The sequence below is a fragment of the Pelomonas margarita genome, assembly GCF_043555875.1.
Lineage (GTDB): Bacteria > Pseudomonadota > Gammaproteobacteria > Burkholderiales > Burkholderiaceae_C > Pelomonas > Pelomonas margarita.
Genome location: NZ_JBIGHW010000003.1, coordinates 169653 through 393139, shown reverse-complemented (window position 1 = coordinate 393139; position 223487 = coordinate 169653). Strand labels below are relative to the sequence as shown.

General features: G+C 68.1%; 216 protein-coding genes, 6 tRNA genes, 2 pseudogenes and 1 riboswitch (2 of these 225 cut by a window edge). Of the genes and pseudogenes, 139 read left to right on the top strand and 85 right to left on the bottom strand.

Annotated elements, in window-relative coordinates; genetic code table 11:
- Window positions 1-124: the start of a methionine--tRNA ligase gene (gene metG, locus ACG0Z3_RS07840; protein ID WP_394396720.1), read on the bottom strand. It extends 1922 nt beyond the left edge of the window; 124 of the gene's 2046 nt are visible here — the first part of the coding sequence; the start codon lies at window positions 122-124; its stop codon lies off the left edge, out of view.
- Between the two features lie 30 nt (window positions 125-154).
- Entirely contained in the window at window positions 155-337 is a 183-nt protein-coding gene (locus tag ACG0Z3_RS07835) for a hypothetical protein (protein ID WP_394396719.1), read from the bottom strand.
- Between the two features lie 590 nt (window positions 338-927).
- On the opposite strand from ACG0Z3_RS07835, the gene minC reads away from it, so the two are divergent.
- Genes minC through minE form a run of 3 tightly spaced genes read left to right on the top strand, consistent with a single transcriptional unit; the run spans window position 928 to window position 2874 of the window.
- Window positions 928-1752 carry a septum site-determining protein MinC gene (gene minC, locus ACG0Z3_RS07830; protein ID WP_394396718.1) on the top strand — a complete coding sequence of 275 codons (825 nt, stop codon included), beginning with the start codon at window positions 928-930 and terminating at the stop codon, window positions 1750-1752.
- Between the two features lie 34 nt (window positions 1753-1786).
- The gene (minD, locus tag ACG0Z3_RS07825) at window positions 1787-2605 is read left to right on the top strand and encodes a septum site-determining protein MinD (RefSeq protein ID WP_394396717.1); all 819 of its coding nucleotides are present in this window, start codon (window positions 1787-1789) and stop codon (window positions 2603-2605) included.
- 11 nt (window positions 2606-2616) lie between these two features.
- Window positions 2617-2874 carry a cell division topological specificity factor MinE gene (gene minE / locus ACG0Z3_RS07820; protein ID WP_394381377.1) on the top strand — a complete coding sequence of 86 codons (258 nt, stop codon included), beginning with the start codon at window positions 2617-2619 and terminating at the stop codon, window positions 2872-2874.
- A 228-nt stretch (window positions 2875-3102) separates the two neighbouring features.
- On the opposite strand, the gene ACG0Z3_RS07815 is transcribed toward minE, so the two are convergent.
- The gene (locus ACG0Z3_RS07815; RefSeq protein ID WP_394396716.1) at window positions 3103-3354 is read right to left on the bottom strand and encodes a VF530 family protein; all 252 of its coding nucleotides are present in this window, start codon (window positions 3352-3354) and stop codon (window positions 3103-3105) included.
- Window positions 3351-3941, bottom strand: a complete 591-nt coding sequence (locus ACG0Z3_RS07810) for a 1-acyl-sn-glycerol-3-phosphate acyltransferase (RefSeq protein WP_394396715.1) — start codon at window positions 3939-3941, stop codon at window positions 3351-3353. The genes ACG0Z3_RS07815 and ACG0Z3_RS07810 overlap by 4 nt, the downstream gene beginning before the upstream one ends.
- Before the next feature lie 395 nt (window positions 3942-4336).
- Between ACG0Z3_RS07810 and ACG0Z3_RS07805 the strand changes: the two genes are divergently transcribed.
- Window positions 4337-6001 carry a serine hydrolase domain-containing protein gene (locus ACG0Z3_RS07805; RefSeq protein WP_394396714.1) on the top strand — a complete coding sequence of 555 codons (1665 nt, stop codon included), beginning with the start codon at window positions 4337-4339 and terminating at the stop codon, window positions 5999-6001.
- Here the strand turns inward: ACG0Z3_RS07805 and ACG0Z3_RS07800 are convergent.
- Window positions 5961-6278, bottom strand: coding sequence for a 2Fe-2S iron-sulfur cluster-binding protein (locus ACG0Z3_RS07800; protein ID WP_394396713.1), 318 nt, complete (start codon window positions 6276-6278; stop codon window positions 5961-5963). The two genes, ACG0Z3_RS07805 and ACG0Z3_RS07800, sit on opposite strands and share 41 nt — an antisense overlap.
- 58 nt (window positions 6279-6336) lie before the next feature.
- Window positions 6337-6491, top strand: a riboswitch (FMN riboswitch).
- Window positions 6492-6652: 161 nt separating this feature from the next.
- On the opposite strand from ACG0Z3_RS07800, the gene ACG0Z3_RS07795 reads away from it, so the two are divergent.
- From ACG0Z3_RS07795 to ACG0Z3_RS07775, 5 genes are read left to right on the top strand one after another with little or no spacing between them, the layout of a single operon-like run.
- Window positions 6653-7162 (top strand): 6,7-dimethyl-8-ribityllumazine synthase, encoded by a 510-nt coding sequence (locus ACG0Z3_RS07795; RefSeq protein ID WP_394396712.1) that lies wholly within the window; start codon window positions 6653-6655, stop codon window positions 7160-7162.
- A gap of 55 nt (window positions 7163-7217) precedes the next feature.
- A complete protein-coding gene (locus tag ACG0Z3_RS07790) occupies window positions 7218-7712 on the top strand; it encodes a M48 metallopeptidase family protein (protein ID WP_394396711.1) in 495 nt (164 codons plus the stop codon).
- Window positions 7713-7726: 14 nt separating this feature from the next.
- Entirely contained in the window at window positions 7727-8662 is a 936-nt protein-coding gene (locus tag ACG0Z3_RS07785) for a tRNA dihydrouridine synthase (RefSeq protein ID WP_394396852.1), read from the top strand.
- 10 nt (window positions 8663-8672) lie between these two features.
- Window positions 8673-10898: a S9 family peptidase gene (locus ACG0Z3_RS07780; protein ID WP_394396710.1), complete on the top strand. Its 2226-nt coding sequence runs from the start codon at window positions 8673-8675 to the stop codon at window positions 10896-10898.
- Window positions 10895-11239 carry a translation initiation factor Sui1 gene (locus ACG0Z3_RS07775; protein WP_394396709.1) on the top strand — a complete coding sequence of 115 codons (345 nt, stop codon included), beginning with the start codon at window positions 10895-10897 and terminating at the stop codon, window positions 11237-11239. The genes ACG0Z3_RS07780 and ACG0Z3_RS07775 overlap by 4 nt, the downstream gene beginning before the upstream one ends.
- Window positions 11240-11248: 9 nt before the next feature.
- On the opposite strand, the gene ACG0Z3_RS07770 is transcribed toward ACG0Z3_RS07775, so the two are convergent.
- Window positions 11249-11764 carry a hypothetical protein gene (locus tag ACG0Z3_RS07770; RefSeq protein ID WP_394396708.1) on the bottom strand — a complete coding sequence of 172 codons (516 nt, stop codon included), beginning with the start codon at window positions 11762-11764 and terminating at the stop codon, window positions 11249-11251.
- 129 nt (window positions 11765-11893) lie between these two features.
- On the opposite strand from ACG0Z3_RS07770, the gene dbpA reads away from it, so the two are divergent.
- The 3 genes from dbpA (at window position 11894) to ACG0Z3_RS07755 (ending at window position 14587) form a co-directional block, all read left to right on the top strand.
- A complete protein-coding gene (gene dbpA / locus ACG0Z3_RS07765) occupies window positions 11894-13294 on the top strand; it encodes an ATP-dependent RNA helicase DbpA (RefSeq protein WP_394396707.1) in 1401 nt (466 codons plus the stop codon).
- Between the two features lie 76 nt (window positions 13295-13370).
- Window positions 13371-14258, top strand: a complete 888-nt coding sequence (locus ACG0Z3_RS07760) for a hypothetical protein (RefSeq protein WP_394396706.1) — start codon at window positions 13371-13373, stop codon at window positions 14256-14258.
- A gap of 116 nt (window positions 14259-14374) precedes the next feature.
- Window positions 14375-14587 carry a hypothetical protein gene (locus ACG0Z3_RS07755; protein WP_394396705.1) on the top strand — a complete coding sequence of 71 codons (213 nt, stop codon included), beginning with the start codon at window positions 14375-14377 and terminating at the stop codon, window positions 14585-14587.
- A 12-nt stretch (window positions 14588-14599) separates the two neighbouring features.
- Here the strand turns inward: ACG0Z3_RS07755 and ACG0Z3_RS07750 are convergent, their stop codons facing one another.
- The 4 genes from ACG0Z3_RS07750 to ACG0Z3_RS07735 all read right to left on the bottom strand — a co-directional run bounded on the left by ACG0Z3_RS07750 (window position 14600) and on the right by ACG0Z3_RS07735 (window position 19949).
- Window positions 14600-16363, bottom strand: coding sequence for a glutamine--tRNA ligase/YqeY domain fusion protein (locus ACG0Z3_RS07750; RefSeq protein WP_394396704.1), 1764 nt, complete (start codon window positions 16361-16363; stop codon window positions 14600-14602).
- Window positions 16364-16435: 72 nt separating this feature from the next.
- On the bottom strand, window positions 16436-17233 hold the full coding sequence (locus tag ACG0Z3_RS07745) for a LytR/AlgR family response regulator transcription factor (protein WP_394396703.1): 798 nt from the start codon (window positions 17231-17233) through the stop codon (window positions 16436-16438).
- A complete protein-coding gene (locus ACG0Z3_RS07740) occupies window positions 17230-18324 on the bottom strand; it encodes a sensor histidine kinase (protein ID WP_394396702.1) in 1095 nt (364 codons plus the stop codon). The genes ACG0Z3_RS07745 and ACG0Z3_RS07740 overlap by 4 nt, the downstream gene beginning before the upstream one ends.
- 62 nt (window positions 18325-18386) lie before the next feature.
- Window positions 18387-19949 (bottom strand): helicase HerA-like domain-containing protein, encoded by a 1563-nt coding sequence (locus ACG0Z3_RS07735; RefSeq protein WP_394396701.1) that lies wholly within the window; start codon window positions 19947-19949, stop codon window positions 18387-18389.
- Between the two features lie 77 nt (window positions 19950-20026).
- Between ACG0Z3_RS07735 and ACG0Z3_RS07730 the strand changes: the two genes are divergently transcribed.
- The 15 genes from ACG0Z3_RS07730 (at window position 20027) to ACG0Z3_RS07660 (ending at window position 31369) form a co-directional block, all read left to right on the top strand.
- Window positions 20027-20749, top strand: a complete 723-nt coding sequence (locus tag ACG0Z3_RS07730; protein WP_394396700.1) for a YebC/PmpR family DNA-binding transcriptional regulator — start codon at window positions 20027-20029, stop codon at window positions 20747-20749.
- A 3-nt stretch (window positions 20750-20752) separates the two neighbouring features.
- Window positions 20753-22039, top strand: coding sequence for a phosphoribosylamine--glycine ligase (gene purD / locus ACG0Z3_RS07725; protein WP_394396699.1), 1287 nt, complete (start codon window positions 20753-20755; stop codon window positions 22037-22039).
- The gene (locus tag ACG0Z3_RS07720) at window positions 22036-22656 is read left to right on the top strand and encodes a 1-acyl-sn-glycerol-3-phosphate acyltransferase (protein ID WP_394396698.1); all 621 of its coding nucleotides are present in this window, start codon (window positions 22036-22038) and stop codon (window positions 22654-22656) included. Before purD ends, ACG0Z3_RS07720 begins: the two co-directional genes overlap by 4 nt.
- The gene (hemF, locus tag ACG0Z3_RS07715) at window positions 22653-23588 is read left to right on the top strand and encodes an oxygen-dependent coproporphyrinogen oxidase (protein ID WP_394396697.1); all 936 of its coding nucleotides are present in this window, start codon (window positions 22653-22655) and stop codon (window positions 23586-23588) included. The genes ACG0Z3_RS07720 and hemF overlap by 4 nt, the downstream gene beginning before the upstream one ends.
- Window positions 23585-24172: a nicotinate (nicotinamide) nucleotide adenylyltransferase gene (nadD, locus tag ACG0Z3_RS07710; RefSeq protein ID WP_394396696.1), complete on the top strand. Its 588-nt coding sequence runs from the start codon at window positions 23585-23587 to the stop codon at window positions 24170-24172. Before hemF ends, nadD begins: the two co-directional genes overlap by 4 nt.
- Entirely contained in the window at window positions 24173-24901 is a 729-nt protein-coding gene (rsfS, locus tag ACG0Z3_RS07705) for a ribosome silencing factor (RefSeq protein ID WP_394396695.1), read from the top strand.
- Window positions 24901-25368 (top strand): 23S rRNA (pseudouridine(1915)-N(3))-methyltransferase RlmH, encoded by a 468-nt coding sequence (gene rlmH, locus ACG0Z3_RS07700; RefSeq protein WP_394396694.1) that lies wholly within the window; start codon window positions 24901-24903, stop codon window positions 25366-25368. The genes rsfS and rlmH overlap by 1 nt, the downstream gene beginning before the upstream one ends.
- Window positions 25365-25970 carry a Maf family protein gene (locus tag ACG0Z3_RS07695; RefSeq protein ID WP_394396693.1) on the top strand — a complete coding sequence of 202 codons (606 nt, stop codon included), beginning with the start codon at window positions 25365-25367 and terminating at the stop codon, window positions 25968-25970. The genes rlmH and ACG0Z3_RS07695 overlap by 4 nt, the downstream gene beginning before the upstream one ends.
- A gap of 48 nt (window positions 25971-26018) precedes the next feature.
- Window positions 26019-27503 (top strand): ribonuclease G, encoded by a 1485-nt coding sequence (gene rng / locus ACG0Z3_RS07690; RefSeq protein WP_394396692.1) that lies wholly within the window; start codon window positions 26019-26021, stop codon window positions 27501-27503.
- Between the two features lie 68 nt (window positions 27504-27571).
- Window positions 27572-28849 carry a Tol-Pal system beta propeller repeat protein TolB gene (tolB, locus tag ACG0Z3_RS07685; RefSeq protein WP_394396691.1) on the top strand — a complete coding sequence of 426 codons (1278 nt, stop codon included), beginning with the start codon at window positions 27572-27574 and terminating at the stop codon, window positions 28847-28849.
- A gap of 96 nt (window positions 28850-28945) precedes the next feature.
- Window positions 28946-29482 carry a peptidoglycan-associated lipoprotein Pal gene (pal, locus tag ACG0Z3_RS07680; protein ID WP_268165418.1) on the top strand — a complete coding sequence of 179 codons (537 nt, stop codon included), beginning with the start codon at window positions 28946-28948 and terminating at the stop codon, window positions 29480-29482.
- Window positions 29482-30270 (top strand): tol-pal system protein YbgF, encoded by a 789-nt coding sequence (gene ybgF / locus ACG0Z3_RS07675; RefSeq protein ID WP_394396690.1) that lies wholly within the window; start codon window positions 29482-29484, stop codon window positions 30268-30270. Before pal ends, ybgF begins: the two co-directional genes overlap by 1 nt.
- Window positions 30267-31079, top strand: a complete 813-nt coding sequence (locus ACG0Z3_RS07670) for a tRNA threonylcarbamoyladenosine dehydratase (protein WP_394396689.1) — start codon at window positions 30267-30269, stop codon at window positions 31077-31079. Before ybgF ends, ACG0Z3_RS07670 begins: the two co-directional genes overlap by 4 nt.
- Before the next feature lie 67 nt (window positions 31080-31146).
- A tRNA-Lys gene (locus ACG0Z3_RS07665) sits at window positions 31147-31222 on the top strand.
- Window positions 31223-31293: 71 nt separating this feature from the next.
- Window positions 31294-31369, top strand: a tRNA-Lys gene (locus ACG0Z3_RS07660).
- 196 nt (window positions 31370-31565) lie between these two features.
- Here ACG0Z3_RS07660 and ACG0Z3_RS07655 read toward each other — a convergent pair.
- Window positions 31566-31883, bottom strand: a complete 318-nt coding sequence (locus ACG0Z3_RS07655; RefSeq protein ID WP_394396688.1) for a hypothetical protein — start codon at window positions 31881-31883, stop codon at window positions 31566-31568.
- Window positions 31884-32042: 159 nt separating this feature from the next.
- Here ACG0Z3_RS07655 and ACG0Z3_RS07650 point away from each other — a divergent pair.
- Window positions 32043-32710, top strand: a pseudogene (locus ACG0Z3_RS07650) (IS3 family transposase); the annotation flags it as partial.
- A gap of 28 nt (window positions 32711-32738) precedes the next feature.
- On the opposite strand, the gene ACG0Z3_RS07645 reads toward ACG0Z3_RS07650, so the two are convergent.
- Window positions 32739-33653 carry a YicC/YloC family endoribonuclease gene (locus tag ACG0Z3_RS07645; RefSeq protein ID WP_394396687.1) on the bottom strand — a complete coding sequence of 305 codons (915 nt, stop codon included), beginning with the start codon at window positions 33651-33653 and terminating at the stop codon, window positions 32739-32741.
- Window positions 33654-33685: 32 nt separating this feature from the next.
- On the opposite strand from ACG0Z3_RS07645, the gene ACG0Z3_RS07640 reads away from it, so the two are divergent.
- From ACG0Z3_RS07640 to hemW, 5 genes are read left to right on the top strand one after another with little or no spacing between them, the layout of a single operon-like run.
- The gene (locus ACG0Z3_RS07640) at window positions 33686-34654 is read left to right on the top strand and encodes a serine/threonine protein kinase (protein WP_268168990.1); all 969 of its coding nucleotides are present in this window, start codon (window positions 33686-33688) and stop codon (window positions 34652-34654) included.
- On the top strand, window positions 34651-35559 hold the full coding sequence (locus ACG0Z3_RS07635) for a PP2C family protein-serine/threonine phosphatase (protein ID WP_394396686.1): 909 nt from the start codon (window positions 34651-34653) through the stop codon (window positions 35557-35559). The genes ACG0Z3_RS07640 and ACG0Z3_RS07635 overlap by 4 nt, the downstream gene beginning before the upstream one ends.
- Window positions 35560-35575: 16 nt before the next feature.
- Window positions 35576-36298 (top strand): ribonuclease PH, encoded by a 723-nt coding sequence (rph, locus tag ACG0Z3_RS07630; RefSeq protein WP_394396685.1) that lies wholly within the window; start codon window positions 35576-35578, stop codon window positions 36296-36298.
- Entirely contained in the window at window positions 36295-36900 is a 606-nt protein-coding gene (locus tag ACG0Z3_RS07625; RefSeq protein WP_394396684.1) for a non-canonical purine NTP pyrophosphatase, read from the top strand. The genes rph and ACG0Z3_RS07625 overlap by 4 nt, the downstream gene beginning before the upstream one ends.
- A 4-nt stretch (window positions 36901-36904) precedes the next feature.
- Complete coding sequence (gene hemW, locus ACG0Z3_RS07620; RefSeq protein ID WP_394396683.1) at window positions 36905-38089, top strand: radical SAM family heme chaperone HemW; 1185 nt, start codon at window positions 36905-36907, stop codon at window positions 38087-38089.
- A gap of 26 nt (window positions 38090-38115) precedes the next feature.
- On the opposite strand, the gene ACG0Z3_RS07615 is transcribed toward hemW, so the two are convergent.
- The 4 genes from ACG0Z3_RS07615 to ACG0Z3_RS07600 all read right to left on the bottom strand — a co-directional run bounded on the left by ACG0Z3_RS07615 (window position 38116) and on the right by ACG0Z3_RS07600 (window position 41449).
- The gene (locus ACG0Z3_RS07615; RefSeq protein ID WP_394396682.1) at window positions 38116-38778 is read right to left on the bottom strand and encodes a PEP-CTERM sorting domain-containing protein; all 663 of its coding nucleotides are present in this window, start codon (window positions 38776-38778) and stop codon (window positions 38116-38118) included.
- A 70-nt stretch (window positions 38779-38848) separates the two neighbouring features.
- Window positions 38849-39937 carry a protein-glutamate methylesterase/protein-glutamine glutaminase gene (locus ACG0Z3_RS07610; protein WP_394396681.1) on the bottom strand — a complete coding sequence of 363 codons (1089 nt, stop codon included), beginning with the start codon at window positions 39935-39937 and terminating at the stop codon, window positions 38849-38851.
- 12 nt (window positions 39938-39949) lie between these two features.
- Complete coding sequence (gene cheD, locus ACG0Z3_RS07605; protein WP_394396680.1) at window positions 39950-40609, bottom strand: chemoreceptor glutamine deamidase CheD; 660 nt, start codon at window positions 40607-40609, stop codon at window positions 39950-39952.
- A 3-nt stretch (window positions 40610-40612) separates the two neighbouring features.
- A complete protein-coding gene (locus ACG0Z3_RS07600; RefSeq protein WP_394396679.1) occupies window positions 40613-41449 on the bottom strand; it encodes a CheR family methyltransferase in 837 nt (278 codons plus the stop codon).
- Window positions 41450-41687: 238 nt separating this feature from the next.
- Between ACG0Z3_RS07600 and ACG0Z3_RS07595 the strand changes: the two genes are divergently transcribed.
- The 3 genes from ACG0Z3_RS07595 to ACG0Z3_RS07585 are packed head-to-tail and all read left to right on the top strand — an operon-like array spanning window position 41688 to window position 43580.
- Window positions 41688-42398 carry a GGDEF domain-containing protein gene (locus ACG0Z3_RS07595; RefSeq protein WP_394396678.1) on the top strand — a complete coding sequence of 237 codons (711 nt, stop codon included), beginning with the start codon at window positions 41688-41690 and terminating at the stop codon, window positions 42396-42398.
- The gene (locus ACG0Z3_RS07590; protein ID WP_394396677.1) at window positions 42395-43192 is read left to right on the top strand and encodes a MinD/ParA family protein; all 798 of its coding nucleotides are present in this window, start codon (window positions 42395-42397) and stop codon (window positions 43190-43192) included. The genes ACG0Z3_RS07595 and ACG0Z3_RS07590 overlap by 4 nt, the downstream gene beginning before the upstream one ends.
- Entirely contained in the window at window positions 43185-43580 is a 396-nt protein-coding gene (locus ACG0Z3_RS07585) for a group II truncated hemoglobin (RefSeq protein ID WP_394396676.1), read from the top strand. Before ACG0Z3_RS07590 ends, ACG0Z3_RS07585 begins: the two co-directional genes overlap by 8 nt.
- 45 nt (window positions 43581-43625) lie before the next feature.
- Here the strand turns inward: ACG0Z3_RS07585 and ACG0Z3_RS07580 are convergent, their stop codons facing one another.
- The 3 genes from ACG0Z3_RS07580 to radC all read right to left on the bottom strand — a co-directional run bounded on the left by ACG0Z3_RS07580 (window position 43626) and on the right by radC (window position 45750).
- A complete protein-coding gene (locus tag ACG0Z3_RS07580) occupies window positions 43626-44282 on the bottom strand; it encodes a hypothetical protein (protein WP_394396675.1) in 657 nt (218 codons plus the stop codon).
- A gap of 152 nt (window positions 44283-44434) precedes the next feature.
- The gene (locus ACG0Z3_RS07575) at window positions 44435-45079 is read right to left on the bottom strand and encodes a Smr/MutS family protein (RefSeq protein WP_394396674.1); all 645 of its coding nucleotides are present in this window, start codon (window positions 45077-45079) and stop codon (window positions 44435-44437) included.
- Window positions 45076-45750: a RadC family protein gene (gene radC, locus ACG0Z3_RS07570; RefSeq protein WP_394396673.1), complete on the bottom strand. Its 675-nt coding sequence runs from the start codon at window positions 45748-45750 to the stop codon at window positions 45076-45078. Before radC ends, ACG0Z3_RS07575 begins: the two co-directional genes overlap by 4 nt.
- Before the next feature lie 39 nt (window positions 45751-45789).
- On the opposite strand from radC, the gene ACG0Z3_RS07565 reads away from it, so the two are divergent.
- From ACG0Z3_RS07565 to ACG0Z3_RS07530, 8 genes are all read left to right on the top strand, one after another.
- The gene (locus ACG0Z3_RS07565) at window positions 45790-46233 is read left to right on the top strand and encodes an FKBP-type peptidyl-prolyl cis-trans isomerase (protein WP_394396672.1); all 444 of its coding nucleotides are present in this window, start codon (window positions 45790-45792) and stop codon (window positions 46231-46233) included.
- The gene (gene ispH, locus ACG0Z3_RS07560) at window positions 46233-47210 is read left to right on the top strand and encodes a 4-hydroxy-3-methylbut-2-enyl diphosphate reductase (protein ID WP_394396671.1); all 978 of its coding nucleotides are present in this window, start codon (window positions 46233-46235) and stop codon (window positions 47208-47210) included. The genes ACG0Z3_RS07565 and ispH overlap by 1 nt, the downstream gene beginning before the upstream one ends.
- 71 nt (window positions 47211-47281) lie before the next feature.
- Window positions 47282-48577, top strand: a complete 1296-nt coding sequence (gene serS / locus ACG0Z3_RS07555; RefSeq protein ID WP_394396670.1) for a serine--tRNA ligase — start codon at window positions 47282-47284, stop codon at window positions 48575-48577.
- A gap of 62 nt (window positions 48578-48639) precedes the next feature.
- A tRNA-Ser gene (locus ACG0Z3_RS07550) sits at window positions 48640-48728 on the top strand.
- 537 nt (window positions 48729-49265) lie between these two features.
- Window positions 49266-49430, top strand: a complete 165-nt coding sequence (locus ACG0Z3_RS07545) for a hypothetical protein (protein WP_394396669.1) — start codon at window positions 49266-49268, stop codon at window positions 49428-49430.
- Entirely contained in the window at window positions 49427-49642 is a 216-nt protein-coding gene (locus ACG0Z3_RS07540; RefSeq protein WP_394396668.1) for a hypothetical protein, read from the top strand. Before ACG0Z3_RS07545 ends, ACG0Z3_RS07540 begins: the two co-directional genes overlap by 4 nt.
- The gene (locus tag ACG0Z3_RS07535) at window positions 49642-49932 is read left to right on the top strand and encodes a hypothetical protein (RefSeq protein ID WP_394396667.1); all 291 of its coding nucleotides are present in this window, start codon (window positions 49642-49644) and stop codon (window positions 49930-49932) included. The genes ACG0Z3_RS07540 and ACG0Z3_RS07535 overlap by 1 nt, the downstream gene beginning before the upstream one ends.
- Window positions 49929-50774, top strand: a complete 846-nt coding sequence (locus ACG0Z3_RS07530; RefSeq protein WP_394396666.1) for a hypothetical protein — start codon at window positions 49929-49931, stop codon at window positions 50772-50774. The genes ACG0Z3_RS07535 and ACG0Z3_RS07530 overlap by 4 nt, the downstream gene beginning before the upstream one ends.
- A 141-nt stretch (window positions 50775-50915) precedes the next feature.
- Here ACG0Z3_RS07530 and ACG0Z3_RS07525 read toward each other — a convergent pair whose 3' ends face one another.
- Window positions 50916-51317 carry a type II toxin-antitoxin system VapC family toxin gene (locus tag ACG0Z3_RS07525; RefSeq protein ID WP_394396665.1) on the bottom strand — a complete coding sequence of 134 codons (402 nt, stop codon included), beginning with the start codon at window positions 51315-51317 and terminating at the stop codon, window positions 50916-50918.
- Window positions 51314-51511 (bottom strand): hypothetical protein, encoded by a 198-nt coding sequence (locus ACG0Z3_RS07520; RefSeq protein ID WP_394396664.1) that lies wholly within the window; start codon window positions 51509-51511, stop codon window positions 51314-51316. Before ACG0Z3_RS07520 ends, ACG0Z3_RS07525 begins: the two co-directional genes overlap by 4 nt.
- A 291-nt stretch (window positions 51512-51802) precedes the next feature.
- Between ACG0Z3_RS07520 and ACG0Z3_RS07515 the strand changes: the two genes are divergently transcribed.
- The 6 genes from ACG0Z3_RS07515 (at window position 51803) to ACG0Z3_RS07490 (ending at window position 54311) form a co-directional block, all read left to right on the top strand.
- Window positions 51803-52111, top strand: a complete 309-nt coding sequence (locus ACG0Z3_RS07515; RefSeq protein ID WP_394396663.1) for a hypothetical protein — start codon at window positions 51803-51805, stop codon at window positions 52109-52111.
- 2 nt (window positions 52112-52113) lie between these two features.
- Window positions 52114-52467 (top strand): hypothetical protein, encoded by a 354-nt coding sequence (locus tag ACG0Z3_RS07510; RefSeq protein WP_394396662.1) that lies wholly within the window; start codon window positions 52114-52116, stop codon window positions 52465-52467.
- 2 nt (window positions 52468-52469) lie between these two features.
- A complete protein-coding gene (locus tag ACG0Z3_RS07505; RefSeq protein WP_394396661.1) occupies window positions 52470-52976 on the top strand; it encodes a hypothetical protein in 507 nt (168 codons plus the stop codon).
- A 9-nt stretch (window positions 52977-52985) separates the two neighbouring features.
- Entirely contained in the window at window positions 52986-53129 is a 144-nt protein-coding gene (locus ACG0Z3_RS07500) for a hypothetical protein (protein ID WP_394396660.1), read from the top strand.
- The gene (locus ACG0Z3_RS07495; RefSeq protein WP_394396659.1) at window positions 53129-53467 is read left to right on the top strand and encodes a hypothetical protein; all 339 of its coding nucleotides are present in this window, start codon (window positions 53129-53131) and stop codon (window positions 53465-53467) included. The genes ACG0Z3_RS07500 and ACG0Z3_RS07495 overlap by 1 nt, the downstream gene beginning before the upstream one ends.
- 403 nt (window positions 53468-53870) lie before the next feature.
- On the top strand, window positions 53871-54311 hold the full coding sequence (locus ACG0Z3_RS07490) for a hypothetical protein (protein WP_394396658.1): 441 nt from the start codon (window positions 53871-53873) through the stop codon (window positions 54309-54311).
- On the opposite strand, the gene ACG0Z3_RS07485 is transcribed toward ACG0Z3_RS07490, so the two are convergent.
- The 9 genes from ACG0Z3_RS07485 to ACG0Z3_RS07445 form a co-directional block, all read right to left on the bottom strand.
- Entirely contained in the window at window positions 54283-54963 is a 681-nt protein-coding gene (locus tag ACG0Z3_RS07485; protein WP_394396657.1) for an ImmA/IrrE family metallo-endopeptidase, read from the bottom strand. The two genes, ACG0Z3_RS07490 and ACG0Z3_RS07485, sit on opposite strands and share 29 nt — an antisense overlap.
- Window positions 54964-55130: 167 nt before the next feature.
- A complete protein-coding gene (locus tag ACG0Z3_RS07480) occupies window positions 55131-56330 on the bottom strand; it encodes a tyrosine-type recombinase/integrase (RefSeq protein ID WP_394396656.1) in 1200 nt (399 codons plus the stop codon).
- A gap of 12 nt (window positions 56331-56342) precedes the next feature.
- Window positions 56343-56783, bottom strand: a complete 441-nt coding sequence (locus tag ACG0Z3_RS07475; protein ID WP_394396655.1) for a hypothetical protein — start codon at window positions 56781-56783, stop codon at window positions 56343-56345.
- A gap of 350 nt (window positions 56784-57133) precedes the next feature.
- Window positions 57134-58588 carry a VapE domain-containing protein gene (locus ACG0Z3_RS07470; protein WP_394396654.1) on the bottom strand — a complete coding sequence of 485 codons (1455 nt, stop codon included), beginning with the start codon at window positions 58586-58588 and terminating at the stop codon, window positions 57134-57136.
- 428 nt (window positions 58589-59016) lie between these two features.
- Entirely contained in the window at window positions 59017-59166 is a 150-nt protein-coding gene (locus ACG0Z3_RS07465; protein ID WP_394396653.1) for a hypothetical protein, read from the bottom strand.
- Window positions 59141-59353 (bottom strand): hypothetical protein, encoded by a 213-nt coding sequence (locus tag ACG0Z3_RS07460; protein ID WP_394396652.1) that lies wholly within the window; start codon window positions 59351-59353, stop codon window positions 59141-59143. The genes ACG0Z3_RS07465 and ACG0Z3_RS07460 overlap by 26 nt, the downstream gene beginning before the upstream one ends.
- 126 nt (window positions 59354-59479) lie before the next feature.
- Window positions 59480-59950 (bottom strand): hypothetical protein, encoded by a 471-nt coding sequence (locus ACG0Z3_RS07455; protein ID WP_394396651.1) that lies wholly within the window; start codon window positions 59948-59950, stop codon window positions 59480-59482.
- A gap of 116 nt (window positions 59951-60066) precedes the next feature.
- Window positions 60067-60441 carry a hypothetical protein gene (locus ACG0Z3_RS07450; protein WP_394396650.1) on the bottom strand — a complete coding sequence of 125 codons (375 nt, stop codon included), beginning with the start codon at window positions 60439-60441 and terminating at the stop codon, window positions 60067-60069.
- 76 nt (window positions 60442-60517) lie between these two features.
- Window positions 60518-60859, bottom strand: coding sequence for a hypothetical protein (locus ACG0Z3_RS07445; protein WP_394396649.1), 342 nt, complete (start codon window positions 60857-60859; stop codon window positions 60518-60520).
- A 121-nt stretch (window positions 60860-60980) separates the two neighbouring features.
- On the opposite strand from ACG0Z3_RS07445, the gene ACG0Z3_RS07440 reads away from it, so the two are divergent.
- Both ACG0Z3_RS07440 and ACG0Z3_RS07435 read left to right on the top strand, forming a co-directional pair.
- Window positions 60981-61331, top strand: a complete 351-nt coding sequence (locus ACG0Z3_RS07440; RefSeq protein WP_394396648.1) for a helix-turn-helix domain-containing protein — start codon at window positions 60981-60983, stop codon at window positions 61329-61331.
- A 184-nt stretch (window positions 61332-61515) separates the two neighbouring features.
- Window positions 61516-62406, top strand: coding sequence for a DUF7946 domain-containing protein (locus tag ACG0Z3_RS07435; RefSeq protein WP_394396647.1), 891 nt, complete (start codon window positions 61516-61518; stop codon window positions 62404-62406).
- A gap of 33 nt (window positions 62407-62439) precedes the next feature.
- Here ACG0Z3_RS07435 and ACG0Z3_RS07430 read toward each other — a convergent pair whose 3' ends face one another.
- The 3 genes from ACG0Z3_RS07430 to ACG0Z3_RS07420 form a co-directional block, all read right to left on the bottom strand.
- Window positions 62440-63597 (bottom strand): beta family protein, encoded by a 1158-nt coding sequence (locus ACG0Z3_RS07430; protein ID WP_394396646.1) that lies wholly within the window; start codon window positions 63595-63597, stop codon window positions 62440-62442.
- Window positions 63587-64885 (bottom strand): ImmA/IrrE family metallo-endopeptidase, encoded by a 1299-nt coding sequence (locus ACG0Z3_RS07425; RefSeq protein WP_394396644.1) that lies wholly within the window; start codon window positions 64883-64885, stop codon window positions 63587-63589. Before ACG0Z3_RS07425 ends, ACG0Z3_RS07430 begins: the two co-directional genes overlap by 11 nt.
- Before the next feature lie 236 nt (window positions 64886-65121).
- Window positions 65122-65586 carry a hypothetical protein gene (locus ACG0Z3_RS07420; protein WP_394396642.1) on the bottom strand — a complete coding sequence of 155 codons (465 nt, stop codon included), beginning with the start codon at window positions 65584-65586 and terminating at the stop codon, window positions 65122-65124.
- A 209-nt stretch (window positions 65587-65795) separates the two neighbouring features.
- Here ACG0Z3_RS07420 and ACG0Z3_RS07415 point away from each other — a divergent pair, with 209 nt between their 5' ends.
- The 5 genes from ACG0Z3_RS07415 (at window position 65796) to ACG0Z3_RS07395 (ending at window position 73340) form a co-directional block, all read left to right on the top strand.
- Window positions 65796-68135: a hypothetical protein gene (locus ACG0Z3_RS07415; protein WP_394396641.1), complete on the top strand. Its 2340-nt coding sequence runs from the start codon at window positions 65796-65798 to the stop codon at window positions 68133-68135.
- 646 nt (window positions 68136-68781) lie between these two features.
- On the top strand, window positions 68782-69660 hold the full coding sequence (locus tag ACG0Z3_RS07410; RefSeq protein WP_394396640.1) for a tyrosine-type recombinase/integrase: 879 nt from the start codon (window positions 68782-68784) through the stop codon (window positions 69658-69660).
- Between the two features lie 245 nt (window positions 69661-69905).
- Window positions 69906-70862 (top strand): phage protease, encoded by a 957-nt coding sequence (locus tag ACG0Z3_RS07405; RefSeq protein WP_394396639.1) that lies wholly within the window; start codon window positions 69906-69908, stop codon window positions 70860-70862.
- A 10-nt stretch (window positions 70863-70872) separates the two neighbouring features.
- Entirely contained in the window at window positions 70873-72255 is a 1383-nt protein-coding gene (locus tag ACG0Z3_RS07400) for a hypothetical protein (protein ID WP_394396638.1), read from the top strand.
- Window positions 72255-73340 carry a hypothetical protein gene (locus tag ACG0Z3_RS07395; RefSeq protein WP_394396637.1) on the top strand — a complete coding sequence of 362 codons (1086 nt, stop codon included), beginning with the start codon at window positions 72255-72257 and terminating at the stop codon, window positions 73338-73340. Before ACG0Z3_RS07400 ends, ACG0Z3_RS07395 begins: the two co-directional genes overlap by 1 nt.
- 55 nt (window positions 73341-73395) lie before the next feature.
- Here ACG0Z3_RS07395 and ACG0Z3_RS07390 read toward each other — a convergent pair whose 3' ends face one another.
- From ACG0Z3_RS07390 to ACG0Z3_RS07380, 3 genes are all read right to left on the bottom strand, one after another.
- Entirely contained in the window at window positions 73396-73623 is a 228-nt protein-coding gene (locus tag ACG0Z3_RS07390; protein WP_394396636.1) for a hypothetical protein, read from the bottom strand.
- Window positions 73620-73871 carry a hypothetical protein gene (locus ACG0Z3_RS07385; protein WP_394396635.1) on the bottom strand — a complete coding sequence of 84 codons (252 nt, stop codon included), beginning with the start codon at window positions 73869-73871 and terminating at the stop codon, window positions 73620-73622. The genes ACG0Z3_RS07390 and ACG0Z3_RS07385 overlap by 4 nt, the downstream gene beginning before the upstream one ends.
- A gap of 144 nt (window positions 73872-74015) precedes the next feature.
- Window positions 74016-74882 carry a DUF932 domain-containing protein gene (locus ACG0Z3_RS07380; protein WP_394396633.1) on the bottom strand — a complete coding sequence of 289 codons (867 nt, stop codon included), beginning with the start codon at window positions 74880-74882 and terminating at the stop codon, window positions 74016-74018.
- Between the two features lie 818 nt (window positions 74883-75700).
- Between ACG0Z3_RS07380 and ACG0Z3_RS07375 the strand changes: the two genes are divergently transcribed.
- The 3 genes and pseudogenes from ACG0Z3_RS07375 to ACG0Z3_RS07365 all read left to right on the top strand — a co-directional run.
- Window positions 75701-76711: a tyrosine-type recombinase/integrase gene (locus ACG0Z3_RS07375; protein WP_394396631.1), complete on the top strand. Its 1011-nt coding sequence runs from the start codon at window positions 75701-75703 to the stop codon at window positions 76709-76711.
- 249 nt (window positions 76712-76960) lie between these two features.
- Window positions 76961-77992: a hypothetical protein gene (locus ACG0Z3_RS07370; RefSeq protein WP_394396629.1), complete on the top strand. Its 1032-nt coding sequence runs from the start codon at window positions 76961-76963 to the stop codon at window positions 77990-77992.
- Window positions 77989-79023: pseudogene (locus tag ACG0Z3_RS07365) on the top strand (recombinase family protein); the annotation flags it as partial. The gene ACG0Z3_RS07370 and the pseudogene ACG0Z3_RS07365, both read left to right, overlap by 4 nt.
- Window positions 79024-79095: 72 nt before the next feature.
- Here the strand turns inward: ACG0Z3_RS07365 and ACG0Z3_RS07360 are convergent.
- From ACG0Z3_RS07360 to ACG0Z3_RS07345, 4 genes are all read right to left on the bottom strand, one after another.
- On the bottom strand, window positions 79096-79521 hold the full coding sequence (locus ACG0Z3_RS07360) for a hypothetical protein (protein WP_394396628.1): 426 nt from the start codon (window positions 79519-79521) through the stop codon (window positions 79096-79098).
- A gap of 3 nt (window positions 79522-79524) precedes the next feature.
- Window positions 79525-79600, bottom strand: a tRNA-Asn gene (locus ACG0Z3_RS07355).
- A gap of 65 nt (window positions 79601-79665) precedes the next feature.
- Window positions 79666-79741 (bottom strand) — tRNA-Asn (locus ACG0Z3_RS07350).
- Window positions 79742-79777: 36 nt separating this feature from the next.
- Entirely contained in the window at window positions 79778-81913 is a 2136-nt protein-coding gene (locus ACG0Z3_RS07345) for a TonB-dependent siderophore receptor (protein ID WP_394396627.1), read from the bottom strand.
- 307 nt (window positions 81914-82220) lie between these two features.
- Between ACG0Z3_RS07345 and ACG0Z3_RS07340 the strand changes: the two genes are divergently transcribed.
- The gene (locus tag ACG0Z3_RS07340; protein WP_394396626.1) at window positions 82221-87119 is read left to right on the top strand and encodes a C39 family peptidase; all 4899 of its coding nucleotides are present in this window, start codon (window positions 82221-82223) and stop codon (window positions 87117-87119) included.
- Between the two features lie 28 nt (window positions 87120-87147).
- Here ACG0Z3_RS07340 and ACG0Z3_RS07335 read toward each other — a convergent pair whose 3' ends face one another.
- The 10 genes from ACG0Z3_RS07335 to ybiB form a co-directional block, all read right to left on the bottom strand.
- Window positions 87148-88203, bottom strand: a complete 1056-nt coding sequence (locus tag ACG0Z3_RS07335; RefSeq protein WP_394396625.1) for an NAD(P)/FAD-dependent oxidoreductase — start codon at window positions 88201-88203, stop codon at window positions 87148-87150.
- 22 nt (window positions 88204-88225) lie between these two features.
- Window positions 88226-88549, bottom strand: a complete 324-nt coding sequence (gene fdxA, locus ACG0Z3_RS07330) for a ferredoxin FdxA (protein ID WP_394396624.1) — start codon at window positions 88547-88549, stop codon at window positions 88226-88228.
- Entirely contained in the window at window positions 88546-89331 is a 786-nt protein-coding gene (gene cobA, locus ACG0Z3_RS07325; protein ID WP_394396622.1) for a uroporphyrinogen-III C-methyltransferase, read from the bottom strand. The genes fdxA and cobA overlap by 4 nt, the downstream gene beginning before the upstream one ends.
- On the bottom strand, window positions 89331-90695 hold the full coding sequence (locus ACG0Z3_RS07320) for a sulfate adenylyltransferase subunit 1 (protein WP_394396621.1): 1365 nt from the start codon (window positions 90693-90695) through the stop codon (window positions 89331-89333). Before ACG0Z3_RS07320 ends, cobA begins: the two co-directional genes overlap by 1 nt.
- 1 nt (window position 90696) lies before the next feature.
- Window positions 90697-91662 (bottom strand): sulfate adenylyltransferase subunit CysD, encoded by a 966-nt coding sequence (cysD, locus tag ACG0Z3_RS07315; protein ID WP_394396620.1) that lies wholly within the window; start codon window positions 91660-91662, stop codon window positions 90697-90699.
- Complete coding sequence (locus ACG0Z3_RS07310) at window positions 91659-92411, bottom strand: phosphoadenylyl-sulfate reductase (protein WP_394396851.1); 753 nt, start codon at window positions 92409-92411, stop codon at window positions 91659-91661. Before ACG0Z3_RS07310 ends, cysD begins: the two co-directional genes overlap by 4 nt.
- A gap of 5 nt (window positions 92412-92416) precedes the next feature.
- Complete coding sequence (locus tag ACG0Z3_RS07305) at window positions 92417-92911, bottom strand: DUF934 domain-containing protein (protein WP_394396619.1); 495 nt, start codon at window positions 92909-92911, stop codon at window positions 92417-92419.
- Between the two features lie 7 nt (window positions 92912-92918).
- A complete protein-coding gene (locus ACG0Z3_RS07300; protein ID WP_394396617.1) occupies window positions 92919-94634 on the bottom strand; it encodes a nitrite/sulfite reductase in 1716 nt (571 codons plus the stop codon).
- A gap of 12 nt (window positions 94635-94646) precedes the next feature.
- Window positions 94647-95633, bottom strand: coding sequence for a sulfite exporter TauE/SafE family protein (locus ACG0Z3_RS07295; protein ID WP_394396615.1), 987 nt, complete (start codon window positions 95631-95633; stop codon window positions 94647-94649).
- An 83-nt stretch (window positions 95634-95716) separates the two neighbouring features.
- Window positions 95717-96640: a DNA-binding protein YbiB gene (gene ybiB / locus ACG0Z3_RS07290; RefSeq protein ID WP_394396613.1), complete on the bottom strand. Its 924-nt coding sequence runs from the start codon at window positions 96638-96640 to the stop codon at window positions 95717-95719.
- 147 nt (window positions 96641-96787) lie between these two features.
- Here ybiB and ACG0Z3_RS07285 point away from each other — a divergent pair, with 147 nt between their 5' ends.
- Window positions 96788-99712, top strand: coding sequence for an HD domain-containing phosphohydrolase (locus ACG0Z3_RS07285; protein WP_394396611.1), 2925 nt, complete (start codon window positions 96788-96790; stop codon window positions 99710-99712).
- A gap of 18 nt (window positions 99713-99730) precedes the next feature.
- Here ACG0Z3_RS07285 and ACG0Z3_RS07280 read toward each other — a convergent pair whose 3' ends face one another.
- Entirely contained in the window at window positions 99731-100768 is a 1038-nt protein-coding gene (locus ACG0Z3_RS07280) for an ornithine cyclodeaminase (RefSeq protein ID WP_394396610.1), read from the bottom strand.
- Window positions 100769-100891: 123 nt separating this feature from the next.
- Here ACG0Z3_RS07280 and ACG0Z3_RS07275 point away from each other — a divergent pair, with 123 nt between their 5' ends.
- From ACG0Z3_RS07275 to ACG0Z3_RS07265, 3 genes are read left to right on the top strand one after another with little or no spacing between them, the layout of a single operon-like run.
- Window positions 100892-101317, top strand: coding sequence for an Lrp/AsnC family transcriptional regulator (locus ACG0Z3_RS07275; RefSeq protein WP_394396608.1), 426 nt, complete (start codon window positions 100892-100894; stop codon window positions 101315-101317).
- 50 nt (window positions 101318-101367) lie between these two features.
- Window positions 101368-102288: a patatin-like phospholipase family protein gene (locus tag ACG0Z3_RS07270; protein ID WP_394396607.1), complete on the top strand. Its 921-nt coding sequence runs from the start codon at window positions 101368-101370 to the stop codon at window positions 102286-102288.
- Window positions 102285-102911: an LON peptidase substrate-binding domain-containing protein gene (locus ACG0Z3_RS07265; protein WP_394396605.1), complete on the top strand. Its 627-nt coding sequence runs from the start codon at window positions 102285-102287 to the stop codon at window positions 102909-102911. Before ACG0Z3_RS07270 ends, ACG0Z3_RS07265 begins: the two co-directional genes overlap by 4 nt.
- Here the strand turns inward: ACG0Z3_RS07265 and ACG0Z3_RS07260 are convergent.
- The 3 genes from ACG0Z3_RS07260 to ACG0Z3_RS07250 all read right to left on the bottom strand — a co-directional run bounded on the left by ACG0Z3_RS07260 (window position 102901) and on the right by ACG0Z3_RS07250 (window position 105776).
- The gene (locus ACG0Z3_RS07260; protein WP_394396604.1) at window positions 102901-103725 is read right to left on the bottom strand and encodes an alpha/beta hydrolase; all 825 of its coding nucleotides are present in this window, start codon (window positions 103723-103725) and stop codon (window positions 102901-102903) included. The genes ACG0Z3_RS07265 and ACG0Z3_RS07260 overlap by 11 nt on opposite strands.
- A 273-nt stretch (window positions 103726-103998) precedes the next feature.
- A complete protein-coding gene (locus tag ACG0Z3_RS07255) occupies window positions 103999-104766 on the bottom strand; it encodes a hypothetical protein (RefSeq protein WP_394396603.1) in 768 nt (255 codons plus the stop codon).
- A 452-nt stretch (window positions 104767-105218) separates the two neighbouring features.
- Window positions 105219-105776, bottom strand: a complete 558-nt coding sequence (locus tag ACG0Z3_RS07250; RefSeq protein WP_394396601.1) for a phasin family protein — start codon at window positions 105774-105776, stop codon at window positions 105219-105221.
- Between the two features lie 167 nt (window positions 105777-105943).
- Between ACG0Z3_RS07250 and ACG0Z3_RS07245 the strand changes: the two genes are divergently transcribed.
- A complete protein-coding gene (locus tag ACG0Z3_RS07245) occupies window positions 105944-106873 on the top strand; it encodes a histone deacetylase family protein (protein WP_394396600.1) in 930 nt (309 codons plus the stop codon).
- Here ACG0Z3_RS07245 and ACG0Z3_RS07240 read toward each other — a convergent pair.
- Entirely contained in the window at window positions 106851-108386 is a 1536-nt protein-coding gene (locus ACG0Z3_RS07240; RefSeq protein ID WP_394396598.1) for a methyl-accepting chemotaxis protein, read from the bottom strand. The genes ACG0Z3_RS07245 and ACG0Z3_RS07240 overlap by 23 nt on opposite strands.
- A gap of 32 nt (window positions 108387-108418) precedes the next feature.
- Window positions 108419-108877 carry a cache domain-containing protein gene (locus ACG0Z3_RS07235; protein WP_394396596.1) on the bottom strand — a complete coding sequence of 153 codons (459 nt, stop codon included), beginning with the start codon at window positions 108875-108877 and terminating at the stop codon, window positions 108419-108421.
- A 176-nt stretch (window positions 108878-109053) separates the two neighbouring features.
- On the opposite strand from ACG0Z3_RS07235, the gene ACG0Z3_RS07230 reads away from it, so the two are divergent.
- From ACG0Z3_RS07230 to ACG0Z3_RS07180, 11 genes are all read left to right on the top strand, one after another.
- Window positions 109054-109491, top strand: a complete 438-nt coding sequence (locus tag ACG0Z3_RS07230; RefSeq protein WP_394396595.1) for an acyl-CoA thioesterase — start codon at window positions 109054-109056, stop codon at window positions 109489-109491.
- Window positions 109492-109510: 19 nt separating this feature from the next.
- Window positions 109511-110491, top strand: coding sequence for a 2-hydroxyacid dehydrogenase (locus ACG0Z3_RS07225; RefSeq protein WP_394396594.1), 981 nt, complete (start codon window positions 109511-109513; stop codon window positions 110489-110491).
- Window positions 110491-111288: a hypothetical protein gene (locus ACG0Z3_RS07220; RefSeq protein WP_394396592.1), complete on the top strand. Its 798-nt coding sequence runs from the start codon at window positions 110491-110493 to the stop codon at window positions 111286-111288. The genes ACG0Z3_RS07225 and ACG0Z3_RS07220 overlap by 1 nt, the downstream gene beginning before the upstream one ends.
- Before the next feature lie 112 nt (window positions 111289-111400).
- Entirely contained in the window at window positions 111401-112768 is a 1368-nt protein-coding gene (locus tag ACG0Z3_RS07215; protein ID WP_394396591.1) for a DNA recombination protein RmuC, read from the top strand.
- Window positions 112765-113931: an MFS transporter gene (locus ACG0Z3_RS07210; protein WP_394396589.1), complete on the top strand. Its 1167-nt coding sequence runs from the start codon at window positions 112765-112767 to the stop codon at window positions 113929-113931. Before ACG0Z3_RS07215 ends, ACG0Z3_RS07210 begins: the two co-directional genes overlap by 4 nt.
- 198 nt (window positions 113932-114129) lie before the next feature.
- Window positions 114130-115674 carry a methyl-accepting chemotaxis protein gene (locus ACG0Z3_RS07205; RefSeq protein ID WP_394396588.1) on the top strand — a complete coding sequence of 515 codons (1545 nt, stop codon included), beginning with the start codon at window positions 114130-114132 and terminating at the stop codon, window positions 115672-115674.
- A gap of 124 nt (window positions 115675-115798) precedes the next feature.
- Entirely contained in the window at window positions 115799-118591 is a 2793-nt protein-coding gene (locus ACG0Z3_RS07200) for a M16 family metallopeptidase (protein WP_394396586.1), read from the top strand.
- A 216-nt stretch (window positions 118592-118807) separates the two neighbouring features.
- On the top strand, window positions 118808-121591 hold the full coding sequence (locus ACG0Z3_RS07195; RefSeq protein WP_394396584.1) for a M16 family metallopeptidase: 2784 nt from the start codon (window positions 118808-118810) through the stop codon (window positions 121589-121591).
- Between the two features lie 41 nt (window positions 121592-121632).
- Entirely contained in the window at window positions 121633-122055 is a 423-nt protein-coding gene (locus ACG0Z3_RS07190; protein WP_394396582.1) for a VOC family protein, read from the top strand.
- Window positions 122056-122111: 56 nt separating this feature from the next.
- On the top strand, window positions 122112-122570 hold the full coding sequence (locus tag ACG0Z3_RS07185; protein WP_394396580.1) for a hypothetical protein: 459 nt from the start codon (window positions 122112-122114) through the stop codon (window positions 122568-122570).
- Window positions 122571-122623: 53 nt separating this feature from the next.
- Window positions 122624-123118 (top strand): hypothetical protein, encoded by a 495-nt coding sequence (locus tag ACG0Z3_RS07180; RefSeq protein ID WP_394396579.1) that lies wholly within the window; start codon window positions 122624-122626, stop codon window positions 123116-123118.
- A gap of 13 nt (window positions 123119-123131) precedes the next feature.
- Here ACG0Z3_RS07180 and ACG0Z3_RS07175 read toward each other — a convergent pair whose 3' ends face one another.
- From ACG0Z3_RS07175 to ACG0Z3_RS07140, 8 genes are all read right to left on the bottom strand, one after another.
- Complete coding sequence (locus ACG0Z3_RS07175; RefSeq protein ID WP_394396578.1) at window positions 123132-123653, bottom strand: DUF1697 domain-containing protein; 522 nt, start codon at window positions 123651-123653, stop codon at window positions 123132-123134.
- Between the two features lie 55 nt (window positions 123654-123708).
- Window positions 123709-124632 (bottom strand): dienelactone hydrolase family protein, encoded by a 924-nt coding sequence (locus ACG0Z3_RS07170; protein ID WP_394396576.1) that lies wholly within the window; start codon window positions 124630-124632, stop codon window positions 123709-123711.
- Between the two features lie 55 nt (window positions 124633-124687).
- The gene (locus tag ACG0Z3_RS07165; protein WP_394396575.1) at window positions 124688-125974 is read right to left on the bottom strand and encodes a sensor histidine kinase; all 1287 of its coding nucleotides are present in this window, start codon (window positions 125972-125974) and stop codon (window positions 124688-124690) included.
- Window positions 125971-126645, bottom strand: coding sequence for a response regulator transcription factor (locus ACG0Z3_RS07160; RefSeq protein WP_394396573.1), 675 nt, complete (start codon window positions 126643-126645; stop codon window positions 125971-125973). The genes ACG0Z3_RS07165 and ACG0Z3_RS07160 overlap by 4 nt, the downstream gene beginning before the upstream one ends.
- 214 nt (window positions 126646-126859) lie before the next feature.
- Complete coding sequence (locus ACG0Z3_RS07155) at window positions 126860-128848, bottom strand: M3 family metallopeptidase (protein WP_394396571.1); 1989 nt, start codon at window positions 128846-128848, stop codon at window positions 126860-126862.
- Window positions 128849-128993: 145 nt separating this feature from the next.
- Window positions 128994-129848: a bifunctional methylenetetrahydrofolate dehydrogenase/methenyltetrahydrofolate cyclohydrolase FolD gene (gene folD, locus ACG0Z3_RS07150; RefSeq protein ID WP_394396570.1), complete on the bottom strand. Its 855-nt coding sequence runs from the start codon at window positions 129846-129848 to the stop codon at window positions 128994-128996.
- Window positions 129849-129908: 60 nt separating this feature from the next.
- On the bottom strand, window positions 129909-130532 hold the full coding sequence (locus ACG0Z3_RS07145; protein ID WP_348011669.1) for a response regulator transcription factor: 624 nt from the start codon (window positions 130530-130532) through the stop codon (window positions 129909-129911).
- Window positions 130529-133129: a PAS domain S-box protein gene (locus ACG0Z3_RS07140; RefSeq protein WP_394396569.1), complete on the bottom strand. Its 2601-nt coding sequence runs from the start codon at window positions 133127-133129 to the stop codon at window positions 130529-130531. Before ACG0Z3_RS07140 ends, ACG0Z3_RS07145 begins: the two co-directional genes overlap by 4 nt.
- 198 nt (window positions 133130-133327) lie before the next feature.
- Between ACG0Z3_RS07140 and aceE the strand changes: the two genes are divergently transcribed.
- The 3 genes from aceE to lpdA are packed head-to-tail and all read left to right on the top strand — an operon-like array spanning window position 133328 to window position 139528.
- On the top strand, window positions 133328-136039 hold the full coding sequence (gene aceE, locus ACG0Z3_RS07135; protein ID WP_394396567.1) for a pyruvate dehydrogenase (acetyl-transferring), homodimeric type: 2712 nt from the start codon (window positions 133328-133330) through the stop codon (window positions 136037-136039).
- Between the two features lie 18 nt (window positions 136040-136057).
- A complete protein-coding gene (aceF, locus tag ACG0Z3_RS07130; RefSeq protein ID WP_394396565.1) occupies window positions 136058-137716 on the top strand; it encodes a dihydrolipoyllysine-residue acetyltransferase in 1659 nt (552 codons plus the stop codon).
- Window positions 137717-137731: 15 nt separating this feature from the next.
- A complete protein-coding gene (gene lpdA, locus ACG0Z3_RS07125) occupies window positions 137732-139528 on the top strand; it encodes a dihydrolipoyl dehydrogenase (protein WP_394396564.1) in 1797 nt (598 codons plus the stop codon).
- A gap of 162 nt (window positions 139529-139690) precedes the next feature.
- Here the strand turns inward: lpdA and ACG0Z3_RS07120 are convergent, their stop codons facing one another.
- From ACG0Z3_RS07120 to ACG0Z3_RS07105, 4 genes are all read right to left on the bottom strand, one after another.
- On the bottom strand, window positions 139691-139912 hold the full coding sequence (locus ACG0Z3_RS07120; protein ID WP_394396850.1) for a PDZ domain-containing protein: 222 nt from the start codon (window positions 139910-139912) through the stop codon (window positions 139691-139693).
- A gap of 48 nt (window positions 139913-139960) precedes the next feature.
- Window positions 139961-140509, bottom strand: a complete 549-nt coding sequence (locus tag ACG0Z3_RS07115) for a hypothetical protein (RefSeq protein ID WP_394396563.1) — start codon at window positions 140507-140509, stop codon at window positions 139961-139963.
- Between the two features lie 117 nt (window positions 140510-140626).
- Window positions 140627-141193, bottom strand: a complete 567-nt coding sequence (locus ACG0Z3_RS07110; protein WP_394396562.1) for a hypothetical protein — start codon at window positions 141191-141193, stop codon at window positions 140627-140629.
- A 5-nt stretch (window positions 141194-141198) separates the two neighbouring features.
- Window positions 141199-142056, bottom strand: coding sequence for an HDOD domain-containing protein (locus ACG0Z3_RS07105; protein ID WP_394396561.1), 858 nt, complete (start codon window positions 142054-142056; stop codon window positions 141199-141201).
- A 123-nt stretch (window positions 142057-142179) separates the two neighbouring features.
- Here ACG0Z3_RS07105 and ACG0Z3_RS07100 point away from each other — a divergent pair, with 123 nt between their 5' ends.
- The 3 genes from ACG0Z3_RS07100 (at window position 142180) to ACG0Z3_RS07090 (ending at window position 145812) form a co-directional block, all read left to right on the top strand.
- Window positions 142180-142857, top strand: a complete 678-nt coding sequence (locus ACG0Z3_RS07100; protein WP_394396560.1) for a transglutaminase-like cysteine peptidase — start codon at window positions 142180-142182, stop codon at window positions 142855-142857.
- A 13-nt stretch (window positions 142858-142870) separates the two neighbouring features.
- Window positions 142871-144787, top strand: coding sequence for a bifunctional diguanylate cyclase/phosphodiesterase (locus ACG0Z3_RS07095; RefSeq protein WP_394396559.1), 1917 nt, complete (start codon window positions 142871-142873; stop codon window positions 144785-144787).
- 83 nt (window positions 144788-144870) lie between these two features.
- The gene (locus ACG0Z3_RS07090; protein ID WP_394396558.1) at window positions 144871-145812 is read left to right on the top strand and encodes a TraB/GumN family protein; all 942 of its coding nucleotides are present in this window, start codon (window positions 144871-144873) and stop codon (window positions 145810-145812) included.
- A gap of 15 nt (window positions 145813-145827) precedes the next feature.
- Here ACG0Z3_RS07090 and ACG0Z3_RS07085 read toward each other — a convergent pair whose 3' ends face one another.
- The gene (locus tag ACG0Z3_RS07085) at window positions 145828-148101 is read right to left on the bottom strand and encodes a TonB-dependent receptor plug domain-containing protein (RefSeq protein ID WP_394396557.1); all 2274 of its coding nucleotides are present in this window, start codon (window positions 148099-148101) and stop codon (window positions 145828-145830) included.
- A gap of 194 nt (window positions 148102-148295) precedes the next feature.
- On the opposite strand from ACG0Z3_RS07085, the gene apbC reads away from it, so the two are divergent.
- The 20 genes from apbC (at window position 148296) to ACG0Z3_RS06985 (ending at window position 167679) form a co-directional block, all read left to right on the top strand.
- On the top strand, window positions 148296-149390 hold the full coding sequence (gene apbC / locus ACG0Z3_RS07080) for an iron-sulfur cluster carrier protein ApbC (RefSeq protein WP_394396556.1): 1095 nt from the start codon (window positions 148296-148298) through the stop codon (window positions 149388-149390).
- A gap of 183 nt (window positions 149391-149573) precedes the next feature.
- Window positions 149574-152645, top strand: a complete 3072-nt coding sequence (fdnG, locus tag ACG0Z3_RS07075) for a formate dehydrogenase-N subunit alpha (RefSeq protein ID WP_394396555.1) — start codon at window positions 149574-149576, stop codon at window positions 152643-152645.
- 2 nt (window positions 152646-152647) lie between these two features.
- Window positions 152648-153529: a formate dehydrogenase subunit beta gene (gene fdxH, locus ACG0Z3_RS07070; RefSeq protein WP_268165513.1), complete on the top strand. Its 882-nt coding sequence runs from the start codon at window positions 152648-152650 to the stop codon at window positions 153527-153529.
- Between the two features lie 11 nt (window positions 153530-153540).
- Window positions 153541-154164: a formate dehydrogenase subunit gamma gene (locus tag ACG0Z3_RS07065; protein ID WP_394396553.1), complete on the top strand. Its 624-nt coding sequence runs from the start codon at window positions 153541-153543 to the stop codon at window positions 154162-154164.
- Window positions 154161-155165 (top strand): formate dehydrogenase accessory protein FdhE, encoded by a 1005-nt coding sequence (gene fdhE / locus ACG0Z3_RS07060; RefSeq protein WP_394396552.1) that lies wholly within the window; start codon window positions 154161-154163, stop codon window positions 155163-155165. The genes ACG0Z3_RS07065 and fdhE overlap by 4 nt, the downstream gene beginning before the upstream one ends.
- A complete protein-coding gene (gene selA / locus ACG0Z3_RS07055) occupies window positions 155165-156601 on the top strand; it encodes an L-seryl-tRNA(Sec) selenium transferase (RefSeq protein ID WP_394396849.1) in 1437 nt (478 codons plus the stop codon). The genes fdhE and selA overlap by 1 nt, the downstream gene beginning before the upstream one ends.
- Complete coding sequence (selB, locus tag ACG0Z3_RS07050) at window positions 156598-158472, top strand: selenocysteine-specific translation elongation factor (protein WP_394396551.1); 1875 nt, start codon at window positions 156598-156600, stop codon at window positions 158470-158472. Before selA ends, selB begins: the two co-directional genes overlap by 4 nt.
- 7 nt (window positions 158473-158479) lie before the next feature.
- A tRNA-Sec gene (locus tag ACG0Z3_RS07045) sits at window positions 158480-158575 on the top strand.
- Window positions 158576-158704: 129 nt separating this feature from the next.
- Window positions 158705-159142, top strand: coding sequence for a glycine cleavage system protein H (locus tag ACG0Z3_RS07040; RefSeq protein WP_394396550.1), 438 nt, complete (start codon window positions 158705-158707; stop codon window positions 159140-159142).
- Entirely contained in the window at window positions 159142-159522 is a 381-nt protein-coding gene (locus tag ACG0Z3_RS07035; protein ID WP_394396549.1) for a DsrE family protein, read from the top strand. The genes ACG0Z3_RS07040 and ACG0Z3_RS07035 overlap by 1 nt, the downstream gene beginning before the upstream one ends.
- A 32-nt stretch (window positions 159523-159554) precedes the next feature.
- Entirely contained in the window at window positions 159555-160424 is an 870-nt protein-coding gene (locus tag ACG0Z3_RS07030; protein ID WP_394396548.1) for a putative selenate ABC transporter substrate-binding protein, read from the top strand.
- Window positions 160421-161227 carry a phosphonate ABC transporter ATP-binding protein gene (locus ACG0Z3_RS07025; RefSeq protein ID WP_394396547.1) on the top strand — a complete coding sequence of 269 codons (807 nt, stop codon included), beginning with the start codon at window positions 160421-160423 and terminating at the stop codon, window positions 161225-161227. The genes ACG0Z3_RS07030 and ACG0Z3_RS07025 overlap by 4 nt, the downstream gene beginning before the upstream one ends.
- On the top strand, window positions 161224-162078 hold the full coding sequence (phnE, locus tag ACG0Z3_RS07020) for a phosphonate ABC transporter, permease protein PhnE (protein ID WP_394396546.1): 855 nt from the start codon (window positions 161224-161226) through the stop codon (window positions 162076-162078). Before ACG0Z3_RS07025 ends, phnE (ACG0Z3_RS07020) begins: the two co-directional genes overlap by 4 nt.
- Entirely contained in the window at window positions 162075-162836 is a 762-nt protein-coding gene (gene phnE / locus ACG0Z3_RS07015) for a phosphonate ABC transporter, permease protein PhnE (protein WP_394396545.1), read from the top strand. The genes phnE (ACG0Z3_RS07020) and phnE (ACG0Z3_RS07015) overlap by 4 nt, the downstream gene beginning before the upstream one ends.
- Complete coding sequence (locus ACG0Z3_RS07010; RefSeq protein WP_394396544.1) at window positions 162833-163414, top strand: nitroreductase family protein; 582 nt, start codon at window positions 162833-162835, stop codon at window positions 163412-163414. Before phnE (ACG0Z3_RS07015) ends, ACG0Z3_RS07010 begins: the two co-directional genes overlap by 4 nt.
- Window positions 163415-163524: 110 nt before the next feature.
- On the top strand, window positions 163525-163827 hold the full coding sequence (ureA, locus tag ACG0Z3_RS07005; RefSeq protein ID WP_394396543.1) for an urease subunit gamma: 303 nt from the start codon (window positions 163525-163527) through the stop codon (window positions 163825-163827).
- Window positions 163828-163894: 67 nt separating this feature from the next.
- Window positions 163895-164461, top strand: a complete 567-nt coding sequence (locus ACG0Z3_RS07000; RefSeq protein WP_394396541.1) for a HupE/UreJ family protein — start codon at window positions 163895-163897, stop codon at window positions 164459-164461.
- Complete coding sequence (locus tag ACG0Z3_RS06995; RefSeq protein ID WP_268165526.1) at window positions 164461-164766, top strand: urease subunit beta; 306 nt, start codon at window positions 164461-164463, stop codon at window positions 164764-164766. The genes ACG0Z3_RS07000 and ACG0Z3_RS06995 overlap by 1 nt, the downstream gene beginning before the upstream one ends.
- The gene (gene ureC / locus ACG0Z3_RS06990; protein ID WP_394396539.1) at window positions 164763-166481 is read left to right on the top strand and encodes an urease subunit alpha; all 1719 of its coding nucleotides are present in this window, start codon (window positions 164763-164765) and stop codon (window positions 166479-166481) included. The genes ACG0Z3_RS06995 and ureC overlap by 4 nt, the downstream gene beginning before the upstream one ends.
- 586 nt (window positions 166482-167067) lie before the next feature.
- The gene (locus tag ACG0Z3_RS06985; protein ID WP_394396538.1) at window positions 167068-167679 is read left to right on the top strand and encodes an OmpA family protein; all 612 of its coding nucleotides are present in this window, start codon (window positions 167068-167070) and stop codon (window positions 167677-167679) included.
- A gap of 51 nt (window positions 167680-167730) precedes the next feature.
- On the opposite strand, the gene ACG0Z3_RS06980 is transcribed toward ACG0Z3_RS06985, so the two are convergent.
- Window positions 167731-168099 (bottom strand): VOC family protein, encoded by a 369-nt coding sequence (locus ACG0Z3_RS06980; protein ID WP_394396537.1) that lies wholly within the window; start codon window positions 168097-168099, stop codon window positions 167731-167733.
- Between the two features lie 80 nt (window positions 168100-168179).
- Window positions 168180-168740 (bottom strand): histidine phosphatase family protein, encoded by a 561-nt coding sequence (locus tag ACG0Z3_RS06975; RefSeq protein WP_394396536.1) that lies wholly within the window; start codon window positions 168738-168740, stop codon window positions 168180-168182.
- A gap of 143 nt (window positions 168741-168883) precedes the next feature.
- On the opposite strand from ACG0Z3_RS06975, the gene ACG0Z3_RS06970 reads away from it, so the two are divergent.
- Complete coding sequence (locus ACG0Z3_RS06970) at window positions 168884-170098, top strand: CaiB/BaiF CoA transferase family protein (RefSeq protein ID WP_394396535.1); 1215 nt, start codon at window positions 168884-168886, stop codon at window positions 170096-170098.
- 14 nt (window positions 170099-170112) lie between these two features.
- Here the strand turns inward: ACG0Z3_RS06970 and ACG0Z3_RS06965 are convergent, their stop codons facing one another.
- From ACG0Z3_RS06965 to ACG0Z3_RS06955, 3 genes are read right to left on the bottom strand one after another with little or no spacing between them, the layout of a single operon-like run.
- Entirely contained in the window at window positions 170113-171048 is a 936-nt protein-coding gene (locus ACG0Z3_RS06965) for a 2-hydroxyacid dehydrogenase (protein ID WP_394396848.1), read from the bottom strand.
- 16 nt (window positions 171049-171064) lie between these two features.
- Window positions 171065-171694 carry a general secretion pathway protein GspB gene (locus ACG0Z3_RS06960; RefSeq protein WP_394396533.1) on the bottom strand — a complete coding sequence of 210 codons (630 nt, stop codon included), beginning with the start codon at window positions 171692-171694 and terminating at the stop codon, window positions 171065-171067.
- A gap of 20 nt (window positions 171695-171714) precedes the next feature.
- Window positions 171715-173358 (bottom strand): ExeA family protein, encoded by a 1644-nt coding sequence (locus tag ACG0Z3_RS06955; protein WP_394396531.1) that lies wholly within the window; start codon window positions 173356-173358, stop codon window positions 171715-171717.
- A 39-nt stretch (window positions 173359-173397) separates the two neighbouring features.
- Here ACG0Z3_RS06955 and chrA point away from each other — a divergent pair, with 39 nt between their 5' ends.
- Entirely contained in the window at window positions 173398-174780 is a 1383-nt protein-coding gene (gene chrA / locus ACG0Z3_RS06950; protein ID WP_394396529.1) for a chromate efflux transporter, read from the top strand.
- On the opposite strand, the gene ACG0Z3_RS06945 is transcribed toward chrA, so the two are convergent.
- Window positions 174777-175586, bottom strand: coding sequence for a crotonase/enoyl-CoA hydratase family protein (locus ACG0Z3_RS06945; RefSeq protein ID WP_394396527.1), 810 nt, complete (start codon window positions 175584-175586; stop codon window positions 174777-174779). The genes chrA and ACG0Z3_RS06945 overlap by 4 nt on opposite strands.
- Window positions 175587-175678: 92 nt before the next feature.
- Here ACG0Z3_RS06945 and ureE point away from each other — a divergent pair, with 92 nt between their 5' ends.
- Genes ureE through ACG0Z3_RS06925 form a run of 4 tightly spaced genes read left to right on the top strand, consistent with a single transcriptional unit; the run spans window position 175679 to window position 178553 of the window.
- On the top strand, window positions 175679-176329 hold the full coding sequence (gene ureE, locus ACG0Z3_RS06940; RefSeq protein ID WP_394396525.1) for an urease accessory protein UreE: 651 nt from the start codon (window positions 175679-175681) through the stop codon (window positions 176327-176329).
- Window positions 176313-176996: an urease accessory protein UreF gene (locus ACG0Z3_RS06935; protein ID WP_394396524.1), complete on the top strand. Its 684-nt coding sequence runs from the start codon at window positions 176313-176315 to the stop codon at window positions 176994-176996. Before ureE ends, ACG0Z3_RS06935 begins: the two co-directional genes overlap by 17 nt.
- Window positions 176993-177640 carry an urease accessory protein UreG gene (gene ureG / locus ACG0Z3_RS06930; RefSeq protein ID WP_394396522.1) on the top strand — a complete coding sequence of 216 codons (648 nt, stop codon included), beginning with the start codon at window positions 176993-176995 and terminating at the stop codon, window positions 177638-177640. Before ACG0Z3_RS06935 ends, ureG begins: the two co-directional genes overlap by 4 nt.
- Window positions 177633-178553: an urease accessory protein UreD gene (locus ACG0Z3_RS06925; protein ID WP_394396520.1), complete on the top strand. Its 921-nt coding sequence runs from the start codon at window positions 177633-177635 to the stop codon at window positions 178551-178553. Before ureG ends, ACG0Z3_RS06925 begins: the two co-directional genes overlap by 8 nt.
- A gap of 93 nt (window positions 178554-178646) precedes the next feature.
- Here ACG0Z3_RS06925 and ACG0Z3_RS06920 read toward each other — a convergent pair whose 3' ends face one another.
- Both ACG0Z3_RS06920 and ACG0Z3_RS06915 read right to left on the bottom strand, forming a co-directional pair.
- Window positions 178647-179411, bottom strand: coding sequence for a TerC family protein (locus tag ACG0Z3_RS06920; RefSeq protein ID WP_394396519.1), 765 nt, complete (start codon window positions 179409-179411; stop codon window positions 178647-178649).
- A gap of 120 nt (window positions 179412-179531) precedes the next feature.
- Window positions 179532-180068: an Mpo1 family 2-hydroxy fatty acid dioxygenase gene (locus tag ACG0Z3_RS06915; protein ID WP_394396518.1), complete on the bottom strand. Its 537-nt coding sequence runs from the start codon at window positions 180066-180068 to the stop codon at window positions 179532-179534.
- Between the two features lie 102 nt (window positions 180069-180170).
- Between ACG0Z3_RS06915 and ACG0Z3_RS06910 the strand changes: the two genes are divergently transcribed.
- The gene (locus ACG0Z3_RS06910) at window positions 180171-180788 is read left to right on the top strand and encodes a YceI family protein (RefSeq protein ID WP_394396517.1); all 618 of its coding nucleotides are present in this window, start codon (window positions 180171-180173) and stop codon (window positions 180786-180788) included.
- Here the strand turns inward: ACG0Z3_RS06910 and ACG0Z3_RS06905 are convergent.
- Genes ACG0Z3_RS06905 through moaA form a run of 3 tightly spaced genes read right to left on the bottom strand, consistent with a single transcriptional unit; the run spans window position 180779 to window position 182952 of the window.
- The gene (locus tag ACG0Z3_RS06905; protein ID WP_394396516.1) at window positions 180779-181300 is read right to left on the bottom strand and encodes a GNAT family N-acetyltransferase; all 522 of its coding nucleotides are present in this window, start codon (window positions 181298-181300) and stop codon (window positions 180779-180781) included. The two genes, ACG0Z3_RS06910 and ACG0Z3_RS06905, sit on opposite strands and share 10 nt — an antisense overlap.
- Window positions 181293-181856 carry a molybdenum cofactor guanylyltransferase MobA gene (gene mobA, locus ACG0Z3_RS06900; protein ID WP_394396515.1) on the bottom strand — a complete coding sequence of 188 codons (564 nt, stop codon included), beginning with the start codon at window positions 181854-181856 and terminating at the stop codon, window positions 181293-181295. Before mobA ends, ACG0Z3_RS06905 begins: the two co-directional genes overlap by 8 nt.
- Window positions 181849-182952, bottom strand: a complete 1104-nt coding sequence (gene moaA / locus ACG0Z3_RS06895) for a GTP 3',8-cyclase MoaA (protein WP_394396514.1) — start codon at window positions 182950-182952, stop codon at window positions 181849-181851. Before moaA ends, mobA begins: the two co-directional genes overlap by 8 nt.
- A 76-nt stretch (window positions 182953-183028) precedes the next feature.
- On the opposite strand from moaA, the gene ACG0Z3_RS06890 reads away from it, so the two are divergent.
- From ACG0Z3_RS06890 to paaZ, 12 genes are all read left to right on the top strand, one after another.
- The gene (locus ACG0Z3_RS06890; RefSeq protein ID WP_394396513.1) at window positions 183029-183970 is read left to right on the top strand and encodes a PfkB family carbohydrate kinase; all 942 of its coding nucleotides are present in this window, start codon (window positions 183029-183031) and stop codon (window positions 183968-183970) included.
- Window positions 183971-184092: 122 nt separating this feature from the next.
- The gene (locus ACG0Z3_RS06885) at window positions 184093-184896 is read left to right on the top strand and encodes an enoyl-CoA hydratase-related protein (RefSeq protein ID WP_394396511.1); all 804 of its coding nucleotides are present in this window, start codon (window positions 184093-184095) and stop codon (window positions 184894-184896) included.
- Window positions 184896-185333: a hydroxyphenylacetyl-CoA thioesterase PaaI gene (gene paaI / locus ACG0Z3_RS06880; RefSeq protein WP_394396510.1), complete on the top strand. Its 438-nt coding sequence runs from the start codon at window positions 184896-184898 to the stop codon at window positions 185331-185333. The genes ACG0Z3_RS06885 and paaI overlap by 1 nt, the downstream gene beginning before the upstream one ends.
- Window positions 185330-186640: a phenylacetate--CoA ligase PaaK gene (gene paaK / locus ACG0Z3_RS06875; protein ID WP_394396509.1), complete on the top strand. Its 1311-nt coding sequence runs from the start codon at window positions 185330-185332 to the stop codon at window positions 186638-186640. Before paaI ends, paaK begins: the two co-directional genes overlap by 4 nt.
- A gap of 108 nt (window positions 186641-186748) precedes the next feature.
- The gene (paaA, locus tag ACG0Z3_RS06870) at window positions 186749-187753 is read left to right on the top strand and encodes a 1,2-phenylacetyl-CoA epoxidase subunit PaaA (RefSeq protein WP_394396508.1); all 1005 of its coding nucleotides are present in this window, start codon (window positions 186749-186751) and stop codon (window positions 187751-187753) included.
- A 10-nt stretch (window positions 187754-187763) separates the two neighbouring features.
- The gene (paaB, locus tag ACG0Z3_RS06865) at window positions 187764-188057 is read left to right on the top strand and encodes a 1,2-phenylacetyl-CoA epoxidase subunit PaaB (protein WP_394396507.1); all 294 of its coding nucleotides are present in this window, start codon (window positions 187764-187766) and stop codon (window positions 188055-188057) included.
- 129 nt (window positions 188058-188186) lie between these two features.
- The gene (gene paaC, locus ACG0Z3_RS06860) at window positions 188187-188954 is read left to right on the top strand and encodes a 1,2-phenylacetyl-CoA epoxidase subunit PaaC (RefSeq protein WP_394396506.1); all 768 of its coding nucleotides are present in this window, start codon (window positions 188187-188189) and stop codon (window positions 188952-188954) included.
- Window positions 188954-189433, top strand: coding sequence for a 1,2-phenylacetyl-CoA epoxidase subunit PaaD (paaD, locus tag ACG0Z3_RS06855; RefSeq protein WP_394396504.1), 480 nt, complete (start codon window positions 188954-188956; stop codon window positions 189431-189433). Before paaC ends, paaD begins: the two co-directional genes overlap by 1 nt.
- 63 nt (window positions 189434-189496) lie before the next feature.
- Window positions 189497-190558: a 1,2-phenylacetyl-CoA epoxidase subunit PaaE gene (gene paaE, locus ACG0Z3_RS06850; protein ID WP_394396503.1), complete on the top strand. Its 1062-nt coding sequence runs from the start codon at window positions 189497-189499 to the stop codon at window positions 190556-190558.
- 143 nt (window positions 190559-190701) lie between these two features.
- Window positions 190702-191319 (top strand): TetR/AcrR family transcriptional regulator, encoded by a 618-nt coding sequence (locus ACG0Z3_RS06845; RefSeq protein WP_394396502.1) that lies wholly within the window; start codon window positions 190702-190704, stop codon window positions 191317-191319.
- A 19-nt stretch (window positions 191320-191338) separates the two neighbouring features.
- A complete protein-coding gene (locus tag ACG0Z3_RS06840) occupies window positions 191339-192484 on the top strand; it encodes an ABC transporter substrate-binding protein (RefSeq protein ID WP_394396501.1) in 1146 nt (381 codons plus the stop codon).
- Window positions 192485-192574: 90 nt separating this feature from the next.
- The gene (gene paaZ, locus ACG0Z3_RS06835) at window positions 192575-194632 is read left to right on the top strand and encodes a phenylacetic acid degradation bifunctional protein PaaZ (RefSeq protein WP_394396500.1); all 2058 of its coding nucleotides are present in this window, start codon (window positions 192575-192577) and stop codon (window positions 194630-194632) included.
- Window positions 194633-194649: 17 nt separating this feature from the next.
- On the opposite strand, the gene ACG0Z3_RS06830 is transcribed toward paaZ, so the two are convergent.
- A complete protein-coding gene (locus tag ACG0Z3_RS06830; RefSeq protein WP_394396499.1) occupies window positions 194650-195375 on the bottom strand; it encodes a C40 family peptidase in 726 nt (241 codons plus the stop codon).
- Between the two features lie 224 nt (window positions 195376-195599).
- Here ACG0Z3_RS06830 and ACG0Z3_RS06825 point away from each other — a divergent pair, with 224 nt between their 5' ends.
- From ACG0Z3_RS06825 to ACG0Z3_RS06810, 4 genes are all read left to right on the top strand, one after another.
- Complete coding sequence (locus ACG0Z3_RS06825; protein WP_394396847.1) at window positions 195600-197495, top strand: propionate--CoA ligase; 1896 nt, start codon at window positions 195600-195602, stop codon at window positions 197493-197495.
- 37 nt (window positions 197496-197532) lie between these two features.
- Window positions 197533-198333 carry an AraC family transcriptional regulator gene (locus ACG0Z3_RS06820; RefSeq protein ID WP_394396498.1) on the top strand — a complete coding sequence of 267 codons (801 nt, stop codon included), beginning with the start codon at window positions 197533-197535 and terminating at the stop codon, window positions 198331-198333.
- A gap of 161 nt (window positions 198334-198494) precedes the next feature.
- Window positions 198495-198935 (top strand): SgcJ/EcaC family oxidoreductase, encoded by a 441-nt coding sequence (locus ACG0Z3_RS06815; protein WP_394396496.1) that lies wholly within the window; start codon window positions 198495-198497, stop codon window positions 198933-198935.
- A 57-nt stretch (window positions 198936-198992) separates the two neighbouring features.
- Entirely contained in the window at window positions 198993-200960 is a 1968-nt protein-coding gene (locus ACG0Z3_RS06810) for a M3 family metallopeptidase (protein ID WP_394396495.1), read from the top strand.
- Between the two features lie 45 nt (window positions 200961-201005).
- Here the strand turns inward: ACG0Z3_RS06810 and ACG0Z3_RS06805 are convergent, their stop codons facing one another.
- Together ACG0Z3_RS06805 and argH are read right to left on the bottom strand one after the other, a co-directional pair.
- Window positions 201006-201485, bottom strand: coding sequence for a hemerythrin domain-containing protein (locus ACG0Z3_RS06805; RefSeq protein WP_394396494.1), 480 nt, complete (start codon window positions 201483-201485; stop codon window positions 201006-201008).
- Window positions 201486-201529: 44 nt separating this feature from the next.
- Window positions 201530-202927 carry an argininosuccinate lyase gene (gene argH / locus ACG0Z3_RS06800; RefSeq protein ID WP_394396493.1) on the bottom strand — a complete coding sequence of 466 codons (1398 nt, stop codon included), beginning with the start codon at window positions 202925-202927 and terminating at the stop codon, window positions 201530-201532.
- Window positions 202928-202996: 69 nt separating this feature from the next.
- On the opposite strand from argH, the gene ACG0Z3_RS06795 reads away from it, so the two are divergent.
- The 3 genes from ACG0Z3_RS06795 (at window position 202997) to ACG0Z3_RS06785 (ending at window position 206155) form a co-directional block, all read left to right on the top strand.
- On the top strand, window positions 202997-204103 hold the full coding sequence (locus ACG0Z3_RS06795) for a sensor histidine kinase (RefSeq protein WP_394396492.1): 1107 nt from the start codon (window positions 202997-202999) through the stop codon (window positions 204101-204103).
- Window positions 204100-204921, top strand: a complete 822-nt coding sequence (locus tag ACG0Z3_RS06790; RefSeq protein WP_394396490.1) for a LytR/AlgR family response regulator transcription factor — start codon at window positions 204100-204102, stop codon at window positions 204919-204921. The genes ACG0Z3_RS06795 and ACG0Z3_RS06790 overlap by 4 nt, the downstream gene beginning before the upstream one ends.
- A gap of 91 nt (window positions 204922-205012) precedes the next feature.
- Window positions 205013-206155: a hypothetical protein gene (locus ACG0Z3_RS06785; protein WP_394396488.1), complete on the top strand. Its 1143-nt coding sequence runs from the start codon at window positions 205013-205015 to the stop codon at window positions 206153-206155.
- Between the two features lies 1 nt (window position 206156).
- On the opposite strand, the gene ACG0Z3_RS06780 is transcribed toward ACG0Z3_RS06785, so the two are convergent.
- Complete coding sequence (locus ACG0Z3_RS06780; RefSeq protein WP_394396486.1) at window positions 206157-206957, bottom strand: alpha/beta fold hydrolase; 801 nt, start codon at window positions 206955-206957, stop codon at window positions 206157-206159.
- A 273-nt stretch (window positions 206958-207230) separates the two neighbouring features.
- Here ACG0Z3_RS06780 and ACG0Z3_RS06775 point away from each other — a divergent pair, with 273 nt between their 5' ends.
- Window positions 207231-207833: a DUF6976 family protein gene (locus ACG0Z3_RS06775; protein WP_394396484.1), complete on the top strand. Its 603-nt coding sequence runs from the start codon at window positions 207231-207233 to the stop codon at window positions 207831-207833.
- Between the two features lie 32 nt (window positions 207834-207865).
- On the opposite strand, the gene ppc is transcribed toward ACG0Z3_RS06775, so the two are convergent.
- Window positions 207866-210664: a phosphoenolpyruvate carboxylase gene (ppc, locus tag ACG0Z3_RS06770; protein ID WP_394396482.1), complete on the bottom strand. Its 2799-nt coding sequence runs from the start codon at window positions 210662-210664 to the stop codon at window positions 207866-207868.
- Between the two features lie 753 nt (window positions 210665-211417).
- On the opposite strand from ppc, the gene ACG0Z3_RS06765 reads away from it, so the two are divergent.
- From ACG0Z3_RS06765 to ACG0Z3_RS06725, 9 genes are all read left to right on the top strand, one after another.
- A complete protein-coding gene (locus tag ACG0Z3_RS06765) occupies window positions 211418-214459 on the top strand; it encodes a TonB-dependent receptor (RefSeq protein ID WP_394396480.1) in 3042 nt (1013 codons plus the stop codon).
- A 157-nt stretch (window positions 214460-214616) separates the two neighbouring features.
- Window positions 214617-216164: a tryptophan halogenase family protein gene (locus tag ACG0Z3_RS06760; protein WP_394396478.1), complete on the top strand. Its 1548-nt coding sequence runs from the start codon at window positions 214617-214619 to the stop codon at window positions 216162-216164.
- Window positions 216165-216181: 17 nt separating this feature from the next.
- Window positions 216182-216877: a SapC family protein gene (locus ACG0Z3_RS06755; protein ID WP_394396477.1), complete on the top strand. Its 696-nt coding sequence runs from the start codon at window positions 216182-216184 to the stop codon at window positions 216875-216877.
- A 5-nt stretch (window positions 216878-216882) separates the two neighbouring features.
- Window positions 216883-217866, top strand: a complete 984-nt coding sequence (locus ACG0Z3_RS06750; protein ID WP_394396476.1) for a cupin-like domain-containing protein — start codon at window positions 216883-216885, stop codon at window positions 217864-217866.
- Between the two features lie 7 nt (window positions 217867-217873).
- On the top strand, window positions 217874-220102 hold the full coding sequence (locus ACG0Z3_RS06745) for a DUF6445 family protein (RefSeq protein WP_394396475.1): 2229 nt from the start codon (window positions 217874-217876) through the stop codon (window positions 220100-220102).
- A gap of 34 nt (window positions 220103-220136) precedes the next feature.
- Window positions 220137-221069, top strand: coding sequence for a hydroxymethylbilane synthase (gene hemC, locus ACG0Z3_RS06740; protein ID WP_394396474.1), 933 nt, complete (start codon window positions 220137-220139; stop codon window positions 221067-221069).
- Entirely contained in the window at window positions 221066-221809 is a 744-nt protein-coding gene (locus tag ACG0Z3_RS06735; RefSeq protein ID WP_394396473.1) for a uroporphyrinogen-III synthase, read from the top strand. The genes hemC and ACG0Z3_RS06735 overlap by 4 nt, the downstream gene beginning before the upstream one ends.
- A 100-nt stretch (window positions 221810-221909) precedes the next feature.
- Window positions 221910-222965, top strand: coding sequence for a uroporphyrinogen-III C-methyltransferase (locus ACG0Z3_RS06730; protein ID WP_394396471.1), 1056 nt, complete (start codon window positions 221910-221912; stop codon window positions 222963-222965).
- A 16-nt stretch (window positions 222966-222981) separates the two neighbouring features.
- Window positions 222982-223487, top strand: partial view of a heme biosynthesis HemY N-terminal domain-containing protein gene (locus ACG0Z3_RS06725; protein WP_394396468.1) — the 5' portion only. It continues 742 nt past the right edge of the window; the window shows 506 of its 1248 coding nt (coding positions 1-506); its start codon is at window positions 222982-222984; its stop codon lies off the right edge, out of view.

Sequence of the window (223487 nt, the reverse complement as noted above, 5' to 3'; positions counted from 1 at the left end):
CGTGGCCTGCCATGCGCTGAAAGCGCACCCAGGTGTCGGCCTGGGTGTACTCCATGATGTGGCCGATGTGGAAACCGGCGTTGGCGTAGGGCAGGGCGGTGGTGACGAAGAGCTGGCGGGGCATGGGCGCGGCTGGACGGGAAAACGGCAGATTCTAGTTTTGTGGCTCGGTCGGGGCCGGCGAGTCGGCGTCAGCCGTGCCCTCGGGGGGCGCGTCATCGGACGCCGCTGCGTCATCGGGCTTGCCGCTGAGCTTGCGCTGGCGCTTCTCCTCGGCCTTGCGCTTCTTGGCCAGTTCGCGCTGGCGTTTCTCGTAGCTGTAGTTCGGTGTGGCCAACGGGCTCTCCTTCGGGGTGTGGCCGCCCCAATGTAGCTTGCGCGGCCGCTGAGCGCGGCTCCAAGTTGCAGCCGAAACCTCCAAGCGGCCTCAAGGATCGCCGTTAAGTCACTGATTTGTAATGTTTCTTCAGGCTATCCACCGAGTCTGTGGAAAACTTTGTGGAAAACCGCCCCCCATCGCCGGAAATCCCTTGTGTGATGCGGGTCCGCTTAGGTTGCCCCATTTTTGAGCAGTTTGTAGCCGTCTATATGAATCAATGACTTAGCGTTGATATTGGGGTGCCGCATCCAGACGGCATGGTGCTGTGCCAAAAAGCTTGACGATTGCCGGAAGTGGGGATAAGTCGGCGTCCGGTGGATGAAGTTCACAGCTTGGAAGTGCGTTTTGACGGGTTTTGTCCCCGCCTTCTGTGGACAAGTCTGTGGGCGGGCTGACGACAGCGGCGCTAAGTGCTTGATCGGCCACGGGCCGGGCTGGCCTGCCCGTTTTTGAGGCGCTGTCGTCCGCAGGCCTGGGGTGAGTCCCCAAACGGCCGGCCTGGTGGTGGCGGCTAAACTCGCGGCCTTTTGAACGGGCGGCAGCGGGGCATGGCGGAGATCACGAGGGAGAGCGGCGGGCGCAGCAAGAGCGCCGCACGCGCCGGCAGTTTCGAGCTGAAGTCGCGCCGCCTGAGCCTGCTGGGCCTGGTGCTGCACAGCGCCGACATGGCCGAGATCGCTGCCGACTGGGCCGAGCGTGCCGGCCAGGGGGGCTTCGAGCATGAGCCTGTGGTCATCGACCTCAGCACGCTGGAACGGCCGGCGGCGGCAAGCGAGGGCCAGGCTGCGCTGGCGCTGGACGGGCCTGCGCCGGTGGACCTGCGGGCCATCGTCGACCTGCTGCGTGCCAGCCAGCTGCAACCCGTGGCCGTGGCCGGTGCAACGCCGCAGGAGCTGGCCTTGGCCCACGAGCTGGGCCTGGCCGATGCGTCCGATGAGCCCGTTGCCGCGGCTGCGCCGGCCGAGGTGCGCGAGGTCGTGCGTGAAGTGGTGCGCGAGATCACCGTCGAGAAGATCATCGAGAAGCCTGCCGCCCCCGCGCCCACGATGGTGGTCGACAAGCCGCTGCGCTCTGGCCAGCGCGTGTATGCCAAGGGCGGCGACCTGGTCGTGCTGGCGCTCGTGAACCATGGCGCCGAAGTGATCGCCGACGGCAGTGTGCATGTGTACGCGCCGCTGCGCGGCAAGGCCATCGCGGGTGCGCGCGGCGACACGTCGGCACGCATCTATGCACACAGCCTGGAGGCCGAGCTGCTGTCCATCGCCGGCATCTATCGCACTGCGGAGAACCCCTTGCCGGCCGACGTGGCGGGCAAGCCGGCGCAGGTCTTGCTCGACGGCGAGAAGCTGCTGATGCAGCCGCTGACCTTCTGAACCGAATCAAACTGAACCAACAGGAAAGCCCCAGATGACCACCAAGATCGTCGTCGTCACCTCCGGCAAGGGCGGGGTCGGCAAGACCACCACCAGCGCGAGCTTCGCCACCGGCCTCGCCATGCGCGGCTTCAAGACCTGCGTCATCGACTTCGACGTGGGTCTGCGCAACCTCGACCTCATCATGGGTGTCGAGCGACGCGTCGTGTACGACCTCATCAATGTGGTCAATGACGAGATCAAGCTCACGCAGGCGCTGATCAAGGACAAGCAGCTGGACAAGCTCTACATCCTGGCGGCCTCGCAGACGCGCGACAAGGATGCGCTGAAGCAAGAAGGCGTGGAACGCGTGCTGGAAGAGCTGAAGGCCATGGAGTTCGACTACATCGTCTGCGACTCGCCGGCTGGCATCGAGACCGGCGCGTTGATGGCCATGCACTACGCCGACGAAGCGCTGGTGGTGACCAACCCCGAGGTCTCCTCGGTGCGCGACAGTGATCGCATCCTGGGCATGCTGAGCAGCAAGACCAAGCGCGCCATCGAGGGCGGCGACCCGGTCAAGGAGCACCTGCTGATCACGCGCTACAACCCGAACCGCGTCGAAGGCGGCCAGATGCTGAGCCTGGACGACATCCACGAGATCCTGCGCACGCCGCTGATCGGTGTGATCCCGGAGAGCGAGAGCGTGTTGCAGGCGTCCAACCAGGGCACGCCGGCCATCCACCTGCAAGGCACGGACGTGGCCGAGGCCTACAAGGATGTCGTGTCGCGCTTCCTGGGCGAAGAAAAGCCGATGCGCTTCACCGAAGCCGTGAAGCAAAGCTGGTTCAAGCGCGTCTTCGGCGCCAAGTAAGGAGGCCTGCGATGGGATTCCTGAACTTCTTCCTCGGCGAGAAAAAGAGCTCGGCCAGCGTTGCCAAGGAGCGTCTGCAGCTCATCCTCGCGCACGAGCGCAACGGCCGCAGCGCCAGCCCCGACTACCTGCCGCAGCTGCAGCGCGAGCTGGTCGCTGTCATCAGCAAGTACGTGTCCATCAACCCCGATGACATCAAGGTCCACATGGAGCGCCAGGGCGACCTGGAGGTGCTCGAGGTGAAGATCGAGCTGCCTGAGGCGAAATAGGCCCCTCGTCCGGTCTTGCGCCGGCTGAACGCCGGCAAGCCCAGCCGGTCTTGCAGACCGCGCCGCGGCAGTGCCGCAGCCCTTCGGCAGGCACATGCCGCCCACCGGGCGCCATGTGTCCGGCCTCAGCCCCCGGGGGGACGGCGATGCTCGCGGCATTGGGCCGCTCGCACATCGCCCAATGGGCCGGCTTGGGGCAGCCGGGCGCTCGGCCCGAAATACGGGTCGCTAATGCGCAGGCTTCGCGTTGCGAGCCTGCTCGCGCCGCATGAAGAGGTACAAGCTCTCCACCTTTGCGCGCGCCCAGGGCGTCTTGCGCAGGAACTTCAGGCTGGAGGACACGCTGGGGTCGATGCGGAAGCACTTGATCTCGATGCGCTGGCCCAGCTCGGCCCAGCCGAAATACTCGACCAGCGCGGTCACGATGGCCTCCAGCGTCATGCCGTGCAGCGGATCTTTGGCGTTGGCCGGTGTGTTCATTCGTGCGTGAATTGACTCGCGTTCTTGCCCTTGAACTGGGCGTAGTAACGCTTGATCTCGATCATGTCGGCGTCCACATCCCCGGTCGGGTGGAACAGCGGCCCCAGGCCCACCAGCTTGCGCGAGTAGTCCATGTGCGCCATGACGATGGGCAGCTTCGCCGTGACGGCGATCCAGTAGAACCCCGTCTTCCAGTACACCGTCTTGCTGCGCGTGCCCTCGGGCGGCACGATGAGCTGCACCGGGCCGTCGGCGGCCACGAGCGCCTCGGCCGACGCGGCCACGAGGTTGCTGGACTTGCTGCGGTCCACCGGGATGCCGCCCAGCCAGCGCATCAGCCCGCCGAACGGGAACCTGAAGATGGACGCCTTGCCCATCCAGTAGGGCGTCAGGCGCAGCGCGAACGAAGCGAACAAGGTGTAGGGCAGGTCCCAGTTGCTGGTGTGCGGGGCGGCGATGAAGACGCTCTTGCGCGCCTCGGGAGGCAGTTGGCCCTGGACGGTCCAGCCGGCCAGCCGGAGCCAGGCGACAGAGAGCCCGCGCAGCAAGGTGCTCACGACGGGCGTTGTGAAGATGGTGCGATGCATGGCGCGATTGTCCTGTGTCACACCACTGCCTCAAACTGAGGCAGCGCAAGAAAATCCCTGTTGCGCCAAGCACTTGGCGCCTCCACCCGCAGGGTGTGCACGGGGTTGTCCACAGGCGCTGTGGATGAAGCGCGCGTCGGGATCGGCTCAGGTACACAACGCCTGTCACGAGACTGCCTCAATCTGAGGCAACCCAGAAAACTCCCTGACGTGACAGGTACTTGCGGCGTCCGCCCGCAGGCTGTTCACGGGTTTGTCCACAGGCGCTGTGGATGGCGGCTGCGGCTCATGCCGCGCTTTGTGCCGTTGGTCGCAAGCAGGCTTGCCGCCTCTGCGGGGCGCCGCGATGCTGCGCGCCGTTCCCTCCACCCGTGAGTTGCCATGCCCCCCACTCGATGCCCGTTCTCCCCGTTGTTGCCCTGCTGTCGCTGCTGATGGGAGGCGCCCGTGCGGGCACCCCGGCCTCACCCGCGGCGATGACCGCCTATGCCAACCAGTTGCTCGATGCGCAGAAGATCGCGGCTGATGGCCCCGGCGTCACCGTGCTGGTCGCGCGGAGTGATCAACTGCTCTACAAGGGTGCGCGCGGCGCGGCCAGCATCGAGCTGGGCGTGCCCATGCAGCCCGATCAACTGCTGCGCATCGGCTCGGTCGCCAAGCAGTTCGCCGCGGCCGCACTGCTGAAGCAGATCGACGACGGCAAGGCCCGGCTCGACGACCCGGTTGCCAAGTTCCTGCCCGGCTATCCCAACGGCGCCCGTATCACGTTGCTGCAACTGCTCAACCACACATCCGGTGTCAAGAGCTACACCAGCATCCCCGGCTACATGGGCAACCCGGTGCGGCGCGACCTGAGCACGGCCGAGCTGATCCAGGAGTTCAAGGATTTGCCCGTGGACTTCGCACCCGGCGAGAAGTGGGCTTACAACAACTCGGGCTACGTGCTGCTGGGCGCCGTCGTCGAGGCCATCTCGGGGCAGCGTTGGCACGAATCCGTCGACAGCCTGTTGCTGAAGCCAGCCGGGATCACCAGCGTGCATTGCCAGGCGGGCGACAAGCTCTTCAAGGGCATGGCTCAGGGCTACACACAGAATCCGCAGGGTCAGGTGGTGCCGGCGGGCTTGCTCAGCATGACGCAGCCGCACGCGGCCGGCGCACTCATCGCCAACACCGAGGGCTTGTGGCGCTGGAACCGGGCGTTGCACGGCGGCAAGCTCATCGGCAAGGCCAGCTACGAACGCATGATCACGCCCGAAGGCCCAGCCAAGCCGCACCACTATGGCTTCGGCCTTGCCGCCGGCAGGCTGCGCGATGAGGCGATGCTGTCGCACGGCGGCGGCATCCACGGCTTCGTGTCGACGTTGAACTACCTGCCGACCAGCCAGACGACCGTCGTCATCCTGCACAACAGCGACGCGCCGGGCTTCAACCTGGACCTGGTGGCACGCAAGCTGGCGGCGTTCGCCATCGGCGAGCCGTTTGTCGAACCCCAGCCTGTGGCCGTGCCGGCCGAACAGCTCCAGAGTGCCGAGGGACTCTATGCCCGTGACGACAAGCTGACTGGCACGTTGCGCGTGAAGGATGGGGTGTTGCAAAGCCAGCGCAGCGGCGGCGGTATCTCGCCGCTGATGCCGCTGGGCAAGGACCGCTTTGCCGTTCCGGATTCGCTGAGCGAGCTGCAGCTGGAGCGCGGGGCCGACGGCAAGGTTGCGGCGCTGCGCTTCTTCAACAACGGCGACAGCGCCGGCGAGCGCTGGGTGCGCACCGGCGAGCTGCCGGCCGAGCGCGTCTTCTTGACGCTGAGCGCGTCGCAGAAGCAGGCGCTGGCGGGCGAGTACGTCGCGCCGCAGTTGTCCATCAAGGTCTTCATCGACGACAAGGGACGGCTGCTGGGCCAGGCGCCGGGGCAGCCGTCCTTCGAGCTGCTGGCCAGCACACCGCGCCAGGTTCACGTGCCGCAGGTGGGGACGCAGCTGGACTTTGGTGGCGAGGAAGGTCAGCCGGCCACGTCCGCCACGCTCACGCAGGGCGGTCAGACGCTGGCCATGCTCCGAAAGTGATCGTCGCGTCGCTGCGGGCCTCGGCCACGCACGGCAGGATGAATCCCTCGGCCTTCTCCTCGTAAGACAAGCCCGGCCAGGGGATGCGGTGCTCCACCTGGCCCTGGACGACGCGGGCGATGCAGGTGCGGCAGGTCCCCGTGCGGCAGGACCAGGGCAGCCCGAGGCCCGCGGCCAGGCCGGCCAGCAACAGCGTCTGATCGGCCGGCGCGGCGAACACCGTGCCGGCGGGCTGCATGGTGATGCGGAACACGGGTTGTGGGGCTGTCTCGGACATGACCCACATCATGCCGCCGCTGCCGCTAGGATGCGGCTCGCCGGCTCGCGAGGGTCGGCAGCGTTCTCAGGGCGGGGCGAAATTCCCCACCGGCGGTATCCGGACGAAAGCCCGGGAGCCCGCGAGCGCCTTCGCTGCGAAATCGGCGAAGGGTCAGCAGACCTGGTGCGATGCCAGGGCCGACGGTCACAGTCCGGATGAAAGAGATCGCGTGGCGGCAACGCTGGGACGGTACCCCGTGGGCCGCGCGTCGCCATGCGCAGCCCCCGAGGAGGTCGCCCGGCGGTGCCGACGGCGTTCCCGTCGCAAGCGGGAGCGCCGCTGCTGCGTGCGCTTGCCCTGATTCTGGCCACCCTGTCTTTCAAGAGGACACCATGAATCAGCCCCGTCATCCCACCTTCAACCTGACCCGCCTGCCGCGCGTGGCCATCCTGGCCGCCAGCTGGCACAAGGACATCGTCGGCGTGGCCGTGTCGGCCATCCGCAGCGAGTTCAGCCGATGTCGCATCCCGGCGGAGCAGGTCGCCGTCATCGACGTGCCCGGCGCTTTCGAGATCCCGCTGCACGCCAAGCGCCTCGCACGTTCGGGCCGCTTCGACGCCATCATTGCCTGCGGCCTCGTCGTCGACGGCGGCATTTACCGGCACGACTTCGTTGGCCAGGCCGTCATCAGCGCGCTGATGCAGGTGCAGCTGGAAACCGACGTGCCGGTGTTCTCCGCCGTGCTGACGCCGCATCACTTCCACGAGCATGGCGAGCACAAGCGCTTCTTCGCCGAGCATTTTTCGACCAAGGGCCAGGAGGTGGCGCGGGCCTGCCTCGCGACAATAGCGAGCCTGGACAGCCTGGACGCCGTGACCACGACGACGGCGCTGGCTGCCTGACCTCGTCCCCTCCGGAGCGGTGCCTTTGTGGCGCCGCGCCTTATGACCCGACCGCATGCTTGCTGCCCGCTACCTTGCCGGCTATCCCCCCGAACTGATCGCCCAGGCTGAGCAACTGCGGCTGGACGGTCGCCTCGCCGACCACCTGGACCGCCGCCTGCCCGAGCGCCACGAGGTGCGCAGCGACAGCGCGCTGTTCAGCTACGTCAACGAGCTGAAGACTCGCCACCTTCGCAACGCCGAGCCGCTGAACTCGGTCAACTACGACGCCAAGCTGCGCGTGCTGCAGCATGCGCTGGGCACGCACACGCGCCGCACGCAGGTGCAGGGCGCTAAGCTGAAGATGCGCCGCGAGATCCGCGTGGCCACACTGTTCAAGGACGCGCCGGCCGCGCTGCTGCGCATGATCGTCGTGCATGAGCTGGCGCATCTGCGCGAGCTGGACCACAACAAGCCCTTCTACAAGCTCTGCCAGCACATGGAGCCGGACTACTTTCAGCTGGAGTTCGACCTGCGGCTGTACCTGATGAACCAGGAGAACCCGGCGTGATTCTTCTGGCGCCGATGGAAGGCCTGCTCGACCACATCCTGCGCGACGTGCTGACGCGCGTGGGCGGCGTGGACCGCTGCGTGTCCGAGTTCATCCGCGTGACCGACCAGTTGCTGCCTGCCCGCGTGTTCACGCGCATCGTGCCGGAGCTGAAGAACGGCGGGCGCACGGCGGCCGGGGTGCCGGTGCATCCGCAGCTGCTGGGCTCCGACGTGCACTGCCTGGCCGAGAACGCTGCGCGCCTGGCCGAGCTGAAGCCCGAGGGCATTGACCTCAACTTCGGCTGCCCGGCCAAGTGCGTGAACCGCCACCGGGGCGGCGCCGTGCTACTGGACGAGCCCGAGCTCATCCACGACATCGTCGCAGCCGTGCGCCGCGCGGTGCCGGCCGACATCATGGTGTCGGCCAAGATGCGCCTGGGCTACATGGACGACAGCCGCACGCTGGACGTGGCCCGTGCCATCCATGCCGCCGGCGGCAGCGAGATCGTCGTGCATGCCCGCACCAAGGCTGATGGCTACAAGCCGCCGGCCTACTGGGAGCGCATCGCTGCCGTGCGCGAGGCCGTCCCGCTCACCGTCATCGCCAACGGCGAGATCTGGACCGTGGCGCACGCCGAACTGGCGCGCGAGCGCAGCGGCTGCGAGCACCTGATGCTGGGCCGCGGCATGGTGGCCGACCCAGGGCTGGCGCTGCGCGTCAGCGGTGCGCGGCCTGCCCCCGTACCCTGGGCCGAGCTGCTGCCGCTGATGCAGGCCTTCTTCGCGCAGGTGCGTGCCACTGTCGCCCCGCGCCACCAGGGCGGGCGCCTCAAGCAGTGGCTGCACTACCTGCGGCGCGCCTACCCGGAGGCCGAGGCGGCCTATGCCGAATTGCGCACCGTCAACGCGGCCGACGAACTGGCGCTGCGGCTGTTCGGCGCGGCCGCCCAGCCCATCCAGCCCGCTTAGCATGCGGGCCATGAAGATCCTCATGTCCTTGCTGGCCGCGGCCTGCGCCACGAGCGCCGCCCTGGCCCAGACCCCCGCACTCACCCTCGAACGCCTCACCGCCGACCCGCCGCTGGCTGGCCGCCTGCCGCGTCAGGCGGAGATCTCGCCCGGCGGCCAGTGGGTTAGCTTTCTGCGCCCGTCGCAGACCGACAGCGAGGTGCTGGAACTGTGGGCCCAGCCCGCCGCTGGCGGTGAGCCCCGCAAGCTGGTGGCCGCTGCAGACCTGCTGGGCGGCGCCGAGCAAAAGCTCTCCGAGGCCGAGAAGATGGCGCTGGAGCGCAAGCGCATCACGCAGCGCGGCATCACCGGCTACCAGTGGTGCGGTGGTGACGACAGCGCGCTGCTGTTCCCGCTGTCGGGTGACCTGTACCTGGTGCGTCTCAATGCAGCTGGCCCGCAGGCCCACAAGCTCGCTCTGCCGGCCGGCGCGCCAAAGCAGGATGCCCGCTGTGCGGCCGATGGCCAGCGCCTGGCCTATGTGCAGGGCGGCAACCTGTTCACCGTGTCGCTGGCTGCCGGCAGCGCGCCGCGCCAGCTGACGCGCGACGGCAGCGCCACGCTCTCGTGGGGCTTGGCTGACTTCATCGCGGCCGAGGAGCTGTCGCGCCAGCGCGGCTACTGGTGGAGCAAGGACGGCAAGTCGCTGCTGGCGCTGCGCGTGGACGAGGCCGGCGTGGCGCTCAAGACGCGGGCGCAGATCTTTGCTGACCGCACAGCCATGACCGAGCAGCGCTACCCGGCGGCCGGTGCGGCCAATGCCCAGGTCCGCGCCTTCGTCATCGACGCGGCCACCGGCCGGCAGCGTGCGCTGCCGCTGCCTGCGCAGGCCGAGTACATCGCGCGCGCCGGCTGGTTTGCCGACGGCACGCCCTGGCTGCAATGGTTCACGCGCGACCAGACCCGCCTCACCCTGACCGAGTTCAAGCCGGCGGCCGGTGGCGCAATGGCACCACGCGACATCACCACCGAGACCGACGCCGCCTGGGTCGAGGTGCATGACGACCTCGTCGAGACGCCGCACGGGCTGTTGTGGTCCAGCGAGGCTTCGGGCCGGCGCCAGCTGCTGCTGCTCGACCGCGCCAGCGGCGCGCGCACGCCGCTCACGCAGATGGCCGAGCCGGTGGACCATGCCGTGTGCGCCAGCACCGAGGCGGTGGTGTTTGCGGCCGCCGGCGACCGCGGCCGCGCCCAGGAGCTCTACAGCCTGCCGCTGGTCGGCGGACGCCCGCAGCCGCTGCCCGGCGCCGGCAACCGCCAATGGCGCGATGCCAAGGCCGATGCCGCCTGCAGGCAACTGCTGGTGACGCGCTCGGCCTGGGGCGAGCCGCCCCGGCTGGAGCTGCGCACGCTGGGCAGCGCCGACGCCATCGCGCTGCGGGGCGACGCGCCGTCGCCCCAGCTGCGCGACTACGCCAACCTGCCGCTGGCGCTGGATCTCACGGCCGCCGACGGCCGCACGCCGCTGAACGCCTTCTTCTTCCCGGCGCAGGACGGTCGGCCCGGCAAGCACCCCGTCATCGTGCTGGCCTATGGCGGCCCCGGCGCCGCTACGGTGAACTGGGGCTGGGGCCGCGACATGCCGCTGATTGCCTATTGGCAGCAGCGCGGCTACGGCGTCATGACGCTGGACACCCGCGGCATGCAGCACCGTGACCGCGACTTCACTCGCGCTCATCACCGCGCCTTCGGCAAGACCGAGCTGGCCGACCTGTTCACCGCTGTGCGCCAGCTTCCTGGCCGCGTGCCGGGCGTGGATGCCGAGCGCATCGGCTTCTTTGGCTGGAGTTACGGCGGCTTCCTGGGGGCACGGGCCATGCTGGATGCGGACACGCCGTTCGCCGCCGCCGTGGCCGTGGCGCCGGTGACCGACTGGACGCTCTACGATACCGCCTACACCGAGCGTTATCTCGGCATGCCGGACGGTGGCAAGGCCGAGCCGTATGCCAGCGCCCACCTGCCGTCGCGCGCCGCGTTGCTGGCTAAGCCCTTGCTGCTGGTGCATGGCACGGCCGACGACAACGTGCTGTTCGACCACACGCTGCAACTCGTCGAGGCGCTGCAGAACGCCGGCAAGACCTTCGACCTGCAGATCTACCCCGGCAAGGCGCACGGCATCGCCGGGCGTGCTGCCCGCCTGCACCTCTATCGCACGATGGACGGCTTCTTCCAGCGCCACCTGGCGCCTGCGCGGTGAGCCTGGTCTATTCGACCGACTTTGGCCGGGCCTGCCCCGGCTGCGGCCAGCCTGTGGCGCGGTGCGCCTGCAAAGCCAAGGCGCGGCCGGCGGGCGACGGCATCGTGCGGGTGCGCCGCGAGACGGCCGGCCGCAAGGGCAAGGGGGTGACCGCCGTGCTGGGGCTGCCGCTGGACGACGCGTCGCTGACGGGGCTGGCCAAGCAGCTCAAGGCGCTGTGCGGCAGCGGCGGCACGGCCAAGGATGGCGTCATCGAGATCCAGGGCGATCACCTGGAGAAGGTCGTCGCCTGGCTGCAGGCCCGACCGGAATGCTGGATCGTCAAGCGCGCGGGCGGCTGAGATCGCTGCTCAGCGCGGCTGCTGCCTGGCGCGCTCGCGGGCGAGGAAGTTGGCCTGGTCGCGGTCGCGCTCGCGCTGCACGCGGGCGTCGCGCGTCTCCCACTCGCCACAGGCGAAGTAGGAGCCGCCGAAGAGCCAGCTCAGCAGGCTGCTGTCGTCCAGTGCCCGGCCGTCGCCGGCCGTGCACAGCAAGGCGGCCTTGGAGTTGCTTTGTGCCGCCAGCGCGTCCTGCACCAGCATGGAGCGTGACAGCAGCACCGTGGCCGGCATCGCCATGGCCAGCAACAGCCCGCCGATGACCACCCCCTTGGCCCAGCCGGGCAGGCCGTCCTGGGCGGTCGGCGCTCCTTGGGCGCGCGGCCCCGAGGCTGGCCGGGCGCGCGCCGCCGCGATCGGCACGCCCGCCTGGGGAGCAGGCCGCGCCGCGGTGGGCGTCAGCGTGCCGCCCTCCAGCACGCGGGCGCGGGCCGAGGTGGGGGGATCGATGGCTTGGGTGGGCGGGAAGGACTGGGTGACGGTGGGCATGCTCGGAGCCATATGGTGCGCCGCATCAAATGCTAGGCAGACGGTTTTTCGGCAGCAGTGACCAATTGCAAGCGTCCTGAACGCGCTGGCCTCCTGTGCGGAAGAAGTCACAGCCTCGACAATCCGACGATGAACGACATTGCCTTCTCCACATTGCCGCTGAGCCCCGCCATGCTGGCCAACCTCGACCAGCTGGGCTACGCGCAGATGACGCCCATCCAGGCCGCCAGCCTGCCGCTGGCCCTCGCGGGGCGCGACGTCATTGGCGAGGCGCAGACCGGCTCCGGCAAGACGGCGGCCTTCGCACTCGCGCTGCTGCACCGCCTGAAGGCTGACCTGCCGCAGGTGCAAGCGCTGGTGCTGGCACCCACGCGCGAGCTGGCCGATCAGGTCACACAGGAGATCCGCCGCCTGGCGCGCGCGGCCGACAACATCAAGGTGCTGAGCCTGTGCGGCGGCAGCCCCATGAAGCCGCAGATCGAGAGCCTGTCCTTCGGCGCCCATATCGCCGTGGGCACGCCGGGCCGCCTCATCGACCACCTGGAGCGCGGCACGTTGGACCTGTCGGCGCTGAACACACTGGTGCTGGACGAGGCCGATCGCATGCTGGACATGGGCTTCCTGGACGACATCAAGAGCATTGCCAAGCGTGCGCCTGCCCAACGGCAGACGCTGCTGTTCTCGGCCACCTTCCCCGACGGGGTGAAGGACATCGCGCAGAAGTTCATGCGCGATCCGCAGACGGTGCAGGTGGCAGGCGCCACCAGTGCCGCCGCGTCGACCATCCGCCAGATCGCCTACGAAGTGACCGAGGCCCAGCGCCTGGACGCCGTACCGCGCCTGCTGCGCGCCTTCCGTCCCGAGTCGACGATTGCCTTCTGCAACACCAAGCAGCAGTGCCGCGACCTGGAGCAGGTGCTGGCCGCGCAGGGCTTCATCGCGCTGGCACTGCATGGCGACCTGGAGCAGCGCGACCGCGACCAGGTGCTGATCCAGTTCGCCAACCGCAGCGCCTCGGTGCTCGTGGCCACCGACGTGGCCGCCCGGGGCCTGGACATCGCCAACCTGGCCTGCGTCATCAACGTGGACATCAGCGCCGACGTGGAGCAGCACGTGCACCGCATCGGCCGCACCGGCCGCGCTGGCGCCGAGGGGCTGGCGCTGAGCCTGGCCAGCCTGGACGAGATGGGCCGTGTGGGCCGCATCGAGCAGCTGCAGGGGGGCGAGTTCAAATGGCTGCCTCTGGACGGGGTGCAGGACGCACCCGGCGGCCCGCTGCTGCCGGCCATGGACACGCTGCAGATCCTCGGCGGCCGCAAGGAGAAGATCCGCCCCGGCGACATCCTGGGGGCGCTGACCGGCGAGGCCGGCTTCACGGCGGCACAGATCGGCAAGATCAACGTCACGGACTTCCACAGTTACGTGGCTGTGCAGCGCAGCATCGCCGCCGATGCGGTGCGCCGCCTGTCGGCCGGCAAGCTCAAGGGGCGCAAGGTCAAGGTGCGGCGCCTGGCCGATCTGCAGGACTGACGGCCTGTTCGAGCGGCCCACTCGGAAGACAGCGCCCCGGCTGCGGGCTACAGTGGCCGCCAAGCGAGGCTGGACCATGCCGCATCGACGCAGTTGGCTGCTGGGAATGGGTGTGCTGCTGCTCGGAGCAGCGATGCCTGCGCGCGCGCATGAATTGACCATCACGCTGCGCGCACCCGACAGCCCCACCGACCTGCGCAATGCCTACGTCCGCGACGCGGTGCAGCTGGCGCTGGACAAGACTCGCGCCTCTGACGGGCCGTACCGGTTGCAGCTGTCCCGGCAGATGAACAAGCGGCGCGCACTGCTGGAGGCGGCGCAGCAGGCGGCGCCCAATTTCCTCATCGCCACGGGCCCGGAGGCGGGCCGGGCGGCCGGGCTGGTGCCGGTGCTGTTCCCCATCCACCTGGGCGTGAACCGCTACCGCGTCTGCTTTGTGCACGGCCCTCAGCAGGCCCGGGTGCGCGAGGTCGGTACGCTGGCCGAGGTGGCGCGGCTGCGCCATGTGCAGGGCCGGGGCTGGGCGGACGTGGACATCCTGCGCGCCAACGGCTTCACGGTCGAAGAGGTCAACACCTATGAGGGCCTGTTCCAGATGGTGGCCCTGGGCCGTGCGGACCTGTTCTGCCGCAGCGTGCTGGAGGTGGGCCAGGAATGGCAGGCCCATGCAGGGCTGCGCGGGCTGGCGCTGGATGACGGGCTGATGCTGGTCTACGACCTGCCGCAGTACCTCTACACCCACCCGGGCAATCAGGCGGTCATCGAGCGGCTTGCGCGTGGCCTGCGGCTGGCGCATGCCGACGGGTCGCTGCAGGCCCTGTTGCGCCAGCATCTGCAGCCGTCGCTGGCCCTGCTGAACCTCGCGCAGCGGCGGCAGCTGCCGTTGACGCTGCCGTCGCCGCCCGGGGCGGAGATGGATGACCGGCCCTTCCAGCTCGACCTGCTGCGCCCTGCCTCACGCTGATCCGTGACATCCGGCGCGCGCCCCGCCAGACGCGGGGGTGAGGGCGGCGGCCTGCGACGTTTGCACGCGCGAGTCGCCATGGGCGTGACTAGTCTGGAGGCAAGACGAGGTGCTCCATGAACTCACGCCCCATGCCGTTGATGCCCGACCATTACGAACTGCGCTTCGAGTCGCTGTTCCAGGCCGGCCGCGCGCTGGCTTTTCCGTGCGATGCGCAGGGCGGCGTGCTGCTGGATGCGCTCAGCGAGCAGGCGCGCCAGAACTACCTGTTCGCCAGGGCCGTGGTGGGGCGGGACTATGCCGCGCCCATCGTGCTGCGCCGGCGATGAGCCGGCGCCGCCTCACTTGGCGAAACTGTCCTTCAGCCCGGTGATCTTGTTGAACACCGGCTTGTCGGCGCGGTGGTCCACGCGGTCGGTTACGAAGTAGCCGTGGCGTTCGAACTGCCAGCGCTGGTCGGCTGCGGCGCCGGCCAACGAGGGCTCGACAAAGCCCTGCACCACGCGCAGCGAGTGCGGGTTCACGAAGGCCAGGAAGTCGCGGCCGCCGGCGTCGGGCTGCGGCTCGGTGAACAGGCGCTCGTACAGCCGCACCTCGGCCACGACGGCCTCGTGGGCACCCACCCAGCCGATGACGCCCTTGACCTTGACCGAGTCGGCGCCCGGCGTGCCGCTCTTGGTGTCTGGGATGACGGTGGCCAGCACGGCGGTGACCTGGCCGTCGGCGTCCTTTTCGGCGCCGGTGCACTCGATGACGTAGCCCGCCTTCAGGCGCACCTTGTTGCCCGGGAACAGTCGGAAGTAGCCCTTCACGGGCGTTTCCATGAAGTCCTCGGCCTCGATCCACAGCTCGGGGCCTAGCGAGAACCGGCGCAGGCCCAGCTCGGGCTTGTGCGGGTGGGCGGCCACCTCGCAGGGCTCGCGGTGCTCGGCGCTGCCGAACACCTCTGTGTAGTTCGTCAGCTTGAGCTTGAGCGGCTGCAGCACGGCGAAGGCGCGGGGCGCCTGCGGCTCCAGGTCAGCACGCAGGGCCTGGTCCAGCACGGTGTCGTCGATCCAGGCGTTCTGCTTGCTGGCGCCGGTGGCTTCCACCATCGCGCGGATGCTCGCGGGCGTGAAGCCGCGGCGGCGCAGGCCGACGAGCGTGGGCATGCGCGGGTCGTCCCAGCCGCTGACGTGCTTGTCCTCGACCAGTTGGCGCAGCTTGCGCTTGCTGGTGACGACGTAGTTCAGGTTCAGGCGGCCGAACTCGATCTGCTGGGGCAGCGGCCGGGCCAGCAGGCCCAGGTCGGCGAGCTGGTTCAGCAGCCAGTCGTAGAAGGGGCGCTGGTCCTCGAACTCCAACGTGCAGATGCTGTGCGTGATGCGCTCCAGCGCGTCCTCGATGGGGTGCGCGAAGGTGTACATCGGGTAGATGCACCAGGTGTTGCCGGTGGCGTGGTGCTCGGCGTGCTTGATGCGGTACAGCGTCGGGTCGCGCAGGTTGATGTTGGGCGAGGCCATGTCGATCTTGGCCCGCAGCACCATGGCGCCGTCGGCGTGCCGGCCGTCGCGCATCTCGCGCAGGCGGGCCAGGTTCTCCTCGGCGGAGCGGTTGCGAAAGGGGCTGTCGACGCCAGGCCGGCCGAAGTCACCCCGGTTGGCGCGCATGTCCTCGGCGGACTGTTCGTCCACATAGGCCAGCCCCGCGTTCACCAGCGCCTCGGCGGCGGCGTACATGAAGTCGAAGTAGCTGCTAGCCTCGAAGAGGTGGTCGCCCCAGCTCCAGCCCAGCCACTGCACCATCTCCTTGATGGCGTTGACGTACTCCAGCTCCTCCTTCTCGGGGTTGGTGTCGTCGAAGCGCAGGTGGCAGGCGCCGCCGTAGTCGCGCGCGAGGCCGAAGTTCAGGCAGATGCTCTTGGCATGGCCGATGTGCAGGTAGCCGTTGGGCTCGGGCGGGAAGCGGGTGCGGATGCGCGCCGCATCCAGCGGCGCGGCCGCGTGGTGGGCCGCATCGCCGGGTGTGCCGCTGAAGCGGCGGCCGTCGAAGGCGCCGGTGTCGAGATCGCTCTCGATGCGCTGGCGCAGGAAGTTGGTGGCGGGTGCGGCAGGGGTCTGGCTCATCGGCGGGCTCTGGAAACGGATGCGGGCCGCGTGGCGGCCCGCAATGATGGCGGTGATTTTAAGGAGTGCGGGCTACTGCGGCTTGAAACGGCTCGCGTGCACGCGGCTGACCGTCAGCGTCTCGGGGCGTTGGCGCAGCGTCAGCAGCACCGTGCCGTTCTCCTGGCGCTGGGCGCGGGCCACCGCGTCGATGTGGACCACGGTGGAGCGGTGCACCTGCCAGAAGCGCCCGGCGTCCAGCTGCGGCAGCAGCTCGCGAAGCGACTGCCGCACCCAGTAGTCGCGCTGCGCCGTCACCGCGCGCACGTACTTGTCGGCGGCCTCCAGGTAGACGATGTCCTCCACCGGCACCAGCTCAACCGCGTCGCCCACGGCAGCCTGCAGATGGCGCAGCCGCGGCGCGGGGGCAACAGCCTGGCTGAGTAGCTGGTGCAGCGAGGCCAGCGTCGTCGCCCCGTGCTCGAGCAGGGCCAGCCGTGCCTGCAGGCGCTCGGCGCAGCGGGCCAGCCGCTCGGGCGTGACGGGCTTGAGCAGGTAGTCCGCCGCCGCCGCGTCGAAGGCCTGCAGCGCGTACTGGTCGTAGGCCGTCACGAACACGAACAGGGGCAGGGCGCTGCCGTCCGCTGGCCAGTCCTCGGTGATGGCCTGTGCGGCCTCCAGGCCGGTCATGCCGGGCATGCGGATGTCCAGGAAGCACGCGCGTGGCCGGTGCAGCAGCGCCAGCTCGACGGCCGCCGTTCCGCTGCCAGCCTGGGCGATGATGCGCAGCGCCGGCCACGCGCTGGCCAGCTCGGCGCGCAGGTTGTCGGCCAGCAGCGGCTCGTCTTCGGCGATGAGCGCGGTCGGGGCAGTCAGAGCGGTGTCGGTCATGCTGGCAGCTCGATGCGGGCCATGCTGCCACCGCCGGCCTGCGGGGTCAGCTCGAAGTGGGCGGCGTCGCCATAGCGCTGGGCCAGGCGCTCGCGCACCTGTGCGAGGCCGAAGCCGGTGCCCGCGCCGGCCGCCGACGGCTTCGCGGGCAGGCCAGTGCCGTTGTCGGCCACCTCCAGTGTCAGCCGCCGGCCCTGCAGCGCGGCGGACACGCGCAGCTCGCCACCGTCCACATGCGGCTCCAGGCCGTGCTGGATGGCGTTCTCCACCAGCGGCTGCAGCAGCAGCGGCGGCACGCCCAGGCCGGCGAGCGCCGCCGGCAGGTCCAGCCTCACGCGCAGCCGCTCGCCCATGCGCAGTTGCATCAGCGCGAGGTAGTCGGACAGGCGCTCGAACTCCTCGGCCAGCGTGTGCTCGGTGCTGCGGCTGGCCAGCAGCGTGGCGCGCAGGTAGTCGATCAGGCGGTCCAGCATCTGCTGGGCCTCGTCGGGCCGCAGCTTGATGAGCACGCGCAGGTGGGCCAGCGTGTTGAACAGCATGTGCGGCTCCAGCTGGCTTTGCAATAGCGTCAACCGGGCCTCGGCCGCCTGGCGCTCGGCCTGGGCCTGTTGCAGCCGGGCGGCGTTGAGTTTGTAGACGGCGAAGAAGAACATCGACGACAGCAGCGACACCAGCAGCGTGAAGCTCAGCGACAGCGCAAAGCGCCGGTCCGTCAGGTCCCAGGGCAGGGTCGAGCGGTTGCCGCTCAGCGTGTCGGCCAGCCACTGGCCGCTGGTGAAGCCCATGACCGAGCCCAGCAGCACGCAGGGCATCATCCAGATCCAGCCCACCCATACCTTGCGCGGTGCGCTCGGCGCGCCGTGCCAGCGTCGCAGCAGCCATTCCACGCCCTGCAGCAGCAGCGCGATGTAGGCCGAGATCTGCACGCCGATCGAGAACGAGTACAGCATGCTCATGGCGAACTGGCCGCCACGGATCAGGTAGTTCAGCAGGCCGACGATGACGCAGATGGCCACCGTGCCGCCGATGTGGATGGCCCAGTCGTGGCGCTGGGGTGAGGGCGTCGTGCTCATGCCGTCAGCATCGCGCATGGCCGCAACAGGCGCTGCTGGCCTGCGACGGCCGGGCGCTGGATGGCGCCAACGGGCGACGCTCAGCGCCGGCGGCCACCGCCGCCCAGGATGCTGCCCAGCACGCCGCGGATGATCTCGCGCCCCACGGCCGAGCCGATGCTGCGCATGGCAGACTGCGCCGCCGCCTCGGCCAGTCCCGGGCGGCGTCCGCCGCGCGGGCCGGTGCTGCCGAACAGCACATCCTTGAGGCCGCCCATCAGGTCGCCGCCGTCGTCGGTCTCGGCTGGCGCAGGGGCCTGGGTGCCGCCGGTGCCGGTGCCCTTGAAAACGGCGCCGGCTTCCGCCGCCATGCCTCCGCCGGCCGGGGTCGCGGCCTTGCCCATGAGCTTCTCGTAGGCCGATTCGCGGTCCAACTGCTTCTCGTAGACGCCGGCTACCAGAGAGTTGGTGATGAGGGCCTGCCGTTGTTGCGGCGAGATGGGGCCGATCTGGCTGCCTGGCGGCAGAACAAACACACGCTCGGTGATGCTGGGCCGGCCCTTGTCGTCCAGCAGGCTCACCAGCGCCTCGCCGACGCCCAGCTCTGTGATGGCGGCTGCGATGTCCAGCCCCGGCTTGGCGCGCATGGTCTCGGCCGCGCTCTTGACGGCCTTCTGGTCGCGCGGCGTGAACGCGCGCAGCGCATGCTGCACGCGGTTGCCCAACTGGCCCAGCACGGCGTCGGGGATGTCCAGCGGGTTCTGCGTCACGAAATAGACGCCCACGCCCTTGGAGCGCACCAGGCGCACCACCAGCTCGATGCGCTCCACCAGCGCGTCCGGTGCGTCCTTGAACAGCAGGTGGGCCTCGTCGAAGAAGAACACCAGCTTCGGCTTGTCCAGGTCGCCCACCTCGGGCAGCGTCTCGAACAGCTCGGACAGCATCCAAAGCAGGAAGGTCGCGTACAGCCGCGGCGCGTTCATCAGCTTGTCGGCGGCCAGCACGTTGATGACGCCCAGGCCCGACTCGGTTTGCATGAAGTCGGCGATGTTCAGCATGGGCTCGCCGAAGAACTTGTCGCCACCTTGGGCCTCGATCTGCAGCAGGCCGCGCTGGATGGCGCCCACGCTGGCAGCCGACACGTTGCCGTACTGCGTCGTGAACTGGCTGGCGTTATCGCCCACGTGCTGCAGCATGGCGCGCAGATCCTTCAGGTCCAGCAGCAGCAGGCCGTGGTCGTCGGCGATCTTGAACACCATCTGCAGCACGCCGGCCTGGGTCTCGTTCAGTGCCAGCATGCGCGCCAGCAGCAGCGGGCCCATGTCCGAGACGGTGGCGCGTACCGGGTGCCCCTGTTCGCCGAACACGTCCCACAGCGTCGTGGGGCAGGCGATCTTGTCGGGCGGGGCGATGCCGCGCTCCTTGAGCACGGCCAACAGCTTGTCGCTAGGGGCGCCGGCCTGGCTGATGCCGGTCAGGTCGCCCTTCACATCGGCCATGAAGACGGGCACGCCGATCTTGGAAAAGTTCTCGGCCAGCGTCTGCAGGCTGATGGTTTTGCCGGTGCCTGTGGCACCGGTGATGAGGCCGTGGCGATTGGCCAGCGCGGGCAGCAGCAGGCACTCGATGTCGCCATGGCGGGCCAGCAGGATCGGGTCGGTCATGGGCGCTCCTCTAAAATCACTCTTCTGCCAACGATAAATCAGGCCGCTGCACTGTCAGACGGCCGGGAGCCGAACTTATGGCTGGTCATTCCAAATGGGCCAACATCCAACACCGCAAAGGCCGCCAGGACGAGAAGCGCGGCAAGATCTGGACGCGCATCATCCGTGAGATCACGGTGGCGGCGCGCCAGGGCGGCCCCGACATCAAGGACAACCCGCGCCTGCGGCTGGCCGTCGACAAGGCCAAGGCCGCCAACATGCCGGCCGACCGCATCAAGTACAACATCGACAAGGCCAGCGGCAACATCGATGGCCTGACGTACGAGGAAATCCGCTACGAGGGCTACGGCATCGCCGGTGCCGCCATCATGATCGACACGATGACGGACAACCGCGTCCGCACCGTGGCCGAGGTGCGCCACGCCTTCAGCAAGTACGGCGGCAACATGGGCACGGATGGCTCCGTGGCCTTCCAGTTCAAGCACGTCGGCCAGTTGCTGTTCGCGCCGGGCACGTCGGAAGACCGGGTCATGGAGGTGGCGCTGGATGCCGGCGCCGAGGACGTGATCACCGGGGACGACGGTGCCATCGAAGTGCTGACCTCGCCTGCCGACTACGAAGTCGTCAAGGCCGCGCTGGAAGCAGCTGGCCTGGTGCCGGAGCTGTCGGAAGTGACGATGCGCCCCGAGAACACGATTGCGCTGACCGGCGAGGACGCCGAGCGCATGCAAAAACTGCTGGACGTCATCGAGGATCTCGACGACACGCAGGCGGTTTATCACAACGCCGAACTGGGCTGAACGATGAAAGTTCTTGTTATCGGCAACGGCGGCCGTGAGCACGCCCTGGGCTGGAAGCTGCTGCAGGGCGAGCGCGTCAGCCAGGTGTTCGTGGCGCCGGGCAACGGCGGCACGGCCCGCGACGCGCGTCTGCACAACGTGGCCATTGCGCCCACCGACGTCAAGGCGCTGGCCGACTTCGCCGTGGAGCAGAAGATCGCGCTGACCGTCGTCGGCCCCGAGGCCGCGCTGGCGGCGGGTGTCGTGGATGAATTCCGGGCGCGCGGTCTGCGCATCTTCGGCCCCACACAGGCGGCCGCGCAGCTGGAGAGCTCCAAGGCCTTCGCCAAGGATTTCATGAAGCGCCATGGCATCCCGACGGCGGCCTACGAGACCTTCTCCGACCCGGTTGCGGCCCATGCCTACGTGGACGGCCGCGGCGCGCCCATCGTCATCAAGGCCGACGGCCTGGCGGCGGGCAAGGGCGTCGTCGTCGCGACGACGCTGGCCGAGGCCCACGAGGCGATCTCGTGGATCCTGGAGGACAACAAGCTGGGCGTCACGCACAACGCGGGTGGCGCGCGCGTCGTCATCGAGGACTTCCTCGCCGGTGAGGAGGCCAGCTTCATCGTCGTTTGCGACGGCAGGCATGTCGTATCTCTGGCCACCAGCCAGGATCACAAGCGCCTGCTGGACGGCGATGAAGGCCCCAACACCGGCGGCATGGGCGCGTACTCGCCCGCGCCGGTCGTCACGCCCAATGTGCATGCCAAGGTCATGCACGAGATCATCCAGCCGACCATCGCCGGCATGGCCAAGGACGGGCATCCGTTCACCGGCTTCCTTTACGCCGGCCTGATGATCGACGAGCACGGTCAGCCGCGCACGGTCGAGTTCAACACCCGCATGGGCGACCCGGAGACGCAGCCCATCATGATGCGGCTCAAGAGCGACCTGTTCGAGCTGCTGATGCACGCCACCGATGGAACGCTGGACGAGGTCGAGCTGCAGTGGGACCGCCGCGTGGCGCTGGGCGTGGTGCTCGCGGCCCAGGGCTATCCGCTGGACCCACGCAAGGGCGATGCCATCACCGGCCTGCCAGCCGATCAGGCGGAGGCCATGGTCTTCCACGCTGGCACGGCGGAGCAGGACGGCAAGCTGGTCACCAGCGGTGGCCGCGTGCTGTGCGTGACGGCGCTGGGCGAATCGGCCCGCACGGCGGCGCAGGCAGCCTACGAGGTGGCGGCCGGTATCCAGTTCGCGGGCCGGCAATACCGGTCCGACATCGGCCACCGCGCCATCAAGCGTTGACGCGATATCCCGCCGTTCTCGCCGGGCCGTGGCTGCCGACGGGCCGTCACAGCCGGCTGGCCCATGCGGTGCTGGGGCTGTCCGGCTGGACGGTAGACGTGCCCGGCCTGCCAGCCGAGCAGGGCGTCATCTTGGTTTATCCGCACACGTCCAACTGGGATTTCGTCATCGGCGTGCTCGCCAAGTGGGCGCTGGGCCTGCAACTGCGCTTCTGGGGCAAGGACAGCCTGTTCAAGGTGCCGCTGCTGGGCCACTGGGCGCGCTGGATCGGCGGCGTGGCGGTGGACCGCAACAGCCCGCATGGGCTGGTCGGCGACACCGTGCGCCAGATGCGCGAGGCGGCTCGGCGCGGTGAGCGCTTCTGGCTGGCGGCTGCGCCGGAAGGCACGCGCTCGCTGGCCACCGGCTGGCGCACCGGCGCCTACCAGGTGGCCGTGCAGGCCGGCGTGCCGGTGGGCCTGTGCTATTTCGATTTCCAGCAGCGGGCTGTGTGCCTGACCCGCTTCGTGACCCTGACGGGCGAGGTCGATGCCGACTTCGCCGCTTTTGCCGACTACCTCGGCCCACGCGTGGGCAAGCGCCCCGCGCTGGCCAGCCCCATCCGCCCCAGAACATGAATTCACAAGCCGTTCGCGACTACCTGCTGGGCCTGCAGCAACGCATCGTCGAGGCGCTCGAGGGCGTTGACGGCAACGCCTTCCTGAGCGACGGCTGGACCCGCGAGCCCGGCGGCCGGCTGGAGGGTGACGGTCTGTCGCGCCTCATCGAGGGCGGCGCGGTGTTCGAGCGCGGCGGTGTCAACTTCTCGCACGTGAAGGGCCGGGTCTTGCCGCCCTCGGCCACCCAGCACCGGCCCGAGCTGGCCGGCGCGCCGTTCGAGGCCATGGGCGTGTCGTTGGTGCTGCACCCGCACAACCCCTTCGTGCCGACGGTGCACATGAATGTGCGCATGTTCGCGGCGCTGCCGGCGAACGGGCCAGCCGTCACCTGGTTCGGCGGTGGCATGGACCTGACGCCCTACTACGGCTACGAGCGCGATGCGCAGCACTTCCACCGCGTCTGCCGTGACGCGCTTGGCAGCCACGGCGAGGCACTGCACCCGAAGTTCAAGACCTGGTGCGACGAGTACTTCTTCCTGAAGCACCGCAACGAACCGCGTGGCGTGGGCGGCATCTTCTTTGACGACTTCGCCGAAGGCGGTTTCGATCAAGGCTTCGCCCTGATCCGCTCGGTGGGCGATGCCTTCCTGGCGGCCTACGTGCCCATCGTCGAGCGCCGCCAGGGCTATGCCTATGGCGAGCGTGAGCGCGACTTCCAGGCCTACCGGCGCGGCCGCTACGTCGAGTTCAACCTCGTGTGGGACCGCGGGACGCTGTTTGGCCTGCAGTCAGGCGGGCGCACCGAATCCATCCTGATGTCCATGCCGCCGCAGGTGACCTGGCGCTACGACTGGGCGCCCGAGCCGGGCAGCCCGGAGGCGCGGCTGTACACGGACTTCCTGCGCCCCCGCGACTGGGCGGACGAGACGCCCACGGCGCTGTGGCTATGAGGCTCGCGCTGTTCGGCGGCAGTTTCGACCCGCCTCACCTGGGCCACCTGGCCTTTGCCCGTTTCGCGCTGGAGGCGCTGGCGCCAGAGCGGCTGCTGTGGCTGCCTGCCGGCCGTCAGTGGCAGAAGCCCGACCAGGTCATGGCCGCCGGCGCGCACCGCGTGCAAATGTTGCGGCTGCTGACGGCGGGCGAGCCACGCTTCGCCGTCGACGACCGCGAGCTGCACCGCCGCGGCCCCAGCTTCACGGCCGACACGCTGGGCGAGTTCCAACGCGAGACGCCGCAGGCCGAGCTGATGTTTCTCATTGGCCAGGATCAGTACGCTCGCCTGCCTTCCTGGTACCGTGCCGAGGCGGTGACGCAGCTCGCCACGCTGGTCGTCGTGCCGCGTGCGGGCGAGGCCGTCGTGACGCCGCCCGGCATGCCGCCGCACCGCCTGCAGGTGCTGAACCTGCCGGACATCCCCCTTTCATCTACCGCCGTGCGCGACGCGATCGTGCGTGGCGACGACATCAGCCCCTTGGTGGGCGCCGACGTGGCGAGCTATATTGACTCGCACCGTCTCTACGGGAAGAAGCCCTGAATGGACATTCGCAAGCTGCAACGGGCCATCGTCGATGGTCTCGAAGACGTCAAGGCTCAGAACATCGTCGTGTTCAACACCGAACACCTCTCACCGCTGTTCGAGCGCGTCATCATTGCCTCCGGCACCAGCAACCGCCAGACCAAGGCGCTCGCATCCAGCGTGCGTGAATCGGTCAAGGGTGGCGGCATGCAGGTCATGCGCACCGAGGGCGAAGACAACGGTGAGTGGATCATCGTGGACTGCGGCGCCGCCGTCGTGCACGTGATGCAGCCTGCCATCCGCGACTACTACCGCCTGGAGGAAATCTGGGGCGGCAAGCCGGTCAAGCTCAAGGTCGCCAGCGGCGAGACCAAGCTCGTGAAGGCCTCCGAGGAGGCCGCGCCGGCTGCCAAGACCGCTGCCAAGAAGGCGCCCGCCAAGAAGGCGGCAGCCCCGGCCAAGAAGGCCGCGCCGGCCGCCAAGACCGTTGCCAAGAAGGCGCCCGCGAAGAAGACGCCGGCCCGCGTCGTCGACGCCAAGACGCCGGCCGCCAAGACCATCAAGGTCGGCGCTGCCAAGCCTGCGGCCAAGAAGCCTGTCGCCAAGAAGGCTGCCGTGAAGACGACGGTGGGCGTGAAGAAGGCCGCGCCGGCCAAGACTGCGGCCAAGGCGGCAGTCAAGACCACCGCCAAGGCCGCGCCGGCCAAGAAGGTGGCCGCCAAGAAGGCGCCTGCCAAGAAGGGCTGATGCGGCTCTTTCTTGTCGCCGTGGGCCAGCGTCAGCCGGCCTGGGCAGACAGCGCCTATGAGGACTTTGCCAAGCGCTTCCCGCCCGAGCTGCGGCTGGAGCTCAAGGCCGTCAAGGCCGAGACGCGCGGCAGCAAGACGGCCGACCAGCTGATGGCGGCCGAAGCGGCGCGCATCGAGGCCGCGTTGCCCAAAGGTGTGCGCCGCATCATCCTGGATGAGCGCGGCGAGCGCCGCACCTCCGTCCAACTCGCTGAGCGTTTGAAGCTGTGGATGGGCGAGGGCCGTGACGCTGCCCTCATCATCGGCGGCCCGGACGGGCTGCACCCTGACTTGAAGGCCACGGCTGACGAGACGCTGCGCTTGTCCGACCTGACGCTGCCGCATGCGTTCGCCCGCGTGCTGCTCGCCGAGGGCCTGTACCGTGCCTGGACCGTGACGACCGGCCATCCCTACCACCGCGAATGACCGCACCGCTGCTCTACCTTGCCTCGCAAAGCCCGCGCCGCCGCCAGCTGCTGGATCAGCTGGGCGTGCAGCATGAGCTGCTGCTGCCCGGAGCCGACGAGGATGCCGAGGCGCTGGAAGCTGTGCAGCCCGGCGAGCAGCCCGAGGCCTACTGCGTCCGCGTGACCGGTGCCAAGCTGGACGCCGCACTGGCGCGTCGCGTCGCGCGGGGACTGCCGCCGGCGCCCATCCTGTGCGCCGACACGACGGTGGCCGTCGACGGCCTCATCCTCGGCAAGCCCGAGGACGAGGCCGACGCGCGTCGCATGCTGGCGCTGCTGTCGGGCCGGGGGCACCGCGTCATCACGGCGGTTGCCGTGGCCGATGGCATGCAGCGTGCGGCGATGCTGAACGTGTCGCGCGTCGAGTTCGCGCCGCTGACCGCCGCGCAGATCGCCCGCTACGTCGCCAGCCGCGAACCCTTCGGCAAGGCTGGTGCCTATGCCATCCAGAGCCAGGCGGCAGCCTGGATCGTGAACATTGCCGGCAGCTACTCGGGCATCATGGGGTTGCCCCTCTTTGAGACTGCTTCCCTGTTGGAGAAATTCGGTTTCGAGTTCTGACGCCTGCGCGCATGTCCGCGCGCAACCGTCAGCATTCAAGGATGAGAGATGGAAGACATCCTGATCAACTGGTCCCCGCAGGAGACGCGGGTGGCGGTGGTCGAGAACGGCGCGGTGCAGGAACTGCACATTGAGCGCACGTTGGAGCGGGGCCTCGTCGGCAACGTCTACCTCGGCAAGGTCGTGCGCGTGCTGCCGGGCATGCAGAGCGCCTTCATTGACATCGGTCTGGAGCGTGCGGCCTTCCTGCACGTGGCCGACCTGCACAGCGCTTCGCAGTTCGGCCACGGCCGGCACCAGAGCGCCGACGCGCCACCGACGCCCATCGAGCGCCTCGTCTTCGAGGGCCAGCCGCTGACAGTGCAGGTCATCAAGGACCCGATCGGCACCAAAGGCGCGCGCCTGTCCAGCCAGATCAGCATCGCCGGTCGCATGTTGGTGTTCCTGCCGCAGGACGAGCACATCGGCATCAGCCAGAAGATCGGCTCGCCGGAGGCGCGCGAGGCGTTGCGTGCCCGCATGGTGGCGCTGGTGGGCAGCAAGGAGCAGGGCGGTGGGGGCGGCTTCATCCTACGCACCAACGCGGAAGATGCGTCCGACGAGGAGCTGGCCGCTGACATCGCGTATCTGCGCAAGACCTGGCACCAGATCCGCGAGAAGGCACTCAACACTGCGCCGGCCAACCTGCTGCACCAGGATCTGAGCCTCGTCGAGCGCGTGCTGCGCGACCTGACCACCGAGCGCACCGGGCACATCCGCATCGATTCGCGCATGCAGTACGACGTGTTGCGCGGTTTCGGCGAAACCTTCATGCCTGCCGCCACGGCCAAGCTGGAGCATTACCGTGGCGAGCGGCCCATCTTTGACCTGTGCAACGTGGACGCCGAGATCGCCCGTGCGCTGGCGCGCAAGGTGGAGCTGAAGTCCGGCGGCTCGCTGGTGTTCGACCAGACCGAGGCGATGACGACGATCGACGTCAACACCGGCGGCTTCGTCGGCGCCAGGAATTTTGACGACACCATCTTCAAGACCAACCTCGAGGCGGCCGGCGCCATCGCCCGCCAGCTGCGTCTGCGCAACCTGGGCGGCATCATCATCGTCGACTTCATCGACATGGCGCGCGAGGAGCACCGCGCGGCCGTGCTGGCCGAGTTCAGGAAACAGCTGGGCCGGGACCGCACCAAGGTCACCGTCGGCGGCTTCACGCAGCTGGGCCTGGTGGAGATGACGCGCAAGCGCACGCGCGAGTCGCTGGCGCGCATGCTGTGCGAACCCTGCCCGACCTGCGAGGGGCGGGGCCAGGTGAAGACGGCCCGCTCGGTCTGCTACGACATCCTGCGCGAGATCCTGCGCGAGGCGCGGCAGTTCTCGCCGCGCGAGTTCCGTGTCGTCGCGGCGGCCAACGTCGTCGAGATGATGCTGGACGAGGAGAGCGCGCACCTGGCCGGCCTGTCCGACTTCATCGGCAAGCCCATCTCGTTGACCGCCGAGCCCACCAACCAGACCGAGCACTACGACATCGTGCTGCTGTGAGCGGCGGGCTGCGGTTGCGGCCTTGTCTGACGGCGAGGCTGTCGGCGTCTGCGGCAGAATCCCGCGCCATGCTCGCATCAGTTTCCCGTCGCCGCGGTCTCGCGGCCCTTGCCGCGCTGGCCGCCAGCCCGGTGCTCGCCCAAGTGCGTATCGACATCGCCGGCGTCGGTGGCACGCGCATCCCGGTGGCCATCGCGGACTTCCGCGACGAGTCACGCTCGCCGCAGCCCATCGCGGCCATCATCCGGGCCGATCTGGAGCGCAGCGGCCTGTTCCGCAGCGTCGACGCGCCCGGGGCGTTGAGCGAGACCACCGTGCCTGCCTATGCCGACTGGAAAGCCCGCCAGGCCGATGCGCTGGTCGCCGGCTCCGTCACCCGCCTCGCCGATGGCCGGCTGGACATCCGCTTCAAGCTCTGGGATGTGGTCAAGGGCGCCGAGATCATCGGTCAGGCCCAGGCGGTGCTGCCCGACGATGCCCGCCTCGCGGCGCACCGCATCGCCGATGTCGTGTACGAGAAGCTCACGGGCGAGAAGGGCGTGTTCGCCACGCGCATGGCCTATGTCACCAAGGCAGGGCGCCGGTACAGCCTGGTCATCGCCGACGCCGACGGGGAGGGCGCCAAGGCCGCGCTGAGCAGCCCCGAGGCCATCATCTCGCCCACCTGGGCGCCCAATGGCCGCGAACTGGCCTACGTGTCGTTCGAGAGCGGCAAGGCCACGGTGCGCATCCAGGACGTGCAGACCGGCACCCGCCGTGTGCTGGCCGACTTCAAGGGCACGAACAGCGCGCCGGCCTGGTCGCCGGACGGCAGCCAGCTGGTGCTGAGCCTGTCGCGGGAGGGCGGCACGCAGCTGTTCGTCATCAACCGTGACGGCTCAGGCCTGCGCCGCATCGCCCAGAGCAGTGCGATCGACACCGAGGCCTGCTTCGCGCCCGATGGCAGCAAGATCTACTTCGTCAGCGACCGCGGCGGCGGCCCGCAGATCTACCGCATGCCGGCCGGCGGTGGCGCCGCCGAGCGCGTCACCTTTAACGGCAACTACAACATCAGCCCGGCCATCAGCCCCGATGGCCGCACCATGGCCTACATCACGCGCGCCGGCGGCGCCTTCCGCCTCAGCGTGATGGACCTGGCCACCGGCCAGTCGCAGCAGATCAGCGATGCGAATGACGACGAAAGCCCGTCCTTCGCCCCCAACAGCAAGCTCATCGTCTACGCGAGCCGCGCCGGCGGCAAGGAAGTGCTGATGACGACGACGCTGGACGGCAAGATCAAAACCCCGTTGCTGGTCTCGCTGTCCGAGGTGCGCGAGCCCAGTTGGGGCTCTTTTGCGGCCCAGTAGTCGGATCACCCGCACCTTTGTTGGACAATATTGCGCCGGCAACGTTGTCGGCTTTGCTGTTTCACCCTGCCCCTGTCTGTTGTGGAGACCACTCTAATGAAGCTGACCCGTTACGCGCTCACCCTGATTGCCGCTGCTGCCCTGGCCGGCTGCCAGTCCACCGTCAAGCTGGATGAGCCGGCGCCGGTCAAGGACGTCGCTCCGACGCCTGCCCCCACGCCTGCCCCGCAAGGCAATGTCGCCCCGGTGCCCCAGTCCCAAGTCAAGACCCTGACGCTGGACGAGCAGCTGACGCAGCAAGTCCAGGGCAAGCGCGTCGTCTACTTCGACTTCGACAGCGACGTCGTCAAGGAAGAGTACCGCCCGCTGGTCGACCTGCACGCCAAGCGCCTGAACAACAACAAGAAGCTGGCGCTGACGCTGGAAGGCCACACCGACGAGCGCGGTGGCCGTGAGTACAACCTGGCTCTGGGCCAGCGCCGTGCCGAAGCCGTGGCCAAGTCGCTGACGCTGCTGGGCGTGGGTGGCACCCAGGTCGAGGCTGTCAGCTTCGGCAAGGAGCGCCCGGCCGTGCAAGGCAGCGGTGAAGAAGCCTGGGGCAAGAACCGTCGCGTCGAGCTCAAGGACAAGTGATGCGTTTTTCGCGCCTGTTGCGCCCGACGCTTCTCGCTCTGGCCGCGGGCGCGGCCTTCATGCAGCCGGCCCAGGCCGGCTTGTTCGAGGATGACGAAGCCCGCAAGGCCATCCTCGAATTGCGCACCAAGATCCAGGCCAACGAGGACGCCGCCAAGCAGCGTGCCGAGCAGCTGAGTGCGTTGGTGCAGGAGCAGCTGCAGCCGCTGCGCCGCAGCATGTTGGACCTGAACAGCCAGCTCGACGCACTGCGCGCCGAGGTGGCCACGCTGCGTGGCGCCAACGAGCGGTTGGCCCGCGACCTGGCCGACACCCAGCGCAAGCTGACCGACCAGTCCCAGTCCGTTGATGCACGCCTGAAGCCGCTGGAGCCGCAGAAGGTCAACCTCGACGGCCGTGAGTTCCAGGTCAGCCCCGAGGAACGTGGCCAGTACGACGCCGCCATCGGTCTCGTACGTCGTGGCGACTTCGTCGAGGCCGTGTCGGCGCTGAATGCCTTCCTGAAGCGCTACACAGCCAGCGGCTACACGGATTCCGTGCGCTTCTGGCTCGGCAATGCGCAGTACGGCAAGCGCGACTACAAAGACGCGATCGCGACCTTCCGCGCCTTCATCGCCGGCAACCCCGACCACCCTCGGGCGGCCGAGGCACTGCTCGCGCTGGCGAATTGCCAGATCGAGCTGAAGGAGGTCAAGGCGGCGCGACGCAGCCTGGAGGACCTCATCAAGGCCTACCCGGGCACCGAGGCCGCGCAGGCGGGCAAGGAACGCCTGGCCACACTGAAGTGAACGCGCAAGATCGGGCAGTCGTCGCCGATGACGACGCCGATCTGGAGCGTCGCTTCGGCGGCCTGCGCCGGCTCCATGGTGATGCCGCCTACAACAGTCTGCGCACGGCGAGATTCGCCGTCGTCGGGCTGGGCGGCGTCGGTTCCTGGGCCGCGGAGGCGCTGGCCCGCAGCGGTGTCGCCGAACTGGTCCTGATCGATCTGGATCAGGTCTCCGAATCCAACATCAATCGCCAGATCCAGGCCTTGGGGTCCACCGTCGGCATGGCCAAGGCCGAGGCCTCGCGCCTGCGTGTCGCGGATATCCATCCAGGCTGTTCCGTGCGCGTGATCGAGGAGTTTGTCGACGCCGACAACTGGCCGAAGCTGCTGGGCGGCGCTGCGGTCGACGGCCTCATTGATTGCTGCGACCAGGTACGCGCCAAAGCCGTGCTGGCTGACTGGGCCCGCCAGCTGGAACTGCCCTTCGTGACTGTCGGCGCAGCGGGTGGCAAGCGCGAGCCGCACCGCGTGCAATTGGACGACCTCAGCGCCACCACTCACGACCCGCTGCTGGCTTCGCTGCGCCAACGCCTGCGCAAGCAGCATGGCGCGCCGCGTGTCGGCACCATGGGGGTTGCCTGTGTGTACTCGAAGGAACCAGTGCACCAGCCCCAGCGGCCGGAAGGTGAGGCCTGCGAGGTGGACGGCAGCTTGAACTGCCATGGCTACGGTTCGAGCGTGACTGTCACGGCGACATTTGGGCTGTGCGCTGCGGCGGAGCTGCAGCGTCTGCACATCGCTCGAGCGGCAAGCCAGGGGCGCAAGTAAAAAAGTTTTCTCAAGTACTTGCGAACAAGGCAGAAAGATGACTAGAATGCTAGGCTCTGCTTGACGCGGGATGTTAGCTCAGTCGGTAGAGCAGCGGACTTTTAATCCGTTGGTCGCAGGTTCGAATCCTGCACATCCCACCAAAAATTTTTTAGTGTGACAAAAAATCATGCTAAACTAGTTGGCTCAGCAGGACAGCAGTCAAGTTGAATCAGGGCTCTTAGCTCAGTTGGTAGAGCAGCGGACTCTTAATCCGTAGGTCGAGTGTTCGAGTCACTCAGGGCCCACCAAAAATTAAGAATGAAAACAAGCACTTAGCGGAAACGCTAGGTGCTTTTTTCTTGGTCTTTCCAAAATCCAACCCCGCATCTTCCAAAACTCCTGTGGCAAAAGGCTGAAGACCAGCGACACCAAGCTACAGCCGGTCTACTTCATCGTGCATACGCCGATCCTCGTGAGCGGGCCGAACCGCTGAGGAGCTGTGTGTCAGGTGCCGTCGGCAGCATTGCTGACGCGGCGCTCCACCTCGCGATCGTTCGCCTCGACCGGTTTCACCAGGTGCCGCTTGATGTGCCGCTCTGTCGTCGCAGTTGCTGAAGCCGGTGGCCGGGGTGGGGGAATTTGAATGCCGGGGTCGGTGGCCACCCCGGAGGAGTTCGCCGCGCGCTCTTGGGCAAGACGCTTCTGATACGCGCGGATCGTCTTGCGATCAATGCCGGTGACGCGCTCGATCTCGCGCTGGCTGGTGCCAGCGTCCAGCAGGGTCTGCAGGGTGATTCGTAGGTGCGGCTTCAAGACGTTCACTCCGTGGCTCCCTCAGGCGTCAGAGGGAGAGAAAAGTAACGCCCTGCCGGGGTTACCCCGGCGCCGCGTACGGCAAGCTCAGCTCGTCGTCACGACGGCGCTGGGGTGGGGGAATTTGGGGTGGCCATCAGTGGGGGAATTTGGGTGGCCGCCGGGGATGCATCGCTGAGCGATCAGTGCGTCAACGTGTCGGAGAAGGTCGTGCGCCGTCTGATGAAGCAGGAGTGCTTGGTGTCGCGACGAGCAGACGCCGTCGGTACGGCTCCTACATGGGCGAGATCAGCCCAGCGCCCGACAACGTGTTGAACCGAGATTTCAGCGCCCGTGCGCCGAACGAGAAGTGGCTCACGGACATCACGGAGTTCCAGATACCGGCTGGCAAGGTGTATCTCTCACCCATGATCGATTGCTTCGACGGCATGGTCGTGAGCTGGTCGATCGGCACGCGGCCAAATGCCGAGTTGGTCAACACGATGCTCGACGCTGCGATCGACAAGGTCACTGCCAGTGGCGAGAGGCCCGTGGTGCATTCCGATCGTGGCGGTCATTATCGGTGGCCAGGTTGGCTGGCTCGAATCGCCGATGCAAAGCTAGTCCGCTCGATGTCACGCAAGGGATGCTCGCCCGACAACGCGGCGTGCGAAGGCTTCTTTGGTCGGCTCAAGATCGAGATGTTCTTTGCCCGCGACTGGCTGTCAACGAGCATCGACGAGTTCGTCGCGGCGCTGGATGCGTACATCCGCCGGTACAACGAGGTCCGGATCAAGAGCTCACTGGGCTTTCGCAGTCCCGCCCAGCATCGCCGGCGCCTGGGCATCGCCGCATAACCAGTCCAAGTTTTTGTCCGCATCCCCCCTACTCAATGTTTTGCACCTGCTCCCGCATTTGTTCGATGGCGACTTTCATCTCGACAGACACATTGGTCAGCTCGAGCGCGGCGGATTTCGAGCCCAAGGTGTTGGCTTCACGGTGCAGCTCCTGGATCAGGAAGTCGAGCCGCTTTCCGAGTTCGCCACCTTTCTTCAACAGGCGGGTGAGTTCATCGAGATGGGCGCGTAGCCGGGCCAGTTCCTCGGCAACGTCGATGCGGATGGCAAACGCAGCGGCCTCGTTCAGGGCGCGCTCCTGCAGTGCTTCTTGCGGCACGCTGCTGGCCGCGCCGGTGCTTGCCAAGGCTTCCTGCCAGCGTTCGAGGAAGCGTTGTTGCTGACGGGCGACGACGGCCGGCAGCAGCGGCTCGGCTTCGTCAGCCAGCTCGCGCAGGCGCTTGATGCGCTCCGTCAGGATGAGCACCAGCTTTTCGCCCTCGCGCTCGCGCGATTCGGCAAGGCCCTCGACGCAGGCCCTGGCGGCCTCGAGCGTCGGCCCGTCGAGTTGGGCCGTCGTACTGCCGCCTGCCTTGCACCAGTTCAAGGCTTCGTGGACGGACAGTGGCGTCGCCTGCGGCAGCCAGGTGCGCACCTTGGATTCCAGGTTCGCCAGGCGATTCAGTTGCTCGGGGTGAGGCTGTGGCCAGCTGCCGTCGGTTTCTCGCTGGGTATTGATGCGCAGCTCAATCTTGCCGCGCTTGAATCGCGCCGCGATGAGTTCGCGCAGCTGGGGTTCCAACCCTCGTAACTCTTCCGGCATGCGCAGGGACAGGTCCAGGAAGCGGCCATTGACCGAGCGCAATTCAACGCTCACGCTGGCCTGTGAAAGGGTGGTGCCGTCGTCGGCCTTAGGGGGCTGTGCCGTGGAATTGGCGTACCCGGTCATGCTGTAGACTGGCATTTCGCACTCGCATAAACAGACAAAACGCGATTATGTCCAAGCCGAAGCCGGCGCCATTGCCAGCAGGCACGGTGGTAGGGGGCTACCAGATCATCAAGCGGCTGGCAGCTGGCGGTTTCGGCGTGGTTTATCTGGCCGAAGACCCGGACCACCACCTCGTCGCGCTGAAGGAATACCTGCCCTCGTCGCTGGCCGAGCGTTCCCCGGGAGAGCTGACGCCGCGCGTCAAGCCCGAGAAGCAGCCGCTGTACCGACTCGGCCTGAAGAGTTTCTTCGAGGAAGGCCGTTCACTCGCGCAGATCTCTCACCCCAGCGTCGTCTCGGTGCTGAACTTCCTGCGCGAGAACGAGACCGTATATATGGTCATGAACTACCTGCAGGGCGACACGCTGCAGGATTTCATCGTGACCGCGCGCGACATGAAGCGCGACAAAGTGTTCCGCGAGTCCACCATCCGCAGCCTGTTCGACGAGATCCTGCGCGGCCTGCGCATCGTGCACCAGCACAAGATGCTCCATTTGGACATCAAGCCGGCCAACATCTTCATCACGAACGACAACAAGGCCGTACTGCTGGACTTTGGCGCCGCGCGCGAAGTGCTGAGCAAGGAAGGCAACTTCATCCGCCCGATGTACACGCCCGGCTTTGCCGCGCCGGAGATGTACCGCCGCGACGGTTCGCTGGGCCCGTGGACGGATATCTACGCCATTGGCGCCTGCATCTATGCCTGCATGCAGGGCTATCCGCCCAACGACGCGCCGCAGCGGCTGGAGAAGGACCGGCTCAACCTGAGCCTATCGCGCCTGCGCAATGTCTATTCCGACAACCTGCTCGAAGTGACCGAGTGGTGCATGTCCCTGGACCCGCTGTCGCGCCCGCAGAGCGTGTTCGCGCTGCAGAAGGAACTCGCCCGCGAGACCGAGCGGCGCTACACCAAGCTCAGTTTTAGCGAGCGGCTGAAACTTCAACTGGAAAACTTGAAGTCCGGGGCAAAAGCTTGAGATTCAGCGTCTTCCAAGTCAGTCGTCGCGGTGGCCGCGAGACCAACGAGGACCGCATGGGCTATTGCTTCACGCGGGAAGCCGGCCTGTTCGCGCTGGCCGACGGCATGGGTGGCCATCCGGAAGGCGAGGTCGCCGCGCAGATTGCGTTGCAGACGTTGGCCGCGCTGTTCCAGCAGGATGCGCGCCCGGTGCTCGACGATCCGCAGCGCTTCCTGCAGGAAACCATCGTCATCGCCCATCACCAGCTGCTGCGCTACGCCGAGAGCAAGGGCCTGACCGACACGCCACGCACCACCCTCGTTGCCTGCATCCTGCAGGGCAATCTGGCTTGGTGGGCGCATTGCGGTGACTCGCGGCTGTACCTCGTGCGCAGTGGCAAGTTGATCGCGCGCACCCGTGACCACTCCTACTCGGAACTGCAGGAGGCGCTGGGGCGCGTGGGCCGCGGGACCGAGGCGTTCAACCGCAATGTGCTCTTTACCTGCCTGGGCAGCCCGGGCAAGCCCATGGTGGACTGCCAGGGCCCGTTGATCTTGGAGCCGGGGGACCGCATCCTGCTGTGCTCCGACGGCCTGTGGGGTAGCGTCGAAGACCACGAGATCGTCCGCCAGATGGCCGACCTGGCCATCTCGGAGGCCGTGCCGGAGCTGGTGGAGCAGGCGCTGCGCCGCGGTGGCGAGCGCAGTGACAACGTGACGGTACTGTCCGTGGAGTGGGAAGGCGAGGGCGATCCCGCCGGCGACACCACGCAGAACCTCGGCAATTCCGGCTTTGCCTCCACCATCCAGGGCGCGCTGGACGCCGACCTCGTCGCCGGCATGGATGACGAGGAGATCGAGCGCTCGGTGCGCGAGATCAACGAAGCCATCCGCCAGTCCGGTCGCGGCCTGCATCGCCGCTAACTCTTTTTTCCCTGTCATGACCAAGACCTTCACGCGCAGCGCTGGCCGCGCTGCCAATCAATTGCGCCCGGTGCGCATCACCCGTGGCTTCACCGTGCATGCCGAGGGCTCCGTGCTCATCGAGTTCGGCTCGACGCGGGTGCTCTGCACCGCCTCGGTGGAAGAGCGCGTGCCGCCTCACAAGCGCGGCTCGGGCGAGGGCTGGGTGACGGCCGAATACGGCATGCTGCCGCGTGCCACGCACACCCGCAGCGACCGCGAGGCGGCCAAGGGCAAGCAGAGCGGCCGCACGCAGGAGATCCAGCGCCTCATCGGCCGCTCGCTGCGCGCCGTGTTCGACCTCGCCGCGCTCGGTGAGCGCACCATCACGCTGGACTGCGACGTGCTGCAGGCCGACGGCGGCACGCGCACGGCGGCTATCACCGGCGCCTTCGTGGCCGCGACGGATGCCGTCAACAAACTGATTGCGGAAAGCAAGCTGTCGCGCTCGCCGATCAAGGACTCGGTGGCGGCCATCTCCGTCGGCATCGTCGACGGCGTGCCGCTGCTGGACCTGGAGTACACCGAGGATTCGGCCTGCGACACGGACATGAATGTCGTCATGACGGGCTCGGGTGGCTTCGTTGAGCTGCAGGGCACGGCGGAGGGCGTCGTCTTCACGCGCGACGAGATGAACGCACTGCTCGACCTGGCGGACAAGGGCATCCGTGAGCTGATCGCTTTGCAGAAGTCGGCATGAAGCTCGTCCTGGCCTCCAACAACGCCAAGAAGCTCGTCGAGCTGCAGGCCTTGTTCGCACCGCTTGGCATCGAGCTGGTGAACCAGGGCAGCCTGGGCATTCCGGAGGCGGAGGAGCCCTTCGACACCTTTGCCGAAAACGCCTTGGCCAAGGCCCGCCATGCAGCCAGGCTCAGCGGCCTCCCGGCGCTGGCCGACGACTCCGGCATCAGCGTCGACGTGCTGGGGGGCGCACCGGGCGTGCGCTCGGCCCGGTATGCGCTGGATGCGGGCGGTGAGAAGAGCGATGCCGCCAACAACGAGCGCTTGTTGCGCGAGCTGAGCGGCGCCGAAGACCGGCGTGCGCGCTTCGTCTGCGCGCTGGTGGCCGTGCGCAGCGCCGATGACCCCGAGCCGTTGATCGCGATGGGGCGCTGGATGGGAGAGATCCTGACCGCGCCGAGCGGCGAGGGCGGTTTCGGCTACGACCCGTTGATGTACATCCCGGCGCTCGGCCAGACCGTGGCCAGCCTGGGCGCCGCGGTCAAGAACCAGCACAGCCATCGCGCGCTGGCGGCGGTGCAGCTCATCCAGCAGTTCCGCGAGGTCTGGTACCTCGGCTGACGTCATGGCTGATTTGCTGCACCTGATGCGCCCGGGCACGCTGCAACTGCCCGCACTGCCGCCGCTGGCGCTGTACGTGCATTTGCCGTGGTGCCTGCGCAAGTGCCCGTACTGCGACTTCAACTCGCACGAGGTGAAGAACGGTGGACTCGCCGCAGACACGGCGGAGGCCTACCTCGCGGCACTGCGCGCCGATCTCGAAGCGGCACTCCCGCTGATCTGGGGACGACCCATCGTCAGCGTCTTCATCGGCGGCGGCACGCCCAGCCTGTTCAATCCCGAGCAAATCGGGCAGCTCATCAGCGACATCCGCGCCCGCCTGCCGCTGGAGGCCGGGTGCGAGATCACGCTGGAGGCCAACCCGGGCACTTTCGAGCGCGAGCGTTTTGCCGGCTTCCGTTACGCGGGTGTCACGCGGCTTTCGGTGGGCGTACAGAGCTTCGACGACGTGCAGCTGAAGACCTTGGGGCGTGTGCACAGTGCCACGCAGGCGCGTGAGGCGCTGGCTGAGGCGGCCGGCGCGTTCGAGACCTGGAACCTCGACCTGATGTACGCGCTGCCCGGTCAGACGCTGGACGACCTGTCGCGCGAGTTGGACACGGCGCTGGGCTTTCAGCCCCCGCACCTGTCCGTCTACCACCTGACCATCGAGCCCAACACGGTCTTCGCGACGCGCACGCCCGAGCACCTGCCCGATCCTGACCTGGCCAGCGACATGCTGGACCTCATCACCACGAAGACCGGTGCACAGCGGCTGTCGCGCTACGAGGTCTCGGCCTACGCCCGCGACGGCCACCGCTGCGCGCATAACCTGAACTACTGGCAGTTCGGTGACTACCTCGGCATCGGCGCCGGGGCACACAGCAAGCTGAGCTTTCCGCATCGCGTGCTGCGCCAGGTGCGCTGGCGTGAGCCGGCAGCCTTCATGGCCCAGGACAACAAGGTCAGTAACGAGCACGAGGTGGCCCGCAAGGACCTGCCGTTCGAGTTCATGCTGAACGCGCTGCGGCTCAAGGAGGGCGTGACGGTGACGCAGTTCCTGGAGCGCACCGGGCTGCCGCCGTCCAGCATTGCCCAGGCACTGGAGACGGCCCGTGGGCGCGGCCTGCTGGAGGCTGACCCCGCGCGCATCCAGCCTACCGAGCGCGGCTTCGACTTCCTGAGCGACCTACAGCAGCTGTTCCTCTGAGGCGCCGCCGCGCCACTCTGTCGCGATCAGCGTGCGCGACGCGACCGGGCGGCGATGCCCGCCACGCCCAGGCCGGCCAGCATCAGCCAGGCCGCCGCAGGCTCGGGCACGGCGCTGACGTAGACCTTGTCCAGGCCATAGGCCTCGTCCACGCCCGTGACCGTCAGCGTGACCTGCGTGAATGCCTGGTTCTGCGTGACGCCGACGAAGCGCTGTTGCCCGTTGCTCACGGTTGGCGGAAACGTGGCGACCACCAGCCCGCTGGCGAAGACGCCGTTGTTGGTTTGCACGCGGATCTGTCCGCTGGTTTCGCCGAGGTCGCTCAAATACAGGCCGAAGCTCGTGCTGGGCGCCGCTAGCGTGAAGCTGATGCTGCCGGGTGCCAGGTTCTGCAGGTAGATCGACACGTACTGGCTGCCGTCGACCGCCGCAGCGCCGAAGCCGTCGGACGGGGCGTTGGCGCTGGTCTGGATGCCCATGGGCGCCGCGGCCGTGCTGAGGGTGAACGTCGACGTGACGATGGGCGCCAGGGTGCGATCCCGGCCTGCCAGCGTCTCGAAGCTCTCGATCACCGTGGCGCCGGCTGCTGCGACAAAGGCCTGTTCGGTGCTGAACGACGCATCGGCCGCGTGCGCAGCGCCCGCGCTGAGCAAGGCGAGCGCGGTGGAGGTGGAAAGGGGCAGCTTCATGAACAGGGCTCCGTGGCGAAGCGCGCACCGTAACCCAGCCCGCGCGCGCCTGGCGCCATCGAACTAGGGATCAGACGCGGTTCAGCGACATGCCCGACGTGGCCCGCAGACGTTCCAGCACCTTGCCGGCGATCTGGTTGAGCGGCAGCACCTCGTCGGCTGCGCCGGCCGCGATGGCCTCGCGCGGCATGCCGAAGACGACGCAGCTGGCCTCGTCCTGGCAGTAGTTGTAGGAGCCGGCGTCTTTCATGACCTTCATGGCGCGGGCGCCATCGGCGCCCATGCCGGTCAGCATGATGCCGATGGCGTTCTGGCCCACCACGCGCGCTGCCGACAGGAACAGCGCCTCGACCGACGGCTTGTGGCGGTTGATGGGGTCGCCGTCCTGCACGCGGGCGATGTAGTTGGCGCCGCTGCGCTCCACGGTCAGGTGCAGGCCGCCAGGGGCGATGTAGCCGTGGCCGGGCAGGATGCGCTCGCCGTCCTGCGCTTCCTTCACGCGGATCTTGCACAGACCGTCCAGCCGCGCCGCATAGCTCTTGGTGAAGCCCGGTGGCATGTGCTGGGTGATGACGACGGCGGGACTGTCCGCCGGCAGATTGACCAGCACGTCCTTGGTGGCCTCGGTGCCGCCGGTGGAGGCGCCGATGAAGATGAGCTTCTCGGTTGACGCGCGGCCCAGGCTGGCCATCGTGACCGGCTTGGCTGGCGCGGGCGCCGCTGACCCGGCGGCGGGCGGAGGCGGCGCACGGCGGATGTGGGCCTTGGCGGCGATACGGATCTTGTCGGTGATGTCCTGCGCGAGCAGGCGGATGCCGTCGGCCACGCCGATCTTGGGCTTGGCGACGAAGTCCACCGCGCCGAGCTCCAGGGCCTTCAGTGTGACCTCGGCGCCACGCTCGGTCAGCGTGGACACCATCACCACCGGCATGGGGCGCAGCCGCATCAGGCGCGACAGGAAGTCCAACCCGTCCATGCGCGGCATTTCCACGTCCAGCGTGATGACGTCCGGGTTGAGGTTGCGGATCATCTCGCGCGCCAGCAGCGGATCGGCGGCCGCGCCGATGCATTCCATGTCCGTCTGGCGGTTGATGATTTCGGTGAGGATGGAGCGCACGAGCGCCGAGTCGTCCACCACCACGACCGTGGTCTTGGCCATGGGTTTCTCTCCTTAGAACAGGTCGATGGAGCCGCCGCCATTGGCGACGGGCTGCACTTTTTGGATTGCTGCCTTGTCCTGTTGGACCAGTGCATCAGTATTGGTCGGTGCCAGGCGCTTCACCATGGCCTTGCCACTGGCCGGCAGGAAGCAGACCTTGCGCGGATAGACGTCCATCACGTCCTTGGACACGATGGGGATGCGTTCCAGCTTGAGGAAGTCGATGACGAAGTTGGTATTGCGCTCGCCGACGTTGATCGAGTTCATGCCCGAGATCACAGCGCCGCCGCCGAAGATCTTGGCCTCCATGCGCGACTTGGCCGCACCGCGCTTCATCATCTCGTTGATCAGCAACTCCATCGCGAACGACCCGTAGCGGCCGGAGTCACCATTGCCCTCGGGCAGCATGAAGTGGTTCATGCCCCCGACCTTGGCGACACGGTCCCACAGGCAGGCGGCGATGCAGGAGCCTAACGTGGTCATGACCAGCAGGTCTTCCTGATCGACGAAGTACTCGCCGGGCAGAATCTTGACCGCCGCGTTCTTGAAGTGGGCGTCGTAGAAAAAGAACGAGGCCTCGCCCTGCTTGCGCGGCTGAGCCTTGAGCTGATTGACTTTGGCGACTGCAGCGGGATTGCCAAGCGTCAAGGCGGAAGCGAGAGGCGTGCTCATGGATCAGACCCGTTCGTAAATCGTCTTGCCGCGCAGCTTGAACAGGTCGCGCGATTCGGTGAAGTTTTCGGAATGACCCACAAAGAGCAGGCCGCCCGGCCGCATGACGCGGTGAATGCGCTCCAGCACCTTGCGCTGGGTTGGTGCATCGAAATAGATCATGACGTTGCGGCAGAACACCATGTGGAATGGGTCGCCGAGCTGCCACTGCGCGTCCATCAGGTTCAGCGGGCGGAAGTCCACCCAACGCTGCAACTCGGGCTTGACGCGGATCTTGCCGGCATTGCCGCCCGTGCCGCGCATGAAGAAGTTCTTCAGCCGCGTGGCGTCCAGGCCGCGCGCGTCGGCGTTGTAGACGCCGCGCTTGGCGGCGGCCAGCACGTTGGTGTCGATGTCGCTGGCCACGAGTTGTACCGATGCCCCGTTACCCAGCGCCTCGCTGCACGTCATCAGAATGGAGTAGGGCTCCTCGCCGGTCGATGCCGCGCAACACCAGATGCGCACCTGCTTGCCCACGTAGGGCTTGAGATCGTCCTTCAGCGCGTGGAAGTGGTGGTCCTCGCGGAAGAAGGAGGTCAGGTTGGTGGTCAGGCAGTTCACGAACTCCTGCCATTCCGCTGCGGCGTTGGAGGCCTCCAGCCACTGCAGGTAGCTGGCGAAGCTGCGGTGCCCTGTCTCACGCAGCCGCCGTGACAGCCGGCTGTAGACCATTGCATGCTTGCCATCGTGCAGGCTGATGCCGGCGTGCTTGTAGATCAGCTCGCGCACACGGTCGAAGTCGGCCTTGCTGAAGCTGAACTCGTGGTCTTCGTTGCCTTGGGCGAGGTCGGGTGCGGGCATGTGGTGGTGGAGTACTTGTGAGCGCTCGCAGCAGATGGGGCGTATCAGGGCCATTCTGCACCGCAGCCCCGGCATCCCCGGGGTGGGTTCGACCCAGCATAGTGCAAACAGTCTGATGGAACGTGCCTGTTTCACGACCTGCTCCAGCGAGTGCCACTGCTAGACTGGCTCCGATCGCATCCGCGCTTCTTTTTGATCAACCAGCAACGCCTTGGAAAACTGCCCGCCCGTTCCTGCATTGATCGACGCCCGTGCGCTTGATCTGGGCCTGGCCCTGCAACTGCTGCAGCAAGCGGGCGCGGTGCTGCCGGATGAGACGCCGCGCAGCGCTGCCTGGCTGCAAGCTGTCGTGGATGCCTTGTGCGATCTTTCCAGCAAGGATGCGCTGAGTGGCCTTGTGAACCGCCGCAGCTTCGAGATGGCGCTGGCGCGTGAGGTGGATCGCGTGGCGCGCGCCGGCGAGCCGGCGCTGCTGCTGATGTTGGATATCGACCACTTCAAGGCGGTCAACGACGGTCATGGCCACCAGGCCGGCGACCAGGTGATCCGTGCCGTCGCGCAGGCCGTCATGCAGGCCGTGCGTCCCATGGACCTTGTGGCACGTGTGGGGGGCGAGGAATTTGCCATCATCCTGCCGAACTGCGCCACGCATGTGGGCCTGCTCGTTGCCGAGCGGGTGCGCGAGCGCGTCTCTGGGCTCAGCATCGAGGTCAGTCCCGGCCAGGTGCTGTGCGTTACCGTCAGTCTCGGTGGCGCATTCGCGCCGGCCTGGGTGCGTTCGTCACCATTGCTGTGGACGGAGCGGGCTGACCGCCAGCTCTACCGCGCCAAGGCTGAAGGCCGCAACCGCGCCTGCCTGGAACCTCAGGTCGAATCTCTGGTCAGTGCCGAAGAAAAGGGCATGTTGTTCGCCTCTCCGATTCTTGAAATGCAACAGGACCTGCCATGAGCACGAACACCGATCCTGCTGCTGCGCGCCCGCCGCGCGCCGGTGCCCGTACCCTGGCCGTCACCAGCGGCAAGGGCGGCGTGGGCAAGACCTTCGTCACCGCCAACCTGGCGGCGGCGCTGGCCGCGCGCGGCCAGAAGGTGCTGGTGCTGGATGCCGACCTCGGCCTGGCCAACCTCGACGTGGTGCTGAACCTGCACCCCAAGCTCACTCTGCACGACGTCTTCACCGAGAAGGCCACGCTGGAGCAGGCCATCCTGCCCGCGCCTGGTGGCTTCAGTGTGTTGCTGGCTGGCTCCGGCATGGTGGAGTACTCGCGCCTCACGCCCGAGGTGCGCGACAAGCTGCTGCACATCATCGACCTCGTGAAGCCGCGCTTCGACTGGGTGCTGCTGGACACCGGCGCGGGCATTTCCGACGTGGTGCTGTTCGCGATCTCCCTGGCGGCGGACGTCCTTGTCGTCGCCACGCCCGAGCCCACGTCCCTCACGGATGCCTACGCCACCATCAAGGTGCTTGCCACCCAGCAGGAGCGCCGCCATGTGGGCCTGCTGGTCAACCAGGCCAACCGCGTGGGCGAGGGCAAGCTGATCTGCAGCCAGCTGCAGCAGGTGCTGCAGCGCTTCGTGGGGCCGGCGCCCGGCACGGGCTTCCGGCTGGAGTTGCTGGGCGAGGTGCGTGCCGATCCGGCCGTGCGCCAGGCGGTACTCAAGCGCCAGCTGATGCTCGAGAACTACCCGGGCTGCGACGCTGCGCAGGCCATCAAGGCCCTGGCCACCAAGCTCCTTGGCTGACGCGCAACCGACCACGGCGTTCGACTGGCTGGGCGGCGAAGGCCGCGTGCGCGAGCTCGTCGATCGTTTCTACGACCTGATGGAGCTGGAGCCTGGCTACGCGAGGTTGCGCGCGGCGCACGTCGATTCGCTGGACACGGCGCGCGACAAGCTGTTTTGGTTCCTGTGCGGCTGGCTGGGCGGCCCCGATCACTACATCAGCCGCTTCGGCCACCCGCGGCTGCGGGCGCGCCACCTGCCGTTCCGCATCGGCATCGCCGAGCGGGATGAATGGGTCGCGTGCATGGGCCAGGCCATGCAGGAGATCGGTGTGGACCCCGCCTTGCGTGAACGCCTGGCGGAGTCCTTCGCCGGCACGGCGGACTGGATGCGCAACGTCGGCGGCTGAGGCGCCGCGACGCCACCGACGCCGGGCCGGGGACGGCTGTCGGATTCAGTCGACGCGGAAGGCGAAGTCCTGCTGGAACATCGCGTCGCCCTGGCACGCATAGCCGGCCAGCGCCGATTCCACCGACCGCTGCAGTGCGCGCCGCGTCTTGCCGTCGGGTGCGCCCTGCGTCACGCGCACATCGGCGCCGACGACGCGACCGCCACGCACGGTGGCGATGACCTGCAGCACCGCCTCGCCGCTCCAGCTGACCGCCGGCACCTCCGGCCTGGGCATCACGGAGCAGACCGCCCCGGGCGCCTGCACCTGGGGCCCGGCAACGGCCGGCTGGGCAGGGGCCCGGCCTTGTGCAGGCATGGGGCGTGCAGGTGTCGGGGTGGCCTCCGCAGGCGCCACGACGACGCTGGGCGCGGCCGACTCCTGCGGCGCGACGATGTCGACCACCGGCGGTTGCACCTGGATCACGTGCAGGTCGCGCAGCAGCGGCTGGTCGGCGCGCAGCGGCTCGGGCCTGGGCAGTTCGGGCGGTGTCTCGGGCGGCAGCGGCCTCAGCACGATGTTGCCGGGCGGCTTGGGCTCAGGACGCACGAGGCCTGCGCTCAGCGCATAGATGCCGGCCAGGTGCAGCGTCAGCACCAGTCCGATGCCCAGGTAACTCCTGGGCTGCGGCGCACGGTGGGTCTGGGCATGGGATGGGCTCATGGACTCTCCTCTCGACGGTGGGGGAACCAGCGGTCGCGCTCGCGGCGGCAGGTGCCCAGGCTACTGCGGCCTAACGGCGCGGGTCAATGGCATCGCGCCCCGTGTCGGCCGCGCAACGTGACGTGGTGGCGGGCCCGTGCGTCAGTGCTGTGTCAGGCGCTGCCCGACAGCAGCACGATGAGAGCGCCCGCGCCGCCATCGCAGGCGCGCGCCTGAACGAAGGCCAGTACCTCGTTCTTCTGCACCAGCCAGCGCCGCACGCGGCCCTTGAGCACCGGCTCGCGCCCAGGCGAGCCGTGGCCCTTGCCATGCACGACGCGCACGCAGCGCAGGCCGCGACGCGCCGAGTCATGGATGAAGAGACTCAGCGCCTCGCGCGCGCCGTCGCGCCTCAGGCCGTGCAGGTCCAGCTGCGCCTGCAGTGCCCAGTGGCCGCGGCGCAGCTTGCGCACCACCTCCAGACTGATGCCCTCGCGGCGGAAGGACAGCGTCTCGTCGGTCTCCAGCAGGCTCTCGATGTCGATCTCGTCCGACAGTGCCTGCAGCAGCACCGCGCGCTCGTCGGCCTCGCGCTGGCGCGGTTCGGGGGCGGGTTGCGCCAGGTCGTGCATCACGCGGTCCATGCGGCGCAGCGGCGTCACCGGCCCGACGCTGAGCTCGAAGACGCGGCGCTCCTGCTCGGCCAGCCGCAGCGCGGCCGCCACGCGCTCGCGCTCGGCTTCGGCGGCCAGGCGCGCGGCGGCCAGCTCGCTGGCCAGCGGTTTCAGGTCGGCCAGGCTGCGGGCGATGCGGCTCACAGCAGGCCCCGCTCGGCAAACGACATCACCCCACCGGCGCCCACGATGAAGTGATCCACGACGCGCACGTCCACCAAGGCGAGCGCCTGCGCGAGGTGGCGCGTCAGCGATTCGTCGGCGCGCGATGGCTCGGCCACGCCGCTGGGGTGGTTGTGCGCCAGCACCACGGCGGCCGCGCTCAGCGCCAGCGCGCGCTTGACGACCTCGCGCGGGTGTACGGTCGTGGCCGTCAGCGTGCCGTGGAACAGCGTCTCCATCGCAATGAGGCGAAGCTGCGCGTCAAGGAACAGCACGGCGAACACTTCCTGTCCCAGCCCGCTCAGGTGCAGGCGCAGGTAGGTCTTCACGGTGTCCACGTCGTTCATCGCCGGCTTCTCGGCCAGGCGCTGGTTCAGCGAGCGCCTCGTGATCTCCAGCACCGCGGCGATCTCCGCCCGCTTGGCGGGCCCCAGGCCCTTGACCTTGCCCAGGTCCTGCACGCTGGCCGCCAGCAGCCCGGCCCAGCCACCGAAGCGGTCCAGCAGGCTCTGCGCCAGCTGCAGCACGGGCATGCCCTTCAGGCCCGTGCGCAGCAGCAGCGCCAGCAGTTCGGCGTCCGCCAGCGCCTGTGGCCCACGGGCGAGCAGCTTCTCGCGCGGGCGGGCATCGGGGGGCAGGTGGGTCAGCGACATAAAATCAGCCTCAGTCTAGCCAAGCGTCTCCTCTCTCGCATGAACCCCATCCAGGCTGGGTCCTTCCTGACCCTGCATTACCGGCTCACGGGCCCGGACGGTGCTGACATCGTCAACACCTTCGACGACAAGCCCGCCACGTTGTCGCTCGGCGCCGGCCAACTGGCGCCCGCCATCGAGGCGCGCCTGATCGGCCTGCCGGAGGGCGCGCACGAGACCTTCCAGCTCGCCGCCGGCGAAGCCTTCGGTGAGCGCAACCCCGAGCTGCTGCAGCGCGTAAAGCTCACGCTGCTGCGCCAACTAGGCGACCCGGACGAGGTCTACAGCGTTGGCGACGTCGTGCAGTTCCCTGGCCCGGATGGGCAGGGCGGCTATGCCGGCGTCGTGCGCGAACTGGGCGACGAGTCGCTGCTGTTCGACTTCAACCACCCGCTCGCCGGCCAGCCGGTGAGCTTCGAAGTGCAAGTGATCGGGGTGCTGTGATGAACGCCGTCGTGCAACCCCAGGAAGTGCTGCTGGCCGAGCCGCGTGGCTTCTGCGCCGGCGTGGACCGGGCCATCGAGATCGTCGAGCGGGCGCTGGTCAAGTTCGGCGCGCCCATCTACGTGCGTCACGAGATCGTGCACAACACCTACGTGGTCAACGACCTGAAGTCGCGCGGCGCCATCTTCATCGAGGACCTGGCCGAGGTGCCGGCTGGCGCGACGCTCGTCTTCAGCGCCCACGGCGTCAGCCAGGAGGTGCGCCGCGAGGCCACCGCGCGCGGCTTCCAGATCTTCGACGCGACCTGCCCGCTGGTCACCAAGGTCCACGTCGAGGTGGCCAAGCTGCACCGCGAGGGCTTCGAGTTCATCATGATCGGCCACAAGGGCCACCCTGAGGTCGAGGGCACGATGGGCCAGCTGTCCGACGGCATCTTTTTGGTGGAGGAGGTCGAGGACGTCGCCAAGGTCACCGTCAAGGACCAGACCAAGCTGGCCGTCGTCACGCAGACCACGCTCAGCGTCGACGACGCGGCCGAGATCCTGGCCGAGGTCAAGCGCGTGTTCCCGCAGGTGCGCGAGCCCAAGCAGCAGGACATCTGCTACGCCACGCAGAACCGCCAGGATGCCGTCAAGGTGCTGGCGCCGCAGGTGGACGTCGTCATCGTTGTCGGGAGCCCCACCAGTTCCAACAGCAACCGCCTGCGCGAGCTGGCCGAGCGGCTGGGCACGCCGGGCTACATGGTCGACGCCGCCGAGGACCTGAAGGCCGAATGGCTGGAGGGGCGGGCGCGTGTGGGCTTGACTGCCGGCGCCTCGGCACCCGACGTGCTGGTGCAGGCCGTCATCGACCGCCTGCGCGCCTTGGGCGCAACCACCGTGCGCAGCCTGCCGGGCGTGGAGGAGCATGTGCGCTTCCCGCTGCCCATGGGCCTGGGCGACAAGTCCATGGCCGAGGTCAGCGCGTCTCGATCTTGAAGCCGGTGCCTCACTGCATCCGGCGGCGCCTGACATCGGCGCCGCTTTCGTATTCGACTTGAAGGACACCCATGCTTGACATCACCCAACTGCGCAAGGAGCTCGACACCGTCATCGAGCGGCTGAACGCGCGCAAGAACCCGCAGCCCTATCTGGACGTGGAGCGCTTCAAGGCGCTGGAGGCCGAGCGCAAGGGCGTGCAGACCCGCACCGAGGAGTTGCAGGCTCGCCGCAACGCGCTGTCCAAGCAGATCGGCATGGCCAAGGGCAAGGGCGAGGACGCCTCGGCGCTGATGGCCGAGGTCGGTGGTATCGCCGACGAGCTGAAGGCCGGCGCCGAGCGTCTGGAGGCCATCCAGGTCGAGCTGAACACGCTGCTGATGAGCGTGCCCAACCTGCCCGACGCCTCGGTGCCCACTGGTGCCGACGAGGCGGGTAACGTCGAAGTGCGCCGCTGGGGCACGCCGCGCACGTTCGATTTCGACGTCAAGGATCACGTGGATCTCGGCGCCCCGCTGGGCCTGGACTTCGAGACCGGCGCCAAGCTGTCCGGCTCGCGCTTCACCTTCCTGAAGGGGGGCGTGGCGCGCCTGCACCGTGCGCTTGCGCAGTTCATGCTGGACGTGCAAACCACCGAGCACGGCTACATCGAGTGCTACACGCCTTACATCGTCAACCGCGAGATCCTGGAGGGCACGGGCCAGTTGCCCAAGTTCAAGGAAGACATGTTCTGGGTGCTGCGCGGCGGCGACGACGAGCAGGTGGAGCAGTACCTGATCTCCACGTCGGAGATCTCGCTGACCAACACCGTGCGCGAGAGCGTGCTGAAGGCCGAGGAGCTGCCCGTGAAGCTGACGGCGCACAGCCCCTGCTTCCGCTCGGAAGCCGGCTCCGCCGGCCGCGACACGCGCGGCCTGATTCGCCAGCACCAGTTCGACAAGGTGGAGATGGTGCGCATCGAGCAGCCCGAGCACAGCATGGCCGCGCTGGAAGAGATGACTCAGCATGCCGAGGCCATCCTGCAGAAGCTGGGGCTGCCGTACCGCACCATGCTGCTGTGCACCGGCGACATGGGCTTCGGCGCGACCAAGACCTACGACTTGGAAGTCTGGGTGCCGGCGCAGCAGACCTACCGCGAGATCAGCTCCTGCTCGAACATGGGTGCCTTCCAGGCGCGGCGCATGCAAGCGCGCTTCAAGAACTCGCAGGGCAAGAACGAGTTCGTGCACACGCTCAACGGCTCCGGCCTGGCCGTGGGCCGCACGCTGGTGGCCGTGCTGGAGAACTACCAAAACGCCGACGGCAGCATCACCGTACCCGAGGCGCTGCGCCCCTACATGGGCGGCATGGAGGTGTTGCGCGGCTGATTTGTAGCCGGGGTGAAAAGCTGGCTATAATGGTCGGCTTCGCACCAACGCGCACCGAATCAGGAGAGGTGGCAGAGTGGTCGAATGTACCTGACTCGAAATCAGGCGTACGGTTTCCGTACCGAGGGTTCGAATCCCTCCCTCTCCGCCAACATGACGCCCCGCCTTGCGCGGGGCGTTTTCTTTGGTGCTTCAGCCGTCAACTGCTCGACGAGAGCCGCCACGCCGCCACGCTCAACCAGCGTGGTTTTCTTGGACATGGCGGCTAGCGTTTTTGGTACCCATTCCAGAAGCGCCGCCTTCAGTTCTGGGTCTTTCTCGCGCTCAGCACGGGCGACGGAGACAACCTCGCCGACGTGGATGTCAAGAACCGCTGCGATCTTCATCGCAAGCGGATCACTCATGTTGCCGTAGCGCGCCTGAGCTACCAGCGAGCCGCTGACGCCCAGAAGCTCACCCAACTGCCTATCGCTCATGCCCTCATCGCCAAGCTGTGCCTTGGCTCGGGTGATGTAGTCGGAAGACCTGAACATCAACACTCCTTTTGGTTTTCCAGAAGTTTAGTGATTTGCTGCAAATTCGACTATGCTCGCAATGAATCGTTGCAAGACGGGAGAGCGAATTGAAGCAGCAGATGCCAACGCAAACCATCCCCTGCCGGCTGACACAGCCGGCCGGGACTTCGTGCATGTTGTGGATGGTTGAGGCCAGTGTGCAGCGCACCGGCTACTGCCACAAGTGGAGCGGCCAGGCGGCCAACAGCGAAGACGCCAAGGCGCAGGCCATGGAAAGCGCCCGCCGCGCCTGGCCGGGCTTCTCCTTCGTCGTCCGCTCAGTGGTGCAGGTCGCATGAGGGCCGCCACCGTTCGCCCCGGCATGCGCGATGCCGGCCGCACCTCCGAGGAATACGCGATCTACGGCATGAGCCGCGCGGCCTGGCTTATGCAGCGCGACCTGGCCGACTGGGATTTTTCTAAGGCCAATGGCCTGTCATCGCTTTTCTGCGACGAGTACGAAAGCGCCGTTCGCTACCAAGCGCGGCAGCTCATCGCGAAGGGCTGCTGATGCGCTGCGCCCACGACACCGCGACGCTGCCGCTCGCCGGCGTGCCCGTGCTGCCGGCCGAGCGCCTGCAGCTTGAGCTTCCCGAGGTTCCGGCCAGGCCCGTGAAGGCCCCCAGGACGACCCAGGCCGAGCGCATCACGCGCATGGCCTATGAAGGCCCCAAAGAGCGCCCGCGCTGCGAGACATGCGCGCATTGCGACCTGGCCGACGTGGCGCACCTGATCCGCTGCGAGCTGGGCGACTTCCCCGTGCTGCGCGGTGGCATCTGCCGCGAGTGGTCGGCGGCGTGAAGCAGCTGACCCTTCGGGCCGTCAAGGCCGCGCGCCAGACCGGCGCCTTCCTGCTGATCCACGAACACGAAGCCGCAGTGCTGGACGCACTGCCGGGCTGGATGTGGCGCCTGTTCACCGTGCTGCTGCGCGCCAGCAACTACGACGACGGGCAGGGCGAGACCAGCTATTCCCACCTGTTGCGCGCCATGACGCCACTGCAGCCCCGCAGCGGCCCCCGCCACTTCGTGCCGGACGTGCAGGCCATTCGCAAGGCCGTGAAGCTGCTGGAAGACCGCCGCATCCTGGCCCGCGACAAGCGCCATTCCATCGACGAAGGGCGCCTGTTTTTCGTTGTGGCGCCCCGCTACGCTGTCGCTCGCCCTCAACCGAAACTCGAACAGGCAACTCGAACAGGCCGAAAAGCCAAAAAACCCAATGCTGATGCGGGTTCTGAGGCGATGCAGGCTGGAACTCGAACAGCGAACTCGAACAGCTCTCCAACAGGTAATTCATTCCATCTGGGAGAGGGGGAGTTGTCCACAAATTTCGGGCCTCAGCCACCGGTGGCGGACTCGCCGCCCGGCCCCATCGTGCTGGACGCGGATTCCGGAAATTTCGACCTGCCGCGCTGGAAGGGGTTGCCGCCCGAGGGGGGAAAAATTGGGCCCCCCAGGGGGCCAGACACTCGCCCCGCTGGCGCGGGGCACGCCCCCCCTGTCACGCTGACCACCAGAGCCATGCAGGCCAGGATGGCGAAGGCAGCAAGTGCCCCCCAGGGGGGGGGCAAGCAGACGCCCCCCGGGAGCCCGACGCGTCGGCGCCGTCGTCACGCATCCGCAGGCCCAGAAATACCGTCTTGAAGGTGGAAGGCGCGGAAAGCGGGAAGGCTTCGGCACCCGAGGGATGCCGCACAGAGTCGCAGGAAGGGCCCTAGACGCGAAAACGGCCAGGGCATGAGGCCCTGGCCGCAGTGGGGCGGGAAAAACGCCTCCTGGGGTGTTCTATCGCCAGTGCTCGACCCGCAGGCCCTTCACGCGGTCATAGTCGCTGTCTCGCGTGGCGAGGGTGAAATCCCATTCCAGCGCGGTGGCGGCGATCAGCGCATCCAGCGCGCCGATCTGCTTGCCGGCCTTGGCCGTGGCGCGCACGATGCCGGCGCCGCCGCTGGCGATGCTGTCGGTCACCAGCTCGTAGGTGATGAGGCCCTGGAATCGTTGCCACATGGCGCGGCGCTGCCGGATGTTGGGGCTGCCATCGAACAGGCCGGCTTCGAACTCGAATATCGTGATGGCGCTGACGTGGATCTGGCGTGGCTCGTACTGCTCCAGCCGCTCCATGCAGACTGCGTAGCCAGCGCCTCGTTCAATCAGCTCAATGACGACAGACGTATCGAGAAGAATCAAATCTTCAGCCGCTTGAACTTGTAGGGTCCGAGCTTGGCCAGCTCGCCGAGGGCGCGCACCATCTCAAACCCGGGCTTTCCCCGAGCATGCTCTATAGAGGCGTCAATGCGCGCAATCTCCTCAGGGGAGAGCTTGGCCGCCCGCTTCTTGGCGGGGGCCTTCTTGACTGCGGCGCGTGATTTGGAACCGACCATGGGTGAAATTCTATAGGGTTGAGGTGAGCGCCTCTATAGGCGATTCCATAGGCGCCGGCAAGATCAGCCGGGTTCGACCCTGACGGATCTACCGCGCGGAGTCCATGGGCGGCATCGTGCCGGCCCATGGAACCGCGCTCACTTCTCGCCCTCGCCCCGGCCTTCCTTCGTGGCCCCCTGACTGCCCTGCTTGACCGCCTGGACGCGGCCGAGCGCTGCATTGCAGAAATGCGGGCCGAGCTGGACGAGCTGAAACGCGGTTCCTGACCCCTCAACCTCAGGAGCTGCCCCATGAAATCCCAAACTTTGGCCCTGGTGGCCGCCGTCGCCGGCCTGATCGGCCAGGCCGCCGAGCTGCAGGCCGCAGGCGCCGTGCGCCCCGAGCATGAGACCAAGTGGGGCGCGCTGCGCGTCGGCCTGGAACAGCTCAACGACGCGGCCAAGGCCATCGACCAGGCCGCCGACCAGGCCGCGCCGCAGACCCCCGATGCTGCCGCGCTGGCCGACCTGGCCGCCAAGGTGGCGCACGTCGGCTACGTGCTGGAGCTGCACAGCACTTTGATCGATCGCCTGGCCGACCTGGCCGAAGCGAAAGCCTGACGATGGCCGGCAAGATCATCGGCCGCCACACCGCGCCCTGCGCGAGCTGTGACTTCACGGGCGTCCACGTCAAGCAGAACGACGGGAAGCTGCCCTACATGCACTGCCCCGAGTGCGGCCTGATGACGCCGGCCAAGAACGGCCAGCAGGCCGCGGGCCTGCTGCGCCACACCCGCGCTCAGAAGATCGACCAGGCGCCCGCCCCGGTGCCGGTGCCGCCGGTCGCTGACCGGCCGATCATCATCCCGCAAGACCCGGCCCCCGCCGCGATGGCGCCGGCCGAGCCTCCCACCCCTGCGCCCGCCGCACCGGCCCGCCGTGCGGGCTTGTGGGACTCGCTGATGCACAAGGCTTGAACATGCCCCCCGACCAACAACACGCGGCCCCCGAGGGCCTGCCGGCCGACCTGGCGGCCATCGCTGCCGCCGCTGATGCCGAGATTGCCGGCCAGGCCGCCGCACTGCCTGGCGCCGCGCCAGCCGAGCCCCCGCCCGACCAGGGCGCCGAGCTGGCCGCCATGCTGCAAATGGGCGTCGCCATGGCCTCGCCCGCGCTGCCCTTCCTGCCGGCCTGCTACACGCCCGAGGTATGCGGCCAGATCGGCACCGCCTTTGCGGCCGTGGCCGAGAAACACGGCTGGAACCTGTCCGCCGTGAAGTCCCCCGAGCTGGCGCTTGCCGTCGTCACGATCCCGCCCACCGTGGCGGCCGTGGGCATGGGCCGCGCGCACTTCGCCGAGCTGCGCGCCCGCCGTGAGGCCGCCGAGCGCGCGGCCCGCGCCGCGCCGGCACCGCAGGCCCTGCCTGGCCCCAACTTCGCCGATGACCGGCCGCACGCCGGCCAACGCCTGCAACCCCAGCAATGAGCCCCCACCATGAAGCTCTCTATCGAAATTCACCGCTCCCCCCAATGGACGATGCTGGCCGCCGGCTTCGTCGACCGCCGCGTCGGCCTGGTCATCGGCCCGATTGCGATCAGCCTGCGCGCTGAGCGCTCGCGGCCCTTCATCGACTACTGATGGCCGCCGACGCCAAGGGCCAAAGCTGGGCCATCCTGGCGGCGTCGGAGATGGGCAAAGGGGTCTGGCTCAAGGCCAGGCTCAAGGCCGACAAGCCGGCCCGCCTGGTCATCTGGGACACAAACGACGAGTACCAGGCCGCCGCCCGCGAGGTGGCGACCTTTGCCGAGCTTCTGGCGGCCATCCACGCCCCGCGCTTCGCGGTGCGCTACGTCCCCAAGGGCAAGACCGCAAAGGCCCTGCGCGCGGAGTTTGAAACGTTCTGCACGCTGGTCTATGTGGCCGAGGGCGCAACCATCGTTGTCGAGGAGCTGGCCGACGTGACAGCATCCTCTTGAGTTCTCGGCTGCGCATCTGTGGCTCCTGATGCCCCGACCGTCGGGGCCATGCCAGCCAATGTCTTCTTGCGATGGCTCACCATGTGAGCCATCACGAATCAATGCGCAAAGAGCCAAAGAAAAAGCCTCACAGGCTTGCGCTTGTGAGGCTTCTTGAATGGCTCCCCGACCTGGGCTCGAACCAGGGACCTACGGATTAACAGTCCAGGGCACGGATCAATCTAAGTGCAAGAATTTTAAGGGGCTCGGCGGGTCATGCGCCGTGCGACTTCTTGATTGCGAACCGCCGTTCGAAAGCCGCAGCCTTGGAGTGCGCTATGCAGAGCCGCACCCGGCGGGGAAAGTCCATGCCGTTCAACGAGTTAGGCCCAGTGAACCCACGAGCGGTGTGCGAGCGCCGGGAATGGTCGGTGTCAGCGGCCGCTGGGCGCGCGAAGGTGGGCAGGTGTGCGCCGACCCCACGGCTGCTGCTGTGATCGTCTCTATGCGCTCGTATAGCCCCGCGTCAGGGCAGCAGCAGGAGGACTACCGCTTCGTCTTCTGCGTCAAGACACTGCCGGCAATGGTCTTAGCGGCGCTGCTGGCCTTGGCGCTGTCGAGCGTCCTGGCGGCTGTGGCGGCCACCTTGGGAGAAGTCGTCTTGTTGATGCCGGCCTGCGACAACGCACTGGCAGCAACCGATTTTGCTGCGGCGCTTGCACCGGGAGTCCTCAGCACCTGGGACGCTTTGGTGGCGACGCTGGGCGATGTCTTTTCGCTCTTGGGCATGCTCAATCTCCTAGAAGTGATGGAACGCTTGGCGGGGCTCGTAGCGGCTATTCCTGGATCAGGCCAAGCTCCTTGATCCGAATCGCCATCGCGCTGACGGAGACGCCAAACGCTTCGTGAAGGGGCTTGAACTGGTCGCCATTGAAAGTTCTCGACGCTGCTACGGCGGCGGCGAAGGCGAAGCTGCCAGGGCCAGCGCGCATCAGTGCATGCGAGGACGCTTTGCACAGGTTGAAGACGACACCGTCAATGAGCCGCAGTGGCATCAGCACAAACCGGGCCTTGAATGCTTCCCTGACCAGCTTCTCCGGCGCCAGGAAGCACGCGGCAAAGTAGTCGGCATCTTGCTCTTCAGGGTCACGTGAGCCGCGAGAAATATCGAACACCGGGCGGTCGCGATGCATGATGCGGCCGGGGTGCGCCAGGGCGATGTGCCCGATCTCATGCGCGCCTGTAAAACGCATGGAAAGGTAGTCGTACTTGTTCGACACCGCGATCAGCTGGCGCTGCTGATCGAGCATGCCGGCGATCTCGAACAGATCACGGCCCTGACCCCAGTTGCCCAGCCCGTCCGAGTACACGTACTGGTATCCAAGCACTGCGGCGGCGACCTCGGGTTCAAGCATCCCCTTCGGAGGAGGCACGCCCATCGGGAACAGCGTGGCGCGATGTCGCCAGATCTCCTGCTGGAGCAGTCGAGCTTCATGTTCGATCTTCTGACGGTCCATGGCTTGCACCTCAATGCTGGCTGTGAACACTATATGTGTGCGTTTCTGTTTGGTCAAACACTATAGGTAGTGGTTTCGTGGTGCCCATCTTTCCGTGGGCTGGCGCCGAAAAGCAGAAAGCCGGGCAAGTGATGACACTCACCCGGCCTTCATGGTGCTGAGGCCGCTTAAGCCGCCTGTGCGACCTGGCGGAGATTCGGCACCGATGGCGCCTTCAGCAGCGACGCCGCGCCGGCAGCACGCACCAGATCCTCGGGCTTGTACTTGGCGTACCTCATGGTCACTTTGGGGTCGGAGTGGCCCAGGATCGTCTGTACCTGATACAGCGTGCGGTCGTTGGCCACCAAGAGGCTGGCGAAGGTGTGGCGCAGGTCGTGAATGCGCAGGGTCGGCATGCCGGCCTGCTTACGCAACCTGTCCCAAACCTTCATCATGGTCGTGTACGGCTTGTTGGTCTGCGGGTTCACGAAAACATGGTCATGCTTGTCGCGAGTCTTCTGGCGCTTCAGGACCATCACCGCGCTGTCGTTGAGCGGCACGGTGCGCGCCTTCTTCGACTTCGCGTTGGAGGCGAGGACTTTCCACGTACTGCGCTCCAGGTCGATGTCCACCCACTTCGCCGCGAGAGCTTCTGACAAACGCGCGCCGGTGCTGAGCAGGTAGAGGGCGATATCGCTGACGGTGCGGTTGCGGTCAGTCTCAAGCACCTCCACCAGGCGATCAAGCTGCTCGTCGGACAGAAGCACTTCCACCTTGTTGTCCGGGTTGAACAGCCGGATGCGGGCGATAGGGTTCTCCTTCAGCATCTTCCACTCAACGGCCAGGTTGAGCATGTGGCGCAGCAGCTTGATGTGGTGGTCCGCTGTTGCGGGCGCCAGACCACCCTCGCACAGACTGGCGTGGAAGCCCTGCACGGCCTGCCTGCTGATATCGCTGAGCAACATGCTGCCGAAGACAGGCCCGATGCGCAGCCTGAACATTTCCTCGTCGCGGTCGAAGCTGCGTTTGCGCGGTTTTGCGTAGGGCCGATAGTCGAGCTTGAAGAACGCCGACAGCGTAGGCATGACCTTGGGTGCTTCGACGGGCAGCACCGCCAGTTTGGGCGCCAACGCCTTCATCTCCTTGAACTTCAAGACCTTGGCTCGCGCTTGATCCAGGGTCAAGTCGTCGGTGCTGCCGATCTTTTCCCAGGTGCTCTTGCCGTTGACCTTGTGCTGCAGGCGATACAGGCCACGGCCAGGCTTGCCGCGACTGACGTTGATGGCGAAGCCGGCCATCGCGGAGCAGTAATACGTGACGGCCGACTTGTCCGGTGGACAGGCCAATCCTTCCTTGATGAACTGCGGGGTCAGAGTAACGACGGGCATGAAAGCCTCCTTTCAAAGTTGGGGTTGTTGATGGCGGCCACGGAAGAAGCCGTGGTCGTATGGCGCCGGTGGTGCGGGCGGGATGACGTAGTAGCGGTGACCGCCGCCTTTGGGGCGGGCAATGAGCCCGACGGGGGAGTCCTTGCGCCTGGCGATGTCGGCGAGGACGCGACCTGCACGACGGTGATAGCCCACGTCCGTATCGGCCCAGATATCCAAGCCGACGAAGTACCCCGCCTTGTACGGGTGCCCTGGCTTGAGCTCCTTCACGGCTTCATTGATGCCGGCTATCACGGTCCTATAGAGCGCCAGGGCGACGGGTTCTCCCGAGCGCAGGTGGGTATGGCGCTTGGGGACCGGGCGGGATGACCACCAAAGGTTCTCCCAGGTGCTGGGGTCAGGTGTTGCGTGAACGGTCGATGCAGATGCTGAAACGGATGTGTGCGATGTCATGGTTTTTCCTTTGGTTGCAGCCCGGGCTGAGCTGCTTTCGAGCCCGGATGCTTGTTGCTGGGATGACGGCGCGCGGGCTGCGTGGGCAGTTCCGTGGCCGGTGATGGGTCGCCCCCTCGGGCGGTGCTGATCGCGGCGCGGCGGCAGTTCCTGCGTCTTCGGCGGTGCAACTGCTCGCGACGCGCTGGGGGGAGGGGGTGGAGGGGCTCCGCTCGATCAGCAAATTCAGAGATAGCTGAATTTCTTCTCTCGCGGATTTCCTCCCCCTGTCCCCCCTTTTCTCCTAAGCCGTTGTCGGGGCTAGCGGGGTCGTCTTCAGGCCGGGGGATGAGGGGTGTCCGCTGGGGGGACTAGTCGCGGCCCTGCTCGACGTTCACGAAGTCGTCGCGGATGGGTAGCTTCCAGCCCTCCTTGCCGCTGATCTTCTTGCGAGGGCCGAACTGCGCCTTGAAGATCGGCATGGCCTCGCGAACTTGCGCTGTGTTGGGCGACTTGAAGCCGATGCGCTCCAGGATCTGCGTCGCCGTCACGTGCTTCATTTCGGGCGCCTTTTTCGCTTGGCCCACAAAGTCGAGGTACTGCGAGAGGCGGTCACGAACGACGCTGACGGCCAAGTAGGTGGCGTTCTGCTGGTCGAGCAGTTGCTCTTCTTCCGAAGTCAGCCACCATTGCTCGCCGGCCTCCAGGGCCACCGCCAACTGCGCGAAGAGCTGCTGCATGTCGATGCCGTGCTGGAAGTTCAGCGACACGGCTTCGATGGTCCACCAGCGTGTGTTCCCCGTCATATCCACCAGGAAGTTGGTTTCGTTGACGGTGGCGGCGAAGACAGTGCGGCGCGAATACTCGGACTCATCGCGACCGTAAGGGCGACGCACCTTGTCGTGCGTGGCCGTCAGGAAGCCTTTGAGGCGTGCCACGTCCTTCTTGAAGGAGCTGTCCAGCTCGCCGATCTCGACGATCAGATGACTGATCGCGCCGAGGATGGAATCCTTGTTGCTGGCGTCGAGGTGGTGGTCGATCTTCACGAGCTTGGCGCGGAGGCTCTCCGGCACAAGTGACATCAGCCAGGATGTCTTGCCGATGCCTTGGGGACCTTGGAAGGTCAGCACACCACGGGAGCGGAAACCGTCCGGCACCAACGCCGCCGCAACGACGCTGAGAAGCCAGCGGCGCATTAAAGCGTCGCGGAGTTGGGTTGGGTAGCTCTCCGCCACCTTCACAGTTGCCAGGATCTCCGGGAGGCGGTCGATGCCGTCCCAAAGCCTGCTCTTGATCCAGTCAGCAGCAGGGTTGAAGCGGTTTCTGTCGCCGATGGCGGCGATGAACTCGCGCGCCGGGCCGACCATGAGGCCGTTCATCTGCAGCAGGCTGATGATTTCGGTGACGGCGGTGTCGCCACTGTCGGCGCTCAGTTCCAAGCCGGGGATGGCGAAGGTCAGCCGCTTGCTGATGACGTCGTACCCGACCTTGATGCCGCAGTCGGTAAGCACATGACTCACGTTGGCGATCGTGGTCGGCAGGTTCCTGTTGCCGTTGACGGGCTTGTGGGGGAATGAGTCGAAGGGAAGGGCCTTCTGCTTGTCCAAGCAGAACGGCGCCGGGCGCGGCGCGGCCGTTGCCGGAGCTTCGGCCAGTCGTTGCACGACGTCTGCGCCTACAGCAATGTCGGCACGCTGGTCGCACGTGCCGCCGTTGCTGGCGACGTTTGTGATGGCACTGTTGTTGACCGGCGAAGTTTCTGCCGGGCGTTCGTCGGATGCGGAGAGCGTGTCGCTCCCGCTAGGGTTTTGGGAGTTCAGTTGCATTAAAAAATGTCCTAGGAATTGCGATGCACGGCCCGAGCTGCAAATGCGGCTGGCCGAGATGGATCGAAAAACTAGGCGCCAAGGTGTCAGCCTTGGTCATGCTTGCTCTGCGCCCATTGCGGGGAGAGGTCACATGAACACTTTCAACGCTGTGGTGGGGCGTTCGGCATGTAGGCTTGCACGCTTTCTAAAGCGTGTCTCACATGCCGCAGACCGACGCTGCATCGGACGCTGACCAGCACTTCACATCGTGTGTGCGAGCCGCCAGTCTAGGCGACGGACGTTCTGCCTGAGCTGCGGATTTCTCGACGGCCAACTTCGGCAGAAGTTGACGGTCGCTGAGCCAAAAAAAATGGCACCCCCACTCACCCCAGCACCCCCAGGCTTTGAGCTGAGGACGTGGAGTGAAGGGGCGATGGCCGAAGCGCCTATGCGCGGCTCATGACATCGTCGCCATCCAGCCTGGCACCGCCGAGCAGTGCGGCTTGGTTGACGATGGTGGCGGGCAGCAGCCAGGCCGGCACATCGGCGTCAATGGCGGCACGGGTAGCCTCACAGAGGCAGTCGTGGAAAGTCATGGAGCAGATCCTTTCGGTGTAGGTAGAGCAGCACAAGGCCCAGCAGCGCGAGGGCCAGTAGGCCGCAGACGAGCCAGGGAAAGACGAAGGTGAAAAGCGCGATGCACAAGATCCCGATGGCGCGGGTGGTCTTGAAGGCGAACGAAATAGCCGCTGCGACGAGCAGGGCGAGAGCGAGCGAGAACATGGGCGGGCCTCGTGAAGTGAAGGGCGGTTCGACATCGAGGTCGGCATAGCCGGCCGAACCTCAGCGGGTCTGTGACCTCCTTGCGCGTCAACGAGTTGCCGTGCTCAGCTTGGGGTGAGCGCCGGACTACAGATCCAGCGCAGCACCATCAATGGTCGCCATCGCGATGGCTTTGCGCCGACCCTTCCCAGAGCCGGGGCGTGCCTCAAGACCGAGCGACACGTTGGACGCCACCAGCTCGCCACAACGTGCCAGGAAGGCAGCGGCATCGGCGACGACATAGGCGCGGCTGCCTTCGGCGCCGGCCTGCACCAAGCCCAAGTGCCGCAGCACGGCCAGCATGAAGCCGCCGGTGTTGATGGATTTGCCGGCGAACAGTGGCTGCAGCGTTGAGCACGTCAGGGCCTCTTCGGCCTGCAGCAGCTGGGCCACATCGGGCCAGGCCATCCAGTCGTCAGAGAAGCGCCCCTTAGCCGTGTTGGCTACGAGGCGGAACACCAGCACCTCGTCATCACGCACGCCGACCTGAAAGGTGAGCGTGGATCGGTGGGAAAGTGAAGGACAGTTTTCGACGAGAAGAACTCGAATATTGAGCATGGAACTCCTTTTGATGAATTGAAGGAAATGGCACCCTCATATAAGGTGGAGGTTTCTGCGCAGGCATGAAAAAGCCACCTCGATGGGCGGCTGATTCGGCGGAGCAGGGCGAAATATCAAGATGTACCCTCCTGGGTTCGAAGGGCCTGAGAAGCGCAGAAATCCAACAGAGACTGATCGTTGATCGTCTTGGGGATGAAGACGATGTAGCCGAAGCCGTCATCGCTGACGATGATGACCAGTTCGAACCATCCGGCGTGGCTGGTGCAGGTCTCAACAGCGATATCCGAAAGATTTCGGTCCATCAGCACGACCAGGGTATTCGCGGAATCTCCTTGAGAGAGGATGAAGAAGTTGGCAAGGTCGCCCAGCGGCACATCATCGAAGGCGGCCAGAGCATCCAGATGGGTTTTAATAAGATGGGATAGCTCAGAGGGAGGGCTTTCATCGATTAACCGCTGGAGTGAAGAGGCATCACGGAAGCAGTGCATAAAGTCCTTTCGTGATAAAGAAAAGCGCCCTAGGATTGCTCCGAGGGCGCTGGCGTGGGGAATTGAAAATGATGGGCTATTTCTCAAATCGCCCCTCGTGACGGAGGCTAGGAATCATGATGGAGCCCTCATCGACGACACAGAGGCGGCGGACATATGAGCTGGAACCAGCGATTTCGCGAGCTTCCAGTTCAACAACGATCTTGCCGTCTTTCTTCCAAGCGTCTGCCGTTTCGACATTGACGAAACCCTGCATGGCCTCGCGTTGATAAAAACGTTTGCACTCCCCACCGGCAACGCGCTTCAATTCTTCTGCGATTTCGTTCGAGCTGATGTAGTAATAGGTGGCGCCGAATGATGTCGCCGCGATCAGGACGGCACCGACCGCGAAAAGGACGTTTCTTGACTTGCTTGGCATGCTTCTCCTGTGTTGATTGGATTGGTTGAGACGAGCAGACACCCGCCTTGGCAAGCTTCAGGCGAGATGATCTAAGGAAAACTTAGGGACAAGAATAGCCGAACACCTAAGAGTTGCTTAGGTGACGAAAGCCCCTGAAAAACCCGCGAGGAAGCGTCAAGCAAGCATCGATGGCTTGCCTGTGTTCGCTCGTAGGTTCGTTGAAGCGCGGGAGCGTGCGGGGATGACGCTGGAGCAGGTGGCGGTGGCCGCCGAGATCGAGGATGCCGCCAGCGTGCGGATGAGCCAGTACCAGCGTGGGGTCCACACCCCGAGGTTCAGCATCGCGCAGAACCTGGCGAGGGCCTTGGATGTGCCTGTGGAGTACTTCTACTCGCCGGACGACCAGACCGCCGAGCTATTGCTGCAATGGCACGCCCTTTCTCGCGCACAGAAAGACCGACTGCTGAAGGCGGTTGAAGAGTCGCGGTAGGCCTCCCGGCCAAAACCTCTTGTCAGAAACACACAGAGTGAGGGCGCTTGCATCGTCACTGCCGCATTGAGGCCACGCCCGTGGATGCGCCAACAATCGCCGGCCCTAACAATTTCGCTTAATGGAATCCCAGGCTTCTCATCGATGAGATAGGCGGTTACATTTTCCGCGAAGAGGAGGCGGAATGAGCACTGTCAAATTCACGGTTTCTTACAGTGGTGCAGAATCGGAAGATCATCAGATCGATCTTTACGATGCTGCACAAGCGCTGATGGGATTTCAGCGCTCGCTTGCACTAACAGCTCATCTCCTCCTTAACCAAGAAATCATCACTCAGGCGCCCTCTTTAAAAGGGGCAAGGATTCTAGCTTCTCCGTCAGAGGAAGGCAGCTGGAAACTCACTGCTGTTGTGCTTATGACAGGTACCGGCATATACAATGCTATGACCGCGCAAGCCAATTCGCCGCTCGGTCATTTGATGTACTCCTTGTACGATTACGTCATCTCGGAAAGCCTGGGGTTCCATGTTGATTACAACAAGTCCTTGGGCGTTCTGTACGAAGAGGCTAGGAAAAAGAATCCACAGCTCGTTCCTGTTAGGGAGGCGCAGGCAGATTCTCTAATTGAAAAATGCGCTCATGCCATCGTGGAAATTCATCGTCCTATCGTCAAGACCAAGACGGCAACGAACTGCAAGATAACTGCAGATTATGGAAAGGGTTCTCGGCCGCTTCAGATTGAGCTTGACGAAGAAACCTTCTCCTATATTCATGAGTCATTTCGTTCGCCTGTTCCAAACCTGTTCGAAGGACGCATCACAAGCTACAACACAAACACTTTCAAGGGGAGAATATATGTTCCAGCACTAGAGAGGCCCATAGCGTTCAATTTGGAGCCGCAAGCTCAATCGAAGGGTAGTCTCCAGATTATTGCGACGAGCTTATTTCACAATGCGCTGAAGCAATATTTTGAGAAGGGTTGTACTGTTTACGTCGTTGCTTTTTTAAATACTAGTAAAGCAGGGGCCTTGAAGTCGCTAACGATAACTAAGGTTAGTGACAAACCATTCGCTTGAGTTTGCCGCTCGATAACGCGTCCTTCTGGACGTCTAGCTCCCTGCGTCAAGCAGTGTCAGTTGAATCCCTGTTGGGGCATTGGGCAACTCAGTAATTGGAATTCCTCGTACTGTGGCAATGTCTGCAACCACCCGCGTAATATGGTGCGTCGTGTTGACCTGCCGCCAAGTCGACGGATTTCCTGCGCTATCGGAAGAGTTCCCAGCTACGGCGTCGATGTAGGCATCTGCTGTGGAGAAGGATGGGCCAGCGAAATTTCCACTAGCCACAATTCTTCTAAAAACGTTTCTCATGGCCTCTTGAATAGAGCCGCCATCATTACCTCGTGCCACGATCCAATGCGAGTCGATTGCATAGCGGCAGTGAGGGATTGGTCGCGCGCGCTTACCACTGAAATCCAACTTGGCGTGGTCAGCGACAAAATCGCCAAAGATCATGTGTTCAGCGGTGGTGGGATCGAATTTCACTGCATCACGCCAGGCAAGCCATTCGTTCCGTGGGTGGATTACAGTTTGGCCTGGCTTGGCAGGATTCTTCTCCGGATAGTGTGTCCCCTGAAAAGCAATTAGCTGCCAGTTACCATATTCTTGAAGTTGTTCGAGTGCCGCGCGAATAATTGGAGCTACAAGCAAGTGATCTGATAGGTCGGCATCCGAGAAGTCCGCGAACACCGCACAATCTGATGCTGCAACGCCCATTCCCGAAAGTATGGATTGAATTCTGCTTGCCAACTCCGGATCGGTCATGTCACCAGAGGGAATTCGCAACCCGAGTTTCAGTCTATAGCTTTCTGGCAGTGAATGCTTAATCGCTAGCGCACCGCCACTTTCCAGATCGGATAGGCTGACGACTGGGATTGCAAAGACGTCAAGGTTGCGAGCACGTCTAAAGATATTAGGCAGCCAATTAAGAGCATTGCCCAATCCATACTCTTTTAAGAGAACCCCTGGATCAATGAATATCCAGCGACGCAACCAGTACTTGGCTAGTATCCCGCCGACGTCGGGAATTTTTTCACCGGAGGGGAACAGATCCTCTTGACTGCTACTGCTTCGCTCACGGAATGGCGGAACGATAAGCACGGGAAGGATGCAATCCGCCACATCGTCTCGCAACTCTCGAAGGCCCTCCATTTCGCCTTTTTTCAGGCGCATAGACGGAGCATAAATAGCCTTGTTTCTACGAGTCATGTAAGACCTCAGGAAAGAAGAGTTTACGCACCGTGCCACGTCCGATCTTGTCTGAAAAAATAGTGTAATTCTTTCGTTCAAACCGGATGCGCCCATACACGATGGCGGGTGCAATGTTTAGTTGCTTGGCTAAATTCTCTATCGGCGGTGAACTCTTCGCAATGCGTGCGGGCGAGCGCGACCACAATTCATCAGGCATCAAAAGATTGGAGGCGAATTTATTGGCCTCATCTTCAAATTCATCGACCTCAACGTGCTCGACATCGTCGAAGAAGCCCGAGGCCAATCCAGTCCTGTAGTGCAATACCACGTGGGCAACTTCGTGCAGCAACGTAAACCAAAAATTGTCTACTGCGTCTCGCCGCAATGTGAGACCAATGACGGGAATACCCTCGACCAGAAAAGCAGCCCCATCCACCTCCATGCCAGGAATGTTGCGCTCAATAATTAGCACAATACCGTGCCGTTTCAAAAGTTCTTGTGCTTGGATCGGGCCGTCTGGGATTCGGCTGAGGTTCGCCAATTCCTTCAGCCACACTAGATCTAGTGGTCTGTAGATCAACCGGTCACTATCAATGATGCGTTCCGCACGTCGGGTAACTTGTGCTTTCCAAGACAGAAGTACCCAGTCTTCCGAATGATCTTTTACATTGATGCCCGTGCGGAGCAGCGATGGTGTTCCATATTTTCCTACGTGTTCGGATACATACCTTATAAGGCGTTTTATGCTATTTTCGTCTGAATCTGGCTCATCTAACCATTGATGCTCGCGAGCGTGCTTTAGAACCTTTTGAGCTTCTGCATGAGTCAAATCGAAAGGCGGTAGCCATTTGGCAACGTTCGGCGAGACAAACTGGGCAGAGATATCAAGTGATAACGCTCGCGCCACTTTCATGTAGTTTGCGAGATTGATGTTTCGATACCTCTCAGATTCCCAGCGTTGAATGGCTTGCTCCTGCAATCCCAGTTTCCTAGCTAGGTCTTTTTGCTTCCAGTTCTGAGCGAGTCGGGCAATGATGAGAAGGTCACCGAGGTCATCTCCGGCTTGCTGCTTCATCAGCTCTACATCGCCGTTCTGAGCACGGCGGTACGCTTCAAGTCTAGTAAGAAGTTCACGTTTTTCGGTGGCAAGAGACCGGCGAATGCCTTCAATTGCTACCTCTGGCAGTCCGTCGATGACTGACTTAAGTGTTTGCTCGGAGGACAGGGCGTGGGAGATTCGCTCGACTTCTTGTTCAAGTTCGCGAGCTTGGCGCTCGGTGGAGACGAGAGGACTAGGATATGGCACACAAGAATTCTACACAACATCTTTGTTGTGTGGGTCTTTTGCTGTGTTTTTCGACAGTCAGCATGCCTTAGGTCATGCACTTGATGCCGAGCGATGGCAAGCGAGGCTGCTTGATGCTTTGCGGCCTCTCTCGCCATGACTTGATCACGACCAAAGAAAAAGCCCCATCCGCTTTCGCAAATGAGGCTTCCTGCGTGGGCTCCAACTTGGCTCGCACCAAGGGTCTAGACGTCCGTTTATGGCTCTGCGGGTGTCGCATCATGGCCAACGTCCTTCGGCGTGCTGGATGCGATCTTGTGTTCGGCTATGAGCGACTTCCCCAGCAAGATCAAGAGGGCGCCCAGAACATAGAGCGCGACGTAGACATTCTTAGTCGTACCTGCCTGTCCATTGGCGAGGCGTTTACGGCTAGCGTCAAGTTCGGCGCTGTCCTTTAAGGCCCAAGTCGCAAGCTGGTCGATGTTCGCGTGTGCGTGTCTCTTCTGCTCCGCATCGGTCGTGTCGAGCAGATCACCCATTTCCTGTAGTGATCGGAGAACAGCTTGGTTGACGCTGGTTTGCGCCATGCTTATTGCGGCGCGGTCATTCTTTGCGAACCAGTCAAGCAGGACGAACTGAAGACCGGCAGCAAGGATGACCACGGCGAGGCCCGCCACTTCGATGCGCAAGCCCCAGCCTTCTTTTGATAGCTTGTTCTTCACTCTGTTCCTCGATTCAGTTTGCCGCCCTGAAAAAAAGCCCCACACGCTTTCGCATGTGAGGCTTCTTGAGTGGCTCCCCGATCACTCCACGCTGCGAACCAGCGTGGTGGTGATCCCGTGGAGTGATCAGAAGCGGCGCGCAGCATAGCGGGCTGCAAATGTCAGGGGCGAAATCGACCTAATGCGTGATCCGATAGCCGGAGAGCGCGATGAGCAGGCAGTTTTTTGAGAACACCACCAAGTCCCCCAAGACCTTCTACGGCGTGACGCTCATGCCGGGTGAGGGCAAGTATGTCGATGTGCCGGATCCGGCACCAGCGCCCCAGAAAGTCGCAGCATCGGTCGTCACTGTCCTGTCGTCTCAGTTGGCATCTCTGCCCTACCAAGGCGCTGGCGTCGTCGTGCTGGCGCAAGATTCGCCGAACGCTGCGGCTACGCTGGCCACGTGGAACGGGACGAAGTATTCATCCCCGGTGTCAGGGGCGTGGAATGTCGTGCTGACGGCCAGCATGTCCGCTGCCGAGGTGACCGCTGCGATCCAGACCGCGCTGGACGGCGGCAACAAGCGCGTGGTGGTCAGCGGCAATGGCTCGTTCCCACTGTCCGACCGCCTCTACATCGACGACAGCACAACATTTGTCATCGAGCAAGGCTGCAAGCTGGTCGGCCCGGCTGCGCTGTACTACCCGGGCGTCATGATGGGCCTGGTGGTCAACCGCCAAATGATGTCGCCGCGCACCACCGTGACCATGACGTCGAGCGGCAACACCTGTACGGTTGGCTGGACAGCACACGGCAAGTCGGTCGGCGAAACGATCATGCTGCTGGGATCGGTCACGCGTGGCTACAACGGTGTCTATCGCGTCGCCAGCGTCCCCAACGCCGACAGCCTGACGGTGACGCTGGAGACTGTCCCGGATGCCACGACCGCAGTGGCTGTGTCTTGGGGCGCCCTGCAGGCGTGTGCGGCCAACCGTGACATCACTGTCGTCATCAACGGCGAGCTGAACGGCAACGGCGCCAATCAGCCGGCGCCCGGCGTGTCGCCGACCGACCGTTACCTGGGCGGCGTTTTCCTGTCTGGTGTGCTGCGCCCGCGCATCACCGGAACCGGCACCATTCGAGACTGCAAGGGCTACAGCATCCTCATCAGCGGCGCCACGTTCCCGCGCGTGGCTTCACTGGAGATCCAAAGCATCTACCGCGACGGCGCCCACTTCCAAGGCCCAATCCGCCACCTCCGCGTCGAGGGACTGACCGGCTACAGCTACGACGACTTCACCAGCCTGACCACGGGCGACCTTCAGTCGCTGGAGATCACCGAGGGCGAAATTGAGAACGTGGTGATCGAAAAGATCGACGCACAGTGCTCTCAGGTGGGTGCCATCGGTGCGATGTTCGGAAAGTCGGCCTGGTGGTTTTCCGACATCGTTTACAAGGATTTGCGCAGCCCAGTTACTGGCAAGACTGTCCACCTGAAATTTATTGGATCGACCGCCTCTCAGTACAACCTGGATCAAACCCGTTTTATTGGCAAGCTGACCGTAGACGGAGTTTTGTACGAGGCATCTGCGCAAACGGATCCGCAGTCGGCTGTTGTGGCCTTTGGCTCCGGCTGTTCGATGCAGGATGTGGACATCAAAAACATCCGAATGATCGGCAGTGCCCCTGCAAATTACGGCCTAGCTGTACTTTTCGGGAATAGTGGCACGACATGGGGCATGCGGCACCTGCTCATTGAAGGACTCTATTCAAGCTCGGTAGGTTCTTCCGCATCCCTGATTCAAGGCGGTCTTGGTGGCACGACAAACGTAGAGTCAATCACTTTGCGCGACTGCTCTCCGACTGTTCCTGACAATCGCAGCTTCTTTGACCTCAATGGCATGACGGTCGAAGCGTTGAATGTCGAAAACTTCACCGGCCAACTGGGTAGCGCTTCCAACATGCTGCGCTTGGCGGCCGGCACAGTGAACTATGTAAATGTGAGGGGCGCCAATCCGAAAATCACCAATTACGGCGCCAACAACTGGGGTGAACTGGTCTATCTCGCTGGGGCGGTCTTCAAGGCCATCCGGTTCATCGGCTGCACATCAAATGCCTATCGTTATGTGCAAAGCACCTCAGCGATGTACGCAGACACAAGTTCGGTCATTGCCTTTATCGGCTGCCGTCGTAACAACGGCAAGCTGTGGGCTAATCTGAACAAGGGCGTTCGCATCGTCACGGACGGCTGCGAGGAGGTTGGCGCTTCTGGAAACGTGTTGTGGCTGCGCGGATCGACCAAGTACACATTGGTGGAAGGCTCCCTGATCAGTGAAGTCACCACGCCAATCGCCTTTTTCGACACCGCCACGATGGACATCTTCAGCCCGAACCGTCGAGTGGACATCACCGCGCCCGGCACGACCGGCATCAATCGCGCCGAGGGCGCAACCTGCTGGAACACCAACGCGGCGCTTGGCACGCTCGGTACTGCTGGCCCCGTGGTGTGCCTCGGGACGGCCGCGAACTCGTGGAAACGCGTGGGCAACAACTCGCTGACCTACTGATCCCAACCCCTCCGCGAGGGGATGCCACCGAAGCCCGCCTACTTGGCGGGCTTTTTCTTTGCCGGCTCTGGCTGCCAGGCGTCTAGGTATGCCTCGAATGCAGGCTTGCCGGCAAGTTCGATCTTCGCCCAGTGGCGGGGCAGCAGTCTGAGGGTGCCGTGCTCGCGCACTTCACTGGCAGGCTTTGGCTTCGGTCCTCGCTTGGACTTGGGTGCGTTTGTCATCGGCGAATTGTCGTGCCACACGAATCGGGGATGCGATCCCTATAACTGTGTGACACGATAATTGCATGACTGAGCGCACATCCCCCGCGGACGCACTCGCTGGAGTGCTTGAGGCGATCGCGCACGCGATCCGCCTACTGCCCCCCGCAGCAGTACTACCGGCAATGACTGGTGTGTCGGCTCATCCGGCGCCGCCCCCGCCTCCGCCGCCTCTTCCACCACTTGCAGCTTGGTATGTGCATGCCCCGCCACCTCCACCACCACTGCAGCCCGCGCCACCCGCGCCACCAGCGGCAGCGTGGTTTGTGCCGCCGCCACAACCGACGCGAGCTGCGGCAGAGGCGCCGGCCGAGCCCGTTTCGCTCGCCGTGTCACCAGAGACACCAGTTCAACCGGCGGAGGTCGAGCAACATCAGCTGACAGTGTCCGCGTGGCTGACGACCTTTCGGAAGATCGTGACGGAGCGCGGCTACAAGGCGCAAACGTTGAGGAACCGGGCGGGCGCCCAGAAGCACATCGAATCCCTACTGGGCGGCTTTTTGTTGCGCGCAGTGAAGCCTTTCCAGATCACCACTGCGCTGAAGACGCTTTCGCCGCATACCGCCGGCCGCGTGCTGTTCGAACTGCGCGACCTCTACCAAGAGGCCATCAACAACGCCGAGGCCGACGCTAACCCGGCCTCGCACGTCAAGCCGCCGGCGTCGCCAGGTCTGCGAAAGAGGCTGACGCTCGAAGTCTGGCAGTCGATGCTGAAGCGCGCTGCTGTTGGCCCGCAGCGCTGGGTCTACGCGATGCTGCTGCTCGGCCTGGCGACGGGTCAGCGTCGCGCTGATCTGGCCAAGATGAAGTTCAGCGACGTGGTCGATGGCAGCCTGCGCATCGAGCAGCAGAAGAAAGCCAGGAAGAAGATCGGTGCACGCGTCGCGATCCCCTTGAGTCTTCGCTTGGAAGCGATCGGCATGACGCTCGGCGATGTCATCGAAGTGTGCAAAGACATTGGCAAGCCGGGCGAGTACCTGCTGCGACAGGCCAACGGCCGTCGCATCGAGATGTCGTCTCTCACGTCACGCTTTCACGAGTGCATTCTGGCGGTCTGCGGAGCGGACACCTACCGCAAATACGAGTGGCCAAGCCTGCACGAAGTGCGCTCACTCAGCGCTCGCACCTACATCGCTGAAGGCATGAGCCCAGCAACCGTGCAAAAGCTGCTCGGCCACAAGCACGCGGAGATGACGCAGCTCTACCTTGACGATCGGGGTCTCACGGACGCCGAGTGGACGAAGGTTGAAGCGGCTGAGTGACGAATGGTGTGAGAGCGCGTCGATGCATTCAATGTGTCTTCTTCCCCCTGCATTTGTCCTGCCTTTCAGTCGACCATGGCTGCACGATGAATGCTCTGGTTGTCTCCTGCCACTTGTCTGGCACTTCGGCGCCTCGGGCCCTGGGCCTGGGGCGCCACCTTTTGCTGTCGGATGACGCTGCGCCTGGACGGGTGCGGTTTCTCGGGCTGCAGGTGGAGCTGGCAGAGGGCGCGACTTCGAGCTGGGTGACGGTCACACGTACCGGCTCGTTCACTGATCCGCGCTACGGGCGGTTCGAGATCACCGACGCGATGTTGCGCCAGATGGTCGCGAACTTCGATGCTCGTGTGTTCGGACAGGACGTGTTCATCGACGTCAACCACAAGCCCGGTGACGGCGCGGCCGGCAAGGTCGTGCGGCTGGCGGTGGAGGGCGGAAAGCTGCGGGCGCTCGTGGAGTGGACGCCGTTTGGCGTCGATGCGATCAAGGGGCGTGGATTCGCCTACCTGAGCGCCGAGTTCCACGAGGACTGGCACGACAACCAGCAAGGCGATGCGCATGGATGTGTGCTCCTGGGCGCTGGCTTGACGGTGCGGCCCGTGATCAAGCACCTGGACCCGGTGCAGCTCAGCGCTGCCGAAGGCGACGAAGCCGGCCACCGCGTGGCCGTGCATCCCCAACTCATCAAGTCCCTGGAGTCACACACCATGAACCACCTCGAAAAGCTCAAGGCCAAGCTGCTGGCGCAAGGCCTCACCCTGGAACAGATCACCCCGCTGCTGGCCCAAGCCGAGAAGCAGCTGGCCGATGCCGGCAGTGACGATGCCAAGTGCCTGGCCGTCGTCGACTCGTGGGAGGCCACGGGCAAGGTGCTGAGCGAGCAGCTGAAGAAGCAGGGCGGCGCCGGCGGCCCCATCCAGTTGTCCGTCAGCCAAGGCGTGAGCGCCGCTGACGTGGCCGTCCAGGTCGCCAAGGTGCTGGCTGAGCGCGAGGCCGCCGAGACGGCCACGCGCACGGCGCGCGCCGCCAAGGTGAAGCTGCTCAGCGACACCTTCAATGCAGACACTTCGTTGACCGAGGACGCCCGCAAGCGCCTGTACGCGTTGATCACTCGTGGCCAGGCTGACGCCCCCGCGCTGGTGCAGACGCGCCGCCTGGGCCGCGAGGCGCTGCTGGCGGGCATGCCGCTGGCGTTGAACTGAGGAGATGGGGATGACCTACCTGCGCAACCTGGCCGCCGCCGGCGGCGATCTAGTGCGGGCCGCGCTGGCGCCGCTGATGGGCCGGCCACAGAACGAGCGCGGCGTGCGGCTGCCGGCGGACCAGGCGCTGCTGCGCATGTACCGGCAGTTCGCCTTCAGCACGGAGATCCGCGAGAAGATCATCGCCATTCGCGAGATGGAGGAGCGCGACGGCCGGGTGCGCAAGATCCACGGCCGGGTGTGCCGGGACACGGTGCGCGGTGGCCTGGTGATGCAGTTCCCAGACACTGGCGCCAGCACGCTGCGCAAGGAATGGGAGGGCTTCACGCGCCGGCTGATGCTGGACCGCGCGCCCAAGCTGCACAGCGACGCGCGCGGTCTGGTGGCCGAGGGGAACCTGGCGCTGCAGATGGTGCTGAGCCCGGACCAGAAGCAGATCGACGCGGCGGTGCGCATGCCGGGCGAGACCATCGTGCCGCTGGTGGATGACTCTGGGCGCTTTGCGGACGTGTCCAAGGCCTACGAGCAACGCAACACGGTGACCGGCGCCGTGACCGCCACGTTCGCGGCTTGGCAGCTGCAGCTGGCGCGCTATGACCCGCTGAACTTCGATGACTTGGGTTGCATGGGCCGCCCCTTCCTGTCCAGCGCGGTGGAGACCTGGCGCAAGCTGGTGATGACGGAGGAGGACTTGGTGATCCGCCGCCGGCAACGTGCGCCGCTGCGCCTGTCGCACGTGCTGGAGGGCGCCGACGAGACGGTGCTTGAGACCTACCGCAAGCAGGTGGAGGGCGAGAAGGGCGAGATCACCACGGACTTCTATGCCAACAAGAAGGGCGGCGTGACGGCCATCCAGGGCGACGCGAACCTGGCCGAGATTGCCGACGTGGTGCACCTGCTGGACAGCTTTTTTGCGGGCACGGGCGTGCCGAAGGGGCTGGCCGGCTTCACGGACGGGCTGGCCCGCGATGTGCTGGAGGACCTGAAGCGGGACTACTTCGAGGAGGTGGACTTCATCCAGGACTCGCTGGCCGGCGAGTACGAGATGGCATTCCGGCTGCATCTGCTGTTCCGCGGCATCGTGGCCGGCCCCGACGAGTTCCGGCTGCGCATGGCCACGCGGCGCACGGAGACGCCGAACCAGGTGGCGGACCTTGGCCTGAAGCTGCTGGGCGTGGGCCTGCCGGAGCCGATGGTGTGGGAGGAGATGGGCTACGACCCGGCCAAGGTCATCGAGGCGCGCGAGGCCTGGGCGGCCGAGGCGGACCCCTACCCCCCCACCGGTGGAGCCGCGGCGCCGACGGTGAAGGTGACGCCTGGCAACGCGCCCAAGGGCGAAAGCGCCACGAGCGTGGGCGTGCCGGGCAGCAATGGCGGCAAGGGGCGCAGCTGATGGGCGAGCAGCAGGCCATTGCAGCGGCGATCAAGCGGGCCAGCAACGCGGCCCAGGCGGCCATGCAGCACCTGGACGAGCGCACGGCCGCTGAGCTGACGGCGGCCTACGAGGCTGCGGCCGAGCAGCTGCGCTTTGCCATCGCAGCGGCAGCTCAGGGGCAGGGCCGGGTGAGCATCGGTGCGCTGCAGGGCCTGCTGGCCCAGGTGACGGCCGTGCTGGACGCGCTGGGTACGCGGCGGCGAGAGGTGATCCTGGCGGCCATCGACGAGGCGGCGGCGCTGGGCGTGGAGCCGCTGGCGGCCGTGGATGCTCTGGTGGGCGTGCGCGCCGGCGGCGAGGCGCCGGCGGCCTATGCGCAGCGGGCGGCGGAGTTCGTGCAGGAGTTCGCTGCGGCGGATGGGCTGACGCTGTCGGACCGGCTGTGGCGCGTGGGGCGGGGCGCCCGGGAGGCGGTGACGGGGGCCATTGAGCAGGCCGTGGTGCGCGGCTGGAGCGCGGACCAGGCCGCGCAGGCCATGGTGATGCAGGGGCGGGCGGTGCCGGTGGCCACGCAGGCGGGGCAGAAGGCCGCAGCGGTGGATGAGGTGCTGCGGGTGGCTGACCTGCTGCAGGACCCGGCCGCCAACCCGCTGGCCAGCGCGCTGCGCGTGGCGCGCACGGAGATCAACCGGGCGCATGGCGAGGGCTACATGGCCAGCATGGGGGCGGTGCCGGGGCTGGTGGGCTTTCGGTTCCTGCTGTCCCCCCGGCACCCCCGACCCGACATTTGCGACCTGCTGGCCAGGCAGAACCTGCACGGGCTGGGCCCGGGGGTGTACCCAGACCGCAAGAGCTGCCCGTGGCCGGCGCACCCGAACACGCTCAGCTTTGTGGTGGCGGTGATGGCGCACGAGGTTAGCGATGCGGACCGCGCCGGCCGGGAGACGACGCTGCAGGCGCTGGACCGTCTGGGGCCGGATATCCGCGCCGGCGTGCTGGGCCCGACGAAGGCCAGCTACTTCGACCGCCGCGCGTTGACGACCGGGATGGTGCGGTCGACGGTGGGGGCGGTGAGACGGCGGCTGGAGGGCCGCGCTGCCTGATTGGTGCTAGGGGTGCATACCCGATTGGTGCTGCGGCCCCGCGCCTTGATTGGTGCTAGGGCTGGGCCAGCGCCGACAGCGCCTGGCTGATCGCCTCATCGATGGTGGCGCCGCCGGCGGTGAGCCGGTCAAGCGCGGCGGCGGCCTCGGGCGTGAGCACGACAGAGCCCAGCAGCCGGCAGCCCTGGCTCTGCAGCCGCTCGCGGCGGGCGCGGTTGCGCTGGGTGCTGGTCATGGCCTGGCCCGTGGGCGGGCGGCCGGGGCCGCGCTTGGGGGCGATCATGGGTTGCGCTGGTGCCATTGGGAGGCCTCGCGAAGCAGGCGCTGCAAGCGCTCCTTAAGGTGGTGAGACGGGACTCCGCGTGCCTGCTCACTGTCGGCGAATGCGCGGAGGCTGTCGCCTTCAGTCACCAGCGCGGCCGAGCCGGCGTCCCCTAGTCGCACGAGCACGCGCAGACCTGTCTGATGGAGCAAATGCCCGGAGTCATCGCGACGCCAGGCACGGTGCCAGTTGTAGTGCTTGCCGGTCATGCATGAATTGTCGTCGCAAGTCGCGATTTGTACACCGCGGCCAGGGTGAGCGCTTCCAGCGCGAAGGCCGGCACAGGGCCGGCGTGAGTAGCGGCAAAGCCGCATCCGAAAACCCCGGCAGGGCGGGGCTTGATGGATGCGGCCTCAGGCCTTCAGATTGCGCATTTCCTCGGCCAGGGTCCACAGCGCGCGGTTCAGCTTGACGTCCTGGTCAATGCCGTTGACTTCGCGCGTGCGGCGGACCTGGCGGCGGCCGTTGGCGTCGACCGTGGCGCCGCGCAGCCCGCCGCGCACGATGTTTTCTTGCACGCGGTTGAAGGTGGTCCACAGGTCGCCAGCGCGGTCTTCCACGCGGCGGGCGCGGTTGACCTGTTCAGGGGTGACGGGCAAGGCGTCGGTGCCTTCGGCGGGCTCGAAGCGCAGCAGGGCCGCGGCGCGGGCGAAGGCGCGTTGTTCGCCCTCGTTGAGCGTGAGGGCGCGCATTTCGTCGCGGGACTCGATCACGCGCGTGAGGCCATCCAGCACCTCGAATGCACCTTCGGTCACCTTGTCCAGGATCTTGCCGGAGTGCTGGACCTTGACGGTCTGGCACACGCCATCAGGGACCATCAAGCCGTTGTTGCAGGCGAGGCGGTACATGCCGCCCATCATCTGGTAAGAGCTGCTGCCGTCGTGCGAGTTGATCAGCACGATCTCAGGCGCTGAGTCGCCCACGGCCAGGGCCTGCATGGAACGGTGGCGCAGGCGAAGCATGTGCTTCGTGTGGCCCTGCTTGTCTGCGTTGCGGGTGGTGCTCTGCTTGGCGCTGTAGACCTCGAACCCCTCGCGGGACAGGCCGCGCAGGATCTCCATGGTGGCGACGTAGGCGTAACGGGCGCTGCGGCTGTCGTGGGCCGACTCGGCGAACACGGACGGGGCCAGCTTGCGCAGCACGTCCTCGGACAGCGGCTGTTGGGCGCGGCGCAGCATGGCGCCAGGGGTGAAGTCGTGGGCGAGGGAAGAAACGAACATGGAAGTCTCCGTAGAGAACCGGCTACCGGCCGGCGTCGGTGGACTGCGTGTTTGCTGTCCATGGGTTGAATAATAGTCGCTTGCGACGATAAATCAAGAGACCGCGGCATTGGGGCTTCCCCTCATTCGCGGGGGGCGGTCGACGACGGCGCCACGCGGCCGAGGAGCCGCGCTGCGACCTGACCCCTACCCGGTTCGAGATCTCGCCGCCTGGGCCGATCTGGCGCGCCGGCGCGGCATGGCGTCGCGGCCGGCGCTGGCCAGGTGGTGGCGGCGCCGCACCTCGGCCTGATGGACACCCCCCGCACCCCCCAATGACGTTGACCCGGGCCGACCGGTCTGGAGGACGAGGGCGGGCCCGACCATGCAAAACGGATGAATCCTGCCGGGAGAGGCGCAAATGTCCGTGGATCGATGGACAGGGATAGCCGCAGCCTATGCCTGCCTCTATGAAAACTCGCCGCAACTGCCTAGAAATGCATCCATGGATTGATTTAAAAATTCCACGGGTCGGGGTATTTCTTCCACACAATGCATTTTCTGCATATTGGTCGCTGTTTCTATCTATCTCTTTGATTTATATAGAAAAGAGAGAGAGAAGAAGGCCACAGGAAGGATCTGTGCATCCACGGGTCTGAAAAAGTTGTCAGTTTTGTAACCATGGATCGCGAGGGCATCCACAGGTCAATCCATGGATTTGGAATCGACCGCAAACCCGCATGAATACTGGGTTTGCATGGTCATAAAATGGGCCGCCCACGGCTCCACGGGTTGAATGTCCTATCCCCGTCGCCGTGGATTGAAAAAAGGGGTGCGTGATGGCGCATGAATCTGACGCTGAGGCTGTCGATGGGTTCCTGCAGTACCTGCAGGCGGCCCGCGGGCGCAGCGCTCGCACGGTGGAGGCGTACCGGGCCTGTCTGGCGCGGCTGCAGGAGTTTCTGGACGGCCGGGCGCTGTTGGATGCGGAGCCGGTGGAACTGGAGGCCTGGTCCGGCATCTGGCTACACAAGCGCGGGGTGATCGCCCGCAGCCGGCGTCAGTACATCTCGGCGGCGCGTGGCTTCTATTCCTGGGCTCGGCGCCGCGGCCTGGTCAAGCGCAACGCGGCGGGCGAGCTGCAGCACCCGAAGACCGCCAAGCCTCTGCCGGAGGTCACCAGCCTGGCCAGCGCCGAGAAATTGATGTGGGCGCCTGATCTGTCCACCTTCCTGGGGCTGCGGGATGCGGCCATGCTGTCGCTGCTGATCGGCTGCGGGCTGCGTGTGGGCGGCCTGGTGGCCCTCAACGTGGAGGACCTGCGGCCCGGCGAGGTGGACGGCAAGCCGCGGTTGATCGTGCGCGTGACCGAGAAAGGCGAGAAAACTCGAGTGCTGCCGGTGCCGCGTGAGGCGGAGATGCTGCTCAGGGTCTATCTGGACCATGAGGAGCTGAGAACCTATGACCGGCAGGTCAAGGCCGGCGCCGACGTGCGCACGGTGCTGTTCGTCAACGCGCGCAACACCAGGTGCAAGCCGGAGGACTGGCACGGCGAGGCGGTGCGGATCTCGCGCAAATCGGTCTGGCGAATGATTCAGCGCCACGGCGAGGCCGTGGGTGTGCCGAAAGCCGAGCTGCACCCGCACGCGCTTCGCCACCTGTTCGGGACCGAGCTGGCGGAGGACGGTGTAGACCTGATCCTGCGCCAGGAGCTGCTGGGCCACGTCGACCCCAAGACCACGGCCATCTATGACTCGCTGAGCTCACGGCGCAAGACAGCGACCGTCGACAAGTCGGGGCCGCTGGCCAAGATCAAAACCCCGGTCTCCGAGCTGCTGCGCCGGCTGTAGTCGGCAGCCATCGATCGACCCGCGCCCCGATCCCGCATGAGGACACAACGCCTATCCCGTCTCCATGGTCGAAGGGCATATAGCGAGGAAACATCGATGACGCCGGGCGATTTCGGGTGTGTTGCAAATGTGTAACAGGAACGGGCTAACTCATTTATGGCGACACAAATTGACGGGTGCCCGGCGCTGCGCAGTCTGTTGGAACACGCAGTGGATGGGCGTGCGCGTCTCTATGTGGGGAGTGTGGTGATGGGCGAGCAAAAGCGCAGTGCTGCGAGTGCAGCGGACAACCTGGAGCTGTGGCCGCACCTGGACGGCGAACACAGTGCGGCGGTAGAAGCTCCCCGGCAGGGGGTGGGGGGTCGGCAGGCGAGCCGCAGGCCCCCCACAGGGGGAGGTGGGTACCTGGATGGGCGCTCACCGTCAAAAGTTGCCGGGCCGGTGTTCGACGGCTCGCTGTCGCTCGCTGATCCGCTGATGCTGGAGCTCGCGGAAATCGGTCTGTCCACGATGTGGCTGGGCGTGGCGCAGTTCCTCGGGTACGAGCGATTTCTGGGCTTCTGGCGCCATCTCTCTGCCGAGCCTCGCGCGCTGACTGGCGATGGCCAGATCCTCGTCGAGCTGCGCGACTTCGCCAGCTACGAGCGCTATCAGAGCAACCTCTACATCAGGGCACTGAGGGCTGCTGGGCTGCCTTGCTCGGTGATCTGGGCGACGGTGCGGGCCCATCTCGGAGACGAGCGCTCGCAGCGAGCGATCACGAAGATCACCTCGGACAGCTGGGCCGAATCGCACATGGCAGCGAGGAACGCGCCGCAGGTCAGCTCAATCGTCGTCGCGCAGATCCAGCAGTCCGCCAGCTCAGGTGGGGATCTGTTCCCGCGCGAACTGGAGCACGCCCTGCTGGCGGATGCCTGCCTGAAGGCCACGCCAGCCGCCGATGTGCCGGCTCGCGACCCTCGCATCGCTGAACTGATCGACATCGGCATGTCTGAGCTGTGGATCAACGTGGCCCATCTCATCGGCTATGACGACTTCGTGGCGTTGTGGGCGGCCTGGTCAGCAGAGCCGTCGCTGCGCGGCAGGAGCAACGCCATCGAGCTGCGCTTGCGAACCATCAGGGCCTTCGAGAAATACCAGCGCAACCGCTACATCGAAACCCTCGTCGCGGCCGGCCTCAAGCCGAGCCAGATCTACACCATGCTGCAAACCAAACTCGGTGAATCCATGTCGTTTCGTCACCTGAAGCGCCTAACCAACAAGGCTAAGGTGCTCGGATGAAGCGCGCTGTCGTCTATGCCCGTGTTAGCACCGAGCGCCAGGCCGACGAAGGCTTGTCCATCGACAGCCAGATTGAGGCCTGCCACAAGCGCGCGCAGGGCCTGAATGCGGCTGTGGTGGCCGTCTATCGCGATGAGGGCATCAGCGGCACCACTGACGCCCGTCCGGGCTTCCGAGCCGCCATCAACCGCTGCGCGCTGCGTGACGTCGATTACCTCATCTGCTGGAGCAGCAGCCGCTTTGCGCGGGACCAGCACGACGCCATCACCTACAAGCGTGAGCTGCAGGGCTTCGGGACCCGGCTGGTGTACGCCCAGTCAGACGTCGACATCAACACGCATGAAGGCTGGCTGCTGGACAGCATGCAGCAGGTCATTGACGAGAACTACAGCCGCCAGGTGAGCCGTGACACCAAGCGCTCGATGATGAGCGCCGCAGCTGATGGCTACTGGATGGGCGGACGCGTGCCTTACGGCTTCCGCGCCGTGCCTGCTGCCGACGGGCGTCGTCGCCGGATGGCGCCAGACGAGTACGAAGCCGCCGTGGTGCGGCAAATGTTCGGGTGGGCTGCCGAAGGCGTCGGCGCGCTGCTCATCGCTACGCGGCTGAACGAGCTGGGCGTCACCCTCAACGGTCGCCCGTGGCGCAAGGCGGCGATCCTTTACCTACTCAAAAGCGAGGCCTACATGGGCATGGTCATCTTCAACCGCTTCGACAACAAGACGCGCAAGCAGAAGCCGGAAAGTGAGTGGGTGCGCGTGCATGGCCACGATGCCATCGTCTCGCCCGAGTTGTTCGACCGGGTGCAGGTGGCCATAGGTGAGCGTGCGCCGAAGGCCGAGAAGTCGGCCGCGACCAGCCAGCATGCCTTCACAGGCCTGCTGCGCTGTGGGCGCTGCGATGGCTCACTGAAGATCCGAACAGGGAAGGGCCGCGGCGGCGTCATGTACAGCTACTACGGCTGTCACAACCATCTTCAGGGCGTGCGCTGTGGCTTGCCGACTTTCCGCGCCGACCAGTTCGACGCGTGGATGACGAAGCAGTTGCTGGACAAAGTACTGACCGTCGATGTCATCCAGGGCGTGCTGGATCGTCTTGACGAGTCAACGACCGAATGGGTGAAAGACCGTGCTCGCCGCCGCACCGCGCTGCTGTTGGAGCTCCGTGGGGCCGAGGGGCGGCGTAGCAAGCTGTTCGAGGTCATCGAGGAGGGCGGCAAGGACGCCCCAGGCATCAAGGAACTGGGGCCGCGCCTGCGAGAGCTCAACGGGCGGATCGACGCGTTGGAGCGCGCGATGACCGCTCTGGAGGCCGAGCCCGAGCCAAACGTGGGCCCGCTGACCATCTCGGCTGAAGAGGCTGCGGAGATCTTCCGCGCCACGATCACTGCCACCGAGGACCCCAAAAAGAAAAGAGCCATCTTGGCAACGATCACGGATCGGATCGTCATCAATGATGGCTCTGTGGATGTCCACTACAAGCCCGATTGCCTCGTCAGGACTGACGGGCAACCGGTTCGCAGCGAGCATTGTTGGCTCCCCGACCTGGGCTCGAACCAGGGACCTACGGATTAACAGTCCGGCGCTCTACCGACTGAGCTATCGAGGAAAAGTTCTATGTCGGCATGACAAGCGGTTGCGTCATGCGTCTTGTCGTCTTTCGACGGATTTCTGTGGCTCCCCGACCTGGGCTCGAACCAGGGACCTACGGATTAACAGTCCGGCGCTCTACCGACTGAGCTATCGAGGAGCAGAGCCCATGACTATAGCAGGAATTTTTTCAGTTTCAGAGCTTGATCTCCAAACTTGCTCGGAAAGTTCGTGGCGCGAGCGGGTAGAGGTAGCTGTGTTCGAACTGCCACGGGGCTTCGCGCCAGGCGCGGCGGTTGGTCAGGTTGTCGACGGCGGCGCGCCAGATCCAGGTCTGATTGCCCTGCAGCAGCGTGTAGCGCAGGCCGGCATCGGCGACCGTCCAGGCCGGCACGGTGATGCCGTTGTCGGGCGTCGCGAAGCGCTGGCCCTCGTGCTGCAGGCCCAGGTGCGCTTGCAGGCCGGGCAGCAGGTCCTGGCGCAGCTGTGCCTTGAGCGTGGTTTGCGGCACGTTGGGCGGCACCAGGCCGTTGAGGCTGGCCTCGAGGCTGTGCTCGCGGCGCGCGCGCAGGCGGGCGGCGCTGGCGAACACACCGCCGCCGCGCCACTTCAGGTCGGCGCTGGCTTCGACGCCGCGGTGCCGCGCGGCGCCGTCGGCGCGGCGCTCGCAGCTCAGGGCGATGTCGCAGCTGCCGATGTCGCGCCACAGCGGCCGGCGGATGTCGAACACGGTCAGTGCGCCCTCGACGCGTTGCGTGCCGGTCTTCAGGCCCAGCTCGGTTTGGCGGCTCTTGAGCGCGGGCAGGGCCTGGCCGGGCTTGACGTAGCGGCTGCGGTTGGGGACGACCTCGCTCTCCACCCCCTCGCCCCAGCTGGCGTAGACCAGCCAGTCGGCCGCGATGGCGTGGCTGAGCGCGATCCACGGCGTCGTGACGCTCTGCGCGTAGTCGGTCGCGCGCGAGCCGTCGGTGCGCACGCTCTCGCGCTGCAGCCGTGTGTGGCGCAGGCCCAGCCAGGCCGTGGTGTCGGCTGCCAGCGCCACGCGGTCGCGCAGGTAGAGCTCGGTGCTGCGCTCGTCGCGGTTGGTGTTTTCGCTGGTCAGCTCGGGCCTGGGTGCGGTCACCACGGCGCCACCGATGTTGCCCACGCCGGTGAAGTTGTAGGCCTGACGCTGGAAGCGGCTCTTGAACTGACTGGTCAGCCCGCCCAGGGTCAGGTCATGCCGCAGGCCGGCCAGCTGCAACGGGCCGCTGGCGGAGATGTCCAGTGAGCTCGTGTCGCGCCGCTCGTTCTCGCTGCGGTAGTCGTAGAGGTCGAAGCGGCCGTCGGGGCCGAAGCGGTCGCAGTAGAAGGCACCGGCAAAGTCGCTGGTTTCATTGCAGTCCAGTCCGAACGCGAAGGCATTGCGGTCGTCGCTGCGCAGGCGCTGCAGGCCGGCGTGCACGCGCGCCTGCCAGCCCTGGCCGAGCTTGTGTTGCACGCGCAGCGACGCGTGCGTGTTGCTGAAGACAACTGGCAGTGTCCACGGCTGGTTGTTGAGGTTGAGCTCGGGGTCGATGCGGCCGGCGTCGGGCAGCGTGTTGCCCAGCAGGCTGAAGCCATCCTGGCTGGGCTGGCGCTGACGGTTGAGCTCGATCTCGGCTTCCACCAGCGTGTCGGCGCTGACGCGCCAGTCGGTGGCCAGCGCCGCCGTGTGCGAGTGTCCCTGGCCGTTGCGCAGTTGCGGATCAAGCCGTGCGGCGGCGAGGTTCAGTCGCAGGCCGAACTCGCGGCTGGCACCGATGCGTTGGGAGTGGTCCAGGCTGGCTTCCACGGTGCCGCCCTGGATGGCGCCCAGCGTCAGCACGGTGGCGTCCTCCGCCAGCGGGCGCTTGACCGCCAGGTTGACCAGGCCGGCCGGCGAGCTGGTGCCGGCCTGCATGCCCGAGCTGCCCTTGAGCACCTCGACGGCGGCCTTGTTGGCCAGCGACAGCGCGGTCTCGCCGTTGATGGGCAGACCGTCGCGGCGGAGGTTGAAGCGGTTGTCAAGGTCGAAGCCGCGCACCTTGAGCTGCGACCAGTAGCCCACGGCGTTGTAGCCGTCCGAGACCGAGGCGTCGAGCTTGGTGATGCCGGCCAGCTGGCGGATGCCCAGATCTTCCAGGCGTTCGGCCGAAAGGCTCAGCGCCTGCATGGGCAGACGCGCGGGCGGTGTGTCGAAGCCGGCGAGCGCGGGGGCGGCTTCGGTGGCGCGACCGCTGACGCTGACAGTGGGCAGCGTCTGGGCCAGGGCAAGTTGCGAGCTCAGCAGCGCAGCAGCGGCGGCGAGGCGGGAGAAGGTTGGTTGTGCCATCGGGATGCAAAAAGCGATGGCAGGTCGGCAAACCCGGAAGACGGCCGCGCCTCCTGGAGACGGAGAACGGAGGAGGGCCGTGGTTCGGCTGCTTCCCTGCGCGAGGATTACCTCGAGCCCCCGTTTCCGGAGGGCCCTGAAGCGCGTTGCCGCGCTTCCAGTCAGGTTCAAAGGGACTGTCTCAGTCGGCCGAAGCCAACACCCCTAGCGAGAGCTGCGCCTGGGGTTTCCTCCAGCCGCAGCAGGCCGCAGTTTAATCTGCCCGCCACTACGATGCCTCGCAATGACAAGAGACAGGGAGGGGAGCGTGGCGTCGGCTCCCGGTCTACTAGACATCGACGCCTGGCTGGACCGCGGCATGGCGCTGCAGGTGGATCCCTGGCTGGACACGTTGCGCGAAAGCGCTGACGTGTCGGCACAGCTGGTCGCGGCGCGTGCGCTGCGCCACGTGGGGGACGACCGCGGCGGTGATGCGTTGGCGCTGCGCATCGGGCGTCGCCACCCGACCCATGCGGCGGCCCAGACCGGGCTGCTGCGCGTCGTGCTCGGCAACCGCGGTGCCTACGCGTACTGGCGCGCTGCCGAGGCCCGCCCCGTGCCGGAAGCGGCCGAGCCCGCCGTGCGTGCCGAGCGCCTGTCGCTGCACGGGCTGTGGCTGGCTGACTTGCGGGACGGCAGCGCGGCGCTGGCGGCACACCGCGAGGCCCTGGCGCTGGACGCGGGTGACCCCTGGCTCTGGGTGGAGCACAGCTACATGCTGGCGCGGCTGGATCGCACGGAGGCCGCGCTGGACGCCGGCCGCGAGGCGCTGCGCCTGCGCCCCGGCTACCGCACGGCGCTGCAGCAGGTGGCGCAGCTGCTGTGGCAGATGCAGCGGCGCGACGAGGCCATTGCGCTGCTGCAGCCCGCGCTGGCCGAGACCTGCAACGGCAGCGTGGCCTGGCAGTTGCACGGCATGGCGGCTGACGAGCAGCGACACGCCGAGGCGCTGGCGCTGCTGGACGCCGTGGCACACGGCATGCCGCGTGCCGGGTCGCGCTGGGCCGGGCTGATCGCTGCGCGCCGCGCCGATGCGTTGCTGCGCCTCGGGCGCTTGCCCGAGGCGCGCGAGCAGGCCCAGCAGGTGCCGGGCACGGGCTTTTACTCGCAGCTGGCGGAGCGCCTGGCCGCGCCCGACGCGCAGTCGCACCGGGTGCTGCTGCAGGTGCCCATGGTGAGGCAGCACTGGATGACCTGCGCGCCCGCCACGCTGACCGCGCTGGCCAACTTCTGGGGCCGCGAGGCCAACCACCTCGAGGTGGCCCAGGCCATCTGCTACGACGGCACGCCGGCCGCGTCGGAGCGGGCCTGGGCCGTCGAGCAGGGCTTCATCGCGCGCGAATTCAAGCTGGACTGGGACAGCGCCTGTGCCCTGTTGGACGCCGGCTTGCCGTACTCGCTGGCCACCCAGTCGGTGGGCAGCGGCCATCTGCAGGCGGTCGTGGGCTATGACCGCCTGCGCCGCACGCTGCTCATCCGCGACCCCAGCCTGCCCATGCATGCTGAGTACGAGGCCGAACAGCTGCTCGATTCTCAGCAGGCTAGCGGCCCGCGGGCCATGTTGCTGTTGCCGCCCGAGGCCCTGCCGCGCCTGGCTGGCATCGCACTGGCCGAAGCCGAGGCCTGGGACGAAGCCCATGCGTTGCAGGCCGCGCTGCAGCGGCATGACCGCGAGGCGGCGCTGCAGGCACTGGCCCGCCTGCAAACCGTTGATGCCGTCGGCGATTGCCTGCTGCGCGCGCAGCGCTCGCTGGCGATCTACGACGGCGACGAGCCGCGCATCCTGCAGGCCACCGAGGCCTTGCTGGCGCGCTACCCTGACGATCGTGGCCTGCAGCTGAGCCGGCTGACCAGCTTGCCGGAGGTGCGGGGCCAGGCCGCTGCGCAGGCGCATCTGCAGGCGCTGGTGGCGCAGGGGCGGCCCGACACCCTGACGCTGTGCCGCTGGGCGGCGCAGCTGGCGCAGGATTCGCGCTGCTTGCCGCAAGCGCTGGCGGTGGTTCGACAGGCCCTGCGCCGCGACGGCAGCAGCGCGCGGGCCTGGAGCGAGCTGGGCGACCGGCTCTGGCAGCAGGACGGCGCGCGGGCGGCCTTGCAGCCGCTGCGCTGGGCCAGCACGCTGCAGTCGACGCAAGAATGGGCCGCCAGCGCTTACGCCCGGGGCTGCCGTGTCGCTGGCGATGCCGCGCAGGGCCTGGCCTGGCTGCGAGAGCGCGTGGCCGTGTGGGGCGAGCGCGCCAGCGGTCCGGCCATCACGCTCGCCGAGGAGCTCGACACGCTGCAGGCAGGCCACGAAGCCGACGCGGTGCTGGACGCCGCGCTGCGGCAGCGCCCCGACGACACCGCGCTGCGCCTGCACCTGGCCGAGCGGCGCCTGCGCCAGCACCGGCTCGACGAGGTGGCCGCCCTGCTCGACGGCTGCGTGCAGGCACATGCGCCGGCGTTGCTGCGTGTGCGTGCGCTGCTGCTGGAGGCGCGTGGCGAGTTCGAGGCGGCGCTGTCGGCCGTGCGCGAGGCCGTGGCGCTGGAGCCGCTGCAGCTGGCCCACCACCGGCTGCTGCTGCGACTGCTGCGGCGGCTGCGCGGCCACGAGCAGGCCCTGGCCGAGTGGCGCCTGCTGACGGACGCCCACCCGGCGCACGTGGGCCTACAGCGCCTGCTCTACGACGCCTTGCCCGACCAGCCCGACGCCATCAACGCGCAGCTGGCGCGCATGCATACCCATCACCCGGGCCTGGCCTGGCTGCAGCGGGAGCGCGCCGTGCAGGCCTCGCGCCAGCAGCGGCTGGACGAGGCGGTGGCTCTGGCCGAGGCGGCCGCCGCGTTGGCGCCGGAGCTGGCGGTCAGCCACAGCGTGCTGGCCTATTGCCACCTGCGGCGTGACGGCTATGCCGCGGCGTTGCCGCACCTGCACGCCTGCCTGCGCCGGGATGTGGAGTTCGACATCGCCATGGAGCGGCTGCTGGCTGCACCCGGCCCGCAACTGGCCCGGGAGGCGGCGGACTTCCTCGCGGCCGAGTTGCGCTGCCAGCCCCTGCTGGGCGACGGCCTGCTGAGCTTCCAACGCGAGGCAGGCGTGGGCTGGTCGGCCGAGGAGATTCTTGCGCTGCTGGAGGCGCTGTCGGCCCAATGGCCGGGCTTGTGGCAGGCGCCCGTCGCGGTGGCGCGGCAACTGCAGCAGCTGCAGCGCACCGATGCTGCGCTGGTGCTGCTGGGGCAGGCCTGCGAGCGCTTCCCACAGCTGCCGCGCGTGCACCTGGAGCATGCGCTCGCGTTGCAGCAGGCGCATCGCCCCGAAGAGGCCAAGGCAGCCTGTGCGGCGGCGCTGGCGCTGTCGCCCGGCTGGAACCAGGCCGTGCGCTTGCAGGTGGACCTGCTGGGCGACCATGGCCGCGACTGGGCGGCCGCCTGCACGGTACTGGAGCAGGCCTTGAGCGACGCCTCGGGCTGGGACGACGCCGACCTGATCGCGCTGCTGGGCTGGGTGCGTGAGCAGATGGGCCAGGACGACGAGGCACTGGTGCTGGCGCGGCGATCGCTGCTGCAGAGCCCGCGTGTTAGCTGGGTCTGGGCGCTGGCCCGCCGCGTCTGCGAGCGGCGCGAGCGGCTCGCGGACTTCGACGCGCTGATCGCCGAGGTCGTGCGCAGCCGGCCGGGCGATGCCGATGCCTGGGCGGTGCAGGCCACGTGGGGACGCGACGACGAGGAGGCCCTGCAGGCCGCCGCGCGGGCGCTGGCGCTGGAGCCGCGTGCCGAGGCGGTCTGGGAGGCCCGTTTCGAGCGCCTGCTGCGGCTGGGGCGGCTGGATGACATCGAGGCCGCCCTGGGCGAGCTGCCGTGGCCGGCACCTGCGCCGCTGTCGCTGCGCCTGTGGGAGGCCCGCCTGCCCTGGGAACGTGGCGACCATGCCCAGGCGTTGACCCGAATTGCCGCCCTGCGCGAGGAGGCGCCGCGCGACGAGGACCTGTGCGTGCAGCAGGCCGACTGGCTGGACAGCCGTGATGACCATGCCGGCTACCTGCGTGCCGCGCAGGAGCTGCTGGCGATCGCGCCGCTGTCGGCACGCTCGCACGGCTATGTGGGTCATGCGCTCGTCAAGAGCGAGCGCTGGCAGGAGGCGCTGGGGCCGCTGCAGCAGGCGCTGAGCCTGTCGCCCGGCTATGCCTTCGCGGCGCGCCAGTTGGTGCAGGCGGCGCGGGAGGCCGGCGCGCCGGCGCAGGCCGAGCCGGCGCTGCAGATGCTGTGGCCTCACCGCCCGACGGTGGCCACTGCGTGCGACGGCATCGAGCTGGCCGCACGTGCCGGCAACCTGGCTCATGCGCGCGTCTGGCTGGAGCGCCTGTTCGCGCAGCAGGAGTTCGAGATCGAACGCTGCGGCGAAGCGCTGGCGGCCTGCCACGAGGCCGGTTGGGGTGTCGAGCTGCGCGCGCTGCAACGGCCTCATGTGGCTGGCGGCGGCGGGCCGGTCGGCGTAGCGCTGGACTGGCTGGTGCGGCAGGAGCAGCGCAGCTTCTGGTGGGCCTTGCAGCAGGGGTGGCGCTGGCAGGCGCGTGCGCAGGGGCCGCACCTGCTGCGGGCGCTGCTGCGCTGGCTGAAGGACACCGACTCGCGCTTTTGCGTGCGTGCGCTGATCTGGCGTTTCGAGCCCGCGCTGCGGGCCGACGACGATGCCTGGGGCGAGGCCAGCTATGTGCTGGCGTCGATGGAGGCGCATGGGGCGGTGGTGCGCTGGCTGCACGATTGGCGCCAGCGCGAGCGCCCGCCGCTGTACGCCGTCGGCAACCTGGCGGGGTCGCTGGGCGTGCTGCGGCGCTGGGACGCGCTGGCCGAGGTGGTGGCCGCCGGCCTGGCGCGCGCGCCCTACAACGAGGACCTGCGTCTGTGGGAGCTGGTGCTGCTGGCGCGCGAGCCGGCGCCGGAGGCCCTGGCCGCCGCGTTGAAGCGCTGCCATGAGTGGCAGCCCGACAGCTGGATGGCGGCGCCGCTGGCGACGTTGCGCGCCTACCTCGCGCTGGCCCAGGGCCGCGACAGCATGGCCGCGTTGCGCCAGGCTGCCCGGGCCGGCGGCCCCAGCCAGGCCGAGGCCGTGCACCGGGAGCTGAAGCGGCTGGCGCTGGTGCGCCATGCGTCGGGCCTGCCGCGTTGGGTCGGCACCTGGCTGGCCTGAGTGAGCCTGAAGCTCGCTCGCCCGCCCGTCAGTCGCCGGCGGGCGTGACGCCCAGCCGCTCGTGCAGCTTGGGGCTGGTGGTGGTGTATTGCAGGTGGATGGGCTGCCCCGGGAACACACGCTCGGCAGCCGCGAAGGCAGCCAGTGTGGCCTCGTGGAAGCCGCACAGCAGCAGCTTGCGCTTGCCGGGGTAGATGTTGATGTCGCCCACCGCGTGGATGCCGGGCTCGGAGGTCTCGAAGCGCGCGGTGTCCACGGTCAGCAGCTTGCGTTCCATGGCCAGCCCCCAGTCGGCAATGGGTCCCAGGCGCGGGCTCAGGCCCAGCCGGGCCAGCAGCTGCGTCGCGGGCAGGGCCAGGGTGTGGCCGTCGGCGTCGAGCACGTCCAGGCCGGTGAGCTGGTCGCCCTGCAGGTGCAGCGCCAACGGCTGGCCGGCGATGACGCGCACGCGGCCCTGCTCGCGCAGCGCCGCCAGCCGCGCCAGCAGGGCGGCCGGTGCCTTGAAGGCGTCGCGGCGATGCAGCAGCGTGACGGGGCGTGTTTCGGCCATGTCGACGGCAGCCTGCACGGCCGGCTCCTCGCCTCCCAGGATGAGCAGGGGCTCGCCGGGCGCGTCAGGCAGGGTGTCGGTGCTGTAGTGCAACTGCCGGCCCTCCAGCGCATCAGCGCCGTCCAGGCGCAGCTTGCGCGGCTGGAAGGCCCCCACGCCGGCGGCGATGAACACCGTCTTGGCCAGGAACACCTGGCCAGCCGAGGTCTCGGCGCGCAGCCGGCCATCGGGCTCGCGGCGCAGCGCACAGACGTCCTGGCCCAGGTGCAGGCCGGGCGCGAAGGGGCGGATCTGCTGCTGCAGCCGCTCCACCAGCTCGCGCCCGCTGCACACCGGCAGACCGGGCACGTCATAGATGGGCTTGTCGGCGTACAGCTCGGTGCACTGACCGCCGACATGCGGCAGCGCGTCCACCACTTGGGCCGAGATGCCCAGCAGCCCCAGCTCGAACACCTGGAACAGCCCCACTGGGCCGGCGCCGATGACGAGGGCGTCGGTTTCGGTCACGGGGCGGGTGTCGTCGGCGGCGGCCATGCCGGGGCGTGGACGCCGGGCGTCAGCGGATCAGTTCTGCCAGCTTGCCCGTCTTGTCCTTCCACTCGTCGGCGTCGGGCAGGGCGGGCTTGCGCTTGGTGATGCTGGGCCAGTTCTTGGCCAGGTCCGCGTTGATCTTGATCATGTGGATCTGATCCCCCGGCACATCCTCCTCCGGCATGATCGCGTTGACCGGGCATTCGGGGATGCACACGGCGCAGTCGATGCACTCGTCGGGGTCGATGGTCAGGAAGTTCGGGCCTTCGCGGAAGCAGTCGACCGGGCAGACGTCGACGCAGTCGGTGTATTTGCAGCGGATGCAGGCTTCGGTGACGACGTGGGTCATGAGCGGCTCTGAGAAGTAAGGGGCCCCGATTCGGGCGAAACGACGATTTTATTGGACGCCGGCAGGGCGCCGGTGCCGACGATGAGAACGGCGGGGCGGCCGCCATGAAGGGCGGCTGCGTCGGCGAGGTTTCGCAGCTTGTGTTCGCTGGTCCGCGCGTCGGCGCAGCCGGCTCGGCTGACGACCAGCGCGGGCGTGTCGGCCGGCCAGCCGGCGGCCTGCAGCTTCGGGCCCAGCGTGTCGAGCTGGCGGCCTGCCATGTAGAAAACTTCGGTGTCGGCCGACAGCGCCGCGCGCAGCTCGCCCTCGGCCGTCATGGCGGTGGTGAGGCTGACGTTGCGGCCGCGGCCGCGGCGGGTCAGCGGGCGCTGGGTCAGCGCCGCAGCGGCCGATGCGGCCGTGACGCCGGGGATGACTTCGCTGGCGATGCCGGCCTCGGCCAGTGCCTGCAGTTCTTCTTCCAGGCGGCCGAAGACGCTGGCGTCGCCGCCCTTGAGGCGCACGACGACGGCGTGCTCGCGCGCGGCCTGGACCAGCAGCGCATTGATCTCGGCCTGCTTGGCCGAGTGCTCGAAGCCGCGTTTGCCGACGTAGGTCCAGTTCGCGCGGGGTGCGAGATCCTGCAGTGCCGGATCGGCCAGTGCGTCGGCCAGCACGATGTCGGCCATGGCCAGCGCGCGGGCGCCGCGGACCGTGATGAGGTCGGCAGCGCCAGGGCCGGCGCTGACGAAGATCACGCGGCCGGCCGGCAGCGTGTCCTCACCCTCGCGGCCCAGACCCATCACCAGGCCTCTTCGGCCGGGGCGGCCGGCTGCACGTCCACCAGCAGCGCGCCGCTGGTGCGGTGGCTGGCCGGGTCGACGACGATCAGCGCGCCGCCGACGCGGTTGTCCACGAAGGGCTCGACGGGCAGCTCGTGCTGCACTTCCATCTGCACGCGGCCGATGGTGTTGACGGGCAGTTCGTGCGCGTCCTGCGGCGTCAACGTGTTGATGTCCAGCACGGAGTCGATGGCCGAGATGCGCGCCTGCACCCAGCGGTTGCCGTGGCGCACCCAGTACTTGCGGCCGGGCTTGGCGGCTTCGGTGTCCAGCCAGGCCAGTGTGGCCGGGAAGGTCTTGGTCTGCGTTGCCGAGCCGGGCGTGACGATCCAGTCGCCACGGCTCACGTCCAGCTGGCGATCCAGCACGAGGCCGGCGGAGTCACCCGCTTCGGCGCTCGCCACCGTTTCACCGGCGAGGCGAACCTCGGCGACCACGGCTGTCTGCTTCGAAGGCAGCACCTCGATGGTGTCGCCCGCCTTCACGGCGCCGTGGGCGATGCGGCCCCACAGCACGCGTGGTTGCATGCCGGTGCCGTTGGACTGGTAGGCGTCCTTCTGCACGTACTGCACGGGCAGGCTCAGCGGCGCGTCGGCGCGCTCGCTCAGCGTGGGCAGGCGCTCCAGCACCTGCAGCAGGCTCTCGCCGTTCCACCAGGTCGCGTCCAGCGGCTGGGTCACGTTGTCACCGCGCAGTGCGCTGACGGGCACGGTGGCCTCGACGTTCAGGCCGGCGGCAGCAGCGAACTTGTCCAGCGCGGCCTTGACCTTGGCGAAGCCGGCGCCTGGGTCGTCCAGCGCGTCGATCTTGTTGACGGCGAACACGATGCTGGGCACGCGCAGCAGCTGGGCCAGCAGGGAGTGGCGGCGCGTCTGCGGCAGCAGCGGCACGTCGTCCTGCGTCAGGTCCAGCTTGGTGATGTCCACCAGCACGACGGCGGCGTCGCTGCCGGCAGCAGCCGTGACCATGTTGCGGGTGTACTGCTCATGGCCGGGGGCGTCGGCAATGATGAACTTGCGCGTCTTGGTGGCGAAGTAACGGTAGGCCACGTCGATGGTGATGCCTTGCTCGCGCTCGGCTTCCAGGCCGTCGGTCAGCAGGCTCAGGTCGATGGGGCGGCCGGCTGCGCGGCGCTCCAGCGTGTCGAGCTGGTCGGCCAGGATGGCCTGGCCGTCGAACAGCAGGCGGCCGATCAGCGTGCTCTTGCCGTCGTCGACGGAACCGGCCGTGAGGAATCGCAGGGCCGAGGCCCGCCCGGCCGCCCGAAGGGCCTCGACGCCCCCCTGGGGGGCAGCGAACGAAGTGAGCGTGGGGGTCGCTGTCATTTCAGAAATACCCTTCCTTCTTGCGCTTCTCCATGGAAGCTTCACTGGTGCGGTCGTCCATGCGCGTGGCGCCGCGTTCGCTGACCGTCACGGTCAGCGTCTCGGCCACGACCTCGCTCGCATTCGCGGCGGGGCTCTCGACCGGGCAGGTGCAGGTCATGTCGCCCACGGTGCGGAAGCGCACCTGGACGGTCTCGACGGTCTCGCCGGCTTCGGGAGGCGTCACGTCGGTCAGCGGCACCAGCAGGCCCTTGCGGCGGATGACCTGGCGCTCATGCGCGTAGTACATCGGCGGCAGCGGGATGTTCTCGCGGGCGATGTAGAGCCACACGTCCAGCTCGGTCCAGTTGCTGATGGGGAAGCAGCGGAAGTGCTCGCCCGGGCGGATGCGCGTGTTGAACAGCGTCCACAGCTCGGGGCGCTGCTCCTTGGGTTGCCATTGGCCGAAGCTGTCGCGGTGGCTGAAGATGCGCTCCTTGGCGCGCGCCTTCTCCTCGTCGCGGCGGGCGCCGCCGATGAGCGCGTCGAACTTGTGCTCCTCAATGGTCTCCAGCAGCGTCACCGTCTGGTGGCCGTTGCGGCTTTCCAGCGGGTGCGCGAGGCGGATGGTGCCCTTGGCCATGCTGTCTTCGAGGTGGCCGACGATCAGGCGCTCGCCCATGTCGGCGACGCGCTGGTCACGGAAGGTGATGACCTCGGGGAAGTTGTGCCCCGTGTCGATGTGCACCAGCGGGAAGGGCAACTGGCCCGAATAGCCGCTCGGATGCGCGGCGTTCTTCATCTTGAAGGCCTTCTCGGCCAGACGCAGAACGACGCAGCTGTCCTTGCCGCCGGAGAACAGCAGGGCGGGGCGCTCGAAGCTCGCAGCCACCTCGCGCAGGATGAAGATGGCCTCTTCTTCCAGCGCATCCAGGTGCGCGTGGTCGACGTCGGCAATGAGTTGTTCGGGTTTCACAGCAGCATTCATGATTTGGCGTGCAGGCCGCATTCCTTGGATGAGTCTTCCCACCACCAGCGGCCGGCGCGGAAGTCCTCGCCGACGGCGATGGCGCGCGTGCAGGGCGCGCAGCCGATGCTGGGCATGAACTGGTCATGCAGCGGGTTGTAGGGGACGGCGTACTTCTCGACGTAGGCCCAGACCTCGGCCCAGGTCCAGTCGGCGATGGGGCTGATCTTGCGGCGGCCTGTGCCGCTACCGTCGTCTTCGTCGAAGGCAACATCGCCGCGTGCGCCCGATTGCTCGCGACGCAGGCCGGTGATCCAGGCCGAGCGACCCGCCAGCATGCGGCTCAGTGGCTCCATCTTGCGCACGCCGCAGCAGGCCTTGCGCAGCTCGATGCTCTTGTACATCGCGTCGTCGCCCTGGCGGGTGACGAACTCGACGACGGCCTCGGCCACGGGGCTGAAGACTTCGATATCGAAGCCGTAGCGATCCTTGATCTGCGGCAGCAGGCCCAGCGTCTCGGCGTGCAGCTTGCCGGTGTCCAGCGTGGAGATGTGCACGCTGAGGCCGGCGCGCGAAATCAGGTCGGTGATGACCATGTCTTCCACGCCCAGGCTGCTGCTCTGCACGAGGCCGTCGTGATGCGCGGCGCAGGCGTCACGCAGGTGCTGCTGGGCCGCCTCGATCTTGGCGTCCAGTGCGGGCGTCCATTGGGCGTACAGGCCGATGGCGTGGCCGGGCGCGTTCTGCGTCGCCCAGGGCAGCGCCGACACGCCGCTCACGCCGGACTCCGCTGGAACCACGGGCGCGTTTCGGCCACGTCGCCCTGGTAGAAGCCGACCGTTGCGAACAGGTCCAGCGCCCTCTGCGCGGCGGCCTGGGACTGGTCACCACGCAGCACGACTTCGTCGAAACCGGTGCGGGTCAGCAACTGCATCATGTCCACGAGCACTTCGCCGTGGGCGCGGATGGCGCCTTGGAACTTGAAGCGGCTGCGCAGGATGCGGGCCTGGCTGTAAGCGCGGCCGTCGGTCCACTTCGGGAACTCCAGTACCACCAGCGCGATGCGGCCGAGGTCGGGCTGCAGCTGCGTGATGTCGGCGTCGTTCGGGAACTCGATGGCCACGGCCAGGTCCTGCGGCCAGTGAGCGCGCACGGCATGCCATTGCTCCAGGCTCAGCAGGCGGTGGGGCGCCGGATCGGGATCGGGCTTGGGGCCGTCTTCACCGACGGCGTGCTGCCAGGGGCAGGTGGAGGCGTTGATGAACTTCATTTCTTGATCAGGCCTTGGCGGTGGACACGCGAACGGCATTCGCGGCGGTCTTGAACGGATCGAGCCCCAGGCGCTTCACCGCGTCGATGAAGTGTTCACCGGCTAAGCGCTCGCGCTTGAAGGTCTCGATGACGGCGTCGATGGCGTCGGCGATCTCGTCGGCCGCGAAGCTCGGGCCGATGACCTTGCCGGCCACAGTCCCGCCGGCCAGCGTCGTGCCGTCACCGCCGCCCAGCGTCAGCTGATACCACTCGGTGCCGTCCTTGTCGACGCCGAGGATGCCGATGTGGCCGCTGTGGTGGTGGCCGCAGCTGTTGATGCAGCCGCTGATGTGCAGGTCGATCTCGCCCAGGTCTTCGAGCTCATCGATGTCCTGGTAGCGCTCGGCGATCTCGGCGGCCAGCGGCAGCGAGCGGGCGTTGGCCAGCGCGCAGAAGTCGCCGCCGGGGCAGGCGATCTGGTCGGTCAGCAGGCGGGCGTTGGGCGTGGCGAAGCCGGCGGCGCGCGCAGCCTGGAACAGCTCGGGCAGGTCCGAGGCCTTGACCCAGGGCAGCACGAGGTTCTGGCGGTGCGACACACGCAGCTCGCCGTGGCTGAACTGGTCGGCCAGCGCGGCCGCCGTGTCCATCACGTCGGCCGTCGTGTCGCCCGGGGCGATGCCGACGCGCTTGAGGCTCAGCGTGACGGCGCGGTAGCCGGCCACGCGGTGGCCCTGCACGTTGCGGTCCAGCCAGCGCTTGAAGGCCGGGTCGCTGGTGTCCAGCGCGGGCTCGGCGGTGGCGACGACGCCTGCTGGGTCGACGAAGCAGGCCGCCACGCGGTCCAGCTCGGCCTGGGGAATGATGTGCTCGTGGCCGCCGTTGTCGTCGGCCAGGATGCGGGCGTACTCGGCGTTCACCGCGTCGAAGAACTTCTGGCCCTCGGCTTTGACGAGGATCTTGATGCGGGCCTTGTAGAGGTTGTCGCGGCGGCCAGCCAGGTTGTAGCAGCGCACGATGGCCTCGATGTAGACGAGGATGTGCTGCCACGGCACGAAGGCGTTGATCTCGACGCCCGGGATGGGCGTGCGGCCCATGCCGCCGCCGACGAAGACCTGGAAGCCGACCTCGCCAGCCTCGTTCTTCTTGAGCTGGAGGCCGATGTCATGCCAGCCGATGGCTGCGCGGTCTTCCTTGGCGCCCGACACGGCGATCTTGAACTTGCGCGGCAGGTGGGCGAACTCGGGGTGCAGCGTGCTCCACTGGCGCAGCACTTCGGCGTAGGGGCGGGCATCGACGATCTCGTCGGGGGCCACGCCCACCAGCGCGTCGCTGGTGATGTTGCGGATGCAGTTGCCGCTCGTCTGGATGCCGTGCATGTCGACCTCAGCCAGCAGGTCCATGACCGTGGCGCTGTCCACCAGCGGGATCCAGTTGTATTGCAGGTTCTGGCGCGTCGTGAAGTGGCCGTAGCCGCCCTGGCCGGCGAACGGGCCGTCGGGCTGGCGGTCGTACTCGCGGGCGATGCGGGCCAGCTGGCGCAGCTGGCGGCTGCTCAGCTCGCCGTAGGGCACGGCCACGCGCAGCATGGGCGCATGGCGCTGGATGTACCAGCCGTTTTGCAGGCGCAGCGCGCGGAAGTCGTCGCCGCTCAGCTGGCCTGCGAAATGGCGCTCCAGCTGATCACGGTATTGGGCGGCGCGGGCGCGAACGAAGCGGCGGTCGAAGTCGGTGTACTGATACATGGAGTCAGGGGATCACGCCAGGGAACGGTAGATGTTGAAGGCGCTGACCAGCACGATGGTGCTGCCCACCAGGGCCAGCAGCGCCTTGGTGTGCAGCCGCTTGGTCAGCAGCGCGGCAATCGGGGCGGCGAACAGGCCGCCCAGCACCAGGCCGGCCACAGTCGCCCAGGGATTTTCGTCGCCAATCAGCAGCGCGAACACGCCGGCGCTGATGAAGGTCAGGAAGAACTCCGCGAGATTGACGGAGCCGATGGTGGTGCGTGGGTCGTGGCCCGTGCCCACCAGCGTGGTGGTGACCACCGGGCCCCAGCCGCCGCCGCCCACTGCATCCACGAAGCCGCCGAACAGGCCCAGCTTGGCCACGTGGCGGGGCTCGCCGCCGCGCGGGCGGATCTTGCGGAAGATCTTGCTGATCACGTACAGCCCCATCAGCAGCAGGTAGGCCGACACGAAAGGCTTGATGGCCGAGCCATCGATGCTGGACAGCACCCATGCGCCCGATGCCGCGCCCAGCATGCCGGGCACCAGCAGGCGCAGGAACAGGTTGCGGTTGACGTTGCCCAGCTTCAGGTGCGCCAGGCCGGACACACCGGTGGTGAACACCTCGGCGATGTGCACCGAGGCGCTGGCCACGGCCGGGCTGCTGCCGGTGGCCAGCAAGAAGGAGGTGCTGGTGATGCCGTAGGCCATGCCCAGCGCGCCGTCCACGGTCTGGGCCAGCAGGCCCACGGCGACGGCGGCCCAGAAATCGGTGCTGGACAGCGCGTTGGCCACCAGTTGCAGGCCGCCCACGCCGCCGGCCGGCTGCGTGAACAGCCGCGAGGCCAGCGCGATGGACAGCGCCATCAGCAGGCCGACGATCGACCACATGGCCACGCGCAGCACCGGGTGGCCCGGGTCGTTGGCGTGGGTGACGGCGTTCTCCAGCGGCGGCAGGCCCAGTTCGGCATGCTCGGCGTTGACGGGGTTGTTGCTGAGGTCGAGGTCGCGGACTTTCATCGAGGTCGCGACTCTAGGGAAGCTTGCTCAGCAGACGAACGACATTCTTCTTGGGGCTATATGCCCAGGCTGAATAAGCAAGCTCAGTTTGTGGCCAGCAGCTTCAGTGCGGCGACCTGCTCGGCGATGCGCGGCGGCACCGGCTCGGTGCCCGCCAGCATGGCGCGGATCAGCGCGGCGTTGGCGGCGGGCGCGCAGGCGGGCGACAGCGGCCAGTCCAGGTCGGTCGTGTCGGCTGGGTGCAGCGGCGCGGTGGCGCCGTCGTGGAAGCCGATCAGGTGCGCCTTGCGGCGCAGGTGGGCGTAGGCCTCGCCCTCGCTGGCGCGCATCAGCAGCGCACGGCCCCCATCGGCGGTCAGCGCGGGCAGGGTGGCGGCCATGCTGTCCAGGTACTCAGGGTGCGTGACCGCGGCCACCCGCACGCCGCGGCCGGTGGGGAAGGGATCCAGCAGTTTGGCCAGGCTGTGTGCGCTGTTGCGCAGGCCCAGGCGCGGGCGCAAGGCCATCAAATCGTTCAAGCCAGGGTTGAGCAGTTGCAAAGGCAGCACGGCCAGTCGTTCGGCGGCGAGCTGGTGCTGAGCGTCGGCCAGGCTGGGGCTGGCGGGCAGGCCCAGCGCCTCCAGCAGTTCGAAGGGGCTGACGCGGCTGTCGAAGTCATGCCGGCCAAACACCAGCACCGGCACGCCCTCGCGGGCCAGCAGCTGTGCCACCAGCGGCATCAGGTTGGCCTGCTTGCGGGCGCCGTTGAAGCTGGGCAGCAGCACGGTGCGTGGGCCCGGCGGCGCCGTCATCGCGGCGGTGCGGGCCTGCATGGCGGCCAGGAAGCCCGCCAGCTCGTCGGCGCTCTCGCCCTTCACGCGCAGCGCGATGAGGAAGGCGCCCAGCTCCAGGTCGGGCACGCGCCCGTCCAGCATCGCGCCGAACAGCTGCTCGGCCTGGTCTCGGGTCAGGTCGCGTGCGCCGCGCGAGCCGCGGCCGATTTCCTTGATCAATGGGGCGTAGTCCATGGCCCGGAGTGTAGGAAGGCCATGAACCCGGGCCGTGCGCGCTGGCACGTCGCTGCCGCGCGACAAGCGCGACGTGAACATTGCCCAACGTCAAGTTTGTATGCCGTTCATTCGGCGCGGTAGCGCGGCCACAGATACTCGCGGCCCATGAAGCCGATGAAGCCCAAGACGCTGTACGTCACGCTGAGCACGCTGATGGTTGGCCTGGTGGTGATGGTCTATGGCGTGCTGATGCTGTACGAAGCCTCGCGTAGCGACGCGCTGATGCTGCAGCAGGCCGGCGCGGCGGCGCGTCGCATCGCGCGCGAGGCGGCGGGCGTGGTGGAGGCCGAGCTGCGGCCTGCGCGGATCAGCGTGGCCTTGCTGGCGGCCGGGGGGCTGGGGCGCGCGGGTGCTGATGCGGACCGGCAGCTGGTATTGCCCGAGCTGGCCGCAGCGCTGCGTGGCAACGCGGCCGTCTCGGCCGTCTATGCCGGCACGGCGCAGGGCAGCTTTTTGTTGTTGCGCCGGCTGGGCGACGCGGCCACGCGCCGGCGCATGGATGCGCCGCCCGAGGCCGAGTTCGCGCTGCAGACCGTGGTTCGTGACGCCACCGGCGTGCACGGCCACTACCAGTTCTACGACGGCCAGCTGCGCGAGCTGCAGAAGGTGCAGCGGCTGGAGTACGACTTCGACCCGCGCACGCGGCCGTGGTTCGCGCTGGCGCGACAGGCCCCGGCGGGCCAGGTTGTGCAGTCGGCCCCGTACCTGTTCTTCACGACTGGCGAGCCCGGGGTCACGCTTGCACAGGCTCAGGGGGACACGGTCATTGGCGCCGACGTCAGCCTGCAGGCGCTGGGCGACATGCTCGACAAGCCGCAGATCAGCGCGTCGGCCGAGCTGCTCATCGCGACGCCAGGCGGCGAGGTGCTGGCCCAGGCGCGGCACCGGCCGGGCCTGGCCGAGAGCCGGCGCCTGCCGCAGGTGAAGGAGGCCGGCTCGCCGCTGATGCGCGCGTTGTGGGAGCGCCGCGATGCCCAGGGGCGGTTGGCGGCGGTGGAGACGGTGGACGGCCGCGAGTGGGTCAGCCATGCGCTGCCGTTGGCCAGCAGCTCGGCGGCCGGCGCGCCGCTGGTGCTGCTGATGGCCGCGCCGCGCGATGAACTGCAGGCCCACCAGATCGAGAGCCGCCGGCATGGCTTCTACATCTCGCTGGTGCTGATGCTTTTGTTGCTGCCGGTGGTGCACCTGTTGGCCGATCGTGTGTCGCGGCCGCTGCGCCTGCTGGCGCGGCAGGCCGAGGCCATCGAGCACTTCGATTTCGACGGGCCCGACCCGGCGCGCAGCCGCATCCGCGAGGTGGACCGGCTGGCCGTGGCGATGACGGCGATGAAGCATTCGCTGCGACGTTTCCTGGACATCAGCGGCGCGCTGAGCGCGGAGCGCGACTTTGACCGGCTGCTGGATCTCATCTTGCGCGAGACCATCGCGGTGACGGGGGCCAGCGGCGGCGCCGTCCACCTGCTCAGCGAGGATGGCTCGGAGCTGCAGCCGGCCGCGGTGTGGCTGCGCGGCGAGCCCCGCCAGGGCGCCGGCCGCAGCTGGGCGCTGAACGTGGCCGACAGCCCGGGCGCTCCGGTGCAGGCGCTGCGCGCCGACGACGCCGTGGAGGTGGACTTGGGCTGGGACGACCCGGCCCACCTGGCGGCCTACGGCGACCTGCTGGCCAGCTTGGGCGTGTCGCGGCTGCGGCTGCTGTCGCTGCCGTTGAAGAACCGCAGCCACGAGACTATCGGCACGCTGACGCTGAGTTTCGCCCCGCCCGCCGACGGGCCGCTGCAGCCGCTGGGCGCTGCGCGTGTGGCCTTCGTGCGGGCACTGTCGGGCACCGCAGCCGTGGCGCTGGACAACCAGCAGCTGCTGCGCTCGCGCAAGGCGCTGCTGCAGAGCTTCATCGAGCTGGTGGCCGGCGCCATCGACGCCAAGAGCCCCTACACCGGCGCCCATTGCCAGCGTGTGCCCGAGCTGACCAAGATGCTGGCCCGCGCGGCCTGCGAGGCGACCGATGGCCCCTTCGCCAGCTTCACGATGGACGACGGGCAGTGGGAGGCGCTGCACATCGCGTCCTGGCTGCACGACTGCGGCAAGGTCACGACGCCGGAGTACGTGGTCGACAAGGCCACCAAGCTGGAGACCATCTACAACCGCATCCACGAGGTGCGCATGCGCTTCGAGGTGCTCAAGCGTGATGTGCTGATCGAGCGGCTGCAGGCAGAGCTGGGCGAGGCCGGCAGCGCGCGGGCGCAGACCGCCGCCGCACCGGCCCAGGCGGCGCTGGATGCCGACTTTGCCTTTGTCGCGGCCTGCAACCAGGGAGGCGAGGGCCTGGCGCCCGAGGCGGTGGAGCGGCTGCGCGAGCTGGCCGCGCGGCGCTGGCAGCGCACGCTGGACGACGGGCTGGGGCTGTCGATCGCCGAGGCGGCGCGGCTGCCGCGTGGCAGGCCGACGCTGCCCGTGGCCGAACGGCTGCTGCAGGACCGGCCCGAGCACCTGGTGCCGCGCCCGGCGGCCGAGCGACTGACCAGCGGCAATCGCTGGGGCTTCACGCTGGTCCAGCCCGAGCAGCTTTACAACCGCGGTGAGCTGCACAACCTGTCGGTGTCGCGCGGCACGCTCAGCGACGAGGAGCGCTACAAGATCAACGAGCACATCATGCAGACCATCCGCATGCTGGAGTCGCTGCCCTTCACCGGCCCGCTGAAGGCCGTGCCGGAAATTGCTGGCGCCCACCACGAGCGCATGGACGGCCGTGGCTACCCGCGCGGCCTGACCGGCGCAGCGATGAGCCCGCAGGCGCGCATGATGGCCATCGCGGATGTTTTCGAGGCGCTGACTGCCGATGACCGCCCCTACAAGCCCGGCAAGCGCCTGTCCGAGGCGCTGGATCTGATGCGCGCCATGGTGGCCGAGGGCCATCTGGATGGCGAGTTGTTCGCGTTGTTCCTGCGCTCGGGCGTTTGCCTGACCTACGCGGCACGCTTCATGGCGCCCGAGCTGGTCGACCTGGACGACGTCAGCGCCTATATCGGCTGAGGCCCCGCGCTCAAGCGCTCAGGCCGCGTGGCGCTGGCCATGCAGCTGCAGCGTGCCGAACAGGTTCTTGGGGTCAGCCATCTGCGGGATCAGGTCCAGCGGGGCGCCCAGGCCCAGTGCGGTGCTGAGCTCGCGCAGCAACCGCAGCGCGGAGAAGTCCTCCAGCGCGAACCCCACCGAGTCGAACACCGTGACCTGGTCACGCGACTCGCGGCCCGCCACCTGGCCGGACAGCACTCGCCAGAACTCGGTGACGGGGAAGTCGGCCGGCATCTGCTGCATGTCGCCCTCGACGCGGCTCTGCGGCTCGAACTCGCAGACCACGCGGGCCATGGCCAGCACGCCGCGGTGCAGCTCGGTCTTGCCGGGGCAGTCGCCGCCCACGCCGTTGATGTGCATGCCGGGCTCGATCATGTCGGGCGTCAGGATGGTCGCTAGGCCCTTGTCGGCGGTGACCGTGGTGACGATGTCGGCACCGCGCACGGCCTCGGCCGTGGAGGCGCAAACCGTCAGCGTCAGGCCGGGCATGCCCTGCAGGTGGCGCACCAGCCGCGCGGTGGCTGCCGGGTCGATGTCGAACAGGCGCAGCTCGCGGATGCCCAGCAGGTGATGAAAGGCCAGCGCCTGGAACTCGCTCTGGGCACCGTTGCCGATCAGCGCCATCACGCGGCTGTCAGGGCGGGCCAGCCGCTTGGCCACCATGACGGACGTGGCGGCGGTGCGCATGGCCGTCGTCAGCGTCAGCTCGGACAGCAGCACCGGCGCGCCCGTGGCCACGTCAGCGAGCACGCCGAAAGCCATCACCGTCGGCAGGCCGACGCGGTGGTTTTTGGGGTGACCGTTGACGTACTTGAAGCTGTACAGGCTGGCATCGGCGATGGGCATCAGCTCGATGACGCCGTCGTCCGAATGGGCGGCGACGCGGGGCGTCTTGTCGAACTCGGCCCAGCGCAGGTAGTCAGCCTCCAGCGTGGCGACGAGGCGGCGCAGCAAATCGGGAAGGCCGACGCGCTGCACGAGGCGTGCGATGTCCTGGGTGGTCAACAGCGTGGTCATGGAGGTTTCCTGAAGGGGGTGATGGCGATTCTTCCGACACGTCTCGCCAAACAGAAGCGCAATTCCTGACAAGTAATGCATGGGTTTTTGCCAAAATGGCAAGGAAAATTGACGATTTGCATAATGGACGCGCTTGATCAACAACTGCTGGCGCTGCTGCGCACCGATGCCCGCGCCAGCGTCGCGACGCTGGCAGCCAAGCTGAAGGTGTCGCGTGGCACGGTCACCAACCGCATCGCCCGGCTGGAGGACGGCGGCGTCATCACCGGCTACACGGTGCGGCTGCGGCCCGACGCGGTACCCGACCAGATCACCGCCTGGATGAGCATCACCGTGGAGGGCAACCGCACGCGCGAGGTGGTGTCCATGCTGCTGGGCGAGCCCGGCATCACCGGGCTGTTCGACACCAACGGCCGCTGGGACCTGCTGGCCGAGATCCGCAGCTCCAGCTTGCAGGAACTGGCTGACGTGCTGGAGCGCGTGCGCCTCATCAAGGGCATCGCCGGCACGGAGACTTCCATCCATTTGCAGAGCTACAAGCTCGGCTGAGCTGGAAGCCCGGCTCGGTTATCGTGCCGCGGCTCTTTGCATTCGTGACCATGATCCTTGCCCTGATCCGCCGCGCCTCGCTCGCGGCCCTGCTCGCGGCGCTGGCCGCCTGTTCCGTGCCCATGCTGGCGCCCCAGCAGCCGGTCGTCGTGCCGCCGCCGGTGGAGCCTCCGCCCGTCGTCAAGCCCGTGCCCAAGCCGCCCCGCCTGGGCCTGGCGCTGGGCGGCGGCGCGGCGCGCGGCTTCGCGCACATCGGCGTCATCCAGGTATTGGAAGAAGCTGGCATCAAGGTCGATCTGGTGGCCGGCACGTCGGCAGGCAGCCTGGTCGCGGCGCTCTACGCGTCGGGCAAGACGGGCAAGGAGATGCAGACGCTGGCCGAGGGCATGGACGAAGGCGCCATCACCGACTGGTCCTTCCCGTTGCGCGGCCTGATCCGTGGCGAGGCGCTGGCGCGCTTCATCCGTGACAAGACCGGCGGCAAGGGCATCGAGCAGATGGTGCTGCCGTTGGGCATCGTCGCGACCGACCTGGGCGACGGCTCGGCCGTGCTTTTCCGCAGCGGCGACACGGGCACGGCGGTGCGTGCGTCCAGCGCCGTGCCGGCGGTGTTTCAGCCAGTCAAGATCGGCCAGCGCGAGTACGTGGACGGGGGCCTGGTGTCGCCCGTGCCGGTGCGCTTCGCGCGCGAGATGGGCGCGCAGCTGGTGCTGGCCGTCGACATCACCTCGCCGCCGGCCGCCGAGCCGCCCAATGACGCCTTCCGCATGCTGATGCAGACCTTCGCCATCATGGGCCGCAGTATCAACACCTTCGAGTTGCGCGACGCCGACGTGCTGGTGCGCCCACGGCTGGACGGCATTTCCAGCGCCGACTTCACCGCGCGCCGCCGCGCCATCCAGGCGGGCCGCGAGGCGGCGCAGGCCTTGCTGCCACTCATCAGGCAGCGCATCGCCGAGAAGACGAGATGAGCCTCGGCATCGAGACGCCGCTGTTCCCGCTGCGCTCGGTGCTGTTCCCCGGCGGCTACTTGCCGCTGCGCATCTTCGAGCCGCGCTACCTGGACATGGTGCAGCGCTGCCACGCGCAGGGTCATGCCTTTGGCGTCGTCGCGCTGACCGAGGGGCAGGAAGTGCGGCAGCGCGATGGGGCAGGCTTCCAGCGCGAGGCATTCCACGCTGTTGGCACGCTGGCACGCATCGAGCACTTCGCGCATGAACAGCCGGGTCTGATCCAGCTGCGCACGCGCGGCACGCAGCGCTTTCATCTGCGCAGTTCGCGCTGTCTGAGCCACGGGCTGTGGGTGGGCACGCTGACGCTGCTGCCGCCGGACGTCGCCGTGCCCGTACCGGACGACCTGCGTTCAGCCGCGCGCCAGCTACAGGACTTGCTGGAAGGCTGGCGCGAGCGTGCCAGCCCCGAGGAGCTGCCGCTACAACCGCCCTACGACTGGGACGACGCCGGCTGGTTGGCCAACCGCTGGGCCGAGCTGCTGCCCATGCCGGCGGACGAGCGTCAGCGCCTGATGGCGTTGGATAACCCGCTGCTGCGGCTGGAGCTGGTGGTGGACCGGCTGGACGCGCTCAGCGGTTGAGCCAGTCGGTCAGCACGCGCAGCACATCGGCCCGCTCGGGCTCGTTGAAGAGCTCGTGGAACAGGCCCGGCCAGGGCCGTGTCGCGACGACATGGGCGGGCGCCGCCGCCGCGAAGGCCTCGCTGCCGCGCGGCGCAACGCAGCGGTCGGCGCCGGCCCACATCAGCAGCGTGCGCAGCTGCCAGCGCGGTGCAGTGGCCAGCACCAGCTCGCCGGCGTCGATGATGAAACGGGTCAGTCGCGCGGTGATGCGGTCGTGCACCAGCGGGTCGGCGGTGTAGGCGGCCACGACGGTGGCGTCGCGGCAGATCCACCCGGGCTTCAGCCCGTTGCCCACGGCCAGGCCGGGCGCGAGGCTCTCGGCCAGCGCCAGCGCCAGCTTCTGCGCGCCGTTCAGCCCAGCGTCCAGCGCCGGGGACGACAGCACCAGCCCGTCCAGCGGCCGGCTCCAGGCGGCGGGCCGGAGCTGCAGGGCCTCCGCCGCGAAGCGTGCGGCGATGAGACCGCCCAGACTGTGGCCCAGCAGCACGAAGGGCAGGGTAGGGCGGCGCACGGCGTCGATGACGACCGCCGTGTCGCGCAGCAGCACCTCGGCGTCGGGGATGTCGCCCCGGCGGCCCTCGCTGCGACCGTGGCCGCGGTGGTCCCAGCCCTGCACGTCCCAGCCGGCAGTGTTCAGCGCGGCGGCCACGTGGGCGTAGCGTTCGATGTGCTCACCCAGGCCATGCACGATGAGCACCTGGCCGCGCGTTGGTGCGGTGGCAGGCCAGTATCGGGTGTGGAGCAGGAGGCTGTCGTCGGTGGTCAGCGTCATCGCGCGAGTTTCACTCAGAGCCTGTGAATGAATCCGGCGCGCCCGAGCGGGCGCCCCAACCGCCGCCAATCAAGGCGCAAAGCACAGCCGTAGCTCGGGCTACGGCGCGCATTTGCAACGCCGAGTGGCGGCGGTTGGGGCGGACGAGCGGGTGTGCGGGCTTTGTTCACAGGCTCTCAGCCCGCGCATCAGCGCATCGACGCGTTGGGCCGACGAATCGGCGTCGGACGCTCAGCGCGGCGCCGGGCTGAGCAGCGGCGCGTGCTCAGGGATTCATGCGGTGCCGTGACGGCGAGGGAGGCCACCAGAGGGCGGTGTCCTGAGTGCCCGACGCCGCCGCCAGATCGCCAGCATCAGCAGACTGCCCAGCGACCACTGGGCCCATTGCGCGGGCTCAGGCACCGTGGCGACGGCAAAGCGGAGCGTGTCGCTGCCGCCCACGATGCGGTAGCCCACCATCACGCTGGCACCGCCGGCACCGATAGGCGCAGTCAGTGCCGTGACTTCGGAAAAAGGGGTCGTGGCGCTGAACGGGTGATCGGCCGCGATCTCCATGGTCAAGACGCTGCCGGCCGGCAGGTCGAGGGACAGCCCGCTGAGCTGCGTGAAGGTGAGCACGGCCGCGAATCCCAGTCCCCCGGGGCTGTTCGTCGGTGTCATGGCACTGAAGAAGCCGGAGGCCAATGCGACCGGGGTGGCCCCGTCAGCCAAAGCCACCGTCGCGGCGCCTGTCGTGGCGTCGAAGCCGAAGCTGGCGTCGCCCTGTGCCGCATACAGCGTCGCGCTGCTGGGGCCGGTCGTGTTCACTTCGAATTGCGCATACAGCGAATGATCGGATGGCAGGGCCGTGCCACCCGCCACCAGGTAGGCGCTGATGTCGATGTAGCCGCGCTCGACGAAATTGCCTGTGTAGTCGGTGAACTGGACCACTGACCATTCCGATCCCTTGAAGCCGGTGGCCTGCACGAGGGCGGTCGCGCCGGCCGCACGGGCGTCCACCACCACCGTGGTTGTGGCCGCCGCCATGCTGGGGTTCGCCATCGCGGCGAGCGTCAGGGCGCTCGTGGCAGCACACCGCCGGGCGAATCGCAACCACCTGGGCACGGCGCGGGCCTCGTCTTGGCCCCACGATTGATACCGCGACGTGGGCGAGGATTCATGGCTTTTCAACATCGTCACTCCCTTTTTGTTGGCACCTGTTTTCACCGGCAAGGCTTCGCACGTTCTATGCCAGTCAACAGCTGCCGGTGATGATTTGGCCCGGGAGGCTAACACCTTCATGACTTGACCCGTGCAAGTCGCCTCGCTGGGCCCCCGCGAGTCAGGGAGGTGCTTTCCCATCACGGCTGCAAGGCGCGAATCCGCGATCTGGCCAAGGCCTTTCGCACCCTGGCGGCGAGGGCTCGCCGGGCGCCGCTGCCGCTCGATGGTGCGCGCAATGAAAAAAGCCCGGTGCATGCACCGGGCTTGTATCAGGCGGACGCCCGAAGTCTTCAGGCGGCAGCGCGCTTGGCGGTGCGGGCCGCCGTCTGCGTGGCCTTGACGGCTTGCGTCGTGGCGGCCTGGAAGTTGGCCTCGGCCACTTCGACGGCCTGCTTGGTGGCCTTGTGCACCGACTCGAACGCGTTGTTCGCGGCGGCAACGGCGGACTTCACCAGCGCGACGGCGTTCTCGGTGCCGGCCGGGGCGTTCTTGGCGGCGGTGTCTACCAGCGTGGAGAAGGTCTTCTGCGCGTCAGCGAATTGGCTCTCGGCGACCTTGGCGACTTCGGCACCGGTGCTGGACGCGATGTCGTAGATGTGGCGGCTGTAGGAGGCAGCCTTCTCGGCGGTCGGTTGCAGCAGCGCGGCCTGCAGCGACAGCAGTTCCTGCGCGTCCTTCACCGACAGCGCGGCGTTGGTGGTGTCAGCGGCCTCGCTCAGCGCGGTCTTGGCGACCTGCAGGTTCAGCTCGACGAGCTTCTCGACGCCTTCGAACGCCTTGTTCGTCAGGCCGAAGAGGGTTTCGACGTTGGCTTTGTGAGCGGCGAGGATTTGTTCAGCGGTCAGCATGGTGGAACTCCGATTTCGAGTGGTTGAACCGATTGCTGTGCTTGATTGCTGCACTGCAACATGACTCGAATCATAGGGGTGCGCCGGCGGATTGCAAGTCTTTTTTGTGCACCGCAGCAAACTAGGGGTGCTGATTGTTCCGGTGAGGCGCTGCTACCGTGGCGGCCATGCTGGCTTTCCATTCCGACGCCCACAGTCTGGCGCTGCCGCCGGGCCATCGGTTTCCGCAGTCCAAGTACCGCCTGCTGCGCGAGCACTTCGAGCGCGAGCCCGGGCTGTTGCGCATGCAGCCGGCGCCGGCAGCGGCCGAGGACGAGCTGTTGCTGGCCCATACGCCCGACTACGTGGCCGCCGTACTCAGCGGCACGCTGAGCGCGGCGCAGCAGCGCGAGATCGGCTTCCCGTGGAGCCCGTCCATGGCCGAGCGCTCGCGCCGCTCGGTCGGCGCCAGCATTGCCGCTGCGCGGGCGGCGCTGGCGGAAGGCGTGGCCGCGAACATGGCGGGCGGCACTCACCATGCCTACGCGGACAAGGGCTCGGGCTACTGCGTATTCAATGACGTCGCCGTGGCGGCCCGGCTGATGCAGGTGGCGTGGGCGCGCCAGCACCGTCATCTGCTGGGCGTGCTGGTGATCGACCTGGACGTGCACCAGGGCAACGGCACGGCGGCCATCTTTCGCGACGACGACTCGGTGTTCACCTTCTCCATGCACGGCGAGAAAAACTTCCCGTTCCGCAAGGAGCCGGGCGATCTGGACGTGGGGTTGCCGGACGGCTGCGGCGATGCCGAATATCTGGCCGCGCTGGACGAAGCGCTGGCCACGGTCTGGCGTCGCTGCCAGCCCGGCCTGGCGTTCTATCTGGCCGGCGCCGACCCGCACGAGGGCGATCGCCTGGGTCGGTTGAAGCTGACCCACGCCGGCCTGGCCGAGCGCGATCGGCGCGTGCTGACGGCGCTGCGGGAGCGCGGCATCCCAGTGGCGCTGAGCATGGCCGGCGGCTACGGGCATGACCTGTCGACCACCGTGGCCGCGCAGGTCAGCACCCTCAAGCTTGCCGCTGATTCCTGGGCGGCTATCGCACGCGGAACTGGCTGACCACCTGCGCCAGCCGCTGCGCCTGCTCGCGCAGCGACTCGGCCGCAGCGGCGCTTTCCTCGACGAGGGCGGCGTTCTGCTGCGTCATGTCGTCGACCTGATAGACGGCCTGGTTCACGTCGGCGATGCCTTGGCTCTGCGCTGACGCGCTGGCGCTGATCTCGCCCATGATGTCGGTCACGCGCTGCACGGCGCCGACGATCTCGCCCATCGTGGCGCCGGCTTCCTGCACATGGCGTGCGCCGGATTCGACGCGCTCCACGCTGGCGCTGATCAGCGTCTTGATTTCCTTGGCGGCGGTGGCGCTGCGGCCCGCCAAGCCGCGCACCTCGCCGGCCACGACGGCGAATCCGCGCCCCTGCTCGCCGGCCCGGGCCGCCTCCACGGCGGCGTTGAGCGCCAGGATATTGGTCTGGAACGCGATCTCGTCGATGACGCCGATGATGTCGGCGATGCGCTTGCTGGACATGGCGATGTCGTTCATTGTGTCCACCACCTGCTGCACGACGCTGCCACCGCGGTGCGCCACGTCGGCGGCCGAGCTGGCGAGCTGGTTGGCCGTCTGCGCATGCGCCGCGCTTTGGTGCACGATGCCCGTGAGCTGGGCCATCGACGAGCTGGTGACCTCCAGGCTGGAGGCCGTCTGCTCGGTGCGCATGTTCAAGTCCTGATTGCCCGAGGCGATCTCGGCGGACGCGGTGCGGATGTAGTCCGCCACCTGCATCACGTCGCCCACGGTGCTGCCCAGTTGCTCGCACATCTGGTTCAAGGCCTGCATGAGTCCGGCGAGTTCGTCCTTGCCCAGCGGCGTCGCGCGCCGCGTGAGGTCGCCGGCCGCGACGGCCTGCGCCAGCGACAGCGATTCGTTCACATCGGCAGCGATCTTGCGCTGGTTGATCAGCAGCAGCCCCATGCCGGCGCCAGCGGCCAGCAGCGACACCAGCGCGAAGATCCACGCACGGCGACCCGCGTTGTCCTGCTGGCTATCGGCGGCGGACTGCTGCTCGCCCCCCAGGGCCTGGACGATCTTGCCGATTAGCGCCGCCACGTCCTTGTAGCGGGCCTGGGCGTCCTGCATGGCCGCCACGCCGGTATTGGGATCGACCGAAGCCAGGTCGATGGCGCCATCGGCCTTGGCCAGGTAGGCCTGCAGCAGCGGCTGGCACTGCTGGATGAGTCCATCGGTTTCGGTGGAGGTGCCTTCGATGGCGGCCAGTGCGCTCAGCGTGCGGGCGATGCCCTCCACCTGGTTCTTGAGTTCGGTGCGCACGGTCTTGACCTGGGCCTCGTCCATCGAGGCGATCAGCGCGATGGTGCGGAACACGCCGCCGTGCATCTCGCCGACCTGGGTCTGCACGGACACCATGGTCATGAAGACCTCGTTGCGCTGCTGGCCCGCCGCGTTGGCGCCGACCACCTCGCGCAGCGAGAACCAGTTGTTGCCCAGGCCGATCGCCAGCACGATGGCCAGCGCTGCCGTGGGGGGCAGCAGCATCTTGGCGGCAAGCTTCATCGTCTAGCCTTTGCGCACATGCCGAGCCGGCTTTACTTGTAGACGCCGCCGCAGACGATGGTCTCGTCCAGCCGCTCGCAGTACATCTGCTTGGGTTCCACCTTCTTGTTCGTCGGGTTGGTGAACTTGTAGTCCTGCCAGAAGCCCTTGGGCTGGGAGCGGCCCAGCTCGGTGCGCTCGCGCACGAAGGCCTTGCCGTCGATGTCCTTCAGGTCGATCAGGTCGCGACCCACCTGCTTGGGGTTGGCGCCGTGTGCCAGGCACTTGCCGTCCAGGCCGTAGACGACGAGGTAGAGGTCGTGCTTGATGAACTGGGCCTCCTTGCCGGTGATGTCGGCATAGCCCTTGTCCTTGCCGCTGGCCTTGATGTGGGCAATGCCCTTCTTGACCATGGCGACCGCGTCGTCCTTGGTGGCGTTCTGCGCCAGGGCGGATGACGCGCCCACAAGGGTGGCGCAAGCGAGGGCAAGCGATGCAAGAGTGCGGTTCATGCGGATGCTCCTTCCGAGCGTTGTGAATCCGTTGCCAGCCGACGGCGCCGCTTGGGCACCCGCCTGTACCCGACATGGGCGGGCCAGTGTCTCCCCGGCAAATCTCGCGGGGCAAGTGCATAAGTCGCAATCCTTTGCAGGGCGTGTGTCCATGGCCGCATGGAAGAATGCGCCGCATGACGCGACCGCAGCCCGACGACCGCCACGCCTACCCGCAGTTCGTGCCGCTCACGACGCGGTGGATGGACAACGATGTCTACGGCCACCTGAACAACGTCGTCTACTACAGCCTGTTCGACACGGCCGTGAACCGCCTGCTCATCGATGCCGGTGCGCTGGACCTCCATGCCGGCAAGGTCATCGGCCTGGTGGTGGAGACGCACTGCAATTTCTTCGAGTCACTGGCCTTCCCGCAGCGCATCGAGGCCGGTGTGCGTGTAGCACACCAGGGCCGCTCCAGCGTGCGCTACGAGATCGGCCTGTTCGCCGAGGGCGCCGAGCGCTGCGCGGCGCGGGGTCACTTCGTGCATGTGTACGTGGACCGCGACACGCGCCGCCCGGTGGCTGAGCTGCCCCCGGCTTATCTGCAAGCCCTGCAAGCACTGACCCCGTGAGCGGGGACGAGGAGCCGCCATGCGCAAGAAGATCCTGATCGCCCGCCGGGCGCCCGCCGATGTCATCGAGCGCCTGGCCGCATGCTTCGAGGTCGACGCCGTCGAGGGCGACGGCGTGCTGGCACCCGACGAACTGCGCGCCCGGCTGCAGGGCAAGGCCGGCGCCTACATCACCGGTACCGAGCGCATCACTGCGGAGCTGCTAGATGCCTGTCCCGCGCTGCGCGCCGTCTGCACGATGAGCGTGGGCTACAACCACATCGACCTGGCCGCCTGCACGGCGCGCGGCGTGCTCGTCACCAACACGCCCGATGTGCTGACCGAGACGACGGCCGACCTGGGCTTCGCGCTGCTGATGGCCACGGCCCGGCGCATGAGCGAGGGCGAGCGCCTGCTACGCGACGGGCAGTGGAAGAGCTGGTCCTGGGACTTTCTGGCGGGTGCCGAGGTGCATGGCACGACCTTGGGCATCCTCGGCATGGGGCGCATTGGCCAGGCGCTGGCACGGCGCGCGCGCTTCGGCTTCGGCATGGAAATCGCCTACCACAACCGCTCTCGCCTGCCCGCCGACACCGAGCGCGAGCTGGGCGCGCGCTACCTCAGCAAGGACGATCTGCTGCGCCAGGCCGACCACCTGGTGCTGGTGTTGCCGTACTCGGCCGCGTCTCACCACTGCATCGCCGCCGCCGAGCTATCGCTGATGAAGCCCACGGCCACACTGGTCAACATCGCCCGTGGTGGCATCGTCGACGAGAACGCGCTGGTGGCCGCGCTGCGCGAGCGCCGCATCGCTGCTGCGGGCCTGGACGTCTTCGAGGGCGAGCCCCGGGTCAACCCCGCGCTGCTGACGCTGCCCAACATCGTGCTCATCCCGCATATCGGCAGTGCCACGCTGCCCACCCGCTTGGCCATGGCCCGCCTGGCGGCCGACAACCTTGTGGCCGCGCTGACCGGCGCGACGCCTCCCACCCCCCTGAATCCCGAAGTGCTGCCCCTGTGATGAAACGTCGCCTGCTGTACGTCCTCGCGCTGCTGCCCGCCCTGGCGCTAGCCCAGAAGAAGCCGCCCCCGCTACCGCCCGCACCTGAGCCCGAGGCCGCCGTCGAGGACAAGACGCCGCGCGACCCCAACAAGTTCGCTGCGCTGTCCCTGCTGGGAGACAGCGTGCAGCTGCTGAACCTGACGCCCGCGCGCGGCGACACGGTGCAGGCCGGTGAATGGACGGCCCGGCCCGCCGGAGGCCTGGACAACGCGGTGCTGCAGGCGCTGAACACGGCGGTCAAGGCCGGTGACGACAAGCGCGAGGTGAAGCTCTACACCTCCTCCACGCGCAGCCTGTTTGGTGACCCTGCCAAGCTGTTCGTGGACGGCAAGCTCAGCCTGCCGGGCAACCTGGCAGCGGCAGTGCGGTCGGCAGGGGCTGGCAAGCTACTGCTGGTCACCCGCAGCCAGCAGGAGCCGGGCCTGATCGCCGCGCTGCCGGCGCGCATCCACACCCCGCTGGAAGGCCCGGGCTTCGTGCTGGACCTGCGGCCCAGCGCCCAGATCGGCTTCGACGGCCAAGGCGGCCTGCCGGTGTTCGCGCCCTATGTGTCCATCCGTGTCGCGCTGATCGACCTGGGCGACCTGCGGCTGCGCCGCGAGCAGTCGCTGGCCGTCGGCACTCGCCTGCCTGTCGCCCGCGAGACGGCCGCCAACCCCTGGGCCGCCACCACGCCCGAGCAGCGCGTGCAGGCGCTGGAGGCGCTGATCGAGGCCGAGCTGCCCAAGGCGGTGAAGGGGCTGGTCGCGCCCTGAGCGGTGCCCGTCAGTGGCAGCCCTGAGAGGCCTGCCGCAGCAGATTGGGTGGGGGCAGCTCTGCAGCCCCCCTTGGGTAAGGCTCTTTAGCCCTGCGGCGACAATCGGCCGAATGACCTTGATCGACGTGCTGCTGCTGGCCTTGTTGGCCCTGATCCTTGTTCTGCTGGTGTTGATCTGGGCGCGTCAGAAGGCGCCGCAGGGCGTGCCGCCCGAGCTGCTGCAGAGCAACGAGCGCCTGGAGCGCGAGTTGCGCGACGAGCTGGGCCGCAGCGCCAGCGGCACGCGTCAGGAGCTACTGCAGGGGCTGGCCCAGTTCCAGCAGGTGCTGACGCAAGGCCTGCAGGGCAGCAACCAGTCGCTGGCTCAGCAAGCACTGGCCGCGCGCGAGGCGCAGGACGGCGCCGCGTTGCGCAGCGTGCAGGCACAGGCCGAGTCCATGCAGAAGCTGGGCGACGCGATGCGCGAGCAACTGCAGGCCCTGTCCAAGACCAATGACCAGCGTCTGGCCGAGCTGCGCCTGACCGTGGAGCAGCGCCTGACCGCCATCCAGCAAGACAACGAGAAGAAGCTGGAGCAGATGCGCGCCACGGTGGACGAGAAGCTGCACGCCACGCTGGAGCAGCGCCTGGGTGAGAGCTTCAAGCAGGTGGCCGAGCGGCTGGAGCAGGTTCACAAGGGCCTGGGCGAGATGCAGAACCTGGCACGCGACGTGGGCTCGCTGAACCGCGTGCTGACCAATGTGAAGACGCGCGGCGTGTTCGGCGAGGTGCAGCTGGCCGGCTTGCTGGACCAGGTGTTCACGCCCGAGCAGTACGCGGCCAACGTGGCCACGTTGCCGGGCTCGTCGGAGCGGGTGGAGTTCGCGATCTCGCTACCCGGGCAGCGCGACGATGGCCAGCCGCTGTGGCTGCCCATCGACGCCAAGTTCCCGCGCGAGGACTACGAGCGCCTGCTGGATGCGCAGGAGCGCGCCGATGCCGCCGCCGCCGAGGCCTCGGCCAAGGCCATCGAGACGCGGCTGCGGCTGGAGGCCAAGACCATCCGCGACAAGTACATCGGCCCGCCGCACACCACCGACTTCGCCATCCTCTTCGTGCCCACCGAGGGCCTGTACGCCGAGGCGCTGCGCCGCCCCGGCCTGGTGGAGAGCCTGCAGCGCGAGCACAAGGTGATGCTGTGCGGCCCGACGACGTTGCTGGCCACGCTGACCAGCCTGCAGATGGGTTTCCGCACGCTGGCGCTTGAGAAGCGTTCGGCCGAGGTCTGGGAGGTGCTGGGCGCCGTGAAGACCGAGTTCGGCAAGTTCGGCGACGTGCTGGCCAAGGCCAAGAAGAAGCTGGAGGAAGCCGGCAACACGCTGGAGGCTGCCGAGGTGCGCACGCGCGCGATGACGCGCAAGCTCAAGGGCGTGGAGGCGCTGCCCGATGACGCGGCCCAGCAGTTGCTGAAGCTGGCGCAGGCCGAGGACACCGAGTGAGCGAGCCGGCCGGCCCGGCCCCCGCGCAGCGCATGCGCGACGCCTTCTGGTGGCTGATCGCCACCATGATCTGCGTGCACGCCTGCATGGCGACGACGCGGGTGACGGCCAGTCTGTGGGTGCTCAAGCAGGGCTATGGCGAGGCGTCGGTAGGCATGCTGCTGAGCCTGTTCGCCGTGGCGCCCATCGCGCTGTCGCTGTGGGCCGGCCGGCTGGCCGACCGTCACGGGCTGCACCGGCCGGTGGGCATGGGCGTGCTGCTGGCCTTTGTCGGCGCCGTGCTGGCGCTGGTGATCCCCCATCTGTGGGCCATTGCGACCGGCTGCCTGTTGTGCGGCGGCGCGGTGGCGATGGCGGGCGTGGCCATGCAGCGCGAGGCCGGGCTCATGGCCCAGGAGCCAGGAGAGCTGAAGAAGATCTTCAGCTGGATGGCGCTGGGGCCGGCGCTGTCCAACGCGCTGTCCCCCATCATCGCGGGACTGCTGATCGACCATGTCGGCATGAGCGCCGGCTTTGCCTTCGCGGCTCTGCTGCCGCTGCTGGCCTGGGCACTGGCCCGCAAGGTGCCGCGCAACCCGCCCAAGGTGGTCACCAAGAGCTTTCGCGAGCGCGCGGCCTGGGACCTGTTCCGGCTGCCGGCCTACCGGCGTCTGCTCATTGTCAACCTCGCGCTGTCGGCCGGCTGGGATGCGCACAGCTTCGTCGTGCCCGTCGTGGGCCATGCGCGCGGGCTGTCGGCCGCCAGCATCGGCCTGGTGCTGGGCAGCTTCGCAGTGGCGGCGACGCTCGTGCGGCTGGCCATCGTGCGCTTTGCCGACGACATCGACGAGGCCAAGGCCCTGCGCGCGGCGATGGCGCTGGCCATGCTGACCTTCATTGCCTATGCGTGGCTGCCCGGCACGCTGGGGCTGGTGGCAGGCTCGGCGCTGCTGGGCGTGGCGCTGGGCTCAGTGCAGCCCATGGTGCTGGCCATGCTGCACCGTGCCACGCCGCATGAGCGCCATGGCCAGGCGCTGGGCCTGCGCATGCTGACGCTGAACGGCGCGACGGTGGGCATGCCGGTGGGCTTTGGCATGCTGGCCGCCACCACGGCGCTGGCCGCGCCCATGTGGCTGATGGCCGGCATCCTTCTGCTGGCGCAGCTGCCGGCGCGCCGGCTATAGCAGACCGGGACGCCGCGCGCTAGCGGCTGTGTCAGCGCATTCGCAGCCTGCCAGGGGCTTGTGGGGCTTGTGCGGCGTTGTGCGCAGCCGGGCGAACTAACGCTTTCTTTTTTCGGATTGACTGACGATCATCGGTCTGCAGGGCTCCTGCAGCGGGGTCTCGCACCAAGCCGATCAACGAGAACAGGTGGAGGTGATATGCGCGTCAATCAGCCCGTGACCCAGCGGGAGTTTGAGTTCCCGGCAGATGCCACGTTGATGTCCACGACGGACCCTCAGAGTCACGTCAAGTACGCCAACGACGCGTTCATCTCGGTCAGCGGCTTCACGCGCGAAGAGATCATCGCCCAGCCGCACAATTTCGTGCGCCACCCCGACATGCCGGAGGCAGCCTTCGCCGACATGTGGGCCACGCTCAAGGGCGGCGAGCCCTGGACCGGCCTGGTGAAGAACCGTCGCAAGGACGGCGATCACTACTGGGTGCATGCCAATGCCGTGCCCATCGTGCGCGAGGGGCGCACGCAGGGCTACATGTCGGTGCGCACACGGGCGTCGCGCGACGAGTCCGCTGCAGCCGAGAAGCTGTACGCCGACATGCGCGCCGGCCGGGCGGGCGTGCGCATGCACAAGGGGCTGCTGCTGGGCAGCTCCGCCGTGGCGGCGCTGTTCAACTGGCGCAAGACGCTGGGCGCGCGCGGGCGCATCCGCCTCACGCTGTCGCTGGTGTGGCTGGCGATGCTGCTGGTGGGCTTCCCGATCGCGTCCGACATGACCGCGCTGGCCCGTCTGGCGGCGGTGGTGGGCGTGGGCATGGTCATCACGGCCATCGTGTTCGAGCAGATGTTCGCGCGGCCACTGGAGGAACTGAAGCGCCAGGCACTGGCGGTGGCCACGGGCGCGCACCAGGACGTGTCCAGCATGGATCGCGTCGATGAGATCGGCATGAGCATGCGCTGCATCAGCCAGTTGGGGCTGATGTTCCGCTGGCTGGTCAGCGATGTCAGCCAGCAGGTGGTGAACCTGCAGACGGCCGTCAACGAGATCGCCAAGGGCAACGAGGACCTGAGCTCGCGCACCGAGCAGGCCGCGTCCAGCCTGGAGCAGACCGCCGCGTCCATGGAGCAGATGACCGCCTCCGTGAAGAACAACGCCGATACGGCGCAGCAGGCCAATGATCTGTCCGGCCAGGCCAGCACGGCGGCGGCCCAGGGCGGAGAGGCCATGGCGCAGGTGGTGGCGCGCATGGGCGACATCAGCAGCAGCTCGCGGCGCATCGCCGACATCATTGGCGTCATCGATGGCATTGCCTTCCAGACCAACATCCTGGCGTTGAATGCGGCCGTGGAGGCCGCGCGAGCCGGCGAACAAGGCCGTGGCTTTGCGGTGGTGGCCGGCGAGGTGCGCAGCCTGGCCCAGCGCAGCGCCGAGGCGGCCAAGGAGATCAAGTCGCTGATCGGCGCCAGCGTGGCGCAGGTCGAGGCCGGCTCGCGCCTCGTGGACGGTGCGGGCCAGGCGATGGAAGAGATCATGGGCAAGGTGCAGCGCGTGTCGCACCTGATCGGCGAGATCAGCGGCTCGGTGCGCGAGCAGAGCAACGGCATCGCGCAAGTGGGCCAGGCGGTCAGCCATCTGGACCAGGTCACGCAGCAGAACGCGGCGCTGGTGGAGGAGAGCACCGCCGCGTCCTACAGCCTGCAGCAGCAGGCGGCCAGCCTGGTGGCGGCGGTGGGCGTGTTCCGCTGACGCCCGGCGGCCGATGCCGGCTGGTGGCCGGCCAAGCGGTCATTGGGATCTGACGAACGGCCCGGCCGACAAAACCGCGCAGAATCCGCCGCGGCCGAAGCCTCGGCCGCCTGGAGAGAGACAGATGCGGATAGCGATGGACGGATGGGTGGCGCGTGGCCTGGGCGTCGCCCTGCTGAGCCTGGTGATGGTTCAGGCGCACGCGCAGACCGTGGCCCGTGTGAAGCCCGGCGGCACACGCGCCGTCGCGGCGGTGGCCGTGGAACCGCAGGCGGTGCGCGAGCTGGGCGGCATCGAGGAATATCGGCTGTCCAACGGCCTGCAGATCCTGCTGTTCCCCGACGCCACGCAGACCACCACCACCGTCAACATCACCTACCGCGTCGGCAGCCGCCACGAGGCGCCGGGCGAGTACGGCATGGCCCACCTGCTGGAGCACATGGTGTTCAAGGGCACGGAGCGGCAGCACGACATCCCCGGCGCGATGGCACAGCGCGGCGTGCGCTTCAACGGCACGACGACGACAGACCGCACCAACTACTTCGCCAGCTTCAACGCCAACGCCGACACGCTGGCCTTCCTGCTGGATCTGGAAGCCGACCGCATGGTGAACAGCCGGGTGGCCAAGGCCGACTTGGACACCGAGATGACGGTGGTGCGCAACGAGTTCGAGCGCGGCGAGAACCAGCCGTTCGCCGTGCTGGCGCAGCGCGTCAACGCGGCGGCCTTCGCCTGGCACCCTTACGGCCACGCCACCATCGGCCCCAAGAGCGACATCGAGAACGTGCCCATCGAGAAGCTGCAGGGCTTCTACAAGCGCTACTACCGGCCCGACAACGCGACGCTGCTGATCGCTGGCGCGTTCGACAAGGCGGCCACGCTGGCGCTGATAGGCCGGCACTTCGGCCCGCTGGCTCGGCCCGCCACGCCCATCCCGCAGCCCTACACGGTGGAGCCGCCGCAGGACGGCGAGCGCAGCGTGGTCGTGCGCCGCGTCGGCGGCCAACCGATTCTTCTTGCGGCTTACCACGTGCCCGCTATCACGCACCCCGACACGCCGGCGCTCATCGTCTATGGCCTGCTGATGAGTCTGCAGCCCAGCGGCCAGCTCTACAAGCAGTTGGTGGAGACCAAGCTGGCGGTGGCCGTCGGGCTGGGCGGTGCCGGCGGCGTGGACCCCGGCGTGGCCAACGCGTTTGCGGCGCTGCCGCCCGGGGCGGACGTCGACAAGGTCGAGAAGCTGCTGCTGGACCTCGCCGAAGGCCGTGACGCCCAACCCTTCGACGAGAGCCAGCTCGCGCGCGTGCGTGACATCGCCGTCAACAGTTACCGCCAGCAGATGAAGAACCCCGAGGCGCTGATCCAGCAGATCTCCGGCCTCATTGCGGCCGGCGACTGGCGGCTGCTGTTCCAGCTGATGGAAGACATCCCCAAGGTCACGCTGGCCGACGTAGCGCGCGTTCGCGCAGCCTACTTCAGGCCGGCCAACCGCACGCTGGGCCGCTACCTGCCGGCGGCGGCTGTCGAGCGGGTCGAGATCCCGGCTGCGCCGCCGCTTGAGCAGCGTTTGGCCGCGCTGCAGGGGCCGCCCAAGGTCGAGGCTGGCGAGCAGCTGGCGCCAGTGCCGGCGGTGCTGGAATCGCGCACGACGCGCGCCACGCTGCCCAGCGGCATGGCGCTGCACACGCTGCAGAAGCAGACACGCGGCAACAGCGTCGTGCTGCAGATGCAGCTGCGTTGGGGCGAGCGCGATGCCACCTACGCGCGCCGCGGCACCGAGTTCGTCGGCCAGCTGATGGACGAGGGCAGCCAGGGCTACACGCGCCAGCAGCTGCAGGACGCGTTGATCAAGTTGCGTGCCAGCCTCAACATCGTCAGTCACGACCAGGGCGCCAGCGTCTACCTGAGCGCCGAGCGCGACACGCTGCTGCCCGCGCTGCGCGTGGCCGCCGATGCGCTGCGCCGGCCGTTGCTGCCGCAGGATGCCTTCGACCGCGACCTCAAGGCCGCCGTGGCCAGCATCGAGGCCTCGCGCCAGGAGCCTGGTGTGCTGCGCCAGGAGGCCACCCGCGGCCACTACAACCGGGCGCGTGGCGCCAGCCTCGGCCACCCTGACTACGTGATGGGTGTGGACGAGCGTCTGGCCGAGCTGCGCGGCACGACGCTGGACGACGTGCGTCGCTTCTATGTCGACTACTGGAGTGCCAACGAGGCCCAGGTCAGCGTCGTCGGCGCCTTGCCCGACGGCCTGGCTGCCGCGCTGGAGCAGCTGTTCGGTGACTGGAAGCTGTCCGCCGCACCGCGCTTCGTGCGCCATGTGCCGCGCCATGTGGACGTGCCGCCGGCGCGCTTCGACGCCATCGCTCGCGACAAGGCCAATGCCATCGTGCGCCTGCACCAGACGCTGCCGCTGAACGCCGAGGACGCCGACCACGACGCGCTGGAGCTGGCCGTGCATGTCTTCGGCGGTGGCGGTCTGGAGAGCCGGCTGTCCGAGCGCGTGCGCCAGAAGGAAGGCCTGACCTACGGCATTGGCGCCTCGCTGGGCGCTGGCCACTGGGGCAACGCGGGCAGCTTCGCCATCCAGGCCAGCTTTGCGCCCGACAAGCGCGAGCGCGTCATCGCCGTCGTGCAGGAAGAGGTGGCCCGCATGGCGCGTGACGGCCTCACGGCGGCCGAGCTGGCGCGTGCGAAGCACGACATCCTCGAAGGCCGCAAGCAGAGCCGGGCCGACACCGGGGCGCTGGCCGGCAGCCTGGCCGGCATGGCCGAGCGCGGCGAGACCTGGGCGCGGGCGCAGCAGCGCGACGAGCAGCTGGCGGCCGTCACCGTCGGGCAGGCCAACGCCGCCTGGCGCAAGCACGTCAAGGCCGAGAATTTCATCATTTCGACAGCGGGTGACTTCAAGGCGCCTTGAAGCGCCGCCCGCTGGCCGCAAGGCCGTTTGGTTGGCGCCGCGCGGTTGTGTACGGCGCCGAGCGCAATGGCGCGCGAGTCGCTAGAAGATCGGGGCGCCGACCAACCCGCGCAGGCACTAATCACCGAAGGCAGGTGCTCGGCTGGTCCGCGTGGCGCGGCCAGAATCCGCGCCTCGATGAATGACCGGTGGTGTCGCCAGCTGCCGTAGATGCGCGTGATTTCGTTTCGAATCGGCCTGATGCTGGCCTGCCTGCTGGCCGCCAGCGTGGCGTCGACCAAACCCTCGCGAGCTGCTGCGTCCAAGCCGGTGGCGCCGCCCGCCGCATCCGTACCCGCGCCTGCCCCAGCCACGTTCGTTCGCCAATTGGGCGGCATCGAGGAGTACCGCCTGCCCAACGGGCTGCAGGTGCTGCTGTTTGCGGACGCGACGCAAACGACCACGACCGTCAACATCACCTACCGCGTCGGCAGCCGCCACGAGGTCGCCGGCGAGTACGGCATGGCGCACTTGCTGGAGCATCTGCTGTTCAAGGGCAGCGCGCGACACCCGGACATCTGGGCGGCACTGGCAGCGCGCGGCGTAGGCCACAACGGCACGACGACGCACGACCGCACGAGCTACTACGCGTCTTTCAACGCCAACGCCAACGCCGACACGCTGGCCTTCCTCATCGACCTGGAGGCCGACCGCATGGTGAACAGCCGTGTCGCCAAGGCGGACCTCGACACCGAGATGACGGTGGTGCGCAATGAGTTCGAGCGCCGCGAGAACGATCCTGCTGCGGTGCTGGCCCAGCGCGTCGACGCGGCGGCCTTCGCTTGGCACCCCTATGGCCAGAGCGTGCTCGGCACGCCGAGCGACATCGAGAACGTGCCCATCGAGAAGCTGCAGGCCTTCTACAAGCGCCATTACCGGCCCGACAACGCGACGCTGATGATCGCCGGCGGCTTCGACAAGGCCGCGACGCTGGCCCTCATCGCCAGGCACTTCGGCGCTACGCCCAAGCCGGCAACGTCCATCCCTCAGCCCTACACCGTGGAGCCAGCCCAGGACGGCGAGCGCAGCGTGGTGGTGCGCCGAGTCGGTGGCCAGCCGCTGCTGCGGGTGGCTTATCACGTACCGGCCCAGACGCACCCAGACATGCCGGCCTTGTTCGTCTATCGGTTGCTGATGAATCGCGGGCTGGGCGAGCGACTCGACCGGGAACTGGCCGATGCCGGGCTTGCTGCCGTGTCTGCCACCCTCAACATCAGTGGTGGCGTGGATCCAGGACTGGTCAGTCTCAACGCGGCATTGCCGCCCGACGTGGACATGGACAAGGTCCAGGCCGTGCTGACCGACCTGCTTGAAGGTCGCAGCGCCAAGCCTTTCGAGGAGCGCGACCTGCAGCGCGTGCGTGACTCGCTCGCCACGGGGCTACGCCAGCAGATAAAGAATCCAGAGGCGCTGATCGAGTTACTCCACGACTTCATTGGCGCAGGCGACTGGCGGCTGTGGTTCAAGCAGATGCAGGACGCCGCCAAGGTCACGCTGGCCGACGTGGAGCGCGTGCGCGCCGCCTACTTCAAGCCCGCCAACCGCACGCTGGGGCGCTACCTTCCATCCGCTGCGGTGGAGCGCGTGGAGATCCCCGCCGCGCCGCCGCTGGAGCCCTACCTGGCCGAACTGCAACCCCCGCCGCAGGTGGAGGAGGGGGAGCTGCTGGACTCCGCGCCTGCCGTGCTGGAGTCGCGCACCGAGCGCACCACGTTGCCCAGCGGTATCGCTCTGCACACGCTGCGCAAGCAGACCCGCGGCAATACGGTGGCGCTGCAGATGCAGCTGCGTTGGGGTGAGCACGACCTTGCACGCAGCGCTGCGCGGATGGTGGCGCCGCTGATGGTCAGAGGCTCAGAGGGCTACAGCCTGCAGCAACTCCGGGATGCGTTGACCAAGCTCGGCGCCAGCGCGGGAATCTGGGGCGATGAACAGGGCGCCACCATCAAGGTCAGCGCCGAACGTGACGCGCTGCTGCCCGCTCTGCGTTTGATGGCCGACGTGCTGCGCCGGCCGTCGCTTTCGCAAGCATCCTTCGACGGCCAGGTTGCGAGTGACATCAATGCCGCCGACGCTTCGCGTCAGGCGCTCGACACCTTGCGCGAAGGCGCCAGGCGCGCTCACGTCAACGCCGCTCGCGGTGTCAAGTTGGGCGACCCGGGCTACCTGATGAGCGTGGACGAGCGCATCGCGAGGCTGAAGTCCGTGACGCTGGACGAGGTGAAGCGCTTCTATGCCGACTACTGGAGCGCCAACGAGGCGCAGGTCAGCGTTGCCGGCGCCTTGCCTGATGGCCTGGCCGACGAGGTGGAGCGGCTGTTCGGCGACTGGAAGAAGCCCGCAGCGACGAAGTACGTGCGCCACATCCCGCAGCACATTGCCGTCCCGGCGGCGCGCTTCGATGCCGTCGCTCGCGACAAGGCCAGCGCCAGCGTCAAGCTGGAACAGGCGCTGCCGCTGAACGCTGAGGATCCCGACTACCTGCCGCTGGTCATGGCCGTGCGCATCTTCGGCGTCGGCATGGAGAGCCGCTTGTCGGAACGCGTGCGCCAGAAGGACGGCCTGACCTACGACATCGGCGCTTCGCTGGACGTGAGTGATTGGGGCAACGCCGGCAGTTTTGGCATCGAGGCCAGCTATGCGCCGCAGAATCGAGACCGGATCATCGCCGCCGTGCAGGAGGAGATCCGGCGGATGTCTGCTGAGGGCGTGACCACCGCCGAACTTGCACGCAACAAGAAGTCCTTCCTGGAGGGCAGAAAACCCACGCGCCTCGCGCCCGACCAGTTGGCGGGTTATCTCGCAGCACTGGCTGAGAAAGGCGAGACCTGGAACCTCTTCCAGCGGCAGGACGACGCCATCGCCGCCGTCACCGTCGAACAGGTCAACGCCGCCTGGCGCAAGCACATCAAGGCTGAAAACTTCATCATTTCGACAGCGGGTGACTTCAACACCCCTTGAGCCCACGACACTCTGTGTCCACCCATTCACCGGAGCGCACCATGAAAGTCGAGCCTTACCTGTTCTTCGATGGCCAGTGCGAGGCAGCCATCGCGTTCTACCAGCAGGCGTTGGGCGCCACCGTCGAATTCATGATGCGCTACGGCGACAGCCCGGAGCCGCCGCCCGAGGGCACGCTGCCGCCGGGCTCGGCGCACAAGATCATGCATGCGTCGCTGTGCATCGGCGAGGCGCGGGTCATGGTGTCTGACGATGTCTACAGCGGCGAGGGCGGCTTCAAGGGCTTCTCGCTGTCGCTGGACTTTGCCGATGAAGCCGCTGCGCGGGCGGTGTTCGCGGCGCTGTCCGAGGGCGGCCAAGTGAGCATGCCGCTGGGCAAGACCTTCTGGTCGCCGCTGTTCGGCATGGTGAGCGACCGCTTCGGCGTGGGCTGGATGGTGAGCCTCGCGGACGGGGCAGCGTGATCGCGCTGGCGCCCCATCTGCGGGCCGATTGTTCGGCGTGCGTGGCGCTGTGCTGCGTGATCCCGCCGTTTGACGCCGTGCAGGGCTTCGGCTTCGACAAGCCGGCTGAGACGCCTTGCCGCCACCTGTGTGACGACCACCGCTGCGGCATTCATGCCGAGCTGATCCCGCAGGGCTTCAGCGGCTGCGTTGCCTTCGATTGCCTGGGTGCCGGCCAGCGCCTCACGGCCCTGGCGCGCGAGCGCTTTGGTGATGCCGACTGGCGCGCCCGGCCCGAGGTGGCGCGTTGGCTGTTCGCGGCCTATCCGCGCGTGCGCCAGGCGCAGGAATGGCTGGCGCAGTTGAGCCTGGCCGCGGCGGTGTCCGGCGATGCGGCGCTGGCGCCTGTGGCGGCGGCGCTGGAGGCCGAGGCCGGGCGCTGGCCCGACTGGCCTCAGCACGAGCAGGTGGCCTGGCGCGAACGTGTGCGTGCGGCATTGGCGCCGCTGGCGGAAAATCGGCGCCTAAGGAGTTGATGCGATGAATGCACACAGGCGGGCTGCAACAGGCGGGATGACGGGGGTGACGCATGGCGCTGCTGTCTGAGTTCGTCGAGCCCAAATGGCAGCGCCCCCGAGGGGTGCGCAAGATCCACGTCGTGGCGGTGCTGGCCGCGATCGCGGCGGCCGGGCTGGTGTTGCACATGTTCAGCGAGTTCGGCGTGCTGGACCTGGGTGACGACGGCGGCGAGCGCCAACTGGTGGCCACGGTCGACCTGCGGCTGGGCACACCGGCGCTGTCGCGCGAGCGGGGCGAGGCGTGGGCGCGCAATGACGTGAAGGCCGGCGCGCTGAAGCTGCTGCGTGTGGGCCCGGCACCGGGCAAGGCCGAGACGGCGCGCGCCGTGCGCATGAAGCAGCGCTATGGCGTGGACTGGCTCACTCACAGCGAGCAGGTCACGCCGCTGACCACGGCCTATGCCGAGGGCTACAACGGCGTGATGCGCGCCGAGATCGAACGCCGCCACGGCAAGGATGTGGCAGATGGGCTGTTGGGCTTCGAGGCAGCATCATCGCCGCGCTGAGCGGCCCCTGGCGTCATGCGGGCGCCTGCGCCAGCGCGTGCAGCTTCTGCACCGTGGCCCAGTTGCGGGTGGTGCCGGCATCGCCCAGCTGCTTGAGCAACTGCACCGCAGCTTTGCTTTGCAGGATGCCGTTGCCGCACCACAGGTAGGCAGCGTGCGGCGTCACGACGAACTGCTCGCCGTCGGCCGTGACGATGGCAGCGGCGGCCTGCAGCGCGGCGTCGCTCGCGGTGATGGCCACCAGCAGCCGGCTGGGATCGTCTGCGCCGGCCAGCGGCGGCGCCGCCGCGATGGCGGCCCACTCGGCGGCCGTCTTCAGGATGACTGCCGCGTCCACGCCGAGCCGCTCGTGCACGGCGTTGCGTATGCGGTCGGCGCTCACGCGGCCGTGCATGTCGAACACCGCATTGCCGCTGTTCAGCAGCGTGTTCACCTGCGTGGCGCCCAGCGAGGCGAGCAGGGTTTTGAGATCCGCCATGGCCAGGCGCTTGGCCTTGCCGACGTTGATGCCGCGCCAGAGGGCGATGGTGCGCATGGGGTGCGTGAGCGGTTGGGGCGCCTCGCGCCGGGACCGCTGTTGTAGCAGGCGCTCAGAACCAGTCGCGCAGAGACTCGACGTAGTGCGCCGGCAGCAGGTGGCCGCCTGCGAATCGCAGGTGGCGCTTGTCGGTGCCGGGCAGGGCTTCGAACAGCGCCTGATTGTCGGCGGCGCTGGCGTACTCGTCGTCGTCGGCTGTCAGCAGCCACACGCGCTTGCCGGCCAGCCCGTCGCGCAGCCGCCGTGGCGACACGAACGCGAGCTTGTCGTCCACATGCGGCGGCACTACGGCTGCCACGGCGGTGATGCGGGCATCCAGTGCGCCCAGCAGCAGGGCCATCTGGGCTCCCATGCTGTAGCCGGCCACGCGGACGCCGGTCGGCGCGATGCCGGGTTGCTGCACGGCCCAGTCCAGCACCGCGCGGTAGTCCTTGACCGTGTCGATCAGCATGCGCTCGTAGGGCTCGCGCCGGCCCCACCAGTGAAGGTCGTTCATGATGTCCAGCACCGTGTGCTCGGGGTTCTTGCGCTCGCCGTGCTCGCGCGCATCCAGTGCCAGCACGGCATGGCCGCGGGCCAGCGCCAGGGCGGCAACCTCATGTGTGCGCTCGACCGTAGGCCGCCCCTTGAACTCGGCCTGCAGCATGCGGTGGTGGTTGCGGCCCATGGCGTGCAGGCCCAGCAGCAGTGGCACCGGGCCGGCGGCCTGAGCGGGATAGACGATGCTGCCCATGGTCTGCTGCCCGTCGAAGCTGCGAAAGCGCAGCGACTGCGCGCGGTGCCCGCCTGGCAAGACCTGGACCTCGCCCAGCTGCACCTGCAAGGCCGATTGCGGCGCATGGGCATGGCGCGCCTGCAGTGCGGCGGGCGAGGGGTCTTGCGGCTTGAGGCCGAACAGGCCCCACCAGAGCGCGCCCGCGAGAGCGGCGATGCCGAGCAGGCCAGCCATGAACTTGCCAATCTTGTTGCGTGTCATGGCCGCCAGTCTGCGCGGCGGCGCGTGAAGAAGACGTGAGGACGGCGTTCCCGCTTCAGCGGGGGCGGTCCGTGAGGCTCACGCGGGTCAGCCCGGCGTCGTGGCTCAGCGTCAGCGCCAGGCCATGGCGCTCGGCCAGCCGGCGCACGATGGACAGCCCCAGCCCCAGGCCCGCGCTAGCCTCGCCCTTCATGCCCGCGTCGCGGCCGGCGGCGTCGGGTTGTAGCAGCGCCGCCGGCGGCGCGGCACTGGCGTTGACGAGGCTGAGCGTGTGCGCGTCCGCCTCGATATGGATACCGGGCGAGCCCCGGTGGGCCAGGGCGTTGGCCAGCAGGTTGGCCAGCAGCAGCTGGGTGAGGGCGGGCGGCCAGCAGCGCGTGAGCCCTGGCGGTACGTCCACGCTCAGCTCGATGCCGTGCCGGTCCAGCAGCGGCGCATGGGCCAGCACCACCTGCTCCACCTGGGGCAACAGCGGCAGCGCGACCGCCAGGCCCGGTGCGTCCTCGCGCGCCAGCGCCAGCAGCAGGGCCACCGTCTGCTGCAGCTGCGCGATGGCCGCGTCCAGCGTGGTCAGGACAGGCTGCTGCGCGGGTGAGGCGTCGCGCCGCAGCGCCTCGCTGGCCATGGCCAGCACGGCCAGCGGCGTGCGCAGCTCGTGGCTGGCATCGCGCGTGAAGGCCTGCTCGCGGGCGATGAAGTCGCGCGTTCGCTGGTTGAGCTCGTCCAGGTGGCGGGCGAGGCGGGCGACCTCGTCCTCCCGGGTCTGGGTGGAGCCTGCCAGGTCCACCGGCAAGTCCTCGGGGCGGCTCTGCGCCACACGCTCGGCCAGGCGCGCCAGCGGTGCGCTGCTGCGCCGCGCCAGCCAGGCGCCCAGCGCCAGCGCGAGCACGGTGGCGCCGCCGCCACCCAACGCCAGCCACGCGAGCAGGCGGTCGCGCAGAGGCCGCACCACGAGCTGCCCGCTGACCTCGGCTACCAGCAGCGCGCCGCCGTTATCGTCCAGCAGGCGGAGGTGGTAGTGGCGGCCCTGGCTGCCGGTGAATTCGCGCTGGCCCGGGTGATCGGCGCGTGCACGCGCCTGGGCAAGGTCGTCGGGCAGCTCAGCGGGGTGGCGGTACAGGCGGATGAAGTTCTGAGCCGGTGTACCCCAGTCGCCGTGTTGCGCGCGATGCGCCAGCTGGCGCTGGGCCTCCTGGCGCAGCGCGCCCTCGAAAAACTCGTCCTCCACGGCATAGGCCAGCGCCAGCGCGAACATCCCGAACAGCGTGCACACGGCCAGCGCATAGCCGCTGAAGGCGAGCACCAGGCGGCGCTGCAGCCGGGGCTTGTAGACGGGCGTCATGCGGGCGGGCTCAGTCGCAGGCCGACGCCGTGCACCGTCTTCACCAGCCCCTGGTCGGGGCCCAGTGCCTGGCGCAGCGTGTAGAGGTGACTGCGCAGCGCGTCGGACTCGGGTGGCTCGTCGGCCCACAGCTGCTGGTGCAGCTCGCTGCGGCTCACCGTGCGCGGCCAGGCCTCGGCCAGCACCAGCAGCAGCCGGTAGGCCTGGGGCGGTAGGGGCAAGACCTGGCCCGCCGTACCGCACACCTCAGCGCTGCGCCGGTCGATGCGCAGCGGCCCGCAGCGGAGCACTGGGCTGCGACCCAGCTCGCCGCGCCGCGCCAGCGCCTGGCAGCGCCACAGCAGCTCCTCGCTGGCGAAGGGCTTGAGCAGGTAGTCATCCGCGCCGGCGCCGAAGCCCTGGCGCTTGTCGTCCAGGCTGTCCCGGGCGGTGAGCATCAGCACGGGCACATGCCTGTCGGCCTGCTCGCGCAGCCGCTGGCACAGCGCCACGCCGTCTAGACCCGGCAGGCCGAGATCCAGCAGCAGCACGTCGGGCGGCTGTGCCAGCGCCAGCTGCAGGCCCAGGCGGCCGTCGCTGGCTTCCTCCACCGCCCAGCCGGCCGCCAGCAGCAGCGCCGCGATCTGGTCGCGCAGCGGCGCGTGGTCCTCGACGACCAGGATGCGGTTCATGGGCAGGTCTCCTTGGGCACCAGCTTAGTTGCCGGGGCGTGAAGGAAACGTCAAGGGAGCGTCGGGCGGGCCTGCGCGATGCGGCGCGCCCTGGTTTGGGATGGGCTGCAAGGCGCGAAGCACAGCCATAGCTCGGGCTATGGCGAGCATTCGCAACGCAGCAGACCGCCCAAAGCAGGGATGCGCAGCGCGCGAAGGCCCGTCCGGCGCTTCCTCAGGCCATGCCTTGGTGGCGCAGCAGCGCGTCGATCTGCGGCTCGCGGCCACGGAAGGCCTTGAAGTTGTCGATCGCGTCGCGCGCGCCGCCCTGCGCCAGCACCTCGGCCAGGAAGCGCTGGCCCGTGGCGGCGTTGAACACGCCTTCCTCCTCGAAGGCGCTCCAGGCGTCCGCGCTCAGCAGCTCGGCCCACTTGTAGCTGTAGTAGCCCGCCGCGTAGCCGCCCGCAAAGATGTGGCTGAAGCTGTGCTGGAAGCGGTTGAAGGCCGGCGGCACGAGGACGGCCACCTCGGCCCGCACCTCATCCAGGACACGCTGCACGTCGGCCTCGGCGCCCGGCTCGCCGTGCAGTCGCATGTCGAACAGCGAGAACTCGATCTGGCGCAGCGTCTGCAGGCCGCTCTGGAAGTTCTTGGCCGCGATCATTTTGTCGAACAGCTCGCGCGGCAGCGGCTCAGCGCTGTCCACATGGCCGCTCAGCTGCTGCAGCACGTCCCATTCCCAGCAGAAGTTCTCCATGAACTGGCTGGGCAGCTCGACGGCGTCCCATTCCACGCCGGAAATGCCGGACACGCCCAGGTCGTTCACCTGCGTCAGCATGTGGTGCAGGCCGTGGCCGAACTCATGGAACAGCGTGATGACGTCGTCGTGCGTCAGCAGCGCAGGTTTGTCGCCGACGGGGCTGGCGAAGTTGCACACCAGGTGCGCCACCGGCAGCTGCTGCTCGCCCGTGGGCTTGAGCCAGCGGCTGCGCACGCCGTCCATCCAGGCGCCCGGCCGCTTGCCCGGGCGGGCGTAGAGGTCCAGGTAGAAGCCGGCCACGGGCTGACCGGCGCGGCTGAGCTGGAAGTAGCGCACCGTGTCGTGCCAGACGGGCGCGGCGGCTTCTGTGATCTGCACCGAGAACAGCCGCTCGATGATGCTGAACAGGCCGGCCACGACCTTGGGCGCCGTGAAGTACTGCTTGACCGTCTGGTCGCTGAAGGCGTAGCGGGCCTCCTTGAGCTTTTCGCTCCAGTAGGAGACGTCCCAGCTCTCCAGCGGCTGTCCGCGGCTGAACTCGCGCAGCTCGGCCAGGTCCTTCTCGGCGAAGGGGCGCGCGCGGCGGGCGAGGTCGCGCAGGAAGCTCGTGACCTCGGCGGGCGACGAGGCCATGTTGGGCGCCAGCGACACTTCGGCAAAGCTGGCATAGCCCAGCAGCCGGGCTTCTTCCTGGCGCAGGGCCACGATCTCGCGCATGGCGGCGGTGTTGTCCCATTCGGGCTTGCCGGCCTCGCTCGCGCGTGTCACGTAGGCGCGGTAGAGCGTCTCGCGCAGCGCGCGGTTCTCGGCGTACTGCATCACCGGCAAGTAGACCGGGAAGTGCAGCGTGAGCTTGTGCCCGCCGTCGTCCAGGCGGGTGGCGTCCAGCACGTCCTGCGGCACGCCGGCCAGGTCTTCTGCCGATGCGATGTGGTGCCAGCCGTCGGTGGCGTCCATCACATGCTCGCTGAACTGTTGCTGCAGTTCGGCGCTGCGTTCCTGGATGGCGGCGTAGCGTGTGCGGGCCTCGCCTTGCAGCTCGGCGCCGGACAGCACGAAGTCGCGCACTGCGTGCTTCAGCGCCTGTCGGCGCGGCGCGCTCAGGCGCTCGCCCTGGGCGGCCAGCACGGCCTTGTACTTGGCGAACAGCGCCTCGTTGGCGCCCATGGCCGTGTAGAACTCGGTGACGGCCGGCAGCATGGCGTTGTAAGCCTCGCGCAGTGCCGGCGTGTCGGCGACCGCGTTCAGGTGGCCCACGGCTCCCCAGGCCGTGCCCAGCTGCTCGGTGGCGGTGTCCAGGATGCGCGACAGCGCGTCGTAGTCGGCCGGTGTCTCGGGTTTCACGGCCTCATCGAGCGCGGCTTGCGCCGCGGCGAGCAGTTGTTGAACAGCGGGCCGTACATGCTCGGGCTGGATGGCCGCGAAGTCGGGCAGGGCGGCGGTGGACAGCAGGGGATTGGTCATTTCAGCCATGTGTTGAGTCTCGCGCAGATTTCAAGCCGGCCGCGTTGCGGGCCGGCCATCGCGCGGCCGCCGTGGAACCGACTTTGCCGGGCCACTGGCGGCGCCCCCTTTGAGGGGAAGGCGGCGAAGCCGGTAGGGGGTGGGCCTAGCCTGCGGCGCGTTCTGCAGATTCGAGCGTGTTGACCAGCAGCATGGCGATGGTCATCGGACCGACCCCACCCGGCACGGGGGTGATCCAGCCGGCCACTTCCTTCACGCCGTCGAAGTCGACGTCGCCGCAGAGCTTGCCCTCGTCATTGCGGTTCATGCCCACGTCGATGACGACGGCACCAGGCTTGACCATGTCGGCCGTCAGCACGTTGCGCTTGCCGACGGCGGCGACGATGACGTCGGCCTGGCGGGTCATGGCGCCCAGGTCGGCCGTGCCGCTGTGGCAGACGGTGACGGTGGCGTTGGCAGCCAACAGCATCATGGCCATGGGCTTGCCGACGATGTTGCTGCGGCCGATGACGACGGCGTGCTTGCCCTTGAGGTTGCCCATGCCGATGCTCTCCAGCATCTTCATGCAGCCATAGGGTGTGCAGGCCTTGAAGCCTTGCTCGCCCACCATCAGCGCGCCGGCGCTGGCGACGTGGAAGCCGTCCACGTCCTTGGCGGGTGAGATGGCCTCGATGACCTTGTGGTCGTCGATGTGCTTGGGCAGCGGCAGCTGCACGAGGATGCCGTGAATCGTCGGGTCGTTGTTCAGCGCATCGACGCGGGCCAGCAGCTCGGCCTCGGTCATGGTCGCGTCGTACTTTTCCAGCACCGAGTGGATGCCGGCTTCTTCGCAGGCCTTGACCTTGTTGCGCACATAGACCTGGCTGGCCGGGTTGTCACCCACCAGCACGACGGCCAGACCCGGGCGCTTGCCCTGGGCGGTGAGGGCGGCGGCGCGGGTGGCCACGTCGGTGCGGGTCTGCTTGGCGAGGGCGAGGCCGTCGATCAGTTGGGCGGTCATGTTCAAACTCCTAAATGCAAAGAGGCCGCGTGCAGCGGCCTCTGTGTGTGAGCGGGTGGATCAGGCCTTCGCCGTGGCACCCAGCGCGATCTTGAGCAGGTCGGCCACGGTGTTGGCGTTGAGCTTCTCCATGATGTTGGCGCGGTGCGCCTCCACGGTCTTGATGCTGATGCCCAGGTCATCGGCGATCTGCTTGTTCAGGCGGCCGGCGACGATGCGCTCCAGCACTTGGGCCTCGCGCGTGGTCAAGCGGGCCAGCAGCGCGTCGCGGCTGGCGGCTTCCTGGTGGCTGGAGAAAGCCTCGCGAGCCTGGTCGAGCATGCGCTCCACGAGGGCCAGCAGTTCTTCTTCCTTGAAGGGCTTCTCGATGAAGTCCATCGCGCCCTTCTTCATTGTCTGCACGGCCATGGGCACGTCGCCATGGCCGGTGATGAAGACGATGGGCAGCGGGCTCTTGCGCTCGATGAGGCGGTCCTGTAGCTCCAGGCCGGTCATGCCATCCATGCGGATGTCGGCGATCAGGCAGGCCACCTCGCGCGGGTCGTAGCGGGTCAGGAAGGACTCGGCGGAGTCGAAGCACTTGACCCGGTAGTCCTTGCCTTCGAGCAGCCATTGCAGGGAATCGCGGACTGCTTCGTCGTCATCGACAACGTAGACGTTGCCCTTCTTGGGGATCAGGCTCATGGTGTGGTGGGTTCTGTTCTCTGAGCGCCGCCGGCGTTGGCCGCCGAGGTGTCCGCACGCAGGTGTTCTGAGGTGATGGTGACCGGGATCGTGAAGGCGAATCGGCACCCAACGACAAGGCCACCATTGTAGAGGTTCTCGGCTTTTATCCGGCCCTGGTGGGACTCGACGATAGACCGGCATAACCCTAATCCGATGCCCAGGCCGTCGGCCTTGGTCGAGAAGAAGGCCTCATACATGCGGGCCAGCACTTCGTCGGGCAGGCCCGGGCCCATGTCGGTCACGGAGAACTCGATGTGGCCACCCAACTCGGCGCTGTGCTTGGGCACGACGCGCAGCTCGATGTGCCGCCGCGAGGCGGGCAGCGACGCGTTGTCGATGGCCTCGGCGGCGTTCTTCAGCAGGTTCATCAGCACCTGTTCGATGAGGATGGGGTCAACCATCATCTGCGGCAGGCGCTGGGCCACGTAGGTGTGGATGGCGACGTTGCGGCGGCGCAGTTCGATGCCGGCCAGCTCCACCGCGTCCTCGACGATGTCGGTGGCATGGGCCGGCTGGCGCTGCGGCTCGCTGCGCTTCACGAAGTTGCGGATGCGGTGAATGATCTGGCCGGCGCGCTGGGCCTGCTTGGCGGTCTTCTCCAGCGCCGCGAGCAGGTCGTCCTTCTGGATGGCGTCGTTGCGCACGCGGCTGACCATGCCGTTGCAGTAGTTGGTGATGGCGGTCAGCGGCTGGTTCAGCTCGTGCGCGACGCTGGAGGCCATCTCGCCCATGGTCATCAGCCGGCTGGTCACCTGGGCCTTCTCGGCCTGCAGTGCCGCCTGCGCCTCGGCGTGGCGGCGCATGGTGATGTCGGTGGCGATCAGCATCTGCGCCAGGCGCCCGTCGGTCCACTGCAGGTAGCGGGCGCGCACGTCGAACCACATGGCCAGCGACTCGACGTAGACCTCGCGCGGGTCGGAGCCCAGGTCGGTCAGCGCCTCGGCGGGCAGGCCGGAGTAGTCGTCCACCTCGTCGTCGGCGCCATCGTCCAGGCCGCGCCGGCTGGTGGTACCGGCCAGTTGGCCGCCCGCCAGCAGCGCGTGGCCGGCGGGGTCGGCGCCGAACCAGAGGCGATAGCTGCGGTTGGCGAACAGCAGTTCCGGCGGCTGCACGGACAGCACGGACACGGCGGCGTCCAGCCCTTCCAGCACGGTGGTGAAGCGCTCGTGCGACGCGGACAGCTGATCGCGCACGCGCTTGGCCTCGGTGATGTTGGTCATCGAGGTCATCCAGCCGGTCTGCTTGCCCTTGGTGTCCACCAGCGGGGAGACGTAGACGCGGGCGTCGAACAGGCTGCCATCCTTGCGCTGGATCCTGACCTCCACGCCGCCGGACGGGCTGCGGCCCTGCAGCTCCTGCTGCAGCAGGCGGGCGTTCTCCTCGCGGCGGTCGTTGGGCCAGAAGGGGTAGGGCGGCGTGCGGCCCACGAGGTCGGCCTCGGAGAAGCCGGTCATCGCGCAGAAGGCCGGGTTCACGTAGGTGATGCGCGTGTCCATGTCCATGGCGCGCATGCCGGTCAGCATGGAGTTCTCCATGGCGCGGCGGAAATTGGTCTCCAGCGTCAGCGCGTTCTGGATCTGCGTGCGGCGGCGCATGTGGCGCCAGGTGCCCAGCAGCATCCAGACCGTCATGCCAGCCAGTGCCAGCACCAGCCAGAACAGCGCGTTGTTGATGAGGCCGATGGACGTGCGCCAGCCCTGGCCGCGCAGCACCAGGCCGTTCAGCGCCGGGGCCAGCGGCACGTCGTGCAGCAGCGACGCGCGGCGCAAGACCTGTCCCGGCATGGGCGTGACGGTGCTGGCGACGACCTGGTCGGCCGCGTCCAGCACGGCGATGCTGTGTCGCGTGGCGACCTCGCTGGGCACGTAATAGCGCAGCAGCGCTTCCACCGTGTACTCGGCGATCAGCACGCCAGCGAAGCCGCCGCGGTCGATCAGCGGGATGTGGATCTGGAAGACCGTGATGCCATTGGCGTCGGTGAACGGTGGCGAGTAGACGGGCTGGCGGCGGTCCTTGGCGGCCTCGAAGGCGATGGCTGCCGCGTTGGACTGGTTGGGCACCGGCATGGACGGGTCATTGCCGTCGGTGGACATCAGGCCGTCAGCCTGGAAGCCGGCCGCGCCGACGCTGCTGCGGCGCTCGCGCTTGCCGCTGAGCCAGGTGACGTGCGTCAGCTCGGGGCGCTCGCGCGCGAACGCCTGCGCCTGCGCGGAGAATTCATGGGCGTCGATCTGCCGTGTGACCACCTCGCGGGCGATGCGCACCAGCTGCTCCTGGTTCTCGATCAGGCGCAGGCGGATCTGCTGCTGAGCGATCTCGGTGTCGCGCTTGACGGACTCGGTCTCGCGCTCGATCTCTTCATTGCGCAGGTACCAGAAGGCCGAAATGATGGCCGCCAAGAACAGCAGCACCGAAATCAGTGGGCCCAGCGTGGCCAGGCGGTCCTGGCGTGACGGCGACTGCCGGAACCACCAGCTGGTGACCAGCCGTCGCAGCGGGGCGAGCAGGCGCTGGCTGCGGGCACGGAGCTTGGGCGCGGGAGAGGCGTTGGGCATGCCGAATTATCCGGGCGCGTATTTACGCTTCTGATTTCACGATGAGAAATGACCTCGCACAATTTGAGAAAACGGAGAGGCCTGTGCGACACTCCGCCCGCTCGCGGCGCCTGACGCCCGCGCACGCCACTGCAAGCCCCCCCGTTTCACAGAACGTACCTGCCGCCCGCCAGAGGCGGCTCATGTAGGAGACCGGCCATGTCTGCCCAGCCGCAAGAGTTTCTCGGCGCCGCCGCGAACGACAACGATCCGCAGGAAACCAAGGAGTGGCTGGACGCCCTCTCCGCCGTCATCGACCGCGAAGGTGCCGAGCGCGCGCACTTCCTGATCGAGGAGATGCTGGAGCACGCGCGCCACCACAACATCGACCTGCCGTTCTCGGCCACCACCGGCTACGTGAACACCATCGAGCCGTCGGCCGAAGCCCGCTGCCCCGGCAACATCCAGATCGAGAAGCGCCTGCGCGCCTACATGCGCTGGAACGCGATGGCCATGGTCGTGCGCGCCAACCGCCTGAACCCGGCCGACGGCGGTGACCTGGGCGGCCACATCGGCTCCTTCGCGTCGCTGGCCTCCATGCTGGGTGCCGGCTTTAACCACTTCTGGCACGCCGAGAGCGAGAACCATGGTGGTGACTGCCTCTACATCCAGGGCCACAGCGCGCCGGGCGTCTATGCCCGCGCGTACCTGGAAGGCCGCCTGACCGAAGAGCAGCTCGACAACTTCCGCCAGGAAGTCGATGGCCAGGGCCTGTCCAGCTACCCGCACCCGAAGTTGATGCCCAACTTCTGGCAGTTCCCGACCGTGTCGATGGGCCTGGGCCCTTTGATGGCCATCTACCAGGCGCGCTTCCTGAAGTACCTGCACGCCCGTGGCATCGCCAACACCGAGAACCGCAAGGTCTGGGCCTTCATGGGCGACGGCGAGATGGACGAGCCGGAAAGCCTGGGCGCCATCGGCCTGGCCGCACGCGAGGGGCTGGACAACCTGGTCTTTGTCGTCAACTGCAACCTGCAGCGCCTGGACGGCCCGGTGCGCGGCAACGGCAAGATCATCCAGGAGCTCGAAGGCGAGTTCCGCGGTAGCGGCTGGAACGTCATCAAGCTGATCTGGGGCAAGGGCTGGGACGAGCTGCTGGCACGCGACAAGAGCGGCAAGCTGAAGCAGCTGATGATGGAAACGCTGGACGGCGACTACCAGGCCATGAAGGCCAACGACGGTGCCTTCATCCGCAAGAACTTCTTCGGCAAGTATCCCGAGACCGCCAAGCTCGTGGAGCACATGAGCGACGCCGAGATTTTCGAGCTGCGTCGCGGCGGCCATGAGCCCGAGAAGGTGTATGCCGCCTTCGAACGTGCCCACAACAACAAGACGGGCCAGCCGACCGTGCTGCTGGTCAAGACCGTCAAGGGCTACGGCATGGGCAAGGCCGGTGAGGGCAAGAACACCGTCCACCAGACCAAGAAGCTGACGGACGACGATATCAAGTACATCCGCGACCGCTTCAACATCCCGGTGCCGGACAGCGAGCTGCCCAAGATCCCGTACTACAAGCCGGCCGACGACACCCCGGAGATGCGCTACCTGCACGAGCGCCGCCAGGCCCTGGGTGGCTACCTGCCCAGCCGCCGCGCCAAGGCCGAAGAGCAGTTCACCGTGCCCGACCTGGCTACGTTCCAGGCCGTGCTGGACCCGACCGCCGAAGGTCGCGAAATCTCGACGACCCAGGCTTATGTGCGTTTCCTGACTCAACTGCTGCGCGACAAGGCCCTGGGTCCGCGCGTTGTGCCCATCCTGGTGGACGAGGCCCGCACCTTCGGCATGGAAGGCCTGTTCCGCCAGATCGGCATCTACAACCCCAAGGGTCAGCTGTACACCCCGGTCGACAAGGACCAGGTCATGTACTACCGCGAGGACAAGGCCGGCCAGATCCTGCAGGAAGGCATCAACGAAGCCGGCGGCATGGCCAGCTGGGTCGCTGCGGCGACGTCGTACTCGACGAACAACCGCGTGATGATCCCGTTCTATGTCTACTACTCGATGTTCGGCTTCCAGCGCATCGGTGACCTGGCCTGGGCGGCGGGCGACATGCAGGCCCGCGGCTTCCTGCTGGGCGGCACGTCGGGCCGCACCACGCTGAACGGCGAAGGCCTGCAGCACGAGGACGGCCACAGCCACATCCTGGCCGGCACCATCCCCAACTGCATCTCCTACGACCCCACCTTCGCGCACGAAGTGGCGGTCATCATGCAGCGCGGCCTCAAGCGCATGGTCGAGGATCAGGAAAACGTCTTCTACTACATCACGCTGCTGAACGAGAACTACCCGATGCCGGGCCTGAAGGCCGGCACCGAGGAGCAGATCCTCAAGGGCATGTACCTGCTGGAAGAGGCGGACGCGAGCAAGACCGTCAGCGTCAACCTGCTGGGCTCGGGCACCATCCTGCGCGAAAGCCAGGCCGCCAAGACCCTGCTGGAAGAAGACTGGGGCATCAGCGCCAACGTGTGGAGCTGCCCGAGCTTCAACGAGCTGACCCGCGACGGCCAGAACGCCGAGCGCTGGAACATGCTGCACCCGACCGAGCTGGCCTGCGTGCCGTTCGTGACGCAGCAGCTGGGCCGCACGACGGGCCCGGTCATCGCCTCTACCGATTACATGAAGAACTATGCGGAGCAGATCCGCGCCTTCATCCCCAAGGGTCGTTCGTACAAGGTGCTGGGCACCGACGGCTTCGGCCGCTCGGACTTCCGCTCCAAGCTGCGCGCCCACTTCGAGGTGAACCGCCACTACATCGTCGTGGCCGCGCTGAAGTCGCTGGCCGACGAGGGCACCATCCCGATGACCAAGGTGGCCGAGGCGATCGCCAAGTACGGCATCGACGTCAACAAGATCAATCCTCTGTACGCGTAAAGCCGAGGGAGACAAGACATGGCATTGGTTGAAGTCCAAGTTCCCGACATCGGCGATTTCGACGAGGTCGGCGTCATCGAGGTGCTGGTCAAGGTCGGCGACACGGTCAAGGTCGAGCAGAGCCTGATCACCGTGGAGAGCGACAAGGCATCGATGGAGATCCCGTCGTCGCAGGCCGGCGTGGTCAAGGAGATCAAGGTCGCCGTGGGCGACAAGGTCAAGCAGGGCAGCGTCGTCGTGGTGGTGGAGGCCGAAGGTGCCGCCGCTGCAGCGCCCGCGCCGGCTGCTGCGGCGCCGGCCCCCGTGGCTGCGGCGCCTGCGCCCGCCCCGGTTGCCGCGCCTGCCGCAGCGCAGGCTGCCGCCGGTGGCAGCGTCACCGTCGTCGTGCCGGACATCGGCGACTTCGACGAAGTGGCCGTCATCGAGGTGCTGGTGAAGGTGGGCGACACCGTCAAGGTGGAGCAGAGCCTCATCACCGTCGAGAGCGACAAGGCGTCGATGGAGATCCCGTCCTCTACGGCCGGTGTCGTCGAGGAGCTGCTGGTCAAGCTGGGCGATAAGGTCGCCAAGGGCACGGCCCTGGCCCGCGTGAAGACGGTGGGCGGTGCTGCTGTCGCAGCGCCGGCGGTTGCTGCCGCGGCGCCGGCTGCTGCCGCGCCGGCCCCGGCCGCTGCCGCCCCCGTTCAGTCGGCCGCACCCGCCGCCGCGCTGCCGGCCCACCAGCCGACCGCGCCCACCGGCCAACTGCCGCACGCGTCCCCCAGCATCCGCAAGCTCGCCCGCGAGCTGGGTGTGCCGCTGGCTGAGGTCAGGGGCAGCGGCGCCAAGGGTCGTATCACCGAGATCGACGTGCAGGGCTTCGTGAAGGCCGTCATGGCTGGCGCCGTGCAGACCGCTGCGCAGAAGGCCGTCGCGCCTGCCGCTGCGGCCGGCGGTGGTTCCGGCCTGAACGTGCTGGCCTGGCCCAAGGTGGACTTCGACAAGTTCGGCCCCACCGAGCGCAAGGAACTGTCCCGCATCAAAAAGATCTCGGGCGCCAACCTGCATCGCAACTGGGTGGTCATCCCGCACGTCACCAACCATGACGACGCGGACATCACCGAGCTGGAGGCCTTCCGCGTCCAGCTGAACAAGGAGAACGAGAAGGCGGGCATCAAGGTCACGATGCTGGCCTTCATGATCAAGGCTGCCGTCGCGGCGCTGAAGAAGTTCCCCGAGTTCAACAGCTCGCTCGATGGCGACACGCTCGTCCTGAAGAACTACTTCCACATCGGCTTCGCGGCCGACACGCCCAACGGCCTCGTCGTACCCGTCATCAAGGACGCCGACAAGAAGGGCATCTTCCAGATCAGCGCCGAGATGTCGGAGCTGGCCAAGAAGGCACGTGACGGCAAGCTGGGCCCTGCCGACATGAGCGGCGGCTGCTTCTCGATCTCGTCGCTGGGCGGCATCGGTGGCAAGTACTTCACGCCCATCATCAACGCGCCGGAAGTGGCCATCATGGGCGTCTGCAAGAGCTCGATCGAGCCCGTGTGGGACGGCAAGGCCTTCCAGCCGCGCCTGATCCTGCCGCTGTCGCTGAGTTGGGACCACCGCGTCATCGACGGCGCCGCAGCCGCGCGCTTCAACGTCTACTTCGCGTCGCTGCTGGCGGACTTCCGCCGCATCGCGCTGTGATCGGGAGCAGGACCAATGGCACTCATTGAAGTTCAAGTTCCCGACATCGGCGACTTCGACGAAGTCGGCGTCATCGAGGTGCTGGTCAAGCCCGGCGACACCGTCAAGGTGGAGCAGAGCCTGATCACCGTCGAGAGCGACAAGGCGTCGATGGAGATTCCCTCCAGCGCCGCCGGTGTGGTCAAGGAAATCAAGGTCAAGCTGGGCGACAAGGTCGCCAAGGGCTCCGTCATCGTGTCGCTGGAAGCCGATGGTGCGGCGGCGCCTGCGCCGGCTCCGGTCGCTGCTGCCCCCGCACCGGCTGCTGCCCCAGTGCAGCCCCCCGCTGCCGCCACCTACAGCGGCAGCGCGGACCAGGCCTTCGACCTCGTTGTGCTGGGTGGCGGCCCCGGTGGCTACTCGGCCGCGTTCCGCGCCGCCGACCTGGGCCTGAAGGTCGCCCTCGTCGAGCGGTACGCGACGCTGGGCGGCGTCTGTCTGAACGTGGGCTGCATCCCGTCCAAGGCGCTGCTGCACGTCGCAGCCGTCATGGACGAGGCCTCGCACATGGCCGACCTGGGCGTCGTCTTCGGCGAGCCTACCGTCGACACGACCAAGCTGCGCGCCCACAAGAACAAGGTGACGGGCAAGCTGACCGGCGGCCTGGCGGCCATGGCCAAGATGCGCAAGGTGACGGTGCTGCGCGGCGTCGGCTCGCTGCTGGATGCCCAGCATCTGAAGGTCGAGGCGACCGAAGGTGCCGTGGGTCAGGCCAAGACTGGCGCGGTGCAGACCGTGGCGTTCAAGCGTCTCATCATTGCGGCCGGTTCGCAGGCCGTGCGCCTGCCGTTCCTGCCTAACGACCCGCGCATCGTCGACTCCACCGGCGCGCTGGAAATGGGCGTCAAGCCCGAGAAGATGCTCATCGTCGGCGGCGGCATCATCGGTCTGGAAATGGGCACGGTTTACTCCACGCTCGGCGCGCGCCTGGATGTCGTCGAGATGCTGCCCACGCTGATGACCGGCGCGGACCGCGATCTCGTCAAGGTCTGGCAGAAGTTCAACCAGCACCGCTTCGACAACATCATGTTGAACACGAAGACGGTGGCGGCTGAAGCCCGGCCCGACGGCATCTACGTGACCTTCGAAGGCGAGGGCGCGCCGAAGGAGCCCCAGCGCTACGACCTCGTGCTGCAGGCCGTGGGCCGCACTCCCAACGGCAAGAAGATCGCGGCCGAGAACGCCGGCGTGGCCGTGACCGACCGCGGCTTCATCCCGGTGGATGTGCAGATGCGCACAAACGTCGCCAGCGTGTTCGCCATCGGCGACATCGTCGGCCAGCCCATGCTGGCCCACAAGGCGGTGCACGAGGGGCATGTGGCGGCGGAGGTCTGCGCTGGCGAACTGCTGGGTGACGACAAGCTCAAGAAGAGCCAGTTCGACGCCCGCGTGATCCCGAGCGTGGCCTACACCGACCCCGAGGTGGCCTGGGTGGGTATCACCGAGGACGAGGCCAAGGCCAAGGGCATCAAGGTCACCAAAGGCCTGTTCCCGTGGACGGCCTCGGGCCGCGCCATCGCCAACGGCCGCGACGAGGGCTTCACCAAGCTGCTGTTCGACGAAGAGAGCCACCGCATCATCGGCGGCGGCATCGTCGGTACCCATGCCGGCGACATGATCGGTGAGATCGCGCTGGCCATCGAGATGGGCGCTGATGCGGTGGACATCGGCAAGACCATCCACCCGCACCCCACGCTGGGCGAGAGCCTGGGCATGGCGGCGGAAGTGGCGCACGGCTCCTGCACGGACGTGCCGCCGGTGCGCAAGAAGTAAGCAGCGCCGTTCGGCACCAACAGCAAGGCCCGGCACCGCGAGGTGGCCGGGCCTTGTTTCATGCGGCGGGCGCCCTCGCGTCTTCACTTGGAAAAAACAAGTTGAAGCCCATGGCGGCCTTGAAACGCTTACTACATGCTTTCCACTTCAAGAACGCATGGTTCAGTTCAACTTAACCGCTATTGGGCGTTGTGTACCGTTGCGATATACGGTCAACGTCACTTCGCGTCCGGCACGCTCGGTTAGCAAGCGGCTCAGCTCTGCTTGGCCGAGTACGGCATTTCCGTCAACGGCGATGATGATGTCGTCAGGAAGGACATCTGCTAAGTACGCAGGCGTTCCCTCCACGACGGTGCGCACGACCACGCCTTTGTTGGACTGAATCGTCTTTCGTTCAGCATCGTTGAGATCTCGCCAGAGGGCGCCGAATTGCTATCGCCGCTTTATGAAGAAGCCAGCTGAATAGTCGCTGCGGTGTACAGCAAAAGGGACGTAGTTAGTTTGCGTTCCGTACGTCGTCGTGGTGCTGTTCCCGATTGCGGTGACAGCCCCGCCTCTTCCGTACGCAGTGGCGGAACCTGTGGTGTACGAGGTGGTGGTGGTGGGCGTTGTAATCGGAACGGAGCCGGTCACTGTGCCTGTGTACTTGGGGTCAATCAGTACCACCAGATCGGCGCCGACCTTGCGCGCCTGTTCTATTGCTGCTTCGTCTCGTTCTGCGTTACCGCTGTTGAAGGAAGACGAGCCGATAAGAACATAGCCCCTGCGAGCGTATGCGTCCACGATCGACTCTGGCGGTACTCTCGACGAGGCGCGCTCCACTAGTGGTGCACCAGTGGGCGGTGCGGCTCGTTGTGCAGAAATTTCCTCTGCGGTTGCGCCTGGGACGGGGCGATAGAACTGTTGGTAGCCGCTGGCACAGCCCGTCAGTGACAGAACCGTACAGGCAGCAAGCCCTGCAATGGCTAGTTTTATCTTCATGTTCCTCTCCTTTTTTGAAATCGACATTCCGTACTGCGCTAGAAAAGTATCGGGGCTAGCCGCGGTCGCTTTGAACGGCGTGGGTGTGGACTGTGTTTCAAGCGCGGGTCGGTGCCCTCACAGATCTGACGCGTACATCGCCGGGCAATTGGCGGTGCCGAAACGGTCCACCGGCACGCGAAAGCGCATGCCCTCGCGCAGCTGCTGCCAGCGCGCCGCGTCGACGCGGCAGATCCAGGCGTGGTCCTGGCGGTCGCGCAGCTCGATCTCGTAGAAGGCTTCGCGCCGTCCCACACGCTCGCTGCCTGGCTCGCCGGGCGGCGCCATGCGCAGTGGCGGGTTGGGCCACTCGGGCCGTTGTGCCGGGCCACCCTCGCGCTTGGCGATCCAGCTGCGCCGCCACACCAACTGGCTGAAGCGGCAGTGCTCGGCCGAGGCGCCGCGCTGGCCGCTGGTGTCGGCCACCACGCGGCGGCTGATGTCGCGGGCATCGGGTGGGAGCTCGTCGCACCAGGCGGAGTCGGTCTCCAGCCGCAGCCTCTCGACGAGGATCTCCATGCGCCAGCTGCGCCGTGCCAGCTCCACGGCCACGCCCGGCGGGCCCCAGGCCCACCAGCCCAGCGTCGCCAGCGTCACGACGACCATGGCGACAAGCACCAGGGTGCGCAGGCGCGGCCGGCGCATGCGGCTCACGCCGCGTCGAACTGCGCGACGACGGCTTCTTCCCAGTGCGCCAGCTCGTCCCAGCCGATGTGCAGCCAGGCCATGGCGTCCCGGTGGTGGCCGGCCCAGTCGGCGTCTTCCGGCAGGCCTTCGTGGCGGCGCATCAGGTGCTCGGCGATCAGGCCGGCGGCCACCAGCGTGTGCACCTCGGGGTCGATGTCGGCATGGCCCAGCGCGACGTAGTCGTGGTGCAGCCGGATGCCCGTCATCAGCGCCGCAGGCAGGTTCCACACGCGCGCCACCAGCGCGCCGACGACGGCATGGTCGGTCTTGTGGTTGGCGTTCTCGGTGGCGATGTAGGGGCGGTCGATGCGCGCGGCGGCCTCCACCATCGTGGCGGCATAGCCGCGCACGCTCTGCATCAGCACCGGGATGCCCACATGCAGGAAGAGCCCGAAGCTGTGCGCGAGGTCAGGCGACAGGCCGGGCAGCTCGCGGGCGATGGTGGCCATCGCCGTGGCCCGCTTGGCGCTGCGCTCCCAGAAGCGCGCCAGTTGCGGCGTGTTGACGGGGATGGCGTGCTGCACCAGGAAGCCGGTCATGACGGCCACGCTCTCGCGCAGGCCGATGCGGGTCATGGCCTGGCCCACGGTGCTGCACGGCAGGCCGACGGGCTTGAACAGCGGGCCGTTGGCAATGCGCAGCAGCGAGGCGGACATGGCCACGTCGCTGCTGGCGATGCGTGCCACCAGGTTGAGGTCGGGTTCGGGCTCGGCCATGGCCTGCTGCAGCTGGACCAGCAGTTGCGGGCAGGGTGGGATCTGGATGTGCTGCAAGGGCCCGCGGCGGCGAGATTGGTCGAGGTCGTCGCGGATCTGTTGCATGCGGGGGCCGGGGGTGGGCTTGGCGTGGGAAGGTGCCGGGTTCTGCATATCCAGAAATATTAGGGTGGCGGTGCGAGCTCCAGGCGCAGGTACAGTGAATTCAATCGCTGCCTGACGTCAATCTTGCCGACTTCTCTCACCAGTTTTGCTGTTGCCCGCCGGGCGGGCCGCTGGGGGCTGGCCGCGCTGCTGGTGCTGCCGTGGCTGGCGGCGATGGCTTATGACGCGACCCGCGTGATGGAGGCCGCCGCCCAGCGCGGCCCGCGAGTGGCCGAGCAGGCGCTGGCGCTGCTGCAGCAGATAGAGCGCAGCAGCGGCCACGAGGACGAGCTGCAGCGGCTGCAGGAGATCAACGACTTCTTCAACCGTCGCGTGGACTTTCGCGATGATGCGGTGACTTGGGGCGTGCCCGACTACTGGGCCTCGCCGCTGGAGACGCTGGATAGGCGCGCCGGGGACTGCGAGGACTACGCGATCGCCAAGTACTTCAGCCTCGCGGCAGCCGGTGTGCCCACGGCGCGGCTGCGCATGGTCTATGTGCGGGCGCGGATGCAGGGGCAGTCGCTGGCGCACATGGTGCTGGCCTACCATGCCCAGCCGGGCGCGGAGCCACTGATCCTGGACAACCTGCGCCCCGAGGTGCTGCCTGCATCGCAGCGCAGCGACCTGACGCCGGTGTTCAGCTTCAACACCGAGGGCCTGTGGCAGGGCGTGGGCCAGGTCACGGCGGGTGATCCGCTGGCGCGCCTGTCGCTGTGGCGGGACCTGGTGGCCAAGGTGCGCAAGGAAGGATTCATCTGATGGAGAACGAGTCATGTCGTTGATGCGGCAGATCGCCTGGCTGGTGCTGGGGGTGGTGCTGGCGGCGCTGGTGGGTGCGGTGGGTCTGTCCACGCTGTCCACACGCGAGCTGATGCAGACCCAGCTCAGCCTGAAGAACGCCGACAACGCGCAGTCGCTTGCACTGGCGCTGTCGCAGCAGCAGGGCGATGTGGAGCTCATCAAGCTGCTGGTGTCGGCCCAGTTCGACACCGGTGCCTACGAGTACGTGCGCTGGCTCGACGCGCAGGGCCGCCCGGTGTTCGAGCGTGCCGGCTCGCCGCAGGAGGGGCGCTCGCCAGCCTGGTTCCGCGCGCTGGTGCCCATGCATGCGGCGGTCGGCGTGGCCCAGGTGTCCAGCGGCTGGACGGCCATTGGCACCGTCCAGCTGAAGAGCCATTCGAGCTACGCGCACGACGCGCTGTGGCTGGCGTCACGCCGGCTGCTGGCCTGGCTGCTGGTGGTGGGCATCGTGGCGGCCGTGCTGGCCTCGCTGGGCCTGCGCCGCATCCGCCGCCCGCTGGACGCGGCCGTGGCCCAGGCCGAGGGCGTGCTGGCCGGCAGCTATGGCCAGGTCATCGAGCCGCGCGTGCCCGAGCTGCAACGGCTGACGCGGGCGATGAACGCCATGGTCCGGCGCGTTCGCGAGCTGTTCGAGGCGCAGGCGGGCCAATTGCTGGTGCTGCGCGAACAGGTGCACCACGACGCGCTGACGGGCGTGTCCACGCGCCGGCACTTCCTGGCCGAGTTGGACGCAGCGCTGCAGCGCGACGATGGCCCGGTCGTGGCCGGCCTGGTGCTGCTGAGGCTGCGAGACCTGCCCGGGCTGAACGCCCGGCTGGGGCGTGCGGCGGCAGACGATGTGCTGCAGACCGTGGCGACGGCCCTGCAGGCCTACCCGGCCTCGGTGCCCGGCTGCCGCGTCGGGCGGCTCAATGGTGGCGACTTCGCGCTGTGGCTGCCGGCCGAGGGCGTTGCGGCCGAGACGGCGCATGCGCTGGCCGATGCGCTGCGCGCCAGCCTGCCGGCCTTCGGTGCCGGTGTGCAGGTGGCACTGGGCGCGGTGGAGCTGCCGCGCGAGCGGCCCAGCCCGGTGTGGCTGGGCGAGGCCGACGCGGCGCTGGCGCGTGCCGAGCACCTGGGCGAGTCGCGCGGCGGTTTCGTCGTGGAGGTGGTGGCCCAGGCCGGCCTGGGTCGGGAGCAGGGCGAGGGCGTCTGGCGGGCGCAGCTGCAGGACGCGGTGGCGCGGCAGCAGGGCCAACTGGTGGCGTTCCCGGTGCGGGACCGCAGCGGCCGCGTGCTGCATCTGGAATGCCCGCTGCAACTGCAGCTGGATGGCCAGTGGGTGCCGGCCGCAGGCTGGCTGCCGCTGGCGGCGCGGGCGCGCGTGACCGCATCGGTGGATCTGTTCGCCGTGGGGCTTGCGCTGCAAGCCATCGCGGCCGACGGGCTGGCGCGCTGCATCAACCTGGCGCCGGCCTCGCTGGCGGACGCGGCCTTCCTGCCGCATCTGCGCGACCTGCTGGGCCAGACGCCGCAGGCCGCACGCCTGCTGCTGCTGGAGCTGTCCGAGACCGCCGCCACGGAGCATTTCGACCGCCTGCTGGAGCTGGGCCGGCAGCTGCGCCCCATGGGTGTGAAGCTGGGTCTGGAGCACGCCGGTGCCGGGCTGGCGCAGGTGGAGCGGCTCTACCAGGCCGGGCTGGACTACGTGAAGCTGGACGCCTCGGTGCTGCTGGGCGTGGCCGGCGAGGCCGGGCGCGCGGCCTTCGTGCGCGGCATGGTGATCATGCTGCGCAGCCTGGCGCTGAAGGTCTATGGCGAGGGTGTCGTCGACGAGATGGACGCGCAGGCGCTGTGGGATTGCGAACTGGACGGCCTGACCGGCCCGTGGGTGACGGCGACGCGGTGACGATTCACCCTGGGTTGACCCGGGGTGGCACACAGCGGCGCCGTTAGAGTCGCGCGGCCCTTCCCCATTTGTCAGGACTCTCGATGCGACTGCTGCTGGCCACCGTTGTTTACCTCGCCTTTCTGCTGCCGAGCGCGCAGGCCAGCCAAGCGGGCTGCCCGCCCGTGGCGCAGGCCCCGACGCCCGAGCAGCTGCAGGCGGCCCAGGCCGCAGCCAAGGACCGCGGCGCGCTGTGGCGGCTGCGCAAGGACGGGCGCGTGTCCTACCTGTACGGTACCGTGCATGTCGGCAAGCTGGACTGGGTGTTCCCCGGCCCGCAGTTGCAGGCGGCCATGCGTGCAACGGAGGTGCTGGCGGTGGAGGTGAACCCGATGGACCCGGCGTTCATGACCGAGGTTCAGGCCGCGCAGAGCCAGGCGGCCAAGCTGACCTTGACCAACGCCGAGCGGGCCCGGCTTGACGCCGAGGCCGACGCCGCTTGCCTGCCGCGAACGGCGCTGGAGGCGCTGCACCCGGTGATGCAGGCGGTGACCTATGTGTCTCTCGCCGGTCGCCACGATGGCCTGGACCCGGCCTACGCGCAGGAGCTCGTGCTGCTGGGTGCCGCGAAGGCGACCCAGCGCCCGGTCGTGGCGCTGGAGTCGGTGGCGAGCCAGATGGCCGTGCTGCTGCCGGTTGATGCAGCCGAGGCGCGCGAGCTGCTGAACCAGACGCTGGACAGCCTGCAGCGCCAGGAGAGCCGCACCTCGCTGCGGCGCGTGAGCCAAGCCTGGGAGCGTGGCGACCTGGACGCGATGGATTCGCCGGCCAAGCTCTGCGACTGCGTGCCGACAGCGCAGGAGCTGCAGTTCCTGCGCCGGCTCAACGACGACCGCAACCCGGGGCTGGCCGACCGCATTGCCGAGGAACATGGCAAGGGCAAGGCGGTGTTCGCGGCCGTTGGCGCACTGCACATGACGGGCGCCCAGGCTTTGCCGGGCTTGCTCAAAGCACGGGGCTTCGATGTCGAGCGCGTGCCGTTCTGACGACGGCGGGCGTCGTCAGATCTTCATCTCCCAGCGCAGCTGCCACTGCGTGTAGCTGGGCCCGCCGCTGCGGCTTGTGATGGTGCGCTCATCGCCCGTGATGACGCTGCCCGTGTAGTAGTCCAGCGGCGACAGGTTGCTGGCCGACAGGCGCAGCGACTGCTCAGGCGTGACGCTCCACATGACGAAGGCGTCGCTGACCAGCTTGCGGTCCGTCGACACCTCGGTCAGCAGCGACTGCTGGATGGTGGCCGCGGGCGTCCAGTTCAGCGACGCACCCAGCGACACCGGGACCGAGCGCAGCCGGTAGTCGACGCCCAGGTTGGCCGTCGCCTTGGGCTGGCTGTCCAGCCGGTTGTTCGGGCCTGGAATGCCGTCCACCTTGGACGTGAAGACGCTGAGGTTGCTGCGCACGTTGAGGGGCAGCGCGTCGTCAAAGTACTCGTCTAGCCGGAACTTGGCTTCCAGCTCCAGCCCCATCGTCGTGGCCTTGCCGAGGTTGCGCGGCCGCGAGACGTAGCGCGGCGTGGTGCTCCAGCTCACGGTCTCCAGCGCCGTGAAGGTGCGCATCACGTTGCTGATGCGGCGGGCGAAGAAGTTGGCGCCCAGCATGCCTCCCTTGCTCAGGTACTTCTCGTAGCCAATTTCCAGGCCGGTGGCGAGTTCGGGCTTCAGGTCGGGGTTGCCGGCGCGGTCGGGCGTGGCCTCGTCGTGGCGCGACTCGGTGTTGATGGACGGCCGCGCCACCAGGTCCTGCAGCTGCGGGCTGCGGTAACTGCGCGTTAGGCTCATGCGGATGGCTTCCTTGCCGCCCGGGTCGAGCTTGTAGCGGGCATGCGCCAGCGGCGTGAAGACGCTGGAGGTGTTGCTCACTGCGTAGTTGGCCGCGCTGCTCTCGGTCTTGATGCCCTCCCAGCGCAGGCCGGCGTAGAAGTCCCACTGCTTGCCGACGTTCCACTCGTCCTGGGCGTAGGCGGCCAAGCGCGTGGTGGACGCATCCACGTCGTCGCCGAAATCGCCCAGGCCCTGCTGCGGCGCCCCGTTGATCAGTGTGGTGCGGGAGGAGTGCCGGGTGTTGCCTTCGCCCTCCAGGCCGAGCACCAGGCTGTGGTCGTTCTGCAGGCTGCGCGAGAACTTGCCCACCAGGTTCCAGTTGCGGTCGCGGCTGTCGGTGCTGTCTTCCTGCAGCCGCGTGCCCACGCCAGCCAGGGATTCCTGGCGCGTGCTGCTGTTCTCGCCGCTGGCGCCGCCCACGCCGCCGCGCAGGTCGATGCGCGTGTCGGCATCGGGGCGCATCTGCCACTGCGCATTCAGGCGTGCCATCGTGAAGCGGGAGCTGCCCGCGCTCTCGATGCGGTCATAGAAGTCGACGGGCCGCGGCGCGGGGGTGGGCGTCGTCGTGCGCGTGATGTCCGAGTGGCTGTCCGACTTGTTGAAGACGACGAAGGGCTGGATGGACAGCGTGTCCTGCCCGCCCAGCTTGAACTGCACGCGGCCGTTCAGGTTCACGCCCTCGCGCGAGTTCTCGCTGCGGCCACGGGTGGACTGCAGTTCCTCGGCGCCGGTGGCCAGCGTGCGCGTCAGCCGGTCGCTGAACACGTCGTCCTCGCGTTCGCCGCGCATGGCATTCAGACCGAAGCTGTAGGTGTGGCCCGCGCCGAAGCTGTCGTTGCGCGTCCAGCTGACGCTAGGGTTGACCTTGTCGCGCTCGATGCCGACACCGGCGCGGAACTCGTTGAGCTTCTTCTTCAGCGGCTCGCGCAGCACCACGTTGATGGTGCCGGCGATTGCGCGCGTGCCGTACTCGGCCGTCGGCGCGCGCAGCACCTCGATGCGCTCTACCTGCTCGGGTGGCAGCTCGCTGAGCGAGAAACCCGGCGGCATGCGCTCGCCGTCGACGAGGATCTGCGTGAAGCCGCCGCCCATGCCGCGCATGCGCACATCGCCACCGCGCCCCGGCGCGCCGCCAGTGGTCACGCCCGGCAGGCGCTTGAGCACCTCGCCCACGGTGGCGTCGCCGAACTTCTCGATCTCTTCGCGGGTGATGACGATCTTGCTGGCCGTGGAGGCCTTGCGGATGCTCTCTTCGCTGGCGGTGCCGGAGACCTCCACGCGCTGCAACTGCTCGGCGTTGCGCGCCGGGGGGGCGGCCGGGCGGGCCGGGGCGGAGGCTGCTGCAGCGGCGGGTGCAGGAGCAGGCGAGGCGGGCTGAGCCCAGGCGTTGCCGGACAGGCTGCCGCAGGCCAGCAGGGCGGCGGCGGAGAGGGCGTGGAGTCGGGGAGCTTGCATGCCGTCAGCTTGCCACGCAGGGCCGGCCGGCTTGTGGCCGCTTGGTTAACGAAAAAATTCTTTACAGACGGTTGGCGCTCGCCCGACCACGCCGGGCATGGCCGGCCTGCGGGTGGGGGCTCGCCGGCCCATCCGGCCCCGGGGGGCGCGCAGGGCTAGACTGCCGGCCCCATTTCTGCGAACCGCTGCCCGCCATGACCGCCATCTCCGAAGCATCGCTGCAACCCTTGCTGCAGGCCGTGATCGACCCCGGCAGCGGCCGCACGCTGGGCGAGTCCCGCGCCGTGCGTGCGGTGCAGGTCAGCGGTGCGGATGTCGCCGTTGACGTCGAGCTGGGCTACCCGGCCGCTAGCCAGCATGCCGCCTTGCGCGCCGCCGTCATTGCGGCCGCCCGCGCACTGCCGGGCGTGGGCAATGTCGGCGTCGCCATCTCGACGCGGGTCGTCGCCCATGCGGTGCAGCGCGGCGTGCAGTTGCTGCCGGGTGTGAAGAACATCATCGCGGTGGCGTCCGGCAAGGGCGGCGTCGGCAAGAGCACCACGGCCGCCAACCTGGCGCTGGCGCTGGCCGCCGAGGGCGCTAAGGTCGGCGTGCTGGATGCTGACATCTACGGCCCCAGCCAGCCCACGATGCTGGGCGCCAGCGGCCGCCCCGAAACGCTGGACGGCCAGACCATGGAGCCGCACATCGCCCACGGCCTGCAGGTCAACTCCATCGGCTTCCTGGTGGACGACGACCAGGCCATGATCTGGCGCGGCCCCATGGCCACGCAGGCGCTGGAGCAGCTGCTGCGCCAGACCCGCTGGCAGGAGCTGGACTACCTCGTCATCGACATGCCGCCCGGCACCGGCGACATCCAGCTCACGCTGTCGCAGCGCGTGCCGGTGACCGGCGCCGTCATCGTCACCACGCCGCAGGATATTGCCCTCATCGACGCCAAGAAGGGCCTGAAGATGTTCGAGAAGGTGGGTGTGCCCATCCTGGGCATTGTCGAGAACATGGCGGTGCACATCTGCTCGAACTGCGGCCATGCCGAGCACATCTTCGGCGCCGAGGGCGGGCAGCAGATGGCGTCGCAGTACGGCACGGAGCTGCTGGGCTCGCTGCCGCTGGCCATGAGCATCCGCGCGCAGGCGGATGCCGGCGCGCCCACGGTGGTGGCCGATCCGGCCGGCGAGGTCGCAGCGTTGTACAAGGCGCTGGCCCGCAAGATCGCCGTGAAGATCGCGGCGCAAGGCAAGGACTACTCGTCCAAGTTCCCGACCATCTCCATCTCCAAGGGCACCTGATCCGAGCGCCAGCAAGCTGACGTCTCCCTGACTCCGGCATTTGCCCGACGCTATTGCTGAGTCGGCCAAACACCTATTGGACAAGTCCGGTCGGTTGTGAAGAAATCCAGGCGCTGCCGCGTGCCGGCGTCAATCTTCAATCTGTTGGACGGCGGGGTCCATGCGGCCCCTGGAGACGATTCCATGGACATGAACCGGAGGCACTTCTTCCGGGTGAGTGGCGCGGGGCTGGCAGCATCCAGCCTGGTCGCGCTGGGGTTCTCGCCGACGGCCGCACTGGCCGAGGCGCGCAACTTCAAACTCTCCCGGGCCACAGAGACCCGCAACACCTGCCCCTACTGCTCGGTGGGCTGCGGCGTCATCATGTACTCGCTGGGCGACAAGGCGAAAAACGTCACCTCGTCCATCATCCACATCGAAGGTGACCCGGACCACCCGGTCAACCGCGGCACGCTGTGCCCCAAGGGTGCCGGCCTGCTGGACTTCGTGCACAGCCCCAACCGGCTGAAGTTCCCCGAGATCCGCGAGCCTGGCAGCAAGGAGTGGAAGCGTGTCAGCTGGGACGAGGCCATGGGCCGCCTTGTCAAGCTGATGAAGGCCGACCGCGACGCCAACTTCCAGGCCACCAACGCCGACGGCAAGACCGTCAACCGCTGGCTGACCACCGGCATGCTCTGCGCGAGCGCATCGTCCAACGAGGCGGGCTACATCACCCACAAGGCGATGCGCTCGTTGGGGATGCTGGTCTTCGACAACCAGGCGCGCGTTTGACACGCCCCGACGGTGGCCAGTCTGGCCCCGACGTTTGGGCGCGGTGCGATGACCAACCATTGGGTGGACATCAAGAACGCCGACCTTGTGCTCATCATGGGCGGCAATGCCGCCGAGGCTCACCCCTGCGGGTTCAAGTGGGTCATCGAGGCCAAGCACCACAACAAGGCCAAGCTGGTCGTCGTCGACCCGCGCTTCACGCGCTCGGCCGCGATGAGCGACTACTACGCGCCCATCCGGGCGGGGGCTGACATCGCCTTCCTGGCGGGTGTCATCAACTACCTGCTGGCCGGCGACAAGATCCAGCACGAGTACGTCAAGCACTACACCAACGCCGGTTTCATTGTCGGCGAGGACTACAAGTTCGACGACGGCCTGTTCAGCGGCTACGACGAGGCCAAGCGCCGCTACGACAACAAGAGCTGGGGCTACGAGCTCGACGAGAAGGGCTTCGCCAAGGTCGATCCCACGCTGCAGCACCCGCGCTGTGTGCTCAACGTGATGAAGGCGCATTACGCGCGCTACACCCCCGAGATGGTGAGCAAGGTCACCGGCACGCCGCAGGACAAGTTCCTGAAGGTCTGCCAGATGATCGCGGAGACCGCCAGGCCCGAGCGCGCCATGACCATCATGTACGCGCTGGGCTGGACGCAGCACAGCCAGGGCTCGCAGATGATCCGAACCGCGGCCATCATGCAGTTGCTGCTGGGCAACATCGGCGTGGCGGGCGGCGGCATGAATGCGCTGCGCGGGCACTCCAACATCCAGGGCCTCACCGACCTGGGCCTGCTTTCCACCTCGCTGACGGGCTACATGAGCCTGCCGCGCGAGAGCGAGCAGGATTTGGAGACCTACTACAAGCCGCGCGCCGTCAAGCCGCTGCGCCCGGGGCAGATGAGCTTCTGGCAGAACTACCCCAAGTTCTTCGTCAGCCAGCAAAAGGCCTGGTGGGGCAAGGCGGCCACGGCCGAGAACGAGTGGGCCTTCCACTATCTGCCCAAGTGGGACAAGGCCTACGACGTGCTGCAGGCCTTCGAGCTGATGAACCAGGGCAAGCTCAACGGCTACATCTGCCAGGGCTTCAACCCGGTCGGCTCCTTCCCCAACAAGAAGAAAATCGTCGCGGGCCTGTCCAAGCTCAAGTACCTGGTCGTCATCGATCCGCTCAACACCGAGACCGCCGAGTTCTGGAAGAACCACGGCGAGCACCACGACGTGAAGAGCGAGGAGATCCAGACCACGGTGTTCCGCTTCCCCAGCACCTGCTTTGCCGAGGAGGACGGCTCGCTGACCAACTCGGGCCGCTGGCTGCAGTGGCACTGGAAGGGCGCCGAGCCCCCGGGCGAGGCCAAGGGCGACCCGGAGATCATTGCCCAGCTGTTCACGCGCCTGAAGGCAGCCTACGCGAAGGAAGGCGGCGCCTTCCCCGACCCCATCCTGAACCTCGCCTGGCCCTACCTGCAGCCCACCAACCCCTCCGCCGAGGAACTGGCCAAGGAGTACAACGGCAAGGCCCTGGCCGACGTGCTGGACCCCAAGGACCCGACCAAGGTGCTGGTCAAGGCCGGCGATCAGGTCAGCGGCTTCGGGCAACTGCGCGACGACGGGTCCACGTCCAGCGGCTGCTGGATCTATGCCGGCAGCTGGACGCAGGCCGGCAACCAGATGGCCCGGCGCGACAACAGCGACCCCTACGGCATCGGCCAGACGCTGAACTGGGCCTGGGCCTGGCCGGCCAACCGGCGCGTGCTCTACAACGCGGCGTCCTGCGACCCCAACGGCAAGCCGTGGAATGCCAAGCGCCGTCTGGTGGCCTGGAACGGCGAGAAGTGGGGTGGCTCCGACGTGCCCGACATCCGGCCCGACGCCAACCCGACGGACGCAGATGCCGTGCGGCCCTTCATCATGACGGGCGAGGGCGTGGCGCGGCTGTTCGCGCCCACCGGCCTGGTGGACGGCCCATTGCCGGAACACTACGAGCCCTTCGAGACGCCGCTGGCCGCCAACCCCATGCACCCCAACAACGCCAAGGCCAAGAGCAATCCGGCCGCACGCGTGTTCAAGGGCGACATGGAGGCCTTCGGTACGCCCAAGGACTTCCCGTATGTGGCGACGTCCTACCGGCTGACCGAGCACTTTCACTACTGGACTAAGAACGTGCGCTCGTCAGCCGTGGTGCAGCCGCAGCAGTTTGTCGAGATCGGCGAGGAACTGGCCAAGGAGAAGGGCGTGGCCAACGGCGACTGGGTCAAGGTGAGCAGCAACCGCGGCTTCATCAAGGCCGTGGCCGTGGTGAGCAAGCGCATCGCGTCGCTGGATGTGGACGGCAAGCGGGTGCACACCGTGGGCCTGCCCAATCACTGGGGCTTCGTCGGTGTCGCCAAGCCCGGGTATCTCGTCAACACGCTGACCCCCTTCGTGGGCGATGCGAACACGCAGACGCCCGAGTTCAAGAGCTTCACCGTGAACCTTGAAAAGGCTTGACCATGTCTTCACTCCAATCTCTCGACATCGCCAAGCGCTCGGCCACGACCACCAACCCGCCGCAGGCGCGCAAGACCATCGAGGTCGCCAAGCTCATCGACGTGTCCTCCTGTATCGGCTGCAAGGCCTGCCAGGTGGCCTGCATGCAGTGGAACGACCTCCGTGACGACGTGGGCGAGGCGCACGGCACCTACGACAACCCGCGCGACCTGACGCCGCAAAGCTGGACGGTCATGCGCTACTCCGAGGTGGAGGTCGAAAAGGACAGGCTCGAGTGGCTGATTCGCAAAGATGGCTGCATGCACTGCGAGGATCCGGGCTGCCTCAAGAGCTGTCCGGCCCCCGGCGCCATCGTGAAGTACACGAACGGCATCGTGGACTTCATCTCCGAGCACTGCGTGGGCTGCGGCAACTGCGTCACCGGTTGCCCTTTCGACGTGCCGCGCCTGTCCAAGGTCGACAGCAAGGCCTACAAATGCTCGCTGTGCTCGGACCGGGTCGGCGTCGGGCTGGAGCCGGCCTGTGCCAAGGCCTGCCCGACCGGCGCCATTCGCTTCGGCACCAAGGAGGACATGCTGGACTACGGTGCCGAGCGCGTGACCGACCTCAAGGACCGTGGCTACGCCAACGCAGGCGTCTATGACCCGCAAGGCGTTGGCGGAACCCACGTTGTCTACGTGCTGCAGCATGCCGACAAGCCCGAGCTCTACCACGGCCTGCCCGCCGATCCCAAGATCAGCCCGCTGGTGTCACTGTGGAAGGGGGCGGCCAAGCCGCTGGCGGTGGCGGCGATGGTGGGGGCGGTCGTGGCCGGCTTCTTCCACTACATGAAGGTCGGTCCGGTGGAGTCCAAGGACGACGCCGACAACAAGGCGGACGCCTGAAGGAGCACGACATGGCAACTCGAACCCTGCGTCGCTACGAAGACCGCGACCGCATGAACCACTGGCTCATTGCGCTGCTGTTCGTGCTGGCCGGCCTGTCCGGCCTGGCTTTCTTCCACCCGAGTCTGTACTTCTTCAGCGCGCTGTTCGGCGGCGGCGTCTGGACACGCATCCTGCATCCGTTCTTCGGTGTCGCCATGGTGCTGGCCTTCGCGGTGATGTTCTTCCGCCTGTGGCGCGACAACGTGTTCACGCCGTCGGATCGCGACTGGGTGGCGCATAGCGGCGACATGCTGCGCGGCAACAAGGCGGCAATGCCGCCAGTGGGCAAGTACAACGCTGGCCAGAAGGGCGTGTTCTGGCTCATGAGCCTGTGCCTCGTGGTGTTGCTGGTGACCGGCGTGATGTTCTGGCAGCCCTGGTTCGCCAGCAGCTTCCCCATCCTGCTTCGCCGCATTGCCGTCGTCCTGCATGCGGCCAGCGCGGTCGGGCTGATCCTTGGCGTCATCATGCATGTGTACGCTGCCATCTGGGTCAAGGGCACGGTACGCGCGATGACGCGTGGCACGGTGACCGAGGGCTGGGCGCGTCAGAATCACCCGCTGTGGCACCGTGAGATGACAGGCAAGCAGTGACCCCGACGACCAGCAACTCCCAAAAGCTCCTCAGCCCCGAAGAGATCGCCGTCCGTGCCGGCGAGCAGCTGACCTTTGTGCACATGCCCGATGCCGGCGTGTTCGCCGCGCGGGCACTGCGCTTGCGCGAGCTGGCCGCCGGCCATGCGATGCGCGACTTCCTGCTATTCGTCGCCGAACTGGCCGATGCCCAGCACCGGGCGCTCAAGGCCGGTGTCCGCGTGCCGGTGCCCTCGGCCGAGCAGGTGCACGCCGCCGCACGTGACGGGGTGCCGTTGCTGCCGGCCGAGACCTGGGTTCGCGAGCCGCTCTGGCGCGACAGCCTGCGTGCGCTGCTGCGAGACCTCGCCGGGCATCTGCCGGAAGGCCCGGCGCGTGCCGCCGCGGGCCACTTGGCTGACGCGACGGATGAGCACCTGGACACGCAAGCCGGTCGCCTGCTGACCGGCGTCATGCTGGGGCTGGACCTGGCCGCCGCGCCGCTGATCGCCGCCGGCCTGCAGCTGCACTGGGTGCGCCTGGTGCAGCAGACCGCCGTCGCCCACACGGGTGGTGCGGTCGCGCCCTTCGGCCGCATCGACGACCCGACCGTCTGCCCCTGCTGCGGATCGCGCCCCGTGGCGTCACTGGAGCGCCTGGGCGCCGAGGGCGCGCGCTACCTGGCCTGCGGCCTGTGTGCCATGCAGTGGCATTACGTGCGTATCAAGTGCACGCACTGCCAGAGCACCAAGGGCATCTCGCTGCAGAACCTCGTCGCGGCCGACGCCAGCGCGCCCGAGGCGCAGCCGGCCGTGCAGGCCGAATGCTGCAGCGAGTGCGGTCACTACCTCAAGCTGATGCACCCGGCGCGTGACAACGGCCTCGAACCCGTGGCCGATGACCTGGCCACGCTGACGCTCGATCTGCTCGTCAGCGAGGACGGCCAGCAGCGCCACGGCGTGAACCTGCTGCTGCTCTTCGGCGAGCCCGACGAGGCCCCACCGCCCGGCGGAGGACATTGATCGTGGCGCCCGACGAATCCGTGGTTCACGGTTCCAAGGCCCCCGACAAAGCGGCCCCCAAGGACCTTCCAGCCCTCGACAAGCTGCTGCGCGAGTGCGCGGCGCTGGTGGCCGAGCATGGCCACACGTTGGTCGCCCGCGAGGCGCGGGGGCTGCTCGACGCCCTGCGCACGCGTGCGGTGGCGGGCGAGTTGCCTCGCGCCGAGCTGGCCGCCCTGCCGCAGGCGCTGGCCACGCGCGTTGCCGCGCGCATGAGGCCCAACATGCGTGCGGTGCTCAACCTCAGCGGCACCGTCATCCACACCAACCTTGGCCGCGCGCTGCTGGCCGACGCCGCGCTGCAGCAGGTGCTGGCGCTGACCGGCGCGCCCAACAACCTCGAGTTCGACCTGGACACCGGCGGCCGCGGTGACCGTGACGACCTCATTGAGGACTTGCTGTGCGAACTCACCGGCGCCGAAGCGGCCACGGTGGTGAACAACAACGCGGCTGCCGTGCTGCTGGGCATCGCTGCGTTGGCACGGGGCAAGGAGGCCATCGTGTCGCGCGGCGAACTGGTCGAGATCGGCGGCGCCTTTCGCATGCCCGACGTGATGTCCGCGGCCGGCGCCACGCTGGTGGAGGTGGGCACCACCAACCGCACCCACCCGCGCGACTACGAGGGCGCCATCAACCCGCGCACCGGCCTCATCGTCAAGGTGCACACCAGCAACTATGCCGTGCAGGGCTTCACCGCCTCGGTGGATGAGGCGACGCTTGCCCCGATCGCCCGCGCGGGCGGCGTGCCGCTGATGACCGACCTGGGCAGCGGTGCGCTCGTGGACCTCACCCAGTGGGGCCTGCCGGCCGAGCCGCTGCCTCAGACCATGCTGGCCGCAGGCTGCGATGTGGTCACCTTCAGCGGTGACAAGCTGCTGGGCGGCCCGCAGGGCGGCCTCATCGTCGGCAGCAAGGCCGCAGTGGGGCGCATCCGCAAGTTCCCGATGAAGCGGGCGCTGCGCCTGTCTAAGCTGCCGTTTGCAGCGCTGGAGGCCACGTTGCGCCTGTACTTGCGGCCAGAGCGCCTGGTGCAGGACTTGCCCACGCTGCGCCTGCTGACCCGACCGCAGGCCCAAATCGCCGCGCTGGCGCAGGCCCTGCTGCCGGCGTTGGAAGCCGCCGTGGCGCCGCGCTTTGCGGTGTCGGTCGTCGCGCTACAGAGCCAGATCGGGTCCGGCTCGCTGCCGGTGGAGCGGCTGCCCTCGGCTGGCCTGGCGCTGGCAGCGCTTGACGGTCGCGGCCGCACGCTCGAAGCGCTCGTGACGGCGCTGCGCAGGCTGCCGCGCCCGGTGATCGGCCGTGTCCACGACGACCGCCTGCTGCTGGACCTGCGTTGCCTGGAAGACCCGGCGCTGCTGACAGGTCAGTTGGGCGTGTTGAAGGAGGCGTTGGCGTGATCGTTGGCACCGCCGGGCACATCGACCACGGCAAGACCACGCTGGTGCGGGCGCTCACCGGTATCGACACCGACCGCCTGCCCGAGGAGAAAGCTCGCGGCATCAGCATCGAGCTGGGCTATGCCTACCTGGACGTGCCTGGGCCCGGCCCGGCGCCTCAGCGCCTGGGCTTCATCGACGTGCCGGGCCACGAGAAGCTGGTGCACACCATGCTGGCCGGCGCGAGCGGCATCGACTTCGGCCTGTTGCTGGTGGCCGTCGACGATGGCGTGATGCCGCAGACGCGCGAGCACCTGGCGGTGCTGAGCCTGCTGGGCCTCACGCGCGGCGCGGTGGTGCTGACCAAGGTCGACCGGGCCGAGCCTGGCCGCGTCGAAGCCCTTGGCGTCGAGCTGCGCGCGCTGCTGGCCGGCACGGGCCTGGCTGCAGCGCCTGTGCTCGCCGTCTCGGCGTTGACGGGGCAGGGCGTGCCGGCGCTGCGCGAGGTGCTGTTCGAGGCCGCGCGTCAGCTGCCGCCTCGGCCGTCGCACGGCCTGGCGCCGCGCCTGGCGGTGGATCGTGCCTTCACGCTGGACGGCGTGGGCACCGTGGTGACCGGTACGCTGCATGCTGGCGAGATCGCCGTGGGCGACGAGCTGGTGCTGGCCGGCCGCAGCACGCGCGTGCGCAGCCTGCATGCGCAGAACTGCGTCGTCGAGCGCGCCCAGGCCGGGCAGCGCTGCGCGGTGGCACTGGCCGGCGTGGCCAAGGACGAGGCGCCGCGGGGCGCCTGGCTCACCGCGCCGCATGTGGCGTTGGCCACGGAGCGGCTGGACGCCCAACTGCGCTTGTGGCCCGGCGAGGCCAAGCCGCTGCGTTCCGGCACCCGGGTGCACTTGCACGTCGGCGCGCAGGGCGTGACGGCCAGCGTAGCCGTGCTGGACGGCGAGCAGATCGAGCCCGGCGCCTCGGGGCGCGTGCAGCTGGTGTGTCACGCGCCGGTGGGCGCATGGCGCGGCGACCGCCTGGTGCTGCGCGATGCCGGCGCCTCGCGCACGCTGGCCGGTGGCACGGTGCTGGACCCGTTCGCCCCCGCCCGCTACCGCCGCACACCGGAGCGGCTGGCGGAGCTGGGCGCGTGCGCGCTGCCCACGGCGGCGCGGCGCCGCGAGCGCTTGCTGACGCTACTGTCCCACGGGCTGGACCTGGCCGCCTTTGCCCGCGCCGAGGGCCTGGCCGAGCCGCTGCAGGGTTGGGCGCTGGGGGATGCGGCCAGCGCCGCGCTGACCGAGCGGCTGCTGGCCACGCTGGCCGACTATCACGCGCGCCAGCCCGACGAGCTGGGGCCTGACGCGGCCCGGTTGCGCCGTCTCGTCGCACCCCGCCTGGCCGAGGCCTTGTGGCGCCAGGTGCTGGCCGACCTGCGCACCACCGGCCACCTCGCCGTGCGGGGCGCCTTCGTGCACTTGCCGGCGCATGGCGTGCAGCTGTCGGCGGCCGAGCAGCGCATCGCGCAGAAGGTGGCACCACGCTTGCGCGAGGCCGGTGCCGAGGGCGCCTGGGCGCGCGACCTGGCCCGCGACTGCGCCGAGCCCGAGCCGCTGATGCGCGCGACGCTGGCCCGCCTTGCGCAGCAGGGCGAGCTGCACCAGGTGGTGAAAGATCTGTACCTGGACACCCCCACGGCCACCGCGCTGGCAGCTACAGTGCGCCGCCTGGCTGCGGAACAAGGCCATGTCGCGGCGGCCGCGTTCCGCGATGCCACGGGGCTGGGGCGCAAGCGCGCGATCCAGATCCTGGAGCATTTCGATCGCGTGGGCCTGCTGCGCCGCGTGGGCGACGAGCACCGGCTGCGGGCCGACTGCGCGCTGTATCTGCAGGAGCCTGCATGAGGACTTCGGAGGGGCAACGACACCGGTGTGTCGGCCGGGCTTCAAACCCGGTGGGTGGCGCCATGCGCTGCTGGGTGGGTTCGACCCCCACGCCCCTCCGCCACGACGGCCCGTCCGGCTGCTGCGCAGGCGCATCTTGGCCCTGCGCGCCTCGCCGTACGCCAGTACGGCTGCGGTGCTCGAACCAACCTGCGCCCGCTCGCGACGCCGGCCGAACCCTCGTGGGGGCGTTGTGCTGATCGCCGGTACAGAGCTGCCGGACGACCTCTGGTACTGGGTCGAGGACCAGACCTGGGCGCGGCTGCTGCCGGGGGGCGGGGTGCGGGTCGGCATCACGGCGCTGGGCTTGAAGGCGTCGGGCGAGCTCTACATGTGCCGGCCGAAGTCGGTGGGCAGCGAGGTGGCGCAGGGGCGCTCGGTCGGCCTGGTGGAACTGTCCAAGTCGGTCGTGTCGGTGCGCTCGCCGCTGTCGGGCACGGTTACGCGGGTCAACGAGGCGCTGGAGACGCAGCCGGAGCTGGTGCATCGCTCGCCTTACGGCGAGGGCTGGCTGGTGGAGCTGGCCCCGTCCCAGCTGCCGCAAGAGCAGGCCCGGCTGGCCATAGGCGCGGCCGCTGTGAGCGAAGCCATGCAGGCCTGGGCGCGGCTCAACCGGCTGGAGGCGGCCTGATGTCGCGCACCGGCCTGGCCATCCTGCTGTGGGCCGTCGACCCCGACGAGCCGGCGCGCCTGGCCACGCCATTCGCCCATGCCGCAGCGGCGGCGGCGATGGAGCTGCAGGTGGAGGTGTATTTCTCGGCGCGTTCGGTGTTGCTGCTGCGCCCCGGTGTGGCAGAGTCGCTGCGCGCATCGGCGCACTTCGGCAAGACGGTGGCGGCCTGGATGCAGGACGCCCTGTCCCACGGAGCGCGTTTTCTGGCCTGCTCCGATGCGCTGGCCGCTCAAGGCCTGACCCTGACTGACATCCTGCCCGCCGCGCGCCAGCACGGTGGTGCGGTCCAATTCGTCGCCCGCGCCGCTGACCCGGCCTGGGCCACCCTGGTGTTCTGATCGGGCACCGAACTTTCCTCTGGAGATCTGCAATGAATCTGACTCGAGTCGTCGCCAGTCTGGCGCGCGGTGTGGTGATGTCCCTGGCCCTGGTGGGTGCCGCCGCCCAGGCGCAGCAGGTGCTGCGCGTCACCGCGATCCCGGACGAGTCCCCCACCGAGCTGGCGCGCAAGTTCGCGCCGCTGGGCCAGTACCTGGAAAGCAAGCTGGGCATGAAGGTCGAGTGGACGCCGGTCACCGACTACGCTGCCGCGGTCGAGACGCTGGTGAACCGCAAGGTCGACCTGGCCTGGTTCGGCGGCTTCACCTTTGTGCAGGCGAATGTGCGCTCGGGTGGCAAGGTCAACCCGCTGGTGCAGCGCGAGGAGGACGAGAAGTTCCGCTCCGTCTTCATTACCGACAAGGCCAGCGGCATCGCCAAGCTGGACGACCTCAAGGGCAAGACGTTGTCCTTCGGCTCGCAGAGCTCCACCTCGGGCCACCTGATGCCGCGCAGCTTCCTGCTGGCGGCCAAGCTCAACCCCGACACCGACCTCAAGCGCGTGGCCTTCAGCGGTGCGCATGACGCCACCATCGCCGCCGTGGCCAGCGGCAAGGTGGATGCCGGTGCGCTGAACATCTCGGTGTGGGAGAAGTTCGTCGCCGAAAAGAAGGTGGACCCATCCCAGGTCAAGGTCTTCTACACGACGCCGGCTTACTACGACTACAACTGGTCCGTGCACGCCGACATGCCGCAGGCGCTGCAGGACAAGATCCGCGCCGCCTTCCTCGCGCTGGACCCTGCCACGCCGCAGGGCAAGGAGATCCTCGGCCTGCAGCGCGCGACGAAGTTCATCCCCAGCAAGTCTGAGAACTACAGCGGCATCAAGGCCGCCGCCGAGAACGCCGGATTGCTGAAGTGATCCGCCTCGACGGTGTCGACGCCGCCGCGCAGGGCGGTGCGGCGCCGGTGCTGCGCGGCATCGACCTCGCCGTGGCGGCGGGCGAGCAGATCGCTGTCATCGGCGCCTCGGGCGCTGGCAAGACCACGTTGCTGCACCTGCTGGCGCTGATTCAGGGCCCGTTGGCCGGCCGCTACACGCTGGCGGCCCGCGATCCCTGGGCGCTGCCGCGCCGCGAGCGCCAGCGCCTGCGCGCCGGCATTGCGCTGGCGCCACAGCAGCCGCCCCTGCCGCCGCGCCAGCGCGTGGCCGTGGCGGTGCTCGCCGCGCGGTTGCCGCGCATGTCGCTGTGGCGCAGCCTGCGCACGCTGTGGAGCCCGCCGGACGCGGCGCTGGCCCAGGCCGCGCTGGCGCAGCTGGGCGTCGCCGACAAGCTGTGGCTGCGCGTGGACCGGCTCTCTGGTGGCGAGCGCCAGCGCGTGGGCCTGGCGCGGCTGCTGGTGGCCGACGCCAGCCTGTGGCTCGCCGACGAGCCGCTGGCCGCGCTGGACCCGACCCGTGCGGAGCTGGTGTTGGACGTGCTGCGCGCCCAGGCAGCCGAGCGTGGCGCCGCGCTGTTGTGCAGCCTGCACCAGGTGGACCTGGCGCTGGCCCGCTTCCCGCGCGTGATCGCGCTGCGCGCCGGCCGCATCGTCTATGACGGCCCGCCCGGGGCCATCGGCGGCGAGCTGCTGCAGGAGCTCTACCGCGCGCAGGACGAGGCGCCGCCCGAACTTGCGCCCCTGCCGCAGCCGGTGCCGCTGCCGCAGGCCATGTGCCGATGAGCAGCCCGTCCCCGATTGGCATGGTCGCTTCGGCCACGGCTGCACCACTGCGCGACCCGGCGCTGCGGCCGCGCGTGCTGGCCTGGTTGTGCGCCCTGGTGCTGGCCTGGCCGCTGCTGGTGCTGGCCGAGTTCAAGCCCTGGGCGTTGCTGGATGAGCGCAGCCTGCGTGCCACCGGGCGCTTCCTGGCGGAGTTCTTCCCGCCGCGCGCGGATGCCGAGTTCCTGGCGCTGCTGGCGCGCGAGACCTGGCGCACGGTGGCCATCGCCACTGCCGGGCTGGCGTTGGCGCTGTTGATTGCCGTGCCGATGTCGCTGCTGGCGACCACGCGGCTGTCGCCCAGCACGCTGGAGGGGCGGCCCGGTCCGGCTCGCTGGGGGCGGCGCGCGGCGCGGACGCTGCTGGTGGCGCTGCGCTCCATCCCGGAGTTGGTGTGGGCGCTGGTGTTCGTACGCGTCGTCGGCCTGGGGCCCACGGCGGGCGTGCTGGCGATTGCCATCGCCTACGGCGGCATGTTGGGCAAGGTCTACGCCGAGATCCTGGAAAGCGCCGACCCCTCGCCCACGCAGGCGCTGCTGCGCGGCGGCGCCGGCCGGCTGCAGGCGCTGCTGTTCGGCGCGCTCCCCAGCTGCGCGCCAGAATTGTTGAGCTACACCGTCTACCGCTGGGAGTGCGCGGTGCGTTCGTCCGTGGTGCTTGGGTTCGTCGGCGCGGGCGGGCTGGGGCAGCTGCTGGACAGCGCGTCCAAGATGTTCGCGGGCGCGGAGGTCAGCGCCATCCTGCTGGTGTTCATCGTGCTGGTGACGGCCAGCGATGCCTTCAGCCGCTGGCTGCGGGGGCGTCTCGCATGACGCCGCGATGGTCCACCCTCGGCGTACTGCTGGCGCTCATGGCGCTGGTCGTCGCCAGTTTCTGGTCGCTGGACCTGCAGTGGGCCGCCTTCCTCGGTGCCGATGCGATGGCCAGCATGGGCCGCTTCGCGCTGGGCTTTTTCCCGCCCGAGATGGCGCCGGCGTTCCTCGCCAAGACGGGCTGGGCGCTGCTGGAGACGCTGGCCATGTCGGCCGTGGGCACGGCGCTGGCCGTCGTGGGCGGGCTGCTGCTGGCGCTGCCGGCCGCCGGCTCCGGCGTCACGCGCGGCGCTGCCCGGCTGGTGCTGAACATGCTGCGCAGCGTGCCCGAGCTGGTGTGGGCCGTGCTGCTGCTCATCCTGGCCGGCCTGGGCCCGCTGCCGGGCACGCTGGCGCTTGCGTTGCACACCAGCGGCGTGCTGGGGCGGCTATTTGCCGAGAGCTTCGAGAACGCGCCGCCGGACGTGGCCCTGGCGCTGCGCCAGCGCGGCGTGGGCGGGCTGCGCGTGTGGCTGTTCGCCACGCTGCCGCAGACGCTGCCGCAGCTGGCCAGCTACACGCTGTACCGCTGGGAGAACAACATCCGCGCGGCCAGCGTGCTGGGCGTCGTCGGTGCCGGAGGCCTGGGGCAGATGCTGAGCTACCACCTGGGCCTGTTCCAGATGCGCGAGACCTGCACGGTGCTGCTGGCCATGATGGCGCTGGTGGCGCTGGTGGATGCGCTGTCCTGGCGCCTGAGGCACTACCTGACCCGATGAGCATGACACCCCTGGACGCGCTGCTGACCCGCTACTCGGTTGGCCCCAAGCACCTCGTCGAGCCCGGGCCGAGCGATGCCCAGCTGGCGTTGATGGTGCAAGCGGCGCTGCGCGCGCCCGATCACGCCGAACTGGTGCCTTATTGCTTCAAGATGGTGCGTGGCGATGCAAAGCGGGGCATGGCTGACCTGTTCGCGGACGCGGCTCGCGCTGCCGGCAAGGACGAGGCCGGGGCCGCGCTCGATGCCGAGCGGGCGCTGCGCCCGCCGATGACGGTGGCCGTCGTGGCCCGCATCGACCTGGGCCACCCGCAGGTGCCGGCGCACGAGCAATGGGCGGCGGTAGGCGGCGCGATCGCGAACTTCCTGTCTGCAGCCCATGCGCTGGGCTTTGCCGGCAAGATGCTCAGCGGCGCCAAGGTGCGCCAGCCCGCCATCGCCGCGGCCTTCTGCGCGCCGGGCGAAACGCTGGTGGGCTGGATCGCGCTGGGCACGCCGGCCCGCCAACCGGGCGGCCCCGCCCGCAAACCCGAGGCCGGGCAGGTGCTGATCGACTGGCACCCGCCTTGCAAGACGTAGGCAAGACACGCCGACATACGGGACCCGAGAGACGGCACTCACCCCCCCCCATGTGTTCGGCCGGCCTGTGCGGCCGCACGTGCAAACTGAAATGAATCGAGCAAAGCGAGATGGAACTGACACCCCGTGAGAAGGACAAGCTTCTCCTCTTCACCGCCGCCTTGCTGGCCGAGCGCCGAAAGGCCCGCGGCCTGAAGCTCAACTATCCCGAGGCCGTGGCGCTGATCAGCGCTTCCATCCTCGAAGGCGCTCGCGACGGCAAGACCGTGGCCGAGCTGATGAGCGACGGCCGCACCGTGCTGACCCGCGACGACGTGATGGACGGTATCGCCGAGATGATTCCCGAGATCCAGGTCGAAGCCACCTTCCCAGACGGCACCAAGCTCGTCACCGTTCACCAACCGATCATTTAGACCCCCTGACCGGCTGCACCGGCTCCGTGGCTGCTACTGGACAAAACATCCCACTGCATCGAAGCGCATGAAAAAGTCACCCCTCGTCCTGCTGGCCTTGCTGGCCACCACTGCCGCCCAAGCCCACACCGGCGAGCACAGCCACATGGCCGGCTTCATCGACGGCGCGCTGCACCCGCTGACCGGCCCCGATCACCTGGCCGCCATGCTGGCCGTGGGCATCTGGAGCGCGATGGCGCTCAAGTCGCCGCTGCGCGCGCCGCTGGCCTTCGCAGCCTCGCTGCTGTGCGGTGCATTGCTGTCCATGGCCACGGGCTGGCAGATGCCGGCGATGGAGACGGCTATCACGGTGTCGCTTGCCGTGCTGGGCCTGCTGGTGGCGCTGCGCCTGGCCATGCCGCCAGCCGCGGGGGCGGCGACGGCAGCCATCCTGGCCTTCAGCCACGGTGCCGCGCATGGCCTGGAGCTGCACGGTTATGCGTCGCTGGCCGGCATGGTGGTGGCTACGGCCGTGCTGCATGGCGCGGGCCTTGCGCTGGGCTGGAAGTTGCGCCATGCACCCGTGCTGGCGCGCGGCCTGCTGGGTGCCAGTGTCGCGGCGCTGGCCGTGGCCCGACTGGGCGGGGTGGCCTGATGATTCCCGGCGAGCTGATCACTGCCGAGGGAGAGCATGAGCTCAACCCCGGCCGCCGCACGCTGACCGTCAAGGTCGCCAATGTCGGCACGCGGCCCATCCAGGTGGGCTCGCACTACCACTTCGCCGAAACCAACGCTGCGCTGTCCTTCGACCGCGACGCCGCGCGCGGCATGCGCCTCAACATCTGCAGCGGCACGGCCGTGCGCTTCGAGCCCGGGCAAACGCGCACCGTCGAGCTCGTTGATTTGGCCGGTGACCGCATGGTCTACGGCTTCCGCGGTCTGGTTCAAGGCAAGCTATGAAGATTTCCCGCCGCGCCTACGCGGAAATGCTCGGCCCCACCGTCGGCGACAAGCTGCGCCTGGCCGACACCGCCCTCGTCATCGAGATCGAGCAAGACCTGACGCTGCGCGCTGGCGGCTACGGTGAAGAGGTGAAGTTCGGGGGCGGCAAGACCGTGCGCGATGGCATGGGCCAGTCCCAGCGCCCGAACGGCCCCGACGCCGGTGACGCGGTCGACACCGTCATCACCAACGCCGTCATCCTGGACCACTGGGGCATCGTCAAGGCCGACATCGGCCTGCGCGGCTGCCGCATCGCTGCCATCGGCAAGGCCGGCAACCCGGACGTGCAGCCCGGTGTGGACATCGTCATCGGCCCGGGCACCGAGATCATTGCGGGCGAGGGCTTCATCGTGACGCCCGGCGCCATCGACACCCACATCCACTTCATCTGCCCGCAGCAGATCGAAGAGGCCTTGATGAGCGGCGTGACGACCATGATCGGTGGCGGCACCGGCCCCGCCACTGGCACGCTGGCCACCACCTGCACACCCGGGCCTCATCACATTTCGACAATGCTGAAGGCCGCCGAGGCCTTCCCGATGAACCTGGGCTTCATGGGCAAGGGCAATGCGAGCCGCCCAGCCGCGCTGATGCAGCAGATCGACGCCGGCGCCATCGGCCTGAAGCTGCACGAGGACTGGGGCACCACGCCGGCGGCCATCGACAACTGCCTCAACGTGGCCGAGCGGACCGACACGCAGGTTGCCATCCACACCGACACGCTCAACGAGAGCGGCTTCGTGGAGGACACGATTGCCGCCTTCAAGGGCCGCACCATCCACAGCTTCCACACCGAGGGCGCGGGCGGTGGCCATGCGCCGGACATCATGAAGGTGGTGGGCGAGGCCAACGTACTGCCCAGCTCCACCAATCCGACGCGGCCGTTCACCGTCAACACGCTGGACGAGCACCTCGACATGCTGATGGTGTGCCACCACCTGGACGCAGGCATTGCCGAAGACCTGGCCTTCGCCGAGAGCCGCATCCGCCGCGAGACCATTGCCGCCGAGGACATCCTGCATGACCTTGGCGCGATCAGCATGTTCTCGTCCGACTCGCAGGCCATGGGCCGCGTGGGCGAGGTGTCGTTGCGCTGCTGGCAGACCGCGCACAAGATGAAGGTGCAACGCGGCGCACTGCCCGGTGACGGTGCCGGAAACGATAACGCGCGCGTGAAGCGGTATCTGGCCAAGCTGGCCATCAACCCCGCGCTGGCGCACGGCATCAGCCACGAAGTCGGCTCCATCGAAGTCGGCAAGTGGGCCGACCTCGTGCTGTGGAAGCCCGCCTTCTTCGGCGTGAAGCCCGCGCTGATCCTGAAAGGCGGCTTCATCGCTGCCGCTGCGATGGGCGACCCAAATGCCAGCATCCCCACGCCGCAGCCGGTGCACTACCGGCCGATGTTCGGCTCGTTCGGCGGCGCGCTGGCGCAAGGCTCGCTGACCTTCGTCAGCCAGTCGGGCCAGGCGCACGCCGAGAAGCTGGGTTTGTCCAAGACCCTCGTGCCGGTGCATGGCTGCCGCTCGGTCAAGAAGGCCGACATGGTGCTGAACAACTACCTGCCGACGATGGAGATCGATGCCCAGACCTACGAGGTGAGGGCGGACGGCGTGCTGCTGACCTGCGAGCCGGCGAAAGAGTTGCCGATGGCGCAGCGGTATTTCCTGTTCTGAGCGGTCGCTCCCCTCCTCGGGAGGTTGGGGCGATGAGCACGGCGGGGGCCGACGAGGCCGCTGCGGTGTTCGGTCGGGCCACAAAGCCTGCCCCAACCGACGATATCGGAGGTGAGCATGACCTCGCTGAACGCACGTGAAGCGCTCCAAGTCGCCCCTGCACGCTGGCGTCGACAACACCGACTGCTGCCTTGCAGTGCCAGGTGCTCGCGCTCGCCGCAGCTGTTGCCGCGGGTGTATGGATCGACAGCCGGTTTGGCACGTGCGCGGCGGCGGTCCGGGCGGGGCATCATCGCTGTGATGGCGCTACAGGCATAGGGCCGGGCTCATGCGGCCGAGGTGGCTTGACCCCAGACCCCGTGGGGTGCGCGCTCGCAGGCCCTGCGGCAGTCCATGGCCGGCATGGCGGCGGCGCGGCCCGTAGTTTGGGGCGAGCCTGCGACCCCCGAAGCTTCCGCGCTCCGGTAGCAACGGTAAGGCTTTGTTGACCCCGGTTAATGGTGAGCGCATTGCTCACAGATCGGTACGTTTGGGCGTCGCGTGATGCCTAGAGTCGGTTCCGTCTTCACTTCACGAGCCACGACCGATGTTCAGACTGACCCCGTTGATCGCTGCCTGCAGCGCCCTGATGCTGAGTGCCTGCGCCACCCAGGATTTCGTCAAGCAGAGCGTGGCGCCGGTACAGACCAGCGTGGACGAGCTGGGTACGCGTGTGCAGGCGCAGGACGACGGCCTCAAGGCGCTGGGCGGGCGGGTGCAGGGCGGCGAGGCGCGCATTCAGGCCCTGGAGAAGGACGCCGCCGCGCGGGCCCAGGCTTTCGCCAACCTGCCCAAGCCGCCCACGCTGCTGATGAGCACCATGCTCACCGATGACAAGATCAAGTTCAGCTCGGGGCGGGCACACCTTACCGACGCCGCCGGCCGGGAGCTCGATCAGTTGGTGGCCAAGCTCAAGGCCGACAACCAGCCGGTGTTCGTCGAGATCCAGGGCCACACCGACGCGACCGGCAGCGACGCCGGCAACCAGCAACTGGGCTTGCAGCGCGCCGAGGCCGTGCGCCTGCACCTGGCTCGCGCCGGCCTGCCGCTGGCGCGCATGGCGACGATCAGCTACGGCGAGTCCGCGCCGCTGGCCGACAACAACAGCCGCGAGGGTCGCAGTACCAACCGGCGTGTGCAGCTGATCGTGATGCGCTGAGGGACGCGCAGGCGCCGCGGCGCGTGGGCGCCAGCGCCCCCGGCAGAGCGCTCAGCCCATCGAGTGCAGGCCGAGCTTGTTGCCTTCGGTGTCGAGAAAGTGCGCGAAGAAGCCGAAGTCGTTGCCGATCTCGGTTTTGGGCACCAGCACGCGTCCGCCGGCCGCTTCCACGCGTGCCAGCAGGGGGGCGAGGTCGTCACCCCCGTTCAGGTAGACCAGCGTGCCGGTGGCGGACGGCGTACTGCCGTCGCCGTGCACCAGTGCGCCGCCCACCGCTTGCGGGTCGGTGGACAGCATGCCCATCGTGACCGGGCCCATCGGCAGGGTCGTGATGGTGATGCCGAGCACCTGCTCGTAGAAGCCCTTAGCACGGGCGTAGTCTGTGACGGGAATCTCGAACCAGTTCAGCGCGTGAGTCATGCGTGTCTCCCCTGATGGTGGGCCCGCAGGCTAGCACCGACCGCCGCGCTGGCGTGGGCTGCAGAGTAGGGGGCGGCGGCTCAGCGGCCTGTGTCGGGCGAGGGCAGACGGCCCAGCACCTGGGCGCCGCTGCTGGTCCAGCGAAGCGCCACGCCTTCGCCCGAGGCGGGGAAGACGCCCGTCAGGCCGGTGATGTTGACCTGGTGTGTCACAACGACCAGCACGCCGGGGCCGCGCCACGCCGCCAACTGCTGGCGTGCCTGGGTGAGCACGGCGGCCTCGCGCTCGGGGTCCTGGAAGAACGACGCGAAGGCGGCTTGCGCTTGCACCGTGATGTCGGGAAAGGCCAGCCGTGCGGTGTCCCGCGTGCGGCACCAGGGTGAGGCCCACACGGCCGTGACGGCCACCGTGCCCAGCCGCTGGCGCAGCGCTGCGCCGATCTGGCGGGCTTGGGTGCGGCCCTCGTTGCTGAGGTTGCGCTGGGTGCTGCAGTCCTCCACACGGAAACCCGGCGGGTCGCCGCCGCCGGGCGCGAGCGCGTGGCGGTAGAGCACCACGTCGCCATCAAGGAGCGGTGTCAGCTCCAGCGCTGCGGCGGGCCAGGTCAGCAGGGCCAGCAGGGCGAAGAACAGGCATCGCATGGCTGCGTATTCTGCGAGCCTGCGACTTGGGCTGCGCGGTCGGCGCGCCATGCCCCCAAGCCGCCGCCGGCTTCGCCAGCGACCAAGCCTGCACGCGCGAGTTCCGGAAGGAGTGGGTCGGCTTGCGCCTCACACTGACAGCCATGACGAACGCTGCCATTACCTCCACCCCCGCGGCGCTGGCCGGCCTCAAGGTCGTCGAGCTGGGTCAACTGATCGCCGGGCCGTTCGCGGCCAAGACGCTGGCCGACTTCGGCGCCGAGGTCATCAAGATCGAGCCGCCGAACCGTGGCGATCCGCTGCGCCAGTGGCGGCTGATGCTGGACGGCACCTCGGTGTGGTGGCAAGTGCAGTCGCGCAACAAGCGCTCGCTGGCGCTGGACCTGCGCACGCCCGAGGGGCAAGACGTGGTGCGGCGGCTGGCGGCCGAGGCCGACGTGCTGATCGAGAACTTTCGCCCCGGCGCGATGGAGGCGTGGGGCCTGGACCCCGAGCAGCTGCGCGCGGCCAACCCGCGGCTCATCGTGCTGCGCGTCAGCGGCTATGGGCAGACCGGGCCCTACCGTGACCGGCCCGGCTTTGCCGCTGTCGCCGAGGCCATGGCCGGGCTGCGCCACCTGACGGCCGAGCCTGGCCGCGTGCCGGTGCGCACGGGCGTCAGCATTGGCGACACGATTGCCGCGCTGCACGGCGTGATCGGCATCCTGCTGGCGCTGCAGCATCGCCATGCCACTGGCCAGGGCCAGGTCATCGACGTGGCGCTGTATGAGGCTGTCTTCAACTGCATGGAGAGCCTGCTGCCGGAGTACAGCGCCTTCGGCGTGGTGCGCGAGCCGGCCGGGAGCGCGATGCCCGGCATTGCGCCGAGCAACGCCTATCGCTGCGCCGATGGGGGCTACGCGCTGATCGCCGGCAACGGCGACAGCATCTTCCGCCGGCTGATGTCGCTCATCCAGCGCGACGACCTCGGGCAAGACCCGGCCCTGGCCAGCAACGCCGGCCGCGTGGCCCGTGTCGCGGAGATCGACGCGGCCATCGGGCACTGGGCTGCGCAGCAGCCGGTGGACGCCGTGCTGCAGGCGCTGGCCGGCGCCGAAGTGCCGGCCGGGCGCATCTACACCGTTGCCGACATTGCAGCCGACCCGCATTACCGCGCGCGCGGCATGCTGCAGCAGGTGGCGCTGGCGGATGGCAGGGCCCTCGACGTGCCCGGCATCTGCCCCAAGCTGTCCGCCACGCCGGGCTGCCACCGCCGCAATGCGCCGGCGTTGGGCCAGGACTCCGATGCTGTGCTGGCCGAGCTGGGCCTGACGGCCGAGCAGATCGCGCAGCTGCGCGAGCGCGGCATCGTGCGCTGACGGGCGGCGCCGGCTCAGTAGCCGCGTCCGCGGTCCACCGCAGGCGGGATGCGTCCGTGCTGCCGGTAGGCCGCGATGTTGGCCGCCACGATGCGCGCGGCCGTCTGCCGGTTGGTGGGGGCGGAGATGTGCGGCAGCACGGTCACGCCGGGGTGCGTCCAGTGCCAGCGGTCGGCGGGCAGCGGCTCCGCGTCGAACACGTCCAGCACCGCATGGCTCAGGCGGCCGCTGTCCAGCGCGCGGCGCAGCGCTGCGTCGTCCACGATGGCGCTGCGCGCGAAGTTGATCAGGCCGGCGCCCGGCTTGAGCTGCTGAAAGGCGGTGTCGCCCAGCAGCCGGCGGGTCTGCGGCGTCAGCGGCAGCAGGCACACCAGCAGATCAGACGTGGCCAGCACCTGCGCCAGCCCTTCGTCGCCGGACCGCGCATGCACACCGGGCACGGCGCGTGGCGTGCGGCTCCAGCCCTGCACCTGGAAGCCGGCCGCCACCAGCCGCGCCGCCGCCGCGCTGCCCAGCGCGCCCAGGCCCAGCAGGCCCACGCAGCGGTCCTGCGCGCGCACCGCGTCCAGCGGCTGCCAGCGCCGCTCGCGCTGCAGTTGCGCATAGCGCGGCATGTCGCGGTGCAGGTACAGCGTCCAGGCCAGCACGGCTTCGGCCATGGTGTCGGCCAACTGCGGGTCCTGCAGGCGGACGATGGGCAGGTTCACGTCGCCGAGGTCGGCCAGCAGCCGCTCCACGCCGGCCCACACGCTGTGGACCCAGCGCAGCCGGGGCAGGCAGCGCAGGTCCTCGGGTCGCGGGTTGGCCACCACGGCCACCTCGCACGTCAGGCGTGCCGCGTCGTCCAGCGCGGCGAGCGGCACGATGGTTTCATGCGGCATGGCGGCCTGCAGTGCGGCGATCCAGTCGGCCTGGCGTGGGTCGTCGGGTGGGGCGATGAAGGGCAGCATGGAAGGGGCGGGCACGCTAGACGGGCTGGCGGTAGCGCTGGGACTTGAAGCGCAGCACCAGCTCGCGCGGGCCGATCTTCTCCAGCACGAGGTTGGGCCCGAGCTGCGCACCCTCGCGCTGCACCTCGCCGTTGATGATGACGAAGCGGCTGGCCGGGTCGTCCGAGTACACCGACCCGCTGATGGCCAACCGGGGCAGCTCGCGCCGCGTGGCCTCGGGCAGCTCGGCAGCGCGAGGCAGCGGGGCGGGCGCTGCGGCCATCGGCGCAGGTGCGGGCGTCATGACGGGCGCTGCCGGGGGCGCAGGCGGTAGGTAGCTGGCGGCGGGCGTGCTCGGCGGTGCTTCGGGCGGTGCGGCCACCAGCGTGGGGACGGGTCTTGCCTCCGGTTGGGCAGACGGAGTGGCGGCTGTCACCGGCGGCGCTGCGGGCGAGGGGGCAGGCGGGGCACTGCCCCGCCACCAGGCACCGGCAGCCAGCCCGGCCAGCAGCAGACCTGCGGCAGCCCAGGGCCAGCCGCGCGTGCGCGGGGTGGCGGGGGCGAGGTCGGCGGCGGCCGGCCCCGGGGTGTGAAGGCCCGGCAACTGGCCGCGCTCGCGTTCGCGGTCGGCTTCGGCACGGCGCAGGGCGTCGAGGATGTAGGACATGGGAAAGCCTCTGTGTGCCCTCAGCGGGCGGCGTCCAGGCGCGGTTCGGGAACGCCGCTGGCGCGGTTGAGCAGCATCAGCGTGACCGGGCCGATGCGACCGTCGGGCTGCAGGCCCTGGCCTGCCTGGAAGGCCTGTACCTGGCGGCTGAGCGCGGCCCAGGCGGGCGGCGACGTGCTGGCCGCCGACGTGGCGGGGGACAGACCAGCCAACTGCGCAGCCAGCCAGTCGCGCAGCGCCCGAGGCTGCTCGGCGCGCTGTGCATAGCCTGGGGGCGGGCGCCAGAAGGTGCTGAACTCGCCGCGCCAGGCGGTGGCGAGATCGGCCAGCGGCAGGCGGCGCGCCGTGCCCTCCAGCAGCAGTGTGGCGTGTTGCGCATCCAATGCCACCAGCGCGGCCAGGGCCGCCGGCTGGCCGGGGCGGCGCAGTGTCAGCAGCACGGGGCGGTCGATGAGGCGGATGAGTGACAGGCTGCCACTGCTGCTGCGGTAGCACTGCAGGCCGCGCTGCGCGGCGGTCGCGCATGCATCGGCCCCGGCGGGCAGTGGCAGGCCCCAGCGGCTGGCCAGCGCCTGCCAGGCGTCGTTGTCGTCGCTTGGAGGCCAGTCGGCCAGGCGCAGCAGTTCGGGCGCGGGTGGCGAGTCGGCCTGGCTGGCTGGCTGGGCCGGTGATGCGGCCGAAGCGGTGGAAGCCGCCGGCGCAGGTGTCGACGCGGCCGAGTTTGCACTTGCAGGCGCTGGCCCGAGGGGCGCCGCCTGCTGTTGCCAGGCCAGCCCAGCGGCCAGGGCGGCGGCAGCCAGCAGGCCTGCGCCCAGCGCGATGTATGTAGACCGGCGGTTGCGGGGCGTCGCCGGGCCGTCGAACACCTCGGCCGCCGCGCGGCGCACGATGTCGGGTGTGACCTGGGCCCGCCCGTTGGCGTAGCCGCCCAGCAGCGCGCGGTCGCACAGCAGGTTGATGCGCCGGGGCACGCCGCGCGTGAGCTGGTGAATGAGGCGCAGCGCGCGGGCGTCGAAGGGCAGGGCGCCGGTGAGGCCGGCTACGGTCAGGCGGTGACGCACGTAGTGCGCCGTTTCTGCCTCAGACAGCGCGCCGAGGTGAAAGCGCGCGATAACGCGCTGCGCCAGCTGCTCCAGCTCGGGCCGCGCCAGCAGCTCGCGCAGCTCGGGCTGGCCGATCAGAACCACCTGCAGCAGCTTGCGCTCGGCGGTCTCGAGGTTGGTCAGCAGGCGCAGCTGTTCCAGCACGTCGGCCGAGAGGTTCTGCGCCTCGTCGATGATGAGGACGTTGTTGCGTCCGGCGGCGTGCTGGGCCAGCAAGAAGGCGTTGAGCGGGTCGACGAAGTCCTTCACCGTCTGCGCTTGGGCAGGCACCGGCACATGGAACTCATCGCAAACGGCGCGCAGCAGCTCCGTCACCGTGAGCTTGGGGTTGAAGATGTAGGCGACGTTGCAGTGCGCCGGGATCTGGCCCAGGAAGCAGCGGCACACGGTGGTCTTGCCGGCACCGATCTCGCCGGTCAGCAGCACGAAGCCGCCGCCGCCGTCCAGCCCGTACAGCAGGTGGGCGAGCGCGTCGCGGTGGCGCTCGCTCATGTAGAGGTAATGCGGGTCCGGTGCGATGGAAAACGGCGCTTGCCTGAGGCCGAAGAAGGGCGCGTACATGGGGCGGCAGGATAACCACCCCGCCCTGGTGCGACGGCTATGCTGCCGGCCCTGATGCGCACCGACCCCGACCCCGACCCCGCCCCCGCCCCCGACGCCACAGCCCCGCTGCCGCCCTCACGTGCCGAGGCGCTGCGCTTCTGGCTGTGGCTGGGCTGTGTCAGCTTCGGCGGGCCGGCCGGGCAGATCGCGATCATGCACACCGAGCTGGTGGAGCGGCGGCGCTGGATTTCCGAGCGGCGCTTCCTGCATGCGTTGAACTACTGCATGGTGCTACCCGGCCCGGAGGCGCAGCAACTGGCCACCTACATTGGCTGGCTGATGCACCGCACCTGGGGCGGGCTGGTGGCTGGCGGGTTGTTCGTGCTGCCATCGCTGCTGCTGCTGATCGTGCTGTCCTGGGTGTACATGACCTGGGGTGATCTGCCACCGGTGGCAGCGGTGTTCGCGGGCATCAAGCCGGCGGTGACGGCCCTGGTGCTGCATGCGGCCTGGCGGGTGGGCGGCCGGGTGTTGCGCAATGGCTGGCTGTGGGCGCTTGCGGCGGCTTCATTCCTCGCGATCTTTGCGCTGGGGATGCCGTTCCCGGTCATCGTGTTGCTGGCCGGTGTGGCGGGCTGGGTGGGCGGGCGCTGGCGGCCCGGCCAGTTCCGCATGTGTCCGGCGCACGGCGAGGCGTCGGCCGCCTGCCATGCACCGGCCGTCATCGATGACGACACGCCCACGCCTGCGCATGCGCGCTTCAGCGCGGCGCGCTGCCGGGTTGTGCTGGCGGCCGGCCTGGGCCTGTGGGCGGCGGCGCTAGGCGCCCTGGTGTTGTGGCAGGGCTGGCAGGGCGCGGCGGCGCAGATGGGCTGGTTCTTCACGAAGGCAGCGCTGCTGACCTTCGGCGGCGCCTACGCCGTGCTGCCCTATGTGCATCAGGGCGCGGTCGAGCACTACCAGTGGCTGACGGCGGCGCAAATGATGGACGGGCTGGCGCTGGGCGAGACGACGCCCGGGCCGCTGATCATGGTGGTGGCTTTCGTGGGCTTCGTCGGTGGCTGGGGGCAGGCCTGGTTTGGGCCTGACTCGCAGTTCCTGGCCGGTGTGGCGGCAGCGGTGGTGGTGAGCTTCTTCACCTTCCTGCCGTCCTTCGTGTTCATCCTGCTGGGCGGCCCGTTCATCGAGTCCACGCACGGCCGGCTGCAGTTCACGGCGCCGCTGACCGGCATCACTGCCGCAGTGGTGGGCGTCATCCTGAACCTCGCGCTGTTCTTCGCGGCCCACGTGCTGTGGCCGCGCGGTTGGGCGGGCGGCATCGACTGGGCCGCCGCCGCCATCGGCCTGGGCGCCGCGCTGGCGCTGTTCCGCTTTCAGGCCGGTGTGATCACGGTGGTGCTGGGCAGTGGCCTGGCCGGGCTGGTGCTGAGTTTGTTCTAGTCCCGGAAGCTGGGTGTGCCCTTGCCGGCCATCATGGCCTTTTGCAGGTCTTCGCTCATCAGCATCGCGGCGTTCCAGGTGGCGATGTGGTTGAGGCCGTCGGCCACCGAGTGATCGCGTGCGTAGTTGAGCTGCTCCTTGCTGCCGCGGATGGACAGGGGCGACTTGGCAGCAATGGTGGCCGCGATTTCTCGCACGCCGGTCTGCAGCGCCTCGCGGCTGTCGAACACGCGGTTCACGAGGCCGATCTCGCGTGCCTCGGCGGCCTCCACGCGCCGGCCCGTGTAGGCCAGCTCGCGCACCAGGCCCTGGCTGCCGATGAGCTTGGGCAGGCGTTGCAGCGTGCCCACGTCGGCGACCATGCCGATGTCGATTTCCTTGATGGAGAAGTAGGCGTCAGCGCTGCAGTAGCGCATGTCGGCGGCGCAGATGAGGTCGATACCGCCGCCCACGCAGGCACCGTGAATGGCCGCGAGCACGGGCTTGCGGCAGCGTTCCAGGCTGGTGAGGGTGTCCTGCATGTCCAGGATGAGACGGCGCAGCGCTTCGCGCATGCGGCCGTCGCAGGGGTCCTGGATCTGCGGGGCGATGCCCATCATCATGGCAAGGTCGATGCCAGCGGTGAAATGCTTGCCTTCGCCCTCCAGCACCGCCACGCGCGCCTCGGGCTGCGCGTCGATCCAGTCGAAGGCGCGGCGGAAGTCCTGCCACATCGTGGCGTTCATCGCGTTGGCCTTGTCCGGGCGGTTCAGGCGGACGGTGGCGATGTGGTCTTGGAGTGTGACGGTGAGGGTTTCGAGATTCATGGGCGGGCGGGGTTGCTCTGCGAAGTCAGCATGATGCGCCGCCAAGCACTGGGGTCACTGTCGCCATCGAGCCAGCGCCGATACTTGCGCCCATGATTCACGCCACCAAACGCATTGCCGGCGGCGCCGGCCTCGCCTCCGTGCTCGTCAAGCGCGCCGCCACGCTGGAGCTGGACTGGGACACGCGCAGCAAGAGCCGCTTCTCGGCCACCGACTCCACCGGCCGCGAGATCGGCGTGGTGCTGCCGCGCGGTACCACGCTGCGCGGTGGCGACGTGCTGATCGCCGAGGACGGCTCCATGTTGCGCGTCATCGCTGCCGCTCAGCCGGTGCTGCAGGTGCGCTTCTGCAGCGAGCACGGCCAGCCGTTCGACCTGCTGCGCGCCGCCTACCACCTCGGCAACCGCCATGTGCCGCTGGAACTGCAGCCCGAGCTGCTGCAGTTCGAGCCCGACTCCGTGCTGGCCGACATGCTGCGCCGCCAGCATCTCATCGTCAACGAGGCGCAGGCGGCCTTCGAGCCCGAGGGCGGCGCCTATGGTGAGGGCGCAGGTCATGGCCATCACCACGGCCACGAGCATCATGAGCACGGGCCAGGATGCAATCATGACCACGGGCATGCTGCCTCGCCCGCGCCGGTGCGCAAGCCGCTGGCCATCCCTGTGAAGGCCCACGACCACGGGCATGACCACGGCCATGTCCACGGCCCCGGCTGCAATCACGGACATGACCACGACCACTGACGCCGCGCTGCTGCACCTGCTGTGGCTGGCCTCGCCGGCGCTGCCGGTGGGCGGCTTCAGTTACTCCGAGGGCCTGGAAGCGGCGGTCGACGCCGGCATCGTGCACGACGAGGCCAGCGTCGGTGACTGGCTGCTGAACCAGCTCGAGCTCGTGCAGGCGCGTGGCGAGCTGCCCGTGGCCGCCGCCGCCCATGCCGCCACGCTGGTGCTGGACGGTGCGAAGCTGGCTGAGCTGAACGCCTGGGTGCTGCAGACCCGCGAGACCAGCGAGAGTCTGCAGCAGGCCCAGCAAATGGGCCGCAGCCTGCTGGTGTGGATGCAGGGGCTGATGCCTGACGCGCCTGTGCTACCGCTGCTGCAGGCGCTCAAGCCCGCACCCACCTGGCCCGTGGTCATGGGCGCGGCGGCCGCGTCGCGCGGCGCGGCGTTAGCGCCTGCGCTGCAGGCCATCGCCTTCGGCTGGGCCGAGAACCTGATGCAGGCTGCCGTGCGTTGCGTCCCGCTGGGCCAGACGTCTGGCCAGCGCCTGCTGGCACGCCTCGTGCAAGCCATCCCGGGCGCCGTGTCCACGGCATTGGCCGCGCCGGAGCCCGTCGCTTTTGCACCCTTGCTCGGCGTGCTCGGCGCCCGCCACGAACACCAGTACTCACGTCTTTTCAGATCATGACCGCACCGCTGCACGCCATTCCCCACCGCACCAAGAAGCTCCCGCCGCTGCGCGTCGGCGTCGGCGGGCCGGTGGGATCGGGCAAGACCACTCTCGTCGAGATGCTCTGCAAGACGATGCGCGACACCTGGGATCTCGTTGTCGTCACCAATGACATTTACACGAAGGAAGACCAGCGCCTGCTGACCGTCGCCGGCGCGCTGGCGCCCGAGCGCATCATGGGCGTGGAGACGGGTGGCTGCCCGCACACCGCCATCCGCGAGGACTGCTCCATCAACCTGGAGGCCGTGGACCGCATGCTGGAGAAGTTTCCCGACGCGGACATCGTCTTCGTCGAGAGCGGCGGCGACAACCTGGCGGCCACCTTCAGCCCCGAGCTGAGCGACCTGACCATCTACGTCATCGATGTGGCCGCCGGCGAGAAGATCCCGCGCAAGGGCGGCCCCGGCATCACGAAGAGTGACCTGTTCGTCATCAACAAGACCGACCTCGCGCCGCACGTGGGCGCCGACCTGGACATCATGCGCAGCGACACCGCCCGCATGCGGCCCGTGAAGCCCTGGGTCATGACCAACCTCAAGACCCGGGAGGGGCTGGCCGAGGTGGTGAGCTTCATCGAGAAGAAGGGCCTGCTCGTTGCCTGACGCCGTTCGCTGGCCAGCGCGGCTCGCGCTGAGCGCGGCGCGCGATGGCAGCGGCGTCACGCGCGTGCACGCCCGCCACCATGGCCCGCTGCGCCTGCTGAAGACGCTGTACCCGGAATCCGTGGGCATCGCCCATGCCGTGCTGGTGCATCCGCCGGGCGGCCTTGTCGGTGGCGACCGGCTGGACATCCAGCTCGACGTGCAGGCCGGCGCCCACCTGCTGGTCACCACGCCGGCGGCCACGCGCTTCTACCGCTGCACCACCAGCGCCGGGCCGCCCCAAGCGGGTGGACTCCCCTCGGGGGAAGGACTGGGCGTCGCCCAGCCCCAGGGGCCTCGATTTCTTGGCGAAGCTGCGCAGATCGTGCACGCGACGGTGGGTGAGGGTGCGCGGCTGGAATGGCTGCCGCAGGAGACGCTCGCCTACCCGGCCTGCATCGCCCGCAACGAGGTGAAGCTGACGCTCGCCCCTGGCGCCAGCCTGTTCGCTACCGAGGTGCTGGGCCTGGGCCTGGCGGGTGCTGGCCAGCCCTTCGACAGCGGGCGACTGCTGCAGCACCTGGAGGTGACCGGCCAGTGGCTGGACCGCGGCTGGCTGGATGCCGCTGACACCGCCCTGCTGGACGGCCCCTGCGGCTTGGCCGGCCACCGTGTGCTGGGCACGCTGGCCTATGCGCAGACGGTGGCGTTGCCCGACGCCGAGGCGCTGCTGACGGACAGTCGGGCCCTGCTGGCCGACCTGCCGCTGAGCGGGGTCACCCACCTGCAGAGCTCGCGCGGTGCGCTGCTGCTGATGCGCGTGGTGGGGGACGAGGTGGAGGCTGTCACGGCTGCGCTACGCACCGTGCGCGCACTGTGGCGCGAACGGCTGTGGGGGCTGCCCGGCCACGCGCCGCGCATCTGGGCAACCTGAGCAGCGCCCTCGGCGCCCACAAAAAAGCCCACGCGGACGTGGGCTTGTCGTGAGGCTCAGAGGCCAGCCTTGCTGGCCGGCCGCTGTGGCGCGTCAGTCGTCGCCGCCGGGAATCTGCTGACGCAGATGCACCTTGGTGTCGGCGTTCTTGCGCATCTTGATGTTGATCATCTCCACGCCCAGCGAGAAGGCCATCGCGAAGTAGATGTAGCCCTTGGGCACATGGTGACCAAAGCCCTCGGCCACCAGCACGACGCCGACGACCACGAGGAAGGACAGCGCCAGCATCTTGATCGTGGGGTGGTTGGACACGAAGCGGCCAATGGGGCTGGCGAACAGCATCATCAGGCCCACCGAGGCGACCACAGCGGCCACCATGATGCGCACGTCGCTGACCATGCCGACGGCGGTGATGATGGAGTCCAGCGAGAACACCAAGTCGATCAGCATGATCTGCACGATGGCAGCACTGAAGGCGGCCTTGGCGGCCTTGCCTGTGCTGACCTCGTGCGCTTCATCCTCGCCTTCCAGCGAGCCGTGGATCTCGACCGTGCTCTTCCAGATCAGGAACAGGCCGCCGCCGATCAGGATGAGGTCACGCCCCGAGAAGCCGTAGCCGAACAGATGGAACAACGGCTCCACCATGCCCACGATCCAGGCCAGCGTCATCAGCAGGCCGATGCGCATGAACATCGCCATGAACAGGCCCAGGCGGCGCGCGGTTTCCTGCTGCGCCTTGGGCAGCTTGTCCACCAGGATGCTGATGAAGATGATGTTGTCGATGCCCAGCACCAGCTCCAGCGCGGTCAGCGTGGCGAGGGCGATCCAGGTCTGCGGGTCGGAGAGCAGTTCAAGCATGGTGGGTGCAGGGGTTCAGCGGCCGTGAAAAACCCAGCATTGTCGCAAGGCGGTGGCCAGTCTGTCGTTGAACGAAGCTTCGCTTTTAGTTGCGTCCTGGGGCCGGTGCGCGGCGGCGCGTCACGGGTGGGCCAGGTCGCGCAGGTGCGTGGGCCCGACGCGTTTCTCGATCTCAGCCAGCAGCGGCCGGCCCCAGCCCAACATGAACAGGGCCTCACCGACGACGAACATGGGCCCGACCAGCAGGCCGACCAGGTCGTCCACGAAGGCCGGCTTGCGGCCCTCGTAGTAGTGGCCGACGAACTGGAACACCCAGCCGACCACGAAGCTGCCGACGCCGACCGCCAGCCACATTGCCAGCGACGCCTGGGCGAAGGGCATGGCCAGCGCCGTTAGCAGACCGTTGACGACGGCGGTGGCTCCGCCCAGCGCGAGGTTGCCGCGTGTGAGGTACCAGAGCGTGGACAGCGCCCACAGCAAGATGGCGGCGTTCATGGGGGTGCTGCCGATGCTGAACTCGGCGCGCGCCAGCAGCGCGCTGATCGCGAAGACGATCAGCGGGATGCCGATGAAGTGTGTGGTGATGTTGCGGCGGTCGCGGTGATAGGCGGCGTATTGCGCCATCAGGTCGAGAGCGGGGCGGAACAGGCTGGCCATGAGAGGCTCCCGTGAGGAGAGGATGGCTATGCTAGTTCAGCCCGGCGCGCGAACGGCGCGCTACAGCACGCAAAAACCCCGCAGATTCCCCACTTGAGCATCGTGACGACAACCCGCCGACAGCTGCTGGTTGCGCTGGCCGCCCTGGCCGGCTGCAGCAGCGCCCCGCGCCTGCCAGCCACCGCCCCCCATCCCGACACCGTCCCTGAGACGGGCGACAACGAACTGCGCGTGCTGGTGTTCCGGGCCGGCGCGGCGGCGCGCATGGGCCATAACCATGTGCTGCGCGCGGCTGACCTGCGCGTGGACTGGCCGGCGGCCGGCCCGGTGCTGCGCTTCCGGCTGGCGGCGCTGGCCGTCGACCCACCGGACCTGCGGGCCCGGCTCGGTGCGGCCTTCGCGAGCGCCGTGGACGACGAGGCGCGCGCCGGCACACGCACCAACCTGCTGAAGGCGCTGGATGCGGCCGCGCATCCGGAGGTCGCCGTGCGCACACTGCAGCAGGTGGGTGAGGGCCCGTGGCGCGCTGTGGAAGCCGAGATCACTCTGCACGGCGTGTCGCGGCGGCAGTGGTTCCCCGTCGCGGTGCAGGGGCGGCGTGCGCAGGGCGAGGTGGTCGTTCGCCAGAGTGACTTCGGCCTGCAGCCCTTCTCGGTGCTGGGCGGGCTGCTGGCCGTGCAGGATGCGCTGGTGGTGCAGTTCGAGCTGCTTCAGCCCTGAAGCCGCAGCAACATCAGGTCCTTGTCCAGTCGGCGGCCGTCAGGCAGGCGTATTGCATCGGGCAGGCTGCCATAGCGGGTGAAGCCGGCGCTTTCGTACAGACCGGTCGCCGCACGGTTGCCGGCCGTCACGCTGAGCGTCACCTGGGCCAGCGCGGGTAGGGCGCGCAGCCGCTCCAGCGCGGCCTGTAGCAGTGCGCGGCCGATGCCGCGGCCGCGGTGGGTGTCGGCCACCATCATGCCCACCAGATGCGCGATGTGTTGCACCTTGCGGCGTGGCTCGCGCTCGCAGGTCAGGGCGCCGACGACGCGGCCCTCGTCCAGCGCCAGCAGCGTGAACAGCGTGAGGCCGTTGCCCGCCAGGCGGCTGCGGTAGCTGGCGATGTCGCGCAGGCGCTCGGTGTCGGCGTCCGACGTGAAGGCCTCGGGATGGCTGGCCAGCATGGCATCGCGCAGGGCTTTGTAGCCCAGCAGGGCGGGCTCCGTCAGCGGGCGAATGTGGACTTCAGCCATGCAGGTCTGCCAGGTGGTTGAAGTTGGCGAACGCGGCCTCGTCGTCAAAGTGCGCGACGCCGTGCGGCAGCGAGCGCATCCAGCGCAGCACGGCCCGTCCGCCACTTTGCAAGTAATCTGCCAGCTGCTTGCGCAGGCGGGCATGCAGCAGCGCATGGGTGGGGTGCTCGCGCCCGGCCTGCGCGAACGCCAGGCCGTGGGGCTGAGCAGCCTGGCGCAGGCGCTCGGCGAGGTCCGGCGGCAGCCACGGGCAGTCGCAGGGCGCGGTCAACAGCCAGGCGTCGTCGGGGAGGGTCTGCAGCCCGGCCAGCATGCCGGCCAGCGGGCCGGCGAAGGCGAGGCCCGGCGGGTCGGCCAGCACGGGATGGCCGAGCGCGGCGTAGACATCGGCATGGCGGTTGGCACTGATGAGCAGCCGGTCGGCCTGCGGGGCGAGGCGCTCGATGACGTGCGTTACCAGCGGCCTGCCGTGCAGCAGCTGCAGACCCTTGTCCACGCCGCCCATGCGGCTGCCCCGGCCGCCCGCCAGCACGAGGGCGTGCAGCGACTCAGCCACCGATGTAGTGCATCTCGACACGCGGCTCGGCCGTGGCGGCGGCCGTGCCGCGCAGCTGCGAGTAGCGGTCATCGCGTCGCGTCCAGACCCCGGCGATCGCCCCGGCCAGCTGTTCGTCGCTGACCGTCTCGGGGCCACGTAGCAGCGCCCGCAAGTCGTGGCCGCGGTTGGCGAACAGGCAGGTGTAGAGCCGCCCTTCGGTGGACAGCCGGGCGCGGTTGCAGTCGCCGCAGAAGGCCTGCGTGACACTAGAGATGAAGCCCACCTCGCCGCCGCCGTCGGCGTACGCCCAGCGCTCGGCCGTCTCGCCGGGCGCGCTGGCGGACAACGGCGCCAGCGGCCATTCGGCGGCAATGCGGCGCTGCAGCTCGCGACTGGGCAGCACCTGGTCCATGCGCCAGCCGTTGCTGGTGCCGACGTCCATGTACTCGATGAAGCGCAGCACGATGCCGCTGTGCCGGAAGTGGCGTGCCATCGGGAGGATCTGATCCTCGTTGACACCGCGCTGCACGACCATGTTGACCTTGATCGGCCCCAGGCCCGCGGCCTGCGCGGCATGGATGCCGGCCAGCACGTCGGCGACGGGAAAGCCGACGTCGTTCATGCGCTGGAAGACGGCATCGTCCAGTCCGTCCAGGCTGACAGTCAGGCGGTTCAACCCTGCGGCGCGCAGGCCAGCGGCCTTCTTCGCCAGCGTGGAGCCGTTCGTGGTCAGCGTCAGGTCCAGCGGCCGGCCGTCGGGCGTTCGCACGGTCGCCAGCATGGCGATCAGCGATTCCAGCCCGCGCCGCAGCGTCGGCTCGCCGCCAGTCAGGCGCAGCTTCTCCACGCCCAGTCTTGCGAACACGCGCGCCAGCCGGGTGATTTCTTCGAAGCCCAGCAGGTCAGCATGCGGCAGGAACTGGTGGTGCTTGTCGAACACCTGCTTGGGCATGCAGTAGCCGCAGCGAAAGTTGCAACGGTCCGTCACCGAGATGCGCAGGTCGCGCAGTGGCCGGCCCAGCGCGTCGGCCGGCGGCTGCGCGCCAAGGCCCGGCTCTGGCAGGGCCAAGCCCTGCGTCCGGTCGTCGTGCAAGGGGATCACACGTGGGGTCATGAGGTGAATTGTGGCAGTGGCACTTAAGCCTCTCGGCACTTGCGGCCAAGCGGTGGCCACGCTTGAATGTGCGGCGATGCCCCAGATCCTCCACCCTGACCTGCCGCAGTTCGTCGCCTTCGGCGAAGCGGCGACCGAATTGCTGCGTACGGGCCCCGACCGCTGGCGCAGTGCCTGCGGCGGCTCGCCTTGGCGTTTGGCGATGGCGATGTCGGGGCTGGGCCAACTGAGTGCCTTTGCCGGCGCGGTCAGCAGCGATCCCTTCGGCGCCAAGATCTGGCATAGCAGCCAGGAGGCTCACCTCGACATGCGCTTCATCCAGCAGCTGCCGCGGCCGCCGTTGCTGGTGGTATCGCACGAGCCGGGCGTGGCGCCGTGCAGTGTGCTGGGCCAGGACAGCGCCGACCTGCATTTCCGTCCCGAGGGTCTGCCCGCGGGCTGGACGCGGTCGCTGCGCTGGGCGCATTTCGGGGGGCTGGGGCTGGTGCGTCAGCCGCTGGTTGGCCGCCTGTTGGCGTTGGCGCAGGCGCTCAAGGGCGAGGGCCGCCTGATCAGCTATGCGCCGGGGTTCTTCGCCCCGTTGATGGACTCCAGCTATGACGATACGCTGGAGCAGATGTGCCGGCTGGCCGATGTTGTCCATGTGTCCGACGCGGAGCTGCGCGGCCTGTTCCGCGCGTCGGACCACCACACCGGCCTGGCCCAGATCGTGGCGTGGAACCCCGGCGTGCGCTTGCTGCTGGGCCGTGGCGTGGTGGGCTCGACGCTGTTCCATGGTGTGCAGGAGTGCAGCGCGCTGCCGCCGCCGGTGGAGGTGGTGGACGACATCGGCGCGGACGATGTTGCCACCGCCGGCCTGCTGGACAGTCTGATGCGCGACGCCAGTGCCCCTGTCGAGCAGCACTTGCGCTGGGCGCTGGCTGCGCGCGCGGCCGCCTGCACGGCTCCGGGCTTTGCGCCGCCGCGGCCCGGGCTGGTGGCGGCGTTCACCGAGGCGGTCGAGGTCGGCCCTTTCTAGCGCCCGGGGGGCGTGCCCGAGGCGGGGCGGCGGGTGGATCGGATTCAGGGTTTTCCAGGCCGGGCCTTGATCTGGCGCAAGTGGGTCTCTACGATTAACCGACCGGTCGGTAGAGAAATGAAATGTCCGAATCCCTGATCCAGATCGAACAGCACGGCGGCGTGCGGCTGCTGCGTCTGAACCGCCCGGAGGCGCTGAACGCCTTCACGGCCGCCATGCTGGTGCAGTTGCGCCATGCGCTGACGGCCGCTGCCGAAGACGGCGCGACGCGCTGTGTGCTGATCACCGGGGCCGGCCGCGCCTTCAGCGCCGGCCAGGATCTGGCCGATCCGCTCGTGGCGCCCAGCCGCGAGCCCGGTGTGGCACCCAAAAACATCGGCCACATGCTGGACCAGCACTACATCCCGCTGGCGCTGCAGCTGCGGAACATGCCCGTGCCGGTGGTGGCCGCTGTCAATGGCGTGGCGGCGGGGGCGGGCGCCAATGTCGCGCTGGGGTGTGACCTGGTGCTGGCCGGCGAAAGTGCCAGCTTCATCCAGGCCTTCTCCAAGATCGGTCTGCTGCCGGATTGCGGCGGCACCTGGTTGCTGCCCCGCCTGGTGGGCCGCGCCAAGGCGCTGGAGCTGGCGTTGCTGGGCGAGCGGCTGAAGTCGGCCGAGGCCGAGCGGCTGGGCCTGGTCAGCCGCGTGGTGCCCAACGCCGAGTTGCCGGAGGTCGCCATGGCCGTGGCGCAGAAGCTGGCCAGCCTGCCCACCCGGGCACTGGTGCAGACGCGGCGTGCGATGGACGAGGCGCTGCACCTGGAGTTCGAGCCGGCGCTGCGCCGCGAAGCCGTGCTGCAAAGCCAGCTGGGCTTTGCGCACGATTACCTGGAAGGCACGGCCGCCTTCCTGGACAAGCGCCCGCCGGCGTTCAAGGACCGTTGATGGACGCACAAGCCCTGGCCGAGAAGGTTCGCGACGTGATGCTCGCGGATGACGCCGCCAGCCGCATGCTGGGGCTGCAGATCATCGAGATCGCGCCAGGCCGCGCAGTCGCGACGATGACCGTGCGGGCCGACATGCTCAACGGCTTCGGCATCTGCCACGGCGGTCTGATCGCCACGCTGGCGGATTCCGCCTTCGCGTTCGCTTGCAACAGCCGCAACGCGCTGACCGTGGCCTCGGGCTTCGGCATCGACATCCTCAAGAGCGCCCGGCTGGGTGATGCGCTCACCGCCACGGCGACGGAGACCTCGCTCGCGGGCCGCACCGGCTTGTACGACATCACCGTCACCAACCAGCATGGCGACTTGATCGCCGTCTTCCGCGGTCGCTCGCACCGCCTGGGTGAGCGGCGGGTCTTCGACGAAGGAAATCCATGAGTGCCAAAGCCCCGATCCGCATGCCGAAACCGGGCGAGCTGGACCCGATCGAGTCCGCCAGTCGCGACGAGCTGCAGGCTCTGCAGCTGGAGCGGCTGCGCTGGAGCCTGCAGCACGCCTACGACCACGTGCCGCACTACAAGGCCAGCTTCGACGCCCAGGGCGTGCACCCGTCGGACCTGAAGACGCTGGCCGACCTGGCCAAGTTCCCTTTCACGACCAAGCACGACCTGCGCGCGAACTACCCATTCGGCCTGTTTGCGGTGCCGCGCCAGCAGCTGGCGCGCATCCACGCGTCGTCGGGTACAACCGGCAAGCCCACGGTTGTCGGCTATACGCTGAAGGACATCGACAACTGGGCCAACCTTGTCGCGCGCTCCATCCGCGCCTCGGGTGGGCGGGCGGGCGATCTGGTGCATGTGGCCTACGGCTATGGCCTCTTCACTGGCGGCCTGGGTGCGCACTACGGCGCCGAGCGCCTAGGCTGCACGGTCATCCCCATGAGTGGTGGCCAGACCGAGAAGCAGGTGCAGCTCATCACCGACTTCAAGCCCGACATCATCATGGTCACGCCCAGCTACATGCAGGTGCTGATCGAGGAGTTCCGCCGCCAGGGGCTGGATGCGCGCGAGTCGTCGCTGAAGATCGGGATCTTCGGCGCCGAGCCGTGGACCGAAGCCATGCGCCGCGACATCGAGCAGGGCGCCGGCATCGACGCAGTCGACATCTACGGTCTCTCGGAAGTGATGGGCCCGGGCGTGGCCAACGAGTGCATCGAGAGCAAGGACGGCCCGGTCATCTGGGAAGACCATTTCTACCCCGAGATCATCGACCCCGACACGGGCGAGGTGCTGCCCGACGGCAGCGAGGGCGAGCTGGTGTTCACCTCACTCACCAAGGAGGCGATGCCCGTCATCCGCTACCGCACGCGTGACCTGACGCGCCTGCTGCCGCCTACCGCGCGCAGCATGCGCCGCATCGGCAAGATTGTCGGCCGCAGCGACGACATGCTCATCATCCGCGGCGTCAATCTCTTCCCCACGCAGGTGGAGGAGCTGGTGCTGCAGGAGCCGGGGCTGGGTGGCCAGTACCAGTTGGTCGTCACGCGTGACGGCCACCTGGACGAGCTGGTCATCCGCTGCGAGCTGGCGCTGGGCGCGACGGACGACGGCATCGGCAAGCGGCTGACCGAGCGCATCAAAAACCTGATCGGCGTGAGTGCCAAAGTCAGCGTCGAGCACCCCGAATCCATCGAACGCACGCTGGTGGGCAAAGCCCGCCGCGTCGTGGATCAACGCAAGAAATGAGCCCACCCCCTACGCGCTTCGCGCGCCCCCTTCGAGGGGGCACCACCAGCAGCCCGGCAAAGCCGGTTCTGCGGTAGTCGCTTGATCAACGCATTTAGGAGCCTGCTGATGTATACGCAAGCAATGGACTTGATGGCGCGGGAAGCCAAGCCCAAGGTCGTCAAAAGCGCCGAGGAGCTGGCCCGCGAGGAGGCCTTCGAAGCCCGCATCGATGCGGGAGATTTCATCGAGGCCAAGGACTGGATGCCCGATCACTACCGCAAGACGCTGGTGCGCCAGATCAGCCAGCATGCGCACAGCGAGATCGTCGGCATGCTGCCCGAGGGCAACTGGATCACCCGCGCGCCCACGCTCAAGCGCAAGGCGATTCTTCTCGCCAAGGTGCAGGACGAGGGCGGCCACGGCCTCTACCTGTATGCCGCTGCCGAGACGCTGGGCACCAGCCGCGACGAGATGACCGAGGCGCTGTTGTCGGGCAAGGCGAAGTACAGCTCCATCTTCAACTACCCCACGCTGACCTGGGCCGACATTGGCGTCATCGGCTGGCTGGTGGATGGTGCGGCCATCATGAATCAGGTGCCGCTGTGCCGCTGCTCCTACGCGCCGTACGCGCGGGCCATGATCCGCGTTTGCCGCGAGGAAAGCTTCCATCAGCGCCAGGGCTACGAGAGCCTGCTGGTGATGATGCAACAGGGCACTGCCGCGCAGAAGGCCATGGTGCAGGACGCCGTGAACCGCTGGTGGTGGCCGGCGCTGATGATGTTCGGCCCCGCCGACAAGGACTCGCCCAACAGCGAGCAAAGCATGCGCTGGGGCATCAAGCGCGTCTCCAACGACACCTTGCGCCAGAAGTTCGTGGACGCGACCATCCCGCAGGCCGAGATCCTGGGCGTGACCGTGCCTGACCCGGACCTGACCTGGAACGCCGAGCGCGAGAGCTACGACTTCGGTGCCATCGACTGGAGCGAGTTCTGGCGCGTGGTGGGCGGCGAGGGCCCCTGCAACCGCGAGCGCCTGGCCGCCCGCAACAAGGCCTGGGACGACGGTGCCTGGGTGCGCGAGGCCGCGATGGCCCACGCCAAGAAGCTGGCCACGCAGGCTCAAGCCGCCTGAAGGAAACGACATGAGCAATACCAAGAACGAATGGCCGCTGTGGGAAGTCTTCGTCCGCAGCAAGGCGGGCCTGGACCACAAGCACTGCGGCAGCCTGCACGCCGCAGATTCGGCCATGGCCATCCAGATGGCGCGCGACGTCTACACCCGCCGCCAGGAGGGCACGAGCATCTGGGTCGTGCGCTCCGAGCAGATCGTCGCCAGCGACCCGGTCGAGAAGGGCAGCCTTTTCGAGCCGGCCGATGACAAGGTCTACCGTCACCCCACCTTCTATGAGCTCCCCGAAGAGCTCAACCACATGTAAGGACTGGCCCACCCCCTGCTCGCTTCGCGAGCCCCCTCAAGGGGGCAACGCCGACGGCCCGGCAAAGCCGGTTCCGTGGCGTTCGCTGGGTTGAACCCACTTGCTGCGAATCGAACTACGAAAACCGTGATGTCTGATCCCCGATTTGTCTACGTCCTGCAACTGGCGGACACCTGCCTCATCCACGCCCAGCGCCTGGGCGAGTGGTGCGGCCACGCCCCGGTGCTGGAGGAAGACCTGGCCCTGTCCAACATGGCCCTGGACCTGCTCGGTCAGGCGCGTGGGCTGCTGACCTATGCCGGCCAGCTCGAAGGCGCCGGCCGTGATGAAGACCAACTGGCCTTCCTGCGCGAGGAGCGTGACTACCGCAACCTCGTGCTGGTGGAGCTGCCCAACGCGGTGGCCAGCCCCAGCGATGGCAGCGGCGGGCGTGACTTCGCGCTCACCACTTTGCGCAACGCTGCCGTGTCGATCTGGCTGGAGTTGCTGTACGAGCGCCTGCAGACCAGCGCCGATGCGGAGCTAGCCGGCATCGCCGCCAAGTCGCTGAAGGAAGTGCGCTACCACCGCCAGCACAGCAGCGACTGGGTCGTGCGCCTGGGCGACGGCACGGCCGAGTCGCAGGGCCGCATGAAGGCGGCGCTGGCGGTGCTGACGCCGTACTTCAACGAGCTGTTCTCCGCCGAAGGTGTGGAGGGCGTGGCCCCCGCATGGCGTGAGGTCGAGGGCGAATGGCGCGCTCGCTGGGCCACGCTGATGGCCGAGGCCACGCTGAGGCTGCCGCGTGACAGTGCGCTGCAGCCTCAGGGCCACTGCGGCGTGCATAGCGAGCACATGGGTCATCTGCTGGCGACGATGCAACACCTGCAGCGCACCTACCCTGGCGGCGTCTGGTGATGAACCTGGACCGCGTGCGCGCCAAGCTTGCCGCCGTGCCCGACCCGGAGATCCCGGCGGTGAGCCTGGTGGAGCTGGGCATCGTGCGCGGCCTGCATGCCACCGACGCCGGTCTGGAGGTGGTGCTCACGCCCACCTACAGCGGCTGCCCGGCCACCGAGCTGATTGCCGACGATGTGCGCGCCGCGCTGGCCGAGTTCGGCCCGGTGACCGTCACGCTGCAGCGCGTGCCGGTATGGACGACCGACTGGATCACGCCCGAGGGGCGCGAGAAGCTGCAGCAGTACGGCATCGTGCCGCCGCAGTGCCACGTTGGAGATGGCAGCGAGCAGGCCATCCTGATGCTGCCGCGCCTGCGCTGCCCACGCTGCAGCGGTGCGGCGACCGAGCAGCTGTCGCGCTTCGGTTCCACGCCATGTAAGTCCACCTGGCGCTGCATTGAATGCGGTGAGCCCTTCGAATACTTCAAGCCCATCTGATGACCTTGCGGGGCAGGCCGATCGAGCGAAGCGAGTCGCCCTGTCCCCAACTGATCGAGACCCATGGCACTCCACTTTCATCCCCTGCGCGTGACCTCAGTCGAGCGAGACACCGACGATGCGGTCGTCGTCGGCTTCGACACGCCGGCCGAGGGCTTCGGCTTCGAGCCGGGCCAGTACCTGACGCTGCGCGCCACCCTGGGCGGCCAGGAGTTGCGCCGCAGCTACTCCATCTGCTCTGACCGCGCGCTGAAGGTCGGCATCCGGCGCGTGGACGGCGGCGTCTTCTCCACCTGGGTGCACGAGCAGCTTCGGGTGGGCGACGTCATCGAGTCCTATCCGCCGCAGGGGCGCTTCGTGCTGCCGCCTGCGCCGGGCGCCGGGCGTCATGTGCTCTTCATCGCGGGCGGCTCCGGCATCACGCCCATGCTGGGCCTGATCAGTGCGATGCTGGCGCGCGAGCCGGCATCGCGTGCGACGCTGATCTACGCCAACCGGCGCACCGCGTCGACGATGTTCAAGGAAGAGCTTGAAGACCTGAAGAACCGCTACCTGACGCGGCTGTCGCTGCACCTGGTGTTCAGCCGCGAGTCGGTGGACGCGCCTCTGTATGCCGGCCGGCTGGACGCCGGCAAGCTCAGCGCCTTCCTGGCCGGCCCGGTGCCAGCGGCCAGCGTGGACGCGGTTTTCGTCTGCGGACCTTTCGAGATGAACGAGCAGGCCGAGGCGGCCCTGCGGGGCCACGGCGTGCCGGCCGAGCGCATCCATGTCGAGCGCTTCGGCACGCCGCAGTCGGTCAGTGGCCAGCCCGCGCCGCACGAGACGCGGCCCGGCGACGCTGCCGAGGCCCGGGTGACCGTCATCCGTGACGGCATCGCCCGCGAGATCGCCTTCCGGGCGGGTGACCCGAGTCTGCTGGATGCCGCGGCCCGCGAAGGCATGGACGTGCCGTTCTCGTGCAAGAGCGGCGTGTGCTCCACCTGCCGCTGCAAGCTGATGCAGGGCCAGGTGCGCATGGACCGCAACTTCGCGCTGGACAAGGATGAGGTGGCAGCGGGGTTCATCCTCAGCTGCCAGGCCCACCCCCTCACCGAGCAGGTGGTGATTTCGTTCGACGAGCGCTGAAAGAATGAAGCCCCTTGTCCCAGGATTCCCTTGGCCGGTCCCCCGAGGGGACGGCGATGCTTGCGGTCTTGAGTCGCAAGCACATCGCCGGCGCGGTCCGGCTTGGGAGCGGCCCGGCGCTTGGCCCGCAATGAACCACTGACATGCCGAGAAAAAGAGCCCCCACTTTCGAAGCTCAGCGCGACGACATCCTCGCCGCCGCTGCCCGGCTGTTTGCCGAGCAGGGCTTCAGCGCCACGTCCATGAACCAGGTCGCAGAAGCCTGCGGCGTGGCCAAGCCGACGCTGTATCACTACTTCCAGGACAAGCAGGCGCTGCTGGCGCAGATCTGCGACAGCCATGTGCACCTGCTGCTGGCCCTGGTGCAGGAGGTCAAGGCGCAGCAGCTGTCGCCGGCCGAGCAGCTGCGTCTGATGATCGAGCGCTTTACGCGCGTGTATGCCGGCGCACAGGCCCAGCACCGTGTGCTGACCAGCGAGATCCGCTTCCTGGCCGAGGCCGAGCGCGAGCGCCTGCTCGACGTGGAGCGCCGCGTCGTCGCCGAATTTGCGGCGGCGCTGTGCCAGGTGCGCCCCGAGCTGCGCGGCGCTCGGCTGGACAAGCCCCTGACCATGCTGCTGTTTGGCATGATCAACTGGACCTTCACCTGGCTTCGGCCCGACGGCGACTTGTCGCACGAGGCGCTGGCAGCGTTGGTTGGTGACCTGTTCTTTGGCGGGCTGGGCGCGGTGCAGCTGCGCCAGTCCGCCTTGACCCCATAACCCCGAGGAGACGAGACCCATGAAGCGCTTCAAGCAACTTGCCCTGGCCTTGGCCGCAACGCTCAGCCTGGCCGCCCACGCGGACATCAACATCGGCGTGACGGTGTCGGCCACCGGCCCGGCCGCGTCGCTGGGCATCCCGGAGAAGAACACCATCGCGCTGATGCCGACGACGCTGGGCGGCCAGAAGGTGAACTACATCGTGCTGGACGACGCGTCCGACACGACCACTGCCGTGGCCAACACGCGCAAGTTCATCACCGACAACAAGGTGGACCTCATCATCGGCTCCACGGTCACGCCCAACTCGCTGGCCATGATCGATGCGGTGGCCGAGAGCGGCACGCCCATGATCTCCATGGCCGCCTCGGCCCGCATCGTGGAGCCCATCGACGCCAAGAAGCGCTGGGTGTTCAAGACGCCGCAGAACGACATCATGATGGCGCTGGCCATCGTGACCCACATGGTGGACAACGGCGTCAAGACGGCCGGCTTCATCGGCTTTGCCGACGCCTACGGTGAAGGCTGGTGGGGCGAGTTCAACAAGATCGCCGCCGCCAAGAAACTCAACATCGTCGCGAGCGAGCGCTACAACCGCACCGACACCTCCGTCACCGGCCAAGTGCTCAAGCTGGTGGCCGCCCGGCCCGAGGCCATCCTGATCGCCGGCTCCGGCACGCCTGCCGCGCTTCCGCAGAAGGCGCTCAAGGAGCGCGGCTATGCCGGCAAGATCTACCAGACTCACGGCGTCGCCAACAACGACTTCCTGCGCGTGGGCGGCAAGGACGTGGAAGGCACACTGCTGCCGGCCGGTCCGGTGCTGGTCGCGTCGCAGCTGCCGGCCGATCACCCGGTGAAGAAGAGCGCCGAGGCCTACATCGCCAAGTACGAGGCGGCCCACGGCAAGGGCAGCGTGTCCACCTTTGGCGGCCACGCCTGGGACGCCGGCCTGCTGCTGGCGGCCGCTGCGCCCGAGGCGCTTAAGAAGGCCCAGCCCGGCACGCCCGCCTTCCGTGCGGCACTGCGCGATGCGCTGGAGAACGTCAAGAACGTGGCCGGCGCGCATGGCGTGTTCAACATGTCGCCGTCCGACCACCTCGGCCTGGACCAGCGCGCCCGCGTGATGGTGCAGATCGACAAGGGCACCTGGAAGCTCATCAAGTAAGCCGCGACCGCGGCGCATGCGGAGGACGGCCTTGCGGGGCCGTCTTTTTTCGACCAGGCCGCCGACCCATGCGGCCTTGAGGACCAAGAGATGGCAGTTCCCACCCTCCAGAGTTACATCGCCGGCCGTTGGGTTGGCGAGCGTGCGGCCAAGGCGCTCACCAGCGCGATCAACGGTCGCGTCGTCGCCCACACCCACGAGGAAAGGCTGGACTTCGCCGAGGCGATGTCCTTCGCGCGTGGCACCGCCTTGCCCGTCTTGCTGCGCGCGCATTTCCAGGATCGTGCCCGCGTGCTGAAGGCGCTGGCGGCTTACCTGCTGGAGCGCAAGGAAGTCCTCTACGCGATCAGTGCCCACACGGGCGCCACGCGCAGCGACTCGTGGATCGACATAGAGGGCGGCATCGGCACCTTGTTCGCCTACGCCTCCATCGGCGGCAAGGACCTGCCCAGCAGCAACGTGCTGCACGAGGGGCCTGCCATGCGGCTGGGCGCAAACAACCACTTCATCGGCAGCCATGTGCTGGTGCCAAAGCGCGGCGTGGCGCTGCACATCAACGCCTTCAATTTCCCCATGTGGGGCATGTTGGAAAAGTTCGCGCCCAGCTTCCTAGCGGGCATGCCCTGCCTGGTTAAGCCCGCCACGGCGACGAGTTATGTGGCCGAGGCCTGCGTGCGGCTCATCGTCGAGTCGGGCCTGGTGCCCGCCGGCGCACTGCAGCTCGTCATCGGCGGCACGGGCGACCTGTTTGAACGGCTGGACGAGGCCGACGTTGTGACCTTCACCGGCAGCGCCGATACGGCGCTGATGCTGAAGGCGCACCCCAACCTGCTGAAGAAGAGCATCCCGTTCAATGCCGAGGCCGACAGCCTGAACTGCGCCATCCTCGCGCCTGACGTGACGCCGGACGACCCCGAGTTCGACCTCTTCATCAAGGAGGTGGCCCGCGAGATGACGGCCAAGGCCGGCCAGAAGTGCACGGCCATCCGCCGCACGTTGGTGCCGCGCCCGCTGGTGGATGCGGTGGCCACGGCGCTGAAGGCGCGGCTGGCCAAGACGGTCGTCGGCGACCCGGCCGTGGACGGCGTGCGCATGGGCGCACTGGCCAGCAAGGCCCAGCAAGCCGACGTGGCCGAGCGCGTGGCGCAGCTGGCGCAGAACTGCGAGCTGCTGCTGAGCGCGCGTGACGGCTTTGCGCCCAAGGGCGAGGGCGTGGGTGACGGCGCGTTCTTCGCGCCCACGCTGCTGCTGGCCCGCGATTCGGTCGCCAGCGACGCCCATCATCTCGAAGCCTTCGGCCCGGTGACGACGCTGCTGCCCTATGGCGATTTCGAGGAGGCGCTGCACCTGGCAACGCTGGGGCGCGGCAGCCTGGTGGGTACCGTCTGCACCAAGACGCCCGCGCTGGCCGCGCAGGCGGTGCCGACCTTTGCCGCCTGGCATGGCCGCATGCTGGTGCTGGACCGCGAGGCCGCGCTGGAAAGCACCGGCCACGGCTCGCCGCTGCCCAAGCTCAAGCACGGCGGACCGGGGCGTGCGGGCGGCGGCGAAGAACTGGGCGGCCTGCGCGCTGTGAAGCACTATCTGCAGCGCTGCGCCGTGCAGGGCTCCCCAACGATGATCTCGGCGATGACCGGCGAGTACCAGCGGGGCGGCGCCGTCACCGAGGGCGAGGTGCACCCGTTCCGGCGCTACTTCGAGGACGTCGAGGTCGGCATGAGCCTGGTGACGCACCGCCGCACGGTCGGTGAGGCTGACATCGTGGCTTTCGGGGGGCTGTCGGGCGACTACTTCTATATGCACTTCGATGAGGTCGCGGCCAAGGCTTCGCCTTTCGGCCAGCGCATCGCGCACGGCTACTTCGTGCTGTCGGCCGCTGCAGGTCTGTTCGTGAGCCCGGCCCCGGGCCCGGTGCTGGCCAACTACGGGCTGGAGAACCTGCGCTTTGTCACGCCGGTGGCGATCGGCGACACCATCCAGGCCCGGCTCACCGCTAAGCGCAAGGTCGACCGCCCGCCGCGTGAGGACCAGCCCGGTTACGTTCCACAGGGCGTGATCGGCTGGGACGTGGCCGTGACCAATCAGCGTGGCGAGCTGTGCGCGAGCTACGAAATCCTGACGCTGGTGGCCAAGCGGCACGCAGGCTGAGACCTGCGCGGCGGGCGTCAGCGCGCGGCCGGACCTTCGGCCGCCGCCTTCAGGTCGGCGCGGCGTGCGCCGGTGAAGCGCTTGGCCCAGTAGGAGTCGCGCATGTCCTCCACGCGCACGGCGCTGCCGGTGCGCGGGGCGTGGATGAACTTGCCTTCGCCGACATAGATGCCCACGTGGCTGAAGGTGGCGCGCATGGTGTTGAAGAACACCAGATCGCCCGGCTTCAGTTCGTCCTTGCGGATGGGGGAGAGGCTGCCCATCTTGGCCTGCTCGTCGGCGCGGCGCGGTAGCACCAGGCCCACGCTCATCTCGAAGATATGGCGTGTGAAACCGCTGCAGTCGAAGCCGTTTTCCACCGAGTTCCCGCCGCGCGTGTAACGCACGCCCAGGAAGTTCATGGCCGACAGCACCAGGTCCGAGGCCGTGTCGCGCACGCTTTCCAGCAGCCGGGCCGGTGCATTGGGCTCGCCGGTCGGTGTGCTCAGCAGGCCGCGCTCGCTGAGGAAGCGGCTGACGGCGTCACCCGGCGTGGCCGCGGGGGCAGGCTTTGTCGCGGCGGCCTTGTCCACTGCGGCCTGCTGCTGCAGGCTCTGTCCGTAGGCGCCGGTCATCGTGCCCGGGGGCGGTGCCGGCGGCAGGGCCGAGGCCTGGGCCACGCCTTGCGCATGCGCGGCGCAGCCCCAGGCCAGCAGGCCAGCGGCAGCAACACGGTTCATCAGGGCGAGGGGAGCCAGACGCATGCAGGACGGGAGAACGGGACGGGCCGCGAGGGCCGGGTAGCAGTAGTGTGAAGGCGGCGCGCAGGGTAGGCCGGGGCGGCTGCCAGCGTCAACCGACGCGGACGTAAAGCGTCGGATTTTCAGGGCAAACCCCGGCTTCGCCAGCGGCGACGTCGGTGGAAACCCTGGATTTTGTCACGGGCGCCACGGGGTCAGACTGACGTCAGTGGTGCAAGCCCACACTGATCGGCATGAAGACCTACGCCGACTTCCACCGCCACTCCCTGGACGACCGCGATGCTTTCTGGGCCGAGCAGGCCAAGCGCATCGACTGGCAGACCCCGCCGCAGCAGGTCTGCGACACCAGCCGGCCGCCGTTTGCGCGCTGGTTCGTCGGCGGCACCACCAACCTCTGCCACAACGCGGTGGACCGTCATGCGGCGGCCAGGCCGGATGATGCGGCGCTGATCTGGGTGTCCACCGAGGTGGGCCGGGAGATCGTCTACAGCTTTGCGCAACTGCACGACGAGGTGCAGACCATGGCCGCCATGCTGCAAGCGCAGGGCGTGGGCGAGGGTGACCGCGTGCTGATCTACATGCCCATGATCCCCGAGGCCGCGTTCGCGATGCTGGCCTGTGCGCGCATCGGCGCCATTCACTCGGTCGTGTTCGGCGGTTTCGCATCGGTCAGCCTGGCCAGCCGCATCGACGACGCCGCACCGAAGCTCATCGTCAGTGCGGACGCCGGCAGTCGTGGCGGCAAGGTCGTGCCCTACAAGCCCTTGCTGGACGAGGCCATCACGCTGGCCGCGCACAAGCCCGAGCGCGTGTTGATGGTGGACCGCGGCCTGGCCGCGTTCACGCCCGTCGCGGGCCGCGACCTGGACTACGCCGCGCTGCGCGCCCAGCATGCCGGTGCCCAGGTGCCGGTGGTCTGGCTGGAGTCCAACCGCATCAGCTATACGCTCTACACCAGCGGTACGACCGGCAAACCCAAGGGCGTGCAACGCGACGTCGGTGGCTACGCCGTGGCGCTGGCCACAAGCATGGACTACATCTTCGGCGGCAAGGCCGGCGAGACCTACTTCTCTACCAGCGACATCGGCTGGGTGGTGGGGCACAGCTACATCGTCTACGGCCCGCTGATCGCCGGCATGGCCACGCTGATGTACGAAGGCCTGCCCATCAACCCGGACGCTGCGATCTGGTGGAGCCTGGTCGAGAAGTACAAGGTCACGGTCATGTTCAGCGCGCCGACGGCCGTGCGCGTGCTCAAGAAGCACGACCCGGCGCTGCTCAAGCGCCATGACCTGTCGTCCTTGCGCGCGCTGTTCCTGGCCGGCGAGCCGCTGGACGAGCCGACAGGCCGCTGGATCGCCGAGGGCTTAAGCGTGCCCATCATCGACAACTACTGGCAGACCGAGACCGGCTGGCCGCTGCTGACCGTGGCCCACCACATCCCGGGCGTGGCGCCAGTGCCTACGCGCTTCGGCTCGCCCGGCGTGCCCATGTATGGCTACGACGTGCAGTTGCTGGACGAGCAGACCGGCGAGCCGCTGACCGAGGCGAACCAGAAGGGCGTGCTGACCATCGCGCACCCGTTGCCGCCGGGTTGCCTGCAGACCGTGTGGGGCGACGACGAGCGTTTCGTGCGCACCTACTGGAGCAGCGTGCCTGGCAAACAGGTGTACTCCACCTTCGACTGGGGCCTGCGCGACGAGGACGGCTACACCTTCATCCTGGGCCGCACCGACGACGTCATCAACGTGGCCGGCCACCGCCTGGGCACGCGCGAGATCGAGGAGTGCATCTCCAGCCATGGCGCCATCGCCGAGGTGGCGGTGGTGGGCGTGGCCGACCAGCTCAAGGGCCAGGTGGCGCTGGCCTTCGTCGTGCTGCGGGACCCGGCCCAGTCGAGCCCGGCGCTGGAGGCCGAGGTGCTCAAGCATGTGGACTGCCAGTTGGGTGCCGTGGCGCGGCCGGCGCGGGTGCACTTCGTGAGCGTGCTGCCCAAGACGCGCTCTGGCAAGCTGCTGCGCCGCGCGCTGCAGGCCGTGGCCGAGGGGCGTGATCCGGGCGACCTGACGACGCTGGACGACCCCGGCGCGCTGGCGCAGGTCAGGGAGCTGTTGGGCCGCTGACGCGGCGCGCGATGCCGGCCGACCCGGGCTGCCCGCGATGCTGAGCTACTGCCAGGCCGCGCCGCCGCCCGTGCTGGCTGGCGTGGTCGCACGCTTCTCGCAGCGCCGCTGTGCCGACGCGCACCGGCATGTGCCGGTCTTCGGGCTGCCGGCACGCATCGACCGTTTCATCGAGTTCTATCTCGGCGAGCCCGTGCATGTCGGCGAGGGCGGCGGTGAGCTGCGCGCCGCGCCCGACATCGCGCTGGTTGCACCGCATACGCGGCCCGGCAAACAGTTGCAGATGGTCGGCGACGTGGACACCTTCACCGTGCATTTCGAACCCACCGGCCTGCACCGGCTGTTCGGACTGCCGCTGCGCGGTCTGGCCGATCAGGCCGCGCCTGCCGCGGACCTGCTCGGCCCGACGGTCCGCCGGCTGCGCGACGACCTCGCACGGGCGCCCACGTTCGACGCCCGCGTGGACATCGCCTGCCGCTGGCTGGCCGAGCGCCTGCCGTCGGTCCGGCCCGCCGACGCGCTGGACGCGGCTGCCTGCGCGTGGCGCGCGGGCGATGCGGCCGTCGCGCCATGGGCCCGCCGCCTGGGCTGGAGTGAGCGCCACCTGCACCGCCGCTTTGTCGAGCGCACGGGCCTTGCGCCCGCGCTCCATGGCCGGCTGCTGCGCTTCCAGGGGCTGATAGACGCGCATGCGCAGGCGCCGCAGGCCTCGCTGACCGAGCTGGCGCTGGTGGCGGGCTACTTCGATCAGTCTCATTGCATCCGGGACTGCCGCGCCTTCACGGGGCAGTCGCCCGGTGCCTTCCTGGCCGCGTGGCCGGACCTGGGCCGGGGCTGAGGCCTGGGCAGCGCCGTGTCCGATCCGTCCAATCGCGGCTGTGGCGAGGCGCCTAGAGTGGTGTCATGCGTCCGCTGCCCCACTCACCCGCTCCCCCTCGCCGCCGCTGGTTGACACAGGCGTTGAGCGTCGCGACCCTGCCCCTGATCGGAACCCCGACCATGCCCAGCCTTGCCCAGCCCTTCCTCGAACCCGATGTCGCCGCGCTGCTGCGCGTGATGGAGGACACCTGGAACGCATCCGACATGGACGCTATGTTCGCCGTGGCCACGCCGGATATCCACTGGGTCAATGTTGTGGGCATGCACTGGCAGGGCCATGCCGATGTGAAGAAGGCGCATGCGGTCTTCTTCGATGTCATGTTCCGCGGCGTGCCGTTGAAGCTGGAGGCTGTCGAGCATGTAAAGCCCCTGCCGGGCGGGCTTCGGCTGCTGGTCGTGCGCTGGCTGCTGGGGGCGTACAAGACGCCCTCCGGCGAGCCACGCCCGACGTCGCACAACCGCATGTCCATCCTCGCCGTGCCCGGCCCGGCGGGGCTGCTGATCAGCCATGTGGCCAACATCGAGGTCAGCTCGCAGGCGGCGCGCCACAACCCGGTGTGATCGACGGCCGGGCCTGGCAACGGCGTCAGAATCGCGGCCTTCCCACAAGGAGAGGCCATGAAACCCGTGCTGATGACCCTGGCGGCGCTGCTGTGCGTTGCTGCGCAGGCGCAACCCAAGCTGCCCGCCCCGAATTTCCCCACGTTCGCGTCGACCGCCGACGTGAAGTCCCGCTGCGATGCGGGCCTGAAGGGCGCGAAGCAACGTGTGGCTGCACTGGAGCGGCGCAAGGTGGACGCCGGCTGGCTGGCCGCGCTGGACGACCTGACTGTCTACCTGGAAGACCATCAGTACCCCAACGACTTCGTGCTGAACGTCCACCCGGACAAGGCTATTCGCGACGCGGCCCAGGCCTGTTCACTGCGCTGGGCCGATTTCGGCTCCAGCCTGGGCCAGAACGAGAAGCTCTACCGCGCGCTGCAGAAGGCGCCGAAGCAGGACGGCATCGACGCAGAGTTCGTGCGCCTGGCGTCGGGCCAATTCGAGGACAGCGGCGTGGCGCTGCCGGGCCCGAAGCGCGCCCGGGCCAAGCAGATCCTGGACAAGCTGATCGAGCTGGATCAGCAGTTCAACAAAAACATCCGTGATGCAGGTACCCGCGTCGCCTTCACCGAGGCCGAGCTGAAAGGCGTGCCCGCCAGCGTGTGGGAGAAGGCCAAGCGCGACGACCAGGGCCGCATCCTGCTGGGCGTGGACTACCCCAGCTACGTGCCCGTCATGCGCCAGGCCGAGAGTGGCGACGCGCGCCAGCGCATGTGGCTGGCCAAGACCAACGAGGGCGGTGAGCCCAACCTTGCGCTGCTGGCCCAGATCGTCACGCTGCGCGGCGAGTACGCCAAGCTGTTCGGCTTCGACAACTACGTGGATTTCAACCTGCGCCGCCGCATGGCCAAGGACGGCGCGACGGCCACGAAGTTCCTCGACTCGGTGACCGGCGCCGTCAACGCGCGCGAGAAGACCGAGCTGCAGGAGTTGCGCGCCGCCAAGGCCCAGCATCTGGGTACGCCGCTGGCGCAGACGCAGGTCGAGCGCTGGGACGCCACGTTCTACAGCGAGCGCGTAAAGCTGCAGAAGTTCAGCGTCGACCAGAACGCCTTCCGCGCCTACTTCCCGCCGCAGGCCAGCCTGGCGTTCTCGATGCGCATCATCGAGAAGCTGATGGGCGTGAAGTACACGCGCATCGAGAACAAGCTGTGGCACGACGAGGCACAGACCTACGTCGTCAGCGACGCAGTGTCGGGCCAGCCCATCGCGCAGATGTATGTGGACCTGTACCCGCGCGAGGGCAAGTACAACCACGCCGCCGTGTGGCCGCTGCGCGGCAGCGCCACGCGCGCCGGCCGCACGCCGGCGGCGGCTCTGGTGGTCAATTTCGACCGCGAGGGCCTGACGCTGGACGAGGTGGAAACGCTGCTGCACGAGCTGGGCCACGCGGTGCACGTGAACCTGTCCAAGACGCGCTACGCCGCAACCGCCGGCACGGCCGTCATGCACGACTTCGTCGAGGCGCCGTCGCAGATGCTGGAAGACTGGGTCTACGACAAGGACGTGCTGAAGCTCATGCAGGACGTCTGCCCGACCTGCAAGCCCGTGCCCGATGCGCTGGTGGCTCAGGCCCAGGCTTCCAAGCACCACGGCAAGGGCGGGCAGTTCGGCCGACAGCACCTGTACGCCAGCTACGACCTGACGCTGCACCAAGCGCCCAAGCCCGAGCCGCTGTCGCTGTGGGCCAAGATGGAAGGCGCGACGCCGCTTGGCTATGTCCCCGGCACCCAGTTCCCAGCCGGCTTCGCCCACATTGCCGGCGGCTATGGCGCGGGCTATTACGGCTACCTGTGGAGCTTGGTGGTGGCGATGGATCTGCGCACCGCATTTGCTGCCGACAAGCTCGGCGCCGACGTGGGCCGCCGCTACCGCGACGAGGTGTTGGGGCAGGGCGCGCAGAAGCCAGCGCCCGAGCTGGTCAAGGCCTTCCTGAGCCGCGAGAGCAACTCGCAAGCGTTCTTCGAGTACCTGAAGAAATGAACAAAGGGCCGCGTCAGCGGCCCTTTGTTCATGCGCGCAGGGGCGTCAGTGCCCGCAGCTGCTACTGCCACAGCCCGAGGCACCGGCTTCGGCTGTGACCGCCTCACGGCACTCGCCCGTGGCTGGGTCGAAGCCACGCTGCTCCATCGTGAACACCAGCGCCGCATCCATCATCTCGGCATGCTGCGGGAACCAGCCCGCCAGCTCCGTGCGCAGGATGGACAGCGGCTCACGGTCGTTCAGCTCGTTCGCGTAGCGCAGCGCCTCGCGCATCACGTTCAGCACCATCGCGTGCTGGCTGCTGTGGCAGTTCTGCGGCTCGAAGCCGCAGCGCGCCATCCAGTCCTCCTCCATCGCGAAGTGGGCCTGGGTGTGGGCCAGCAGCGCGTGGTAGGCGGGCAGGGCGTCCTCGCCCGCATCCAGCGCGGCGCCGAAGACGTTCAGCAGCTCGATGAACTCCTGGTGGGTGGTGTCCAGCTGGGGCTGGTTCAGGACGAGGTTGTCGGTCCAGGCAAGGGTGGTCATGCGGGAATGCTAGTCAGGCGTTGTCGTGGCGGCGTTGAGCCAGCTCAAGCCAGCCGTGCGCGATGTCGGGCCACCTGGGCGCGCACCTGCGCCGGTGCCGTGCCGCCCAGCACGTTGCGGGCGTTCAGCGAGCCTTCCAGCGACAGCACATCGAACACATCGGCCTCGATGCGGGCGTCGAAGGCCTTCAGCGCGTCCAGCGACAGCGCGGCCAGGTCCACGCCCTGGGCGGTGGCCGTCTTCACGGCGTGGGCGACGACTTCGTGCGCGTCGCGGAAGGCCACGCCCTTCTTGACGAGGTAGTCGGCCAGGTCGGTGGCCGTGGCGTGGCCCTTCAGCGCCGCGGCGCGCATCGCCTCGGGCTTGGCGGTCAGGCCGGCCAGCATGTCGGCAAAGATGCGCAGCGTGTCCTTCAAGGTGTCCACCGTGTCGAACAGCGGTTCCTTGTCTTCCTGGTTGTCCTTGTTGTAGGCCAGCGGCTGGCCCTTCATCAGCGTGACCAGGCCGATGAGGTGGCCCACCACGCGGCCGGTCTTGCCGCGCGCCAGCTCGGGCACGTCGGGGTTCTTCTTCTGCGGCATGATGCTTGACCCGGTGCAGAACGCATCGGGCAGCGCGATGAAGCCGAAGTTCTGGCTCATCCACAGGATCAGCTCCTCGGACAGCCGCGAGATGTGGATCATCACCAGTGACGCGGCGGCCGAGAACTCGATCGCGAAGTCGCGGTCGCTGACCGCATCCAGGCTGTTCTGGCACACGCCTTCCATGCCCAGCGTGCGGGCCACGCGCTCCCGGTCCAGCGGGTAGCTGGTGCCGGCCAGCGCGGCGGCGCCCAGCGGCAGGCGGTTCACGCGGCGGCGGGTGTCGAGCATGCGCTCGGCGTCGCGGGCGAACATCTCCACGTAGGCCAGCAGGTGGTGGCCGAAGGCGACCGGCTGCGCCACCTGCAGGTGCGTGAAGCCGGGCAGGATGGTGTCGGCGTACTGCTCGGCCTTGTCCACCAGCACGCGCTGCAGCTGCGTCAGCAGGCCGGTGATGTCGTCGATCTCGCCGCGCAGCCACAGCCGCACATCGGTGGCGACCTGGTCGTTGCGGCTGCGGCCGGTGTGCAGCCGCTTGCCAGCAATGCCCACGCGCTCCGTCAGGCGCGCCTCGATGTTGAGGTGCACGTCCTCCAGGTCCAGCTTCCAGTCGAACTGGCCGGCCTCGATCTCGGCGGCGATCTCGCCCAGGCCGCGCTGGATGGCGGCATGGTCCTCGGCGCTCAGGATGCCCTGCGCCGCCAGCATCTCCGCGTGCGCCAGGCTGCCGGCGATGTCGGCGCGCCACAGGCGCTTGTCGAAGCCCACGCTGGCCGTGTAGCGCTTCACCAGGTCGCTCATAGGTTCGGAAAACAGGGCGGACCAGGCTTGGGACTTGTTGGCGAGTTGGTTGTCAGACATGGGGCGAACAGCGTTGGGGCTGCGCGCACAATCGCGCGCAGCCCGGCATTATCGAACGCCGCCTCCGCCATGCTTTCGTCTCTCTTCAAGCGTCGTCGCGAGCCGCCTGCCAGCGTCTGGCACGACTCCCTGCAGGTCAGCCAGTGGCTGGGCTTTGCCGCGACCGAACTGCCCCAGCTGTCCCGTGCGCCGCTGCTGGACCCGACGCGTGCCTTCGACGTCTGCCACGTGGGCCTGGTGCTGCGCGCCGTGCTGGGCGTGCAGCTGCTGCTGGCGCTGGGCATGGCGCTGGTGGCGCGTGACGCCAGCCAGTGGCTGTCGATGACGGCGGGCGGCACGGTGGTGACCATGTTCGCCGTGCTGTTCTGGCTGCTGGCCGTGTGCGCCGCCCGGCGGCTGTGGCCGCGCCTGCCCGAGCCGGTGCAGTGGCTTGCCTTGATGGCGCTGGGCGCCATGGGCGCGGCGATGGGTTTTGCGCTCTACAACCTGGCCAGCGAGGAGCCGGCGTCGGCCTGGCGCTGGGGCAGCATCGCTGCGTCGGGCGCCAGTGGCGCGGCCGTGCTGCTGGCCTGGCTCAAGCTGCGTGAGCACAGCCAGCGCCCGGCCGATGCGCTGGCCCAGCTGGTGGAGCTGCAGTCGCGCATCCGCCCGCACTTTCTGTTCAACACGCTGAACAGCGCCATCGCGCTGGTGCAGGTGGACCCGGCACGCGCCGAGGGGGTGCTGGAAGACCTGGCCGAGCTGTTCCGCGTCGCGCTGGCGGACTCCAGCGCCTCGGTCACGCTGGCCGAGGAGGTGGAGCTGGCGCGGCGCTACCTGGCCATCGAGCAGATCCGCTTCGGATCGCGGCTGCGCGTGACCTGGCAGCTGGACCCGGCTGCCGGCAGCGCGAGGCTGCCGCCCCTGCTGCTGCAGCCGCTGGTGGAGAACGCGGTGCGTCACGGCGTGGAGCCCAACGACGAGGGCGGCGAGCTGACGGTGACGACGCAGCGGCGCGGCGGCGAGGTGGAGATCTGCATCGTCAACAGCGTCGGCGCGCCGGCCCGCACCGCTGGCCACGGCCTGGCATTGCGCAATGTGCGCCAGCGGCTGCGGCTGATGCATGACGTGGCGGCCGCCTTCGACCTGGAATCCACCGACACTCGCTTCTCCTTGCGCATCGTTCTGCCGTTATGACCGCCCTGCGAGTCCTCATCGTCGATGACGAACCCCTGGCGCGGCTGCGGCTGCGTGGCTTGGTGGAGGCCATTACCGAACCCCGCTGCGAGGTGGTGGCCGAGGCCGCCACCGCGTCCCAGGCCACCGCCTGGCTGCGCGAGCATGGCTGCGATCTGCTGCTGCTGGACGTTCAGATGCCCGGCGCGGACGGGTTGCAGTTCGCCGACAGCCTGGCCGGGCGCGCGGCCGCCGGCCAGCCGGTGCCGATGGTCGTGTTCGTCACCGCGCATGCGATGCACGCGCTGCGTGCCTTCGAGCTGGACGCGGTGGACTACCTCACCAAGCCCGTGCGCCGCGAACGCCTGCAGGCGGCGCTGGCCCGCGTGTGGCAGCGCATGACCGAACGGGCTGCCGTGCAGGCGCGCCAGCCCGCCGATGCGCCGGCTGCGCCCGACGCCGACTTCATCACCATCACCGACCGCGGGCGGCTCAAGCGCGTGCCGCTGTCGGAGGTGCTGTACTTCAAGGCCGAGCTGAAGTACCTGACGCTGCGCACCGCCAGCGAGAGCCATGTGATGGACGGCGCGCTGTCCGACCTGGAGCAGCGCCACGGCGACCGCTTTCTGCGCGTGCACCGCAATGCGTTGGTGGCCCGCTGGGCCGTGCGCGAGCTGGAGCGGCATGCGCCCACCAGCTTCGGCGAGCTGGACGGCGGCGACGCTGCCGATGGCGCCGACAGCTGGGCGGTGCGCATCGTGCATGTGGACGAATGGCTGGCCGTGTCGCGCCGGCAGGTGGCGGCGGTGCGGGAGGCGCTGGCGGGGCAGGGGCGCTGATGCAACGCGCCTGGCTTGCGGCGGTGGCGCGCGCTGCTGGTGACCGCCTGGCTGCATGACGGGGCGCCACCGTCGTTGGCTAGGCCTGCTGATGCTGGCCGGGGGGCTGGGGCTGGCGGGGGCGCAGTGGTGGGAGGCCGCCGTGACGGTGCCGGCGGCAACCGCCGCAGACGGCGCTGCGGTTGCTGCTGTTGGGCCTCACGAGGGCCGGCATGCTGCTGCGGCTGCGCCGCTGCCCGTCAGTCCGGTAGGCAGCGGGGCCCAGGCTGGCGCCGCGCCGTCGGGCGATGACCTGGAGATTCCGCAAGACGGCCTACAGGTGTGTGGCGTGGGGCACGTTCCGGCTGCTGAGTTGCGGCGCTGGAGGGCAGAGCCGGCATGGGGGGAAGTTCAGGCCGAGCGTCTGAATCAGGAGATGGCGCAAGTGGGCAAGCAGGCGCTGGCCAAGATCGCTGCCCGGTTGGCGGCGGGCAACGATCGCCAGCAGGTCGCGGCGCGACTGCTGATGCAAGACCGGGACGGTGCCGCGCTTCTGGCTGAGCGCAGCCGCGATGCACAGGCGTACCAGATGGCGTTGATGGCCTGCGGCGGCCCTGGTGGCGACACGGCGAACTGTGCGCGCCTGACGCCGCAGCGTTGGGCTGCGTTGGATCCGTCGGACGCTCGGCCGTGGCTGCGCTTGATGGATGCTGCCCGCCAACGCAAGGATGCTGCCGGTGTCGATGCGGCCTTGGCCGAGGCGGCGGCGCGCCCGCGCTTTTCGCGTGTGCGCGGGCTGCTGGCGGCCGAGGTGGTGGCCGTGGCGGACGCGGTGCCGGACCTGGGCGGGGTGGGGCATGCGCTGATGGCCGTGCTCTCGATGGACTTGGCGATGACCGGCTTTGACATGGCTTTTCCGCTACGCGTTTGCAAGGGGGATGCGCTCGCGGACGCCACGCGCCTGGCGCACTGCCGCGCGTTCGCCCGCCAGGCGCTGGCGGGCGCGACAGATCTGCTGGAGGCGTCGGTGGCGCAGACGCTGGCGGATCGCGTGGGCGTGCCGCGCGATCAGCAGGCGCTGGACGCCGCCACGATCAAGGCCGCGCGAGAGCGGCTCGGCGACCTGACGATCGCTGCCGTCGGCATGGACTGCGCGGCGATGCAACGCACGACGCAGTTCGCCCGTGACGTGGCCAGCCGAGGGGAGTTGGCTTTCGCGCTGTCGTTGGTGCCTGCAAAGGCCGCGTCGCGCTGATTCAGTGGTCGCTTGACATGGCCTGTACCGCGCGCAGGTGGGCGAGGATCAGCGGGTTCACGCGCTCTGGCTCGCTGAGTGGCGCGAGGTGGGCGCCGTCGTCCAGCCAGGCAAGCTGCGCCCGGGGTAGGCGGCGGGCCAGCGTTTGCGCCACGGCGCGGGCGCTGTCGCGCGTGGCGCCGCCGCAGATCAGCTGCACGGGCATCTGCAGGCGGGCGAGCTCGTCGTCGCGCCAGCGCGCGGCGTACAGGCCTTCGAAGTGGCGGCGGATGGTTGGCATGGGCTCGGCGAGGCGGGCGCGCTGGGCGGCATCCAGCTCAGGCCAGATGTCGCGGCCCTGCCAGTAGCCGACGAAGCCGCGGGCGGCGGCGTCCAGGTCGCCGCGATCCAAGTCAGCCTCCACCGTCTGCGCCACCTGCCGGGCTTCGTGCAGGGCCGGTTCACCCTCATCCAGCATGCCGAAGGCGACCGGCTCGTACAGCGTCAGCGAGCGCACGCGCTGCGGTAGCAGCAGGGCCATTTGCAGCGCGGTGGCGCCGCCATAGCTGTGGCCCACGAGGTGCAGGGGCTGATCGGGCGGCAGGTCCAGCGCGGCCAGCACGGCCTGGGCTTCGGTGCGCAGGTCGCCTGGCGCGCCGTCGGGCCAGCCAGCCCGCCCGCCGTGGCCCATGAAGTCCGGCGCATGCCAGGGGCCGCTCAGGCCCTGGGCGGTGGCGTCGGCGATGAGCCGGCGCCATTGCCGGCCGCTGGCGCCGCTGGAGTGCAGGCAGACGATGGGCGAATGGGGTGCGATGTCGGTCATGGCAAGTTCATGGCGGTCGGCCGGCCATCGTACGGGCGCGCAGCGGGGCCAGCCCGGCGGGACTCAAGCCGTGAAATTCGTCACTTCTGTGCAGATGATTTGTATCAAATAAATCAAATATAACGACACAAAAGGTAAATTTGAATTTTTGAACATCATGGTGTGTCGAGCCTTTCGCCGCCCCTCGATTCCAGCGACGCCGCGTGTCGCGGGTGCCGCGGGTGTCGAGCGTGGGGCCGGCCTGCCGACGGGAACATCACTGTGAACCAACTGATGACCATCGATGCTGTCGTGCGCCTGATCCGTACAGGCCGGGCGCTCGCGATCACGGGTGTGGAGGAGGCGCTGGACCAGCTGCCGATCGGCGCCTGGATTGGCGGTACCGCGCCCCACATGAAGGACGCCAAGGTGTGCGCGAGCACGGAGCGGCAGGTCTTCGTGACCGAGTTGCCCGCACGGGGCCTGACGTCGGTGCAGTACTACGACTTGGAGCGCATGGCCGCGATCAGCGCGCATGCGCCGGCGCAGGGTTACAGCTTGGTGATCGTGCCGGACGGCGGCTCGGCGCATCTGCGCTTTGCCTCGGAGTTCGGTGATGAGCCCGGCGTCACGCCGCGCCCGACGGTGGGCTGGGTGGCCTCGGTGGACTCCGCCCGCCGGGGACTTCGCCAGCCGCTGGTGTACTTCGGCAAGACAGGGCAGAAGCTGGCGGAGGGCGCCGTCGTTGCCCATGCACGTGTGCCTCAGGGCATGTTGCTGGGCGACGGGGTGGCGCGCCTGATGGCCCCGCGCGGCCTGGACGTGCTGTGCTTCGCACACAGCGGTTCGGCCACGGTGGGCGCCGGCAGCATGGCCGCTGCGGGTTTGATGGCCTGAGCGGCCGGCAACCCGGCGCTGCCGCGCCGTCGTCAGCCCGTGTTGCGCAGGCCAGCGGCGATGCCGTTGATGGACAGGTGGATGCCGCGTTGCACGCGCTCCATTGCCGGGTCGTCCTTGGCGATGTGGCGGTAGCGGCGCATCAGCTCGACCTGCAGGTGGTTCAGCGGGTCGATGTAGGGGAATCGGTGCTCGATGGAGCGGGCCAGTGACGGGTTGGCCGCCAGGCGCTTGGCGTCGCCGGTGATGAGGCCCAGCGCCGTTTGCGTCCGCTCGAATTCTTCCTTGATGGCCGCGAAGATGCGCTTGCCCAGCTTCTTGTCTTCCACCAGCTCGACGTAGCGCTCGGCCAGCGCTAGGTCGGCCTTGGCCAGCACCATGTCGAGGTTGGACAGCACGGCGCGGAAGAACGGCCAGCCCTTCAGCATGCGCTTGAGCAGCGCAAGGTTCTTGGCGCGCTGGGTCGGCTCGTCGCCGAGGAATGCCTCCACGCCCGAGCCGAAGCCACACCAGCCCGGCAGCGCCACGCGCGCCTGGCCCCACGAGAAGCCCCAGGGGATGGCGCGCAGGTCTTCGATGGCCCGCGTGGCCTTTCGCGAGGCGGGGCGCGAGCCGATGTTCAGCTCGGCGATCTCGCGGATGGGCGTGGACGCGAAGAAGTAGTCGGCAAAGCCCGGCGTGCCGTAGACCAGCTTGCGGTAGGCGTCGAAACTGGCGTCCGACAGCGCCTGCGCGGCCTGCAGGAAGCTCTTGGGCGCGCTCTGCGTGGGGTGCAGCAGCGTGGCTTCCAGCGTAGCGGCGACCAGCGTCTCCAGGTTGCGGCGGCCGATCTCGGGATGGGCGTACTTGGAGGCGATGACCTCGCCCTGTTCGGTCAGGCGGATCTGGCCGTTCACGGTGCCCGGGGGCTGGGCCAGGATGGCCTGGTAGCTCGGGCCGCCGCCACGGCCCACGGTGCCGCCGCGGCCGTGGAACAGGCGCAGCGTGATGGGGCCGACGCGCTTGAGTTCGTCGAACAGCTCGACCAGCGCGATTTCGGCGCGGTACAGCTCCCACGACGACGTGAACATGCCGCCGTCCTTGTTGCTGTCGGAGTAGCCCAGCATGATGTCCTGCTCGCCGCCCGAGCGGTCCACCAGGCCGCGCACGCCGGGCAGCGCGTAGAACTCGCGCATGATTTCCGGCGCAATGCGCAGGTCGCCGATAGTCTCGAACAGCGGCACGATGATGAGGTCGCTGGTTGCGTATTCGGCGAGTACGCCGCGCAGCAGGCCGGTTTCCTTCAGCAGCAGCGCCACTTCCAGCAGGTCGCTCACGGACTCGGTGTGGCTGATGATGTAGTGGCGCAGCGCTTCGCGGCCGAAGCGAGCCAGCGCCTCGCGGGCGGCCTCGAAGGTGGCGAGTTCGAACTGGGTCTTGTCGGTGTAGCTGGCGCCGATGACGCGCAGCGGGCGGGCGTCGTTGAGCAGCTTCAGCAGCAGTTCGCGCTTTGCGGCCTCGTCCAGCGCCGAGTAGTCGCTCTCGATGCGCGCGACGGTCAGCAGCTCGGCCAGCACCAGCTCGTGCTGGTCACTGCTTTGGCGCAGGTCCAGCGTGGCGAGGTGGAAGCCGAACACCTGCACGGCGCGCATCAGCGGCGCCAGGCGCGGCGCGATCAGCGCCTCCGCGTGGTGGGTCTTGAGGGACGCCTCGATGATGCGCAGGTCGGCCAGCAGTTCGTCGGGTGTGCGGTAGGGGTCCTGCGGCGCGACGGCGTGGCGCAGCGCCTCGGTGCCTGTCAGCTCGTGCAAGGTGGCGGCCAGGCGGGCGTACATGCCGGTGAGCGCGCGGCGGTAGGGCTCGTCCAGTCGGTGGGCGTTCTGGTCGGGGCTGCGTTCGGCCAGCGCTTGCATGTCGGCCGACACGCCGGTCAGGCGCAGCGAGATGGACAGGTCGGCGCCCAGTTCGTGCAGCTCGGTCAGGTAGTGGCGCAGCGCGACCTCGCTCTGGCGCTGCATCGCGCGCTTCAGCGTTGCGGCACCGACGTTGGGGTTGCCGTCACGGTCGCCACCGATCCAGTTGCCCATGCGCAGGAAGCTGGGTAGCTTGGTGCCGGGCAGGTGCTCCTCCAGCTCGGCATAGAGCTTGGGGATCTGGCGCAGGAAGGTCGAGTGGTAGTACGACAGCGCGTTCTCGATCTCGTCGGCCACCGTCAGCTTGGAGTAGCGCAGCATGCGCGTCTGCCACAGCTGCGTGATGCGGGCGCGCAGCAGGCTCTCGGTCTCGCGCTGCTCGCGCTCGGTGCCGTCACGGTCGCGCTGCTCCAGCAGGCCGGCGACGGCGCGCTCGGCGTCCAGGATGCTCTTGCGCTGCACTTCGGTCGGGTGGGCCGTCAGCACCGGAGAGATGAAGCCGCGCTGCAACACTTCGGCGATCTCGGTCGGGCGGATGCCGGCCTCGTGCAGATGTTCCAGGCAGTAGGCCAGCGAGCCGGGCTGCAGGCTGCCGGCGCGCTCGTGCACGTCGCGGCGGCGGATGTGGTGGCGGTCCTCGGCGATGTTGGCCAGGTGCGAGAAGTAGCTGAACGCGCGGATGACGCTGACGGCCTGGTCGCCCGACAGGCTCTTCAGCAGCTTGTCGAAGCGCTTGCCGGCTTCCTTGTCGTGCTTGTGGCGGTAAGCCACAGACAACTGGCGCACGCGCTCGATCAACTCGAAGGCTTCGCGGCCTTCCTGCTCCCGGATCACGTCGCCGAGCAGGCGGCCCAGCAAGCGGATATCGGCGACCAACGGCTCGTTTTTGTCCGTCTTCTTGTCGACATCGGGGCGGGAAGGGGCGGCTCGTGAGGGCATGGCGGGTCGTCCGGTCAGAAGGTGAAAATCAAAAAGGTAACGAAGTTACCAAAATGTCACTCTAGCAGTTTCCTGCTGGGCGAGATGCCGTCTCGCGCGCTGTATCGCGTGTGCGACGCGGGCTTTGGAAAGCAGTGTTTGTGCCCGTCTGGCCGGTGATCCAAGGGTGAGCAATGTGTAGATGTCGATGGCGTGTCGCCGAACTTCGGCGTCGGCGAAGGGGATGTTGCGCAAGTGCGTCAGTCGGTGGGCGTCGATGAGGGGAGGGGGAGGGCGCCCCGGTTGGGGTCAATCGACGCTTTGCGCAAGGGCAGGCGCTTGGCCCGTCATGGCGGGAAGGTCTGAGCCTGTGAAGGTCGTTCAACCTTGCAAACCCGATTGCGCCCCAAAACAGAATCGACTACCGTTGACAACGTTGTCTATTTCAAGATCGGCCCCTTGGGGCGGCGATCCCTGTCGTTTATGGGATCGCTATCAGTTTTGTGTTTTCAAGCGCCTGTCGTTCCGTGCGAGCGAGCCCGGTTCTGACGGCTGGAAACGCACGATCGTTGGGAGGATGAGACGGCCTGTGGCAGCGTCGCTACGCAGGTAAACCCCAGCAGGATTGCGGTATCCAAGAAAATAAAGTCCGGCTGTGGCTTGAGATGGCAGCCTCTCGCAGCACCTGTTGGTATCGCTAACAGTTGCTGACATCAACAGGCCGTGAATCTGCTGTCCCAGGCGTGATCACGGTCAACACAAGCAAGGAGACAAATGAAGCATCACCAAACCTTGAAGAGCCGGCGGTCGGCAGCGCGCGTACGGCTGAATCCGGTGGCCCTGGCATCCACGCTCGCGCTACTGGGTGGCGCGGGCGCCGTTCAGGCGCAGCAGGCGACTGCAGCAGCAGGCACGCAGTCGTTGGAAACCGTGGTCGTCACGGGCATCCGCAAGTCGCTGGACAGCGCCGTCACGCTCAAGCGCGAGTCGCGCGGCTTGGTGGATGGCATCGTGGCCGAAGACATCGGCAAGTTCCCCGACACCAACCTTGCTGAGTCGATGCAGCGCATCGCCGGTGTGTCCATCGACCGTTCCGCCAGCGGTGAGGGCTCCCAGGTCACGGTCCGCGGTGTCGGCCCCGACTTCAACATGGTGCTGCTGAACGGCCGCCAGATGCCCACCGCCGTCATCGGCTGGGAGAATCAGGGCGCCAATGGTTCGCGCGCTTTCGACTTCGCCAACCTGTCGGCGGACTCCATCTCTGCGCTGGAGGTGTACAAGACGGCGCGTGCCGAGTCTCCCACCGGCGGCATCGGCGCCACCATCAACGTCAAGACGGCCCGCCCGCTGGATGTGCGCGAGCGCATCGCCAGCATCGGCGTGAAGGCCAACTACGACGCGTCCACCGGGCGTCTTCCCGGACCGCTGCAAGGCGACAAGCTGACGCCGGAGATCTCCGGCATTTACAGCGACACCTTCGGCAACCGCACCTTGGGTATTGCCATCAGCGGTAGCTATTCCAAGCGCGACTCCGGGTCCAACAAGGCCTACACGCAGAACGGCTGGGGCACCAATGACCCGGCAGTCAAGGCGGTCAGTCCGACCGGCAACATCGTCAACCAGCCGGCCGGCCTGTACGCCACGTCGCGCGAACTGCGTTACTCGCTGACAGGCATGGAGCGTGAGCGCCTGAACGGTCAGGTGACGCTGCAGTTCGCGCCGACCAAGGATCTGAAGTTCACCGTCGATCACACGATCGCTGTCAACACGCTCAGCTCCAAGAACGCCGAAATGTCGAGCTGGTTCAACAACTCGTTCTCCGGCAACCTGAAGACCAGCCCGGCCACCAAGTTCACGTCCGGCGCCGTCGCTGCGCCGATCGTGCAGACGGCCATCTGGGACGGCACGCATGACCTGGCGCTCAATGTGGGCGAGTACGCGCAGAAATCCAAGCTGAACTCGACCGGCTTCAACGCCGCGTGGAAGCTCAGCGACGCGCTGAGCGTCGATCTCGACGCGCACAGCTCCAAGTCCAAGACCACACCGGACAGCCCGTTTGGCACCTACGTCGCCTTCGCGGTGCCGATGTTCAACCAGGGCAACGCGACGGCCTACTACGACAAGGACCTTCCAATCCTGGGTCTGCCTGGTCAGGTCTTCGACGCCACCAAGCTGAACGTGAGTGGCACGCAGTTCCGCAACAACCTGAGCGATCAGACCATCGACCAGGCGCAGGCGCGGACGACCTATCGCATCGACGCCGACAACAAACTGGTGGCTGGCCTGGGCTTCACGAAGACCAAGAACCGCTCCGCCAGCTACAACAATCAGAACAACGACTGGAGCGGCGTTGCTCCCACGCTGGGCCAGTTCGCCAACATCGCCTCGGGCACCTACAACCTGAGCAGCTTCTTCAACCGCATTCCGGGTCATGATGACCCGCGCCTGACGCCGAACTTCTACACGGTGGATTTCCTGAGTGCCCGTGCCCGTGCCATCCAGGTCAAGATGGCCAACACGCCGGGTATGACCCAGGCGCAGGCCGAGGCCTACTTCTCTGCCGCGACCGACTACACCAAGGGTGACGACTGGCGAGCGACGGAGAAGTCGTCGTCGATCTACGGTCAGTGGGATCACGCCTTCGACACCGCAGTACCGATGAACATCTCGGTGGGTCTGCGCTACGAGACCACCAAGGTGGAGGCTTCTTCGCAGGTGGTGAACCGCGCGGGCACGACGACCTGGGGCTCGCAGAACGAGATCAACCTGCCCTCCGGCAGTACGAGTTTCGGTACCAAGACCGGCAAGTACTCCTATGTGTTGCCCAGTATCGACTGGGATGCCGATCTGGCTGACAACTTGAAGGTGCGCGCCAGCTATGGCGAGAACATCGGTCGTCCGGGCTGGAACCAGATGCAGGGTGGCCTGAGTCTCGGCGGCACGGCCAACCCGAACGGCGGAGGCACCGGCTCCACGGGCGATCCGGCGCTGAAGCCGCTGAAGTCCAAGAATCTGGACCTGTCGGCCGAGTACTACTACGCCAAGTCCAGCTACGTGGCGGCAGGTGTGTTCTACAAGCAGGTGAGCAACTTCGTCACCACGGCAGTCGTGAGCCAGACCGTGGCGGGCATCAACAACCCGGCCAGCGGCACCGCCTACACCACCGCGCTGGCCGCTTGTACGGCAACCGGCACGCAGCCGCTGTGCATCCGCAACTACATCTTCCGCAATTTCAACGGCCAACCCGGCGTGACCGCGACTGGCCCGCTGACCGCTGCGGAAGTCGCCGGCAACATCACCAGCGCTGTTGCGGGCGCCACGCCCATCGCCTTCCAGGTCACGACGTTCAGGAATGGGCCCAGTGACAAGATCAAGGGACTGGAGCTGAACTTCCAGCACATGTTCGGCAACAGTGGCTTCGGTGTGTCGGGCAACGTCACCAAGGTGTCGACGGGTCTGAAATTCAACAACCTGCGCACGGATCAGCAGACGGCGCTGCTGGGTGTCAGCGACTCCGCCAACCTGGTCGGCTTCTTCGAGAACGAGGTCTGGTCCATTCGCGGCGCCTACAACTGGCGCGGCGAGTTCCTGGCAAAGATCGGCGATGGAAACGGCGATAACCCGGTCTACACCGAGGCCTATGGTCAGCTGGATGCGTCCCTTGGTTACAAGCTCGGCAAGAACCTGACGCTGCAACTTGACCTGCTGAACCTGAACGACGGCTACATCCGTCAGCATGGGCGCACGAACGAAATGCTCGTGTCGGCCATCCAGACCGGCCGTCGCTATTTGATCGGCGCCCGCTACCGCTTCTGATCCAGGAGCTTGGCCACCCGGTGAAAGCCGAGTGGCTCCTGTTGGCCGAGGTGAGCGCTTTCACGCTTGCCCCGGCCAACATTCTTTGCAGAATTCCCTGGCCGAGCGGGCGCCCCTTTGCCCGCTCGGCCCATACTTCTCCGGGATGAGATCCGAGGTGACGACAGGCGTTCGACGAATCGTGGTGCTGGGCGGTGGATCGGCCGGCTGGCTGACTGCCGCGACGCTGGCCGCCGAACTGGGCGGCGACGCGCCCGATGCGCTGCAGATTACATTGATCGAGTCCCCTGATGTGCCCGCCATCGGTGTGGGCGAGGGCACCTGGCCCACGATGCGCGCCACACTGCATCGCATCGGCCTGAGTGAGCTCGACTTGATCCGGGAATGCGACGCGTCTTTCAAGCAGGGCTCATGCTTCGACGGCTGGTTGCACGGCGGTGCCGGTGATCGCTACTACCACCCGTTCACACTGCCGCACGGCAATGGCGACGTCGACCTCGCTGGCGCCTGGCTGCAGGTGGGCGGCGAGCAATCATTCGCCGAGGCCGTGAGCCCGCAGCCCCATCTGTGCAGTGCGCACCTGGCGCCCAAGCAGACGACGACGCCGGACTTCGGCGGGGTCATGAACTACGGCTACCACTTCGATGCGGTCAAGCTGGGACATCTGTTGCGCCGCCATGCGATCCAGGTGCTGGGCGTGCGGCATGTGGTGGCCCACTTCACGGCGGTCCGTTCGCATGACAACGGCGACATCGCCGCGCTGATGACGCGCGAGCATGGCGATCTCGAAGGTGACCTCTTCATCGACTGCTCAGGCATGAGCTGCCTACTGTTAGGGCAGCACTACGGTGTCGGCTTCCGTTCGGAGAAGGGCGTGCTGTTCAACGACAGCGCGATGGCCGTGCAGGTGCCGCATGCCGATGTGCAGGGGCCGCTGGCTTGCGCCACCATCGCCACCGCGCATGCGCAGGGCTGGACGTGGGACATCGGCCTGCCCACACGCCGCGGCGTCGGCCTGGTCTATTCAAGCAGCCACACGGACGACGCGGCCGCCGAGCGCGCGTTGCTGGCCCATCTGCAGTGCACCGGCGCGCCCGATGTGGACACCACGCCGCGCCGAATCCGTTTCATCCCGGGCTATCGAGAGCAGTTTTGGCATCGCAACTGCGTCGCCGTGGGATTGGCGGCAGGCTTCATCGAACCGCTGGAGGCGTCGGCGCTGGCGCTGGTCGAGTTGTCCGCCGCGATGATCCGGGACGACATGCCCGCGACGCGTGCCGACATGGACGTCGTGGCGCGTCGTTTCAACGAGGCCTTCGCCTACCGCTGGGCTCGCATCATCGATTTCCTGAAGCTGCATTACGTACTCAGCCGCCGCGACGATGCCGACTACTGGCGGGAGCACCGCAGCGCGTCGACGCAGCCCGAATCGCTGCGTGAACTGCTGCAGCTCTGGGCGCATCGCGCGCCGTCGCGCAACGACTTCTACCGGGCGGAGGAGGTCTTCCCCGCCGCCAGCTACCAGTACGTGCTGCATGGCATGCAGTTCAGGCCCGCCTCGCGGCCGCTGCGTGCCGACAGGCTCGCAGCGGCCCAGTCCTGCATGAAGGACGTGACGACCATCACCCGTCGCCTGCTGGGCGGTCTGCCGCGCCACCGCGATCTCCTCCAACACATCCACGCGCACGGTGTTCCGGCTGCGTGACCTCACCCTAGATTTCCATGCTGCAACTGCTCAACAACATCCAGCACAAGGACCTGCGCGTCGTCACGCAACGCGGTGCGAAGTGGGGGGACGACTTCATGTCTGCGCCCGTCACGGTGAATGAGTTCCGCAAGGTGCAGTCGCACTACCCCATCGTCTTCCAGCCCGACGGCAAGGGCGGCTTCGTGCCCACCGCGCTGTTCGGCCTGCAGGAGGGGCAGAACCTGTTCCTGACCGGCGATGGCTGGGATTCCGACTACCTGCCGCTGTCCGTGCAGCGCCTGCCGTTCTCCATCGGCGTGGCCGACGATGAACTGCGCATGATGGTGGACACGGCGAGCAAGCGCGTCAGCCGCGGTGCTGAGGGCGAGGCCCTGTTTCTGCCGCACGGCGGTACGACGGATTTCACCGAGAACGCCAACTCGGTGCTGCATGCGCTTCATGAAGGCCTGGAGGTGACGACCGAGTTCGTCCAGACACTGATGGCCAACGACCTGCTGGAGTCCTTCGTGCTGAATGTGGAGCGCCCCGACGGCACGCACGGCGAACTGGTGGGCTACTACATCGTCAACGAAGACCGGCTGGCCGCACTCCCTGCCAGCACCGTGGGCCTGCTGCATGAGGCCGACTACCTGATGCCCGTCTACATGGCCATCGCGTCGCTGTCCAACTTCACGCCACTGATCAAGCGCCACCTCGCCCGCGAGGCCTGAGCAGCATGCGGGCACCCTGCGACTTCAGCGCGGATGCCTTGCCGGCCGAGGTGCTGCAGTCCACCCGGCCGGTGCTGCTGCGCGGGCTGGTGCGGCATTGGCCGCTGGTGCAGGCCGCGCAACGCGCTGACGCCGCGTTCTGCGACTACCTGCGCGGCTTCGGCGCGAACACGCGACTGAGCCTGTGGCGCGGCGCGCCGGAGATCGGCGGGCGCTTCTTCTACAACGACGACTTCAGCGGCTTCAACTACCGCAGCGAGGTCCAGATGCTGGGGGCGCTGCTGGACGAGTTGCTGGCCGGCACGCCGGACGCGCTCTACCTGGGGTCCACCGAGGTCGACCGCGCCTTCCCCGGCCTGCGCCAGGCCAACGACGTGCCCGCGCTGGCCGCGTGCAACCCGCTGGTGAGCCTGTGGCTGGGCAACCGCATGCAGGTGGCCACGCATTTCGACCTGCCGGACAACCTGGCCTGCGTGGTCGCGGGCCGGCGCCGCTTCACGCTGTTCCCGCCCGAGCAGGTCGTCAATCTCTACATCGGCCCGCTGGACTTGACGCCGGCCGGCCAGCCCGTCAGCCTGGTCGATGTGACCCGGCCCGACCTGCAGCGCTTCCCGCGCTACGCGCAGGCGCTCACGCAGGCGCAGACCTTCGAGCTGCTGCCCGGCGACGCGCTGTTCATCCCCAGCCAGTGGTGGCACGGCGTCGAGTCGCTGGAGCCCATCAGCGCGCTAGTCAACTTCTGGTGGCGGCAGTCGCCCGCCTTCATGGACACGCCGCTCAACACGCTGTTGATGGCGCTGCTGTCGCTGCGCGACCTGCCGCCGGCGCAGCGCGACGCGTGGCGCGCGCTGTTCGACCACTACATCTTCGACGCTGACGGGCAGACCGCAGCCCACATCCCGCCCGCAGCGCGTGGCGTCCTCGCGTCCATGACTGACGACACCGCTCGCCAACTGCGCTCGATGCTGCGCAACCGCCTCAACCGATAGGCCTGCCATGACGACTCCCGCCTCCAAACCCATTCGCCGCGTCGTCATCGCGGGCGGCGGCACTGCCGGCTGGATGGTGGCCGCAGGCCTGTCCAAGTGCCTGGGCAGGCAGGTCGACATCTGCCTCGTCGAGTCCGAGGAGATCGGCACCGTGGGCGTCGGCGAGGCGACTATCCCGACGCTGCACTTGATGCACGAGATCCTGGACCTGGATGAGCGCGAGTTCATCCAGGCCACGCAGGCCACCTTCAAACTGGGTATCAGCTTCGAGAACTGGCGCAACGTCGGCGAGCACTACTTCCACTCCTTCGGCAAGACTGGCCAGGGCCACTGGACGGCGGGCTTTCACCACTTCTGGCTGGAAGGCCGCCGGCGCGGCCTGGCCAGCCACTACGGCGACTACTGCCTGGAGCTGCGCGCGGCGATGGAGAACCGCTTCGCGCTGCTGCCCGACAACGGCATCAACTACGCCTACCACTTCGACGCCACGCTGTATGGCCAGTACCTGCGCCGCTTTGCCGAGGACCTCGGCGTGCAGCGCCTCGAAGGCAAGATTGCGCAGGTCCGCCAGGACGCTGACAGCGGCTTCCTCACCGGCCTGCAGTTGGCCGACGGCACGCTGGTCGAGGGCGACCTCTTCATCGACTGCACCGGCATGCGCTCGCTGCTGCTGGGTCAGACGCTGGGCGTGCCCTACGAGAGCTGGTCGCACTGGCTGCCCTGCGACAGCGCGCTGGCCGTGCAGACCACGCGCGTCGGCGAGCCCGTGCCCTACACGCGCTCCATTGCCCACCCCTGGGGTTGGCAGTGGCGCATCCCGCTGCAGCACCGCGTCGGCAACGGCGTCGTGTTCAGCAGCAAGCATGTCAGCGATGACGAGGCCAAGGCGGCGCTGCTGGCCAATGTCGAGGGTGAGGTGCTGCGCGAGCCGCGTGTCATCCGCTTCACGCCGGGTCAGCGCGAGCGGGTCTGGGAGAAGAACTGCGTTGCCATCGGCCTCTCCAGCGGCTTCCTGGAGCCGCTGGAGTCCACCAGCATCCACCTGATCCAGAAGGGGCTGACGCGGCTGGTGGAGCTCTTCCCCACCGACGGCGTGCGCCAGAGCGACATCGACGAATACAACGCGCAGACGCGCGAGGCCATCGAGGTGGTGCGCGACTTCATCATCCTGCACTACCACGTGACCAAGCGCGACGACTCGGCCTTCTGGCGCGGCTGCCGCGACATGGACGTGCCGCCGCTGCTCAAGCACCGCATCCAGCATTTCCGGGATACCGCGCGCATCGCGCTGCGCCAGGGCGAGCTGTTCGCCGAGAACTCCTGGGTGCAGGTCATGATGGGGCAGGGCATCCTGCCCGCCAGCCATCACCCCATCACGCGCAACATGGACGACCGCGTGCTGGCCGACTTTCTTGGCGGCATCCGCAAGGACGTGGCCCGCACGCTGATGAAGCTGCCCAGGCACCAGCAGTTCATCGACGGGTTCTGCCCCGCGCCGCATGCCGACCTGCAGGGCAGCCCCGCACGGCTGCACATCAACCCTGACGCCCGCGTCGAGGTGATGACGCTGGCCGATGGCGCCAGCGTCTACATCGTCGACGACTTCGCGCGGGACCCCGACGCGCTGGTCGCGCTGCTGCAGTCCGACCGGCAGCGCTTCAAGGCCGTGCCGGGCCATCCGTACCCGGGTCTGCAGCTGGGCCTGCCCGACAGCATGCTCGGCGAGCTGGACGCCTTCTTCCGCCAGCGCCTGGGCGGCGCGTTGCAGCTTGGCGCGTCGCTGGGGGCGATGGCACGGTTCTCGCGCGTCGTGCAGGACCCCGCCACGCTGGACGCCCGCCAGCGCATCTGCCACCGCGACGACTCCGGCATGGCTGCCGACGAGACGGTTGCCGCCGCAGTGCACTACCTCTTCAAGGACGAGCAGCTGGGCGGCACGGTGTTCTTCCGTTCGCTGCTGCCTGAAGCCGACACCGCGCGCCTGCGCCATGACGCCGACGTGCTGGATGCCAGCGCCTTCGGTGACAAGTACGGCATCGCGCCCGGCTACATGACCGACAGCAACCGCCACTTCGAGGTCATCGGCCGCGTGCCGGCCAGGTGGAACCGCGCCATCTTCTACGACGGTGGCATCTTCCATTCCGGCGACATCCGCTGGGCCGAGGCCCGGGCCGGCTACCTCGCCGAGCCCGGCCGGCTGACGATCAACGCGTTCTTCAAGAGCCGCCGGCGCTGAGAGGGCGTGTCACGGCCTCGATAATCGACGGCTTATGACCGCTCCCACCTCCATCACCATCGCCACGCGCGAGAGCCGCCTGGCGCTGTGGCAGGCCGAACATGTGCAGGCCCGCCTGGGCCGCGAACTCGGCATCACCGCCACGCTGCTGGGCATGACCACCCGTGGCGACCAGATCCTCGACCGCACGCTGTCCAAGGTCGGTGGCAAGGGCCTGTTCGTGAAGGAGCTGGAAACCGCGCTGGCCGAAGGCCGCGCCCAGCTCGCCGTGCACTCGCTGAAGGACGTGCCCATGGAGCTGCCCGAGGGCTTCACGCTCGCGGCGGTGCTGGTGCGCGAGGATCCGCGAGATGCCTTCGTGTCCAACGACTACGCGTCGCTGGCCGACCTGCCCGAAGGCGCCGTCGTCGGCAGCTCCAGCCTGCGCCGCGTGACGCAACTGCTCAGCCTGCGGCCCGACCTGCGCGTGGAGCCGCTGCGCGGCAACCTCGACACCCGGCTGCGCAAGCTCGACGAAGGCGGCTACCACGCCATCGTGCTGGCCGCCGCCGGTCTCAAGCGGCTGGAACTGGCCCATCGCGTGCGTGCGGTGTTTGAGGTCGAGCAGATGCTGCCCTGCGCCGGTCAGGGAGCGCTGGGCCTGGAGATTCGCGCCGATGACGTCGGGCTGGCGGCCGCGCTGGCTCGGCTGGCGCACATGCCCACGCTGCTGGCCTGCGAGGCCGAGCGGGCCGTGTCTCGCGCACTGGGCGGCAGCTGCAGCCTGCCGCTGGCTGCCCATGCGCGCTGGCAAGGCGCCACGCTGAGTCTTGACGCGGCGCTGGGGCATGCCGAGCTGCACACCTCGCCGTTGCTGCGCGCGCAGGCCCGAGGCGACGTGACCGACGTCGCCGGCGCCCGAGCACTGGGCCAGCAGGCCGCCGCGCAACTGCGCGAGCAGGGCGCCGGCGCCTACCTGCCCGGATGACCACCCTCATCGTCACCCGGCCCCGCCCGCAGTGCGAGGCCTGGCTGGCGCGGCTGGCAGCGCTGGGCGTGCAGGCGAGGGCGTTGCCGCTGATCGAGATCCTGCCGGCCCGCGATGCCGCGCCTGTGCAGGCCGCCTGGGGCGCACTGGCCGCTGTGGACCTGGCCGTGTTCGTGAGTCCCAACGCCGTTGAGCAGTTCTTTGTGCGCGCCGGCGGCGCCGCCTGGCCGGCGCACACGCTGGCCGCCTGCGTGGGCCCGGGCAGCGCGCAGGCGCTGGCCGCACACGGCGTGCCGGCGACCCTCATCGTCCAGCCTGCAGTCGATGCGGCTAGCCTGGACTCCGAACACCTGTGGCAACAACTGGCCCCCCGGCGCGACTGGGCCGGTGCCCGCGTGCTGCTGCTGCGCGGCGACGGCGGCCGCGAATGGCTGGCCGAGCGCCTGGCCGAGGCGGGCGCGCAGGTGGAGGCGGTGACCGTCTACCACCGCAGCGGCCCGCACTTCGATGCCGCCGAGCAGACGCTGCTGGCCGATGTGCGCGCCCGCCCGCAGGCCCATGCCTGGCTGTTCAGCAGCGCCGAGGCCGTGGGCCACCTGCAGGGCCAGGCGCTGGCCGGCCAGCGTGCCATCGCCACCCACCCGCGCATCGCCGAGGCCGCCCGTGCTGCTGGATTTCATCCTGTGGTTTTGGCGCGACCCGACCCCGAAGCGGTGACGCAGGCCCTGAAGGCCCTCTGACAGAATCCGTCGCACTGTGACCGAGCCGATTTCCGCTGTTGTTCCCGCGGCCGAGCCCCTGGCTCCGCTGCCGCCATCCACCCCCTCGCTGCCTGCGTGGTTGCCCTGGCTGCTCGCGCTGCTGGGGGCGGCCGTGCTGGTGTGTGTGGCGCTGGCCTGGCAGAGCCTGTCGCGCCAGCAGTCGCTGGAGCAGGAGTTGGTGCGCCGCCAGGAGGCCAGCCAGGCCCAGGCCACCGAGGCGCGGCTGGCCGCCAAGCAGTCCGCCGAACTCGTGCGCGACACGGCCGCCAAGGTCTCGCTGCTGGAGGCCCGCCTGGCCGAGGTCGCGCTGCAGCGAGGCCAGCTGGAGGAGCTGATCCAGTCCATGTCCCGCTCGCGCGACGAGAACGTCGTCGGCGACATCGAGGCCGCCATCCGCGTGGCGCTGCAGCAGACGCAGATCACCGGCAGCGCCGAGCCGCTGGTGGCCACGCTCAAGCAGGCTGACGAACGCCTGCTGCGCTACAAGCAGCCGCGCCTCGAGGGCGTGCGCCGCGCCGTCGCCCGTGACCTGGACCGCGTGAAGGCCGTCGCCACGGTGGATGTGTCCACACTGACCATCAAGCTCGACGAGGTCGTGCGCATGGCCGATGAGCTACCGCTGCTGACCGGCGGCGATGTGGTCAGCAGCCCGCGCGAGGAGCGTCGTGCCGATGCGGCAGCCAAGGAGCGCGAGCGGGCGCTGCGCTTGCAGCGCGAGCAGGCCGCCGCTGCGGCCGAGGGCCGACTGTCGCTGTGGTGGTGGCAGGCGACCCAGCAGTTGTCCAGCTGGACCGGGCTCGCTTGGGGCGAGGCCAAGACCCTGCTGCGCGTGACGCGCATCGACCATCCGGAGGCTGCGCTGATTGCCCCTGACCAGAGCTTCTTCCTGCGCGAGAACCTTAAGCTGCGCCTGCTTAACGCGCGCCTGGCGCTGCTGAGCCGCCAGTTCGACACCACGCAGTCCGACCTGCGCGACAGCCAGGAGATGCTGAACCGCTACTTCGACACGCGCTCGCGCAAGGTCACCAGCGTGGCTGAACTGCTGCGCCAGGTGGCTGGCCAGGCCCGTCAGGTCAGCGTGCCGCGCCCGGACGACACGCTGGCCGCGCTGACCGCCGCCGCGGCCGGCCGCTGACGCAGGAAGGCATCCCATGCGCCTCGTCATCTGGCTGGTCCTGCTGTTCGTCGTCGCTGTCGTCGCGGCGCTGACGCTGGGGTCCAACGACGGCCTTGCCAGTTTTTACTGGGGTGGCTGGCGTCTGGACATCTCGCTCAATCTCTTCCTGCTGCTGCTGCTGGCCGGGTGTTTCGCCATCGTGACGGCCATCCAGGCCTTCGAAGCCCTGACCACGCTGCCCAAGCGCGCCCGCGAGTGGCGCCTCGCACAGCGCGAGCGCAGTGCCCAACTGGCGCTGCGCGAGGCGCTCGTGGAGTTCTTCGGCGCCCGCTTCAGCCGTGCGCAGAAGGCGGCCCAGAAGGCGCTGAACATCCAGTCCGCCACGCCCGAGTTGTCGGCCGACCAGGCCTTCATGTCGCTGGCCCATTTGCTGTCGGCCGCCAGCGCACACCGGCTGCAGGACCGCCGTCACCGCGACGATCAGTTGGGCCAAGCCCTGGAGTCTGCCCGTCGTGCCGGCGGCGCCCGTGGCCAGGAAGA

Coding starts and splice junctions, on each gene's coding strand:
- ACG0Z3_RS06780 (WP_394396486.1), bottom strand. CDS start 206,957: ATGACCGACATCGCACCCCATTCGCCCATCGTCTGCCTGCACTCCAGC.
- aceF (WP_394396565.1), top strand. CDS start 136,058: ATGGCATTGGTTGAAGTCCAAGTTCCCGACATCGGCGATTTCGACGAG.
- hemF (WP_394396697.1), top strand. CDS start 22,653: ATGAATTCACAAGCCGTTCGCGACTACCTGCTGGGCCTGCAGCAACGC.
- ACG0Z3_RS07140 (WP_394396569.1), bottom strand. CDS start 133,129: ATGCCCAACGCCTCTCCCGCGCCCAAGCTCCGTGCCCGCAGCCAGCGC.
- ACG0Z3_RS07275 (WP_394396608.1), top strand. CDS start 100,892: ATGGACGCGCTTGATCAACAACTGCTGGCGCTGCTGCGCACCGATGCC.
- ACG0Z3_RS07485 (WP_394396657.1), bottom strand. CDS start 54,963: ATGGACCGTCAGAAGATCGAACATGAAGCTCGACTGCTCCAGCAGGAG.
- ACG0Z3_RS07625 (WP_394396684.1), top strand. CDS start 36,295: ATGAAGCTCGTCCTGGCCTCCAACAACGCCAAGAAGCTCGTCGAGCTG.
- ACG0Z3_RS07280 (WP_394396610.1), bottom strand. CDS start 100,768: ATGACCACGCTGTTGACCACCCAGGACATCGCACGCCTCGTGCAGCGC.
- ACG0Z3_RS07010 (WP_394396544.1), top strand. CDS start 162,833: ATGAGCATGACACCCCTGGACGCGCTGCTGACCCGCTACTCGGTTGGC.
- chrA (WP_394396529.1), top strand. CDS start 173,398: ATGCTGCCGGCCCTGATGCGCACCGACCCCGACCCCGACCCCGCCCCC.
- paaD (WP_394396504.1), top strand. CDS start 188,954: ATGAACCTGGACCGCGTGCGCGCCAAGCTTGCCGCCGTGCCCGACCCG.
- ACG0Z3_RS07785 (WP_394396852.1), top strand. CDS start 7,727: ATGGAAGGCCTGCTCGACCACATCCTGCGCGACGTGCTGACGCGCGTG.
- ureC (WP_394396539.1), top strand. CDS start 164,763: ATGAAGATTTCCCGCCGCGCCTACGCGGAAATGCTCGGCCCCACCGTC.
- ACG0Z3_RS07470 (WP_394396654.1), bottom strand. CDS start 58,588: ATGCAACTGAACTCCCAAAACCCTAGCGGGAGCGACACGCTCTCCGCA.
- ACG0Z3_RS07200 (WP_394396586.1), top strand. CDS start 115,799: ATGCGGATAGCGATGGACGGATGGGTGGCGCGTGGCCTGGGCGTCGCC.
- ACG0Z3_RS07455 (WP_394396651.1), bottom strand. CDS start 59,950: ATGCTCAATATTCGAGTTCTTCTCGTCGAAAACTGTCCTTCACTTTCC.
- ACG0Z3_RS06965 (WP_394396848.1), bottom strand. CDS start 171,048: ATGCTGCCCTTCATCGCCCCACCCGACGACCCACGCCAGGCCGACTGG.
- rng (WP_394396692.1), top strand. CDS start 26,019: ATGGAAGACATCCTGATCAACTGGTCCCCGCAGGAGACGCGGGTGGCG.
- folD (WP_394396570.1), bottom strand. CDS start 129,848: ATGACCGCCCAACTGATCGACGGCCTCGCCCTCGCCAAGCAGACCCGC.
- ppc (WP_394396482.1), bottom strand. CDS start 210,664: ATGCCCTCACGAGCCGCCCCTTCCCGCCCCGATGTCGACAAGAAGACG.
- hemC (WP_394396474.1), top strand. CDS start 220,137: ATGACCGCTCCCACCTCCATCACCATCGCCACGCGCGAGAGCCGCCTG.
- ureG (WP_394396522.1), top strand. CDS start 176,993: ATGACCGCACCGCTGCACGCCATTCCCCACCGCACCAAGAAGCTCCCG.
- pal (WP_268165418.1), top strand. CDS start 28,946: ATGAAGCTGACCCGTTACGCGCTCACCCTGATTGCCGCTGCTGCCCTG.
- moaA (WP_394396514.1), bottom strand. CDS start 182,952: ATGACCCCACGTGTGATCCCCTTGCACGACGACCGGACGCAGGGCTTG.
- ACG0Z3_RS07335 (WP_394396625.1), bottom strand. CDS start 88,203: ATGGCCGCCGCCGACGACACCCGCCCCGTGACCGAAACCGACGCCCTC.
- ACG0Z3_RS07145 (WP_348011669.1), bottom strand. CDS start 130,532: ATGAGCCTGATCCCCAAGAAGGGCAACGTCTACGTTGTCGATGACGAC.
- ACG0Z3_RS07800 (WP_394396713.1), bottom strand. CDS start 6,278: ATGTCCGAGACAGCCCCACAACCCGTGTTCCGCATCACCATGCAGCCC.
- ACG0Z3_RS06905 (WP_394396516.1), bottom strand. CDS start 181,300: ATGGCTGAAGTCCACATTCGCCCGCTGACGGAGCCCGCCCTGCTGGGC.
- ACG0Z3_RS06750 (WP_394396476.1), top strand. CDS start 216,883: ATGCGGGCACCCTGCGACTTCAGCGCGGATGCCTTGCCGGCCGAGGTG.
- ACG0Z3_RS07235 (WP_394396596.1), bottom strand. CDS start 108,877: ATGAACCGCACTCTTGCATCGCTTGCCCTCGCTTGCGCCACCCTTGTG.
- ACG0Z3_RS07160 (WP_394396573.1), bottom strand. CDS start 126,645: ATGAACCGCATCCTGGTCGTCGAGGACCACGCGCCGCTGCGCGACCAG.
- ACG0Z3_RS07305 (WP_394396619.1), bottom strand. CDS start 92,911: ATGAAGTTCATCAACGCCTCCACCTGCCCCTGGCAGCACGCCGTCGGT.
- ACG0Z3_RS07320 (WP_394396621.1), bottom strand. CDS start 90,695: ATGACAGCGACCCCCACGCTCACTTCGTTCGCTGCCCCCCAGGGGGGC.
- ACG0Z3_RS07755 (WP_394396705.1), top strand. CDS start 14,375: ATGAACTCACGCCCCATGCCGTTGATGCCCGACCATTACGAACTGCGC.
- lpdA (WP_394396564.1), top strand. CDS start 137,732: ATGGCACTCATTGAAGTTCAAGTTCCCGACATCGGCGACTTCGACGAA.
- ACG0Z3_RS07770 (WP_394396708.1), bottom strand. CDS start 11,764: ATGCCCACCGTCACCCAGTCCTTCCCGCCCACCCAAGCCATCGATCCC.
- ACG0Z3_RS06885 (WP_394396511.1), top strand. CDS start 184,093: ATGTCCGAATCCCTGATCCAGATCGAACAGCACGGCGGCGTGCGGCTG.
- purD (WP_394396699.1), top strand. CDS start 20,753: ATGAAAGTTCTTGTTATCGGCAACGGCGGCCGTGAGCACGCCCTGGGC.
- cobA (WP_394396622.1), bottom strand. CDS start 89,331: ATGGGTCTGGGCCGCGAGGGTGAGGACACGCTGCCGGCCGGCCGCGTG.
- ACG0Z3_RS07435 (WP_394396647.1), top strand. CDS start 61,516: ATGAGCACTGTCAAATTCACGGTTTCTTACAGTGGTGCAGAATCGGAA.
- ACG0Z3_RS07110 (WP_394396562.1), bottom strand. CDS start 141,193: ATGCGCCGGCCGCGCCTGCGCACCCTGGTGCTTGTCGCCATGGTCGTC.
- ACG0Z3_RS07745 (WP_394396703.1), bottom strand. CDS start 17,233: ATGACCGACACCGCTCTGACTGCCCCGACCGCGCTCATCGCCGAAGAC.
- ACG0Z3_RS07180 (WP_394396579.1), top strand. CDS start 122,624: ATGGCGCTGCTGTCTGAGTTCGTCGAGCCCAAATGGCAGCGCCCCCGA.
- ACG0Z3_RS07735 (WP_394396701.1), bottom strand. CDS start 19,949: ATGACCGACCCGATCCTGCTGGCCCGCCATGGCGACATCGAGTGCCTG.
- ybiB (WP_394396613.1), bottom strand. CDS start 96,640: ATGGACTACGCCCCATTGATCAAGGAAATCGGCCGCGGCTCGCGCGGC.
- ACG0Z3_RS07465 (WP_394396653.1), bottom strand. CDS start 59,166: ATGACTTTCCACGACTGCCTCTGTGAGGCTACCCGTGCCGCCATTGAC.
- ACG0Z3_RS07385 (WP_394396635.1), bottom strand. CDS start 73,871: ATGACCGGCAAGCACTACAACTGGCACCGTGCCTGGCGTCGCGATGAC.
- ACG0Z3_RS07295 (WP_394396615.1), bottom strand. CDS start 95,633: ATGAAAGTCCGCGACCTCGACCTCAGCAACAACCCCGTCAACGCCGAG.
- ACG0Z3_RS07810 (WP_394396715.1), bottom strand. CDS start 3,941: ATGCATCGCACCATCTTCACAACGCCCGTCGTGAGCACCTTGCTGCGC.
- ACG0Z3_RS07300 (WP_394396617.1), bottom strand. CDS start 94,634: ATGTATCAGTACACCGACTTCGACCGCCGCTTCGTTCGCGCCCGCGCC.
- ACG0Z3_RS07780 (WP_394396710.1), top strand. CDS start 8,673: ATGAAGATCCTCATGTCCTTGCTGGCCGCGGCCTGCGCCACGAGCGCC.
- ACG0Z3_RS07645 (WP_394396687.1), bottom strand. CDS start 33,653: ATGCCAGTCTACAGCATGACCGGGTACGCCAATTCCACGGCACAGCCC.
- cysD (WP_394396620.1), bottom strand. CDS start 91,662: ATGAATGCTGCTGTGAAACCCGAACAACTCATTGCCGACGTCGACCAC.
- ACG0Z3_RS07245 (WP_394396600.1), top strand. CDS start 105,944: ATGCTGGCTTTCCATTCCGACGCCCACAGTCTGGCGCTGCCGCCGGGC.
- ACG0Z3_RS06810 (WP_394396495.1), top strand. CDS start 198,993: ATGAAACCCGTGCTGATGACCCTGGCGGCGCTGCTGTGCGTTGCTGCG.
- minC (WP_394396718.1), top strand. CDS start 928: ATGGCGGAGATCACGAGGGAGAGCGGCGGGCGCAGCAAGAGCGCCGCA.
- ACG0Z3_RS06890 (WP_394396513.1), top strand. CDS start 183,029: ATGCCCCAGATCCTCCACCCTGACCTGCCGCAGTTCGTCGCCTTCGGC.
- ACG0Z3_RS07400 (WP_394396638.1), top strand. CDS start 70,873: ATGACCTACCTGCGCAACCTGGCCGCCGCCGGCGGCGATCTAGTGCGG.
- ACG0Z3_RS06745 (WP_394396475.1), top strand. CDS start 217,874: ATGACGACTCCCGCCTCCAAACCCATTCGCCGCGTCGTCATCGCGGGC.
- ACG0Z3_RS07030 (WP_394396548.1), top strand. CDS start 159,555: ATGAATCTGACTCGAGTCGTCGCCAGTCTGGCGCGCGGTGTGGTGATG.
- minD (WP_394396717.1), top strand. CDS start 1,787: ATGACCACCAAGATCGTCGTCGTCACCTCCGGCAAGGGCGGGGTCGGC.
- ACG0Z3_RS06945 (WP_394396527.1), bottom strand. CDS start 175,586: ATGAATCTCGAAACCCTCACCGTCACACTCCAAGACCACATCGCCACC.
- paaZ (WP_394396500.1), top strand. CDS start 192,575: ATGGCAGTTCCCACCCTCCAGAGTTACATCGCCGGCCGTTGGGTTGGC.
- ACG0Z3_RS06785 (WP_394396488.1), top strand. CDS start 205,013: ATGCTGGCCGGGGGGCTGGGGCTGGCGGGGGCGCAGTGGTGGGAGGCC.
- ACG0Z3_RS07760 (WP_394396706.1), top strand. CDS start 13,371: ATGCCGCATCGACGCAGTTGGCTGCTGGGAATGGGTGTGCTGCTGCTC.
- ACG0Z3_RS07580 (WP_394396675.1), bottom strand. CDS start 44,282: ATGAGCCCATCCCATGCCCAGACCCACCGTGCGCCGCAGCCCAGGAGT.
- ACG0Z3_RS07430 (WP_394396646.1), bottom strand. CDS start 63,597: ATGACTCGTAGAAACAAGGCTATTTATGCTCCGTCTATGCGCCTGAAA.
- ACG0Z3_RS07225 (WP_394396594.1), top strand. CDS start 109,511: ATGCGCAAGAAGATCCTGATCGCCCGCCGGGCGCCCGCCGATGTCATC.
- aceE (WP_394396567.1), top strand. CDS start 133,328: ATGTCTGCCCAGCCGCAAGAGTTTCTCGGCGCCGCCGCGAACGACAAC.
- ACG0Z3_RS07085 (WP_394396557.1), bottom strand. CDS start 148,101: ATGCAAGCTCCCCGACTCCACGCCCTCTCCGCCGCCGCCCTGCTGGCC.
- hemW (WP_394396683.1), top strand. CDS start 36,905: ATGGCTGATTTGCTGCACCTGATGCGCCCGGGCACGCTGCAACTGCCC.
- tolB (WP_394396691.1), top strand. CDS start 27,572: ATGCTCGCATCAGTTTCCCGTCGCCGCGGTCTCGCGGCCCTTGCCGCG.
- ACG0Z3_RS07270 (WP_394396607.1), top strand. CDS start 101,368: ATGATCCTTGCCCTGATCCGCCGCGCCTCGCTCGCGGCCCTGCTCGCG.
- ACG0Z3_RS07500 (WP_394396660.1), top strand. CDS start 52,986: ATGAAGCTCTCTATCGAAATTCACCGCTCCCCCCAATGGACGATGCTG.
- ACG0Z3_RS07380 (WP_394396633.1), bottom strand. CDS start 74,882: ATGTTCGTTTCTTCCCTCGCCCACGACTTCACCCCTGGCGCCATGCTG.
- ACG0Z3_RS07155 (WP_394396571.1), bottom strand. CDS start 128,848: ATGACCAATCCCCTGCTGTCCACCGCCGCCCTGCCCGACTTCGCGGCC.
- ureE (WP_394396525.1), top strand. CDS start 175,679: ATGATTCACGCCACCAAACGCATTGCCGGCGGCGCCGGCCTCGCCTCC.
- ACG0Z3_RS07750 (WP_394396704.1), bottom strand. CDS start 16,363: ATGAGCCAGACCCCTGCCGCACCCGCCACCAACTTCCTGCGCCAGCGC.
- ACG0Z3_RS07250 (WP_394396601.1), bottom strand. CDS start 105,776: ATGCTGACCGCTGAACAAATCCTCGCCGCTCACAAAGCCAACGTCGAA.
- ACG0Z3_RS07640 (WP_268168990.1), top strand. CDS start 33,686: ATGTCCAAGCCGAAGCCGGCGCCATTGCCAGCAGGCACGGTGGTAGGG.
- ACG0Z3_RS07220 (WP_394396592.1), top strand. CDS start 110,491: ATGAAACGTCGCCTGCTGTACGTCCTCGCGCTGCTGCCCGCCCTGGCG.
- ybgF (WP_394396690.1), top strand. CDS start 29,482: ATGCGTTTTTCGCGCCTGTTGCGCCCGACGCTTCTCGCTCTGGCCGCG.
- ACG0Z3_RS07395 (WP_394396637.1), top strand. CDS start 72,255: ATGGGCGAGCAGCAGGCCATTGCAGCGGCGATCAAGCGGGCCAGCAAC.
- dbpA (WP_394396707.1), top strand. CDS start 11,894: ATGAACGACATTGCCTTCTCCACATTGCCGCTGAGCCCCGCCATGCTG.
- ACG0Z3_RS07510 (WP_394396662.1), top strand. CDS start 52,114: ATGGCCGGCAAGATCATCGGCCGCCACACCGCGCCCTGCGCGAGCTGT.
- ACG0Z3_RS07205 (WP_394396588.1), top strand. CDS start 114,130: ATGCGCGTCAATCAGCCCGTGACCCAGCGGGAGTTTGAGTTCCCGGCA.
- ACG0Z3_RS06995 (WP_268165526.1), top strand. CDS start 164,461: ATGATTCCCGGCGAGCTGATCACTGCCGAGGGAGAGCATGAGCTCAAC.
- cheD (WP_394396680.1), bottom strand. CDS start 40,609: ATGAGCACGCCTCTCGCTTCCGCCTTGACGCTTGGCAATCCCGCTGCA.
- ACG0Z3_RS07805 (WP_394396714.1), top strand. CDS start 4,337: ATGCCCGTTCTCCCCGTTGTTGCCCTGCTGTCGCTGCTGATGGGAGGC.
- ACG0Z3_RS07175 (WP_394396578.1), bottom strand. CDS start 123,653: ATGCGCACCATCGCCCTCTGGCGCGGCATCAACGTCGGCAAGGCCAAG.
- ACG0Z3_RS07515 (WP_394396663.1), top strand. CDS start 51,803: ATGAAATCCCAAACTTTGGCCCTGGTGGCCGCCGTCGCCGGCCTGATC.
- ACG0Z3_RS07540 (WP_394396668.1), top strand. CDS start 49,427: ATGAGGGCCGCCACCGTTCGCCCCGGCATGCGCGATGCCGGCCGCACC.
- ACG0Z3_RS07255 (WP_394396603.1), bottom strand. CDS start 104,766: ATGGCGAACCCCAGCATGGCGGCGGCCACAACCACGGTGGTGGTGGAC.
- ACG0Z3_RS07600 (WP_394396679.1), bottom strand. CDS start 41,449: ATGCCCGCACCCGACCTCGCCCAAGGCAACGAAGACCACGAGTTCAGC.
- ispH (WP_394396671.1), top strand. CDS start 46,233: ATGAACGCCGTCGTGCAACCCCAGGAAGTGCTGCTGGCCGAGCCGCGT.
- ACG0Z3_RS07565 (WP_394396672.1), top strand. CDS start 45,790: ATGAACCCCATCCAGGCTGGGTCCTTCCTGACCCTGCATTACCGGCTC.
- paaB (WP_394396507.1), top strand. CDS start 187,764: ATGAGCAATACCAAGAACGAATGGCCGCTGTGGGAAGTCTTCGTCCGC.
- fdxH (WP_268165513.1), top strand. CDS start 152,648: ATGTCTTCACTCCAATCTCTCGACATCGCCAAGCGCTCGGCCACGACC.
- rlmH (WP_394396694.1), top strand. CDS start 24,901: ATGCGGCTCTTTCTTGTCGCCGTGGGCCAGCGTCAGCCGGCCTGGGCA.
- argH (WP_394396493.1), bottom strand. CDS start 202,927: ATGTCTGACAACCAACTCGCCAACAAGTCCCAAGCCTGGTCCGCCCTG.
- ACG0Z3_RS06985 (WP_394396538.1), top strand. CDS start 167,068: ATGTTCAGACTGACCCCGTTGATCGCTGCCTGCAGCGCCCTGATGCTG.
- ACG0Z3_RS07105 (WP_394396561.1), bottom strand. CDS start 142,056: ATGCAACAGATCCGCGACGACCTCGACCAATCTCGCCGCCGCGGGCCC.
- ACG0Z3_RS06755 (WP_394396477.1), top strand. CDS start 216,182: ATGCTGCAACTGCTCAACAACATCCAGCACAAGGACCTGCGCGTCGTC.
- ACG0Z3_RS06840 (WP_394396501.1), top strand. CDS start 191,339: ATGAAGCGCTTCAAGCAACTTGCCCTGGCCTTGGCCGCAACGCTCAGC.
- ACG0Z3_RS06970 (WP_394396535.1), top strand. CDS start 168,884: ATGACGAACGCTGCCATTACCTCCACCCCCGCGGCGCTGGCCGGCCTC.
- ACG0Z3_RS07090 (WP_394396558.1), top strand. CDS start 144,871: ATGCGACTGCTGCTGGCCACCGTTGTTTACCTCGCCTTTCTGCTGCCG.
- ACG0Z3_RS07480 (WP_394396656.1), bottom strand. CDS start 56,330: ATGCCCGTCGTTACTCTGACCCCGCAGTTCATCAAGGAAGGATTGGCC.
- ACG0Z3_RS07370 (WP_394396629.1), top strand. CDS start 76,961: ATGGGCGAGCAAAAGCGCAGTGCTGCGAGTGCAGCGGACAACCTGGAG.
- ACG0Z3_RS07190 (WP_394396582.1), top strand. CDS start 121,633: ATGAAAGTCGAGCCTTACCTGTTCTTCGATGGCCAGTGCGAGGCAGCC.
- paaK (WP_394396509.1), top strand. CDS start 185,330: ATGAGTGCCAAAGCCCCGATCCGCATGCCGAAACCGGGCGAGCTGGAC.
- ureA (WP_394396543.1), top strand. CDS start 163,525: ATGGAACTGACACCCCGTGAGAAGGACAAGCTTCTCCTCTTCACCGCC.
- ACG0Z3_RS07445 (WP_394396649.1), bottom strand. CDS start 60,859: ATGCCAAGCAAGTCAAGAAACGTCCTTTTCGCGGTCGGTGCCGTCCTG.
- ACG0Z3_RS07520 (WP_394396664.1), bottom strand. CDS start 51,511: ATGGTCGGTTCCAAATCACGCGCCGCAGTCAAGAAGGCCCCCGCCAAG.
- nadD (WP_394396696.1), top strand. CDS start 23,585: ATGAGGCTCGCGCTGTTCGGCGGCAGTTTCGACCCGCCTCACCTGGGC.
- ACG0Z3_RS07505 (WP_394396661.1), top strand. CDS start 52,470: ATGCCCCCCGACCAACAACACGCGGCCCCCGAGGGCCTGCCGGCCGAC.
- minE (WP_394381377.1), top strand. CDS start 2,617: ATGGGATTCCTGAACTTCTTCCTCGGCGAGAAAAAGAGCTCGGCCAGC.
- apbC (WP_394396556.1), top strand. CDS start 148,296: ATGACCGCCATCTCCGAAGCATCGCTGCAACCCTTGCTGCAGGCCGTG.
- ACG0Z3_RS06915 (WP_394396518.1), bottom strand. CDS start 180,068: ATGGCCAGCCTGTTCCGCCCCGCTCTCGACCTGATGGCGCAATACGCC.
- ACG0Z3_RS07215 (WP_394396591.1), top strand. CDS start 111,401: ATGACCTTGATCGACGTGCTGCTGCTGGCCTTGTTGGCCCTGATCCTT.
- ACG0Z3_RS07000 (WP_394396541.1), top strand. CDS start 163,895: ATGAAAAAGTCACCCCTCGTCCTGCTGGCCTTGCTGGCCACCACTGCC.
- ACG0Z3_RS07795 (WP_394396712.1), top strand. CDS start 6,653: ATGAATCAGCCCCGTCATCCCACCTTCAACCTGACCCGCCTGCCGCGC.
- ACG0Z3_RS06980 (WP_394396537.1), bottom strand. CDS start 168,099: ATGACTCACGCGCTGAACTGGTTCGAGATTCCCGTCACAGACTACGCC.
- ACG0Z3_RS07065 (WP_394396553.1), top strand. CDS start 153,541: ATGGCAACTCGAACCCTGCGTCGCTACGAAGACCGCGACCGCATGAAC.
- ACG0Z3_RS07415 (WP_394396641.1), top strand. CDS start 65,796: ATGAGCAGGCAGTTTTTTGAGAACACCACCAAGTCCCCCAAGACCTTC.
- ACG0Z3_RS07115 (WP_394396563.1), bottom strand. CDS start 140,509: ATGAAGATAAAACTAGCCATTGCAGGGCTTGCTGCCTGTACGGTTCTG.
- ACG0Z3_RS07815 (WP_394396716.1), bottom strand. CDS start 3,354: ATGAACACACCGGCCAACGCCAAAGATCCGCTGCACGGCATGACGCTG.
- ACG0Z3_RS07615 (WP_394396682.1), bottom strand. CDS start 38,778: ATGAAGCTGCCCCTTTCCACCTCCACCGCGCTCGCCTTGCTCAGCGCG.
- ACG0Z3_RS07240 (WP_394396598.1), bottom strand. CDS start 108,386: ATGAAGCTTGCCGCCAAGATGCTGCTGCCCCCCACGGCAGCGCTGGCC.
- ACG0Z3_RS06960 (WP_394396533.1), bottom strand. CDS start 171,694: ATGTCCTACATCCTCGACGCCCTGCGCCGTGCCGAAGCCGACCGCGAA.
- ACG0Z3_RS07790 (WP_394396711.1), top strand. CDS start 7,218: ATGCTTGCTGCCCGCTACCTTGCCGGCTATCCCCCCGAACTGATCGCC.
- ACG0Z3_RS06820 (WP_394396498.1), top strand. CDS start 197,533: ATGCTGAGCTACTGCCAGGCCGCGCCGCCGCCCGTGCTGGCTGGCGTG.
- ACG0Z3_RS06765 (WP_394396480.1), top strand. CDS start 211,418: ATGAAGCATCACCAAACCTTGAAGAGCCGGCGGTCGGCAGCGCGCGTA.
- ACG0Z3_RS06795 (WP_394396492.1), top strand. CDS start 202,997: ATGCTTTCGTCTCTCTTCAAGCGTCGTCGCGAGCCGCCTGCCAGCGTC.
- ACG0Z3_RS07545 (WP_394396669.1), top strand. CDS start 49,266: ATGTTGTGGATGGTTGAGGCCAGTGTGCAGCGCACCGGCTACTGCCAC.
- ACG0Z3_RS07730 (WP_394396700.1), top strand. CDS start 20,027: ATGGCTGGTCATTCCAAATGGGCCAACATCCAACACCGCAAAGGCCGC.
- rsfS (WP_394396695.1), top strand. CDS start 24,173: ATGGACATTCGCAAGCTGCAACGGGCCATCGTCGATGGTCTCGAAGAC.
- ACG0Z3_RS07475 (WP_394396655.1), bottom strand. CDS start 56,783: ATGACATCGCACACATCCGTTTCAGCATCTGCATCGACCGTTCACGCA.
- ACG0Z3_RS07375 (WP_394396631.1), top strand. CDS start 75,701: ATGGCGCATGAATCTGACGCTGAGGCTGTCGATGGGTTCCTGCAGTAC.
- paaI (WP_394396510.1), top strand. CDS start 184,896: ATGGACGCACAAGCCCTGGCCGAGAAGGTTCGCGACGTGATGCTCGCG.
- ACG0Z3_RS07165 (WP_394396575.1), bottom strand. CDS start 125,974: ATGACGCCCGTCTACAAGCCCCGGCTGCAGCGCCGCCTGGTGCTCGCC.
- ACG0Z3_RS07450 (WP_394396650.1), bottom strand. CDS start 60,441: ATGCACTGCTTCCGTGATGCCTCTTCACTCCAGCGGTTAATCGATGAA.
- serS (WP_394396670.1), top strand. CDS start 47,282: ATGCTTGACATCACCCAACTGCGCAAGGAGCTCGACACCGTCATCGAG.
- phnE (WP_394396546.1), top strand. CDS start 161,224: ATGAGCAGCCCGTCCCCGATTGGCATGGTCGCTTCGGCCACGGCTGCA.
- ACG0Z3_RS07265 (WP_394396605.1), top strand. CDS start 102,285: ATGAGCCTCGGCATCGAGACGCCGCTGTTCCCGCTGCGCTCGGTGCTG.
- ACG0Z3_RS06920 (WP_394396519.1), bottom strand. CDS start 179,411: ATGCTTGAACTGCTCTCCGACCCGCAGACCTGGATCGCCCTCGCCACG.
- ACG0Z3_RS07495 (WP_394396659.1), top strand. CDS start 53,129: ATGGCCGCCGACGCCAAGGGCCAAAGCTGGGCCATCCTGGCGGCGTCG.
- ACG0Z3_RS06805 (WP_394396494.1), bottom strand. CDS start 201,485: ATGACCACCCTTGCCTGGACCGACAACCTCGTCCTGAACCAGCCCCAG.
- ACG0Z3_RS07360 (WP_394396628.1), bottom strand. CDS start 79,521: ATGCTCGCTGCGAACCGGTTGCCCGTCAGTCCTGACGAGGCAATCGGG.
- ACG0Z3_RS07260 (WP_394396604.1), bottom strand. CDS start 103,725: ATGACGCTGACCACCGACGACAGCCTCCTGCTCCACACCCGATACTGG.
- ACG0Z3_RS06845 (WP_394396502.1), top strand. CDS start 190,702: ATGCCGAGAAAAAGAGCCCCCACTTTCGAAGCTCAGCGCGACGACATC.
- ACG0Z3_RS07460 (WP_394396652.1), bottom strand. CDS start 59,353: ATGTTCTCGCTCGCTCTCGCCCTGCTCGTCGCAGCGGCTATTTCGTTC.
- ACG0Z3_RS07610 (WP_394396681.1), bottom strand. CDS start 39,937: ATGGCCAAGACCACGGTCGTGGTGGTGGACGACTCGGCGCTCGTGCGC.
- radC (WP_394396673.1), bottom strand. CDS start 45,750: ATGTCGCTGACCCACCTGCCCCCCGATGCCCGCCCGCGCGAGAAGCTG.
- ACG0Z3_RS07490 (WP_394396658.1), top strand. CDS start 53,871: ATGGTCGGTGTCAGCGGCCGCTGGGCGCGCGAAGGTGGGCAGGTGTGC.
- ACG0Z3_RS06815 (WP_394396496.1), top strand. CDS start 198,495: ATGCCCAGCCTTGCCCAGCCCTTCCTCGAACCCGATGTCGCCGCGCTG.
- ACG0Z3_RS06935 (WP_394396524.1), top strand. CDS start 176,313: ATGACCACGACCACTGACGCCGCGCTGCTGCACCTGCTGTGGCTGGCC.
- ACG0Z3_RS06735 (WP_394396473.1), top strand. CDS start 221,066: ATGACCACCCTCATCGTCACCCGGCCCCGCCCGCAGTGCGAGGCCTGG.
- ACG0Z3_RS07740 (WP_394396702.1), bottom strand. CDS start 18,324: ATGCGCGATGCTGACGGCATGAGCACGACGCCCTCACCCCAGCGCCAC.
- ACG0Z3_RS07170 (WP_394396576.1), bottom strand. CDS start 124,632: ATGACACGCAACAAGATTGGCAAGTTCATGGCTGGCCTGCTCGGCATC.
- ACG0Z3_RS07695 (WP_394396693.1), top strand. CDS start 25,365: ATGACCGCACCGCTGCTCTACCTTGCCTCGCAAAGCCCGCGCCGCCGC.
- fdxA (WP_394396624.1), bottom strand. CDS start 88,549: ATGACCCACGTCGTCACCGAAGCCTGCATCCGCTGCAAATACACCGAC.
- ACG0Z3_RS07590 (WP_394396677.1), top strand. CDS start 42,395: ATGAGCACGAACACCGATCCTGCTGCTGCGCGCCCGCCGCGCGCCGGT.
- ACG0Z3_RS07230 (WP_394396595.1), top strand. CDS start 109,054: ATGACGCGACCGCAGCCCGACGACCGCCACGCCTACCCGCAGTTCGTG.
- ACG0Z3_RS07285 (WP_394396611.1), top strand. CDS start 96,788: ATGAAGCCGATGAAGCCCAAGACGCTGTACGTCACGCTGAGCACGCTG.
- rph (WP_394396685.1), top strand. CDS start 35,576: ATGACCAAGACCTTCACGCGCAGCGCTGGCCGCGCTGCCAATCAATTG.
- phnE (WP_394396545.1), top strand. CDS start 162,075: ATGACGCCGCGATGGTCCACCCTCGGCGTACTGCTGGCGCTCATGGCG.
- ACG0Z3_RS07035 (WP_394396549.1), top strand. CDS start 159,142: ATGTCGCGCACCGGCCTGGCCATCCTGCTGTGGGCCGTCGACCCCGAC.
- ACG0Z3_RS07345 (WP_394396627.1), bottom strand. CDS start 81,913: ATGGCACAACCAACCTTCTCCCGCCTCGCCGCCGCTGCTGCGCTGCTG.
- ACG0Z3_RS06775 (WP_394396484.1), top strand. CDS start 207,231: ATGACCATCGATGCTGTCGTGCGCCTGATCCGTACAGGCCGGGCGCTC.
- paaA (WP_394396508.1), top strand. CDS start 186,749: ATGTATACGCAAGCAATGGACTTGATGGCGCGGGAAGCCAAGCCCAAG.
- ACG0Z3_RS07535 (WP_394396667.1), top strand. CDS start 49,642: ATGCGCTGCGCCCACGACACCGCGACGCTGCCGCTCGCCGGCGTGCCC.
- ACG0Z3_RS06790 (WP_394396490.1), top strand. CDS start 204,100: ATGACCGCCCTGCGAGTCCTCATCGTCGATGACGAACCCCTGGCGCGG.
- paaE (WP_394396503.1), top strand. CDS start 189,497: ATGGCACTCCACTTTCATCCCCTGCGCGTGACCTCAGTCGAGCGAGAC.
- ACG0Z3_RS06955 (WP_394396531.1), bottom strand. CDS start 173,358: ATGTACGCGCCCTTCTTCGGCCTCAGGCAAGCGCCGTTTTCCATCGCA.
- ACG0Z3_RS06830 (WP_394396499.1), bottom strand. CDS start 195,375: ATGCGTCTGGCTCCCCTCGCCCTGATGAACCGTGTTGCTGCCGCTGGC.
- ACG0Z3_RS06975 (WP_394396536.1), bottom strand. CDS start 168,740: ATGCGATGCCTGTTCTTCGCCCTGCTGGCCCTGCTGACCTGGCCCGCC.
- ACG0Z3_RS07390 (WP_394396636.1), bottom strand. CDS start 73,623: ATGATCGCCCCCAAGCGCGGCCCCGGCCGCCCGCCCACGGGCCAGGCC.
- paaC (WP_394396506.1), top strand. CDS start 188,187: ATGTCTGATCCCCGATTTGTCTACGTCCTGCAACTGGCGGACACCTGC.
- ACG0Z3_RS07095 (WP_394396559.1), top strand. CDS start 142,871: ATGTCGTTGATGCGGCAGATCGCCTGGCTGGTGCTGGGGGTGGTGCTG.